General features: G+C 65.5%; 210 protein-coding genes, 1 tRNA gene and 2 rRNA genes (2 of these 213 running past the window's edge). 106 read left to right on the top strand and 107 right to left on the bottom strand.

Features of this window, described 5'->3' with window-relative positions:
* A protein-coding gene (locus tag ACSQ23_RS23250) for a cupin domain-containing protein (protein WP_248310569.1) crosses the window boundary here: on the bottom strand, positions 1-695 show its 5' portion. Its footprint begins 325 nt before the window's first position; only the first 695 of its 1,020 coding nucleotides appear in the window; the start codon lies at positions 693-695; its stop codon lies off the left edge, out of view.
* Positions 696-1,374: 679 nt separating this feature from the next.
* Between ACSQ23_RS23250 and gltB the strand changes: the two genes are divergently transcribed.
* Together gltB and ACSQ23_RS23240 are read left to right on the top strand one after the other, a co-directional pair.
* Complete coding sequence (gene gltB, locus ACSQ23_RS23245) at positions 1,375-6,015, top strand: glutamate synthase large subunit (RefSeq protein ID WP_248310573.1); 4,641 nt, start codon at positions 1,375-1,377, stop codon at positions 6,013-6,015.
* A gap of 5 nt (positions 6,016-6,020) precedes the next feature.
* The gene (locus tag ACSQ23_RS23240) at positions 6,021-7,439 is read left to right on the top strand and encodes a glutamate synthase subunit beta (protein WP_055882961.1); all 1,419 of its coding nucleotides are present in this window, start codon (positions 6,021-6,023) and stop codon (positions 7,437-7,439) included.
* Between the two features lie 95 nt (positions 7,440-7,534).
* On the opposite strand, the gene ACSQ23_RS23235 is transcribed toward ACSQ23_RS23240, so the two are convergent.
* Positions 7,535-7,948: an organic hydroperoxide resistance protein gene (locus ACSQ23_RS23235; protein ID WP_055882959.1), complete on the bottom strand. Its 414-nt coding sequence runs from the start codon at positions 7,946-7,948 to the stop codon at positions 7,535-7,537.
* Between the two features lie 157 nt (positions 7,949-8,105).
* On the opposite strand from ACSQ23_RS23235, the gene ACSQ23_RS23230 reads away from it, so the two are divergent.
* A complete protein-coding gene (locus ACSQ23_RS23230; protein ID WP_055882957.1) occupies positions 8,106-8,564 on the top strand; it encodes a MarR family winged helix-turn-helix transcriptional regulator in 459 nt (152 codons plus the stop codon).
* Positions 8,565-8,743: 179 nt separating this feature from the next.
* Here ACSQ23_RS23230 and ACSQ23_RS23225 read toward each other — a convergent pair whose 3' ends face one another.
* The 4 genes from ACSQ23_RS23225 to galE all read right to left on the bottom strand — a co-directional run bounded on the left by ACSQ23_RS23225 (position 8,744) and on the right by galE (position 13,030).
* Complete coding sequence (locus ACSQ23_RS23225) at positions 8,744-9,340, bottom strand: ankyrin repeat domain-containing protein (protein ID WP_436092159.1); 597 nt, start codon at positions 9,338-9,340, stop codon at positions 8,744-8,746.
* Between the two features lie 53 nt (positions 9,341-9,393).
* Positions 9,394-10,629: an SGNH/GDSL hydrolase family protein gene (locus ACSQ23_RS23220; RefSeq protein WP_197421309.1), complete on the bottom strand. Its 1,236-nt coding sequence runs from the start codon at positions 10,627-10,629 to the stop codon at positions 9,394-9,396.
* Positions 10,630-10,810: 181 nt separating this feature from the next.
* Positions 10,811-12,034, bottom strand: a complete 1,224-nt coding sequence (locus ACSQ23_RS23215; RefSeq protein WP_055882952.1) for a lytic murein transglycosylase — start codon at positions 12,032-12,034, stop codon at positions 10,811-10,813.
* 9 nt (positions 12,035-12,043) lie between these two features.
* Complete coding sequence (galE, locus tag ACSQ23_RS23210; RefSeq protein WP_055882950.1) at positions 12,044-13,030, bottom strand: UDP-glucose 4-epimerase GalE; 987 nt, start codon at positions 13,028-13,030, stop codon at positions 12,044-12,046.
* A 113-nt stretch (positions 13,031-13,143) separates the two neighbouring features.
* Between galE and galU the strand changes: the two genes are divergently transcribed.
* Positions 13,144-14,013, top strand: coding sequence for a UTP--glucose-1-phosphate uridylyltransferase GalU (galU, locus tag ACSQ23_RS23205; RefSeq protein WP_436092073.1), 870 nt, complete (start codon positions 13,144-13,146; stop codon positions 14,011-14,013).
* Positions 14,014-14,245: 232 nt separating this feature from the next.
* On the opposite strand, the gene ACSQ23_RS23200 is transcribed toward galU, so the two are convergent.
* From ACSQ23_RS23200 to ACSQ23_RS23190, 3 genes are all read right to left on the bottom strand, one after another.
* Positions 14,246-15,502, bottom strand: coding sequence for an outer membrane beta-barrel protein (locus ACSQ23_RS23200; RefSeq protein WP_436092072.1), 1,257 nt, complete (start codon positions 15,500-15,502; stop codon positions 14,246-14,248).
* A gap of 97 nt (positions 15,503-15,599) precedes the next feature.
* The gene (locus ACSQ23_RS23195) at positions 15,600-16,046 is read right to left on the bottom strand and encodes an NfeD family protein (RefSeq protein ID WP_055882944.1); all 447 of its coding nucleotides are present in this window, start codon (positions 16,044-16,046) and stop codon (positions 15,600-15,602) included.
* Positions 16,047-16,129: 83 nt separating this feature from the next.
* Positions 16,130-17,107 carry an SPFH domain-containing protein gene (locus tag ACSQ23_RS23190; protein ID WP_055883302.1) on the bottom strand — a complete coding sequence of 326 codons (978 nt, stop codon included), beginning with the start codon at positions 17,105-17,107 and terminating at the stop codon, positions 16,130-16,132.
* Positions 17,108-17,253: 146 nt separating this feature from the next.
* On the opposite strand from ACSQ23_RS23190, the gene ACSQ23_RS23185 reads away from it, so the two are divergent.
* Both ACSQ23_RS23185 and ligD (ACSQ23_RS23180) read left to right on the top strand, forming a co-directional pair.
* Positions 17,254-18,120: a Ku protein gene (locus ACSQ23_RS23185; RefSeq protein ID WP_436092071.1), complete on the top strand. Its 867-nt coding sequence runs from the start codon at positions 17,254-17,256 to the stop codon at positions 18,118-18,120.
* 1 nt (position 18,121) lies between these two features.
* The gene (gene ligD / locus ACSQ23_RS23180) at positions 18,122-20,716 is read left to right on the top strand and encodes a DNA ligase D (protein ID WP_436092070.1); all 2,595 of its coding nucleotides are present in this window, start codon (positions 18,122-18,124) and stop codon (positions 20,714-20,716) included.
* 231 nt (positions 20,717-20,947) lie between these two features.
* Here ligD (ACSQ23_RS23180) and hemH read toward each other — a convergent pair whose 3' ends face one another.
* From hemH to ACSQ23_RS23165, 3 genes are all read right to left on the bottom strand, one after another.
* Complete coding sequence (gene hemH / locus ACSQ23_RS23175) at positions 20,948-21,967, bottom strand: ferrochelatase (RefSeq protein WP_436092069.1); 1,020 nt, start codon at positions 21,965-21,967, stop codon at positions 20,948-20,950.
* A 109-nt stretch (positions 21,968-22,076) separates the two neighbouring features.
* Positions 22,077-23,861 carry a DUF1007 family protein gene (locus ACSQ23_RS23170; protein ID WP_436092068.1) on the bottom strand — a complete coding sequence of 595 codons (1,785 nt, stop codon included), beginning with the start codon at positions 23,859-23,861 and terminating at the stop codon, positions 22,077-22,079.
* A gap of 23 nt (positions 23,862-23,884) precedes the next feature.
* Positions 23,885-24,784, bottom strand: a complete 900-nt coding sequence (locus ACSQ23_RS23165) for a LysR family transcriptional regulator (protein ID WP_055882936.1) — start codon at positions 24,782-24,784, stop codon at positions 23,885-23,887.
* 132 nt (positions 24,785-24,916) lie between these two features.
* Between ACSQ23_RS23165 and ACSQ23_RS23160 the strand changes: the two genes are divergently transcribed.
* Positions 24,917-25,384, top strand: a complete 468-nt coding sequence (locus tag ACSQ23_RS23160; protein WP_055882934.1) for a MarR family winged helix-turn-helix transcriptional regulator — start codon at positions 24,917-24,919, stop codon at positions 25,382-25,384.
* A 154-nt stretch (positions 25,385-25,538) separates the two neighbouring features.
* Here the strand turns inward: ACSQ23_RS23160 and modB are convergent, their stop codons facing one another.
* The 3 genes from modB to ACSQ23_RS23145 all read right to left on the bottom strand — a co-directional run bounded on the left by modB (position 25,539) and on the right by ACSQ23_RS23145 (position 27,421).
* Positions 25,539-26,222, bottom strand: coding sequence for a molybdate ABC transporter permease subunit (gene modB, locus ACSQ23_RS23155; protein WP_436092158.1), 684 nt, complete (start codon positions 26,220-26,222; stop codon positions 25,539-25,541).
* A gap of 10 nt (positions 26,223-26,232) precedes the next feature.
* Positions 26,233-26,985 carry a molybdate ABC transporter substrate-binding protein gene (gene modA / locus ACSQ23_RS23150; RefSeq protein WP_436092067.1) on the bottom strand — a complete coding sequence of 251 codons (753 nt, stop codon included), beginning with the start codon at positions 26,983-26,985 and terminating at the stop codon, positions 26,233-26,235.
* A gap of 67 nt (positions 26,986-27,052) precedes the next feature.
* The gene (locus tag ACSQ23_RS23145) at positions 27,053-27,421 is read right to left on the bottom strand and encodes a winged helix-turn-helix domain-containing protein (RefSeq protein ID WP_436092066.1); all 369 of its coding nucleotides are present in this window, start codon (positions 27,419-27,421) and stop codon (positions 27,053-27,055) included.
* 99 nt (positions 27,422-27,520) lie between these two features.
* Between ACSQ23_RS23145 and ACSQ23_RS23140 the strand changes: the two genes are divergently transcribed.
* Positions 27,521-27,919, top strand: a complete 399-nt coding sequence (locus ACSQ23_RS23140) for an META domain-containing protein (RefSeq protein ID WP_436092065.1) — start codon at positions 27,521-27,523, stop codon at positions 27,917-27,919.
* Between the two features lie 6 nt (positions 27,920-27,925).
* Here ACSQ23_RS23140 and eda read toward each other — a convergent pair whose 3' ends face one another.
* Positions 27,926-28,564, bottom strand: a complete 639-nt coding sequence (gene eda, locus ACSQ23_RS23135) for a bifunctional 4-hydroxy-2-oxoglutarate aldolase/2-dehydro-3-deoxy-phosphogluconate aldolase (protein ID WP_436092064.1) — start codon at positions 28,562-28,564, stop codon at positions 27,926-27,928.
* 136 nt (positions 28,565-28,700) lie between these two features.
* On the opposite strand from eda, the gene nadA reads away from it, so the two are divergent.
* The 3 genes from nadA (at position 28,701) to ACSQ23_RS23120 (ending at position 32,139) form a co-directional block, all read left to right on the top strand.
* Positions 28,701-29,756 (top strand): quinolinate synthase NadA, encoded by a 1,056-nt coding sequence (nadA, locus tag ACSQ23_RS23130; protein ID WP_244488488.1) that lies wholly within the window; start codon positions 28,701-28,703, stop codon positions 29,754-29,756.
* Positions 29,757-30,153: 397 nt separating this feature from the next.
* Positions 30,154-30,522, top strand: coding sequence for a YegP family protein (locus ACSQ23_RS23125; RefSeq protein WP_436092063.1), 369 nt, complete (start codon positions 30,154-30,156; stop codon positions 30,520-30,522).
* 27 nt (positions 30,523-30,549) lie between these two features.
* On the top strand, positions 30,550-32,139 hold the full coding sequence (locus tag ACSQ23_RS23120) for an L-aspartate oxidase (protein WP_436092062.1): 1,590 nt from the start codon (positions 30,550-30,552) through the stop codon (positions 32,137-32,139).
* Between the two features lie 190 nt (positions 32,140-32,329).
* Here ACSQ23_RS23120 and ACSQ23_RS23115 read toward each other — a convergent pair whose 3' ends face one another.
* Positions 32,330-33,211, bottom strand: a complete 882-nt coding sequence (locus ACSQ23_RS23115) for a c-type cytochrome (RefSeq protein ID WP_436092061.1) — start codon at positions 33,209-33,211, stop codon at positions 32,330-32,332.
* A 165-nt stretch (positions 33,212-33,376) separates the two neighbouring features.
* On the opposite strand from ACSQ23_RS23115, the gene ACSQ23_RS23110 reads away from it, so the two are divergent.
* The 3 genes from ACSQ23_RS23110 to ACSQ23_RS23100 are packed head-to-tail and all read left to right on the top strand — an operon-like array spanning position 33,377 to position 35,971.
* Positions 33,377-34,378: an ABC transporter ATP-binding protein gene (locus ACSQ23_RS23110; protein ID WP_436092060.1), complete on the top strand. Its 1,002-nt coding sequence runs from the start codon at positions 33,377-33,379 to the stop codon at positions 34,376-34,378.
* Positions 34,375-35,169: an ABC transporter permease gene (locus ACSQ23_RS23105; RefSeq protein ID WP_436092059.1), complete on the top strand. Its 795-nt coding sequence runs from the start codon at positions 34,375-34,377 to the stop codon at positions 35,167-35,169. Before ACSQ23_RS23110 ends, ACSQ23_RS23105 begins: the two co-directional genes overlap by 4 nt.
* A 1-nt stretch (position 35,170) precedes the next feature.
* Positions 35,171-35,971 carry an ABC transporter permease gene (locus ACSQ23_RS23100; protein WP_436092058.1) on the top strand — a complete coding sequence of 267 codons (801 nt, stop codon included), beginning with the start codon at positions 35,171-35,173 and terminating at the stop codon, positions 35,969-35,971.
* Here the strand turns inward: ACSQ23_RS23100 and ACSQ23_RS23095 are convergent.
* Both ACSQ23_RS23095 and ACSQ23_RS23090 read right to left on the bottom strand, forming a co-directional pair.
* Positions 35,968-36,963: a carbohydrate kinase family protein gene (locus tag ACSQ23_RS23095; RefSeq protein WP_436092057.1), complete on the bottom strand. Its 996-nt coding sequence runs from the start codon at positions 36,961-36,963 to the stop codon at positions 35,968-35,970. The genes ACSQ23_RS23100 and ACSQ23_RS23095 overlap by 4 nt on opposite strands.
* Before the next feature lie 60 nt (positions 36,964-37,023).
* Positions 37,024-37,908, bottom strand: coding sequence for a helix-turn-helix domain-containing protein (locus ACSQ23_RS23090; RefSeq protein WP_055883301.1), 885 nt, complete (start codon positions 37,906-37,908; stop codon positions 37,024-37,026).
* A gap of 107 nt (positions 37,909-38,015) precedes the next feature.
* On the opposite strand from ACSQ23_RS23090, the gene ACSQ23_RS23085 reads away from it, so the two are divergent.
* The 5 genes from ACSQ23_RS23085 to ACSQ23_RS23065 all read left to right on the top strand — a co-directional run bounded on the left by ACSQ23_RS23085 (position 38,016) and on the right by ACSQ23_RS23065 (position 44,329).
* Complete coding sequence (locus ACSQ23_RS23085; RefSeq protein WP_436092056.1) at positions 38,016-39,287, top strand: ABC transporter substrate-binding protein; 1,272 nt, start codon at positions 38,016-38,018, stop codon at positions 39,285-39,287.
* A gap of 158 nt (positions 39,288-39,445) precedes the next feature.
* Entirely contained in the window at positions 39,446-40,273 is an 828-nt protein-coding gene (locus tag ACSQ23_RS23080) for a carbohydrate ABC transporter permease (protein ID WP_082528324.1), read from the top strand.
* Positions 40,270-41,151, top strand: coding sequence for a carbohydrate ABC transporter permease (locus ACSQ23_RS23075; protein WP_436092055.1), 882 nt, complete (start codon positions 40,270-40,272; stop codon positions 41,149-41,151). The genes ACSQ23_RS23080 and ACSQ23_RS23075 overlap by 4 nt, the downstream gene beginning before the upstream one ends.
* An 11-nt stretch (positions 41,152-41,162) precedes the next feature.
* Positions 41,163-42,251, top strand: coding sequence for an ABC transporter ATP-binding protein (locus ACSQ23_RS23070; RefSeq protein WP_055882904.1), 1,089 nt, complete (start codon positions 41,163-41,165; stop codon positions 42,249-42,251).
* A 65-nt stretch (positions 42,252-42,316) separates the two neighbouring features.
* A complete protein-coding gene (locus tag ACSQ23_RS23065; RefSeq protein ID WP_436092054.1) occupies positions 42,317-44,329 on the top strand; it encodes an aldo/keto reductase in 2,013 nt (670 codons plus the stop codon).
* A 231-nt stretch (positions 44,330-44,560) separates the two neighbouring features.
* On the opposite strand, the gene ACSQ23_RS23060 is transcribed toward ACSQ23_RS23065, so the two are convergent.
* Positions 44,561-45,298: an SRPBCC family protein gene (locus ACSQ23_RS23060; protein ID WP_436092053.1), complete on the bottom strand. Its 738-nt coding sequence runs from the start codon at positions 45,296-45,298 to the stop codon at positions 44,561-44,563.
* Between the two features lie 10 nt (positions 45,299-45,308).
* Positions 45,309-45,905 (bottom strand): ArsR/SmtB family transcription factor, encoded by a 597-nt coding sequence (locus tag ACSQ23_RS23055; RefSeq protein ID WP_436092052.1) that lies wholly within the window; start codon positions 45,903-45,905, stop codon positions 45,309-45,311.
* 164 nt (positions 45,906-46,069) lie between these two features.
* Here ACSQ23_RS23055 and ACSQ23_RS23050 point away from each other — a divergent pair, with 164 nt between their 5' ends.
* Positions 46,070-46,675 carry a TRAP transporter small permease subunit gene (locus ACSQ23_RS23050; RefSeq protein WP_055999415.1) on the top strand — a complete coding sequence of 202 codons (606 nt, stop codon included), beginning with the start codon at positions 46,070-46,072 and terminating at the stop codon, positions 46,673-46,675.
* Complete coding sequence (locus ACSQ23_RS23045) at positions 46,672-48,159, top strand: TRAP transporter large permease (RefSeq protein ID WP_436092051.1); 1,488 nt, start codon at positions 46,672-46,674, stop codon at positions 48,157-48,159. The genes ACSQ23_RS23050 and ACSQ23_RS23045 overlap by 4 nt, the downstream gene beginning before the upstream one ends.
* Before the next feature lie 105 nt (positions 48,160-48,264).
* On the opposite strand, the gene ACSQ23_RS23040 is transcribed toward ACSQ23_RS23045, so the two are convergent.
* Complete coding sequence (locus ACSQ23_RS23040; protein WP_055882894.1) at positions 48,265-49,368, bottom strand: TRAP transporter substrate-binding protein; 1,104 nt, start codon at positions 49,366-49,368, stop codon at positions 48,265-48,267.
* A gap of 226 nt (positions 49,369-49,594) precedes the next feature.
* Between ACSQ23_RS23040 and ACSQ23_RS23035 the strand changes: the two genes are divergently transcribed.
* The 4 genes from ACSQ23_RS23035 to ACSQ23_RS23020 all read left to right on the top strand — a co-directional run bounded on the left by ACSQ23_RS23035 (position 49,595) and on the right by ACSQ23_RS23020 (position 52,311).
* Positions 49,595-49,987 carry a COG4315 family predicted lipoprotein gene (locus ACSQ23_RS23035; RefSeq protein WP_055882892.1) on the top strand — a complete coding sequence of 131 codons (393 nt, stop codon included), beginning with the start codon at positions 49,595-49,597 and terminating at the stop codon, positions 49,985-49,987.
* Positions 49,988-50,002: 15 nt separating this feature from the next.
* A complete protein-coding gene (locus ACSQ23_RS23030) occupies positions 50,003-50,509 on the top strand; it encodes a sigma-70 family RNA polymerase sigma factor (RefSeq protein WP_436092050.1) in 507 nt (168 codons plus the stop codon).
* The gene (locus ACSQ23_RS23025) at positions 50,506-51,327 is read left to right on the top strand and encodes an anti-sigma factor family protein (protein WP_055999407.1); all 822 of its coding nucleotides are present in this window, start codon (positions 50,506-50,508) and stop codon (positions 51,325-51,327) included. The genes ACSQ23_RS23030 and ACSQ23_RS23025 overlap by 4 nt, the downstream gene beginning before the upstream one ends.
* Positions 51,328-51,546: 219 nt before the next feature.
* Positions 51,547-52,311: an aminoacyl--tRNA ligase-related protein gene (locus ACSQ23_RS23020; RefSeq protein WP_436092049.1), complete on the top strand. Its 765-nt coding sequence runs from the start codon at positions 51,547-51,549 to the stop codon at positions 52,309-52,311.
* Positions 52,312-52,519: 208 nt separating this feature from the next.
* Here ACSQ23_RS23020 and ACSQ23_RS23015 read toward each other — a convergent pair whose 3' ends face one another.
* A complete protein-coding gene (locus ACSQ23_RS23015) occupies positions 52,520-53,692 on the bottom strand; it encodes an alpha-hydroxy acid oxidase (protein WP_055999401.1) in 1,173 nt (390 codons plus the stop codon).
* Positions 53,693-54,018: 326 nt separating this feature from the next.
* On the opposite strand from ACSQ23_RS23015, the gene ACSQ23_RS23010 reads away from it, so the two are divergent.
* Positions 54,019-54,585, top strand: a complete 567-nt coding sequence (locus ACSQ23_RS23010; protein ID WP_436092048.1) for a hypothetical protein — start codon at positions 54,019-54,021, stop codon at positions 54,583-54,585.
* Positions 54,586-54,619: 34 nt separating this feature from the next.
* Here the strand turns inward: ACSQ23_RS23010 and ACSQ23_RS23005 are convergent, their stop codons facing one another.
* Entirely contained in the window at positions 54,620-55,294 is a 675-nt protein-coding gene (locus tag ACSQ23_RS23005) for an alpha/beta fold hydrolase (RefSeq protein WP_436092047.1), read from the bottom strand.
* A gap of 125 nt (positions 55,295-55,419) precedes the next feature.
* Here ACSQ23_RS23005 and ACSQ23_RS23000 point away from each other — a divergent pair, with 125 nt between their 5' ends.
* Complete coding sequence (locus tag ACSQ23_RS23000) at positions 55,420-56,256, top strand: AraC family transcriptional regulator (protein ID WP_436092046.1); 837 nt, start codon at positions 55,420-55,422, stop codon at positions 56,254-56,256.
* A 48-nt stretch (positions 56,257-56,304) separates the two neighbouring features.
* Here ACSQ23_RS23000 and ACSQ23_RS22995 read toward each other — a convergent pair whose 3' ends face one another.
* Positions 56,305-58,884, bottom strand: a complete 2,580-nt coding sequence (locus ACSQ23_RS22995) for a heavy metal translocating P-type ATPase (RefSeq protein ID WP_436092045.1) — start codon at positions 58,882-58,884, stop codon at positions 56,305-56,307.
* Between the two features lie 130 nt (positions 58,885-59,014).
* Here ACSQ23_RS22995 and cueR point away from each other — a divergent pair, with 130 nt between their 5' ends.
* Entirely contained in the window at positions 59,015-59,422 is a 408-nt protein-coding gene (gene cueR / locus ACSQ23_RS22990; protein WP_069910382.1) for a Cu(I)-responsive transcriptional regulator, read from the top strand.
* On the top strand, positions 59,409-59,822 hold the full coding sequence (locus ACSQ23_RS22985) for a GNAT family N-acetyltransferase (RefSeq protein WP_436092044.1): 414 nt from the start codon (positions 59,409-59,411) through the stop codon (positions 59,820-59,822). The genes cueR and ACSQ23_RS22985 overlap by 14 nt, the downstream gene beginning before the upstream one ends.
* A gap of 199 nt (positions 59,823-60,021) precedes the next feature.
* On the opposite strand, the gene ACSQ23_RS22980 is transcribed toward ACSQ23_RS22985, so the two are convergent.
* Positions 60,022-61,494 carry an NAD-dependent succinate-semialdehyde dehydrogenase gene (locus tag ACSQ23_RS22980; RefSeq protein WP_436092043.1) on the bottom strand — a complete coding sequence of 491 codons (1,473 nt, stop codon included), beginning with the start codon at positions 61,492-61,494 and terminating at the stop codon, positions 60,022-60,024.
* 114 nt (positions 61,495-61,608) lie between these two features.
* Between ACSQ23_RS22980 and ACSQ23_RS22975 the strand changes: the two genes are divergently transcribed.
* Genes ACSQ23_RS22975 through ACSQ23_RS22965 form a run of 3 tightly spaced genes read left to right on the top strand, consistent with a single transcriptional unit; the run spans position 61,609 to position 63,108 of the window.
* Positions 61,609-62,517 carry an SMP-30/gluconolactonase/LRE family protein gene (locus ACSQ23_RS22975; RefSeq protein ID WP_436092042.1) on the top strand — a complete coding sequence of 303 codons (909 nt, stop codon included), beginning with the start codon at positions 61,609-61,611 and terminating at the stop codon, positions 62,515-62,517.
* A 52-nt stretch (positions 62,518-62,569) separates the two neighbouring features.
* The gene (locus ACSQ23_RS22970) at positions 62,570-62,806 is read left to right on the top strand and encodes a type II toxin-antitoxin system ParD family antitoxin (RefSeq protein ID WP_436092041.1); all 237 of its coding nucleotides are present in this window, start codon (positions 62,570-62,572) and stop codon (positions 62,804-62,806) included.
* Entirely contained in the window at positions 62,803-63,108 is a 306-nt protein-coding gene (locus ACSQ23_RS22965; protein WP_436092040.1) for a type II toxin-antitoxin system RelE/ParE family toxin, read from the top strand. The genes ACSQ23_RS22970 and ACSQ23_RS22965 overlap by 4 nt, the downstream gene beginning before the upstream one ends.
* On the opposite strand, the gene ACSQ23_RS22960 is transcribed toward ACSQ23_RS22965, so the two are convergent.
* From ACSQ23_RS22960 to ACSQ23_RS22945, 4 genes are all read right to left on the bottom strand, one after another.
* Positions 63,105-63,323, bottom strand: a complete 219-nt coding sequence (locus ACSQ23_RS22960; RefSeq protein WP_436092039.1) for a hypothetical protein — start codon at positions 63,321-63,323, stop codon at positions 63,105-63,107. The genes ACSQ23_RS22965 and ACSQ23_RS22960 overlap by 4 nt on opposite strands.
* A gap of 168 nt (positions 63,324-63,491) precedes the next feature.
* Complete coding sequence (gene rnk / locus ACSQ23_RS22955) at positions 63,492-63,896, bottom strand: nucleoside diphosphate kinase regulator (protein ID WP_436092038.1); 405 nt, start codon at positions 63,894-63,896, stop codon at positions 63,492-63,494.
* A 425-nt stretch (positions 63,897-64,321) separates the two neighbouring features.
* Entirely contained in the window at positions 64,322-64,600 is a 279-nt protein-coding gene (locus ACSQ23_RS22950) for an acylphosphatase (RefSeq protein ID WP_055882862.1), read from the bottom strand.
* Positions 64,600-66,153, bottom strand: a complete 1,554-nt coding sequence (locus tag ACSQ23_RS22945) for a UxaA family hydrolase (protein WP_436092037.1) — start codon at positions 66,151-66,153, stop codon at positions 64,600-64,602. The genes ACSQ23_RS22950 and ACSQ23_RS22945 overlap by 1 nt, the downstream gene beginning before the upstream one ends.
* Before the next feature lie 164 nt (positions 66,154-66,317).
* Between ACSQ23_RS22945 and ACSQ23_RS22940 the strand changes: the two genes are divergently transcribed.
* The 11 genes from ACSQ23_RS22940 (at position 66,318) to chrA (ending at position 77,724) form a co-directional block, all read left to right on the top strand.
* Positions 66,318-67,073 (top strand): GntR family transcriptional regulator, encoded by a 756-nt coding sequence (locus tag ACSQ23_RS22940; protein WP_436092036.1) that lies wholly within the window; start codon positions 66,318-66,320, stop codon positions 67,071-67,073.
* 28 nt (positions 67,074-67,101) lie between these two features.
* On the top strand, positions 67,102-67,533 hold the full coding sequence (locus ACSQ23_RS22935) for an RbsD/FucU family protein (protein WP_436092035.1): 432 nt from the start codon (positions 67,102-67,104) through the stop codon (positions 67,531-67,533).
* Positions 67,534-67,536: 3 nt separating this feature from the next.
* Entirely contained in the window at positions 67,537-68,547 is a 1,011-nt protein-coding gene (locus tag ACSQ23_RS22930) for a DUF3616 domain-containing protein (protein WP_436092034.1), read from the top strand.
* Between the two features lie 86 nt (positions 68,548-68,633).
* Positions 68,634-69,485 (top strand): fumarylacetoacetate hydrolase family protein, encoded by an 852-nt coding sequence (locus ACSQ23_RS22925; RefSeq protein WP_055882852.1) that lies wholly within the window; start codon positions 68,634-68,636, stop codon positions 69,483-69,485.
* Positions 69,486-69,675: 190 nt separating this feature from the next.
* Positions 69,676-70,239: a dihydrofolate reductase family protein gene (locus tag ACSQ23_RS22920; RefSeq protein WP_436092033.1), complete on the top strand. Its 564-nt coding sequence runs from the start codon at positions 69,676-69,678 to the stop codon at positions 70,237-70,239.
* Between the two features lie 332 nt (positions 70,240-70,571).
* Positions 70,572-71,309 (top strand): FadR/GntR family transcriptional regulator, encoded by a 738-nt coding sequence (locus tag ACSQ23_RS22915; RefSeq protein WP_055882848.1) that lies wholly within the window; start codon positions 70,572-70,574, stop codon positions 71,307-71,309.
* 135 nt (positions 71,310-71,444) lie between these two features.
* Entirely contained in the window at positions 71,445-72,581 is a 1,137-nt protein-coding gene (locus ACSQ23_RS22910; protein ID WP_055999356.1) for a sugar ABC transporter substrate-binding protein, read from the top strand.
* A 173-nt stretch (positions 72,582-72,754) separates the two neighbouring features.
* Complete coding sequence (locus ACSQ23_RS22905; RefSeq protein ID WP_436092032.1) at positions 72,755-74,308, top strand: sugar ABC transporter ATP-binding protein; 1,554 nt, start codon at positions 72,755-72,757, stop codon at positions 74,306-74,308.
* Positions 74,305-75,378, top strand: a complete 1,074-nt coding sequence (locus ACSQ23_RS22900) for an ABC transporter permease (protein WP_436092031.1) — start codon at positions 74,305-74,307, stop codon at positions 75,376-75,378. The genes ACSQ23_RS22905 and ACSQ23_RS22900 overlap by 4 nt, the downstream gene beginning before the upstream one ends.
* 10 nt (positions 75,379-75,388) lie before the next feature.
* Complete coding sequence (locus ACSQ23_RS22895) at positions 75,389-76,354, top strand: ABC transporter permease (RefSeq protein ID WP_055882841.1); 966 nt, start codon at positions 75,389-75,391, stop codon at positions 76,352-76,354.
* 200 nt (positions 76,355-76,554) lie between these two features.
* Positions 76,555-77,724, top strand: a complete 1,170-nt coding sequence (chrA, locus tag ACSQ23_RS22890; RefSeq protein ID WP_436092030.1) for a chromate efflux transporter — start codon at positions 76,555-76,557, stop codon at positions 77,722-77,724.
* On the opposite strand, the gene ACSQ23_RS22885 is transcribed toward chrA, so the two are convergent.
* A complete protein-coding gene (locus ACSQ23_RS22885) occupies positions 77,721-78,095 on the bottom strand; it encodes a RidA family protein (RefSeq protein WP_055883295.1) in 375 nt (124 codons plus the stop codon). The genes chrA and ACSQ23_RS22885 overlap by 4 nt on opposite strands.
* 297 nt (positions 78,096-78,392) lie before the next feature.
* Between ACSQ23_RS22885 and ACSQ23_RS22880 the strand changes: the two genes are divergently transcribed.
* The 6 genes from ACSQ23_RS22880 (at position 78,393) to ACSQ23_RS22855 (ending at position 82,721) form a co-directional block, all read left to right on the top strand.
* Entirely contained in the window at positions 78,393-79,094 is a 702-nt protein-coding gene (locus tag ACSQ23_RS22880; RefSeq protein WP_055882837.1) for a DedA family protein, read from the top strand.
* 57 nt (positions 79,095-79,151) lie between these two features.
* Entirely contained in the window at positions 79,152-79,895 is a 744-nt protein-coding gene (locus tag ACSQ23_RS22875; RefSeq protein ID WP_436092029.1) for a DedA family protein, read from the top strand.
* 142 nt (positions 79,896-80,037) lie between these two features.
* On the top strand, positions 80,038-80,613 hold the full coding sequence (locus ACSQ23_RS22870; protein WP_055999342.1) for a tetratricopeptide repeat protein: 576 nt from the start codon (positions 80,038-80,040) through the stop codon (positions 80,611-80,613).
* 90 nt (positions 80,614-80,703) lie between these two features.
* Complete coding sequence (locus ACSQ23_RS22865; protein WP_055882832.1) at positions 80,704-80,997, top strand: GNAT family N-acetyltransferase; 294 nt, start codon at positions 80,704-80,706, stop codon at positions 80,995-80,997.
* Positions 80,998-81,147: 150 nt separating this feature from the next.
* Complete coding sequence (locus ACSQ23_RS22860; protein WP_436092028.1) at positions 81,148-82,170, top strand: L,D-transpeptidase family protein; 1,023 nt, start codon at positions 81,148-81,150, stop codon at positions 82,168-82,170.
* Between the two features lie 101 nt (positions 82,171-82,271).
* On the top strand, positions 82,272-82,721 hold the full coding sequence (locus ACSQ23_RS22855; RefSeq protein ID WP_436092027.1) for a hypothetical protein: 450 nt from the start codon (positions 82,272-82,274) through the stop codon (positions 82,719-82,721).
* A gap of 208 nt (positions 82,722-82,929) precedes the next feature.
* Here the strand turns inward: ACSQ23_RS22855 and ACSQ23_RS22850 are convergent, their stop codons facing one another.
* Both ACSQ23_RS22850 and ACSQ23_RS22845 read right to left on the bottom strand, forming a co-directional pair.
* Positions 82,930-83,535, bottom strand: a complete 606-nt coding sequence (locus ACSQ23_RS22850; protein ID WP_055999332.1) for an alpha/beta hydrolase — start codon at positions 83,533-83,535, stop codon at positions 82,930-82,932.
* Positions 83,535-84,479 carry a VOC family protein gene (locus tag ACSQ23_RS22845; RefSeq protein ID WP_436092026.1) on the bottom strand — a complete coding sequence of 315 codons (945 nt, stop codon included), beginning with the start codon at positions 84,477-84,479 and terminating at the stop codon, positions 83,535-83,537. Before ACSQ23_RS22845 ends, ACSQ23_RS22850 begins: the two co-directional genes overlap by 1 nt.
* Before the next feature lie 228 nt (positions 84,480-84,707).
* On the opposite strand from ACSQ23_RS22845, the gene ACSQ23_RS22840 reads away from it, so the two are divergent.
* Together ACSQ23_RS22840 and ACSQ23_RS22835 are read left to right on the top strand one after the other, a co-directional pair.
* The gene (locus tag ACSQ23_RS22840) at positions 84,708-85,328 is read left to right on the top strand and encodes a siderophore-interacting protein (RefSeq protein WP_436092025.1); all 621 of its coding nucleotides are present in this window, start codon (positions 84,708-84,710) and stop codon (positions 85,326-85,328) included.
* On the top strand, positions 85,274-85,498 hold the full coding sequence (locus tag ACSQ23_RS22835; protein WP_436092024.1) for a siderophore-interacting protein: 225 nt from the start codon (positions 85,274-85,276) through the stop codon (positions 85,496-85,498). Before ACSQ23_RS22840 ends, ACSQ23_RS22835 begins: the two co-directional genes overlap by 55 nt.
* Positions 85,499-85,506: 8 nt before the next feature.
* Here ACSQ23_RS22835 and ACSQ23_RS22830 read toward each other — a convergent pair whose 3' ends face one another.
* The 5 genes from ACSQ23_RS22830 to ACSQ23_RS22810 all read right to left on the bottom strand — a co-directional run bounded on the left by ACSQ23_RS22830 (position 85,507) and on the right by ACSQ23_RS22810 (position 89,766).
* Positions 85,507-85,821 (bottom strand): hypothetical protein, encoded by a 315-nt coding sequence (locus ACSQ23_RS22830; protein ID WP_436092023.1) that lies wholly within the window; start codon positions 85,819-85,821, stop codon positions 85,507-85,509.
* An 89-nt stretch (positions 85,822-85,910) separates the two neighbouring features.
* Positions 85,911-86,666, bottom strand: a complete 756-nt coding sequence (locus tag ACSQ23_RS22825) for a hydroxypyruvate isomerase family protein (RefSeq protein WP_436092022.1) — start codon at positions 86,664-86,666, stop codon at positions 85,911-85,913.
* 81 nt (positions 86,667-86,747) lie between these two features.
* Positions 86,748-88,055 carry a nicotinate phosphoribosyltransferase gene (pncB, locus tag ACSQ23_RS22820; protein WP_436092021.1) on the bottom strand — a complete coding sequence of 436 codons (1,308 nt, stop codon included), beginning with the start codon at positions 88,053-88,055 and terminating at the stop codon, positions 86,748-86,750.
* A gap of 249 nt (positions 88,056-88,304) precedes the next feature.
* Positions 88,305-89,048: a sugar transferase gene (locus ACSQ23_RS22815; RefSeq protein WP_436092020.1), complete on the bottom strand. Its 744-nt coding sequence runs from the start codon at positions 89,046-89,048 to the stop codon at positions 88,305-88,307.
* Between the two features lie 259 nt (positions 89,049-89,307).
* Positions 89,308-89,766, bottom strand: coding sequence for a hypothetical protein (locus ACSQ23_RS22810; protein WP_436092019.1), 459 nt, complete (start codon positions 89,764-89,766; stop codon positions 89,308-89,310).
* A gap of 292 nt (positions 89,767-90,058) precedes the next feature.
* Here ACSQ23_RS22810 and ACSQ23_RS22805 point away from each other — a divergent pair, with 292 nt between their 5' ends.
* From ACSQ23_RS22805 to ACSQ23_RS22795, 3 genes are all read left to right on the top strand, one after another.
* A complete protein-coding gene (locus tag ACSQ23_RS22805) occupies positions 90,059-90,829 on the top strand; it encodes an SDR family NAD(P)-dependent oxidoreductase (protein WP_055882814.1) in 771 nt (256 codons plus the stop codon).
* 177 nt (positions 90,830-91,006) lie between these two features.
* Positions 91,007-92,155: a mandelate racemase/muconate lactonizing enzyme family protein gene (locus ACSQ23_RS22800; RefSeq protein ID WP_436092018.1), complete on the top strand. Its 1,149-nt coding sequence runs from the start codon at positions 91,007-91,009 to the stop codon at positions 92,153-92,155.
* Positions 92,156-92,288: 133 nt separating this feature from the next.
* A complete protein-coding gene (locus tag ACSQ23_RS22795; protein ID WP_436092017.1) occupies positions 92,289-93,497 on the top strand; it encodes an ROK family transcriptional regulator in 1,209 nt (402 codons plus the stop codon).
* 167 nt (positions 93,498-93,664) lie between these two features.
* On the opposite strand, the gene ACSQ23_RS22790 is transcribed toward ACSQ23_RS22795, so the two are convergent.
* From ACSQ23_RS22790 to ACSQ23_RS22770, 5 genes are all read right to left on the bottom strand, one after another.
* Complete coding sequence (locus ACSQ23_RS22790; protein WP_436092016.1) at positions 93,665-95,062, bottom strand: xylulokinase; 1,398 nt, start codon at positions 95,060-95,062, stop codon at positions 93,665-93,667.
* On the bottom strand, positions 95,059-95,991 hold the full coding sequence (locus ACSQ23_RS22785) for an ABC transporter permease (protein WP_436092015.1): 933 nt from the start codon (positions 95,989-95,991) through the stop codon (positions 95,059-95,061). The genes ACSQ23_RS22790 and ACSQ23_RS22785 overlap by 4 nt, the downstream gene beginning before the upstream one ends.
* A complete protein-coding gene (locus tag ACSQ23_RS22780) occupies positions 95,988-97,475 on the bottom strand; it encodes a sugar ABC transporter ATP-binding protein (protein WP_436092014.1) in 1,488 nt (495 codons plus the stop codon). The genes ACSQ23_RS22785 and ACSQ23_RS22780 overlap by 4 nt, the downstream gene beginning before the upstream one ends.
* Positions 97,476-97,477: 2 nt before the next feature.
* Positions 97,478-98,407 (bottom strand): substrate-binding domain-containing protein, encoded by a 930-nt coding sequence (locus tag ACSQ23_RS22775; RefSeq protein WP_055882803.1) that lies wholly within the window; start codon positions 98,405-98,407, stop codon positions 97,478-97,480.
* 77 nt (positions 98,408-98,484) lie between these two features.
* Positions 98,485-99,636 carry a Gfo/Idh/MocA family protein gene (locus tag ACSQ23_RS22770; protein ID WP_436092013.1) on the bottom strand — a complete coding sequence of 384 codons (1,152 nt, stop codon included), beginning with the start codon at positions 99,634-99,636 and terminating at the stop codon, positions 98,485-98,487.
* Between the two features lie 594 nt (positions 99,637-100,230).
* Here ACSQ23_RS22770 and ACSQ23_RS22765 point away from each other — a divergent pair.
* The 8 genes from ACSQ23_RS22765 (at position 100,231) to ACSQ23_RS22730 (ending at position 107,295) form a co-directional block, all read left to right on the top strand.
* The gene (locus tag ACSQ23_RS22765; RefSeq protein ID WP_436092012.1) at positions 100,231-101,754 is read left to right on the top strand and encodes an ABC transporter substrate-binding protein; all 1,524 of its coding nucleotides are present in this window, start codon (positions 100,231-100,233) and stop codon (positions 101,752-101,754) included.
* Between the two features lie 196 nt (positions 101,755-101,950).
* Positions 101,951-102,898, top strand: a complete 948-nt coding sequence (locus ACSQ23_RS22760) for an ABC transporter permease (RefSeq protein WP_055882798.1) — start codon at positions 101,951-101,953, stop codon at positions 102,896-102,898.
* 16 nt (positions 102,899-102,914) lie between these two features.
* Complete coding sequence (locus ACSQ23_RS22755; RefSeq protein WP_055882796.1) at positions 102,915-103,781, top strand: ABC transporter permease; 867 nt, start codon at positions 102,915-102,917, stop codon at positions 103,779-103,781.
* Positions 103,781-104,773, top strand: a complete 993-nt coding sequence (locus ACSQ23_RS22750) for an ABC transporter ATP-binding protein (RefSeq protein ID WP_436092011.1) — start codon at positions 103,781-103,783, stop codon at positions 104,771-104,773. Before ACSQ23_RS22755 ends, ACSQ23_RS22750 begins: the two co-directional genes overlap by 1 nt.
* Positions 104,770-105,609: an ATP-binding cassette domain-containing protein gene (locus ACSQ23_RS22745; RefSeq protein WP_436092010.1), complete on the top strand. Its 840-nt coding sequence runs from the start codon at positions 104,770-104,772 to the stop codon at positions 105,607-105,609. Before ACSQ23_RS22750 ends, ACSQ23_RS22745 begins: the two co-directional genes overlap by 4 nt.
* Positions 105,606-106,367, top strand: a complete 762-nt coding sequence (locus ACSQ23_RS22740; protein WP_436092009.1) for an SDR family NAD(P)-dependent oxidoreductase — start codon at positions 105,606-105,608, stop codon at positions 106,365-106,367. The genes ACSQ23_RS22745 and ACSQ23_RS22740 overlap by 4 nt, the downstream gene beginning before the upstream one ends.
* Positions 106,364-106,813 (top strand): hypothetical protein, encoded by a 450-nt coding sequence (locus ACSQ23_RS22735; RefSeq protein WP_436092008.1) that lies wholly within the window; start codon positions 106,364-106,366, stop codon positions 106,811-106,813. The genes ACSQ23_RS22740 and ACSQ23_RS22735 overlap by 4 nt, the downstream gene beginning before the upstream one ends.
* Positions 106,810-107,295, top strand: coding sequence for a hypothetical protein (locus tag ACSQ23_RS22730; RefSeq protein ID WP_436092007.1), 486 nt, complete (start codon positions 106,810-106,812; stop codon positions 107,293-107,295). The genes ACSQ23_RS22735 and ACSQ23_RS22730 overlap by 4 nt, the downstream gene beginning before the upstream one ends.
* A gap of 188 nt (positions 107,296-107,483) precedes the next feature.
* Here ACSQ23_RS22730 and ACSQ23_RS22725 read toward each other — a convergent pair whose 3' ends face one another.
* The 11 genes from ACSQ23_RS22725 to ACSQ23_RS22675 form a co-directional block, all read right to left on the bottom strand.
* Positions 107,484-108,935 carry a M81 family metallopeptidase gene (locus ACSQ23_RS22725; protein ID WP_436092006.1) on the bottom strand — a complete coding sequence of 484 codons (1,452 nt, stop codon included), beginning with the start codon at positions 108,933-108,935 and terminating at the stop codon, positions 107,484-107,486.
* On the bottom strand, positions 108,935-109,993 hold the full coding sequence (locus tag ACSQ23_RS22720; RefSeq protein WP_436092005.1) for a malate/lactate/ureidoglycolate dehydrogenase: 1,059 nt from the start codon (positions 109,991-109,993) through the stop codon (positions 108,935-108,937). The genes ACSQ23_RS22725 and ACSQ23_RS22720 overlap by 1 nt, the downstream gene beginning before the upstream one ends.
* Before the next feature lie 21 nt (positions 109,994-110,014).
* Positions 110,015-110,806 (bottom strand): SDR family NAD(P)-dependent oxidoreductase, encoded by a 792-nt coding sequence (locus tag ACSQ23_RS22715; RefSeq protein WP_055882783.1) that lies wholly within the window; start codon positions 110,804-110,806, stop codon positions 110,015-110,017.
* Positions 110,806-111,753: an ABC transporter permease gene (locus ACSQ23_RS22710; protein WP_055999276.1), complete on the bottom strand. Its 948-nt coding sequence runs from the start codon at positions 111,751-111,753 to the stop codon at positions 110,806-110,808. The genes ACSQ23_RS22715 and ACSQ23_RS22710 overlap by 1 nt, the downstream gene beginning before the upstream one ends.
* A complete protein-coding gene (locus tag ACSQ23_RS22705; RefSeq protein ID WP_436092004.1) occupies positions 111,750-112,625 on the bottom strand; it encodes an ABC transporter permease in 876 nt (291 codons plus the stop codon). Before ACSQ23_RS22705 ends, ACSQ23_RS22710 begins: the two co-directional genes overlap by 4 nt.
* Positions 112,622-114,706, bottom strand: coding sequence for an ABC transporter ATP-binding protein (locus ACSQ23_RS22700; RefSeq protein ID WP_436092003.1), 2,085 nt, complete (start codon positions 114,704-114,706; stop codon positions 112,622-112,624). The genes ACSQ23_RS22705 and ACSQ23_RS22700 overlap by 4 nt, the downstream gene beginning before the upstream one ends.
* Entirely contained in the window at positions 114,706-116,262 is a 1,557-nt protein-coding gene (locus ACSQ23_RS22695) for an ABC transporter substrate-binding protein (protein WP_436092002.1), read from the bottom strand. Before ACSQ23_RS22695 ends, ACSQ23_RS22700 begins: the two co-directional genes overlap by 1 nt.
* A gap of 58 nt (positions 116,263-116,320) precedes the next feature.
* Positions 116,321-117,841, bottom strand: coding sequence for a M81 family metallopeptidase (locus ACSQ23_RS22690; RefSeq protein ID WP_436092001.1), 1,521 nt, complete (start codon positions 117,839-117,841; stop codon positions 116,321-116,323).
* Positions 117,842-118,275: 434 nt separating this feature from the next.
* Positions 118,276-119,046 (bottom strand): IclR family transcriptional regulator, encoded by a 771-nt coding sequence (locus ACSQ23_RS22685; protein ID WP_436092000.1) that lies wholly within the window; start codon positions 119,044-119,046, stop codon positions 118,276-118,278.
* A 22-nt stretch (positions 119,047-119,068) separates the two neighbouring features.
* Positions 119,069-120,367, bottom strand: coding sequence for an alanine racemase (locus ACSQ23_RS22680; RefSeq protein WP_436091999.1), 1,299 nt, complete (start codon positions 120,365-120,367; stop codon positions 119,069-119,071).
* Positions 120,358-121,824, bottom strand: a complete 1,467-nt coding sequence (locus tag ACSQ23_RS22675) for a M81 family metallopeptidase (protein WP_436091998.1) — start codon at positions 121,822-121,824, stop codon at positions 120,358-120,360. Before ACSQ23_RS22675 ends, ACSQ23_RS22680 begins: the two co-directional genes overlap by 10 nt.
* A 224-nt stretch (positions 121,825-122,048) precedes the next feature.
* Between ACSQ23_RS22675 and ACSQ23_RS22670 the strand changes: the two genes are divergently transcribed.
* The 11 genes from ACSQ23_RS22670 to pip all read left to right on the top strand — a co-directional run bounded on the left by ACSQ23_RS22670 (position 122,049) and on the right by pip (position 132,132).
* The gene (locus ACSQ23_RS22670) at positions 122,049-122,873 is read left to right on the top strand and encodes an IclR family transcriptional regulator (protein WP_436091997.1); all 825 of its coding nucleotides are present in this window, start codon (positions 122,049-122,051) and stop codon (positions 122,871-122,873) included.
* Complete coding sequence (locus tag ACSQ23_RS22665; protein ID WP_436091996.1) at positions 122,870-124,354, top strand: M81 family metallopeptidase; 1,485 nt, start codon at positions 122,870-122,872, stop codon at positions 124,352-124,354. The genes ACSQ23_RS22670 and ACSQ23_RS22665 overlap by 4 nt, the downstream gene beginning before the upstream one ends.
* 17 nt (positions 124,355-124,371) lie before the next feature.
* On the top strand, positions 124,372-124,758 hold the full coding sequence (locus tag ACSQ23_RS22660) for a RidA family protein (protein ID WP_436091995.1): 387 nt from the start codon (positions 124,372-124,374) through the stop codon (positions 124,756-124,758).
* 177 nt (positions 124,759-124,935) lie between these two features.
* Positions 124,936-126,285: an aspartate aminotransferase family protein gene (locus tag ACSQ23_RS22655; protein WP_436091994.1), complete on the top strand. Its 1,350-nt coding sequence runs from the start codon at positions 124,936-124,938 to the stop codon at positions 126,283-126,285.
* 251 nt (positions 126,286-126,536) lie between these two features.
* Complete coding sequence (locus ACSQ23_RS22650) at positions 126,537-127,604, top strand: LysR family transcriptional regulator (RefSeq protein WP_436091993.1); 1,068 nt, start codon at positions 126,537-126,539, stop codon at positions 127,602-127,604.
* Between the two features lie 102 nt (positions 127,605-127,706).
* Positions 127,707-127,790 carry a pyrroloquinoline quinone precursor peptide PqqA gene (gene pqqA / locus ACSQ23_RS22645; protein ID WP_055046352.1) on the top strand — a complete coding sequence of 28 codons (84 nt, stop codon included), beginning with the start codon at positions 127,707-127,709 and terminating at the stop codon, positions 127,788-127,790.
* 31 nt (positions 127,791-127,821) lie between these two features.
* Positions 127,822-128,724: a pyrroloquinoline quinone biosynthesis protein PqqB gene (pqqB, locus tag ACSQ23_RS22640; protein ID WP_436091992.1), complete on the top strand. Its 903-nt coding sequence runs from the start codon at positions 127,822-127,824 to the stop codon at positions 128,722-128,724.
* Complete coding sequence (pqqC, locus tag ACSQ23_RS22635) at positions 128,721-129,485, top strand: pyrroloquinoline-quinone synthase PqqC (protein ID WP_436091991.1); 765 nt, start codon at positions 128,721-128,723, stop codon at positions 129,483-129,485. The genes pqqB and pqqC overlap by 4 nt, the downstream gene beginning before the upstream one ends.
* Positions 129,482-129,811: a pyrroloquinoline quinone biosynthesis peptide chaperone PqqD gene (gene pqqD / locus ACSQ23_RS22630; RefSeq protein WP_055882757.1), complete on the top strand. Its 330-nt coding sequence runs from the start codon at positions 129,482-129,484 to the stop codon at positions 129,809-129,811. The genes pqqC and pqqD overlap by 4 nt, the downstream gene beginning before the upstream one ends.
* The gene (pqqE, locus tag ACSQ23_RS22625) at positions 129,808-131,007 is read left to right on the top strand and encodes a pyrroloquinoline quinone biosynthesis protein PqqE (protein ID WP_436091990.1); all 1,200 of its coding nucleotides are present in this window, start codon (positions 129,808-129,810) and stop codon (positions 131,005-131,007) included. Before pqqD ends, pqqE begins: the two co-directional genes overlap by 4 nt.
* Before the next feature lie 189 nt (positions 131,008-131,196).
* Positions 131,197-132,132 carry a prolyl aminopeptidase gene (gene pip / locus ACSQ23_RS22620; RefSeq protein ID WP_436091989.1) on the top strand — a complete coding sequence of 312 codons (936 nt, stop codon included), beginning with the start codon at positions 131,197-131,199 and terminating at the stop codon, positions 132,130-132,132.
* Positions 132,133-132,335: 203 nt separating this feature from the next.
* On the opposite strand, the gene ACSQ23_RS22615 is transcribed toward pip, so the two are convergent.
* From ACSQ23_RS22615 to ACSQ23_RS22560, 12 genes are all read right to left on the bottom strand, one after another.
* Positions 132,336-133,223 (bottom strand): siderophore-interacting protein, encoded by an 888-nt coding sequence (locus ACSQ23_RS22615; protein WP_436091988.1) that lies wholly within the window; start codon positions 133,221-133,223, stop codon positions 132,336-132,338.
* Between the two features lie 236 nt (positions 133,224-133,459).
* Entirely contained in the window at positions 133,460-134,233 is a 774-nt protein-coding gene (locus ACSQ23_RS22610; RefSeq protein ID WP_055999991.1) for an exodeoxyribonuclease III, read from the bottom strand.
* Positions 134,230-134,874, bottom strand: a complete 645-nt coding sequence (locus ACSQ23_RS22605; protein WP_436091987.1) for an alpha/beta hydrolase family protein — start codon at positions 134,872-134,874, stop codon at positions 134,230-134,232. The genes ACSQ23_RS22610 and ACSQ23_RS22605 overlap by 4 nt, the downstream gene beginning before the upstream one ends.
* A complete protein-coding gene (locus ACSQ23_RS22600) occupies positions 134,874-135,953 on the bottom strand; it encodes a tetratricopeptide repeat protein (RefSeq protein WP_436091986.1) in 1,080 nt (359 codons plus the stop codon). Before ACSQ23_RS22600 ends, ACSQ23_RS22605 begins: the two co-directional genes overlap by 1 nt.
* A 206-nt stretch (positions 135,954-136,159) precedes the next feature.
* Entirely contained in the window at positions 136,160-137,059 is a 900-nt protein-coding gene (locus ACSQ23_RS22595; protein ID WP_436091985.1) for a Ku protein, read from the bottom strand.
* Between the two features lie 9 nt (positions 137,060-137,068).
* Entirely contained in the window at positions 137,069-139,537 is a 2,469-nt protein-coding gene (gene ligD, locus ACSQ23_RS22590; protein WP_436091984.1) for a DNA ligase D, read from the bottom strand.
* A gap of 243 nt (positions 139,538-139,780) precedes the next feature.
* Complete coding sequence (locus ACSQ23_RS22585) at positions 139,781-140,785, bottom strand: LacI family DNA-binding transcriptional regulator (RefSeq protein ID WP_055999226.1); 1,005 nt, start codon at positions 140,783-140,785, stop codon at positions 139,781-139,783.
* A 21-nt stretch (positions 140,786-140,806) separates the two neighbouring features.
* Complete coding sequence (locus tag ACSQ23_RS22580) at positions 140,807-141,823, bottom strand: ABC transporter permease (RefSeq protein WP_436091983.1); 1,017 nt, start codon at positions 141,821-141,823, stop codon at positions 140,807-140,809.
* Positions 141,820-143,394, bottom strand: a complete 1,575-nt coding sequence (locus ACSQ23_RS22575; protein WP_436091982.1) for a sugar ABC transporter ATP-binding protein — start codon at positions 143,392-143,394, stop codon at positions 141,820-141,822. Before ACSQ23_RS22575 ends, ACSQ23_RS22580 begins: the two co-directional genes overlap by 4 nt.
* A gap of 93 nt (positions 143,395-143,487) precedes the next feature.
* Positions 143,488-144,435 (bottom strand): substrate-binding domain-containing protein, encoded by a 948-nt coding sequence (locus tag ACSQ23_RS22570; RefSeq protein ID WP_436091981.1) that lies wholly within the window; start codon positions 144,433-144,435, stop codon positions 143,488-143,490.
* 374 nt (positions 144,436-144,809) lie between these two features.
* Complete coding sequence (locus ACSQ23_RS22565) at positions 144,810-149,123, bottom strand: translocation/assembly module TamB domain-containing protein (RefSeq protein ID WP_436091980.1); 4,314 nt, start codon at positions 149,121-149,123, stop codon at positions 144,810-144,812.
* Positions 149,120-150,991: an autotransporter assembly complex protein TamA gene (locus tag ACSQ23_RS22560; RefSeq protein WP_436091979.1), complete on the bottom strand. Its 1,872-nt coding sequence runs from the start codon at positions 150,989-150,991 to the stop codon at positions 149,120-149,122. Before ACSQ23_RS22560 ends, ACSQ23_RS22565 begins: the two co-directional genes overlap by 4 nt.
* 324 nt (positions 150,992-151,315) lie before the next feature.
* Between ACSQ23_RS22560 and ACSQ23_RS22555 the strand changes: the two genes are divergently transcribed.
* From ACSQ23_RS22555 to ACSQ23_RS22530, 6 genes are all read left to right on the top strand, one after another.
* Positions 151,316-152,140: an amidohydrolase family protein gene (locus ACSQ23_RS22555; protein WP_436091978.1), complete on the top strand. Its 825-nt coding sequence runs from the start codon at positions 151,316-151,318 to the stop codon at positions 152,138-152,140.
* Positions 152,141-152,212: 72 nt separating this feature from the next.
* A complete protein-coding gene (locus ACSQ23_RS22550; protein ID WP_436091977.1) occupies positions 152,213-153,277 on the top strand; it encodes a Gfo/Idh/MocA family protein in 1,065 nt (354 codons plus the stop codon).
* Positions 153,274-153,849 (top strand): MaoC family dehydratase, encoded by a 576-nt coding sequence (locus ACSQ23_RS22545; RefSeq protein ID WP_436091976.1) that lies wholly within the window; start codon positions 153,274-153,276, stop codon positions 153,847-153,849. The genes ACSQ23_RS22550 and ACSQ23_RS22545 overlap by 4 nt, the downstream gene beginning before the upstream one ends.
* Positions 153,846-154,997, top strand: coding sequence for a CaiB/BaiF CoA transferase family protein (locus ACSQ23_RS22540; RefSeq protein WP_436091975.1), 1,152 nt, complete (start codon positions 153,846-153,848; stop codon positions 154,995-154,997). Before ACSQ23_RS22545 ends, ACSQ23_RS22540 begins: the two co-directional genes overlap by 4 nt.
* Positions 154,998-155,011: 14 nt before the next feature.
* Complete coding sequence (locus tag ACSQ23_RS22535) at positions 155,012-156,106, top strand: extracellular solute-binding protein (protein WP_436092157.1); 1,095 nt, start codon at positions 155,012-155,014, stop codon at positions 156,104-156,106.
* Positions 156,106-156,549 (top strand): MaoC/PaaZ C-terminal domain-containing protein, encoded by a 444-nt coding sequence (locus ACSQ23_RS22530; RefSeq protein WP_436091974.1) that lies wholly within the window; start codon positions 156,106-156,108, stop codon positions 156,547-156,549. The genes ACSQ23_RS22535 and ACSQ23_RS22530 overlap by 1 nt, the downstream gene beginning before the upstream one ends.
* 204 nt (positions 156,550-156,753) lie before the next feature.
* On the opposite strand, the gene ACSQ23_RS22525 is transcribed toward ACSQ23_RS22530, so the two are convergent.
* From ACSQ23_RS22525 to ACSQ23_RS22480, 10 genes are all read right to left on the bottom strand, one after another.
* Positions 156,754-158,649, bottom strand: a complete 1,896-nt coding sequence (locus ACSQ23_RS22525; protein ID WP_436091973.1) for a hypothetical protein — start codon at positions 158,647-158,649, stop codon at positions 156,754-156,756.
* Between the two features lie 5 nt (positions 158,650-158,654).
* The gene (locus ACSQ23_RS22520) at positions 158,655-159,731 is read right to left on the bottom strand and encodes an ABC transporter ATP-binding protein (RefSeq protein ID WP_055883286.1); all 1,077 of its coding nucleotides are present in this window, start codon (positions 159,729-159,731) and stop codon (positions 158,655-158,657) included.
* A gap of 5 nt (positions 159,732-159,736) precedes the next feature.
* Positions 159,737-160,582: a carbohydrate ABC transporter permease gene (locus ACSQ23_RS22515; protein ID WP_055999178.1), complete on the bottom strand. Its 846-nt coding sequence runs from the start codon at positions 160,580-160,582 to the stop codon at positions 159,737-159,739.
* 4 nt (positions 160,583-160,586) lie between these two features.
* Positions 160,587-161,546, bottom strand: coding sequence for a carbohydrate ABC transporter permease (locus ACSQ23_RS22510; protein WP_055882709.1), 960 nt, complete (start codon positions 161,544-161,546; stop codon positions 160,587-160,589).
* 124 nt (positions 161,547-161,670) lie between these two features.
* Positions 161,671-162,924 carry an extracellular solute-binding protein gene (locus ACSQ23_RS22505; RefSeq protein WP_055999173.1) on the bottom strand — a complete coding sequence of 418 codons (1,254 nt, stop codon included), beginning with the start codon at positions 162,922-162,924 and terminating at the stop codon, positions 161,671-161,673.
* A gap of 44 nt (positions 162,925-162,968) precedes the next feature.
* On the bottom strand, positions 162,969-164,123 hold the full coding sequence (locus ACSQ23_RS22500) for an enolase C-terminal domain-like protein (protein ID WP_436091972.1): 1,155 nt from the start codon (positions 164,121-164,123) through the stop codon (positions 162,969-162,971).
* Between the two features lie 51 nt (positions 164,124-164,174).
* Complete coding sequence (locus ACSQ23_RS22495; RefSeq protein WP_436091971.1) at positions 164,175-165,062, bottom strand: carbohydrate ABC transporter permease; 888 nt, start codon at positions 165,060-165,062, stop codon at positions 164,175-164,177.
* Positions 165,063-165,069: 7 nt separating this feature from the next.
* Positions 165,070-165,990, bottom strand: coding sequence for a carbohydrate ABC transporter permease (locus ACSQ23_RS22490; RefSeq protein WP_436091970.1), 921 nt, complete (start codon positions 165,988-165,990; stop codon positions 165,070-165,072).
* A gap of 70 nt (positions 165,991-166,060) precedes the next feature.
* Entirely contained in the window at positions 166,061-167,326 is a 1,266-nt protein-coding gene (locus tag ACSQ23_RS22485; RefSeq protein ID WP_436091969.1) for an ABC transporter substrate-binding protein, read from the bottom strand.
* Positions 167,327-167,364: 38 nt separating this feature from the next.
* The gene (locus tag ACSQ23_RS22480; protein ID WP_436091968.1) at positions 167,365-168,480 is read right to left on the bottom strand and encodes an ABC transporter ATP-binding protein; all 1,116 of its coding nucleotides are present in this window, start codon (positions 168,478-168,480) and stop codon (positions 167,365-167,367) included.
* Between the two features lie 260 nt (positions 168,481-168,740).
* Here ACSQ23_RS22480 and ACSQ23_RS22475 point away from each other — a divergent pair, with 260 nt between their 5' ends.
* Positions 168,741-169,394, top strand: coding sequence for a GntR family transcriptional regulator (locus ACSQ23_RS22475; RefSeq protein WP_055999157.1), 654 nt, complete (start codon positions 168,741-168,743; stop codon positions 169,392-169,394).
* A 157-nt stretch (positions 169,395-169,551) separates the two neighbouring features.
* Here the strand turns inward: ACSQ23_RS22475 and ACSQ23_RS22470 are convergent, their stop codons facing one another.
* Positions 169,552-170,247 carry a GntR family transcriptional regulator gene (locus tag ACSQ23_RS22470; RefSeq protein ID WP_244488470.1) on the bottom strand — a complete coding sequence of 232 codons (696 nt, stop codon included), beginning with the start codon at positions 170,245-170,247 and terminating at the stop codon, positions 169,552-169,554.
* 84 nt (positions 170,248-170,331) lie between these two features.
* Between ACSQ23_RS22470 and ACSQ23_RS22465 the strand changes: the two genes are divergently transcribed.
* From ACSQ23_RS22465 to ACSQ23_RS22425, 9 genes are all read left to right on the top strand, one after another.
* Complete coding sequence (locus tag ACSQ23_RS22465) at positions 170,332-171,483, top strand: mandelate racemase/muconate lactonizing enzyme family protein (RefSeq protein WP_055999149.1); 1,152 nt, start codon at positions 170,332-170,334, stop codon at positions 171,481-171,483.
* Between the two features lie 47 nt (positions 171,484-171,530).
* The gene (locus ACSQ23_RS22460) at positions 171,531-172,802 is read left to right on the top strand and encodes an ABC transporter substrate-binding protein (protein WP_055999146.1); all 1,272 of its coding nucleotides are present in this window, start codon (positions 171,531-171,533) and stop codon (positions 172,800-172,802) included.
* Positions 172,803-172,875: 73 nt separating this feature from the next.
* Positions 172,876-173,808, top strand: a complete 933-nt coding sequence (locus tag ACSQ23_RS22455; protein ID WP_436091967.1) for a carbohydrate ABC transporter permease — start codon at positions 172,876-172,878, stop codon at positions 173,806-173,808.
* Positions 173,795-174,709, top strand: coding sequence for a carbohydrate ABC transporter permease (locus ACSQ23_RS22450; RefSeq protein ID WP_197421304.1), 915 nt, complete (start codon positions 173,795-173,797; stop codon positions 174,707-174,709). Before ACSQ23_RS22455 ends, ACSQ23_RS22450 begins: the two co-directional genes overlap by 14 nt.
* Before the next feature lie 3 nt (positions 174,710-174,712).
* Positions 174,713-175,045 (top strand): L-rhamnose mutarotase, encoded by a 333-nt coding sequence (locus tag ACSQ23_RS22445; protein ID WP_055999140.1) that lies wholly within the window; start codon positions 174,713-174,715, stop codon positions 175,043-175,045.
* Between the two features lie 11 nt (positions 175,046-175,056).
* Positions 175,057-176,235: an aldose 1-epimerase family protein gene (locus ACSQ23_RS22440; RefSeq protein ID WP_436091966.1), complete on the top strand. Its 1,179-nt coding sequence runs from the start codon at positions 175,057-175,059 to the stop codon at positions 176,233-176,235.
* Positions 176,235-176,999 (top strand): SDR family NAD(P)-dependent oxidoreductase, encoded by a 765-nt coding sequence (locus ACSQ23_RS22435; protein ID WP_436091965.1) that lies wholly within the window; start codon positions 176,235-176,237, stop codon positions 176,997-176,999. The genes ACSQ23_RS22440 and ACSQ23_RS22435 overlap by 1 nt, the downstream gene beginning before the upstream one ends.
* A 223-nt stretch (positions 177,000-177,222) precedes the next feature.
* A complete protein-coding gene (locus ACSQ23_RS22430) occupies positions 177,223-178,416 on the top strand; it encodes a CaiB/BaiF CoA transferase family protein (protein WP_436091964.1) in 1,194 nt (397 codons plus the stop codon).
* Positions 178,413-179,183: an enoyl-CoA hydratase/isomerase family protein gene (locus ACSQ23_RS22425; protein ID WP_055999128.1), complete on the top strand. Its 771-nt coding sequence runs from the start codon at positions 178,413-178,415 to the stop codon at positions 179,181-179,183. Before ACSQ23_RS22430 ends, ACSQ23_RS22425 begins: the two co-directional genes overlap by 4 nt.
* Positions 179,184-179,332: 149 nt before the next feature.
* On the opposite strand, the gene ACSQ23_RS22420 is transcribed toward ACSQ23_RS22425, so the two are convergent.
* From ACSQ23_RS22420 to ACSQ23_RS22405, 4 genes are read right to left on the bottom strand one after another with little or no spacing between them, the layout of a single operon-like run.
* The gene (locus tag ACSQ23_RS22420) at positions 179,333-180,253 is read right to left on the bottom strand and encodes an ROK family protein (protein WP_436091963.1); all 921 of its coding nucleotides are present in this window, start codon (positions 180,251-180,253) and stop codon (positions 179,333-179,335) included.
* Positions 180,250-181,128 (bottom strand): carbohydrate ABC transporter permease, encoded by an 879-nt coding sequence (locus ACSQ23_RS22415; protein ID WP_436091962.1) that lies wholly within the window; start codon positions 181,126-181,128, stop codon positions 180,250-180,252. The genes ACSQ23_RS22420 and ACSQ23_RS22415 overlap by 4 nt, the downstream gene beginning before the upstream one ends.
* Positions 181,115-182,044: a carbohydrate ABC transporter permease gene (locus ACSQ23_RS22410; protein ID WP_436091961.1), complete on the bottom strand. Its 930-nt coding sequence runs from the start codon at positions 182,042-182,044 to the stop codon at positions 181,115-181,117. The genes ACSQ23_RS22415 and ACSQ23_RS22410 overlap by 14 nt, the downstream gene beginning before the upstream one ends.
* Positions 182,045-182,048: 4 nt before the next feature.
* The gene (locus ACSQ23_RS22405; RefSeq protein ID WP_055999122.1) at positions 182,049-183,308 is read right to left on the bottom strand and encodes an ABC transporter substrate-binding protein; all 1,260 of its coding nucleotides are present in this window, start codon (positions 183,306-183,308) and stop codon (positions 182,049-182,051) included.
* A 280-nt stretch (positions 183,309-183,588) separates the two neighbouring features.
* Between ACSQ23_RS22405 and ACSQ23_RS22400 the strand changes: the two genes are divergently transcribed.
* Genes ACSQ23_RS22400 through ACSQ23_RS22390 form a run of 3 tightly spaced genes read left to right on the top strand, consistent with a single transcriptional unit; the run spans position 183,589 to position 186,577 of the window.
* Positions 183,589-184,335, top strand: coding sequence for a GntR family transcriptional regulator (locus tag ACSQ23_RS22400; protein ID WP_055882661.1), 747 nt, complete (start codon positions 183,589-183,591; stop codon positions 184,333-184,335).
* Positions 184,332-185,891 carry a DUF4127 family protein gene (locus tag ACSQ23_RS22395; RefSeq protein ID WP_055999119.1) on the top strand — a complete coding sequence of 520 codons (1,560 nt, stop codon included), beginning with the start codon at positions 184,332-184,334 and terminating at the stop codon, positions 185,889-185,891. Before ACSQ23_RS22400 ends, ACSQ23_RS22395 begins: the two co-directional genes overlap by 4 nt.
* Positions 185,888-186,577: an N-acetylmannosamine-6-phosphate 2-epimerase gene (locus ACSQ23_RS22390; RefSeq protein ID WP_055882655.1), complete on the top strand. Its 690-nt coding sequence runs from the start codon at positions 185,888-185,890 to the stop codon at positions 186,575-186,577. The genes ACSQ23_RS22395 and ACSQ23_RS22390 overlap by 4 nt, the downstream gene beginning before the upstream one ends.
* A 164-nt stretch (positions 186,578-186,741) precedes the next feature.
* Here the strand turns inward: ACSQ23_RS22390 and ACSQ23_RS22385 are convergent, their stop codons facing one another.
* From ACSQ23_RS22385 to ACSQ23_RS22340, 10 genes are all read right to left on the bottom strand, one after another.
* A complete protein-coding gene (locus tag ACSQ23_RS22385) occupies positions 186,742-187,410 on the bottom strand; it encodes an exopolysaccharide biosynthesis protein (RefSeq protein WP_055882653.1) in 669 nt (222 codons plus the stop codon).
* Between the two features lie 2 nt (positions 187,411-187,412).
* Positions 187,413-187,796: an SHOCT domain-containing protein gene (locus tag ACSQ23_RS22380; RefSeq protein WP_055882650.1), complete on the bottom strand. Its 384-nt coding sequence runs from the start codon at positions 187,794-187,796 to the stop codon at positions 187,413-187,415.
* A 13-nt stretch (positions 187,797-187,809) separates the two neighbouring features.
* Positions 187,810-188,415 (bottom strand): HdeD family acid-resistance protein, encoded by a 606-nt coding sequence (locus ACSQ23_RS22375; RefSeq protein ID WP_055882646.1) that lies wholly within the window; start codon positions 188,413-188,415, stop codon positions 187,810-187,812.
* A gap of 10 nt (positions 188,416-188,425) precedes the next feature.
* The gene (arcA, locus tag ACSQ23_RS22370) at positions 188,426-189,667 is read right to left on the bottom strand and encodes an arginine deiminase (RefSeq protein WP_436091960.1); all 1,242 of its coding nucleotides are present in this window, start codon (positions 189,665-189,667) and stop codon (positions 188,426-188,428) included.
* A gap of 19 nt (positions 189,668-189,686) precedes the next feature.
* The gene (locus ACSQ23_RS22365; RefSeq protein ID WP_436092156.1) at positions 189,687-191,072 is read right to left on the bottom strand and encodes a basic amino acid/polyamine antiporter; all 1,386 of its coding nucleotides are present in this window, start codon (positions 191,070-191,072) and stop codon (positions 189,687-189,689) included.
* A 427-nt stretch (positions 191,073-191,499) separates the two neighbouring features.
* Positions 191,500-192,588, bottom strand: coding sequence for a sialidase family protein (locus ACSQ23_RS22360; protein WP_436091959.1), 1,089 nt, complete (start codon positions 192,586-192,588; stop codon positions 191,500-191,502).
* 57 nt (positions 192,589-192,645) lie between these two features.
* Positions 192,646-193,569, bottom strand: a complete 924-nt coding sequence (locus tag ACSQ23_RS22355; protein WP_055999109.1) for a carbohydrate ABC transporter permease — start codon at positions 193,567-193,569, stop codon at positions 192,646-192,648.
* Positions 193,566-194,468, bottom strand: coding sequence for a carbohydrate ABC transporter permease (locus ACSQ23_RS22350; protein ID WP_436091958.1), 903 nt, complete (start codon positions 194,466-194,468; stop codon positions 193,566-193,568). Before ACSQ23_RS22350 ends, ACSQ23_RS22355 begins: the two co-directional genes overlap by 4 nt.
* A 13-nt stretch (positions 194,469-194,481) precedes the next feature.
* Complete coding sequence (locus tag ACSQ23_RS22345) at positions 194,482-195,759, bottom strand: extracellular solute-binding protein (protein ID WP_436091957.1); 1,278 nt, start codon at positions 195,757-195,759, stop codon at positions 194,482-194,484.
* Positions 195,760-195,832: 73 nt separating this feature from the next.
* The gene (locus ACSQ23_RS22340) at positions 195,833-196,927 is read right to left on the bottom strand and encodes an ABC transporter ATP-binding protein (RefSeq protein WP_436091956.1); all 1,095 of its coding nucleotides are present in this window, start codon (positions 196,925-196,927) and stop codon (positions 195,833-195,835) included.
* 146 nt (positions 196,928-197,073) lie between these two features.
* On the opposite strand from ACSQ23_RS22340, the gene ACSQ23_RS22335 reads away from it, so the two are divergent.
* From ACSQ23_RS22335 to ACSQ23_RS22310, 6 genes are all read left to right on the top strand, one after another.
* Complete coding sequence (locus tag ACSQ23_RS22335; protein ID WP_436091955.1) at positions 197,074-198,027, top strand: dihydrodipicolinate synthase family protein; 954 nt, start codon at positions 197,074-197,076, stop codon at positions 198,025-198,027.
* A 37-nt stretch (positions 198,028-198,064) separates the two neighbouring features.
* Positions 198,065-198,781: a GntR family transcriptional regulator gene (locus tag ACSQ23_RS22330; protein WP_082528280.1), complete on the top strand. Its 717-nt coding sequence runs from the start codon at positions 198,065-198,067 to the stop codon at positions 198,779-198,781.
* A 200-nt stretch (positions 198,782-198,981) separates the two neighbouring features.
* Positions 198,982-199,188 carry a cold-shock protein gene (locus ACSQ23_RS22325; protein WP_055882622.1) on the top strand — a complete coding sequence of 69 codons (207 nt, stop codon included), beginning with the start codon at positions 198,982-198,984 and terminating at the stop codon, positions 199,186-199,188.
* Positions 199,189-199,638: 450 nt separating this feature from the next.
* Entirely contained in the window at positions 199,639-199,893 is a 255-nt protein-coding gene (locus tag ACSQ23_RS22320) for a hypothetical protein (protein WP_055882616.1), read from the top strand.
* 93 nt (positions 199,894-199,986) lie between these two features.
* Entirely contained in the window at positions 199,987-201,675 is a 1,689-nt protein-coding gene (dhaL, locus tag ACSQ23_RS22315; protein WP_436091954.1) for a dihydroxyacetone kinase subunit DhaL, read from the top strand.
* Positions 201,676-201,796: 121 nt separating this feature from the next.
* A complete protein-coding gene (locus tag ACSQ23_RS22310) occupies positions 201,797-202,123 on the top strand; it encodes a hypothetical protein (protein ID WP_436091953.1) in 327 nt (108 codons plus the stop codon).
* 289 nt (positions 202,124-202,412) lie between these two features.
* On the opposite strand, the gene ACSQ23_RS22305 is transcribed toward ACSQ23_RS22310, so the two are convergent.
* From ACSQ23_RS22305 to ACSQ23_RS22295, 3 genes are all read right to left on the bottom strand, one after another.
* Entirely contained in the window at positions 202,413-204,674 is a 2,262-nt protein-coding gene (locus ACSQ23_RS22305; protein WP_436091952.1) for an AI-2E family transporter, read from the bottom strand.
* A gap of 393 nt (positions 204,675-205,067) precedes the next feature.
* Positions 205,068-205,144: transfer RNA gene (locus ACSQ23_RS22300), tRNA-Met, on the bottom strand.
* 143 nt (positions 205,145-205,287) lie between these two features.
* Positions 205,288-206,085: a hypothetical protein gene (locus tag ACSQ23_RS22295; RefSeq protein ID WP_436091951.1), complete on the bottom strand. Its 798-nt coding sequence runs from the start codon at positions 206,083-206,085 to the stop codon at positions 205,288-205,290.
* 133 nt (positions 206,086-206,218) lie between these two features.
* Here ACSQ23_RS22295 and ACSQ23_RS22290 point away from each other — a divergent pair, with 133 nt between their 5' ends.
* The 3 genes from ACSQ23_RS22290 (at position 206,219) to ACSQ23_RS22280 (ending at position 208,522) form a co-directional block, all read left to right on the top strand.
* The gene (locus ACSQ23_RS22290) at positions 206,219-207,256 is read left to right on the top strand and encodes an aldo/keto reductase (RefSeq protein ID WP_436091950.1); all 1,038 of its coding nucleotides are present in this window, start codon (positions 206,219-206,221) and stop codon (positions 207,254-207,256) included.
* Positions 207,257-207,558: 302 nt separating this feature from the next.
* Entirely contained in the window at positions 207,559-207,771 is a 213-nt protein-coding gene (locus ACSQ23_RS22285; RefSeq protein ID WP_436091949.1) for a hypothetical protein, read from the top strand.
* 64 nt (positions 207,772-207,835) lie between these two features.
* Positions 207,836-208,522 carry a DUF599 domain-containing protein gene (locus tag ACSQ23_RS22280; protein WP_055877707.1) on the top strand — a complete coding sequence of 229 codons (687 nt, stop codon included), beginning with the start codon at positions 207,836-207,838 and terminating at the stop codon, positions 208,520-208,522.
* A 49-nt stretch (positions 208,523-208,571) separates the two neighbouring features.
* Here ACSQ23_RS22280 and ACSQ23_RS22275 read toward each other — a convergent pair whose 3' ends face one another.
* Positions 208,572-208,919 (bottom strand): putative quinol monooxygenase, encoded by a 348-nt coding sequence (locus tag ACSQ23_RS22275; RefSeq protein WP_055877710.1) that lies wholly within the window; start codon positions 208,917-208,919, stop codon positions 208,572-208,574.
* Between the two features lie 114 nt (positions 208,920-209,033).
* The gene (locus ACSQ23_RS22270; RefSeq protein WP_436091948.1) at positions 209,034-210,026 is read right to left on the bottom strand and encodes an NADPH:quinone oxidoreductase family protein; all 993 of its coding nucleotides are present in this window, start codon (positions 210,024-210,026) and stop codon (positions 209,034-209,036) included.
* On the opposite strand from ACSQ23_RS22270, the gene ACSQ23_RS22265 reads away from it, so the two are divergent.
* Entirely contained in the window at positions 210,019-210,807 is a 789-nt protein-coding gene (locus tag ACSQ23_RS22265) for a TetR/AcrR family transcriptional regulator (RefSeq protein WP_436091947.1), read from the top strand. The two genes, ACSQ23_RS22270 and ACSQ23_RS22265, sit on opposite strands and share 8 nt — an antisense overlap.
* Before the next feature lie 13 nt (positions 210,808-210,820).
* Here the strand turns inward: ACSQ23_RS22265 and ACSQ23_RS22260 are convergent, their stop codons facing one another.
* The 4 genes from ACSQ23_RS22260 to ACSQ23_RS22245 form a co-directional block, all read right to left on the bottom strand.
* Complete coding sequence (locus ACSQ23_RS22260; protein ID WP_436091946.1) at positions 210,821-212,077, bottom strand: RNA polymerase sigma factor; 1,257 nt, start codon at positions 212,075-212,077, stop codon at positions 210,821-210,823.
* Between the two features lie 42 nt (positions 212,078-212,119).
* Positions 212,120-212,539: a YciI family protein gene (locus ACSQ23_RS22255; RefSeq protein WP_436091945.1), complete on the bottom strand. Its 420-nt coding sequence runs from the start codon at positions 212,537-212,539 to the stop codon at positions 212,120-212,122.
* Between the two features lie 282 nt (positions 212,540-212,821).
* On the bottom strand, positions 212,822-214,099 hold the full coding sequence (locus tag ACSQ23_RS22250) for an SEL1-like repeat protein (protein WP_436091944.1): 1,278 nt from the start codon (positions 214,097-214,099) through the stop codon (positions 212,822-212,824).
* Positions 214,096-214,950, bottom strand: a complete 855-nt coding sequence (locus ACSQ23_RS22245) for an alpha/beta hydrolase (protein WP_436091943.1) — start codon at positions 214,948-214,950, stop codon at positions 214,096-214,098. The genes ACSQ23_RS22250 and ACSQ23_RS22245 overlap by 4 nt, the downstream gene beginning before the upstream one ends.
* Positions 214,951-215,100: 150 nt before the next feature.
* Here ACSQ23_RS22245 and ACSQ23_RS22240 point away from each other — a divergent pair, with 150 nt between their 5' ends.
* Positions 215,101-215,412 (top strand): (2Fe-2S)-binding protein, encoded by a 312-nt coding sequence (locus tag ACSQ23_RS22240; RefSeq protein WP_082533395.1) that lies wholly within the window; start codon positions 215,101-215,103, stop codon positions 215,410-215,412.
* Positions 215,378-215,863, top strand: a complete 486-nt coding sequence (bfr, locus tag ACSQ23_RS22235) for a bacterioferritin (protein ID WP_055877729.1) — start codon at positions 215,378-215,380, stop codon at positions 215,861-215,863. The genes ACSQ23_RS22240 and bfr overlap by 35 nt, the downstream gene beginning before the upstream one ends.
* 260 nt (positions 215,864-216,123) lie before the next feature.
* On the opposite strand, the gene ACSQ23_RS22230 is transcribed toward bfr, so the two are convergent.
* Together ACSQ23_RS22230 and ACSQ23_RS22225 are read right to left on the bottom strand one after the other, a co-directional pair.
* Positions 216,124-217,902, bottom strand: a complete 1,779-nt coding sequence (locus ACSQ23_RS22230) for a tetratricopeptide repeat protein (RefSeq protein WP_436091942.1) — start codon at positions 217,900-217,902, stop codon at positions 216,124-216,126.
* A 32-nt stretch (positions 217,903-217,934) separates the two neighbouring features.
* Positions 217,935-218,915: an aldo/keto reductase gene (locus ACSQ23_RS22225; RefSeq protein WP_436091941.1), complete on the bottom strand. Its 981-nt coding sequence runs from the start codon at positions 218,913-218,915 to the stop codon at positions 217,935-217,937.
* Positions 218,916-219,053: 138 nt separating this feature from the next.
* Here ACSQ23_RS22225 and ACSQ23_RS22220 point away from each other — a divergent pair, with 138 nt between their 5' ends.
* Positions 219,054-219,899, top strand: a complete 846-nt coding sequence (locus ACSQ23_RS22220; protein WP_055999050.1) for a hypothetical protein — start codon at positions 219,054-219,056, stop codon at positions 219,897-219,899.
* An 89-nt stretch (positions 219,900-219,988) separates the two neighbouring features.
* Here the strand turns inward: ACSQ23_RS22220 and ACSQ23_RS22215 are convergent, their stop codons facing one another.
* The 3 genes from ACSQ23_RS22215 to ACSQ23_RS22205 all read right to left on the bottom strand — a co-directional run bounded on the left by ACSQ23_RS22215 (position 219,989) and on the right by ACSQ23_RS22205 (position 222,967).
* Positions 219,989-220,993, bottom strand: a complete 1,005-nt coding sequence (locus ACSQ23_RS22215; protein WP_436091940.1) for an alpha/beta hydrolase — start codon at positions 220,991-220,993, stop codon at positions 219,989-219,991.
* A gap of 286 nt (positions 220,994-221,279) precedes the next feature.
* On the bottom strand, positions 221,280-222,041 hold the full coding sequence (locus tag ACSQ23_RS22210) for an ABC transporter permease (RefSeq protein WP_055877740.1): 762 nt from the start codon (positions 222,039-222,041) through the stop codon (positions 221,280-221,282).
* A complete protein-coding gene (locus tag ACSQ23_RS22205; RefSeq protein ID WP_055999042.1) occupies positions 222,038-222,967 on the bottom strand; it encodes an ABC transporter ATP-binding protein in 930 nt (309 codons plus the stop codon). The genes ACSQ23_RS22210 and ACSQ23_RS22205 overlap by 4 nt, the downstream gene beginning before the upstream one ends.
* A gap of 178 nt (positions 222,968-223,145) precedes the next feature.
* On the opposite strand from ACSQ23_RS22205, the gene ACSQ23_RS22200 reads away from it, so the two are divergent.
* On the top strand, positions 223,146-224,147 hold the full coding sequence (locus ACSQ23_RS22200) for an ATP-dependent DNA ligase (protein WP_436091939.1): 1,002 nt from the start codon (positions 223,146-223,148) through the stop codon (positions 224,145-224,147).
* A gap of 323 nt (positions 224,148-224,470) precedes the next feature.
* Here the strand turns inward: ACSQ23_RS22200 and rrf are convergent.
* A 5S ribosomal RNA gene (gene rrf, locus ACSQ23_RS22195) occupies positions 224,471-224,586 on the bottom strand.
* A 98-nt stretch (positions 224,587-224,684) separates the two neighbouring features.
* Positions 224,685-225,154 (bottom strand): 23S ribosomal RNA (locus ACSQ23_RS22190) (it continues 2,259 nt past the right edge of the window).

Raw genomic sequence — 225,154 nt, 5'->3', positions numbered from 1 at the left:
TCGGCATGCGGACGCGAGGTGCGGTTGCCGGGCGCGACGATGTCGTAATTGATGCCGATGCGCTTCATTCCCAGCGCCGCCCCCATCCGGCTGCTCTGGCCGCCATGGTTGGTGTGCTTGGGGTTGGGGAACGGCGCGAGGCCCTTGCTGTAATGCGCGATAAACCCCGGACGACGCGGACGAGCTGCGCCATCGTCGCGGCTGCCGGCCCGCGCCTTGCCGTCATGCGGCCCGAGCAGCCGTTTCGGCGCATCGAGCCAGGCGCCGTTCCAGCTGCTGAATTCGGCCATGCGCTCGGGGTTGAGCGGATAGTAGAGCTGGTTGCCCGGCAGTTCGTGCTCGCCGAGGATGATCAGCTGCATGTCCTCGTCGCTGTTATTAAGGAAGCTGTGGGCGATTCCAGTACCGCCGGGAAACGCCACGGCGTCGCCGGCCTCGAGCGGATGGAGCTTGCCGTCGATCCACACGTCGGGTTTGCCGCCGAGGACGAAGACGAACTCCTCCTCTTGGCTTTCGGCATGCGGAAACGACGAACGGCTGCCGGGCGGCGCCACTTCGTAGTTGATGCCGATATGGGTGAGGCCATGCAGCCCCCCGAGCGGATAGCCGAATCCCCCCATGTCGGCAAAGCCGCCATGGTCGAGCGGCCTGAGGCCATCCCGGATGTTGACGATGAACGATGGTCTCGGTGGCATTTGTGGCTCGGAGCGATTTCGCGAGGTGAAACATGTACATCCCGACAGCTGGATGTCGATGGGGCCGCTCCGGCCCAGGTGTACCGCCGAGTTCTCATCCGTTCGATTTCCTATAGCTGCAGCAGGGCCAAAACGCTGGGAATGCGGCTTCCTCAGGCGGCACATGGCCGCCAACTCCTACTGTTTTCCTATTCCCTCCCTGCGATCTCCTACGCCGGCTCAGTCACAACACGGCAAAAAAGTGTCCTCAGGCGCTTGCTCGTAGTTTGGAATTATGCAAATGTAGCCTCGATAGGACAGCACGTCTGTCCAATTTAGTGAGCGGCCGGTCTCCCCGGATGCGTTTCACACGCCGATCCGGCTGGACCGCTTGTCGATAGCGGAAACGGAGGGGTGGGGCCTTATCGAGCCCGTACGAGCGGCCATTTGGATGCAGAGCCGCTCCCCACTAAAGGATTGCGCACTCGGATTCGAGCCGTACACTGAGGTACGACTGGGGGCCGAAGGCGCGTCGAAAGGAACTTGAACACCAGGGCACTCGCCTTGGTCTCGAAGACGACTGCAAAAACAGAGGACTTTGCAAATGGCTGAACCACGGAACGGATCGATGTCACATCCCGTCACGGAAACCGCCATTCGCAAAAATGGCGGCTATCGAACAGATCTGCCTGCAGGCGTGATGCGGCCGCAGGCCGAGGGTCTTTATGATCCCTCGCGCGAGGTCGATGCCTGCGGCGTGGGCTTCATCGTCAACATGAAGAACCAGCCCAGCCAGAAGATCGTCCAGAACGGTCTCGCCATCCTCGAGAACCTCGAGCACCGCGGTGCCGTGGGCGCCGACCCGCTGATGGGCGACGGCGCCGGCATCATGGTGCAGATCCCACACAAGTTCTTTTTGAAGGAGAGCGCCCGGCTTGGCTTCCACCTGCCTGAGCAGGGCAAGTACGCCGTCGGCTTCATCTTCATGCCGCAGGACGCTGATCTGCGCCTGAAGATGGAACGCGTCGTCAGCAAGGTGATCGAGGACGAGGGCCAGACGGTCATCGGCTGGCGCGACGTGCCGTCCGACAACTCGTCGCTTTCGAAGGACCCCGAGATCGTCGCCACCGAGCCCTGCCACCGGCAGGTGATCATCGGTCGTGGCGACGCCATTGCCGATGAAGAGGCGTTCGAGCGCAAGCTCTACGTCATCCGCAAGGTGATGTCGGCCAAGATCTTCTCGGCCTTTGAAGGCAAGCCGAACGATTTCTACATCGTGTCGATGAGCTGCCGCACCCTGGTCTATAAGGGCATGTTCCTCGCCGCCCAGCTCGGCGCCTACTATCAGGATCTGCACGATCCCGACTTCGAGTCGGCGCTGGCGCTGGTGCATCAGCGTTTCTCCACCAACACCTTCCCGTCCTGGCGGCTGGCGCACCCCTACCGGTTCGTCTGCCACAACGGCGAAATCAACACCGTGCGCGGCAACGTCAACTGGATGGCGGCCCGCCAGGCTTCGGTGTCGTCGCCGCTGTTCGGCGCCGATATCCAGAAGCTCTGGCCGATTTCCTATCCCGGCCAGTCGGACACCGCCTGCTTCGACAACGCGCTCGAGTTCCTGATCCGCGGCGGCTACTCGCTGCCGCACGCAGCCATGATGCTGATCCCCGAAGCCTGGGCCGGCAACCCGCTGATGGATGAGGACCGCCGCGCCTTCTACGAGTATCACGCTGCGCTGATGGAGCCGTGGGACGGCCCCGCCGCCATGTGCTTCTCGGATGGCATCCATATCGGCGCGACGCTCGACCGCAACGGCCTGCGCCCGGCCCGCTATCTCGTCACCGAAGACGACGAAGTGGTGATGAGCTCGGAAGCCGGCGTGCTGCCGATCCCGGCTGCGAAGATCAAGAAGAAGTGGCGCCTGCAGCCGGGCAAGATGCTGCTGATCGACCTGAAGCAGGGCCGTATCGTCTCCGACGAGGAGATCAAGGCCGAGCTCGCCAACGCACACCCCTATAAGCAGTGGCTCGGGCGCACCCAGATCGTGCTCGAGGAACTGCCGGCGGTGCATTTCGAGCCCAAGACCTCGGATGTGCCGCTGCTCGATCGCCAGCAGGCCTTCGGCTACACCCAGGAAGATCTGAAGATGATCCTGCCGCCAATGGCCGCCACCGGCCAGGAAGCTGTGGGATCGATGGGCACCGACACCCCGATCTCGGCGCTCTCGAACAAGTCCAAGCTCCTCTACTCCTACTTCAAGCAGAACTTCGCGCAGGTGACCAACCCGCCGATCGACTCGATCCGCGAAGAGCTGGTGATGAGCCTCGTCTCGTTCATCGGGCCGCGGCCGAACGTGCTCGACCTCACCGGCGGCAACAGCCGGCAGCGGCTCGAAGTGCGCCAGCCGATCCTCACCAACGAGGATCTGGAAAAGATCCGCGCCATCGGCGGCATGGAAGACAACCCGTTCCGTTCCAAGACGCTCGACATCACCTATCCGGTGTCGGAAGGCGCAGAGGGGATGAAGCGGGCGCTCGATCAGCTGTTCTCGGATGCTGAGATGGCCGTCCACTCGGGCGACAACATCATCATCCTCTCCGATCGCTCGATGAACCGCGAGCGGGTGGCGATCCCGGCGCTGCTGGCCACCGCCGGCATCCATCACCACCTGATCCGCAAGGGTTTGCGCACCTCGGTGGGCCTCGTGGTCGAAACCGGCGAAGCGCGCGAAATCCACCATTTCTGCGCTCTCGCGGGCTATGGCGCCGAGGCGATCAACCCCTACCTGGCGTTCGAGACGCTGGCCGCCATGCAGGGCGATCTGCCGGGCGAGCTGGACGCGGACGAGATCATCTACCGCTACATCAAGGCGATCGGTAAGGGCATCCTCAAGGTCACTGCCAAGATGGGCATCTCGACCTACCAGTCCTATTGCGGCGCGCAGATCTTCGATGCGGTGGGCCTCACGACCGATTTCGTCTCGACCTACTTCACCGGCACCGCCACCACCATCGAGGGTGCAGGCCTCAAGGAGATCGCCGAGGAAACCGTGCTGCGGCACCAGGATGCCTTCGGCAATTCGCCGGTACTTGAGGACGTGCTCGACGTCGGCGGCGACTATGCCTTCCGCCAGCGCGGCGAGGCGCATGTCTGGCGCTCGGAGACGGTCGCCAGCCTGCAGCATGCCGCCCGTGGCAATGCCCGCGACAAGTACCGTGAGTTCTCGAAGCTCGTGAACGAGGTCGAGGACAAGTACGTCACCATCCGTTCGCTGTTCCGCATCAGGAAGGCGGACGAGGAGGGCCGGGCGCCCGTCGAACTCGACCAGGTCGAGCCGGCGGTCGAGATCGTCAAGCGCTTCTCGACCGGCGCCATGAGCTATGGCTCGATCTCGCTCGAAGCCCACACCACGCTCGCCATCGCCATGAACCGGATCGGCGGCAAGTCGAACACCGGTGAAGGCGGCGAGGAAGTCGATCGCTTCAAGCCGATGCCGAACGGCGACAGCAAGCGCTCGGCCATCAAGCAGGTGGCCTCGGGCCGCTTCGGCGTGACCACGGAATACCTGGTCAACTCCGACATGATGCAGATCAAGATGGCCCAGGGCGCCAAGCCCGGCGAAGGCGGCCAGCTGCCCGGCGACAAGGTGAACGAGACCATCGCCAAGGTCCGGCACTCGACTCCGGGCGTCGGCCTGATCTCGCCGCCGCCGCACCACGACATCTATTCGATCGAGGATCTGGCGCAGCTGATCTTCGATTTGAAGAACGTCAACCCGACCGGCCAGGTCTCGGTGAAGCTCGTCTCGGAAGTCGGCGTCGGCACGGTTGCCGCCGGCGTCGCCAAGGCGCGCGCCGACCATGTCACCATCTCCGGCTACGAGGGTGGCACCGGCGCTTCGCCGTTGACCTCGCTGAAGCATGCCGGCTCGCCGTGGGAAATCGGCCTCGCCGAGACCCAGCAGACGCTGGTCCGCAATCGGCTGCGCAGCCGCATCGCGGTACAGGTCGATGGCGGCGTGCGCACCGGCCGTGACGTGGTGATCGGCGCCCTGCTCGGCGCCGACGAGTTCGGTCTCGCCACCGCGCCGCTGATCGCGGCCGGCTGCGTGATGATGCGCAAGTGCCACCTCAACACCTGCCCGGTTGGCGTCGCCACCCAGGATCCGGTGCTGCGCGCCCGCTTCACCGGCAAGCCCGAGCACGTCATCAACTACCTGTTCTTCGTTGCCGAGGAAGTGCGCGAGCTGATGGCCGAGATGGGCTACACCCGGTTCGAGGAAATGGTCGGGCAGATGCAGATGCTCGACAAGACCGAGGCCATCGACCACTGGAAGGCCAAGGGGCTCGATTTTTCGAAACTCTTCCACAAGCCGTTCGCCCCGGAAGGCGTGGGGATCACCCACACCGAAAGCCAGAACCATCCGATCGACAAGGTTCTCGACCGTCGCCTGATCGCCGCGGCGCAGCCCGCGCTCGACCACGGCACCCCGGTCAAGATCGTCGAGACGATCACCAGCGTCGATCGCTCGGCGGGCGCCATGCTCGGCGGTGCGGTGGCCAAGCGCTATGGCCATGCCGGCCTCGCCGAAGATACCATCGCGGTGTCGCTGACCGGCACGGCCGGCCAGGCCTTCGGCGCCTGGGCGGCGCGCGGCATCTCCATCGATCTGGTGGGCGAGGCCAACGACTATGTGGGCAAGGGCCTTTCCGGCGCGCGCCTCGTGGTCCGGCCACCGGAAGAACGCGGCTACGTGCCCGAGGACTCGATCATCATCGGCAACACCGCGCTTTACGGCGCCATTACCGGTGAGTGCTACTTCCGCGGTGTGGCCGGCGAGCGCTTCGCCGTCCGCAACTCCGGCGCCATCGCCGTTGTCGAAGGCACCGGCGACCACGGCTGTGAGTACATGACCGGCGGCGTGGTGGTGGTGCTGGGCCGGACCGGCCGCAACTTCGCGGCGGGCATGTCCGGCGGCGTGGCCTATGTCCTCGACGAGGACGAGAGCTTCGAGAGCCGCTGCAACATGTCGATGGTCGAGCTCGAGCCGGTCGTCGAAGAGGAACGCCTCAATGGCCGCGACTTCGGCCACCACGGCGACCTCGAGACCATGGGCGTGGTCGAGATCCTGCACGACCTGCAGCGTCGCGATGCCGAACGGCTCTATCAGCTGATCGCGCGGCACAAGAGCTTCACCGGCTCGTCGCGCGCCAACCACATCCTTTCCAACTGGGACGAGTACCTGCCCAAGTTCAGGAAGGTCATGCCGATCGAGTACCGCAAGGCGCTCCAGCGGATGGAAAAGGCCCGTGAGGCCGCTCAACAGGTCGCGGCGGAGTAAGAACAATGGGCAAGATCACTGGCTTCCTCGAAATCGATCGCGTCGACCGGGATTACCTCCCGGTCGCCGAGCGGCTGAAGAACTACAACGAGTTCACCCTCCCGCTGGGCGACAAGGGCACCCGTGACCAGGCGGCGCGCTGCATGGATTGCGGCATTCCGTACTGCCACAACGGCTGCCCGGTGAATAACCAGATCCCGGATTGGAACGACCTCGTCTACAAGGGCGAGTGGCTGAAGGCGCTGAAGAACCTTCACTCCACCAACAACTTCCCCGAGTTCACCGGCCGCATCTGCCCTGCCCCGTGCGAGGCGAGCTGCACGCTGAACATCCCGGACACCCCGGTTAACATCAAGTCGATCGAGTGCGCCATTGTCGACAAGGGCTGGGAAGAGGGCTGGATCAAGCCGCAGATCAATCCGAACAAGACCGGCAAGAAGGTTGCGGTGATCGGTTCGGGCCCGGCCGGCATGTCCGCGGCCCAGCAGCTGGCTCGGGCCGGCCATGATGTGCATCTCTATGAGAAGGCCCAGCAGATCGGCGGCCTGATGCGCTATGGCATCCCGAACTTCAAGCTCGACAAGACGCAGATCGATCGCCGCGTCGAGCAGATGGTGGCCGAAGGCGTAACGCTCCATACCGGCGTCAATGTCGGCAAGGATATCACCGCCGATGAGCTCGCCGGCCGGTACGACGCCATCGCCATGTCGGGCGGCGCCGAGAAGCCGCGCGACCTGCCGATCCCCGGTCGTGAGTTCGACGGCATCCATTTCGCCATGGATTTCCTCGGCCAGCAGAACCGCAGGGTCACCGGCGAGCCGCTGAACAACGTCACCCCGATCCTCGCCGGCGGCAAGCATGTCGTCGTCATCGGCGGTGGCGATACCGGGTCCGACTGCATCGGCACCTCGAACCGTCAGGGCGCCGCTTCGGTGACCCAGATCGAGATCATGCCCATGCCTCCCGAAAAGGAGAACAAGGCGCTGGTCTGGCCGAACTATCCGGTGAAGTTCCGCATCTCCTCGTCGCAGGAAGAAGGCGTCACCCGTGACTTCGCCGTGGCGACCATCCGCTTCGACGGCGAGAACGGCAAGGTGACCGGCCTGCAATGCGCCCGCGCCGACGAGAAGTTCCAGCCGATCCCCGGCACCGAGTTCGTGCTGAAGGCCGACCTCGTGCTGCTCGCCATGGGCTTCCTCGGCCCGGTGCAGGAAGGCCTGGTGCAGGGCGCCGGTGTTGCCACCGACAAGCGCTCGAACGTCATGGCCGACACTCTGAAGTACCAGACAAGCCGCGAAAAATTCTTCGCCTGCGGCGACATGCGCCGCGGCCAGTCGCTGGTCGTCTGGGCCATCCGCGAAGGCCGTCAGTGCGCCCGCTCGATCGACGAGTGGCTGATGGGCAAGACCGATCTGCCGCGATAAGGCGATCCGCAGGAACGAATGAGGGGGCGCCTAGTGCGCCCCTTCTGCTTTTTGGTGCGTGGGGCTCCCCCCACGCACCAGCCGCTCGAAAGACCTCAGACCACGTTGATCTCGACCGGAATATTCCCGCGCGTCGCCTTGGAGTAGGGGCAGGTCTGGTGCGCCGCGGCGACCAGCTGTTCGGCGAGCTCGCGCTCGAGGCCCGGCAGGCTGACATTGAGCCGGGCCCTCAGGCCGTACTGCTCGCCTTCCATCACCAGGTCGACTTCCGCATCCACCGTGCGCTCGGCCGGCAGCGCCACCTTGAGCTTGCTGGCCACCGCGCCGATCGCGCCGAGAAAGCACGCCGACCAGCCGGCAGCGAACAACTGCTCGGGATTGGTGCCGCTGCCGAAGCCCGGCGGCGACAGCGCCACGTCGAGCGCGCCGTCCGAGCTGCGCGCCGTGCCGGCACGGCCCCCGCTGGTATGGGTGCGGCCGGTATAGAGGGTCTTTTCAATCTGGTTCATTGCTCTTCCGTTCGTTTCACATCGGGGCTTGGCAGGCCGCGCCAACACCACCATTTAGTTATCGCGATAATCATTACGGCGCGACTTGTGTCACAGCTCATGCAGCCGTACAAGCAAAAAGTTATCGCGATAATGATTTTGCGAACGGAGCTCTCCGATGGCCGAACCGCAGCGTGACCAGGAAGCGGGCCTCGCCGACTTCATGTGCTTTGCCGTCTACTCGGCCAACCTCGCCTACTCGCGGGTCTATAAGCCCGTGCTGGAGGAACTCGGGCTCACCTACCCGCAATACATCGCCATCGTCGCCCTATGGGAACAGGACGAGCAGACCGTCAAAGGGCTGAGCGACAAGCTGTTCCTCGAGCCGAGCACGGTGACCCCGATGCTCAAGCGGCTCGAGGTGATGGGTTACGTCACGCGGACGCGTGGCACTGAGGATGAGCGGATGGTCTTCGTGCGGCTCACAGAAACCGGCCGGCAATTGCGCGAGAAGGCCCGCGAGCTGTCGAAGATCACCTACAAGGCGGCCGGGCTGAACAGGGACGAGTTCCGCATCCTGCAGCGCGGCATCACCAACCTTCGCACCAACCTGATAGCCGCGGCTGGCGAGGCGTGAGCGCTGCTCCCCTCCCCCTTGAGGGGAGGGGTTGGGGGTGGGGGTGGTGAGGGACGCTCGGTGCTGACTGCACCACCCCCTCCCTCAATCCCTCCCCTCAAGGGGGAGGGAAGCCGGCCGGTGGTCAACCCAAGGTCAAGCCCAACCGCCCGATGAATACACACCAGTCGTGAGACTGGCTACGTCGCGCCCGCCGCCTCGAGCAGCTCGGCGATCTCGGCATAGCCACGCGCCCTCGCATGGGCCAGCGGCGTCACCCCATCTCCGTCGGCGAGGTTCACATCGGCGCCGCCCTTGATCAGGTCGGCGACGATCTCCTGGTAGGTCGACCCACCATCGGTGAGGATCACCGCCTCGAGCAGCGCCGTCCAGCCGAGCCCGTTGACATGGTTGGGGTCGACTCCTGCCGCGAGCAGCAACCGCACATTCTCGGGATGTCCCTTCTCGGCCGCCGGAATCAGCGCCGTGCCGCCGAAGCGGTTGGTATCCTTGAGGTTGGCGCCGGCCGCCAGCAGCAGCTTCAGGATCTCGGTCCGCCCCTCGGCGCCGGCATAGAGGTACGGCGTGTCCTTGCTGTCGTCCTTGGCGTTGACGTCGGCGCCCGTTTCGATCAGGACCCGCGCCGCCTCGAGCGCATTGGCGTGGGTCGCGACCAGCAGCGCCGTGCGGCCGCCGCTGTCGCGCACGTCCACTGTTTGCCCGGCCGCCAGCAATTGGATGAGAACTGCGGCATCATTGTCGCGCGCGGCGGCGAGGAAAGCCTGGTCATCGGCCATGGCGGGAACGGCTCCTGCGATAAGGGCAAGGCCGGCAAGAACGGCGCGGCGCTTCATTTCGGGTTCGGGTTCTCGACCTTGCCGACACCGAACGCATCGGCGCGTCCGACCGGCGCCTCGATCATCTGCGTCAGATCGAACCCGACGGTCGCCGCATCGGCCATGTCGGCCGTCACCAGGTCGGCAGCGCGCCGCGGCGTATTGGTGAGCGAGATCACCGCGCCTGCCACTTCGAGCAGCTTCATCTGCCCCAGCCCCTGATAGGGCGGGCGCATCATCAGCTGCGCGTCGGTGCCGAGCAGCGGATCGGCGACTTCGATCCCCACCGTGCCGCCGCCGCGATAGTAGTTCTTGAGGCTCTGGCTCAGGTAGAAGGCCAGCTTGTCGGCGCCGGCGGCGGAGAAGTGGATGCCGTCTTCCTTGCGCATGCGCACCTGGTTACCGTTGAGGTCGGGCCCACGCGCCGTGTAGCCACCCTCTTCGGTGGCGAACTTCTCATAGATATCGAGAAACTCGGCGCCCCCGCTGAACGCCGCGAGGCGCTGGATCTCATTGACCTGGATCATCGCCTTGCCGAACTTCGGCGCTTCCATCGGCGGCAGCCCGATCCAGATCGTCGGCTTGTTGGCGGCGCGCAGCGCCTTCACCACATTGGTGACGCGGGCCGAATACTCGGTGGTCCATTCCGGCGTCAGCGAGCCATAGACCTCGCCATTGAGGCGCATCTTCTGCCGGTCGTTGATGCCGATGATGACGACCGCGATGTCGAAGCCGTTGCCGGTAATCTGCTCACCGATGGTCTTGGGCCAGTCGAAGAAATCCGGCCTGACGAAGCTCGACGAGCCGACGCCCTGCGTCAGGATCGAGATGTTCGGGTCCTCGGCATAGAAGCGCTCCAATGCCTTGCCGACATCGGTCGCCATCGAGTCGCCGAACACGGCAAGCCGGGTCGCGCCGAGCGCCTTCTCGATCTTGGGCTTTTCCGGCGGCGGCAGCGCCGCCTTCTTCTGCTTTTTCACCACCGGCTTTTCGACCACCGGGGCTTCTTCCTGCTGCTGCTCGTCATCGCCGAACAGCAGGTCCATCAGCGTCCGCCGCTTCTTGCGCGGCGCCGGCTGTTCTCGCTGCGCCACGAGAATGCGCCCGTCATCGAGCTGCTGGGTGATCGCCGGCACGACGAACTCGGCCTCGCGCGCCTGCGCGAACATCGGCAGCATGTCGGTAAGCACCAGCGCCGCCACCACGGCGCCAACGACCCAGAGCACGAACCGGTTGGGTTTCTTCTGCATGGCAGCCATTTAGCTGACGAACGGCGGTGAATTGAAGACCGCTCGCGATAAATCTACCGGGGAGTGCTCTGCTTCCCTAACAGCGGGCATCGCTTGCCATGTCCCGAGAGAGCGACCAACCCTCCGCCCCCACCGGCGTCATCGAGTTTGATGAAGCTGCGGTGGTTGGCCGAGAACGCAGTTATTGCCCAGCAGCAGCGGCAGCAGCCACCAGCTCTTCATAGCTGTGCAGCGTGATGAACCCGTCCGCCACCTCGCCCTTCGAGGCCTGGAACTTGGCATAGGCAGCCTGGCTGACCGGCCCGATGCGCCCGTCGACCTTCCCCTCATAGAGCCCGAGCTTGATCAGCGCTTCCTGGATCCCCCGGCGCTGCTCGAGGTTGGGGAATTGCGTGTCCCGCGGCCAGGCGGTGACGTACTCGCCACGGCCCTGCAGCCTGTCCTCGAGATGCGAAATCGCCATCGCGTAGCTGTCGGAGAAATTGTAGCCCTTGAGGATCAGGTAGTTGTTCGTCATCAGGAATTTCGGCCCCTTCGCCCCGGTCGGAGCGTAGAGGAATACCGGGATCGAGCTATCGTTGAAGCTGGCGCCACCGACCCGCTTTACCCCGAGCTCGGCAAAGAACGAGATGGGCCGCAACTGGTCGCGCGTCGCCAGCAGGTAGTCGAACCCGGCCGGCACGTCGACCTCGTAGCCCCAGTCGAGGCCCGGCTTGTACCCCAGGCCTATGATGTACACAGCGGACGTCGCCAGCGCATCGGCCAGCGAGTTGTGCAGGTCGACCGCGCCGTCGCCATCGCCATCCGTGCCGTACTTGATGACGTTGCTCGGGTTGACTTGCAGATGCCCGATGGCGCCGGCCCAGCTGCCGACCAGCTTGGTGGCGTCGAGCGGCCCGCGTTGCACCAAGAGCAGCGCCGCAATCAGGTCCGCCGTGTCGCCTTCGAGCCGAACGCGTCGCTGATGCACCAGCGTTGCGAGGGAAGGGATGATCGGCCGGATGTACTGGGGATCGCCAAGCACCCGGCCGTAATTGGTCTCGATGCCCCAGATCGAGGCCAGCAGATAAGGATCAACGCCATATTTCTCGCCAGTCGCCGTCAGCAGCGCCTGGTTTTGCGCGATCGCTTCCTTGCCCTTGTCGAGGCGCCACTCGGTGACGCGCTTTTCGATGTAGTCCCACAGCGGCGTGGTGAACTCGGGCTGCGCCGTCACCAGCGCCGGCACATTCGCATCGGGCTTCAGCCCGTACATCGCCTTAGCGTAGGTCTCATGGGTGACACCCGCCGCCACCGCCGTCGCTTCAAAATTCTTGATGAAGGACTCAAAGCTCTCGACCGGTTGAGCGAAGGCCGGCGAGATGAGACCAAGGAACGCGACGACGAAGGCGAGGTGACGTTGCATGGCGAATCGCTACCTGTTTCGTGTGGCTAAATAGCGCTCCCAGTTCAGCGCCGCGTCAACGATCTCGGTGAGGTCGTCATGCGCCGGCTTCCAGCCCAGCACCTGCCGCACCTTGTCGGCCTTGGCGACGATCGAGGCCGGATCGCCGGCGCGGCGGGGCTCTTCGACCACCTTGAAGTCGACGCCCGACACCGCTTTGACCGTGCGCACCACGTCGCGCACCGAAAAGCCGCGGCCATAGCCGCAGTTCATGGTGACCGAGGCGCCGCCCTTGCGCAGGTATTCGAGCAGCAGCGCGTGCGCCTCGCAGAGGTCGCTGACATGGATGTAGTCACGCACCCCGGTGCCGTCGGGGGTCGGGAAGTCGGTGCCGAAGATCCCCATGCTCGGCCGCTGGCCCAGCGCCGCCTGCGCGGCGACCTTGATCAGGTGCGTGGCGGTCGGTGAGGATTGCCCGCTGCGCTTTTTGGGGTCGGCGCCCGCGACGTTGAAGTAGCGCAGCACCCCGTAGGTCAAGGGGTGCGCTGCCGCCACATCGGCCAGCATCAACTCGGTCATCAGCTTGGAGCGGCCATAGGGCGATTCCGGCATCAGCTGGCTGGTCTCGGCCACCGGCTCGAGCCCGGCACTGCCGTAAACCGCCGCGGTCGAGGAGAAGATGAAGTGCTTCACCCCGCCCTTCACCGCCGCCTCGATCAGGTTGCGCGAGGTCGCGGTGTTGTTGGCGTAGTATTTCAGGGGATCGCTGACCGATTCCGGCACCACGATCGAGCCGGCGAAATGCACGATCTCGGTGATGCCATGCTCGGCGATGAGTTTGCCGACCAGTTCCATGTCACCGGCATTGCCCTGAACGAACGTCGCCCGGTGGTCGATGGCCCAGTCGAAGCCGGTGGTGAGGTTGTCGAGCACCACCACCGCCTGCCCGGCATCGGCAAGCCGCAGCACCATGTGACTGCCGATATAGCCGGCGCCGCCTGTGATCAGAACCGTCATGGTCCCCAACCCTCAAACCAGAAATTAATGGCGTGGACGCTAATTTGCGAGGTGCTAAGAAACGCCTTATAGCCCGCCTATTGCCTTCTCTCCCGCCTTTTCAGGAGTCCTCCTTGCCCAATCGCGTGCGCACCGCCGTGTTCCCGGTTGCGGGTCTCGGCACCCGTTTCCTGCCCGCCACCAAGGCGATGCCCAAGGAAATGCTGACCGTGGTCGATCGCCCGCTGATCCAGTACGCGGTGGATGAAGCGCGCGAGGCGGGGATCGAGCACTTCGTGTTCGTCACCGGCCGCAACAAGGGCGTCATCGAGGATCACTTCGACCGGCAGTACGAGCTCGAGCACACGCTCGAGATCCGCGGCAAGACCGAGGCGCTGAGCGAGCTGCAGCAGGACCTGCCCTCGGCCGGCCAGACCAGCTTCACCCGCCAGCAGGAGCCGCTGGGGCTCGGCCACGCCGTCTGGTGCGCCCGCGAGCTGGTGGGCGACCAGCCCTTCGCGCTGCTGCTGCCCGACATGGTGTTCAAGGGCGTCCCCGGCGTGCTCCGGCAGATGATGGACGCCTACGAGACGAGCGGCGGCAACGTCATCGCCGTCGAGGAAGTGCCGATGGAAGATGTCTCGTCCTATGGTGTCGTGGCGCGTGGCGCCGGCCCGGACGAAGGCTTCCGCATCACCGGCATGGTGGAAAAGCCGAAGCGGGAGGACGCGCCCTCCAACCTGATCATTTCCGGTCGCTATATCCTCCAGCCGCAGATCTTCTCCCTGATCGCCGACCAGGAGCGCGGCGCCGGCGGCGAGATCCAGCTCACCGACGCCATGCAGACGCTGATGACCCAGCAGCGCTTCAGCGGCGTCAAGTACAAGGGCCAGTCCTTCGACTGCGGCTCAAAGCTCGGTTTCCTCACCGCCAACGTGGTGTTCGCACTCGACCGGCCCGACCTCTCCGAGGCGTTCCGCAAGCAGATCCGGCATCTGATTTAGAGTATCTCACCAACGGCGAGATGGCCCTCCTCATCACCTCCCCCACCGGGGTGTGCCCCACTCACCGGGTCATTCCCGCGAAATCGGGAACCTCTGTTTTGGTGCCTGCCGCACGATCGCAAACGGAGGTCCCCGCTTTCGCGGGGATGACACCGAGTTCTGGGGGACTTGCACAGCCTCGGTTCGCATACCGAGTGTCGGGGCAAATAGTGCAACGATATCGCGCAGCACTCTACCGGTGGAACTTTACCCCCACCGTCACCTGATGCTCGTCGGTGGCCGGCGCCGGGGTCTTCTCAGTCCTGAGGAAACTGTAATCGGCCGTAAGGTCGGTGTGCTCGTTGAGCAGGTAATCTGCCCCGACGCCAAAGCCCCAGTTGTACTCGTCGTTGTCGATGCCCTGGTAATGCGCCTCGCTCCACTGCGCATCGGCGCGCAGCTTCAGCCACGGGTTGACCAGGTAGTCGAGCTGACCGGTGGCGGCGTAGGTGAGCTTCGCCGTGGCGCCCGACGTGGTGCCCGGCTGCGAGATCGTCGTGCTGAAGGCGCCGGTCAGCGTCAGCGTCTCGTCCGGCCGAAACACCGCCTTGGCGTCGTACAGCACGGCCGAGAAATCGCTGAGCGAGCCATCGGTGAGATCGGTGTAGCCGAAGCCCAGTGAGCCCTCGAGTTCCAGCGTCTCGTTGAATTTGGCGCTGAGCCCACCACGACCGGCATAGGTGACGTTGTCGAGCTTCACCAGGAGGCTCGGCGAGGGCGCGTCATAGGCGAGGTATTCCGCTTCCACGTCGACAAAGGCGACAAGGCCGGGCGTCAGCTCGTAACCAAGCTGGGCGCCGGCGCCATAGGCCGTGGTGTTCTGGAAGCTGTTGTCGGCGGTCGAGTTGTCGTCATAGACGGTCTCGCCATAGACCTCGCGGCCGGCGCTGCCACGCACCGCCAGGTTGAACGCCCCGAGGTCACGCGCCGCGCTGACCTCGCCATCGCCGGACACGACGACCGGCGCGGAAGCGACGTTATCGGCATAGTCCGGGCCGTTTGCATCGTCCTGCGACACCTTGAGGTTGCCCCGCCCGGCGAGCGTTGTCAGCGCGTCGAGTTCATACTCACCCCCGGCCGTGCCGGTGATCGAGCCGATCCGGGCGCTGCCGTCGACCTCGTAGCCGAGCTCGCCGCTCAGCCCGACATCGTAGCCGCCGCGGATGGTCTCATGGGTCAGCGTCACGCTCGGTAGCGCGATCAGCTCATAGGTGGGACCGTCGCCGGTTCCCTCATCCTTGATGCCGCCGCGAAGGCCGAGGCTCCAGTCGAGCTCGAACGGTTCGTTCCCCCATTCATAGGGCGGCGTCGCGACGCAGTTGGCGCAGTCGATCGCCGGGTTACCGGTGAGATCGGCATTATTGGTCGCCGAGCCGTCGCCGAGCGGCGTGAACTCGCCCGCAGCAGCGGGAATCGCGAGCAGCGCCAGCGCCGCAGCGCTGACGGCCAAGCCGGCTTTCCTCGTTCGCATCTGCTGCACTGCCTCGGGCGATAATGGTCAACGAACCCTTGCAGCTTATGGTTAAGGAAACCTTGTCCGGGCGATCCTAAACAGCCTCGACCCTGAGCAGGGCCCCATCCGCCTCGATGATCCGGACGCGCGAGCCGGCCGCAAGATCGGGGCCTTGCACGCGCCACACGGTGTCATCGAGCGCGATCCGGCCGATCCCGTCACGGATCGGCTCGTCGAGCACCGCTTCCTGGCCGATGAAGCGGTTGGCGCGCTGGTTGAGGAACGGTCGGTCGGACGCCACTCCCGGGCCGCGGAACTTCAGCCACAGCCCGATACTGGCCAGCGCCAGGGCGCCGAAGATCACGAACTGCAGCGGCCAGAAAATGCTGACGAACAGCGCCAGCACCCCGGTGACCAGCGCCGCACCGCCGAGCCAGACCAGCACCCCACCCGGTACCACCAGTTCGAGCGCCAGGAGGATCAGCCCGGCCACCACCCAGGACCACGCCCCGTGGGTAGCAATGAAGTCGATGACCTGCATGTCTGCCTCCTCCGCTGGAGCGCTTTCAGGAAAAGTTGCAGACTTTTCCGGTTCGAAGCGCGACAAAACAAACCCAGTGCCGGTTAAGTGGTGGACGGTGGACGGCCGCCGACCGGCCGGGTGGCCGGCTTTTCGGCGCCGAAGGTTTCCTTGGCGATCTCGGCGATGCCGCCAAGGGCACCGATGACGCTGGCCGCCTCGACCGGCAGCATCAGGATCTTCTGGTTGGGCGACTTGGCGAGGCTTTCGAGCGCCTTGATGTAGTTGTTGGCGACGAAATAATTGATCGCCTGCACACTGCCCGAGGCAATGGCGTTGGACACCACTTCGGTGGCCTTGGCCTCGGCTTCGGCGGAACGCTCGCGCGCTTCCGCATCACGGAATGCCGCTTCGCGCCGGCCCTCGGCTTCCAGCACCTGGCTCTGCTTCTGGCCTTCGGCCTGCAGGATCGAGGCCTGCCGCTTGCCCTCGGCTTCGAGGATCAGCGCGCGCTTCTCGCGCTCGGCCTTCATCTGCCGGCCCATCGACTCAACCAGGTCCTTGGGCGGATCGATATCCTTGATCTCGATGCGGGTGATCTTGAGCCCCCACGGCTGCACCGCGGCATCCACCACTTTGAGCAGGCGCTGGTTGATCTCGTCGCGGTTCGAAAGCAGCTGGTCGAGATCCATCGAACCCATCACCGTACGGATGTTGGTCATGGTCAGGTTCTGCACCGCCAGCTCGAGCTGCGCCACCTCGTAGGCCGCGGCCGCGGCATCGAAGATCTGATAGAAATTGACGCCGTTGACGGTGACCGTGGCGTTGTCGCGGGTGATCACTTCCTGGTGCGGCACGTCGACCACCTGCTCCATCATGTTCATCTTACGGCCGACGCCATCGACGAACGGAATGATCAGGCTCAACCCGGGCTTCAGCGTGCGGATGTAGCGACCGAACCGCTCCACGGTGAAGTTGTAGCCCTGCGGCACCACCTTGGCGCCCGCGAACAGCACCAGCACCGCCAGTACGCCAAGCGCAATCAGTGTCAGGCTCAACCCGTCGAGTTCCAGAAAGTCCATCGTCTCGTCCCCTTCCATGCCCGACCCGTTGGCAAACATGTATGTGCCCGCCGGAGTCCGCGCAATGTCGAGCCCCCGAATCCGGTGGGAACACTCGGGTAGCAAATCCCGTTGAACCACAAAGCAATCGTTCGCGAGTTGACCCCATGCCTGCCACCCGTCCGATCTGGAAAGGCCAGTTGCGCCTCTCCCTCGTCTCGATCCCGGTCGAGATGTTCACCGCGACGAAGTCCGGCGCCAAACCGAGCTTCCGTCAGATCCACGAGCCGACCGGCAAGCCGATCCACTACGAGAAGGTCGTCGACGGCGTCGGTCCGGTGGAAAAGGACGAGATCCGCAAGGGCTTCGAGTACAACAAGGGCGACTATGTGCTGCTCACCGACGACGAGATCGACGCGGTGAAGCTCGAGACGCGCAAGACCCTCGAGCTGGTGCAGTTCGTCGACGAGGACGAGATCCCGCCGATGTATTTCGATACGCCCTACTATCTGACCCCGGCCGACGAACTCGCCGAAGACGCCTTTCGCGTGGTGCGGAATGCGCTGCGCAAGGCGAAGAAGGTGGGGATTGGACAGCTGGCGCTACGCGGCAAGGAGTACCTCGTTTCGATCAAGCCCTGCGGCAAGGGCATCCTGCTCGAGACGCTGCACTACGAGGATGAGCTGAAGAAGTCCGACAGCTTCTTTTCCGATATCCCCGCCAAATCCACCGACGACGACCTGCTCGATGTGGCGACGGCGCTGATCGAAAAGAAGACCGAGAAGTTCGACCCCAAGGCCTTCAAGGATCACTATCAGGCCGCCTTGCGCGAACTGATCCAACGTAAGCTGAAATCGAAGGGCCGCAGGATCACCACCGAGGTCGAGGAACCCTCACGCAGCCCGCGCGGCGACAACGTCGTCGACCTGATGGCAGCGCTGAAAAAGAGCCTCGAGGGCGGCAAGGCCAAGCCGGCTGCGACAGCGGCGCGCAAGGCTCCGGCCAAGTCGGCGCCGCGCAAGAAGGCGAGCTGAGATGGCCACCACCCCTAACGAGCAGCTCAAAGACTATCGGGCGAAGCGCGACTTCGCCAAAACCGCTGAACCTTCGGGGACGAAGGCCAAGCGCGCCAGGAAAGGCAATCCGCTGCGCTTCGTGGTGCAGAAGCACGACGCGACGCGGCTCCACTATGATTTCCGCCTCGAGCTCGACGGCGTGCTGAAGAGCTGGGCTATCACCAAGGGCCCCTCCACCAACCCGGCCGACAAGCGGCTGGCGGTGCGGGTCGAGGATCACCCGCTCGACTATGGCGACTTCGAGGGCACCATCCCCGAGGGCGAGTATGGCGGCGGCACAGTGATGCTGTGGGACGAAGGTACCTGGGAACCATCAGGCGATCCGCACGAGGGGCTCGACGGCGGTGACCTGAAGTTCACCCTCAAGGGCAAGCGGATGAAGGGCGAGTGGGTGCTGGTCCACATGAAGGGTCGCGACAACCAGACCAGGAACGGCACGCGCGAGAACTGGCTGCTGATCAAGCACCGTGACGATTATTCGACCGACACCGATGGGCTGACCGAGAAGTTCACCACCAGCGTCGAGACCGGCCGCGACCTCCCAGGCATCGCCAAGGGGAACAGGCCGCGCAAGAAACCAACGAACAAGGCGGCGAAGGCCGAGGCCGAACCCTCCGCCAAGGTGTGGACCGGTGGCAAAGCGGTGGCGCTGCCGGATTTTCGCGAGCCGCAGCTGGCGACGCTGGTCGAGGAGGTTCCCAGCGGCGACGACTGGCTGTTCGAGATGAAATATGACGGCTACCGCTGCATCGCCGCGGTTGCCGGCCCGGAAGTGCGGCTCTTCACCCGCAACGGCAATGACTGGACCCGGCAGTTCCAGCGCCTCGTTGCACCGCTGTCCAAGCTCACCAGGGGCTCGGCCCTGCTCGATGGCGAGATCTGTGCGTTCAAGGATGGCCGCTCCGATTTCTCGACCCTCAAGGACGCGTTGTCGAGCGGCGGGCCGCTGGTCTATTTCGTCTTCGACCTGCTCGAACAGGACGGCGAGAACCTCGAAAAACTGCCGCTGCTCGAGCGCAAGGAGCGGTTGCGGAAGCTCCTTGGGAAAACCAGGGGTGATGCGGAGGTCCAATATTCCGAGCATGTGCGCGGCCACGGCGACCAGGTGCTGAAGGCGATGTGCGACGCGCACCAGGAGGGGGTGATCGCCAAGCTCGCCGATGCACCCTACCGGCATGAACGCAGCCGCAGCTGGCTGAAGATCAAGTGCACCAACCGGCAGGAATTCGTCATCGGTGGCTGGCGCCCATCCGACAAGCACAAGGGTTTCGCCTCGCTGCTGCTCGGCACCTGGGAAGGCGGCAAGCTGGTCTATCGCGGCCGCGTCGGCACCGGCTTCACCCAAAAGAGCTCGGCCGAACTGCAGGCCGAACTGGACCAGCGGGCGCGCAAAACCCCGCCATTCGAAACCGTGCCGCGCGACATCGTACGGCGCGCCCGCTGGGTCGAACCGGAACTGGTCGGCGAGGTCGACTTCACCGAGTTCACCCCCGATGGCGTGCTGCGCCACCCCTCCTTTGTCGGCCTCAGGCAGGACAAGCCGGCGCGACAGGTGAAACTGGAAACCAAGCCGCCCAAGCCCGTGGCGACAAAGCGGAAATCAGCGGCTAAGCTCAAAGCCATGAAGCTCACCGACGACATGGGAATAGCCGTGGCCGAGCGGCTCGGCGTCCGGCTCACCAGCCCCGACCGCGAGGCGCTGCCCGATGGCGGCGTCACCAAGGGCCAGCTCGTCGCCTATTACGACGCGGTCGCCGAGCGCATGCTGCCCCATATCGAAAAGCGCGCGCTCAGCCTGGTGCGGGTGCCGCGCGGCAGCAAACCGTTCTTTCAGAAGCACGATACCGGCGGCTTCCCCGATACGATGAAGCGCGTCGCCATCGAGCTCAAGGAGAGCGACAAGGAGGATCATTTCTACGTCGTCGATCTCGCCGGCATCCTTGCCGGTGTGCAGATGTCGACGCTCGAGTTCCACATCTGGGGCAGCCATATCGATACGCTGGAAAGGCCCGACCGCATCATCTTCGATATCGACCCCGACGAAGGGCTCGACTTCAAGGTCACCCGCGAGGCGGCGCTCCATATCCGCGACGTGCTCGCTGAATGGGGACTCGAGAGCTTCCCGATGGTCACCGGCGGCAAAGGCATCCACGTCATCGCACCACTCAAGCCGGTGACCGAGTGGCCGCTGGTCAAACTGTTCTGCCGCACCTTCGCGCAGAAGCTCGAGGACAACGAACCCGATAGCTTCACCGCCAATATCCGCAAGGTCGAACGCAAGGGCCGGATGTTCGTCGATTACCTGCGCAACGAGCGCGGCGCCACGGCCATCGCCCCCTTCTCCACCCGGGCCCGCCCCGGCGCGCCCTGCGCCGTGCCGGTCGGTTGGGACGAACTGGAAACGATCAAGGCCGCCAACCTGTTCACGATCGAATCCGCCGCGGACAAAGCGCAGGAGGCCGATCCGTGGGTTGGTTATTTCGACCTGACCCAGTCGATCACCAAGGGCATGGTGGAGGCGGTGGCGGGGCCGCTGAAGGACCTGAAGCTCTGACTTCGGGGGCACTGAGTGCTCCCTCGCCGCCTTAGAGGCTCTGCAAGTCCCCCAAACTCGGTGTCATCCCCGCGAAAGCGGGGACCTCCGTTTGCGATCGTGCGGCAGGCACCAAAACAGAGGTTCCCGCTTTCGCGGGAATGACCCGGTGGGTGGGGCGCGGCCCTGCCTTACCGCATATGAACCTTCGCTGGGATGACATCGAGTTCCCGGACGAACCTGAGGCCAACCCTACACCCAGCCAGCCAGTTCCTTGCGGATCACGCTTTCCAGCATCATCATCCCCAGCTCGCTGTCATTGAGGCAGGGGATATAGGCATAGCGCTCGCCGCCGGCATGTTCGAACTGCTCGCGGCCGGTGATCGCGATCTCTTCCAGCGTCTCGATGCAATCGACCGAGAAGGCCGGGGCGACGACCGCGACCCGCTTCACGCCCTCTGCCGGAAGCGCCATCAGCGTGGCGTCGGTATAGGGCTCGAGCCACTTGGTCGGGCCGAACCGGCTCTGGAAGGTGACCTTGAGCTTGTCCTCGGACCAGCCCAGGTGCTCGCGCACCAGCCGTGTCGTCTTGAGGCACTGGCAGTGGTAGGGGTCGCCCGCCTCGAAATACTGCACCGGCATGCCGTGATACGAGGTGAGGATCACGTCAGGGGTAAAATCCAGCGCCGCGACCCCGTCGGCGATGCTTTGCGCCAGCGCCTCGATATAGGCCGGCTCATCGAAATAGGCCGGGAGCGTGCGCACCGCCGGCTGCCAGCGCAGCGTCTTCAGCGCATCGAACGCCTTGTCGTTGGCCGTCGCCGTCGTCGTTGCCGAATATTGCGGATAGAGCGGCGCCAGCAGGATCTTCTGGCACCCCGCCGCCTGCAGCGCTTCGATGCCCGATTTGGTGGATGGGTTGCCGTAGCGCATGGCGAAATCGACGATGATGTTCTTGCCCAGCCGCTCCTGCAGCTTGGTCGCCTGCTTGCGGGTGATGACGCGGAGCGGGCTCTCGTTGGCGTCCTTGTCCCAGATCCGGGCATAGTTCGCGCCGCTCTTCTGCGGCCGGGTACTGAGCACCACACCCTGCAGGATCGGCTGCCACAGCCATTGCGGGGACTCGATCACCCGCGGGTCGGAGAGGAATTCGCTGAGGTAGCGGCGCACCGACCAGTAGTCGGTGCCATCGGGCGTGCCCAGGTTGAGCAGCAGTACCCCCACTTTCGGTGTCGCGATCGCGGGGTGTCCGGCAGGAAGTCCGGTTGCCATGGGCTGGCCTGTAGTTTGGAAACGGTCTGTTGGCGCGCAACATAATCAGCAGCGCCCCGAACACAAGTGCAAGGGTGTCGCGGCGAGGCGGGTTTGTCGCGCGATCGTGCTAGAAACTGGCGAGCAGCAGCACCGCGCCAAAAGCAAACACCACCAGCGCCCCGCCGAGCTCCGCCCACCAGACAAGGCGGCTGCCGAGCTTGCCTTCGCTGCCCAGATAGCGGGTGGCAAAGCCCTTCGCCCCGACCGCCAGCACCGCCAGCGCCGAAACGGTGATCGCCGTGCCGAGCCCCATCAGGAACACTGCGGCAATGCCGGCAAGCAGGATGCCCTGGCTCAGCGCGAACACCAGCACCACCAGCGCTCCCGAACAGGGCCTGAGCCCAACCCCCAGCACCACGCCGAGCTGTTCGCGCCAGTCGCCGCCGGTCTGCTCGGCGGTCACCACGTGATGATGGCCGTGTTCATGATCATGATCATGATCATGATCGTGCTCGCCGTGGTCGTGCCCATAATGCGCGTCACCCGGCAGCCGGCCATAGGCGTCGAGCGCCGGGCCACCCGCCGGCTGCAGGCCGGTGCGAAAATTGAAGCTCTGCCCCCGCTCCAAGTCTTGTTTGCGAACATTGAGCAGCGCGTGTCTGGGCGCTTCGTCGGCATGCAGGTGCTGGTGCGCCTTGGCCGTCAGGTCCGGTCCGTGGTCGTGCGAATGCCCACCCCAGCCGAACAGTTTTCGCGCGATCAGCCACAGGCCAAGCAGCGCCACGAGGCCGTAAGACGCCTTCTCGATCCAGCCGACTGCCGTGCCCATGGCGACACTCGACAGCCCGAGGATCGCCGCGGCGACGCCGACGAACACCACCGCCACCAGAGACTGCATCATCGCCGCGGCAAAGCTCAGTCCGATGCCGCGGCGCACCTGCCGCTCGTTGGCCAGCATATAGGAGCCGATCACCACCTTGCCGTGCCCCGGCCCGGCCGCATGGAACACGCCATAGAGAAAGCTCAGCCCGCCCAGCACCCAGAAGGCCGTGTAGTCGGTCTTGAGTTTGCCGAGCGCCGCGGTCAGCGCCTGGTAGAAATCCGACTGCATCTGCGCGACCCAGCCGAGGAAACCGGTCTTGGGCAGCACGAACCCCGGCTCCGGCGGCGGGCCGCCGAACGGCAGCGCGGGCTTCGCCTCCGCCACCTGCGTCACGGCCTCGAGCGCCGTCGTCGCAGCGGCCGGCGCCGCGGCGTTCGAACAGTCGACGACGATAGCGCCCTGCGAGCCGCGCACTGCCGCCTCGAGTTCAGGCGGCAGCTTGGTCACATCGGATGGCAGATCGAACAGCCGCGCCTGCAGATCCGGCGATAACTCCCGCGGCGGCTCCAGGTGCACCGCGCAGCCGGCCGGAGCGTTTTCGAGCGTGATGTCGGCGGGACTGTGGAAGGTGATGGCCACATAGTATTCGGGGTCGGCGACAGCAATCTCGAGCTTGTGCTTGATTCGGTACGGCCCCTGCGGCTCGATGCCGAAACTCAGCGTCGAGCGGTTATCCGCGAACACGAACTTGGCGTCGTCCATCGAGGCGAAGGGCAATGATGACGCGGTCTCGCCGGCCGAGGTGTAAAAATTGTATTCCGCGAGACCCTTGATGTTCTCGTCGGCCAGCTCCTGCATCTCCTCGGACGAGGTGATGCCGTCATTATTGGTATCGAGCCCCTGGATCTGCCAGACCGAGAAGGCTTCGTCGAAGGTCCAGGCGTTCCTGATCTCGGTGAGTTCGCCCGCATCGTTGAAGACGATCGTCGCCTTGGCATCGATGAAGATATGCGGGTGGGCCTGAGCGGCGCCGATAAGACCGAGTGTGGCGGCCGCAGCCAGCGCCAGCTTGCGCAACAAACCCGTCATCGACGCCCCGTGCCCTATTTTGCCTACTTCACCGGATTGTCGGCGAACCAGGCGACCAGATGGTCGATCAGGGCGCGAACCTTGCCGGCAAGATGCCGCCGATGCGGATAGACCGCTTGCAGGCTCGGACCCTCGGGCATCCTGTCCTCGAGCACGCGAACCAGCCGCCCTTCGGCGATCAGCGGGTCAGCGAGGTAGGTCGGCAATACGGCGAACCCAAGGCCGGCGAGCGCCGCCTGCATGGCGGCCACCGGAGAATTCACCCGGGCCGGACCGGAGACATGCACCGAGACCGGCGTGCCGTTCTCGATGAAGCGCCACGAACTGTGCGACGGCATATTGGTATCGAGCACGCAGGGCATGTTGCGCAGCGCCTCGCCCGAGGTCGGCGTGCCGACCCGCTTGACGAGGCTCGGCGCGGCACAGATCACGTGCCGCATGTCGGAGATCTTGCGGGCGATCAGCGAGGAATCGGCCAGCGTCGAGATGCGGAGCGCCACATCGACGCTTTCCTCCACCAGGTCGACATAGCGATCCTCGAGGCGCAGATCGACCGACATCAGCGGGTTCCTGGCGATGAAGGCGAAGATCGCCGGCGCCAGCGTCGTCTCTCCGAGATTGCGCGGCGCCGATACCCGCACCAGCCCGCGCGGCTCGGCGGTCTGGTCCGAGATCGTCGCATCGAGGTCGTCGAGCTGCTGCAAGAGCTGGCTCGCCTCGCGGTAATAGGCTTCGCCGGCTTCGGTGAGGCTGAGCTTGCGGGTGGTCCGGTTCATCAACCGCACCCCCAGATAATCCTCGAGGTCGGTGACATATTTCGACAGCAGCGCCTTGGAGCGCCCGTGTTGCCGCGCCGCGGACGAGAAGCCGCCGGCATCGAACACCTGCACGAAGGCCCTGATGCGGGCGAGGTCCTGGCTCATGCGTTCCTGACCTGAACTGTGTAGACTGGCGGTGCTTCTGCCGAGCACCACCTCAGCCACGCATAAGTCATCCGCAAAGCCTGAACAATGCCGCCACTTGGTCTCTCTGAGATTAACGATAGGATGGGTCCCATGTCGCTCGATCCCGTCCTGAAGTCTATCTATCCACCCATGACCAAACCCGAAGCCCGTTCAACGCTTTACCGGCTGATCGAAGCCGGCCAGCTGGCCCACAAGGCGCTGCTGGTGCCGCTGCTCGATCGCGGACTGGAGGCAGGCGACGACGCCGTGATCTTCGTGCTGCATGCCGAGCTCGGGGCGAGCGAGGCGGCCCTCGCCGAGCACCTGGGGCTCGAGCCCGAAGCGCTGCAGCCCCGGCTGCAGCGGCTGATCGAGCGGGACATCGTGGCGCGCCAGGCCATCGGCCCGGACCTCACAGAAGGACTGGCCCTCACCGAACGCGGCGCCCGCATCCGCGAAGTACTGGCCGCCAACTGGGAGCAGCTCGAAGAAGCTCTGTTCGCCGATCTCGACACCAAGAAGCGCAAGGGCCTGACCAAGGCCCTGAAACGCTTCGTGGAACTGTTGCGGCTGGCTTGAGGCGCTGACAGCTGAGCGTGTGGCCACCCCCACCCTCATTCCCTCCCCACAAGGGGGAGGGAGGCGATAGCTGCGAGGCCTCAGTTCTTGCGTCTCCCTCCCCCTTGTGGGGAGGGATCAAGGGTGGGGGTGGCCACAGCCGCGGTGTCAGCCCTCACCCCACCACCCGCCCAACCCGCCGATCGATCAGCATCACCGCCGTGATCACCACGAAGGCGAACAGCACCATGCCGCCTGCGAGGATATGGGCTTTGTCCCATTCCAGCCGCTCGACGAAATCGTAGATCGCCATCGACACCAGCTTGGTCTTGCCGGGGATATTGCCGCCGATCATCAGCACCACGCCGAACTCGCCGACCGTGTGTGCGAAGGTCAGGATGGCGCCGGTGAGATAGCCGGTGCGCGACAGCGGGATCACCACCCTGGAGAACGTCGTCCACCGCCCTGCCCCGAGCGTTGCCGCCGCTTCCAGTGGCTCGTCGCCGAGTGCTTCGAAGGCGGTGCGCAGCGGCTGCACCATGAAGGGCAGGGAATAGAGCACCGAGGCGATGACCAGTCCCTCGAACGAGAAAGCCAGCGTCCGCGCCCCCCAGAGCGGCGCCAAGAGGCCGCCCGGGCCGTTCGGCCCGAACGCCAGCAACAGGTAGAACCCGAGCACCGTCGGCGGCAGCACCAGCGGTAGCGACACCAGTGCGGCGATCGGCGCCTGCAGCGGCGAGCGCGTGCGGCACAGCCACCAGGCGATCGGCGTACCGACCAGCAGCAGGATCACCGTGACGATGAACGCCAGCGTCAGCGTCAGCCCGACCGGCTGCACGATCTCACTGGCATCAAGCATCATGAAAACCTCATTGACCCGAGCCGACCTCGTAGCCGTATTTCTCGATGATGGCGCGCGCCTCGTCGCCCTTCAAGAACTCGAGAAAGGCGGCTGCGGCTGGATCCGCCTCGCCCGGCTTCAGCAGCACGGCATCCTGGAGGATCGGCGAATAATCCTCGGCCGGCACGCGCCAGACCTGTGCGGCCGGCTTGTCGATCACCTGGCTCAGCGCCACGAAGCCCAGCTCCGCATTGGCTGAATCGATGAACTGCAGCGCCTGGCTGATATTCTCGCCGGTGACGATCTTGGGCGTCACGGCTTCGGTCAGCCCGAGTTTGCCCAGCGTTTCCATCGCCGCGGCGCCATAGGGCGCGGTCTTGGGGTCGGCGACCGACAGATGCTGGAACCCGTTGGCCGTAAGCACCGCCGCGCCGTCGGTGAGATCGAGCGACGGCGAGTAGAGCGCGACCTTGCCCACCGCATAGGTGAACACCGTGCCATCGACCGCAAAACCTTCCTTCACCGCCTGCGCTGGCCGCTTGTTATCGGCTGAGAAGAACACCTCGAACGGCGCACCTTGGCTGATCTGCGTGTAGAGCACCCCGGTGGCGCCGAAGCTGAAGCTCACCGTGTCGCCGGTCTTTGCCGTGAACGCCGCGCCCAACTCCTCGGCCGGCTTGGTGAAGTTGGCGGCAACGGCCGCGCTGACATCGGCGGCAGAGGCCGGCCCGATGATGAGCGCCAGCAGGCTGACGCCAAGCAGAAGGGTGGTCCGACGCATTAGGTCCTCGATATGTCCGAATGGGAATATCGAAGGTTGTGCCAACGCCAGATGCAGGCAGCAAGCGTTATTTTCTCTCGGACATATCGCCGTGCAGCGCGCTGAGCGCCTCGACATCCCGCGCGATCGCCTTGCGCGTCGCCTCCTGCATGCCGCGATAGCGCTCCAGCACCTCGCGCCCCGCAGCGGTGAGCGACGCCCCCTGCGCGTTGCCACCGCGCGACGCCTCGACCAGCGGCGCTCCGAACCCCTCGTTCAGCACCTGCACCAGCCCCCAGGCCCGCTTGTACGACATCCCCATCCGCCTGGCGGCCTCGGAGATCGAGCCGGTCTCGGCGATCAGTTCCATCAGGTCGGCACGGCCGGGACCGATGTAGAAGCTTTCGCTGAGGGTGATGCGGAGGTGGGACAGGCCGATCGTCTTATTGCCGTGCATCGCTCCTCCGGGGCGCCATCGGCCCACCCATAGCAGTTCGGATCACGGCTTTGCCACAATGGCAGAGAGGTATGACCCATCGCGCCGATGGAGGTTGAAATGCCGCTCCGTGCCCTGCTCGTCTGTGTCTTCGCCCTCGCAGCCGCCACCCCGGCTTCCGCCGGCGGCTCGCCGCTTTATGGCAACTGGGCGCTCGAGGAACTGCGCGACGGCGTCGTCACGCCCGGTGTGCGCACCACGCTGCAAGTCGAGCCGGGCGGGCGCGCCTCCGGCAGCGGCGGCTGCAACAGCTTCGGCGGCGGCGTCGCCATCAATGACAACGCGCTGCAGTTTACCGACATCGCCTGGACCGAGATGGCGTGCGAACCGGCAACCATGGCGCAGGAGGCGAGCTTTTTCGCCGTCCTCGCGGCCACCGTCAAGTTTCACGCCGAGCCCGGCGTGCTGGTTCTCATCGATAGTGCCGGCAGCAAGCTGGCGACGCTGCGGGCGCTCTGAGCAGAGTTAGCTCCGCTTCAACGCCGCCGCTTCGCGCGCCAGCGTCTCGATCCGCTTCCAGTCCTTGTTGGCAATGGCATCGGCCGGCATGATCCACGAGCCGCCGACGCAGATCACGTTGGGCAGCGCCAGGTATTCTTTGGCTTTGGCCATGTCGATGCCGCCGGTCGGACAGAAGGTGATGTCGGCGAGCGGGCTGGCATAGGCCTTCAGCACCTTCACCCCACCCAGCGCCTCGGCCGGGAAGAACTTAAGGAATGAGTAACCATGTTCCGACGCGGTCATCGCCTCGGTCGGCGTGCCGATGCCGGGCAGCAGCGGGATCTTGTGCTCCTCGGCCGCTTCGAGCAGCCGCGGCGAGGCGCCGGGCGACACCATGAACTGGCAGCCGGCATCGACCGAGTGGCCCATCTGCAGCGGCGAGCGCACCGTGCCCGAACCGACGACAGCGCCCGCCACCTTGGCCATCTCCTCGATGATCTGCAGCGCGTGCGGGGTCCTGAGCGTCACTTCCAGCACCGGCAGGCCACCGGCCACCAGCGCTTCGGCCAGCGGCCGCGCCGCCGACACATCGTCGAGGACGATGACCGGAATCACCGGCGCAAGCGAGAGAGTCTGGCGAAGGGCGGCGGCGTCTTGCGGCATGGCGATCCTCGAGGGCTGTCGTTCGGCGAGAGCGTTAGGCACTTGCCGCATGCCGATCAAGCCAAATCGCGACATTGAAATGGCGGCCAATCGACCTTAAGTCTGCCGCGTCTGGAGGGACGGTCCGGTGCAGCTTATCAACGCTCTCACCCCGCTGGAGGAGGCTCGCGCCATCCTCGCGGAGAGTTTCGACCTCAAGTTCACCAAGGCGGTCGAACGCGTCACGTCGCGCGTCTACGAGCGGGTGAAAGACCGTATTCCCGAGATCGAATGGCCCTTCTATGCGCCGCTGATCCTGCAGATCAACCGGCTGAAGAAGGAGAAGGATGCGGTCATCCTCGCCCATAACTACCAGTCGCCGCAGATCTATCACGGCGTCGCCGATATCGTCGGCGACAGCCTGCAGCTCGCCATTGAGGCCACCAAGGTCAAGCAGTCGATCATCGTGCAGTGCGGCGTGCACTTCATGGCCGAGACGTCGAAGCTGCTGAACCCCAAAAAGACCGTGCTGATCCCCGACAGCCGGGCCGGCTGCTCGCTCGCTTCCTCGATCACCCCCGAGGATGTCATCGCCATGCGCGCCCAGTATCCGGGCGTGCCGGTCATCACCTACGTCAACACCTCCGCCGCGGTGAAGGCGGTGACCGATGTCTGCTGCACCTCGTCGAACGCCGCCGATATCGTCAATGGCGTCGCCGGCGACACGGTGATCATGATCCCCGACCAGTACCTGGCCCGCAACACCGCCAAGAAGACGCAGAAGAAGGTCATCACCTGGGCCGGCTCGTGCGAGGTGCACGAAACCTTCACCGCCGCCGACATCGCCGAGCTGCGCCACGCTTACCCGACGGCCAAGATCATCGCCCACCCCGAGTGCCCGCCCGAGGTGATCGACGCTGTGGATTTCGCCGGCTCGACCGCCGCGATGATCGACTATGTGAAGACGCAGAAGCCGCCGCGCGTGGTGATGGTCACCGAGTGCTCGATGTCCGACAACGTCGCCTCGGAAGCGACCGGCGTCGATTTCCTGCGCGGCTGCAACATCTGCCCGCACATGAAGCGCATCAACCTCGAGAACGTGTTGTGGTCGCTCCACACCATGACCGAGGAAGTCACCGTCGCCGACGAACTGCTCGAACCCGCCCGCGCCGCCGTGCAGCGGATGATCGATTTTTCCAAGAAACGGGATTGATCCCGGCGCAAACCAGCCGACCGCGCACTAGCCAAGCGCCGGTGTGGGCTGACCCCCACCCCTGTCCCCTCCCCCTGAACAGGGGGAGGGAGACGCTAGCCTCGATATCAGCGTGAGGTTCTCCCTCCCCTTTCTTAGGGGGAGGGGACAGGGGTGGGGGTCAGCCCGCGCCGGCCTCGCGCGTCGGGCAACCCCAGCTGCCGCAATGATGCGTGCTGTATCGGCGGATATGGACTTTCGTCTACGTAGGTATCCCCTCAGTAGGCAGCCCCTCAGGTCCAAGCTCAATCAAATCAAGCGCGTGCCTGACTTTGAGGGTTGCGCGACTCCCGCACCGCGCTAGATTTGCGTTATCGGGCCACGACTTCCCGGCCCGCAACCGAGGGGTAAAAGCGTCGTGCCACATTCCTTCAAGATCACCTCCGCCAAGGGCGGGCAGTTCGTCGCCAAATACGTCTACAACGCCGAGACCATCTTCTGGTCCGAGAACTATGCGGGCAAGGACAGCGCCAAGAACGCCATTGCCTCGCTGAAGAAGAACGCCCCTTCGGCAGCTGTGGTGGATACGGCCAAGGGCGAGACCGGCAAGGGCTACCGCTTTGAGCTCGCAGCCTCCAAGGATGGCCAGACCTTCGTCCGCTTCGTTGCGGCGAACGGCGAGACCATGGTCCGGACCGAAACCTACAAGTCGAAGTCGAGCGCCAAAAACGCCATAGAATCGCTTAAGAAGCGCGCTGCAGAAACCCCTGTGGTCGACGAGGCCTGATCCGGGCGTTTCGCCCGGGGGAGACCGATGACCTTTACTGACAACGTCCTCAACGCCGACGGTGCCCTCATCGTCGGCGCTGGTTTGGCTGGCCTGTTCTGCGCGCTGAAGCTCGCTCCCCGCCCCGTCACCGTCATTTCCCCCGTGCCGCTCGGCAACGGCGCCTCGTCTGCCTGGGCGCAGGGCGGCGTCGCCGCCGCGGTCGGTCCGGGCGACACCTCGCATGCCCATGCCGTCGACACCGAGATCGCCGGCGCCGGCATCGTCGACGAGGACGAAGCGGAATCGGTGACCGCCGAAGCCGCGGCGCGCATCGAGGACCTCGCCCGCTGGGGCACCCCCTTCGATCGCGACGAGCTCGGCCACTATGTGCTGAGCAAGGAAGCTGCCCACTCGCGCAACCGCGTGGTGCGTGTCGAAGGCGACCGCGCCGGCTACGCCATCATGCAGGCGATCATCGCCGAGGTGCGCAAGACCCCCTCGATCCGCATCGTCGAGGGTTTGACCGTCGTCGATCTCGCCCGCGCCGACGGCCGCATCATCGGCGTCTATGCGCGCAAGCTCGGTGATCGCTATGCCGAGCCGGTGCTGATCCGGGCGCGCGCCACCGTGCTAGCCGCAGGCGGGCTCGGCGGGCTCTATGCCGTCACCACCAACCCCTCCGGGGTGCGCGGCCATGCCATGGGCATGGCGGCCCGGGCCGGGGCGCTGATCGCCGACCCCGAGTTTGTGCAGTTCCACCCCACCGCCATCGCTACCGGCGCCGACCCTGCCCCGCTCGCCACCGAGGCGCTGCGCGGCGAAGGCGCCATCCTCGTCAACGACCTCGGCGAGCGCTTCATGCCGGCGATCCATCCCGATGCCGAGCTGGCGCCGCGCGATATCGTCGCCCGCGCCAATTACCGTCAGATCAAGGCCGGCCGGAAGGTGTTCCTCGATACCCGCGAGGCGATCGGCGCGCGCATCCTCACCGCCTTCCCCACCGTCGCCAAATACTGCACCGATTTCGGCATCGACCCGGTGACCCAGCTGATCCCGGTCACCCCGGCGGCGCACTACCACATGGGCGGGGTCAAGGTCGAAGCCAATGGCCGCTCCTCGCTGCCCGGCCTCTGGGCCGCCGGCGAGTGCTCGTCGACGGGCCTGCATGGCGCCAACCGCCTTGCCTCGAACTCGCTGCTCGAGGCCGTGGTCTATGGCGCCCGCATCGCTGCCGATATCTCCGGTCTCGAGCCGCTCCGCAGCCCGCTTGCCCCCTTCCCCGGTATCGGCTGGGACCCGGTCGAGGGCGAGGCGGTGGAGGAGCGGCTGCGCAACCACATCTCGGTGAAGGAATTGCGCCGCACCATGACCGACCTGGTCGGGGTCGAGCGCAACGCCACGGACCTGCGCACCGCGTTGCGCCGGATCGCCGAGATCGAGGCCACGGCGCAGGGCGTCACCCGCTCGTTCCTCAACATGACCACCTCGGCGACGCTGGTCGCCGCCGGTGCGTTGCAGCGCGAGGAAAGCCGCGGCGGCCACTTCCGCACCGATTTCCCCGAACCGCGCCCCGAATGGGAGCACCATACCGAGATGACCCTGGAAGACGCCCTCGCCATCCGTGCCGGAGCGTAACGAGGTCGACCGGGCTACTTCGGCCGATTTGCTGGGCCCGGTCTTTGCCCCATCCACCGGGTGTCATCCCAGCGAAAGCTGGGACCCAACTATCCTCAGGCGCAGGCGGTGAGATGGGTCCCAGCTTTCGCTGAGGGGCGCCGGAGGCTGGCCGAGCAGCGCAGGACCGTTCCGGGAGGGTCGAAGTAACCTACTCCTCCCCGAGCAGATACGCCCCCACCGCCTCGCGGTCCGCTTCGGTCCAGAACGAGGTGCCGTCGGCGATCACCTCGCCCATGGCGCTGCCCAGCACGTTGAACTCGGGGGTGAAGCCGTCGCTCAGCGCGCTGGCGATCGAGGCGACGTCATAGCCTTCGGTCTTCAGCCGCTCGGCCGTCAGGGCCGGCGCCCTGCCGCCGGTGCCGCCGGCCGGGTTGCCGGTCAGTTCCTTGCCCTTCTCCACCGCACCGAGGAGGTTCCGCGGCGAATGGCACATCACGCAGTGCCCCGGCCCCTCGACCAGGTAGCGCCCGCGGTTCCAGCGCTCAGAATGGCTGGCATCGGCCTCGTAGCGGCGTGGCGTAAAGAACAGGTTCTTCCAGCCGGCCACCAGCGGTCGCATATCGAACGGGAAGGCCACCTCGTGCGGCCTGGCCGAGGTGGCAACCGGCGGCACCTGCTGCAGCGCCGCGTAGAGATCGGCGACATCCTGGTCGCTCATCAGCGTGTAGTTCTCATAGGGAAACGCCGGATAGAGATGCCCGGCTGGCCCTTCGCCATCGCTGATTGCTTTCGAGAACTGCGCCAGCGTCCAGCCGCCGATGCCCGCCTTGGGGTCCGAGGTGATGTTGGGCGCATAGAACGTGCCGAACGGCGTTACCAACCCGGGGCCGCCACCGAGTTCGGCGACGCCGTTCTTCTTGTCGGTGTGACAGGTGATGCAGTCGCCGAGCCGCAGCAAATACTGCCCGCGTGTCACGTCGCCGGTGAGCGCCAGGTCGCGCGCCGCGCCCTGCACCGGCTTCAGCATGTAGACGGCGATCCCGGCCCCCAGCAGCACTGCTACCAGGAGCATCCAAACCCAGTGACGCATTTGGGCCTTCCTCACTGCTCGTGAACTCGACGACACGATGGAGATCAGCCCCACGCAGCTCCGGCGGCAATTGATCAGCGCCGCCAATCAACCGCAACTGACGAGCCTGTGAGGCCCAGGGAATCAGCTACCCTCGCTCCGGGCCGCGAGGGGGCGGCCTCGACCATGGCTCAAATCATCGAGGCACGAGCCGTTTCCAAACGGTTCCGGCAGCATCGCCGGTTCCCCGGCTTCTTCGGCGCGCTGAAGACGCTGGTCACCGCCGAATACACCGAGGTCGAAGCGGTCACCGACGTGAGCTTCGCCATCGCCGCCGGCGAGGCGGTCGGCTATCTCGGCCCGAACGGCGCCGGCAAATCGACCATGATCAAGATGATGACCGGCATCCTCGTGCCGTCGGTCGGTGACATTACCGTGCTCGGGCGCGTGCCGCACCGCGAACGCCAGGCCAACGCACGCGAGATCGGCGTGGTTTTCGGCCAGCGCAGCCAGCTCTGGTGGGATCTGCCGGTGCGCGACTCGTTCGAACTGCATCGCGAGATCTACGGCATCGCCCGACCGCGCTTCGACGAAAACCTCAAATCCCTGAGCCAGCTGCTCGACCTAGAGCCCTTCCTCGAGCGCGCCGTGCGGCAGTTGAGTCTGGGGCAGCGCATGCGCGCCGAGATCGTCATGGCGCTGCTGCATGATCCAAAAATCCTGTTCCTCGACGAGCCGACCATCGGCCTCGACGTCGTCGCCAAGGATGCGGTGCGCAAGTTCCTGTCGCGCGTCAACCGCGAGCGCGGCACCACCATCATCCTCACCACGCACGACCTGCAGGATATCGAGGAGATCTGCCCGCGCCTGATCATGGTCGATCACAGCCGCCTGATCTTCGATGGCGAAACGGCGAAGCTGCGCACCGCCCTCGGCTCGGCCCGCCGGCTGATGCTGGAATTCGCCGCCGATCCCGGCCCGCTCGAGCTGAAAAGCGCACGCCTCACCTCCGACGATGGCCTGCGCAAGCATTACCTCCTCGATCGCGACGACGTCTCGCTGGTGCACGTGCTCGACGAGCTCGGCGATACCACGACGCTGAAGGATATTTCGCTCGAGGAGCCCAATATCGAGGAGGTAATCCGCACCTTCTACCAGCGCCGCAACGCCGAGTTACCGGTGCGATGAGCGTCTATTTCGCCTTCGCCCGCAGCGCCTTTCTGACCCAGCTCGCTTACCGCAACGAAGTCTGGGCCAACATGATCGGCAAGCTGGTGCAGGTTTTCGCCCGCGTCGCCATCTGGGTTGCCATCTATGGCGGCAGCGCCAGCATTGCCGGCGTCAGCCTCGAGCAGATGGTGACCTATGCCCTGCTCGGCGGCGCGGTCACCGGCGCCATCCGCTACGAATCGATCGTCAGCGGCATCGGCCAGGCGCTGCGCACCGGGGACGTCGCCGTATGGCTGCTGAAGCCCGCCAGCTTCCCGCTCTATGTGCTCGCCACCGAACTCGGCCGCGCCGCCTTCCGCTTCGTCATCCTCGTCGTGCCCACCGTCGCGGTTGTCGCCGCCGTCTACGGCATGCTGCCGCCGGCGACCCCGTTCCATGGCGTGATGTTCGTCGCCTTTGGCCTCCTCGCCTACACCATCATCGCGCTGCTCTCGGCGCTGTTCGGCCTTGTCGCCTTCTGGCTCCTCACCTCGTTCTCGCTCGAATGGATGATGCAGGCGATCCTCAACCTGCTGTCCGGCCAGCTGATCCCATTCTGGTTCTTCCCCGCCCCCCTCGCCGTCATCGCGGCGCACCTGCCCTTCGCCTGGATCGTCTACTACCCCTCGGCGGTGTGGCTTGGGCGGCTCGACGTCACGGCGACCCTTGCCTATTTCGGCCTTGGCCTCGGCTGGGCGGCGCTGCTGGCGGGCGGCGTAGCGCTGCTGTGGCGCAAGGCCTCCACCCGCATCGTCGTACAGGGAGGCTGAGATGCTGCGCACCCTCCGCATCCTGCCGCGCCTCGCACTGATGTATCTGCGCTCGCAGATGGAATATCGCGGCGCCTTCTGGATCGACCGCATCGCCCAGATCATCACCTATGCCAGCTCATTCGCGGTGATCTGGATCCTCGCCGACCGCTTCGACACCATTGCCGGCTGGAACTGGTCGGAGCTGGCGCTGCTGTTCTCGTTCCACCTGCTCGGCTACTCGCTCGGCGCCTGCATGAGCTTCACCCAGATGCGCCAGCTCGAGGAGGCGGTGCGGCTCGGCACCCTCGATACACTGCTCACCAAGCCGGTCAGCCCCTGGGCCTATATGGTGTTTTCCGGGCTCAACCCCGGCTATACCGGCCACGCCCTGCTCGGCATCGCTATGATGGGCTGGGCCCTCAGCATCGTCGCCGTGCCCTGGTCGATCGGCTGGGTCGCCTACTTCGTCGGTGCGCTGATCAGCGCCGCCATGGTCACCGGCGCGACGCTCACCATGATCGGCGCCACGGCGCTGATCTGGACCCGCTCCAACCACCTCTATTCGCTGTTCTTCGGCTTCTGGGAGCTGTCGCGCTACCCGATCAACATCTTCCCCACCGCCATCCAGGCGACGATGCTGAGCTTGGTGCCGCTCGGCTTCATGGCCGCCGTGCCGGTCGCGGTACTGCTCGGTAAGCCCGTGCCGATCCTCGGCGATTGGGCCGGCCCGGCAGCCTTGTTCGCCGGACCGTTCTTTGTGGCGCTCGCCATGTGGCAGTGGCGCTACGCGCTCGATCGCTACCAGGGCGCCGGCGGCTAACCCTTGGCCAGCACCGCGTCGACCTCGCCGCGGGTCGGCGGATGGCAGCCGACAAACTGGCAGTTGAGCCCAGCCGCCACCGCGCCGAAACGCAGCATCGTCGCGAGCGCCGCATCATCCATCGCGCCAAGCTTGCCCGGCTTGAGGTTGCCCTGCTCGTTGAGCAGCGTCAGCACCGCCGCCATCAGCGTGTCGCCGGCCCCCACCGTGTCGCCGAACGGCACGGCGGGGTAAACGCCCTGCTTCGCCGAGCCCGATTTAGTGAAGGCGCGGCTGCCCTCGTCGCCGAAGGTGACGATCACCAGCTCGCAATTGGCTCGGCCAAGGAAATCGGCCACGTACTTGCTCACCAGCGCCTCGACCTCGGCGCCTGTCAGCTCGGTGGCCCGCACCGCCCGGCTCTGCTCCAGCGAGGCGAGATCCTCGATCGACACCTTCACCAGGTTGACGATGTCGAGAAAGCTCGAGAGCCGCGCCTTGTAGCCGGCAAAATCCGGCACCAGCGATGGCCGCACATTGGGGTCCATGGTCAGCGTCGCGCCCCGCCGCGCCGCTTCCCTCGCCACATCGAGCCAGATCGCTGCATCCTCGGGTTCGATCGGGCAGAAGCCGCCGACCTGGAACGCCTCGAGTTTGGCGGGCAGCGCCGCGATCAGCCCCTCGCGGGTGAAGGCGCGATCGGCGTTGCGATAGAAACCGTATTGCGCGCTTTTCTTGGCATCGAACGTCACCACCGCCAGCGTCGTGTAGGCCTCCACCCGCTCGGCGAGCAGCGGCTTCACCCCGGCTTCCGCCAGTGGCGCCAGGAGGTAGGTACCGAGGCCATCGGTGCTGATCGGACAGAGGAAGCCGGTATCGTTGCCGAGCTTCGAAAGCGCGATGGCGCAGTTATAGGGCGACCCACCCTGGTGCGCCACGAGCCGGATCACCCCATCGGCCCTGACCGGCTCCGAGATCAGGTCGATCAGGCTTTCGCCACCCACTACGAACATTGAGCATCCCCGCGCTAGAAGTTTCGCATCGTTACAATGCCGATGCGCAAAAGTTCAAGCTCAGGAGGCGAGCGCTCCGGGGATGAAGGCGTCGCGCCGGAAATCCGACGGGGACATGCCGGCGATCTTGCGGAACGACTTGTTGAAGGCGCTGAGTGAGCCGAACCCCGATTCCATCGCGACGCGCAGCACATTGGCGTCGTCGCGCAGCAGCAGCGCCTGCGCGTAGCTGAGCCGCAACAGGCTGACATACTCGTTGAGCGTCATGCCGGTCGAGCGCTTGAAGATGCTCATGGCGTATTTCGGATGGAGGTTCGCCGCCCGCGCGATATCGACCGAGTCGATCTCGTGCAGGAAATTCTCGGCGATGTAGTCACACATTTTGCCGACATTGCGCGACGACTGCACTTCGGCGGTTTCGACCGCATGGCCGGCCGCCTTGCTGTCACCCACCAGCTCGTACGGTTCGAACCGCACCCGCTCGAGCCGCAGCAACAGTTCATCCACCGCGTGCTGTGCTTTCACCACATCGCCCGAGCGGGCATAGCGGTTCCAGCGCGCGAAATTGTGCGCATCGGAATCATCGGGCGTGCAGCTCAGCAGGGTCGTCCCCTGCATCAACCGGTGCGGCACATCCTCGGGCAGCCGCAGCCGGAAGAAATGCATCAGCGGCAGATGCGCCCCGGCATAGATTGCGTCGTCGGAGAGATCATCCATCTGGTGCGGCAGCCCGCCCCAGAACAGCACCATCTGCCCGGCGCTCAGGGTCAGGTCGTGGGTGTGCATGCGGTAGTGCACGGTGCCGGCGACGATGAAATTGACTTCGACCTGCGCGTGCCAGTGCGGCTTCAGCATCACCAGCGGGTGGTTATGGAAGGTCGACAGGATCGTCGGATGGGCTTCGACGCTGCCTGCATGCGGCTGGTAGACCGCACGCTCATGCACCTTACTTTCCGCCAAGTCGAGTTTCCCTTTGTCGCGGACATGCGCCTTTGGTCGCATATTCTAACCACGCTTGCCCAAGGTGAGCCAAATGAAAACGGGAGGATTACATGGATCGCATCCATTCGCGGTGGCGCAGCACGCTCGGCCTGGCGTTCGGCGTCAGCCTACTGTCCATCGCCGCTGTTTCGGCAGCCGAAGTCACTGTCTGGTGCTGGGACCCCAACTTCAACGGCGCGACCATGAAGGAAGCCGCGGCCCGCTACACCGCGGCGCACCCGGACGTGGCCTTCAACATCGTCGACTTCGCCAAGGCCGACCTCGAGCAGAAGCTGCAGGCGCAGCTCGCTTCGGGCGCCACCGACGGCCTGCCCGACATTGTGCTGATCGAAGATTACGGCGCACAGAAGTACCTGCAGTCGTTCCCCGGCGCCTTCGAGCCGCTCAACGGCAAGGTCGATTATGCCGGCTTCGCGCCCTACAAGGTCGAGCTCGCCACGGTGAACGGCCAGACCTACTCGCTGCCCTTCGACTCCGGCGTCACGGGCCTGTTCTACCGCTCCGACTACCTCTCGGAAGCCGGCTTCGATGCCGCCGCGCTGCAGGATATCACCTGGGAGCAGCTGATCGACATCGGCAAGACCGTCAAGGAGAAGACCGGCCACCCGCTGCTCGGCGTCGACATCAATGACGCGGGCACCATCCGCATCATGCTGCAATCGGCGGGCAAGTGGTACTTCACCCCCGATGGGCAGGCCGACATCGCCGGCAGCCCGACCTTCAAGGCGGCGCTCGAGACCTATTCGAAGCTGCTGCAGACCCCCGAGATCTACAAGCCCGTCGCCGGCTGGAACGAATATACCGGCGCGTTCGTCTCGGGTGAGACCGCCGCCGTCTATACCGGCGTGTGGATGACCGCCACCATCAAGGCCGCCAACCAGTCCGGCAAGTGGGGCGTTGCGCCGCTGCCCAAGCTCTCGAACGTCGAAGGCGCCACCCACGCCTCGAACCTCGGCGGCTCGAGCTGGTACGTGCTCTCGTCCTCGGCCGAAAAGAACGAAGCCTCTGACTTCCTCGCCACGATCTGGGGCAAGGACGTCGACTTCTACCAGAAGATTCTCGTCGACCAGGGTGCGCTCGGCTCGCTCCTCGCCGCTCGTGAAGGCGCCGCCTACAAGGCCAGCGACGAGTATTTCGGCGGCCAGGCCGTGTGGCAGAACTTCTCCGATTGGCTCGCTGCCGTGCCGGCCGTGAACTACGGCATCTTCACCCAGGAAGTCGATGCGGCGATCGTCGCGCAGCTTCCGGCTCTCGCCAAGGGCGGTTCGGTCGATGAGGCCATCGCGGCCATCGACGCCCAGGTGAAGCAGCAGATCCAGTAAGATCCTCCCCGGGGGCGGGTTCGCCCGCCCCCATCTCCGGCATGTTGCCGCCCCCCCGGGCGGCAAATGTCATTGGCATCTTTTTGGGCGGGAGCGTTTGCGTGGCAGCACAAACGAAACTCGAGCGTTCCGAGCAGATCAACGGCTGGCTCTTCGTTATGCCCGCCTTGGTGCTGCTTGGGCTCTTCATGGTCTACCCCATCGTCTGGTCGCTCTGGATGAGCTTCCAGACCGGTCGCGGGATGAATTTCAGCTTTGGCGGCTTCGCCAACATCGTGCGCCTGACGCAGGATCCGATCTTCCTGCGTGCCCTCGGCAACACCTTCACCTTCCTGATCATCCAGGTCCCGATCATGCTGGTGCTGGCGCTGCTGTTCGCGACAGCGCTGAACGACACGAGGCTGTGGGGCCGCGGCTTCTTCCGCACCGCCATCTTCCTCCCCTGCATCACCTCGCTGGTGGCCTACTCGATCCTGTTCAAGTCGATGTTCGCCAATGACGGCGTGATCAACGATTTCCTGCTCGCCAGCGGCCTCATCGCCGACCCGATCCCGTGGCTGGGCGATCCGTTCTGGGCCAAGGTCGTGGTGATCTCCGCCATCACCTGGCGCTGGACCGGCTACAACATGATTTTCTACCTGGCCGCGATGCAGAACATCGACCGCTCGATCTATGAAGCAGCGCGTATCGATGGCGTGCCGGCCTGGGCTCGCTTCTGGTACATCACCGTGCCGATGCTGAAGCCGGTGATCCTGTTCACCTCGGTGATCTCCACCATCGGCACGCTGCAGCTGTTCGACGAGGTCAACGTGCTGACCCTGGGCGGTCCGTCGGATTCGACGCTCACCCTGTCGCTCTACATCTACAACCTGACCTTCAAGTTCATGCCGAACTTCGGCTACGCCTCGACCGTGTCCTACGTCATCGTGGTGCTGGTCGGCATCCTGAGCTTCCTGCAGTTTCTGGTCGCGAGGGACCGTCGATGAGCACGCTCGATCAAGCCACCGAACTGAGCCCGGCGCTCGCAGCACGACGTTCGAACCCCTCGTTCAACCTGCTCGCGCTGGTGAGCCGCGGTCTCGTCTACCTGCTGCTCAGCATCGCCGCCTTCGTTTCGATCTTCCCGTTCATCTGGATGTTCGTCTCGAGCACCAACACGGCCGCCGACGTGCTCACCGGCAAGGCGACCCTCGGCAATGCGCTATGGGCCAATATCGTCACCTTCTTCACCACGGTCGACGCGCCACGCATCTTCTGGAACTCGGCGTTTCTCGCCATTGTCGGGACGGTGCTGACGCTGATCATTTCCTCGCTGGCCGGTTACGGCTTCGAGATGTTCAAATCCCGCTTCCGCGAGAAGATCTTCGGCGCCTTGCTGCTGATGCTGTCGATCCCGTTCGCCGCCCTGATGATCCCGCTGTTCATCATGATGGCCAACCTCAAGCTCATCAACACCTACGCCGCGATCCTGCTCCCGGCCATCGCCTCGATCTTCATCATCTTCTACTTCCGCCAGGCGACGAAGGCCTTCCCCTCGGAGCTGCGCGACGCGGCCCGCATCGACGGGCTCAAGGAGTGGCAGATCTTCCTCTACGTCTACCTGCCGGTGATGCGCTCGACCTATGCGGCGGCGATCATCATCGTGTTCATGGCCAACTGGAACAACTACCTGTGGCCGCTGATCGTCCTGCAGACCAACGAGCAGAAGACCATCACCCTGGTGATCCAGTCGCTGAGCTCGGCCTACTATCCCGAATGGGGCGTCATCATGGTGGGGACCATCCTCGCCACGCTCCCCACCCTCCTCATCTTCTTCGTGCTCCAGCGCCGCTTCGTCGAAGGCATGCTGGGCGCGGTCAAATAAGGTCTCTCAACATGAGCAACTTGAAGCTGAGGGGCATCCGCAAGGCCTTCGGCAACCTCGAAGTGATCAAGGGCGTCGACCTCGACATCAACAGTAGCGAGTTCGTGGTCTTCGTCGGCCCATCGGGCTGCGGCAAGTCTACCCTCCTACGCATGATCGCCGGGCTCGAGCCGATCACCTCGGGTGAGCTCGATATCGGCGGCGAGCGCATGAACGATGTCGATCCCAGCAAGCGCGGCATCGCCATGGTGTTCCAGACCTATGCGCTCTACCCGCATATGACGGTGCGCGAGAACATGGGCTTCGCACTGCGCTTTGCCGGCAAGCCCAAGGACGAGATCGAAAAGCAGGTAAAGGAAGCCTCGCGCATCCTCGAACTCGACCCGCTGCTCGATCGGCTGCCCAAGCAGCTCTCCGGCGGCCAGCGCCAGCGCGTCGCCATCGGCCGCGCCATCGTCCGGCACCCGCAGGTCTTCCTGTTCGACGAACCGCTGTCGAACCTCGATGCCGAGCTGCGCGTCCACATGCGCATCGAGATCGCGCGGCTGCACAAGGAACTCAAGGCGACGATGATCTACGTCACCCACGACCAGGTCGAGGCGATGACGCTGGCCGATAAGATCGTGGTGCTGCGCGAGGGCGAGATCGCCCAGGTCGGCGCGCCGCTGCAACTCTACGACAACCCCGACAACCTGTTCGTCGCCGGCTTCATCGGTTCGCCCAAGATGAACTTCATGGCCGCCGAAGTGGTGGATCGCGACAACGGCAAGCTGGTCGTCGCGCTCGCCAACCACGGGGGTACGAAGGTCGCGTTGCCGATCGCCGATTCCAGTGCCAACAAGGGCGATAAAGTCACCCTGGGGGTTCGGCCGGAGCACTTCGCCGATGCCGGCAAGGGGGACAGCGACATCACCGTCGGCATCGACGTGGCCGAGCATCTCGGCCAGACCAGCTACCTCTATGCCCGGGCGCCGGGCGGCGAGCAGCTCATCATCGAGCGCGAGGAATCGCGCGACCATGGCGCTCTCGACAGCCTCACCGTCGCGATCAGCGCCAGGCACGCCTTCCTGTTCGACGCCGCCGGCAAGCGGTTGCGCTGACAGCATTTCCACCCAGGCTCCGCGCGGCGCGGCGCCGTTCTTCCGATTTCGAAGAGGACTTCCAATTGACCAAAATCACCGCACCGATCCGCTGGGGGATCATCGGCCCGGGCGCCATCGCCAAGGACTTCACCCGCGGCCTCAAGGACTCGCGCCTCGGTAAGCTCGAAGCCATCGCCACCCGCAACCCGAACAAGCCCGGCCTCGCCGACGATTTCCCGGGCGCCCGCGTCATCCACGGCTATGACGCCTTGCTCGCCGACCCCAATGTCGATGCGGTCTATCTCGCTTTGCCCCATACCGGCCACGCCGAGTGGGCGATCAAGGCGGCCGAAGCCGGTAAGCACGTGCTGGTCGAAAAGCCGATGGCGCTGACCGCCTTCGAGGTCGACGCGGTGATCCACGCCCACAAGAAGGCCGGCACCTTCGTCGGCGAAGCCTTCATGTATCGCCTCCACCCGCAGACCCAGAAGCTGTGGGAGCTGGTGAATTCCGGCACCATCGGCGAAGTGCGCGCCATCAAGTCGAGCTTCGGCTTCCAGATGGGCAAGTTCATCCCCGACCACCGCATCTTCGCCTCCGAACTGGCCGGCGGCGGCATCCTCGATGTCGGCGGCTACCCGGTCTCGATGTCGCGCTTCATCGCCGGCGCCTCGCTCGGGCGGCCGTTCGCCGATCCGGTGAAGGTTTCCGGCATGGCCCGCCTCAACGCCGAGGGCACCGATGACTGGGCTGCGGCGCTGCTGCAGTTCGAGAACGGCATCATTGCTGAGGTCAGCTGCTCGGTGTTCGTCAACCAGGACAACGTGCTGCGCATCCTCGGCTCCGATGGCCGCATCGAAGTGCCGAACTTCTGGTTCGCCGATGGCGGGCGCGAAGGCGGTGACGGCAAGATCGACATCATCCGCAATGACGGCAGCCGCGAGACGATCAGCGTCGGCAAGCAGAAGCACCTGTTCTCGTTCGAGGCGGATGCGGCTGCCGAAGCCATCCTCGCCGGCCGGCAGGAGCTGACCGCACCGGGCATGACCTGGGCCGACAGCCTCGGCCAGGCCCGCGCCCTCGATAAATGGCGCGCCGATGCCGGCATCGAGTTCAGCATCGAGAAGTCGACCCGCCGCATCAACACGCTGTCGGGCCGGCCGCTCAAATCCGGCGGCACGGTGATCCCCAAGCGCACCATCCCGGGTGTGCAGAAGCCGGCCTCCGCCGCTGCCCTCGGCTTCGAGGATTTCCGCACCTTCGCTTCAGGCGCCATCCTGCTCGATGCGTTCTGGGAAAAGGGCGGCAACATCTTCGACACCGCCTTCATCTATGCCGGCGGCTATACCGAAAAACTGTTCGGCGAGTGGCAGAAGTCGCGCGGCGTACGCGAAGAGGCCGTGGTGATCGGCAAGGGCGCCCATAGCCCGCTGGTCTATCCCGACGTGATTTCGAAGCAACTGACCCAGTCGCTCGACCGGCTGCAGACCGACTATGTCGACGTCTACTTCATGCACCGCGACAACCTCGACGTGCCGGTCGGCGAGTTCGTCGACGCCATGGATGCCGAGGTGAAGAAGGGCCGCATCCGCGGGCCGTTCGGCGGTTCGAACTGGACCCGCGAACGTTTCGACGAGGCCATTGCTTATGCCGACAAGCACGGCAAGCAGCGGCCCGGGGCACTCTCCAACAACTTCGCCCTTGCCGAGATGCTCGACCCGATCTGGGCCGGCTGCGTCACCTCGTCGACATCAGAGTGGAAGCAGTGGCTGAAGGATCGCCAGATCCCGAACTTCTCCTGGTCGAGCCAGGCCCGCGGCTTCTTCACCGACCTCGCCGGCCGCGATAAGCGCGACAACGAGGAAATGGTCCGCGTCTGGTACAACGAGCAGAACTTCGTCCGCCGCGACCGGGCGATCGAACTGGCCACCAAGCTCGGCAAGAGCCCGATCCACGTGGCCCTCGCCTATGTGCTGGCGCAGGACTTCCCGTCCATCCCGCTGATCGGCCCGCGCAAGCTGGGCGAACTCGACGACAGCATGAACGCCTTCGACATCAAGCTGACAGCTGAGCAGGTGCAGTGGCTGGAGGGCTAATCGCCCCTCTATTACTGAAGCAGACGGCCCCCTCCCATCCTCCCCCATAAAGGGGGAGGTGCCCGCCGGTGTGGTTGGCACGATCGAAGACAGAGCCTCGACTCTTCACCTCCCCCTTCATGGGGGACTTCGAGCCGTCCCGCAGGGCAAATCGCTCCAGTGGAGCGATTTGAGACGAGAAGGCCATGAGAGCTACGCTCGAATGGCGAGGGAGGGGGCCGTCTCTATCCGTCAGCCCACCTTCACGAACCGCTCTCCCCACCACGCCGTCCAGCGCTGCTGCAGCGCCGCGAACGCCGCGTCCGACAGCCCGAACGTCGTCAGCACCGCGGTGCCGCCGCCATTCGGTCCGCCATTCGGCGCCGGCTGGTCGGTGATCACCATGAGCCCATCGCCCCAGCCATCGACGCTCATCCCCACCTGGTGCTCCGAGTGGTGCCACACAGTACCGGCCACCCGCTCACCCACCGGCAGCTCGAATGCCGCCTTGCTGCCCGCAGCGGCGCTCCATAGCAGCTCGAGCCCCAGCGCTTCGACCGGCAGCGCCCCCGGCGCCTGCAGCTTCCCCGAAAGGAACAGCGTCCGCCGCTTCGCTCCCGCATGCCGCTCGAGATAGTGCCGCAGTTGCTGGAAGAACGTCGTCCAGCCCTCCCAGGTATCCTCGTAGAACGCATTCCAATCACCGCTGATGGCGGTGGTCCGCACGACGCGCAGGATGGTGCCGCCCGGCGCGGCCTTCAGTTCGATCCGGTCGGCGCTGCCCTCGTACTCGCCGAACGCCACCACCTTGTTGGCCTCATCTGCCGTAGCGTGGTCGAAGAAGATGAACTGGATCTCGTCCTTCAGCGTATCGGCATCCCACCCGAACCAGTTGAGCAACTGCTCAGGGTCGCGCATCGCCGCCCACACCGTCTCGACCGGCGCCGCAATGGTCATCTCGACGATGACGCGATCCTGTTTCTCGGCCATTTCGTACTCCTCAATTGACCTTGTCAGTCGGCTTGCCCTTGATCGCCGGGTGCCCGCCGATCAGCACGCGGTAGCGACGCCCTTCGCCCTTCGGCGCAAACTCTTCGGCCAGCCCGGCGACCATCGCCGTCAGCCGCTCGGCAAAGGCCTCGATATCCTGCGGCGCGGCAAAGCCGATATCCGCCTCGATGGTGAAGGTGAGCAGCCGCGTACCCTCATCTGCCGCGGCGGCCTGCATCCGCGTCACCTCACGCACCGTCTCGGCTGACCGCGCCACCAGGTGCTCGGCGGCGAAGCGATCCTGCTTTTCCACCGCCGGCGGGACGCCAAAAATGGAGGGATCGACGACGAACGAACCGGCCCTGGCGACGAACAACCGCTCGGTGAAGCCGCGCCGCTGCCGCTCGCCGGCAGGCATCACCAGCCCCGCCTTCTCCAGTGCATGCAGGTGATAGCCGACCTTCTGCCGCGGCAGCTCAAGCGCCACTGCCAGCGTTGCCGCCGAACCCGGCTCGCGCAGCAGCGCCAGCAGCTTCAGCCGCAGTGGCGTCATCGCCTGCCGCGCCTTGCCTGCATCCTCGAGCAATACCGGGGTCATGTTATCCATGCCCCTTGCTACAATAGACAATTTTTGTTGTCAAATGTACGGTTTCACAACAATCCGTCGGCGCGCGGTTGACGCGCTACCCCGAGCATGTTGCCTTGCAGTGCGGTCCCCGCCGTGAGAGCAGGGCCAGCAGGAAACCGAAGTGTTGGGGGGAACAGCCGCTGATGGCGCTGGCTTTGCGCTTTACGCGCATCATCGATGAATTGAGCCGCCGGGTCGGCCTTATCGCCATCTGGCTGGTGCTGTTCTCGGCGCTGGTGTCGGCCTTCAATGCGATTTTCCGCTATTCGATCAGCGGCATGATCTGGCTCGAGCGCAGCTATGGCGGCGGCGTGTTCGGTGGCCTGGTGTGGTTCTACACCCAGTATTCCAACGTCCTCAGCGAGTCGGTCTGGTACATGTTCGGCGGCATGGTGATGCTGGGCGGCGCCTGGACGCTGAAGCTCAACGAACACGTGCGCGTCGACCTGTTCTATGGCGCCATCAGTGAGCGGGCGCGCACCTGGATCGACCTGCTCGGCGGGCTGTTCTTCCTGCTGCCGCTCTGCATCCTCCTGATCTGGTTCACCTGGCCGTGGTTCCTGCAGGCCTGGACGCAGAACATCATGTCCAACGCCGCCGGTGGCCTGCCACGCTGGCCGGTGCGGCTGATGCTGCCGCTCGGCTTCGGTGTGCTGCTGCTGCAGGGCATCGCCGAGATCATCAAGTGCATCGCCGCGCTCACCACGGATTATGTCCGCGAGTTCGCCTACGAGAAGCCGCTGCAATGATCGACATGATCCGCGAAAACATGGCGCCGATCATGTTCGGCGGGCTGGTGGTGTTTCTCATCATCGGTTACCCGGCCGCCTTCTCGCTCGCCGCGATCGGCCTCTTTTCCGGCCTCGTCGCCATCGAGCTCGGGCTGATCGCGCCGAACTTCCTCGGCAACCTCACCTACCAGCTCTACGGCGTGCTCAGTAACGAGCTGCTGCTGGCCATCCCATTCTTCACCTTCATGGGGGTGATCCTCGAGAAATCCGGCCTCGCCGAAGATCTGCTCGATGGTTTTGGCCAGCTGTTCGGCGGCATTCGCGGCGGGCTGAGCTATGCGGTGATCATCGTCGGCGCCATTCTCGGCGCCATCACCGGCACCGTCGCCGCCTCTGTGATCGCCATGGGGCTGATCTCGCTGCCGGTGATGATGCGCTACGGCTACAATGTGCGCCACGCCACCGGCGTCATCGCCGCATCCGGCACCATCACCCAGCTGATTCCGCCTTCACTGGTGCTGATCGTCCTCGCCGATCAGCTGCAGCGCTCGCCGGGCGAAATGTATATCGGCGCCACCGGCGCCTCGATCGTCCAGGTCCTCTTATTCATGGGCTGGGTGTTCATCCTGTCGATCTTCCGCCCCGAGGATGTGCCGGCCCTGCCCCCCGAGGCCCGCACTCTGCGCGGCTGGCCATTGTGGAAGAAGATCATCCGCGGCACGGTGCCGAGCCTGGCGCTGATCTTCATCGTGCTCGGCACCATCTTGCTCGGTCTTGTCACCCCCACCGAAGCGGGCGCCATGGGCGTCGTCGGCGCCATCCTCCTCGCCTGGTTCAACCGCCGGCTGAGCTGGGGGCTGATGTGGGAGGGCATGAACTCGACCATGCGGCTCACCGCTATGGTGGTGTTCATCCTGTTGGGCGCCCGCGTCTTCAGCCTCGTCTTCCAGGGCGTCGGCGGCGGTCACTGGATCGAACACCTGCTCTCTCACCTGCCCGGCGGCGTGGTCGGCTTCCTGATCTTCGTCAACATCTTCATTTTCGTGCTGGCGTTCTTCCTCGATTTCTTCGAGATCGCCTTCATCGTCATCCCGCTGCTGGCGCCGGTCGCCGAAGCCATGGGGATCAACCTGGTGTGGTTCGGCGTGATGATCTGCGCCAACATGCAGACCAGCTTTATGCACCCGCCCTTCGGCTTCGCGCTGTTCTACCTGCGCGGCATCGTCCCCCGCGACAAGGTCAAGACCCGCGACATCTATATGGGCGCCATCCCCTGGCTGGTCTTGCAGCTGATCCTCGTCGGCATCCTCATCGCCTTCCCGGAGCTGGTGACCTTCTTCCTCGACAAGGCCCCGGAGGTCGACCTCAATACGGTCGAGATCGTGCTGCCGTCGTCGAGTGGCGGCGCAACCCCCGCCCCGAGCTTCGAGGCGCAGCCTCCACCCTCGTTCGGGGCGCCAGCGCCGGCGTACGAAGCCCCGCCGCCGCCGAGCTTCAACTGACCCCGGTCTTGCCTCAGAAACAGAAATCCCCGCTTTCGCGGGGATGACACTGAACCGAAGGGATGGACGGAGGCGGCGGACCGAACCACCGCCTCCGCCCCGACCCTAGAGGGCGTTGTTGCGCTGCTGCGCTTGCAGGAATGCATCGAAGTTGAGCTCCGCCACCTGGTTCCACAGGTAGTGGTCCTTGCGGAACGCCTTGATCGAGTCCCAGATCTTCTTGAAGTTCGGGCTCGATGCCTCGAACTCGGCATAGGCCTCGGTCGACGCCTTGAAGGCCGCTTCCATGATTGCCGGGCTGAACGGCTTGAGCTGCGCCCCGGCCGCCACCAGCTGCTTCAGCGCAGTGGGGTTCACATAGTCGTACTTGGCCAGCATGTCGTTGCTCGTCGCCTGGCAGGCGGTCTTCAGCAGTGACTGGTAGGCCGGCGGCAGTTCTTCGAACTTTGCCTTGCCGATCAACGCATGCACGGTCGGGCCACCTTCCCACCAGCCCGGATAGTAGTAGTACGGCGCGACCTTCTGGAAACCGAGCTTCTCGTCGTCATAGGGCCCCACCCACTCGGCCGCATCGAGGGTGCCCTTCTCCAGCGCGTTGTAGATTTCGCCACCCGGCATCGGCGTCGGAATCACGCCGAGCTTGCTCATGATCGCCCCGGCAAAGCCGATACGCATCTTGAGGCCCTGCAGGTCCGCGATCGAGTTGATCTCCTTGCGGAACCAGCCACCCATCTGCGCGGCGGTATTGCCGCACGGAAAGCCGACGATATTGTAGTTGGCGAAGAACTCGTTCGACAGATCCAATCCGCCGCCGTGATAGTACCAGGCGCTCATGCCACGCGCATTGAGCGAGAACGGGATGGCGGCCAGTGCCGCCCAGGCGACGTCCTTGCCGGAGAAATAATACCCGACGGTGTGGGCCATCTCGACCGTACCGGCCGAAACCGCATCCACCACTTCGAACGGCGGCACGATTTCGCCGGCGGCGAACACGTCGATGGTGAAATTCCCGTCGGTCGCCTCGCTCACATATTTCGCCAGCGTTTCGCCGCCGCCATAGATGGTGTCGAGTCCCTTGGGGAACGACGACGCCAACCGCCAGCTTACCTTGGGCTGGCTCTGCGCCAGCGCTGGCGCGGCGAGGGTTGTCGCTGCTGCGGCACTGGCGGTGATCGCGGTGGCCGACTTGAAGAATTCACGCCTCTTCATTCAGGTAGTCCTCCTTGGCTGTTGCCTGGCCGTTCCATCCGGCCTTGTGCGTAGATGAACAGGCGTTACTGCGGCTGTCCACCCGCCGCGAACCTCGACGCTGTGGCAGCGTGATCAAATTCCTCACAAAATCGTTCGGCCGCGGGAATAAACCCCGAGCTGCGGTGTTGGAGACAATGAGGCGCGGCCCAATGCCCGTGCCCGAAAAGCCCAACGGAGGGACATCATGAAACTTGCAGTCACGCTCGGCGCTGCCGCGCTCGCCCTGTTCGCCACTGCCGCCATCGCCGAGGATTATGTCGGTGGCGCCATCAAGACGATGGAGATCGGCGGCAAGGAAGTGCTTGTCGGCGCCAACGACATGACGCTCTACACCTTCGACAAGGACGCTGTCGGCGTCACCAACTGCTATGACAAGTGCGCCGAGAACTGGCCGCCGCTGATCGCCGATGCCGGCGCCAAGCCCGAGGGCGATTTCACCCTGGTTGACCGCACCGACGGCTCCAAGATGTGGGCCTACAAGGGCTGGCCGCTCTACTTCTGGGTGAAGGACGAGAAGCCCGGCGACACCACCGGCGACATGGTCGGCGAGGTCTGGCACACTGCCGTCGAAAAGTAAGCCGGCCAGAGCCACATGGACTTCCTGGATGAGATCGAGGCGACGGTTCCGGCGTTGCGCCGCTATGCGCGCGCGCTGACGCGCAACGCCGACCGCGCCGACGACCTCGTCCAGGATTGCCTCGAACGGGCGATCCGAAAGCGGAGCCTGTTCGCCCCAACCGGCCCACTGCAGGCCTGGCTGTTCCGCATCCTGATCAACCTCTGGCGCAACGACCTTCGCTTCGAGCGCCGCCGTGGAGAGCACGTTCCCATCGACAGCCTTGTTTCAGAACCCGCGGTGGCTCCGGCCCAGCCGGGCCGTATCGCCCTCGCCGAAATGTCCCGCGCCATCGACCGCCTGCCCGACGACCAGCGCGAGGCGCTGCTGCTGGTCGTGCTTGAAGGCATGAGCTACCAGGACGCCGCCGATGTCCTCGGCATTCCCGCCGGCACGTTGATGTCACGCCTCGGCCGCGCCCGGGCGGCGCTCCGCGCATTGACCGGCAGCGGCGAGGAACCCAGATTGAGGTCGGTCAAATGACGAACCTCGCCCCAATTTCCGAAACTGACCTGCACGCCTTTGTCGATGGCCAGCTGCCGCCGGAGCGTGCCGCCGAGGTCGAGGCCTGGCTCGCTGCCCATCCCGACAAGGCCGCCGAACTGGTCAACTGGCAGCGCCAGAACGAGGCGCTGACCGCGCTGTTCGGCAGCACGGCCGACGAGACCGTGCCATCGCGGCTCGACCCGCATCTGATCGCCCGCTCACCCGCCGCTACCCGCAGCTTCGGCTGGGCGCAGGCCGCCGCCGCGGCGGTGGTGACGCTGGCGCTGGGCGGCGCGCTCGGCTGGGCCGGCCGCGACTATTTCAGCCCGCCGCCGCGCCAGGAGCTGATCGCCTCGGCGGTCTCGGCGCACGCCCTCTACGTCAAGGAAAACCGCCACGCCGTCGAAGTCGCCGCCGCCGACAAGGATCACCTCGTCTCGTGGCTGTCCAACCGCGTCGAGCGCCCGATCAACCCACCCGACCTTGCCGCCGACGGTTTCACCCTGGTCGGCGGCCGGCTGCTGCCCGGCTATGGCGCAGAGCCCACCGGCCCCGCCGCGCAACTGATGTACGAGAACGCCGCGCAGGAGCGGGTCACCGTCTACATCACCGCCGCCTTGCCCGACCGCCGCACCGATAAGGAGTTCACGGCGCGCGACAATCTCGACGCCTTCTACTGGGCCAACGACAAGATCACCTGCACGGTGGTCGGTGATCTGCCCGAAGCGCAGATGCAGGCGGTGGCAAAGAAGGTGTACCAGCAGCTCACCTGGCGTCCGGACGGCGCGCCGGGCGGTGCCTGGAGCGGCGTCTGACGCGGGCGCTTGCGCCGCGGCACGCGCTCGCATAGGTTCGCGCCCATGTTCCAGTCTGCGAACATTGCTGCATCCATCGTTCCGGCCGCGCTCCGTGGCGCCGGTCGTCGAGGTATGGGCGTCTTCGGCTAGACGCGGGGGTTCGGCATGCGCCGTCTCCGCCCGCCGGAGACGTAAAGCCCGAACCACATCCCCATACCGCTAGAACGAGAGAGCAGCATGCTTTCCCTTTATGACGCCAACGGGCTCGTCCACTGGAACGAGCGCGAAATCCGCCTGCGCGACAGCGCCATCTCCTACATTTCGGCCGAGGTCACCGTGCTCCTCCGCTCGATCAACCCCGCCTGGGATATCCGGCGCGTCGAGGCGCCGATCCTGACGCCGCGCGAACTGATCTCATCGGCCTACGGCCCGGACGATCTCTACGTGCCGCAGCGCAGTTCCGACACCGAGCGCGAACTGGTGCTGCGGCCGGAGACCACGCCCTCGACCTATGTCTACATGACGCACCAGCTCAACACTCACGCCAAAACCCGGCTGCCGTTCTGCGTCTGGCAGGCCGGCAAGTCGTTCCGCCGCGAGCAGGACCAGTCGACCCGGCACGTCCGGCTCAAGGAGTTCTGGCAGATGGAGTTCCAGTGCGCCTATGCCGCCGATACCGCCAACGACTACCACACCGCGGTGCTCGAACCGGTGCGCCGGATGATCGCCGCGGTGACCCGCCTGCCGACCCGTATCGTGCCGTCTGACCGGCTGCCGGCCTATTCCGAGATCACCATGGATATCGAGGTGGACAATGGCGACAAATGGATGGAGGTCACCTCCATCTCCCGCCGCACCGATTTCCCGCAGAAGGCTGTGGTCACCGGCAAGAACGGGACGCGCGAGATCGACGTGCTGGTAGTGGAAATCGCCATCGGCCTCGATCGTTGCATCTACAACTGGTCAATCGCCGACGAGCGCGAAGCGGCGCTCACCGCTTGACAAGTTGTAGGCGGGGAACTCCCCAGTCCGAGAGCGCTCCCTCCCCCGGCGCGGGAAGAGTACCCCCACCCCTGTCCCCTCCCGCAAGGGGGAGGGAGACGCCATCACCAGCGCTCGTGTTTTGGTCTCCTCCCCCCTTGCGGGGGAGGGACAGGGTGGGGGGTGCTCTTCTTGAACCGAGCTGTGGCCTCCCACTTGAGGGAAGGGCTCAGTAGCCCTGCCGCTTCTGCAGGTCGTTCGAGTAGATGTTGTGGAGCCCGATATTCTTGACGTCGCGCTCGCCCATCAGGGCCATGGTGACGTCCATCTCCTTGTTGATGATCTGCAGCGCCCGGGTCACGCCCGCCTCGCCGCCGGCGCCCAGCCCGAAGGCCATGGCGCGGCCGACAAAGGTGCCCTTGGCGCCGAGCGCCAGCGCCTTCAGCACGTCCTGGCCTGAGCGGATGCCCGAATCCATCAGCACTTCGGTGCGGTTGCCCACCGCATCGACGATCTCGGGCAGCACCCGGATGGTCGAGGGGGCGCTGTCGAGCTGCCGGCCGCCATGGTTGGAGACGATGATGCCGTCAGCGCCATTCTCCACTGCCAGCCGCGCGTCCTCGGCATCGAGGATGCCCTTGACGATCACCGGACCACCGAAGCGCTTCTTGATCCAGGCGATGTCCTTCCAGTTCAGCGTCAGGTCGAACTGTGTCGCCGTCCACTGGCTGAGCGAGGCGAGGTCCACCGCCTCGGTGACGTGCCCGGCAATATTGCGGAAGGTGCGGCGCTTGGTGCCCAGCATGCCCAAAGCCCAGGCCGGCTTGGTGGCAATCTCGAACAGGAATTTCGGGGTGATCGGCGGCGGCGCCTTCAGCCCGTTGCGGATATCCTTGTGGCGCTGCCCGAGGATCTGCAGGTCCATCGTCAACACCAGCACCGGGCACTTGGCTGCCTTGGCGCGGTCGATCAGCCGCTCGATGAACGGCTTGTCGCGCATCACGTAGAGCTGGAACCAGAACGGCTTCGTGGTGTTTTCGGCCACGTCCTCGATCGAGCAGATCGCCATGGTCGAGAGGGTGAACGGGATGCCGAACTTCTCCGCCGCCCGCGCCGCCTTGATCTCGCCGTCGGCCGACTGCATGCCGGTCGACCCCACCGGGGCGATCGCCACCGGCATCGACACCGGCTGGCCCATCATCGTCGTCGCGAGGTTACGGTTCTCGAGATTGACCGCCACGCGCTGCCTGAGCTTGATCTTTTCGAAGTCGGTGGTGTTGTCGCGATAGGTGCTCTCGGTCCACGACCCCGAGTCCGCATAGTCGAAAAACATCTTGGGCACGCGGCGCTTCGCGGCCTTCATCAGGTCTTCGATGGTGAGATACTTGTCGAGATTGGCCATGTGCGCCCCGGAGAAACCTTGGCGCTTTCTAGTTCTCTGACATGTCAGTGGTCAATGCGACGTTGGACGTTCATTCGGAACCAGGCGTTGAACCAACGCAAATCCGGCACGGGCTGACCCCCACCGCTGTCCCCGCCCCCTAAACAAGGGGAGGGAGACGCTCTCATCAGCGCCAGTGTTTTGGTCTCCCTCCCCATTCCGGGGCGCTACCGCGTCCCCAGGGGGGAGGGAACAGGGGTAGGGGTCAGCTCGCACCAGCTCCGCGGCGTTCATCACCGCTTCATCCTCGGCCGCGCACGTTCGCCGCCTTCAACGGAGAGACTCCCATGCGCATCGCCACCCTTGCCGCATTATCCGCCATCGCCTTCGCCGCTCCCGCCCAGGCCGACTGCCTCGCCGACCTGAAATCGGTGCTCACCGGCTCGCTCACCGGCGGCCCCTACCTGATGGAACTCGTTTCCGACGATATGACCATGACTGCCGAAGTCGTACCCCCGGCGTCGATCCACGCCACCACCCATATCGGTGGCGCGACGCAGGAAATGACCGTGCATGACGGCAAGGCCTGGATGCAGATGGGCGGCGCCTGGACAGCAATGCCCGACAGCATGGCCGCCCAGATGACGGCCGGCATCAGCGGCGCCGCCGGGATGATCGACCAGGTGGCAGGCGCCGAATGCCTCGGCACCCAGAATTTCGAGGGCAAGGACTACCTCGCCTTCAAGTACGACTTCGCCATGGCCGGCGTCGAAAGTTCATCGACGCTTTATGCTGACCCGGCAACCAAACTGCCGCTGCTGATTCTCGGCACCTCGACCGCCGCCGGCAAGACCACCGCCACCCGGGCCACCTACCGGTACGATCCGAGCGTGACGGTTTCCGCTCCGATGTGAGTTGGGAGACGCAAGCGGTCGGCGGGCGCCGTAATCACTGCATCGCGTTGAGCGTTGTCAGGATGGCCAGGAACTGCTCTGGGGCCGCGGCGATGACGTTGTGCCGAACTGGCAACTCCTCGATGCGCCAGTCCGCCAGTTTCCTCAGGCGAGCGACGGTCGGCGGGAATGGGCTGTCGCTCCAGCCGGTCGCATAGACGAAGAGCTTTTCACGAACCTCCTTCCACCGCCCGGTCAGATGGATGGTCTGGAGAAACGACGCCAAAGGGTGTGGCCGGCAGCGGACGTCCATGCCCGCTGGCGGACTAACGCCGAAGCCGTCGCCGTCGGCTCCTTCGATGGCGATGGTTCGGAAATAGTCGTTCATCAGCCGCCACCAGGAGTCACCGTCCTCCGGCACCAGCGCATCGATATAGACGAGCGCCGATATGCGCTCGGCCAGTCGATCCGCCACACCGGTGATCACCATCCCGCCGTAACTGTGGGCGCAGAGAACGACATTCGAGAGGCCCTCGAATTCAACGGCGTTCGTCACGTCCTCGATGTGCGTGTCCAGGTTTGGCCGCATGACCGCCAGGTGCGATCTGTCGCCCAGTCCCGTGAGGGTTGGCGTGAAGACGTCATGTCCGAGGGCGCGCAACCTGCGTGCGAAGGGCGAAAGTTCGCACCCGCCATGCCAGCCACCCGGCACAATGACCACGTTTGCCATGAGTTACCTCTTGATCGACCAAGCCCGCTGGGGCGCCGCCAAACGTGTAGCGCTTTTCGCGGCACATGAATTTCGATATAATCGCAACTCATTATTGAAACCGGTCAAATGCGTGACGGTCAAACATGCGGCAGGCGCTTCAATATCCGTGGACGGACCTGGACGTAGACCGGATCTCCGCCCCGGCAGTGTCGGTGCGGATCGACGTCGGCGAGGCGAGAACGGAAGTACCCGAGCATCAGCACCGCAAAGGGCAGCTGGTTTTCGCGCTGGCGGGTGGGGTCACGTGCCGCGTTCCGAGTGGCCTCTGGATGGTGCCACCACATTGCGCGGTGTGGATTCCCGGCAGTCTTCCACACAGCAACATGGCAACCGCCAATGCGAAGCTCTTCTTCGTGTACCTGGAGCCCGGTGCGGTCGATCTCCCAGACCAATGCTGCACCCTCTCAATTTCGCCACTGCTGCGCGAACTGATCATTGAACTTGCCGACCGCGAGAGCGCGAACGAAGCCGATGATCTGCTGATCAAGGTTCTCCTGGCCCAATTGCCGCTGATGCCCGTGCAACAGCTGCATCTGCCGGTGTCCGCAGAGCCACGTCTCGCCACCATAGTGAACGCACTTGCAGCCAATCCCGCCGACCGTGCGACGTTGGGCGTTTGGGCTGGGCGCGTGGCGATGAGCGAGAGCAGTCTCAGCCGCCTGGTGGTTCAGGAGACAGGATTGACCTTCGGTCGCTGGCGGCAGCAGCTGCATCTGATTGTCGCGATACGCGAATTGTCCGATGGCGCGACGGTTCAGCAGGTCTCGGCTGATCTCGGCTACGCGTCGGTCGCATCCTTCATCGCCATGTTCAAGAAGGCGCTCGGCAAACCCCCGGCCAAGTACCTCAGCAGCATTGCTCATGAGAGCGGCTCGCGCGGGTCGCCGTCGAGGCGTGGGCAGGCTGTGGGGGTGATCTGAGAGGCCCCGCGGAGACGGCTTTTGGCCGTCTCCCGTCCGTGGCCGACGCTACAGCTTCACCGAGTTCAGCCGCAGCGCGTTGGCGATGACGCTCACCGAGCTCAGCGCCATGGCCGCCGCAGCCAGCATCGGCGAGAGCAGCCAGCCGGTCAGCGGGTAGAGCACGCCCGCCGCCACTGGAATGCCCAGCGCGTTGTAGCCGAAGGCGAACAGCAGGTTCAGCTTGATATTGCTGAGCGTCGCCTTGGAAAGCTTGCGCGCCTTGACGATGCCGTTGAGCTCGCCCTTCAAGAGCGTGATACCGGCGCTTTCGATCGCCACATCCGCCCCGGTGCCCATCGCCACGCCGACATCGGCTGCCGCCAGCGCCGGCGCATCGTTGACGCCGTCGCCGGCGAACGCCACCGACTTGCCCTTGGCCTTCAGGCTCTCGATCAGCGTGTGCTTGTCCTCGGGCGCCATGCCCGCCTGTACCTCGCTGAGGCCGAGCTCGCGCCCGACCGCTTCGGCTGTGCCCCTGGCATCGCCCGTCGCCATCACCACCGCCACGCCATCGGCCCGCAGCGCCGCGATCGCTTCCTTTGCCCCTGATTTGATCGGGTCCGACACCGTCACCACACCGATCGCTGCCCCATCATGGGCGACGAGGATCGCGGTCTTGCCCGAGCCAGCCTGCTGCTCGAGCAGCCCCGCCAGCTTGTCGTCGACGGTGATGTTCTGCTCCTTGAACAGCTTGAGGTTGCCGAGCAGCGCCGGCTTGCCGCCGACCATTCCCTTGATGCCGCGCCCGGTGAGCGAGGTGAAGCCGTCGCTCTCGTAGACCCGCGCTCCCCGCGTCTCGGCGCCCTTGACCACGGCGGTGCCGATCGGGTGCTCGGAGTGCTTCTCGAGCGCTGCGGCGACAGCCAGCACGAAGCCTTCGTCGACGCCCTTCACCGGGATCACCTGGTCGAGCGTCGGCTTCCCCTCAGTGAGCGTGCCGGTCTTGTCGACGATCAGCGTATCGACCCGGGCAAAGCCCTCGAGCGCCTTGGCATCCTTCACCAAGACGCCGGCATGCGCGCCGCGCCCGGTCGCCACCATGATCGAGATCGGCGTCGCGAGACCCAGCGCACAGGGACAGGCGATGATCAGCACCGAGATCGCCGCGACGATCGCCTCGGCGAGGCCAGGGCCCCAGATCATCCACGCCGCGAACGCCGCAATAGCGATCACCACCACCAGGGGCACGAACCAGTTCGCCACCTTGTCGGCCAGCGCCTGGATCGGGGCGCGGCTGCGCTGAGCCTTGCCGACCAGCTCGACGATCTGGCTGAGCCGCGTCTCCGAGCCCACCCGCAGCGCCTGCATGACGAAGCTGCCTTCGCCATTCAGCGTGCCACCGGTCACCGGCTCGCCCTTCAGCTTTTCCACCGGCACCGGCTCGCCGGTCAGCATCGATTCATCGACGAACGACTGCCCTTCGAGCACCTCGCCATCGACCGGCACCGCCTCGCCGGGCCGCACCCGCAGCCAGTCGCCGGCCCGCACCTCTTCGATCGGCACCTCGATATCCTTGCCCTGCCACACCTTGCGCGCCGTCTTCGGCGCGAGGTTGAGCAACGCCCGGATCGCCTTGCCGGTGGCGTCGCGGGCCCTGAGCTCCAGCACCTGGCCGACGAACACCAGCGCCACGATTACCGCCGCCGCTTCGAAATACACCGGCGGCACGCCGTTCATATGCGTCATGCTCATCGGGAACAGCTGCGGGAACAGTACCGCCACCACCGAGAACAGGTAGGCCGCGCCCACTCCGAGCCCGATCAACGTCCACATATTGGGCGAGCGGTTGCGGAGCGAATTCCCGAAGCGCCGGAAGAACGGCCAGGCCGCCCACAGCACCACCGGCGTGGCCAATGCCATTTCGATCCAGGTGGCCAGCGGCTCGCCGATCCACTCACGCACCGGCAGGCCGACCATGCCGCCCATCGAGATGATGAGGATCGGGATCGACAGCCCGGCGCTCACCCATAGCCGGCGGGTGAAATCGACGAGTTCGGGGTTCGGGCCGTCGTCGAGCGAGGCCACCATCGGCTCGAGCGCCATGCCGCAGATCGGGCAATCGCCCGGGCCGTCCTTGACGATCTCCGGATGCATCGGGCAGGTCCACTTGGTCCCTGCCGCGACGGTCGACGGGTCGACCGGCGGCGCACCATGCGAGTGGCCGTGGTGGCTGTGGTCGTGGCCCGCATGATCGTGTCCACCCTTCGCGGCGGCGCCGTGATCATGCCCATCCCCGCAGCCGCAGGCGTCGTCCTTCGGTGCACTGAGATATTTCTGCGGCTCGGCTTCGAACTTGCTGAGGCACCCGACGCTGCAGAAATAGTAGCGCGTCCCCTCGTGCTTCAGCATGTGTTTGGCGGTCGTCCGATCCACCTGCATGCCGCAGACCGGGTCGGTCGCCGTCAGGTACTTTGCCGGCTCCGCCTCGAACTTGGCCTTGCAGCCGCCGCTGCAGAAGCCGATCTCGCGGCCCTCATGCATGGTGCGGTGCGGTGTCTTGGCCATATCGACGGTCATGCCGCAGACCGGGTCGCGACTGACCGCGCCCCCTGCCCCGTGCGAATGCTTGTGTTCAGCGTGATCCATGCTCGGCTCCTGTAGAACGTCTCCCGGCGGCTGAGCCCGGCGGAGACGCGACAAACGAAATCGTACTGGGCCCTGTTCTGCACCTTCCCATCATGGTAAGGTCAAGCACATTGTTCAGATAGGTGTTCCCATGCAGATCGGCGAGGCCTCCCGGCTCACCGGCGTATCCGCCAAGATGATCCGTCACTACGAATCTATCGGCCTCATTCCCAATGCCGACCGGCGCGACAGCAATTATCGCGATTACGGCCATCATGACATCCACCGTCTCGGTTTCATCCGCCGCGCCCGCGACCTCGGCTTCTCGATGGACGAAATCCGCGATCTGCTGCGCCTCTGGGGCGATACGCAGCGCTCGAGCGCCGACGTCAAGGCGCTGACCCAGAGCCACATCGCCGAACTCGACCAGAAGATCCGGCTGCTCGGCGAGATGCGCCACACCCTCGCCACCCTCGCCGATGCCTGCGATGGCGATCACCGTCCCGATTGCCCGATCATCGAAGGCCTCGCCGGAACGGAACTGCATGCAAGAAACTAAAGACAACACGGGCATCGAGATCGCCTACCGGCTCGATCCGTTCCCGAGCGAGGAAGAACTGGCCCCGCTATGGCGCGCCGCCTGGGGTGGTGACTGGGGCGGCGACCTCGCCTTCATCCTTACCCGCAGCCTCACCCACGCCTGCGCTTATGCCGGCGACCGCATGGTCGGCTACGTCAACGTCGCCTGGGACGGCGGCGTCCACGCCTTCCTGCTCGACACCACGGTCGACCCAGAGTTCCAGCGCCGCGGCATAGCCACCGAACTGGTACGGCGGGTCACGGACGCTGCCCGTGAACGCGGGGCGCATTGGCTGCATGTCGATTATGAGGAGAAGCTGGATGGGTTCTACAAGGCGTGCGGGTTCAGGCCGAGCGCGGCGGGGTTGATCAGGCTTTAGCCTCTGGCCCCGTGCGGGTGGCCACCCCCACCCAGCTCCGCTAAGGCTCCGCCTAGCTGCGCTACCCTCCCCACAAGGGGGAGGGAGACGACAGAGCCGAAGCCTGCAGTCGGGTCTCCCTCCCCTTGATGGGGAGGGTAGTGGAGCTTGGGAGCTTGCTGCCTAGCGAAACTGGGTGGGGTGGGGCCAATGCACCGCACTAAACACTCAGGCACAGATACTTGATATCGAGATAGTCCTCGATGCCGTACTTCGATCCCTCGCGCCCATGCCCCGATTGCTTCACGCCGCCGAACGGCGCGACCTCGGTGGAGATCAGGCCGGTATTGATCCCGACCATGCCGTAATCGAGCGCTTCGGCCACCTCGAATACCCGGCTCAGGTCGCGTGCATAGAAATAGGACGCGAGCCCGAACTCGGTGGCGTTGGCGAGCCGGATCACCTCGTCCACCGTCTCGAAGCGGAACAGCGGCGCCAGCGGTCCGAACGTTTCCTCGCGCGCCAGCATCATGTCGCCGGTCGCGTCCGCCACGATGGTCGGCTCGAAGAACAACCCCTCCTTGCGCTTGCCGCCAACCAGCACACGGCCGCCCTTGCGCAGCGCATCGGTGAGGTGCCGCTCCACCTTCTCCACTGCCTTCTCGTCGATCAGCGGCCCGGTGGTGATCCCCTCGCCAAATCCGTCGCCCACTCTCAGCTTTTCCACTGCCGCGGTGAGCTTTTCGGCGAACGCATCGTAGACGCCGGCCTGCACATAGATGCGGTTGGCGCAGACGCAGGTCTGCCCGTTATTGCGGTATTTCGAGATCATCGCCCCCTCGACCGCCGCATCGAGATCGGCGTCGTCGAAGACGATGAACGGCGCATTGCCGCCGAGCTCGAGGCTCAGCCGCTTGATCTGGTCGGCCCCCTGGCGCATCAGGATGCGGCCGACGTCGGTCGAGCCGGTAAAGCTCAGCTTCCTGACCACCTCGTTCGAGCAGAACTCCTTGCCCAGATCCGACGAATGGGTCGACGGCAACAGGTTGAACAGCCCCGCCGGCAGCCCGGCCCGCTCGGCCAGGACACCAATGGCGATGGCGGAAAGCGGTGTTTCCGCCGCCGGCTTCGACACGACCGCGCACCCCGCCGCCAAAGCGGGCGCCACCTTGCGGGCCAGCATGGCGTTGGGGAAGTTCCACGGCGTGATCGTCGCGACCACCCCGACCGGCTGCTTGATCACGATGATCCGCTTGTCTTCCTGGTGCCCGGGAATGGTGTCGCCATAGACCCGCTTGGCCTCCTCGCCGAACCACTCGACATAAGCAGCGCCATAGAGCACCTCGCCCTTCGCCTCGGGCACGGGCTTGCCCTGCTCGGCGGTCATGATCGCCGCGAGATCGTCGGCGTTCTCGACCATCAGGTCATGGAGTTTGCGCAGCACCGCGGCGCGCGCCTTGCCGGTCTGCTTCGCCCAGGCCTGCTGCGCCGTTTCGGCTGCGGTGATTGCGAGCTTGGCTTCCGCCACGCCGCAATTCGGCAGCACCGCCAGCACCGCGCCGGTCGATGGGTTGGTCACTTCGAAAGTTGTGCCGTTTTCTGCCGTCTCGAGCCAGCGCCCGCCGATAAAGGCGGCGGCCTGCAGCAGCGAGGGATCCTTGAGGCGGGTGTTGAGCGCATCGGTGATCGGCATCGGTCTTCTCCTTGAGGCGGAAGCTCTGCGCCTCGCCTGCAATGAACGCAAGTAGCCTTGCCGGGCTCCAAAACTTCCGATTGGATGCCGCCAAACAAACAAGCGGGGGACCAAATGGCCGGCGTCTATCAGCATCACGAGAAAGAGTTCGGGCACCTGATCCAGGGCAGCGCCAAGCTCGAAACGCTCTATTCCGATTGCCGCTGGGCCGAGGGCCCGTGCTGGTTCGGCGACGCCAACCAGCTGGTCTGGTCCGACATCCCCAACAACCGCATGCTGCGCTGGACCCCCGACGGCGGCGCCTCGGTCTACCGGCACAACTCAAACTACATCAACGGCAACACCCGCGACCGTGAGGGCCGGCTGGTCTCCTGCTCGCATGGCGGCCGCAACGTCGTCCGCACCGAGCTCGATGGCTCGATCACCGTCCTCGCCGACAGCTATCGCGGCAAGAAGCTCAACGCCCCCAACGATGTGGTGGTGAAATCCGACGGCACCATCTGGTTCACCGACCCCGGCTACGGCATTCTCTCGGACTACGAGGGCTACAAGGGCGAGTTCGAGCAGGATGGCTGCTACGTCTTCTGCCTCGATCCCGCCACCGGCGTGCTGAAGGTCGCGATCGACGATTTCGTCCGCCCCAACGGCATCGCCTTCTCGCCTGACGAGAAGCGCCTCTACGTCGCCGACAGCGCCTATAGCCACGGCGCCGACCTGCCGCGTCACATCCGGGTGTTCGACGTCAACGCCGACAATACCGTCAGCAATGGCCGCGTCTTCTGCGTCACCGATACGGGCCTGCCGGATGGCTTCCGCCTCGACGACCGCGGCAATGTCTGGACCTCGGCCGGCGACGGCGTCCACTGCTTCAATTCCTCGGGCGTGCTGCTCGGCAAGCTCCTGACCCCCGACACCGTCGCCAACGTCGAGTTCGGCGGCCCCCGGCGCAACCGCCTGTTCATCTGCGCCACGCAGAGCCTGCACAGCATCTACCTGGCGGTGAATGGGGCGTCGCGGCCTTAGGTGGACGCAACGGGTGCCAGCAGATACTATCTATTGGTATCGGAGAACCGAGATGTCCAAATCAAGATCGATCGTCCTGGGCGATGAGTTGTCGAATTTCATCGATACCCAGGTTGCTAAGGGCCGCTACGGCTCAAGCAGTGAGGTCGTTCGAGCCGGGCTGCGTCTGCTCGAAGAACACGATGCAAAGCTGGAGGCCCTGAGGGCGGCGCTGATCGAAGGCGAGCGTAGCGGTACGCCGAAGCCGTTCGACTTTGACGCATTCATCGCGCGCAAGAGAGCATCGTGATCGCTTACCGCCTCAGCCCTGCGGCCGAGGCGGATCTCGTCGGTATTTGGGACTACACCGCCCAGCAGTGGGGCAAAGATCAAGCCGCAAGCTACGTCGTGGCCATCAGGAATCGCCTCGACGGCATCGTCGCGGGGCGCATTCCCTTGCGGTCGGCTGCCGATGTGAGGCCGGGATACTTCAAGTGCGCGGCTGGCTCTCACATGATCTATTTCACCCGCGCGAGCGATCAAACAATCGACGTGATCCGCATCCTGCATCAAAGCATGGATGTCGCGGGCTTGTTCCGAGATGGCCGTTAACGCCGCCGTGGCCTCAGCCTGGTGTCGTTGTTGCCCAGCCGCTGCCGCACCTCGGTGCGGGGCGGCACGCTGCTGCTGCGTACCGCGTCGGCGAACCAGTCGTCCTCGACGAAGGCGATGGTGTTGGAGCTCAAGTCGTAGCGGATCGCCAGTGCTTGCCCGGTGGTCGAGCGCATGCCGGTGACAACAGGATGGTGGACACGTTGCTGGGCCATTCGAGCCTCCGAAGTGCGGCGCGGCCAGTTTGGCCGCAACACTTCATTAACCACGAGCGATGCCCGCGCGATGACGGTTGGGCCGCACAATTGTGACAGTCCAACCATCTGGTTTTGCTGATCGATCCAGCTGCGCGGCGGCCACCAGGGTGGCCCGCCGACCGCGAATCACGCCTGCGGCGCGACCGCCAGCACGGTCAGCACGTGCTTGTGGCCGTCACGCGCCTCCCAGGTAATCGACTGCCCGACATCGAGGCCGATCAGCGCCGTGCCGACCGGGGTCAGCACCGAGATCTTGCCCTGGGAGATATCGGCATCGACTGGATAGACCAGCTGCACAGTGCGCTCCGCGCCATTGTCGGGCCGGTAGGTCACGGTCGAGCCCATCCGCACGACGCTCGAACCCAACTTGGGGGTCGGCACGACGCGGGCGCGTTCGATTTCATACAGCAGGTCGTCGGCCGCATCGGAGCTGTGTCCGCTGCCGGCCAGTGCCAGGGCGATAAGTTTGCGATGATCATCCTCGCTGAGGACGATACGCGGTTGCAGGTCATAGCGACGCATGGATTGCATCTGAGAAAATTCCTTTCGATGCGCGAACGTCTGCGGGTCTTCGCCCGCGACGGTTCACGCTGGTGTTTTGGGATGTGGCGCCTTGCTCGTGAACCCGAGCGGAAGCTTCCGCGTGGTTCGGGATGCCCCAGACCCGGCGGCGCCTAGGCGCGGATCATGGGGCTATATGCCTGCGACCGGGGTTTCCCGGCGCGGTGCCATACCGATGATGGTCGCGAAGCAAGACATGGCATGAATGTAGGAGGTCCCGCCGCAAAGTCAAATGCGCGGGGTGCGATTGGAAAGAGGTCTGTCCTTGCGAAGACCCATTTGCGCCAAGTTAGGGGATCCCCGCTGCTGCGCGAACCGACGCGCTGCAAGTCCCCCACGACCCTGGGGTGACTTTGGTGCCCACCCCTGATTTGGCATCACGGGCGACTCGGCACTCACGCCGTCGGCAGCGAACTAAATCCCGGCGGGATCGGGCCTTCATAGGGTCCGGTCCGCACGTCGGTCACTGCGGCGGCGGGCGGGCCGGCGTTGAGTTCCATCAGGATGTGCTGGATTTCGCCCTCATCGCCGGCGAACACCGCCTCGACCGTGCCGTCGCGCCGGTTGCGCACCCAGCCTTCGAGCCGCAATGCCTCGGCCTCGCGCTCGACGAAAGCGCGAAAGCCCACTCCTTGCACCCGTCCAGTGATCACCACGTGGACGGCGCGCCGCATCAGAAGGTTGCGCCGATCTGCCAGGGCACGAACTCATTGTCGCCGTAGCCCAGGAGTTCCGACTTGCTCTTTTCGCCCGAAGCGACGGCGAGGATCTTGTCGAAGATCTCCTGCCCCTTTTCTTCGAGCGAGCCGCCCTCGACCACTTCGCCGCCGTTGATGTCCATGTCGTCGATCATCTTGTGATAGATGTCCGAATTGGTGGCGATCTTGATCGACGGCGTCGGCTTGCAGCCATAGGCCGAGCCACGCCCTGTGGTGAAGCATAGTATATTCGCACCACCCGCGACCTGCCCGGTCGCAGAAACCGGATCGTATCCCGGCGTATCCATGAACACGAACCCCTTTTCGGTCACCGGATCGGCATAGTGATACACTGCATTGAGTGGAGTCGTCCCACCTTTTGCAGTCGCACCCAAAGATTTCTCGAGGATAGTGGTAAGTCCGCCGAGTTTGTTGCCCGGTGACGGATTGTTGTTCATCTCCATATTGTTGCGCTCGGCGTAATCTTCCCACCAGTGGATGATATCGATGAGCTTTTCGCCGACCTCGCGGTTTTTGGCACGCCGGGTGAGCAGGTGCTCCGCGCCATAAACCTCCGGCGTCTCCGACAGAATCGCCGTGCCGCCATGCCGCACCAGGATGTCGGCTGCGACGCCCAGCGCCGGATTGGCGGTGATGCCCGAATAGCCGTCCGAGCCGCCGCACTGCAGCGCCAGCATCAACTCCGATGCCGGCACCGTTTCGCGCTTCGCCTTGTTGACGATCGGCAGCATGGCTTTGACCGCCTCGACGCCGGCTTCGACGGTCTTTTTCGTGCCGCCGACTTCCTGGATCGTCATGGTGCGGAACGTCTCGTTCTCGGTGACCCCGTAGGCCTCCTTCAGCCGCGGGATCTGGAAACCCTCACAGCCCAGCCCCACCATAATCACCCCGCCCATGTTCGGGTTGGTGGCATAGCCCCAGGTGGTCTTCTTCAGGATGTCGAAGATCACGCCGCGATAGTCGATGACGCAGCCATTGGCCTGCTTCAGCGCCACGATGCCATCGACGTTGGGATATTGCTCGAGAATGCCCGAGCGCTCGACCTCGCGCGCGATGAACCCGGCCACCGTGGTCGAGCAGTTCACCGAGGTGAGAATGCCGATATAGTTGCGGGTGCCGACCTGCCCGTTGGAGCGGCGGAAGCCCTGGAACGTCGCCCGCTCTGCGTCGGCCACGAACTCCACCGGCACGATGCCCTCGCCGAACGCGTAGTCGCGCTTGAACGCGCCATGCTCTTCGCCGATCGTCACATTGTGCTCGTGCACCCATTCGCCCGGCGGGATGTTATCCTTGGCGAAGCCGATGATCTGCCCGAACTTGACGATCGGCTCGCCTGCCGCAACCTGCCGCACGGTGAACTTGTGTCCCTTGGGCACCCGCTTGGTGGTCTTGACGCCCTGCGGCGTATCGGTGCCGACATCGAGATTGCTCAGCGCCACCGCGACATTGTCTTGGGCGTTGAGCAGCAGCGTCTTAGCGGCGGCGGGGCGGGACATGACATCGGACATCGCGAGCGGCTCTTTTGATCCTGGATTCGGGGCAGGAACTGCCAACACCACTCAAAACCACCAAAACTATTGTACGCCCGAGCTAGCCCGCTTGCGGCGGAAAACCAGTCGGGTGACAAGCAGGTGCGATTGAAAAGCTCCGGCACTCCAACTAACATGTTAGCATGAAGACCGAGGCAAGTCCCTACTCATTTCTGTCTACGCCGGCGACGCCGACGCGCGGCAACGTCACCGTGTTCGTCACCGACACGTTGCGCCAGGCCATCGTCCAGCTTGACCTCAAGCCCGGCGAAGTGATCGACAAGGGCGCCATCTGCGAGCGGTTGGGCGTCTCGCGCTTCCCGGTCTCGGAGGCGCTGGCCCGCCTGCAGGCCGAGGGCCTGGTCGATATCCTACCGCAGCGCGGCTCCACCGTTTCGCTGGTGCGCATCGCCGACGTGCTCGAATACATGTTGATCCGCAAAGCGCTCGAGGCCGAAGCAGTGCGCGTCGTCACCGGCAATCACAGCCCGGAGCTGATCGACACGCTGCAGCGCAACATGAGCTACCAGCGCGCCGCCGTGGAGATCGACGACCAGAACGGCTTCCACGAGCGCGACCTCGAGTTCCACGACATCGTCTTCGGCGACATGCGTTTCACCAAGGTGAAGGGCGTCATCGAAAACACCCGCGCCAATCTCGATCGGGCTCGCCGGCTGATCCTCACGCCCCGCCGGTTGAGTGTCACCCTCGCCGAGCACCAGAAGATTCTCGACGGCATCACCGCCGGCGACGCTGCGGTCGCCTCGGCCGCCATGCGTGCCCATATCGACTCGGTGATGGCCGAGCTCATCGCCTTCGCCGTCGAACACGCCCCGCTCTTCGCCGATGGCCAACTGCTGCGCGAAGACCCCGCCTATTCCGCCTTCCCGTTCGGCTGAACGGCACAAGACCTCAAGGGAGAACCTCATGCTCAAGGGCATTCCGCCGATCCTCGGCCCTGACCTGCTCTACATCCTGCGCGCCATGGGCCATGGCGACGAGATCGCCATCGTCGATGCCAACTACCCCGGCGATAGTGCCGGCCCGCAATTGGTGCGGCTCGACGGCATCAGCGCCACCGAGGCGCTCGACGCCATCCTCACGGTGATGCCGCTCGATACCTTCGTCGACGAGCAGGCCTTCGGCATGGAAGTGGTCGGCGACGCCAAAAAGCGCGAAGCGACCCACAAGGATTTCGACAAGCTGATCAAAAAGCACGAGCCGGGGATGAAACTGAGCCTGCTCGAGCGCTTCGCCTTCTACGAGCGCGTGCACGGCGCCTATGCGGTGATCCAGACCGGCGAGCGCCGCCTCTACGGCAACGTGCTGTTGAAGAAGGGCATCGTCCGCCCGGAGTAACCCATGCCGCGGCGCGTTGATCCGCCGTTCATCGCCCCCCGGGAGCTCGCCGTGATCGGCGAGTTCCGGAGCGGCGAGGCTGCGGTCGCCACCGACCTCAGCGGCATCGCCAGCGCCGCCCCGCTGAACCGCCGGCGGCGCAAATGCCTCGTCATCGACAACGAAGGGCTGTTCGCCCAGTTCGCGACGCTCGACACCGATGCGGCAACCCTGACGGCCGGTGCCGTGGTGCCGCTGCTGCCTACCGACCGCGACGCGCTCGAGGCCGTCGGCAACGCCCCCGATGACGGCGATCCCGGGCCCGATCGCTACATCCTCGATGGCGAAGGCGTCGCCTGGCTCGGCCCGCACTATTACGTCACCGGCTCGCACAGCATCCACGACTGGATCACCCCGGAGGGCAGGAAGCGCGCCGACTATCGCCGCTCCGCCCACCTCGTCGCCCGCATCAGCCGCGATGGCCGCCGCCCCGAGCTGAGCTTCCGCCTCAACGAACTGCTGGCGCAGCGCAAAAGCTTTGCCCCGTATTTCCTCAAATCGCCCAACAAGCGCGATGGCCTCAACATCGAAGGTCTCGCCGCCTGGCGACGCCGGCTCTACTTCGGCTTCCGCAGCCCGGTCATCGACGGCAAGGCGCTGTTGCTCAGCGTCCGCGCCGCCGCGTTGTTCACCCCAGGCGCCGATCTCGCCCCCAGAACCCTGCGTGTCCCGCTCGGCCGCGGCGCCGGCATTCGCGATCTCGCCATGCTGCCCAATGGCCGCCTGCTCATCCTCTCCGGCCCCGCATCCGACGCGACGGCGGGCTTCGCCATCCATCTGTTCGACCGCAAGCGCGAGACGGTACGCCGCCTCGGCCGGCTCGCCCCGATCGAGGGCGACAAGGTCGAGGGCCTGCTGCTCGCCGGCTATGCGTCCGCCGCGAACGGCAGTGCCAGCGCCGAATTGCTGGTGCTCGCCGATCACCCGGCCAACGGCCGCCCCCGGCTGTTCACCCTCGACATTCCGCCTGCCTGAATGCACCGAACGGATTCGACCATGGTTGGCCTCGACTCCGCGTGGGTCTGGCCCTATCCCTTCCCGCCAAGTCTGAGGAGCATTCCATGAAACTTCTGCGCGTCGGCGCCAAGGGCGCCGAAAAGCCCGCCATCCTGCACACCGACGGGACCTATCGCGATCTCTCGTCCGTGGTGCCCGACATCAACGGCGCCTCGATCGGCGCTGCCGGTCTCGCCAAGATCAAGGCGGCCGACCATGGTAGCCTGCCGGTGCTCGACCAGGGCTCGCGTATCGGCCCCTGCGTCGGCAATGTCGGCAAGTTCATGTGCATCGGCCTCAACTATGCCGACCACGCCGCCGAGACCGGCGCTGCCATTCCGGCCGAGCCGATCCTGTTCATGAAGGCCACCAGCGCCATCATCGGCCCGAACGACGACGTGATCCTGCCCAAGAACACCCTGAAGCCCGACTGGGAAGTCGAGCTCGGCGTCATCATCGGTAAGGAAGCCAAGTATATCGAGGAAAAGGACGCGCTGGATTACGTCGCCGGCTACTGCGTGGTGAACGACCTTTCCGAGCGACACTTCCAGACCGAGCGCGGCGGCCAGTGGACCAAGGGTAAGTCGGCCGACACCTTCGGCCCGATCGGCCCGTGGCTGGTCACCAAGGACGAAATCAAGGACGTGCAGAACCTCGGCATGTGGCTCGACGTCGATGGCCACCGCTACCAGGACGGCTCGACCAAGACCATGATCTTCGGCGTCGCCCATCTCGTCGCCTATCTCAGCCAGTTCATGAGCCTGCAGCCGGGTGACGTGATCACCACCGGCACCCCGCCGGGTGTCGGCATGGGCCAGAAGCCCACCCCGATCTGGCTGAAACCGGGCCAGACCATGAAGCTGGGCATCGAGGGCCTGGGCGAGCAGCAGCAGAAGACCAAGGCCTACGCCGCCTGAGGTTTCGCCACTGAGTTTTGAAGGGCGTCGGTCGCAAGGCCGGCGCCCTTCGCTTTGGGTGCCGAAGCTCGCTGACCACGGTGGCTGGCGGCATGCACGGCAAGCACATCACTTAAGCAATCTACTAACTATTGACTTCCAGCCCGACTCCGCTTTAGTTAAGCAATGACTTAACCAATGAGGACCAACCATGCGCAAACTCAAGATGCACCTGCATATCTCGCTGGATGGCTATGCCTCCGATGCCGCTGGCGGCTTCCATTGGGTGACCTACAACGACCAGATCGCTGCTCGCGCCAAGCAGCTGACCGCCAATGCCGATGCCGTGGTCTTTGGTCCCAAGACCTACAAGGGCATGCAGGGCTACTGGCCGAGCGTCCCGAACGATCCCGACGCCACCCCTGGCGAGCGCGCCCATGCCGACTGGATCGCGCACGCCACCAAGATCGTCGTCTCCACCAGCCTGCCCGAAGCCGAGGCCAGTTGGGAAACCTCCCTTCTGCTGCGGGATCCCGATGAGCTCACTGCCATCAAGCAGCAGCCGGGCGGCGACATCGTCAGTTTCGGCAGTCCCCTCCTCGTCCGCAGTTGCCTCGAGCGCGGCCTGATCGACGAGTTGCACCTGTTCCTCAACCCGATCCTGCTCGGTGGCGGCCAGGCCGTCTTCGGTTCTGGCGTTGAGAGTAAGCTTCGCCTGTTGGAAGCCACGCCCCTGCCCGATGGCGTCGTGGCGCTGACCTACACACCGAACTGAGGCAGATCACCCCTGCTCCTGCGCCGGTCGCCGGCAGGTTTTTCACAGCCTCGCAGCACCTGCTGCGGGGTTTTTCGGTGTTCCACATTCACTCGCGGCGCACCCTTGCTAACATGTTAGCATTCAATGATTTTTCCGCGCCATTTGATATCTGTGCAATCGTTGTCAGATCAGTTTGAACTACTATTTGTCATACCAGATGACGTCACAATCTCGCATAAGCTTCCATTGCGGGGCTATTGACAGCCAAAAACACTGAAACTACCGTGCCGCTGGTCCTACAAATGTAGGATTGAGGGATCTACTACAACTTGTGTCGAGGCAATCCGGTCATGACGGCCAGGAGCGATGTCGTTCGGCTGAAGCAAGGGGGCGCGCGCCAGAAGCATGGCGCCGTGCACCTCTATGATTCCGCCGTCGAAACCCTGGTCGGACAGATCAAGGCGCTGATCGACAAGCGCAATCTGGGCGTCGGCGATCCGCTGCCGTCGGAGCGCGAGCTGGGCGAGATGTTCACATCGAGCCGCACCACGGTGCGCGAGGCGATGCGCATCCTCAAGGCCTATGGTGTGGTCGACGTGCGCCCCAAGGTGGGCGCGGTGATCATCGATCGGCGGATGGACGCCGTCTTCGAACTCTACTCGTTCAATACGCTGGAGCTGAGCCGGCAGACCTTCCTCGACACCCAGGGCTTCCGCCAGCTGATCGAGGTCGGCGCGGTCGACCAGTTGTTCGATCGCGCGACGTCCGAGGATATCGTCGAGCTGAGAACCATCAACGACACCATGCGCGAGGAGGAGCAGCTCCACGTCGCCGCCCAGCACGACTTCCGCTTTCATTCCAAGCTTGTCGGCATCCTCGGCAACAAGCAGGTCAACGAGATCTATCGGATCATGAAGCCGGTGATGCTCAAGATCATGGAGAGCGGCGTTAACCGCATGAAGACCCACGGCGTCAGCTTCGACGAGCACGGCGGCATCGCCGATGCACTCGAGAGCCGCAACCGCTTTGCCTTTCAGTATCGCATGAGCCAGCACCTCGAAGCGGGGCTGGCTTTGTTCAAGGAGTAGAATTTGGCGACGCCCGAGCGGCGCGCCGGATGGGCCGAAACGGCCCCGACGACAGGTGGGCGGGGGAGGACTACCGGCCACCACAGACCAGCGACTGCCTAGTTGTTTCAGATCGTTCTCTGGGAGGAGAAACCTATGAACGCACTACGCATTGCCTCGGCCGCGCTTGTCGGCCTGCTCGTCTCGACCAGCCTCAGCACCGCCGGCCCCAAGGTGGTTTCCGGCCCGGGCGCCGACCCCACCTGTTTTGCCCCGTGGAACGCCGAGACCAAGTATTTCCAATGGGACAAGCAGGAAGGGCCGTACCGCATCGCCGTGGTCAACGGCTATGTCGGCAACACCTGGCGCATCCAGATGATCAAGACCGCCAAGGCCTTCGCTGAGGACCCGGCGATCAAGGACAAGATCAAGGAGTTCAAGGTCGTCTCGACCGGCACCGACGCGCCGGCCCAGCTCGGCGCCATCGAGGACTTCATCAACCAGGGCTTTGACGCCATCGTCACCATCGCAGTATCGCCGGAAGGTTTTGACCGCGTCATCCGCCTCGCCGACCGCGAGAACGTGGTGATCGTGCCGTTCGACAACATCCTCGATACCGACGCGGTCATGATGGTCAACGAGGACCAGCTGCAGATGGGCCGCGACTGGGGCAGCTTCGTGCTCAAGGAACTGGCCGCCAAGGGCAAGACCTCGGGCAAGATCCTCGAAGTCCGCGGCCTTGCCGGCAACTCGGTCGACCGTGATCGTTCGATCGGCATCCACGAGGTGTTCGATGCCACCCCCGGTCCCTGGGAAATCGTCCAGGTGGTCGGCAACTGGGATGACGGCACCGCCCAGAAGGTCACCGCCGACGCGCTCGCCGTGCACGGCACCTTCGATGGTGTCATCACTCAGGGTGGTTCGACCGGCACCGTGCAGGCCCTGCTCGATGCCAAGCACCCGTTCGTCCCGGTGGGCGGCGAAGCCGAGAACGGCTTCAGGAAGCTTGTCGCCAAGCACTCCGGCGAGGGTCTTGTCGGCCTCTCGATCGGCCAGTCGCCCGGCCTCGTCGCCATCTCGATGAAGGCAGCCATCTCGGCCCTCGAGGGCAACGTGATGCCGCAGCTCATCTCGGTGCCGCTGCCGTCGGTCGATTACACGGGGCTCAAGGACGGCGAAAACTTCTGGACCGACCTGCCGGACAACTTCTTCACCGTCAACGAATTCCCGCCCTGCGGCGTGAACATCTCGGGCCCGGCGATCATGGCCCAGACCGAGGAGAACGTGCAGTAGACCTCCGCACGTCCTGGAGCGCGGTCGGCAGGTCCACGAGGCCTTCGACCGCGCGACCAGCGGTGAACGGAAACCCGGTCGCTTCGCAAGAGCGACGCCGGGTTTCCAGGCGGTGCCGGGTCCCATCGCCCGGCATCGCTTCTCCCCTTTCATTCGACGGCTGAGGATTGACGATGCTGGACGGGCGGGCCGCACGGCCATTTGCCGAACTGAGCGGCGTTTCCAAGTATTTCTCGGGGGCACGGGCGCTCGAGGGGGTGGACTTTTCGTGCCACGAGGGCTCCATCCACGCCATCCTGGGCGAAAACGGCGCCGGCAAATCCACCCTGATCAAGATCATGGCCGGGGTGGTGCAGCCCGATAGCGGTACGCTCAGCGTCGAAGGTATACAGCACCGCTTCTCGCGCCCCTCCGAGGCAGCCAAGGCCGGCATTGTCTGCGTGTTCCAGGAGCTGTCGCTGCTGCCCGACCTGTCGGTGGCCGACAACATCTCGATATCCGATCCACCGCGCCGCTTCGGCCTGATCGACCGCCGCGCCCAGCGCGAGCGCGCCGAGGCGCTGCTGGCCCGCATCCATTGCGAGGACGTCGATCCGCGCGCCCTGATCCGCGATCTCTCGCTGTCGCGCCGGCAAATGGTCGAGATCGCCAAGGCGCTCGGCAAGAATCCGAAACTGCTGATCCTCGACGAAGCGACCTCGGCGCTGACCAGCCGCGACGTCGAAACCGTCTACAACGTGCTCGCCGAGCTGAAGGCCGAGGGCACCGGCATGCTGTTCATCTCGCACCGCATGCACGAGGTCGAGGCGCTTTGCGACACCCTCTCGGTGTTCCGCAACGGCCGCCACATCGAAACCTTCTTGAAGGGCGCCCGCACTCAGGACGAGATCGTCAAGCTGATGATCGGCCGCGACATCGTCCACCAGTTTCCAGTGAAGCCGCCGGCGCTGAGCCGCAAGCCGCATCTCGCCGTCACCGACCTCAAATGGGAAAACCGCCTCAACGGCGTCTCGCTCTCGGTCGGCAAGGGCGAGATCGTCGGGCTAGGCGGCCTCGATGGCCAGGGCCAGAAGGAACTGCTGCTCGCCCTGTTCGGTGTGCTGCGCGGCGTCGAGGGCAAGGTCACGGTCGGTGGCGAGGGCGGCATCCCGGCCTCGCCCGCCGACGCCAAGGGCGGCCGCAGCCGCATCGCGCTGGTCCCGGAGGATCGGAAAACCGAGGGCCTGATGCTGCCCATGTCGATCGCCGACAATCTCCTCGTCGCCAGCTTCGACAAGGTCCGCCAGGGACCGTTCATCGACCCCACGAAGTCCCGTCAGGCCGTCGCCGACGCCATCGCCCAGCTGCAGATCAAGCTCAACAAGCCGGAAGATCCGGTCGCCAGCCTGTCGGGCGGCAACCAGCAGAAAGTGGTGATCGCCAAGTGGCTGCTGACCCAGCCCGAAGTGATGCTGCTCAACGATCCCACCCGCGGCATCGACGTCGGCACCAAGCAGGAGCTCTACCGGCTGATGCGCGAGCTCGCCGACAAGGACACCGCGATCCTGTTCTATTCCACCGATTACGCCGAGCTGATCGGCTGCTGCGACCGCGTCGCCGTGATGTATGACGGCCGCATCGTCACCGAGTTCAGTGGCGACGCCATCACCGAGGAAGCCCTCGTTTCCGCCGCGCTCAACATCACCAGGCCGACCGATGTGCCGGCCCGAGAGGCGGTGCCCGCATGAGCGCCATCACCGCCAGCACCCCACCGCGCGCCTCGGCGCTCGCCATGTCGATCCGCCAGAACCGCGGCTTCTATGGCGCCATCCTGCTGCTCGCCGCGCTCTACCTGGTCTACAATTTCATCCACCCGCGCGGTTTTTCCACCAACGTCTTCATCGCCAACACCAATGAATCGGTGGCGCTCGCCTTCGTCGCCATGGCGCAGGCGATGACGGTGATCGTCGGCGGCCTCGACCTGTCGGTCGGCGCCGTGATGACCCTCACCAGCTGTATCGCCAGCGAACTGGTGCGGGGCGAACCCTGGCAGATCATCCTCGGCTGCGTCGTCTCGGTGGCCGCCGGCGCCGGCTTCGGTCTCGTCAACGGCCTCGTCATCGTCTATGGCCGCCTGCAGCCGATCATCGCGACGCTCGCCACCGGCGCCGTCGCCATCGGCCTTGCCCTGTTGATCCGCCCACAGCCGGGCGGCGAGGTCGATCTCGACCTCAACTGGGCCGTCACCAATTCGATCAAGGACCTGGCCGAGACCTATCATCTGTTCGAGGACGGCGAGGCGGCCTGGCTGCAGCCCATCGCCTGGGTGCCGGTGCCGCTGCTCATCCTCGTCATCATCACCGCCGCGGTGTGGATGCCGTTCCGCCGCACCGTCACCGGCCGTACCCTCTATGCCATCGGCTCGTCCGAAGGCGCCGCCTACATGTCGGGCCTGCCGATCAATCGCGCCAAGCTCTGGGCCTTCACGCTGGCCGGCTTTTTTGCCGGCTGCGCCGGGCTCTATCTCGCCATCCAGACCGGCTCCGGCAACGCCGATATCCCGCAGGCCGGCGCCTATACGCTCAACTCCATCGCCGCCGTGGTGCTGGGCGGCATCTCGCTGCTCGGCGGTGCCGGCACGGTGATCGGCGCCCTGATCGGCGCACTGATCCTGCGCGCCATCTCGTTCTACTTCCGCATCCTGTCGATCGATCCGCTGCTGCAGCCGCTGGTCGAAGGCGTGGTGCTGCTTGCCGCCGTCAGCCTCGGCGCCATCCGCACGTTGCGGGTGAAGAACCGTCTCGAACTCTTCAGGTAGGACCGGACCCATGGCCAACGATCTCACCCTGCCCCGCCTGAAATCCGACGATCTGCCGATTGTCATCTCCGCCGGCTTCGTGCTGGTGATCCTGGCGCTCGGCTCGATCTATACCGTCGCGACGCTTGGCACGATGCCGCTGCTCAGCCCCAATTACCTGCTCACCCAGCTGCAGACCGGCGCCTTTCTCGGCATCGTCGCGGCCGGGATGATGATGGTGATCCTGCTCGGTCACATCGACCTCAGCGTCCCCTGGACGATGACCGCCGCCGCCATGATGGCGACCACCGTCGGCGGCCCCGCCGCCATCCCCACCGGCCTCGCCATCGGCCTGCTGGTCGGGCTGTTCAACGGCTTCGGCGTCGCTTACCTCCGCATCCCCTCGATGATCTTCACTCTCGGCGTCGACTCGGTGATGCGCGGCCTGATGATCGCCCACACCGGCGGCTTTGCTCCGCAGGATTCGGCCACGCCGCTGATGCGCTACCTCGCGGCCGACAAGATTCTCGGCATTCCCGTCGCCATCTTCGTCTGGGCCGCCGTCTCCATCGTCATCGCCGCAATCCTCAGCCGCACCGCCTTCGGCAAGGCCATCTACGCCACCGGCAACCGCGAGGCGGCGTCCTATCTCAGCGGCATCCGCACCCGTTGGGTCATCGTCGGCGCCTTCGTCATCTCCGGTCTCTGCGCCGCGCTCGCCGGCGTGCTGCTCGCCGGCTATTCGGCCAAGGCCTACCAGGGCATGGGCAACGCCTACCTGCTGCCGGCCATCGCCGCGGTGGTGATCGGCGGCACCCACATCCTCGGCGGCCGCGGCCGCTTCATCGGCACGGTGGTCGGGGTGATCCTCATCGTGCTGCTCAACTCGGTGCTGTCGATCATGCAGATGCCCGAGGCCGGCCGGCAGATCATCTATGGCCTGGTGATCATCATCATGCTGCTGGTCTACGGTCGGACGGCGAAGGTAACGAGTTGATTGTGACGAGGGGCTCTGGCACAGCCGTCCGCTAGCCACCGGCCGTCATCCCGACGAAAGTCGGGACCCACTGCTCGGGCGGCGCAACGCGCCGGATATCTCCGGTCTTTCACGGCAAGTTCGGAGAAGCCGCAGCGCGCGGAGCCACCGAGCGCTGGGTCCCGGCTTTCGCCGGGATGACGACGGAGTGTGTGTCGGCGATGCAGCAAAGCAGGAACAGCGTCGCCGAGGTCTTCCGCGTCTTCCTGCTGCTCGGGCTCACCAGCTTTGGTGGCCCCGTGGCTCACCTCGGCTACTTCCGCACCGAGCTGGTACAGCGCCGGGCTTGGCTCGATGATGCCGCCTATGCCGATCTGGTGGCGCTCTGCCAGTTCCTCCCGGGCCCCGCCTCGAGCCAGGTCGGCATCGCCATCGGCAAGCTGCGCGCCGGTTACTGGGGCGCTGTCGCGGCGTGGGTGGCCTTTACCCTGCCCTCGGTCGTCCTGCTGCTGGCTTTCGCCTACGGCGCCACCGGCCTCGCCGGCCCGCTGGCCGACGGCGTCCTGCATGGGCTGAAGCTCGCGGCACTCGCGGTGGTCGCACAAGCCGTGTGGGCCATGTCGAAGTCGCTGACCCCGGACCTCAAGCGCCGCCTCATTGCTCTTGCTGCCGCGGCGATCGCGCTGCTGCTCCCATCCGGCCTGACCCAGCTGGCGCTGATTGCCGCGGCAGCTCTCGCCGGCTACCTCTTGGCGCCATCAGCCGCTGCCCCGCGCCTCGCCTTTGATCGCACCAGCAGCATCTTCCTCGCCCTGTTCTTCGGCCTGCTGCTCGCCCTGCCGATCCTCGCCGCCACCGGCAACGCCACTTTGGTGGTCGCCGAGAAATTCTACCGCACCGGCTCGCTGGTGTTCGGCGGCGGGCATGTCGTGCTGCCGCTGCTCGAGGCCGAGCTGGTGACCCCCGGCCTGATCGACCGCAACCTGTTCCTCGCCGGCTACGGCGCGGCGCAGGCGGTTCCCGGCCCGCTCTTCGCCTTCGCTGCCTATGTCGGCGCGCTGCTCGACGCGCCGCCCAACGGCATCGCCGGCGCGCTGCTCGGGCTCGGCGCCATCTACCTGCCCTCGTTCCTCCTGGTGTTCGGCGCCCTGCCCTATTGGCAGTCGCTGCGCGTTAATCCACGCCTGCGCGCCGGCCTCGATCTCGCCAATGCCGCCGTGGTCGGCCTGCTGCTGGCAACGCTCTATGATCCGGTGTTCACCAGCGCCGTGTTCGGCCCGCTCGATCTCGGCTGGGGCATCGGCGCGCTGGTCCTGCTGCTGATCAGAACTCCGCCATGGCTGGTGGTGCTGCTGAGCGCCGCGGCCGGCGCGGTGCTGGCCGGCTTCTAGGGTCGCCGCGCGATCAGGTCGATCTCGACCAGCGCCCCCACCGCCAGTGCGGTGACGCCGACCGTGGTGCGGGCCGGCAGTTTTCCGGCCTCGAAGAAGCTCGGCCACATCGCGTTGAGCGCCGCATAGTCGCGCTGGAACTCAGTGAGGTAGATGCGCGCCATCGTCACGTGCTCGAGCCCCAGCCCGATGCCGCCGAGGATCAGCTTCAGGTTGTCGATCACCCGGCGCGTCTGCGCCTCGATTCCCTCCGGCAGCGGCGCGTCGGGCGCCGCCGGGTCAGTCGGCATCTGCCCGGTAATGAACACAAAGCCGTCAGCCTCGACCGCATGGCTGAACGGCGCCACCGGCTGCGGTCCGCTGGAAATCATGTGATGGATGGGCAGCGACATCGTTCATTCCTGCTGTCTTTGCTGCCCGCTCGCCCCCACGGCCCCGAGCTCAGCAGAGACGGCATAAAGCGCTTTCAGGAAAAGTTGCAGACTTTTCCGCTTCGAAAGCGCGACAATTTACATGCTCTACCACGTTCACGCGGAGTTCATGCACCCCTCTTCAAATAGTCGCAAAGCGGGTGCCCATGGCGGCTGGTGGCGCCCTTCCATTCATGACACGCTGCTGCGTGGGGCTTGGGGCTCCGCGCCTTATTCCAGGGGAGCTTCCAGGAGCCTATGTTCGAATTTCTTCACTCCATCTCGACCTGGCTCGAGCTGTTCCTGCAGGGCATCTCCGACAATTTCTGGCTTTCGCTGCTGTTCATCTTCCTCGTCTGCATCGGTGAGGCCGTGTTCATCCTCGGCCTGCTGGTGCCGTCGCTCCCCATCCTGCTGCTGACCGGCGGCCTGATCGCGCAGGGCAGCCTGCCCTTCTGGCCGATCTTCTTTGCCGCGGTGCTCGGCGCCATTATCGGCGACGCCATTTCCTACACCGTCGGTTATCTGCTCAAGGACAAGATCCGAACGGTCTGGCCGTTCAAGAACCACCTGAAGCTGATCGAGCAGGGCGAAGTGTTCTTCGCTCGCCATGGCGGCAAGGCGATTTTCATCGGCCGCTTCATCACCGGCGTCAAAGCCGTCATCCCCGGCGTCGCCGGCATGATGAGCATGCCCTACCGGCACTTCTCGGTGATCAACGTCATCTCCGCCTTCGTCTGGGCGGCCGTGCATATCCTGCCCGGCGTGCTGCTCACCGGCTGGCTCAAGTCCATCGGGCTGAGCCTTGAGATGGTGATCATCGTCGGCGCGATCGTCTTGACCGTCGCCTTCCTCGTGGTCCATTTCTGGAAGCGGATCCTCCTCGTCTTCGCCCCGTTCATGGGCGAGTTCGGTCGCTCGCTGCAGGCCCGCTGGCAGAAGCCCGAGGCCGGGCACTAGGAAAGCCTCTCAAACCCCTGTCATACGCATCTCACGTCGGCCCGCTATTGAGGGCCGATGCTTGAGATTTTCACTGCGCTCACAGGCTGGCTGGAGATGGTGCTCGAAACCATCTCGGGCAATTTCTGGCTCAGCCTGTGGTTCATCTTTCTGATCGCCGCCACCGAGGCGGTGTTCATCCTCGGCCTGTTCATCCCCTCGACCCCGGTGCTGCTGCTGGCCGGCGGGCTGATCGCTGAGGGTAAGCTGCCGTTCTGGGAGATCTACCTTGCCGCGGTGCTCGGCGCCGTGGTCGGCGATGCGATCTCCTATACGCTCGGCTTCTGGCTGAAGGATCGCATCAAGACGCTCTGGCCGTTCCGCAACCACCTGCCGCTGATCGCTCGCGGCGAAGCGTTCTTTGCCAGGCACGGCGGCAAGTCGGTGTTCATCGGGCGGTTCATCCCGGGGGTGAAAGCGGTCGTCCCCGGCATTGCCGGCATGTTCGGCATGAACTACCGGCACTTCTCGATCATCAACGTCACCTCGGCCTTCGTCTGGGCCGCGGCGCATATCCTCCCCGGCATGCTGCTCTCGGCCTGGCTGAAATCGATGGGGCTGAGCCTCGAGCTGGTGATCATCGTCGGCGCGCTGGTGCTGGTCGTGCTGTTCCTCCTGCTGCATTACTGGCGCTCGATCCTGCTCGCCGCCGCGCCCTATCTCGGCGCCTTCGGCCGCAGCATCGAGGCCCGCTGGCGGAAGGAGACGGCGACCACCGGCCACGAAACCGTCGCCTCCCTCCCCCTTGAGGGGAGGGATTGAGGGAGGGGGTGGTGCAGTCAGCACCGAGCCCGCCTCACCACCCCCACCCCCAGCCCCTCCCCTCAAGGGGGAGGGGAGCAAGGGCGAGGCGGAGCACTAACTCCTACTTGCGCCGCGCCGGCATGAGGTCGAATATCGCCCGATGCTGCACATCCCACGTCGGCTCGCTTCGATCCTGACGCGCCTCTTCATGGGGCTCCTGCTGCTGCTCGCGGCAGGGCCGGCTTTCGCCGACGACGCCGCCGACCGCGCCGCCATCGACAAGCTGTTCGCCCAGTTGCGTGTGGCGCCGAATGCCGAAACCGCACAGGCGATCGATGCGCAGATCTGGACCTATTGGACCACCCCGTCCGACCCGATCCTCGCTGGCCGCATGCGCGAGGTGCTGACGGCGCGCGGCATGGGCGACGCGGCCGGTGCACTGCGCCTGCTCGACAAGCTGATCGCCGACTATCCCGATTATGCCGAAGGCTGGAACCAACGGGCCACCATCTATTACACGCTGGGCGATTTCGACGCCTCGATCGCCGATTGCGAGAAAGTGCTGGCCCTCGAGCCGCGCCACTTCGGCGCCCTCTCCGGGCGCGCCCTGATGTACCTGCAGCTGGGCAAGCGGGCGCTGGCGCTCAAAGACATGGCCGCAGCCCTGGCGGTGCACCCGTTCCTCAATGAGCGGCGTCTGTTCCCCGAACTGGGTGAGCCGATGACGCAGATCTGACCTGCCCCCACCGCCCTTCCGCCTGTCCGCTGCCACCCCATATGACATGCATTACCGGCGCTCACCCGCCGCCGAACTGAAAGGCCAGCTATGTCTGACGAACTCCCCGTCGAGCACGAAGAAGCCAACGGCCGTGGCCGCTACGTGGTCTATCTCCCCGACGGCTCCGAAGCCGAAATGACCTACCAGCGCCGCGACGCCAACACCATCATTGCCGACCATACCGGCGTGCCGCCGCAGCATCGCAACCTCGGCCTGGCGCTGAAGCTGGTGGAAACCGCCATCGCCGACGCCCGCGCCACCGGCAGCAAGATCGTACCGGTCTGCTCCTACGTCGTGGCGCAATTCCGCCGCCACCCCGAATGGGCCGACCTGCAGGCCTGACCTCGGCGACAGCCTCCCGGCGTGGGCTTCGCCCTCGTCCGGCCGGTCGCTTTTTAGCCAAATGCTAACCATCCGGCGCCTCCAAGGGGGCGCCGAGGCAACTTGTAGCCCGCTGGCGCGCTTTCCTGTTCCCTAAAGGAATTGGAAACCATGCGCCGCGCGCTCGCCATCCTCGCTTTTGCCCTTGCCGCTGCCGCTGCCCACGCGCAGGAGGCGGTAACCCTGCCGATCCCTCCACTCACTGCCGAGGCGGTGAACGCCGCCGACATCTCGACCCTCGCCGCGATCTACGCACCACCTGTCGAAACGGCCGATCCCGCAGTCACGGCCGAGCGTCACCCCGACCCGGCCGTGGTCCGCCTGCAGGTGCTGCTCGATCGGGCCGGCGCCTCGCCTGGCGTCATCGATGGCTTCGATGGCGACAATGTCCGCAAGGCCGTGCTGGCCTTCGAGCTGATGCGCGGGCTGCCGCCCGATGGGGCGCTCGACCCCGAGATGCTGGCGGCGCTCGAAACCGGCGGGCCGGTGATCGGCGATTACGCCATCATCGCTGATGACCTCAACGCCATCGGCGAGCCGATCCCCAAGGACTATGCCGAGCAGGCAAAGCGCAAATTCCTCGGCTACACCTCGATCGAGGAGTCGCTGGCCGAGCGCTTCCATATGGATATCGACCTCTTGAAGGCGCTCAATCCCGGCGCCGGTTACACGGTCGGCGAACCGATCTACGTCGCCGCCTATGGCCCCGATCTCAAAGGCGAGGTCGTGCGCATCGAGGCCGACAAGTCACTGCGCCAGGTCCGCGCCTATGGCGCCGACAATCGCCTGCTTGCCGCTTATCCCGCCACCATCGGCTCGGAAGAGAACCCCTCTCCGTCGGGCACCCACATCGTCGAAGGCGTCGCCCCGATGCCCGAGTACACCTACAACCCCAAGGTCAACTTCCAGCAGGGCGAGAACACCGAGGTGCTCACTATCCCGCCCGGTCCGAACGGGCCGGTCGGCTCGATGTGGATCGACCTGAGCGAGCCGACCTTCGGCATCCACGGCACCCCGGAACCATCTCTCATCGACAAGACTGGCTCGCATGGCTGCGTGCGGCTGACCAACTGGGATGCCAATGAGTTGGCGAAGATGGTGAAACCCGGCGTGCCCGTCGACTTCGTCGGCTGATGTGGTTCTACGCGCCACCGGGTGAGTGGCGCCGGCCGGCGAGCCGGCGCGAGGCAACCGATCTGCCCCGGGAGCATTGGTCAGGTACAAGGAGAAGGCCAATGCTGAAACAAGGCACCGATATCAAGAGCTTCTTCGAGGCTTATGCCAAACGCAGCAACGCTGCGCTGCAGGATCCGCCCGTCGAGGATGTCGACGGCACCGTGGCAAGCTTCGCGCCCTACCTGGTCGAGTCGAGCCCGCAGGGCGTGATGGGCGGCGCCAACAATACCGAGTTCAGGAACATGATCGGCCAGGGCTTTGCCAAATACCGCAACGTCGGTGGCACTGCCATGCGGATCACCGGCGTCAAGGTCACTGAACTCGATGACGCCAACGTCATGGCGACGGTCGACTGGGAGTTCGACTACAAGCGCAGGCGGGACGGCAAGACCGGCACAGTCGGCTTCGCCAACCGCTACTTCCTCAACGTCGCCGGCGATACACCCAAGATCTTCGCTTACATCACCCCCGACGAGCAGCAGGCGATGCAGGAGCACGGGTTGATCTGACGCCAGCGCCCATCGCTGACCTTGCCACTCGATGGTGCCCCCAACTCGGTGTCATCCCAGCGAAAGCTGGGACCCCACGGCGAGGGCTTCGCCCTCGTCCGTCTCGCCACCGCGCAAGTGGATGGATGGGTCCCAGCTTTCGCTGGGATGACGTCCGGTGGGTGGGGCACGAGCGTAGCTTGGCGCACACAACGAACCACGGCGTTCCTCAGCCGAGAAAATCCCGCACCGCGAGCAGCTCCTCGCGGCGGATTTCGTGGCCGCCTTCGTGCCAGAACAGCGATACCTCGGCACCCTGCTCCTTGAAGTAGGCCGAGAGCAGCTCGGCCGAATGCACCGGCGCGATCGGGTCACGACGGCCGGCCGTGATGATGATCCGCTTACCTCTGAGCCCCGGCTGCGGCTTGGGTGTGAACGGGATCAGCGGGTGCATCAGCACCGCCACGTCGAACTGCTCCGGCGCCTCGAACAAGACCGAGGCGAGGATGTTCGCCCCGTTCGAGTAGCCGAGCCCGAGCACCTCTTTGGCGTTCCCCTTGCTGGCGCCGACAAAGCCCGCGAGCTTCCTGGTCGCCCGCGCTAGGTCCGCCATGTCGTAGCGGCCCTCGCCGACGCGCTTGAAGTAGCGCAGGGCGCCGCCTTCGGAGATGTCACCGCGTACCCCGATGCGTCGCGCCCCGGGCTTCAGTTCGGCCGCGAGGTCGGTGAACTGGTGTTCGTCGCCGCCGGTACCGTGCAACAGGTAGAAGGCCGGCGCATCCGAGGATGCGCCGGGGATATCCACGTTGACGTAGCTGTCGATCGTCTCGGCCATCATGCCGGCTCCTTCTCTTCGAGCGGCTGCAGCGTCTGCTCCAGCGTGCTTCTCAGGTGCTCGTGCTGCTTGGGCAGCTTCAGCGCTTCACCCAGATGCGCGGTGTCCTCGTCCCGGTCGAAGCCGGGTTCGTTCGTCGCGATCTCGAACAGCACACCGCCCGGGGTCCGGAAATAGATCGCCCAGAAATAGTCGCGGTCGATCACCGGCGTCACCTGGTAGCCGGTGTCCAGCAAGGCCTTGCGCACTTCGAGCTGCGCCGCCCGGTTCTCCACCGCGAAGGCGATGTGGTGCACCGAACCGGCGCCGAGATCGGCCCGGTTGGCATCAGGCAGCACCTCGATGTCGATGCTGTTGGCCGGGTTGCCATCCGGCCGGATCAGCCGGTGGATGTTCCCCGAGCTTTCGGCGTTCTGGTAGCCCATGAACTTCAGCAGCTCTTCGGTGGCGCCGCCATCGCGCAGCCGCAGCGAGGCCGAATGGAAGCCACGGATCGCATGCTCGGCATCGACGCCGTTGCCAGTCCATGGCAGCCGCGCATCGGCAGCATTCTCGACCAGGGCCAGCGCATCGCCCTCCGGCGCCCGGAAGCTCAGGCGCTTCTCGCCGAAGCTCTCGGAGAGTTCGAGATCCCCGACGCGATCCGCCGCCAGCCGCTCCTGCCAGTAGCCGAGCGAACCCTTAGGCACCGAGAACACCGTGGTGCCGACCTCGCCGACACCAGGCCGGCCACGGGCGATGTGCGGGAACGGAAAGTGCGTCATCACCGTGCCCGGCGTGCCGACCTCATCACCGTAATAGAGGTGATAGACATCGGGCGCGTCAAAATTGACCGTCTGCTTGACCCGGCGCAGGCCGAGCGTCTTCGAAAAGAAATGGTTGTTCTCGGCCGCATCGCGCGCCATCGAGGTAACGTGGTGCAGGCCCTTGATCTGAGTGATCATCGCTAACTCCTTGCGTCGGCTCTTGCCGATCGCGCTCCTGTGTCGGCCCCTGCCGATCGCTGTCTAGTGTGCCGGCCTTTGCCGGTCGCTTCGGCACTAGAGATAGGGCACCGGCATTCACTCGAATAGCGCACCATCGGCGCAAGGGATTGTTTGTTTCGATCGAACAATCACAGCTTACGGGGTGTTCACTTGACCGATCGTTTCGGCCTCGGCTAAATCTTGACTATGGAAGTCGTAAATAGATCGCTCGAGCGCATCCGGCTCGAAATACGCATCCGCATAGTCGACGTCGCCTCGGTCGTCGCCCTCACCCCGCATATGCGCCGTATCCGGCTCACCGGCCCGGAACTCGAGGGCTTTCAGTCCCCGGGGCACGCCGACCACGTCAAGGTCTTCCTGCCCTCCGACGGCAAGCCGCTCCCCCGCCCTGAGCGCCATCCCGATGGCCTCGTCTGGCCCGACGAGGTGGCAAAGCCGTTCGTGCGCGAATACACGCCGCGCTACTTCGACGCCGCAGCGCTAACCCTCGACCTCGACTTCGTGCTGCATGGCGATGGCCCGGCCTCAAGCTGGGCAGCGGCCGCCAGGCCCGGCGACCAGTTGATGATCGGTGGTCCGCGCGGCACCATCCGTGTCCCCGAGGCGTTCGACTGGTACTTCATTGCCGGCGACGAGACCGCGCTGCCCGCCATCGGCCGCCGCATCGAGGAACTGCCCGCCAATAAGCCTGCTTCGCCATCATCGAAGTGCCCGAGGCCGCCGACGAGCAGCGCTTCGAAACCAGCTCTCCGGTGGCGATCCATTGGATACATCGCGACGGCCGCGAGGCCGGCGCCGACAACCTGATCCTGCCCACAGTCGCCGAGATCGGCTTCCCACCCGGCGAAGGTTTCGCCTTCGTTGCCGGCGAAGCCCAGATGGCCAAGATGCTGCGCCACCATCTCGTCGCCCGCGGCTTCAACAACGACTACATCCGCGCCGCCGGCTATTGGCTGAGGGGTGAAGCCGGGGACTGACTGACTGACTATTGCTTGATGGTCAGCCTGCCCGGATTGCGCAGTTGCGGCCGGCTGCTTGATGACGGTGTGTCGAGCACACAGTTGGCCATGGCAATCTGGTAGGCCCGCGCGACGCGAACCTTGCACTCGCCATAAAGCACTGAGGTGAGCGGGTAGATCGCACAACCCGCATCATCGATGTTGAACTGCACCAGCGCCTTCTGCAGGCAATCGGACTTCGCCACGTTGTCCTTGGGAGCAGCTAGCGCCGTGCTGGCGACAAGTGTGGCGACGCAAAAAGCGAAGCTGCGGATAAGGCGGAGTCGAGTGGGAGAGCGCATCTGGACCTCCTCCTGAAGCACCCCGACGCTGGCACACCCGAGCTTAACTCACGCTGAGCGCACCGTCTCCGTTCCATTCACCTGTGGCCCTACACCAGGTCGCGGAACTTCAGCGTCTCCAGCGTCGGCCCGCTCGGCTTGTACTCGAGCCCGATCAGCCCGTCATAACCCTGCGCCTTTAGCCATTCGAGCCGCTCGGCATAGTCCATGCGACCGCTGCCCGGCTCGCCGCGGCCCGGTGTATCGGCGAGATGCACATGCACAACGCGATCGAGCCGGCCGGCCAGCACCTCGATTTCCTCGCCCATCACGGCCGCGTGGTAGATGTCATAGAGCAGCTTGATTTCGGGCCGGCCCACCTCATCGACGATGTCGAGCCCTTCCTCGGTCGAGGTGAGGTAATAGCCCGGGTGATCCACGCGGTCGTTGAGCGGCTCCAGCGCCAGCACCACGTCCGAGCCCTCGAGGATTCTGGCGGCTTCCTTCAGCACCTTGACGATCGCCGCATGCTGCGCCGGGCGCGCCATGCCGGGCTGGTTGTCGCCGGCCTGGGCGATGATCACCCTGGCGCCCAGCTGCAGCGCCGCCGCCAGCGAGGTGCGCACCCCCTCGAGGAACCACTGGTGCGATTCCGGATTGGTCAGCGGCGCGATCGGCTCACACAGAATCCCGGCCAGCGTCAGCCCGGTTTCGTCGAGCGCCAGCTTGATCGCGTCGCAATCCTTGTTGGAGAAACGCCAGAACTCGACAGCGTCGAGCCCCGCGGCCTTGGCCGCGCGGACCCGGTTGGCAACATCAGGTTCTTCGGTGGCGAACAGCCACTCGATACAGGCGGAGTAATGCATAAGACCTCAGATAACCAAGCGGGATCAGGGAAAGCTGTGAGACTCTTCCGATTCGATTCCCGCGACGAAAAACAGCGTCTGTCAGACGGTAACTTTGTGGGAAACCCGGCCCTTGTCGCCGAAGATCCTGATGTAGCGGCGGATTTCTGCCGCATCGCCGGTGGCCTTCTCCGGATTGTCCGAGAGCTTCACCGCCGGACGGCCATCCGCCTCGCTCACCTTGCACACCAGCGAGATCGGCTCAAGCTGCGGGTTGGGCCACGGCGAACAGCCCGAGAAATCGTTGGTGAGGTTGGTGCCCCAGCCGAAGGCCATGCGCACCCGGCCATGGAAGTGGTGATAGGCTTCCTCGATCATGTCGACGTCCAGCCCATCGGAGAAGATCAGCAGCTTGTCGCGCGGGTCGCGCCCGCGTTCCTGCCACCACTTGATGATCTTCTCGCCGCCCTCGATAGCGGGCGCGCTGTCCGGCCGGAAGCCGGTCCAGTCCGCCACCCAATCGGGCGCATGCCTGAGGAACGCATCGGTACCAAAGGCGTCGGGCAGGACGATCTTGAGATTGCCGCCATAGTAGCTCTCCCAATCCTGCAGCACCTGGTACGGCGCCTGTTTCAGTGCTTCCTCGTTCGGCGCGATTGCCGCCAGCACCATGGGCAACTCATGTGCGTTGGTGCCCAGTGCCTCAAGGTCGTTGTCCATGGCCAGCAGCACGTTCGACGTGCCGGTAAACACTTCGAGCCCCAGCCCTTCCTTCAGCGCCTCGACGCACCAGCGCTGCCACAGGAACGAGTGCCGGCGACGGGTGCCGAAATCCGAGATGCGGAGCTCAGGGAGCAATTTCAGCCGCTCCACCTTCTCCCACATCTTGGCCTTGGCCCGCGCATAGACGACGTCGAGCGCGAACGGCCCATAGGCCTTCAACGCGGCACGACTGCGCAGTTCATTGATGATGGCCAGCGCCGGGATCTCCCACATCGTGGTCTCGATCCACTTGCCGTGGAAGGTCAGCTCAAACTGCCCGTCGCGCTTTTCGAGGTGGTAATCCGGCAGCCGGAACCCCTCGAGCCAGCGCAGGAACTCGGGCGAGAAAATCTGCTTCGAGCCATAAAAGCTGTTACCCGCCAGCCAGATCATCTCCTTCTTACCGAAGCGGAGGGTCCGCGCATGGTCGAGTTGCGCGCGCAGTTCGCCCTCGTCGATATCGTCGGCGAGACGGACTGAGGTCTTGCGGTTGATCAGCGAGAAGGTGGCGTCGACCCTGGGGTAGAGCCCCCAGATCATCTGCAGCATCAATAGCTTGTAGAAATCCGTATCGAGCAGGCTTCTGACGATCGGATCGAGCTTCCAGGTATGGTTGTAAACCCGCCGGGCAATGTCGGTCTTCGGCATCACGCTTCCCTTCACTCGCCCGACACGTCCTGGAGCGCCTGCAGGAAAAGTCGTGAGACTTTTCCACCTCGAAAGCGCGACCAAGCCGATAACCTGGAGCATTCCGTCGTCTCAGCGAGACGATGGAAATGCTCTAGGCGGATCGGAGCGAAAAGAAAAGAGCACTCCATCGCCAAACGACGATGGAGGTCGCGTAATGCGACAGGGGGCTGGCCTCCACGCGCGGGGCGCCGGGCGCCCCGACGTCTGTCAGTTGCCGGAGCCGGAGAGAAACTCGCTCTTGATCGTCATCCAGATGATCTTGAGGTCGAGGCCAAGCGACTGATTCTGGATATAGGCCAGGTCGTGATCGATCCGGCTGCACGAAGACTGCGCATCGGTCGTCGGTCCGCGCAGGCCATTGGCCTGAGCCCAACCCGACAGGCCTGGCCGCACTGCGTGCCGCAGCTCATAGTAAGGCACCAGGTCCTCATAGACCACGCCCGCTGCCTTCATGCCGATGGCATGCGGGCGCGGTCCGACCAGCGACATGTCGCCCCTGAGCACATTGAACAGCTGCGGCAACTCGTCGAGGCTGCGCGAGCGCATGAAGCGCCCAAGCGGCGTGACCCCGGGGTCGCCGGTCGTCACCTGTCGCACCCCGGTCGGATCGCAGGCGTCTGTCCGCATGGTGCGGAATTTGTAGATGCGGAACGGCACGCCATTGCGGCCGTGGCGCCATTGCCGGAACAGCACCGGCCCGGGACTGGAAAGCTTGATGGCGATCGCCAGCATCAGCAGCGTCGGCGACAGCGCGATCAGCGCCCCCGCCGAAAGCACGATGTCGATGGTTCGCTTGAGGATATCCTGAACGGTCGCCCGTGGCGGCCTCGCCGCGATCACCGGGGTACCGTTGTTCAATGCCAGCGGCAGGCCATGTTGCGGTACCCGCCTGGTGAACGCGCGATCGATCGGGACCACATCCCCGATCTCGGACGAAAGAAAGACACGCAAGTTTTGCTCCGTCGCCTAGCCCAAAGCACTCGGCTGCATCCGCCAAGCGACTACATCCTCTCCCGCCCTCGGGAACGCGGCGCTCAGCCAGTAGCTCGGCCGAACTTCAAAATCGACGGCACGCCACCGCAATGGCACTACCGCTCATAAGCACCGTCAGCGTGTGGCCCGCTGCCCGGCACTACCCAAACACCAATCCTCGCCTCACCCTGCGATGAGACCTGGACCCTGCCATCGGGTTAGGCAGATAGCCGGCGCCTTAATTGGCGCTGGCCAGCTCCGGCACGGGGATCGCCGCCGTAGTAATAATCTGGCAATCCCTGATCGTGGCACTGATCTCGATGATCTGGGCCTGCTGAACCCCATCAGTCGAAAGCTGTGCCGCCGTTTCAATTGCGATCGGAAGCTCGGTCTGGTCTACCAGACAAGTTTCTTCGTCCTGGTAGAGCTCAACCAGAGCCGCCACCAGTTCAGCGATCGTCTCATTAGCGGCCTCCGAGGGCGCACCGATGCCCTTGAGGAAACCGTCCACTGCGGCAATACACTGGCCCCAGCGGTCCTTGTCGCCGTCATACTGTTCGCCCACCACCGGTGCGCAAACAGACATGACGCCAGGAATGTCCGTCGGAGCGCTCTGCGCCAGCGCAGCCGGGCTCCACAGGGCAGCCATGAAAGAAACCGCTGCCAGAGTTCCACACGCAAGTTTAAGACGAGGCATCTTACCCTCCTCCTCTTTGTAACACATTTTTAACACTAAGCGTCTGTCACGTCGAAAGTCAACGCGCCGCAACGACTTCGTCGATCACGTTATAGGCAGAACCGCGAAAATGGTTACCGGTGGAACTTCTTTATTACGCCTCGCCAAACAACAACCGGCAGTGTGTTGCAGGCCGCTGCTTGCGGGCGGTGGCCGCCCGGCTGGCGGGTGACGGCGCCTATTAGTCCCTGTTTCCATCTTTCGCCAGCACCGTTCCGATGCTGATATGCCCGGCAACAACAGGGAGGACTTCATGCAACGTGTATTGGTCACCGGCGCGGCCAAGGGCATCGGACGCGCCGTCGCTGAGGCCTTCGCGGCCGAGGGCGCCAAGCTGGTGCTGATGGATGTCGATGCCGCCGGGCTCGATGAGGTCGCGGCCGCGCTCAAGGGCAAGGCCGCAGCCACCGAGATCTGCGTCGGCTCCGTCGCCAGCCTCGCCGACTGCAGCCGTGCCGCGGCCATGGCGCAACAGAGCTTCGGCGGCCTCGACGTATTGAGCCACAATGCCGGTATCCAGACCTACGGCACCGTCGAGACCACCGACGAGGCGCTCTGGGACCGCACCCTCGACGTCAACCTCAAGGGCGCCTTCCTCATCTCGAAGGCCTCGATGGCCATGTTGCGCGCCTCAAAAGGCAGCGTCGTCCACATCTCCTCGGTGCAGGGTGTGGCCTCGCAGGCCGGCGTCACCGCCTACTCGGTGTCCAAGCACGGCCTCATCGGCCTCGTCCGCTCGATGGCCGTCGACTACGCTCCCTACGGCGTGCGCGTGAACGGCATCGCCCCTGGCTCGGTCGATACCCCACTGCTCCGCAACGCCGTCGACGCCGCGCCCGACCCGGCCGCCGTCTATGCGGAAATCGACGCCATGCATCCGCTCGGCCGCATGGCCCACCCGTCCGAGGTCGCCAGCGCCGTGCTGTTCCTCGCTTCCGAAAACGCCTCCTTTATCACCGGCGAGGTCTTGCGGGTCGATGGCGGGATGCGCGCCAGATTGGGTGGCTCGCCCAAGACCAACTAAGCGCGAGGCGGGGGCCGCGACGGTCGATCAGCTGGAGCGGCCATGCCCTGGGGCCGGCCGTCGACGCCGGCCTCGCCGCGCCGGTTCATTCGCTCGTCCAATTGACTCCCTTCCGCCAATCAGGGCCCCTTCTCTCACAATCGAGCGGGACAACCCCGCCGCTGAGGAGCCATTGAAGTGAAGATTACCGCCATCAAGCCCTACGCCGTCTGGGTGGGCATCCGCAACCAGCTCGTCGTCAAGATCGAGACCGACGAGGGCATTTTCGGCTGGGGCGAAAGCGGCCTGTCGGGTCGCGAAAAGGCAGTGGTCGGCGCCATCGAGCACTACGCGGAGATCCTCATCGGCATGGACCCGTTCAAGATCGGCCACATCTGGCAGCTGCTCTACCGCAGCCAGTATTTCGAGGGCGGCCGCGTGCTGCAGGCGGCGATCTCGGCCATCGACATCGCGCTCTACGACATCAAGGGCAAGGCATTGGGGGTACCTGTTTACGAGCTCCTGGGCGGCAAGCAGCGCGACAAGATCCCGACCTTCGCCACCACCTCGGGCGAACCCGGCCCCGAGATGATCGAACAGGCCAGGATGCTGATCGCCCATGGCTGGAACGCCATGCGGCTGTCGCCGTCGGGTCATGGCGAAACGATCTACGAGCCGCGTGAGCATATCGGCAAGACCGCCAAGTGGATGGTCAAGGCGCGCGAGGAGCTGGGCGAGGACGTCATCCTCGGCATCGACTTCCACCACCGCCTGTCCGTGGCCGAGGCTGCGAGCTTCTGCCAGAAGATGCCATCCGGCACGCTCGACTTTCTCGAGGAGCCGATCCGCGACGAGACCCCCGAGGCCTATGAATCGCTGCGCACCCTCACCGACATACCCTTCGCTATCGGCGAGGAGTTTGCGTCCAAGTGGCAGTTCCTGCCCTACATCGAACGCGGCATCCATCAGTTCAACCGCATCGACGTGTGCAATGTCGGCGGCCTGACCGAATCGATGAAGGTCGCCGGCTGGTCCGAGGCGCACTACGTGGACATGATGCCGCACAACCCGCTCGGCCCGATCTGCACGGCGGCCACCGTTCACTTCTCGGCAGCGGTGCCGAACTTTTCCTGGCTCGAGACCCGCTCCAGCCCGGCGGAACATCTCGGCTTCGACAATACCGAGTTTTTCCCCGTGCAGCCGCGGCTTGAGGGCTCGCACTACCCGGTCAGCAATGCCCCGGGCCTCGGCATCGAGGTCAATGAAGAACTGATCAAGCAGCAAAGCTTCAAGTTCTGGCAGGCCCCCATGCTGCACCGCCGCGATGGCTCTGTGACCAATTGGTAGTGATCTCGTGGGTTGACGCCCCGCCGCGCCACCCCACTTAGTACTTGTGGACGCAGGAATCGAAGCTCAGCCCGTACTTCGGGCTGAGCGGCGTTGCTTCGGCGTCAATTTGGGTTGCGGCGAGGGCTTAGAATTGGCTGACTTTTTTGAACCCGCGGGACGCGGCGTGCAACATGCCAGCCTGCGCGCCGCCAATCGCCGCGCCGTGCTCACCACCATCACCTTCAGCCCCGGCATTTCCAACGCCGAAGTGTCGCGTCGCACCGGCCTCGCCCCGCAGACGGCGTCGGCGATCGTCACCGAGCTCGAGGATGACGGCCTCATCACCCGTGGCGATGTGCTGCGCGGCCGCCGCGGCCAGCCGGCGACGCCGCTCTACCTCGACTACGCCGGCGCCTATGGCATCGGCTGCGAGATCTCCTGGCACCACATCGACATCACCCTGATCAACCTCGGCAGCGAGGATCTCGGCCGCTATCGCCGCGATTTCGCCTACCCCGACGCAACCACCGTCATCGCCGAGGCGGCCGAAGCGATCGCCGGGCTTATTGCCCGGCTCAGCCCCGCGCAGCAGCAACGCGTCGCCGGCGTCGGCCTCGCGACACCCAGCAACCTCGGTAGCCTGATCGGCAATGTCGACCCGCCGGCTGATCAGCTCGAGGCGTGGCGTGACCTCGATCTGCGCGCCGCGCTCGAAGCGGCGACGGGCCTCGCCACCACCTGGTTCAATGACGGCAACTGCGCCTGCTTCGCCGAAATGGTGATGTCGCCGCCACCGCGCCCGGCCAACCTGGTACACCTGTTCGTTTCGACCTATCTCGGGGCGGGTATCACCGCCGAACACACGCTGTGGGAAGGCCCGACCGGCAACTCCGCCAACCTCGGATCGATGCTGGTCAACGGCCATGACGGCCATCGCAGCTTCGGCCACGACATCGCCTCGACCACGGCTCTCGGCCGGCGCCTCGCCAAGGCGGGCATCGAACTGCCGGTCGGCAACCCCTCCGACTGGCCATGGGCGGATTGGGAAGCGCACATCGCCCCATGGGTCGAGGCGTCGGGCAGCGCCCTCGCCGAGATCATCGTCAATACCGGCGCCGTGCTGGAGATCGATCACGCCATCATCGACAGCACCGCCCCGCAGCCGATCATCGAGCGGCTGGTGGCTGCAACCGAGCAATCGCTGGCCGAACTGGTGGTCATCGGCGCCAGGCGCCCTCGCCTCGTCGCCGGCACGCTGGGCGCCCGCGCCACCCCGCTCGGCGCCGCCCAGCTGACCATGTTCCGCAAGCATTTTTCGCGGGACCTGAGCGATATGCTGGCGGCCGGGGGTGGGGATTAGCTGACCCTATGGCCGGTGGTTGCCGACCCCCACCCCTGTCCCCTCCCCGCAAGGGGGAGGGAGACCCTCGCACTGACATCGCAGTCTGCGTCTCCCTCCCCCTTGCGGGGAGGGATTAAGGGTGGGGGTCAGCCCGCACCGGACTTCAGACTAGCCCGCACCGGCGTCTAAGCCCGCGCCAGCTCCCGCAGCATCACCGTCGCCCGCTCGAACCGCTGTTGCTGTCGCGTAATCCGCTCCGCGCGATCGGCCCTCGGCAAATACACCCTGCCCCGCGCCGCCGCGCCGACGGTCAGCCCAAGTGCCTTCGCTGCGGCGCGATAGGCGCCGAGGCTCGCGGCCAATACCGGATATTGCGGCACCGTGACCTCGCGCCCCAGCACGTCGGCCATGATCTGCGGCCAGACCGCGCTCTGCGCGCCACCGCCCACCAGGTAAACCGGCCCAACGGCGCCCATGGCCCGCACATTGGCGGCGATGGCGAACGCCACGCCTTCGAGCGCCGCATAGTAGAGCGCCGCCGCGCTGTCGCTGGCCGCGACATTGGCGAACCCGGCCCTGAGCTCAAGGTCGACGAACGGGGTGCGCTCGCCGTTGAGATAGGGCAGGAACAGCGCCCCGCCGGGTGCAGCATCCGCCTCACCCGCCAATCGCTCGGCCTCCGGCAACGTCAGCCCCAGCGTGTCGCGCGCCCATTGCGCCGCCGCGCCGGCTGAGAAGATCGGCGCCACCTCGATCAGCCCGCCATGCAGTGGATGCGACAGCCGATAGTATGGCCGCGGCGTTCGTTCGGTCAGCGCGGTGACACCCGCCACCCAACCGCTGGTGCCCAGGTAGATGCTGACCTCATCGGGCTGCTCCGCCCCGCTGCCGATGGTCGTCGCTGCGGCATCGCCACAGCCGTTGATCACCGGCAGGCCGACAGGCAGACCCAGCGCGTTCGCGGCGTCGGCCGTCAGCCCGCCCAGCACGGTCTCGGCGGCGAGGATCGGCGGCAGCAGCCCGCGATCGATGTCGAGCAGTTCGACCAGCTCAGCCGACCAGTCGCGCGTGCCGATATCCATCAGCCCGGTGGTGCTGGCGCAGCTCGGATCGGTGGCTGCGACACCGGTGAGCCGCAGCGCCAGAAAATCCTTTGAGCCAGGCAGCACCCACTCGGCGCCTTTCGGCCCAAGCGCCAGCAGCTTGAACGCCGTCATCAGCGGCCGCGGCACGTTGCCGAGGATCGCCGTTGCATCGGCCGCCTCGAGTCGTCCCGCCACGGCCTCGAAGGCTTCCGTCCCGATCGGATCGGAATAGAGCGCAGCCTCCCGCACCGGCTGGCCGACCGCATCGACGGCGATCAGGTTCTCCATCATCCCGGTGAGGGAGATCGCCGTGACGCCATCGAGTGGCAGCCTGTTCGCCGCCTCGACTGCCGCGCGCCACCAGTCCTCCGGCGCCCGCCGATGCGGCGCACGCTGCTCGGGGTAGCCGGCATCGGTGGTGGCGATCACCGTGCCGTCGTCGGCGAACATCGTCGCCTTCAGCGCCGAGCTGCCGCAATCGAGAACCATGATGCTCATTTCGCCCGCCCCACCCGGCGCAGCAGCACGGCCACGAGAATGATCACCCCGGTCATGATCTTCTGCACGAACGGCTCGACCCCGACGATGGTCATGCCGTTGACCATCACCCCGGTGATCGCCACGCCCAGCAGCGTTCCCGCCACCGTCGGCGCTCCGGTCGGCGATGCCGTGGTGCCGATGAACACTGCCGCATAGGCCGGCAGCAGCAGCGGCTCGCCCATGGTGTGCTGCACGCTACCGAGCCGCGAGGCCAGCAGCAGCCCGGCGAGAGCCGAGAGCCCCCCGGCAATAGCGAAGGTGACGATGACGTCGCGGACGATCGGCAAGCCGGCGAGCCGTGCTGCCTGCGCGTTGCCGCCGATGGCCCGCAACCGCCGCCCGAACTCGGTCTGCGTCAGGACGAACGCCGCCACCCCCAGCACCGCGACGATCCAGAAGCCCAGCACCGGGATGCCGAACACGTCGCCGCGCGCCAGGCTCTTGAAGCCATCCGGCACCGACTGGAACAGACTCTGCCCACCGCTGAGCCCGAAAGCGAAGCCCGAAAGGATGGTGCCGAGCGCCAGCGTCGCGACGAACGACGGAATGCCGAACCGCGCCACCAGCACCCCGTTGGCCGCGCCGCCGACGATCCCCACCAGCAGCGCCGCCGGCACCGCCAGCCACAGGTCATATCCCTGCCCGAACAGCACGAAACAGATCACCGCCGCCAGCGACGCCGAAAAGCCGACCGACAGGTCGAACTCCGAAATGGTCATCACCAGCGTCGCCGCGGTCGCGACGATCGCCAGCGTCGCCATCTGCTGGACCAGGTTGAACACATTGGCCGGCGAGGCGAACGCCGCCGGCGCCGCAATCGAAAAACCGATGCAGAGCAGCACGAAGGCGATCAGCGTGCCGAAGCGATTGAGATTGGTGCGGGTCACGCCGCCTCCCGAGACTGCGCGGCCGCCGACAGCGCTTCGGCGCTCGCCTCCGCACGGGTGAAAACTCTGACGATGCCGCCCTGCCGGAACACCGCGATGCGGTCGCCCAGTTCCAGCGCCTCGTCGCGATCCGAGGTCGAAACCAGCACCGCGTTGCCGTCGGCGGCGATGGCCCGGATGATGTCCTTGATGGTCGCCTTGGCCATCACATCGACGCCCTCGGTTGGCTCATCGAGCAGCATCACCCGCGAGTGCCGGTTGGCCCAACGCGAAAAGATCAGCTTCTGCTGGTTGCCGCCGGACAACGTCCGCGCCAGCTGTTTCGGGTCGCGATAACTGAGCGACACCCGCTCGGCAGCGACAACAAACTCCGCCTCTTCGGCCTTCACATCCGGCACCGGCAACCCGCGCAGGCGGCGATAGCCCGACAGCAGCGGCAGCGTCTTGTTGAACACCAGGTCTTCGTTGACGAACAGCCCGCTGCGATGCCGGTCGGCCGGCACGCACGACACGCCCCGGGCAATCGCCTGCCGCGGCGAGCGCGGCGCATAATCCGCGCCGGCGAGCCGCATCTTGCCGACCCAGGGGATCGCCCCCCAGATCGCGTTGAGCAGGCTCGAGCGTCCGGACCCGGCCAGCCCGTAAAGCGCGATCACCTCACCGGCATGCACGTCAAGTCGCGCCGGCCCGGTCAGGTCGCCTGCCGTCACCCCATCGATCTCGATAATCTTGGGCGCGCTGGTGTCGGTCGCGCGGTTCGAGCGCTCCGAGGCGCTGCCGCCCATTGCCGCGATCATCGCCTCGGGCTTCACCTCGCCCTCGGCAAAGCGCGCCACGATCCGCCCGTCGCGGATCACTACGGCGCGTCCGCAGAAATCGGCGATCTCGTCGAGCCGGTGGCTGACGAGGATGATCGAGGTGCCGCGCTGCCGCGTGCGCCGCAGCACGTCATAGAACCGCTCGGCATCCTCTGCCGGCAGCGCCGCGGTCGGCTCGTCGAGGATCAGCAGGCGGCCCTTGTCGGCCACCGCCCGCAGCAGCCGCACGAACTGCCGCTCGGCCGGCGGCAGGAACATCACCGGCAGGTCGAGATCGAGCTCCGGGGCGATATCGGCTGCGACCTCGGCAATCGCCGCCCGCATCGCCTCTCGGTCGATCCGCCCGAACCGCCGTGGATAGGCGCGGCCGAGATAGCAGTTTTCGACCGTATCGAAGCCCGGCACCAGCGGCGCATCCTGGTGGATGACCCGGATCCCGGCCGCATAGGCGTCATGCGCCGAATGAAACTGCGTGAGGCTGCCGTCGATGCGGATCTCGCCCGCATCGGGTCGATCCGCGCCGGCGATGATCTTGATCAGTGTCGATTTGCCGGCGCCGTTCGGCCCGACGAGCCCGAGCACCTCGCCCTCGGAAAGGGCGAGGCTCACGTCCTCGAGCGCGTGGGTTGCGCCGAAGCGCCGGCTGATCCCGGAAAGGTCCAGCAACGTCAGGGACAGGTGACGCCGAGGCTCTCGCGGGTGATCAGTTCCACCGGCGCGTAGAGTTCGTCGGCCTTGGCGCTGCCGCCGGCGAGGATGGTATTGAGCTCACCGGCCGCGATGCTGGCCATCTCGCCAAAGCCCTGGCGCACGGTGCCGATATAGGCGCCGCAGGCCTTGATCAGGTCGATCGCCTGCGGGTTGCCGTCGATGCCGGCAATGACGATGCCCTTGCGGCCCGCCGCCTCGATGGCGAGGTTGGCGCCGATCCCCGGCTCGTCCCAGGCCGCCCACACCGCGTTGATGGCGCCGTCGCCCGGGTTGGCGAGCAGCATCGCATCCATGGCGGCGCGGCTGTCATCGACCTGGCCCGGTACTGCCACGTAGTGGTCGGCCACCTGCTTGATCTCAGGGTTGGCCTTCAGCGCCGCATCGAGCGCCAGCTCGCGCTGATGCACGCCCGGATGCGCCGAATAGAAGAAGCGCACGATGTTGCCCTTGTTGCCGATCTGGTCGAACAGGAACTTGGTCATCGTCTCACCGAGCACGTAGTTGTCGGAGGTGACGTTGAGCACGCTCGAGGCGTTCTTGGCGCCATCGATGGTGATGACAGGCACGCCCGCCGCCTTGGCCTTGTCGACCTGGTCCTGGATCTGCGCCGGGTCGACCGACACCAGGACAATGGCGTTGGCGCCGCTGGTGGTCGCATCCTCGACGCGGCTGGCGAAGGCCGCCATGTCGCCGGCGGTGTCCACCACGTCGACGGTCCACTGATACTCGGTCGCCTTGGCCTTGAACGCCTCGATCATCTCGCCCGTGGCGATCGCCGCGAGGAACGGGGTGATCACCGAGACCTTCTCGCCGGCGGCGAGTGCCCCCGAGGAGACGCCGAGCGCCAGGATGGACGCGAGCCCGAGGGCTGCGATGGATTTATGCATGGGATTGTCCTCCGAGAATTCCGCGCGAACATATCGGCGCCGTTTGAGGCCGCAAAGCCCTTCCAACGGAGAATCCGTCAGCTGAGCCCGTAGCTGTCGAACTGCCGCCAGGTCTCGGTGAGCTCGATCACCTGCCGGCTGGCCCGCGCCTCGTCGATCTTGATCGCCGTCATGCCGGCCACCAGCCCATCGACAATGGAGACCGGCAATGCCACGCCCTCGGTCAGGTGGGCGAAGATATCGGCCACCATCTGCTCGTCGGCGCCGTAATGCACCGAGGTGCCCTTGGTTTCGTAGCGCTTGTCGACCATCCGTTCGCCGGTCCGCGCATCGTGCATGCGGTAGAAGTTGCGCACGAAATCGCCCTCGGCCATGCCATGCGTGCCGATGACGGTGAAATGCCGGTACTCGTCGGGCACGTTCAGGTTGGTGTGAAAGCAGAGGTTCTCGCCGCCGGAATATTCCACCAGCGCCGTCTGGTAGTCGATGATATCGCCATCGCCGTCCCACACCCGGCTGTCGCTCTCCCAGCCACCGGGTTTGCGGAAATACACGTCGAGATCGTTGATCCCGGCCTTGGTCGGCATGTTCTCGGGCACGAAGGTCTTCCGCCCGCCGAAGCTCGCCACCCGCACCGGCCGATTGCCGACCAGCCCCTGGTAGAGGTCGATATCGTGGCAGCACTTTTCGAGGATGAAGCCGCCCGAATAGCCGCTACGCCGCCGCCAGTCGCGCATGAAGAACGCCCCATGGTAGGGCGCGATATGCTCGCTGGCTTCGATCGAGGTGATCTTGCCGAGCGCACCGGAGCGATAGCTCGCGACGAGGTCGCGATAGAGCGGTGCATAGCGCAGCACCAGGCCGATCATCACGCTGTCGGCGCCGCCGCTCTGCTTCAATAGCTCGAGCAGCGCATAGGTATCCGCCTCGGTGGTCACCACCGGCTTTTCGGTGAACACCTTCAGGCCCGCCTCGAGCCCGATCCGGATGTGATCGAGATGCATGTGGTTGGGCGAGCCGACCATCAAGAGGTCGAGCTTTTCGGCCTTGAGCAGCGCCTCGGGCGTTTCGTAGGCGGGCCCCGCATCGATCCCTGCCCCGGTCAGTTCCGGCATGCCGTAGGGCGTCGGATCGACATAGCCGACCAACCTCGCGCCCGGCACCTGCTGCACGGCGATCCGCGCCAGGTACGCTACCCGGGCGCCAAGCCCGACAATTCCGATCTTCACGTCAAATCTCTCCTCGAGGCGGCGCAGAAGCTAGGCAATCGCGGCACGGTTGAGAAGGCCCATCGGGCGGCCGAACGCGCAGTCGGGATCCCGCTTGCGGGGGAGGGGGACCACGCGAAAGCGTGGTGGGAGGGGGGTGCCCACGCTCTGATTGTGGGCTGGCGCGCACGGACGGTCAGGTCATGCCCCACTGCACCCGCAGTGGGCGGCTGGGGCTTGGCTCAGTGTTTGCGGCTCCCCCCTCCCACCAGCCTTTCGGCTGGTCCCCCCTCCCCCGCAAGCGGGAGAGGGACGCCGACTGCGCCATCCGGTGGCAAAAAATCATGCTACTTCGCAAACAACGTTCCATATAGCGGAACGCAACTCAGCGACCGAAGATTAAATTGCTGCGCGTTTTGCCGCTGAAACGGGAAGCTACTTGCCATACGCACATATCCTATGCAGACTATCGGCATGCAAAAAGAGTTTGCATTCCACATTATGGAATACGACGGCAGCACGAAGCGCGGTGCACTGCCGAGTGACAGGGGGTCAGATGTGGAGGCGCCGCGCGACGCAAGAGATTTCAGGGACAATCGGAAGGGACGATTCAACATGCAGTCTAAGGGAAAGTTCGGCCAGCGCCTCGGCGCCATTGCCGCGGCTGCGATCATGCTGGCAGCCTTTGGCGGCGCCGAAGCCATGGCCGCCTCGCCGCGTGCCGCCGAGAACAAGGTGGTGCTGATCGCCCGCCAGGATCCGGGGACGCTCGATTACGTCACCAGCGGCCTCACCGCGCTGCGCCTGTGGATTCCGGCCAACGTCGTCGAGCCGCTGGTCTACTTCAACAAGGACGGCTCGGTTGAGCCCGGCGTTGCCGAGTCCTGGACCATTTCCGACGACAAGCTGACCTACGAGTTCAAGATCCGGAAGACCAACTTCTCCGATGGCACCCCGGTGACCGTCGAGGACGTGATCTACTCGCTCAACACCATGAAGGCCTCGCCGGTCGTCAACAACTCGTCGGCCTACAACGCCGTCACCGCCATCGATAAGGTCGACGACTCGACGGTCAAAGTGACGCTGTCGCAGCCGAGCCAGAACTTCTGGCGCGGCATGGGTTCGGTCGCCGGCCTGATCCAGCCCGAGCACGCCGCCGGCAGCATCGCCACCAACCCGATCGGCACCGGCCCGTACGTGCTGAAGTCGTACACCACCAACTCGACCTTCGAGTTCGAGGCCAACCCGAACTACTGGGGCACCAAGCCCACCATCACCGCCGCTACTGTGCGCATCGTGACCGATGGCACTGCCGGCCTCAACGCGCTGGAAGCCGGTGAAGTCGACGCGGTTCCGGTGATCACCATTGACCTGTGGGAGCAGCTGACCAAGCGTGAACTCGACAAGAAGTTCACCCTCGTCACCTACCCGCAGATCGGCGAGCCGACCTACGCCGTGTTCAACCAGAAGCTCGACCCGGCTTTGCGCCAGGCGCTTGCCGCGACGCTCGACCGCCAATCCTACAACGACGCCTTCGGCGCCGCCTGGGGCGCCGAGAACACCTGTACCTTCGCGCTGCCCAACCAGCCCTGGTACTCGCCGGAAAGCCCCGAGACCTGCCCGTACCCGTTCGACTATGAGGGTGCGATGGCCAAGGCTCCGGAGTTCGCCTCGACCCCGCTCGAATATGCCTCGCTGAGCGATGTGCCTGACCTGTCGCTGCCGGCCGACATCATGATCCCGGCGATGCAGGGCGCCGGCTTCAATGTCACCCGCAACGCCATTGACCTCGCGCGCTACAGCCAGCTGATCTTCCAGGGCCGTCCGCCGCAGTTCGATATCACCGTGATGTCGGGCGACGCCGAGCCGACCCAGTGGGCTTGCCCCACCCCGGACAAGGCTGGCTGGTCGACCTATTGCAGCGCCGAATACACCCAGGCGCTGAGCGATGCCGACAAGGCGACCTCGGACGAGGACTACCTCGCCAAGATGAAAGAGGCCGCGGACATCCTCCGCAAGGACGCCGTCATCGTGCCGCTGATCGCCAAGAAGGGCGTCGGCCTGTTCGACGGCGAGCTCAAGGGCTTCCTCGAGCCGCGCGTCCTCGTCGCGATCGAGATCGGCAAGCTGCACTGGTAAGGGCTGACTATTGAACTTGCGGGCCGTCGGCGTAACGCTGGCGGCCCCGACCGTGACTAAGCAAGGAGTCATTCCCGCGAAAGCGGGAATCTCTGTTTCGGTACGCGCAGCAAACGGAGATCGCCGCTTTCGCGGGGATGACCCGGTGGGTGGACCAGTCCGACAGAGACGACTCCAGACAAGGAAGTTGAGCTGAATGGCAATCTACGCGCTACGCAAACTTGCGTTTTTTCTGGGCGCCGTCTTCGTTGCCTCGCTGGCCATCTTCATTCTCATTCGCGCCGCCGGCGGCAACGTCGCCGCCATCGTCCTCGGCAAGGATGCCACCGCCGAGGCGATCAACGCCCTGGCGCATGCCTATGGCCTCGATCGGCCGCTGCCGGTCCAGTATTTCAACTGGATCACCAACATGCTGCAGGGCGATCTCGGCCAATCCTTCCGCACCAAGGAAAGCGTTGCCGAGCTGGTCACCGCGCGGCTTTCCGTCTCCGTGCCGTTGGCGCTCTCCGGCCTGCTGCTCGGCCTCATCATCGCCATTCCGGTCGGCACCTACGCGGCGCGCAATGTCGGCAAGCCCTCGGGCGCCGTGCTGGCGCTGATCAGCCAGATCGGCATCGCCGTGCCGGTGTTCTGGGCCGGCATCCTGCTTTCGGTGCTGTTCGGCGTAAAGCTCGGCTGGCTGCCCACCGGTGGCTGGATCGACTGGCGCGAAAGCCCGATCGGCGCCATCCGCTCGCTGGTGCTGCCGGTGCTGTCACTCGGCCTGATCATGGCCGCCGTGCTGATCCGCTATGTCCGCTCTGCCGTGCTCGACGTCATGAACCAGGATTATGTGCGCACTGCCCGTGCCGTCGGCATGACCCGCACCCAGGCGCTGCTCAGCGTCGGCCTCCGCAACGCGGCGCTCCCCATCGTCACCATTGTCGGGCTGCAGATCGCCGAGCTGATCGGCGGCACCGTCATCATCGAGATGGTGTTCTCACTGCCGGGCCTGAGCCGCATGATCCTCGCCAACGTCGCGGCGCGCGAGGTGATCGTGGTGCAGTCGACCGTCATGCTGATCATCATCTTCGTCATCTTCGTCAACTTCGTCGTCGACCTGCTCTACGGCGTGCTCGATCCGCGCGTCCGGAACGCGGCGTGAGAACGGAGGCATCCCCATGAACACCACCACCGCCCCCGCAGTCGCCCCGCGCCGCCGGCGCCGCCTCGAGCTCAACGCCTCGCTGGTCGTCGGCGTGGTGCTGACCATCGGCTTTCTGGTCATCGCCATCGTTTCGTTCTTCTGGCTGCCCTCGAACCCGAACATCCCCAACATCAAGAATCGCATGCTGCCGCCGGGCACCGTCGATCACTGGCTCGGCACTGACGGGCTCGGCCGCGATATCATCGCCCAGCTGATGGTCGGAGCGCGCACCTCGATCCTCGTCGGCGCCGGCGGCGCCACCATCAGCTTGATCCTCGGCACCATCGCCGGGCTGGTCGCCGCCGCCTATGGCAAGATCGCCGACGAGACCATCTCGCGCGGCGCCGATATCATGCTGTCGATCCCCGGCATGGTCACCGCCCTGGTGCTCGCTGCCACCATGGGCTCGGGCGCGCTCACCACCATCTTCGCGCTCACCGCTTTCTTCACCCCCTCCTTCACCCGCGTCATCCGCTCCGCCGCGATGAGCGTGCTGCAGGAGGATTTCATCACCTCCGCCAAGCTCTATGGCCGCGGCAAGCTGTTCATCCTGGCGCGCCACGTCATCCCCAATATCGCCGGTGTAATGATCGTCCAGTTCACCCTCTATTTTGCCGCCGGCATTCTCACCGAGGCGGGCCTTTCCTATCTCGGCGTCGGCGTCACCCGGCCCTCGATCTCGTGGGGCATGATGCTCAACGAAGCGCAGCAGACCGTCGGCATTTCCTCGCCGCTCGCCATGTGGCCGGGCCTCGCCATCGTCATCGTCGTACTGGGCCTGAACCTCCTCGGTGACGGGTTACGTGACGTGCTCGATCCCAAACTGAAGCGGAGGAGCTGATGACCTCCGCCAAACCGCACGCCATCGAAGTCAAAAACCTCGAGGTCACCAATGGCGACGTCACCGCCGTGCGCGGCGTCTCCTTCACCATCCCGCAGGGCGGTCGCATGGGGCTGGTCGGGGAATCCGGCTCCGGCAAGTCGATGACGGCGCTGGCGCTGATGGGCCTGCTCCCCATGGGCTGGAGCACCCACGGCAGCATCCTCCATGACGGCGTCGACCTCGTCACCCAGTCCGACAAGGCGCTGTCGAGCCGTCGCGGCCGCACCCTCTCCATGGTGTTCCAGGATCCGCTCTCCTCGCTCAATCCGGTGCGCCGCGTCGGCGACCAGATCAGCTCGGTGATCCGCCGCCATACCGGCGTCGACAGGAAGATCGCCGAAGCGCAGACCATCGAGCTGATCAAGCAGATGAACCTGCCGCGTCCCGAACAGCTGGTGCGCGCCTATCCGCACGAGATCTCCGGCGGCCAGCGCCAGCGCATCATGATCGCCATGGCGCTCGCCTGTTACCCGCAGCTGATCATCGCCGACGAGCCGACCACCGCGCTCGATGTCACGGTGCAGAAGCAGGTGCTGCGCCTGCTCAACGGCGCGGTCCGCGATCGCGGCTCCGCGCTGCTGATGATCACCCACGACCTGCCGATCATCGCCGCCATGTGCGACACCGTCGCCGTGATGTATGCCGGCCGCATCGTCGAGATCGGCCCGGTGCAGGAGGTGTTCCGCAACCCCAGGCACCACTACACGCGCGGCCTGCTCGACAGCCAGCCGACCATGGACAATATCGCGCTCGACGGCTCGTCGCGCCTCGTCTCGATCCCCGGCATGGTGCCGCCGCTGCACAGCCTGCCCACCGGCTGCGCCTTCAACCCGCGATGCCCTGCCGCCACCGACAAGTGCCGCGAAGCCATGCCGGAACTGGGCAGCGACGGGGTCAGCGCCGCCTGCTGGCACCCGATCCGCCTCGCCGGCGAGGTGGCCGCGCAATGAATGCCGTGACCCCGTTCCCCGCCGACGCGCGCCCACTGCTCGAGGTGAGGCAGCTGAGCCAGGTCTACAACCTCAACCGGCAGAAACTGTTCGCGCCGCGGCCGAAGCTGAAGGTGCTCGACAGCATCGATTTCTCCGTCCGCCCCGGCGAGGCGGTTGGCCTCGTCGGCGAATCCGGTTCGGGCAAGACCACCCTGACCCGCATGCTCACCGGCGTCGAACGCCCTGGCGAAGGCCAGGTGCTCTATGACGGCGTCGACGTCTGGACCGGTGGTGAAGCGCACCGAAAACTGTTCCGCCGCTCGGTGCAGGTGGTGCTGCAGAACCCGCGCTCCTCGCTCGATCCGCGCATGCGTGTCGGCACCTCGCTGCTCGAGCCGCTGCGCAGTTTGAAGATCGAAGGCGACCACGCGGCCCGCGTGCTTGAGGTGCTCGACCAGGTCGGGCTCGACAAGAACGCGCTCGAGCGCTTCCCGCATGAGTTCTCTGGCGGCCAGTTGCAGCGCATCGCCATTGCCCGCGCCCTGATGCCCGGCCCGAAAGTGCTGATCGCCGACGAACCGGTCTCCGCCCTCGATGTGTCGATCCAGGCCCAGGTGCTGAACCTGCTGAAGGACCTGGTGCGCGACCTCGGCCTCAGCCTCGTCTTCATCGCGCACGACCTGTCCGTCGTCGCCTACACAACCAGCAAGGTCTATGTGATGTCGTCTGGCAAGATCGTCGAAGTGGGCAAGCCGCTCGACCTGTTCCGCACCCCACAGGCCGAGGCGACACAGGCGCTCGTCGGCGCTGTGCTCAGCGTCGAAGCGGGACTCGCCGGGAACGCACTCGCATGAGCCAGTGCGTCGCCATAACCGGTTCTACCACCGGCATCGGCTATGCCATCGCCGAGGCCTTTGCCCATACCGGCGCGCGGCTGGTGATCAACTCGCACCTCGCTGACGATAGCGGGGCAGCCGCGCGGCTCGGCAAGCTGACCGAATGCCACTTCGTCCAGGCCGATCTCTCGACGGTGGCTGGTGCGCAGGGCTTCGTCGCGGCGGCGCGCGCGAAACTCGGTCGGCTCGATACGCTGGTCAACAACGCCGGCACCTACCTCGACACCAATTTCGACGACCTCACCGAGGCGGCGTTCGACCGCACCTTCAACCTCAACGTGAAAGGCTACCTGTTCGCCGCGCAGGCCTTCGTCAAAGGTCTGGCGCCGGGTCAGGAGAACCCGAGCATCATCTGCACCGGCTCGACCAACTCACTGGCGGCCGAAAAGAACAGCGTCATCTACGACACCTCGAAGGGCGCGGTGCTGATGCTGGTCCGCAACCTTGCGGTCACGCTCGCCGAACGCGGCATCCGCGTCAACGGCATCGGGCCGGGGATCATCGAGACGCCCCTGTCCGCGAAGGGGCTGGCGGCGCCGGGCGTCCGCCCGGCACTCGAGCGGCAGATCCCGCTCGGCCGCGTCGGCCTTCCCGCCGATATCGGCGGCGCCGCCGTGTTCCTCGCCTCTCCCGCCGCCCGCTACATCACCGGACAGATGCTCTATGTCGATGGCGGCATCCTCGCCAACCAGATGTCCTGGGAGCCCCAAGCATGAGTGAAAAACTCCGCTACGCCGAAACCGGCGAAGTGCACCTCGATTTCCATGGCGCGACCGACACCACCATCGAGTTCATCATCGGCAAGTTCGGCCTTGCCGCGATGGACGATATCTTCCGCAAGGTCGGCAAGGACGTCTATCGCTCGATCCATGAGGATCTGGTGGCCGGCGATACCGGGCAACTGGTGCGCCACTGGCGGCACTTCTTCGATCGCGAGAACTGCGACTACGATATCGCGGTCGGCGACGACGAGATCGTCCTCACCGTCCGCCACTGCACCGCCTGGCACCACGTCGCCAAGCTCGTCGGCACCCCCTCGGCGCATTTCTGCGACCAGACCAGCCGCACCAATGAGGGCATGGCCGAGGGCTCGCCCTTCGCCATCGACACCGAAATCACCGGCCCCGGCGCCTGCCGCCAGGTCATCAGGAGGCGCGCATGATCCCGTCCGATCACTACACCCGCTTCTACAACGAGGTGTTCAAGTTCCTCGAGGCGCAGGGCGAAGAGGTGCTCGAAGCCTATTTCCTCGCCATCTCGAAGAACCAGGAAAAGCATATCCTCGAGCTGATCCAGACCAAGGGTCTCGCGGGCATGGAGGAGTACTGGACCCACATCAAGATCGAAGAAAACTGCGACATGGACATCGACCGCAACGAGGATCGCCTCGAATTGCGGATGAATGTCTGCCCCAGCCTTTCCAAGGTCATGGACAACGACGCCGAGCCGATGGGCCGCTACTGCGACCACTGCGCCGGCTGGATCGGCCCGATCTTCGACAAGACCGGCTACCACCTGGTCTACGACGTGATCGATAGGAAGAAACCGCAATGCGTCATGCGGGTCTTCAAGGATGCCGAGAAGGCCAAGGAAGCCGAAAAGGACGTAAAGCTGCTGATGGGGTGGCCTGGGCACAAGGTCTGAGCCGCTCGACAGCCTGGTGGCAGTGGCCCCCCACCCCTGTCCCCTCCCCGCAAGGGGGAGGGCGACCAAAACACCAGCATCTCAGTTGACGTCTCCCTCCCCTCGGGGCGCTACTGCGTCCCCCTTGCGGGGAGGGGACAGGGGTGGGGGTCAGCCCGCTCCGGCGGCGGCTACTGCCCACCAGCCCGTCACACCCACGGATCCGCCACCTGCGGCCATAACGGCCGCCCGGCATGCGGCAGTGGCAGCGTCCGGAAATCCGGCGATGAAGTGCCCTCGGCCACCGCGTAGATGATCCGGTCTGCCACCGGCGCGAAGCCGGCATGGAAGTGCTGCGCAGACTTCAGCACCACCGTCCGATAATCGCGCAAATCGATGCCGAACTGCGTAAACGCGTCCGGATTGAAGGTCTGCGTGCGGATGGTGTTGATGACGATGTGGACGCCGCCGGCATCGAGCAGCACCGCATCGCCCATCGGCATCTTGCCGTCGCCATAGCTCACCTTGGCATCATGGATGAGCTTCAGCACCCTGGCCTCGACATCCACCGGCCGGCCCGACATGGCGCTGACCTTGCCGCCGATCCGTAGCCCCAGCGTCGCGCCTTCGCCGGCCTCTTCGCAGATCCGCACCGCCGCGGGGTCCCATAGCAGCCCGAACAGTGCCCGCTCGGCTTTCGCGGCGAGCAGCGGCTCGAGCAGGAAGGTCGAGTCGCTTGCCGCACCGCACCCGGCATTGTCGGAGATATCGGCGACCACTGTGCAGCCATTGCCGCCAGCAATCGCCGCCATCGTCTCGGCCACGTCGAGCAGGTTTGCCGCATAGGTCTCGCGCAGCGCCCAGATGCGGTCGCCGAGTTCCTTTGCCACCGCCTCGGCCAGCGCCGCATCGCCATCGGTCACCACCAGCGTCTTCGCCCCGACATCGGGCACATCGGCCCAGGGGAAGCCGTGCCCGAAGCTGACCGACAGGATATTGTCGCGCTGCTCGGCCGCCTGCATCCAGTCGACCAGCGCGCGCACTGGCGCATCCGAAGTGCGCCACACATCGAGCATGCGAAGATCACGCAGCGCCATCACCGGCTTGATCTCGCCCAGCACGGTACGGCGCCCCAGCTCGAACAGCTCCGCCCCGCGCTCGGCGACATCGGTATGCGGATACTCCTTGTAGAGCACCAGCAGGTCGGCATGGCGCATCAGCCGCTCGGAGATGTGGCAGTGGAGGTCGAACTCGACGCCCACGGTGACCTCAGGCCCGACCACCTGGCGCACCATCTCGACCAGCTCGCCCTCGCAGTCGTCGCACTGCTCCGACGCCATCGCGCCATGGAGGTTCAGCAGCACCAGGTCGAGCTGACCGGCGGCCCGGAGGTCGCCGAGCAGCGTATCTCGCAGTTCCTCCCATACCGCCTGCACCGTACGACCCGCCGGCTGCGCAAAGGCCGAGAGGCTTTCGATCACCTCGTCACCCGCCGCCTCGGCGAGGCGGCGCCACTCCCTCAGCGGCAGGACGAAATAATTGTCCGAGCTGAGGCTGGCATCGCGGCGGACCCACAGGGTTTCCTCGAACGTCTTCCGTCCGGTCGGCAGTGGCGAGAACGTGTTGGTCTCAGTGCCTAGCGCCGCGATGAAGATGCGCATCAGACAGCCCCGAAGCCCTTAAGCCCGACATCGCGCGCCGACGCCTCGAGCTGCTCGAGTGTCGCCGCATCTACGGGCACGCCCTCCGCGAGGCGCTTCGCCCTCGTCTCGAGTTCGGGCATCCCCGGCAGCTTTACGCTGCCGCCGCCCTCGTTCTCCGACAGCACCCAGCCCAGTACCGCTTCCATCTCGGCCGCGAACGGTCCGGCTGTCCCCAGCCGCTCCGGCGAGACGATCACCGAGAACATCGAGTTGATCACTGCGCCATTGCCGGCCTTTTCGTGCTGCGTCGGCGCCCCGACCAGCGCCGCACCCAGGAGCTCGCAGGCCAGCATCATGCCCCAGCCCTTGTGTTCGCCGAACGTCGTCAGCGAACCCGGCGGGGTTTCGAACAGGGCACCAGGGTTGATGGTAGGCTTGCCCTGGTTGTCGAGCAGCGCCCCGGGCGGCAGCTCGACCCCCTTGTTGTGCGCCACGCGCACCTTGCCGGCAGCGAGCTTGGAGGTGGCGAAATCCACCACCACCGGCGGCGCGCCATCGCGCGGGAAGGCTGCGGCAAATGGGTTCGTGCCGAGCCGCGATTGCGTGCCGCCGAACGGCGCGACGATGGCGCCGGCGACCACGTTGACGAAATGGATCGACACCATGCCGGCCGCCGCGCACTGCTCGGCCCAATGGCCGATGCGCCCGATGTGATGGCTGTTGCGGAGGCTGACGATGGCACTGCCTTCGTCCTTGGCGCGGGCGATGCCGAGCGCCATCGCATCATGCGCCATCACCTGCCCGGCGCCCTGCCCCGCATCGCAGATCAGCATGGCGCCGGTATCGATCGCCACCTTGAGGCTCTGGTTCATCACCATGCCACCGGACTTCACGCCGTTGATATACATCGGCACCACGCCGACGCCGTGAGAATCGTGGCCACGCAGGTTCGCTTCCACCAGATGCTCGGCGATCAGTTGGGCTTCCCGCGGCTCCGACCCGGCGGCGCGGAAAACACTTAGGGTATTCGCCTGCAGCCGGTCCCACGGGACAAGGTGCATCTTGGTCTCGGACATTCGATGGTTTCCTTGAAAACTTCAGATCGCGGCGGTGAGTCCGCCATCGACGGTAATGACGCTGCCGGTGGTGTAGCCCGAGGCGCGTGAGGCGAGATAGAGGGCAGCCGCACCGAGTTCGGGTGGATCGCCCCAGCGCGCCATCGGCGTGCGGTCGGCAATCTTCTGCTGGAACTCCGGCACCGCGCCGCGCAAAGGCGCGTTGCCATCGGTGAGGAAGTAGCCCGGCGCCAGGGCATTGACGGTGATGCCATTGGGCGCCAGTTCCACCGCCAGCCCACGCACCAGCCCATGCAGCGCGGTCTTGGCCGTCACATAGGCACTGATCCCCGGCCGGGCGACCGTGGCGTTGATCGACGAGACGAAAACGATCCGCCCGTACCCCGCCTTGATCATCAATGGCGCCGCATGCCGCGCCAGCCGCCATCCGGCGGTGAGGCTGCCATCGATTACCGATTGCCACTCGGCTTCGTCGAGTTCGACGAACGGCTTTCGCACCCCGGCGGCGGTGTTCGAATAGAGGATGTCGAGCCGCCCATGCCGGGCCGCGATATCGTTGAGCGCCTCGACCGCCGCATCGCCGTCGGCGGCATCGAAGGCCGCGATCTCGGCGCTGAACCCCCAGCCGAGCATCTCTGCGAGCCGCTCTTCGAGCAACTCGGCCCGCCGCCCGGTCAGCACCACGCGGGCGCCCGCGGCAGCCAGCGTCTGCGCCACCGCCCAGCCAAGTCCCCTGGAGGCGCCGGTGACCAGCGCCACCTGGCCCGAGAGGTCGAAAAGCTGCGCCGGATTGCGCGGTGCCGGTTCTGTCATCAGCTGTATTCGATCCGTGGGTCAATATAGGCGTAGAGCACGTCGACGGCCATGTTGATGCCGATATAGAGCACCAGGATCACCACGATGCAGCCCTGGATCAGCGGATAGTCGCGCGTGCTGATCGCCTGGATCAGCAACCGCCCGAGCCCCGGATAGGTGAACACCGCCTCGGTCACCACCGCCCCGCCGATGAAGTTGGCCATCATCAGCCCGACAATGGTGACGAACGGCAGCAGCGCATTGCGCATGATATGGGTGCCGACCACCTGCCGCTCCGGCAGCCCCTTGGAGCGCGCCGTGCGCACGTAATCGGCCCGCAATTCGCCGACCAGCGAAGCACGCAGGAACCGCGCCAGGATGCCCGACACGTAGACCCCGAGCGTCAGCGCCGGCAGCGCCAGGTTGCGCAGCGCCGCCAGCGGGTCTTCCCAGATCGGCACGTAACCGGAGGCCGAAGGCAACCAGTGCAGTTCCACCGCGAACAGGAGGATCAACAGGATCCCCAGCCAGAAGGTCGGTACCCCCAGCGCCAGCGCGCTCCAGGCGCTCAGCACCCGATCGATCCACGAGCCGGGCTTCAGCGCGCTGAGGATGGCGACGGGAATGCCGATCAGCAGCGACACGATGGTCGCCGCCACCGCGAGGTGCAGCGTCGCCGGCAGCCGCTGCCCGATCAGGTGCAGCACCGGCTCGCGGCCATGGATCGACATGCCGAAATTGCCCTGCAGGGCATTCCACAGCCAGTCGAGATACTGCACCACCGCCGGCCGATCGAGGCCGAACTGCTTCTCCGCCGCGGCGATCGCCTCGGGCGTGGCGTTCTCGCCCACCAGCATGCCGATCGGCCCACCGGGCACCGCGAAGATCATCGCCCAGATGCCGATCGAGGCCAGCAGCAGCACCGGCAGCAACTGCCCGAAACGCCGCAACACGAAACCGATCATGGCGCGCCCCCGACCTTGGCGGGGGTGACGACCTCGCTGCGGTTCTCGAGAATGCCGGCCAGCGCTCGGCCGATAGTGTCGAAGCTGAGGATGGTCAGCGTCAGCACGATGCCCGGCAGCACCGCATAGTACGGCGCCTCATGCAGGTAGGATTTGCCGGTGCGCAGCATCTCGCCCCAGCTCGGGGTCGGCGGCGCGACCCCGACGCCGAGGAAGGACAAGGCCGCCTCGAGCAGGATCGCTACCGAGCAGAGCACGACGATCTGGACGAAGATCGGGCTCCATGAGTTGGGCAGGATCGTGCGGAACATGTTGTAGGCCGAGCTGCCGCCGAACGCCTCGACGGCGGTGACGAAATCGCGCCGCCTGAGCGACAGCACCTGTGCCCGGGTGATGCGGGCAAAGCTCGGAATGCCGGTAATCCCTACCGCGATCAGCGCTGCCACCTGGCTGCGCCCCAGCACCGCGATCATCGCCATGGCGAAGAGGATCGCCGGCAGCGCCAGCAGCACGTCGACGAAGCGCATCAGCGTCGCGTCGCGCCAGCCACCGAAGAACCCGGCGACCAGCCCGATCGGCACCCCGATCACCGCCGCGATCGCCACCGCGCCGGCCGCGGTGAGCAGTGAGGTCCGCGCCCCGAACACCACGCGCGCCAGGATATCGCGGCCCACCTCGTCAGTGCCGAACCAATTGGCTGCCGATGGCCCGTTGAGCGCGTTGACCAGCTTCTGGGCATAGGGGTTGAGCGGCAGGAGATCGGCGAAGATCGCTGCCAGCGTGATGCCGAGGAGGAACAGCAGCGCCAGAGCCGAACCGGGGCTACGCAGCAGCCGCTGCAGCACCGATCGTGTCGAGTGGAGGAGCTTCATCGCGCCGCCTCCAGCTGCCGTTCGGCGCCCACCGACAATGGCCCGGCATGGTGGCACGACGTACGTGTATCGAGCCCCGGGTAGGCCGCGAATACCGGCGCCTCGCTGCGGCAGCGCTCGGTGGCGCGAAAGCAGCGCGGATGGAAGGTGCAGCCGCTGGGCGGCTTGGCCGGGTTGGGGATCTCGCCTTCCAGCACGATGCGCCGCCGGCTGTCGCGCACCGCCGGATCGGGCACCGGCGCAGCAGAGAGAAGGCTCTGCGTGTACGGGTGGATCGGCTGGTCGTAGAGCGTGTCGCGTCCGCTCTCTTCGACGATGCGGCCCAGATACATCACCGCCACGCGGTCCGAGATGTGCCGCACCACGCTGAGATTATGCGCGATGAACAGGTAGCCGAGCCCCAGCTCCCGCTGCAGGTCCTGCAGCAGGTTGATCACCTGCGCCTGGATCGACACGTCAAGCGCCGCCACCGGCTCGTCGAGGATCAGCAGCCGCGGCTTGAGCGCCAGCGCCCGGGCAATGCCGATGCGCTGCTTCTGCCCGCCCGAGAACTCGCTCGGGTAGCGCCCCAGCATCGAGCGCGCCAGCCCGACCATATCGAACAGCTCGGCAATGTGCGGCGCCCCGCCCATTTCGTCATAGATGCCGTGGATGCGCAGCGGCTCGGCGACGATGTCCTCGACCGTCAGCACCGGGTTGAGCGAGGCATAGGGGTCCTGGAAGATGTACTGCATCTGCCGGCGGGCCTTGCGCATCTGGGCGCGCTCCAGCCCGACGATCGACTGACCCTCGAAGCGGATATCGCCGCCCGTCGCCCCGATCAGCCCCATGATGGCGCGCCCGGTGGTGGTCTTGCCGCAACCGGATTCACCGACGAGGCTCACCGTCTCGCCCGGTCGCACCGAGAGGCTCACGCCATCCACGGCCCGCACCCAGCCGATGGTACGGCGGAGGATCGAGGATCGAACCGGGAAATGCACCTTGAGGTCATCAACGACGAGCAGCGGGTTGGCCGGCGGGGTGGCTCCGCCGACCGCCTCGCGCGGCGTGGCAACTACGCTCGCAACGGGGATCTCGTCCGCATAATGGCAAGCCGCCTGCTGCAGTTCGTTGACGACACGCAGGGATGGTTCTTCGCCGCTGCAACGGGCCCGGCCCACCGCCAGGGCGCAGCGCGGGTGGAAACTGCAGCCGGTCGGCAGCGCGCTGGGGGTCGGCGGTTGGCCGGGAATGGGATCGAGCCGCGCATCGGTGGTGTCGATCCGCGGGATCGAGCGCAGCAGCGCCCGCGTATAGGGGTGCCGGGGTGAGCGGAACAGCTCGGCCACCGGGCCGGTCTCGACGATCCGGCCGCCATACATCACCGCCACCCGGTCGGCGACTTCCGCCACCACCCCCAGGTCGTGGGTAATGAGGATCACCGCCGCGCCGGTCTCGGCCTGTCGCCGCGCCAGCACTGCCAGCACCTGCGCCTGCACCGTAACGTCGAGCGCCGTGGTTGGCTCGTCCGCGATGATCAGGTTGGGCTGTCCGGCCATCGCCATGGCGATCACCGCCCGCTGCCGCATGCCGCCGGAGAACTGATGCGGATACTGAGCGACCCGCCCTTCGGGGTCGGCGATATCGACTTCGCGCAACAGCTCGGCGGCGCGTTTCTGCGCCTCGCCCTTGGCGAGCAGCCCGTGCGCCACCTGCCCCTCAGTGATCTGCCGGCCGACCGGCAGCACTGGATTGAGCGTCGTCGTCGGGTCCTGGAAGATGAAGCCGACATCGCGCCCGCGCATCTGGCGCAGCGTTTCCGGCTCGGCCCCGATCACCTCGAGCTTGCCGAGCCGGATCGAGCCGGAGACCCGCGCGGTCTCGGGCAACAGCCCGGTGACCGCGAGGGCGGTGACGCTCTTGCCCGATCCGCTTTCACCGACGATGCAGAGCACTTCATTGGTGTAGACATCGAAATCGACGCCCCGCACCACAGGCACCGCACGACCGGAACCGGTGAACTCCACCTTGAGATCCCTGACCGACAGGACTGGAACGCTCTTCGGGTCCATGTCGGGCCGTGCGGCGCCTGCGTCAGCCATTACTTGAAGCCGATCGTGCGGGCGACGAGCAGGTTATCGATATCGAGCGTGAAGCCGCCGAGCTTGTCGGAAGCAACGATCAGCCCGGTATCGACGGTGTTGGTCGGAACAGCGAACGAGTCCGTCACCAGCACGCGGTTGAGCTCGGCATAGGCCGCCTTAACCGCATCCTCCGGGCCGGAAGTGGCGTTCACCTTGTCGATCGCCGCCACATAGTCCGGGAACGGATGCGGGTCTTTCAGCACCGGGTTCTTGGCCGTGCGGTAGATCGAGTTGGTGGCCATGCGCGACGGGAACTTCTGCGCATTGCCGACCGCCCCGAAGGTGGCCCAGAAGTCGCCGCCCAGCAGCGCATCGGTGTATTCGGCGCCCTGGCGGACATCGAGTTCGATATTGATGCCGGCTTCGGCCAGGGCGCTCTGCACGATCTGGCTGATCACCACGCCCGGCTCGTCATTGCCGAACACCAGCATCTTCCAGTCGCTCATTTCGGCGGCCGACAGGCCCGAGGCCGCGAACAGCTCCCTGGCCTTGTCCATGTTGTAGGCGAACTCGGCGGTATAGGCCGCGTCGAACGCCGGCGAGGCCGGTGCCCAGGGCAGCGCCACGACGGTGCCGAGACCGGCATAGGCCACCTTCACCATGCCTTCGCGGTCCATGACGTAGTTGAAGGCCTGGCGGAATTTCTCGTTGGTGAAAGGCGCGCGTGTCGCATTGATGCGGAACACCTGCACCAGCGAGCCCGGCCCGCGGATCACCTGGTAGCCCGCATCCTGCAGCCGCACGGCGTTGCGCGCGGTGCTGCCATAGACCATGTCGATCGAACCCGACTCGAGCGCCGCGCTGGCCGCCGCGTCGTCGGCGAAAATAGTGAAGACGATCTCGTCGAGGATCGGCTCGTTCTCGCGCCAGTAGTTGGGGTTCTTCTTCATCGTCAGACTCTGCCCGACGGCACGATCGGCGAGGAGATAGGCGCCAGTGCCGGCCGGCACCGTTTCGACCGTCGCGATCCCCGCCGCTTCGATCGGGATCATGAACTGCAACAGGTCGGTGATCTGCTTGGTCGGCGCCGGCGCCTTGAAGTTGATGGTGATGGTCGTCGCATCGGGCGCTGCCCAATCCTTGACGATCGCCATGGTGCCGAAAACGTTCTTGCCAAGGTCGGGGTTGGCCGCCTTCTCCAGCGTCGCCACCACGTCGGCCGAGCTGAACTTGCCGCCCGAGGCGAAGGTCACGTCGTCGCGCAGCTTCAGCGTCACCGAGCTGTTGTCGGCGTTGATCGTCCATTCCGTGGCAAGGCTCGGCACCGCCTCGCCTTCCGGCGTGTACTCGATCAGGCTGTCATAGAGGTTCTTGATCAGGTGGAAATTCACCGTCGAGAACTGCTGCGGATCATAGTTGGTCATGTCGGCGAGCAGGCCGACACGCAGCGTACCGCCCTTCAGCTCCTGGGCTTGGGCGGTGACCGGCGCGACCAGACTGGTGCCGATCGGGGCGACGGCGGCGAACAGCGCCAGCCCCAACAGTCTCAAAGGCTTAAGAAATCCGGACTTCATGCAAGCGACTCCCCTGTGAGTTCAAAAGACGTGACGGCAACAGGCAGAAACCAAATGATCAGGCCCGCCGGCGTGGTCCCGGCTGCGACGGCACGGCGCGCCAGTCCGGGACCCGATCGAGCGGGTACATCGGCCGCGGCACCCGCTTCCATGGCAGCGTGAACACATCCGACTGGCCGGGGCCGCGCGTATCGGCACGGATCACCCGCGAGGTCAGCGGCGCGAAATACTGGAAGTTCGACGCTGTCTTCAGCACTGCGATCTTGTAGTCGCGCGGGTCCACGCCCATCGCCTCGTAGAGCTGCGGCAGGTTGCCGGCGAGCCCACGCAACTCGGTGATCATCATGGTGATTGGCCCGACATCGAAGATCACCGCCTGGCCGAGATCGACCTCGTTCTGGTGGCCGTCGGTGATATGGATCATGCCGCCGCCGACAGTCCGCACCGTGCCCGTCACTTCGATCGGGGTGAAGAACTCGGGCGCCGCATCGCCGCCGAGCAGCAACGTCACCTGGGCACCCTCGCCGGCTTCGCTGAGGGTCTTCGCCGCACCCGGCGAGATCAGCGGCACCAGCGCCTTGCTCTTGAGCTTCAGCCGGAGCATCGCCTCGAGGATCAGGTTGCTGTCACCGGCCGAGCCGCCGAACACCGTGTCGCCGGTGTCGGACAGCACCACGATACCCTCGGACTCGGCATCCGCCATGCGCACCGCATCGTCGATCGACACCGCCTCGCGCACCTGGAAGTCGTCACGCAGCGACCAGCAGAGATCGGCCAGTTCGTCCGCCAGTTTCTCGGCCAGCGCCTGGTCGTTGTCGGTGACGACAATGGTCGCCCAGCCGCCTTCGGCCACATCCAGCCAGGGCTGCATCGGATAATTCGACGCCTGCAGCACCCGGGGGTCGGCCTCCATGGCGCGCGCCCGGTCGAACCAGGCCTTCATCGGCCCCCTCGAGGTGAGGAACTGCTCCTGGTGCGACACCAGCGGGATCTTCCGCCACGCCGTGGTCGGCCTGAGCTTCTCCGTGAGGATCTTGAGCAGCAGCTCAGTGCCGATTACCCCGGTATCGAACGTATCGTGCGGCTGTGTCCGGTGCCCGACGATGGCGTCGACGCTGTCGACCATCTTCTGCGTTACGTTGGCGTGGTGATCGAGCCCCAACACGATCGGCACATCCGGCCCGAGGATTTGCCGACAGAGCGCCGCCTGCTCGCCCTCGACATCGTCGATCCCTTCGGCGGCGCAGGCCCCATGCAGCTGCAGCGCCAACCCGTCGATCGGCCCCGCGGCCAGCGCCGCCTTGAGCCCTTCGCGGATCTTGTCATCGAAATAGTCGTAAGAGGCCCGGTCGATCCGCCCGCCGGCCACCGCCCAGGCACGGATGATCGGCACGATCTCGATGTCGAGACCGGACTTCTCGATCACCTCCAGGAAGCCGCCGACCTGCCCCAGCCCGCGCAGCTTCTCGACGATGTCGCGCCCCTCGTAGATGCCGAACGCCTCATAGTCCGCCATCGTGGTGAGGACCGGATTGAAGTCGTTGGTTTCCTGGGCGACGTGAATAACGGCAATACGCAAAGCCAATCTCCGGCAACGCCATCCCGTCCCGCCAAATGAGGTTTGGCGCGGTGGACAGTCGTATCGGTTCTCCAAAGGCGGAGAACTTCAGAATAGTCTCGGAAACGGAGCGCTAAGCCATTGCGATCACAGGGCGCACCCGTAGATCATCACGCTATTAACGGCCCAAAATGGTGTCAATAACGCCAGGTTTCGTCAGGGGGAACAACGGTGGCACGGGACTTCGACCTTAGGAGTGGCTGGGAGAAAGGGTGAAGGACCTCTCGGCTAACCCACCACGATCACTCCACCTGCGATGTCATCCCAGCGAAAGCTGGGATCCAACTCTCCTCTGGTAAGGGCTGTGAAATGGGTCCCTGCTTTCGCTGGGATGACAGCCGGTGGGCTGTTCAAGGGTCGAGCCCACCAGCTTCGCCGGGCGCGCCGCAAACGCCCTAGTGCTGCGCCGACAGATGTGTGGAAATCCGCTTGGCGGCGCCCTTCAGCGCATCGGCCGCCACTATGGTGAGTTCCGGCTTCATCCGCCGCTCCGGCGCGGAGAGGCTCATTGCCGCCACCGGGTAGCCGGTCCGGTCGAGGATCGGCACGCCGATGCACATCAGCCCGTCCTCGTTCTCGCCCACTTCGATGGCGTAGCCGCGCCGCCGCACGTCATCGACCTGCCGCCTGAGCTTGTCGGCATCGGTCAGCGTGTTGATGGTCCGCTGCGGCAGCTCGCTGCTGAGCGCCAGCGCGTCGGCATCGGGCAGGAAGGCCATCATGGCCTTGCCCAGCGAGGTCGAGTGCGCCGGATGCCGGTGGCCGATCCGCGCATTGGCGCGCAACGGCCGGCCGGGCTCCAGCATATCGATATAGACCACCTCGTTCTCCGACAGCACGGCGAGGTTCACCGTCTCGTGGAAGGTCTCCATCAGCGTCCGCATCTCCGGCTGGGCGATATCACGCAAGCCCTGCAACTCCTGGTCGACCCGCGCCAGCGAGCGGAACTTGCTGCCCACGCCATAGCGGTCGCGCTTCAGGTCGTGCTCGAGAAACTGCGCCGCCGACAGCGTCTGCAGGTAGCGGAACACCGTGGTCTTGGGCAGCTTCAGTTCCTGCACCGTCTCGGTCAGCGTCACGTCGTGCCCCTGCCGCGCCACGTAATCCAGCACCTGCAGGGCCTTCATCACAGGAAGAACGATATAGTCGCCACCAGACTTGCTCATCGCTTACCCCTTGGTTGATCGGTCAGAAGAACGTTTTGAGTGCGGCCGTGACGCCGTAGTCCTCGTCGACCAGCACCAGCATCTGCCACTTGTCGAAGGTCGTGCACGGGTGCCCGATGCCGAACGCCACCATGTCGCCGGCCTCGAGCGGGCTGTCGGCGGGCGTGGTCATGTGACAGTGCTGGTCGTTGAGCGCCACCACCGTATGCCCCGTTGGCATCGTCTCAGGCTTCGTCATGCTGCCCGGCCGGAACCAGCGCAGCGGCACCGGCATGCCGGCATCGAAGCTGATGTCGCGCTTGCCCATGGTCAGTACCGTGCGCCCACCCTCGGGGCGCGACTGCACATAGGCCCAGACTTCCAGCGCCGCCTCGAGGCGGCCCTCCGGCAGCTTCAGCGAGGTGTCGTTGATGATCCGTTCGAACGCGGCGGCATAGGAGATCGAGTCATGCGTCAGGTAGCAGCCCGAGCGCAGCACCTTGACCACCGGGCGCGCGAACGCCACCTGGTTGAAGCGCGTGCCGACGCGATCGAAAAAGGCCGAACCGCCGGCGCTCACCACCACCGGCTGGCCATCGCGGAACAACCCTTCGGCGAGCGCGCTGACCGCCAGCGCCGCCACATCGTCGATCAGCCCATCGGCCGCCTCCGGTGTCGGCAGCAGGCCTTCGAAGCACTCGAAGCCGCCCAGCACCAGGCCCGGCGTCGAGGCGACGACGCGCGCCACTTCCATCGCCTGCTCGCGGGTCCGCGCTCCGGTGCGCCCACCGAGAAAGCCGATCTCGACCAGCACGCGCAGTGGGTTGCCCTTGGGCGGCGGGTTGCGCTTGGCGCCGTCGGCCAGCAGTTGCAGCCCCGGCAGCCCGTCGGCGAGGCAGTAGAGTTCGAACCCGTCGCCCTGCAGTGCCTTGAAGCAGGCATCGATCGCCTGCGCGCCGACCGGCTGGTTGGCGATCAGCACGCGCTTCACCCCGAAGCGCACGCAGACACTGAGCTGCTGCACCGTGGCGACGGTGATCGCCCAGGCGCCATCGGCCACCTGCAGGTCGAACAGAGCCGGCGACATCGTGGTCTTGCCATGCGGCGCGATCACCAGGTCATTGTCCCCGGTGAAGGCGCTCATCCATTGGCTGTTGGCGCGCACCACCTCCTGCCGGATCACCGCCAGCGGCAGCGGCATATCGCCCTTCAGCACGTTCCAGCCCTGCTGGCCGACGGCGCCCACCGTCAGCTCAGGCGCGTCGAACGGCAGCCCCTTGGTCAACGGGTCGAGCGGCTGGCGATCAAGGGAACTAAGGTCGAGACGGGGAATCAGAGCCATGGGTGGGGGTCCAGCGGATAGATGGGACGGCGGAGCTTGGTGTACGGGATCGTCCTGGGATCGCTCGGAAACGGCCCGCCGGTATCGAGATAGTGGATCTTCGCCGCGATCTTGGAGAATGCGGCATAGAAGTGGTTCGACGACTTCACCACCACGACCTTCTTGGCCGCGAGGTCGATGCCGAACTTGGTGAAAGCCGGCGGACTGAAGGTTTGCGACCGCCCGGTGGCGAGGACGATATCGACATTGCCGATGCTGATCGCCGCGGCCGGCCCGAGCGACACCCAGCTCTGCTCGAACGGGATCAGCAGGTTGTCCGACACCGCCTTGACCACCACGTCGGCATCGACCGGATGGCCGGAGGTTTCCGACACCTTGCCGCAGAAGCGCAGCCGGATCGCCGCGCCGACGCCCGCCGCGCGGCAGAACTGCACCGCGATCGGATCCCACAGCGCGCCGATGGCCGACGGGATCCCCGGATGCGCCAAGAGCGCATCGATCATCACCGAGGAATCCCCGGCAACGCCGCCGCCCGGGTTATCCCAGCGATCGGCAAAGACGATCGGCTGACCCGGCTCGGCCAGCGCCAGCTGGATCGCTTCTTCGGGCTTGTAGTGATAGGGCGCTGCGGCGCCCGGCGGCCAGCCGAGGATCTCGCGCCCCAACTGCTCGGCCAGCGCCTTGGCCTTGGCGCGGTTGCGCTCACCATCGGCCACCACGAAGACCTTGCAGCCGACATCGGCGACATCGGCGGGCGTGAAGCCGTGCGTCACCGAGATCGACAGGATGCCGTCCTTGCCTTCGAGCTCTATCAGCTTGTCGACAAAGCTCCGCCCCGGCTCACGGCTGGTCATGAACGCAGCGGTAAGCGAGCGAAGATCGAACACTTCGGTCACCGGCTCGATCTCGCCGCGCGCCGTGCGGAGGCAGAGCTCCACCAGATCCTCGGCGCGCGCCAGGAAATCGGTGTGCGGGAACTCCTTGAACGCCACCAGTACGTCGGCATTGTCGACCCGCTGTCGCGTCAGGTGATGGTGCATGTCGAGTTCGGCGCCGACCACCACGTCGGGCCCGACGATCTGGCGCGTCCGCGCCAGCAGGTCCCCCTCGCAGTCGTCATAGCCGCGCGCCACCATGGCGCCGTGCAGGCCATAGAGCACGATATCGACCGGCATCGCCGCCCTGAGCTGGTCGAGGATTTCGTCGCGGAGGCTCTCATAGGCGCCTTGCGAGACCAGCCCTGCCGGCTCGCCCCAGGTGGCGGTGCCCTCGATCAGCGTGAAACCGTCGGTCTTCGCCCGGCGTCGCGCTGCGACCATCGGCGCCGAACAGAGCGTCGGCGTATCCGGATGCGTGCCCGGCGGGCAGTAGAAGGCTTCCTCGAACGCGCTGCGATCGACGAACAGCGGCGAGAACGTATTCGTTTCGGTGGCCAGCGACGCTACAAAGACCCGCAACACATCCGCTCCCTGCCATCCATCCTATATGATGGAACGGCCTTTCGTTGGCCGCGGAGAATGTAAAGATGTTGGCAGCCGAGCTGTCAACTCTACCGAGGTCGCATCTCGGCAAAAGCTGGTCTAACTGCTTGCGCCATGCCGGCGCTCGTGTCTTATTGCGCCGGTAACAGCCATCCGGCGATTGTTCTACAATGTGGAACCAGCCGCGAGAGACCGTGCCAATGCCCAGAACCAGCGCCCCTGACAACGCGCAGACCAGCCTCCCCACCGCCGAAGCCCGTATTCAGTCGGTCGCTCGCGCCAAGGCGCTGCTCGACGCCATGGCCGGCGGTGATTGGGTATCGCTGCGCGACCTGGCGATCCGCACCGGCCTCGCCAAGACCACCGCGTTCAACCTGGTCAGCGCGCTGGTCGATGTCGGGCTCACCGAGCGCGACGCCAAGGCCGGGGCCTATCGGCTGAGCCTGCAGCACCTGGTCTACGGCAAGGCGGTCGAGCGTCGGCTCGATATCGCCGCCATCGCCCGCCCGCACCTGATCCGGCTCTGCGCCACGACGCGCGAGACGGTGAACCTGGCGCTTCCCGGCCCGACCGACGCGGTGATCGTCGAAAGCCTCGAGGGCAGCCAGTCGCTGCGCGTTTCCTCTTACTCCGGCACCCGCGCCGCCTACCACTCCACCGCCTGCGGCCGGGCGCTCCTCGCGCATCAGCCGCTCAACTTCCGCAAGATCATCTATTCGGTCGGCAACCTGCCGGCCGCGACCTCGCGCACCATCACCGACCCCGAGGCGCTCGAGACGGTGCTCGAGCGCTGCCGCACCCTCGGCTGGGCCACCGAGTTCGAGGAAAACGAGATGGGCAGCGCCTGTGTCGCCGCGCCGATCTTCGGGCCCGGCGGCGACGCCATCGCCGCCGTCAGCATTGCCGGCCCCTCGGCCCGTTACGAGCCCGACAATATCGAGCGGCTGGGCAAGCTCCTCGTCGCCAGCCTCGCCGAGATCACCGCCGAAATGACCCATCACGCGCCGCATCCGAGCTCCAAATGACCAAGCCTCGCATCCTCCTCGCCGGCCTGTTCCACGAGACCCACACCTTCGTCGACGAAATCACCGGGCTTAGCGAGTTCACCATCAACCGCGGCAGCGCAGTAACGGCGCGGCGCGGCGACGGCTCGACCATCGATGGTTTCCTCGAGGTCGCCGAAACCGAGGGCTGGGAGGTTGTGCCGGTCGCCGACTTCTCTGCCCTCCCCTCCGGCACAGCCGACCACGCGGTGTTCGAGCTGTTCTGGAGCGAACTGCGCGCCGGACTCGCAGCGGCGCTCGCCGACGGCGGTCTCGACGGTATCTGGCTGGCGCTGCACGGCGCCATGGTCACCACCCAGAGCGTCGATCCGGAAGGCGAGCTGCTGGCGCGCATCCGCCAGGTGCCGGGCGCCGAGACGCTGCCGCTGTTCGGCGTCTTCGATCTTCACGCCACTTTCACCGCCGCCATGGCGAGGAACGCCAACGGCCTCGTCGCCTATCGCGAGAACCCGCATACCGACGCCAACGAGTCGGCGGTCCGCTCGGCCCACCTCCTCGCCCGCGCGCTGCGCGACGGTGTGCTGCCGCACATGCTCGCCCGCAACGCTCCGATCATCTGGGCCCCCACCGGCGTTGGTACCGCCGACCGCCCGATGCGCGATCTCGAAGCGCTGGCCCGCCGGATCGAAGCCGAAAACCCGGAAATCTGGACCGTCAACGTCGTCGCCGGCTATTCCTTCTCCGACATCCCCGATGCTGGCGTCGCCTTCTCCGTCACCACCACCGGCAGCGATGCCGACGCCAAGTCGGCTCTCGACCGGCTGGAAAACCTCGCCATCGAGCTGCGCGAGCTCGGCATTCCCACCGAATGGGATCTCGACGCCGCACTCAGTGAGGTGAAGACCCTCCCCGGCGGCCCCTATGTCATCGTCGAGCCCTCCGACAATATCGGCGGCGGCGCCCCTGGCGATTGCACCCCGGTGCTGCGCGGCTTCCTCCGCCACGGCATCACCAATGCCGCCGTCGCCATCGCCGATGCCGCCGCGGTTCGCGCGCTCGATGGCGCCAAACCGGGCGACAGGCGCACCCTGTCGATCGGCGGCAAGGGCAGCCGGCTCGACCCGGGCCCGGTGGAGCTCGAAGTCAGCTTCGTCAGCCGCTCCGACGGCGCCTTCACCCTCGAGGATCGCCACAGTCACCTCGCCGCCATGCAGGGCATCCACTACAATATGGGCCCCTCGGCCGTGGTCGAGGCCAACGGCATCAAGATCCTCTTGTCGAGCCGCAAAACCCCGCCCTTCGACCTCGGCCAGCTGCGTTCGCAGGGCATCATCCCCGAAGAGCTGTCGGTGATCGGCGTCAAGGCAGCCGTTGCCCATCGCCGCGCCTACGACAAGATCGCCAAGGGCAGCTACACCGTCACCACACCGGGCCCCTGCACCAGTGCCCTCAAGACCCTGCCCTACCAGCGGCTTCGGAAGCCGGTCTTCCCGATCAGCTGATCTCCAGGAGAATATCGATGATCGAATATCCCAGCGCGCCGGATACCCCGCGCTCGCATCTGCCATTCAGCCCGGCCACCAAGGTCGGCGACCTGATCTTTGTTTCCGGCCAGGCGTCGGTGGACGCCACCGGCAAGATCGTCTCGGACAGTTTCGAGGGCGAGATGCGCCGCTCGATCGAGAACCTGCGCAAGGTGCTGGAAGACGCCGGCAGCGACCTCGCTCATGTGGTCCAGACCCGCAACTATGTGCGCGATGACGCCGACCTGGCGCTCTACAACCGCATCTATCCTGAGTACTTCCAGGCGCCGTTCCCGGCCCGCACCACCATCACCAATTGCCTCGGCGCGGCGCTCCGCTACGAGATCGACTGCATTGCCGTCGCCAAGAACTCCAAAGCATAGGAGCGCTTTCAGGAAAAGTTGTGAGACTTTTCCGGTTCGAAAGCGCGACCAAATCAAAATGCACTAGTGCCGGCTTTATCGGCTTTCCGCCCATTTTTTCGCCTCGCGAAACCGGCGGCCATTTACAACTTTCAGGCCCTGGGGCCACTTGGACTAGAAGAATTGAGGAGTCCCGCGTTGACCGTTACATCCCCTGCCGCACCATCGGCTGCTCAGTCACGCCCGCTCAGCTTCGATAAATCCGTCGAGGCGATCCGCACCAACTCGCAGTGGATCTCCGGCGGCGTGAACAGCAATTTCCGCCTCAACATCTCGCCCACTCCGCTGGTATTCGAGCGTGGCGAAGGCGCCTATCTCTACGACGTCGATGGCAACCGGCTGATCGACTACTACCTCGGCATGGGCCCGATGATCCTCGGCCATAAGCCGCAGGCGCTGGTCGATGCGGTGAAGTCGCAGATCGACAACGGCATCCTGTTCGCCGGCCAGACCGCCATCGAAGCCGAGGCTGCCCGCCTTGTCTGCGAGCTGGTGCCGTCGGCCGAGCGCATGCGCTTCGGCTCGTCAGGCTCCGAGGTCGACCAGGCCGCCATGCGCCTCGCCCGTGCCGCCACAGGCCGCACCAAGATCCTGAAGTTCGAAGGCCACTATCACGGCTGGTTCGACAACGTGCTGTGGTCCACCGCCCCGGCCCTCGACGCCGCCGGTCCGGCCGATGCGCCGGTCCCGGTGATCGGCTCGAAGGGCCAGCTCAAGGACACTGCCGATACCCTCGTCGTCCTGCCCTGGAACAATCTCGAACTGCTCACGGCGCGCCTCGCCGAGGGCGATATCGCCGCCGTCATCATGGAAGCGGCGATGTGCAACCAGGGTGCCGTGCACCCGCTCCCCGGCTACCTCGAAGGCGTCCGCGAAGCCTGCACCAGGACCGGCACCATCCTGATCTTCGACGAAGTCATTACCGGTTTCCGCCTCGCTCCCGGCGGCGCGCAGGAACTGTTCGGCGTCACCCCGGACCTCTCGACCTTCGGCAAGGCCATCGCCAACGGTTTCCCGGTGGCAGCGATTGCCGGTCGCGCCGACCTGATGGACATGTTCACCTCGGGCGGCGTCGTTCATGGCGGCACCTACAACGCTCAGCCGATCGCCATGGCGGCGACCGCCGCGACCCTGAAGTCGCTGACCCCGGCGCTTTACAAGAAGATCGGCGTTGCCGGCACCGCGCTGCAGGACGGCTTCAAGGAAATCTTCGCCTCGGCCGGCGTCACCGCCTCGGTGGTCGGCTTCCCGCAGGTCTTCCACGTCGCCCTCGGCCTCGACAAGCCGGCCCGCGACTACCGCGATCTCGCCAGGATGAATCGCCCGGCCTACATCGCCCTGACCACCGCCCTGATGTACCGCGGCGTCCGCGCTCTCGAACGTGGCGCCTGGTTCCTCTCCAGCGAGCACGATGCCGGCGTGATCAACGACACGCTCGCCGCGATGCGGGATGCGGTACGAGAGCTGAAGGCCAAGGGGACGCTATAGCGCTCTCATGACTGGGGCCGGTGCGGGCTGACCCCCACCCCTGTCCCCTCCCCCTAAGAATGGGGAGGGAGACGATAGCCTCGATATCAGTGTGAGGGTCTCCCTCCCCCTTGCGGGGAGGGGACAGGGGTGGGGGTCAGCCTGCGGCAGCCTATCCGGCGGCGTCGTCCCACCCCCCACCTCCAATCCTCTTCATTGGCCATCTGACTGCCGTCTCGCGCTAAGCCCAATCCCGCATTAGGAATAGCGATATGACCGACGACGACGAAGATCGGACCCTCCCCGCGGATCTCGGCGCCCTGCTGCAGACCGGGCGCCAGCGCACCGCGTTGCGCGCCCGTCGTCCGGAAATCACCCTACATCAGCTCCGCATCTTCTGGGCCGTCGCCCATTCCGAAACCCTGACCCGTGCGGCCAAGCAGTTGGGCCTCGCCCAGCCTTCGCTGTCGCAGCAGCTGTCGAAACTCGAGACCACTGTCGGCACAAGGCTGTTCCGGCGTCACTCCAACGAGATGACGCTGACCGAGGCCGGCACCTACCTCTTGCCCCGCGCCGAACAGATCCTCCGCAACATGCAGGATCTCGAGGATGGACTCGGCCAGTTCAGCGGCGGCCACCGCGTTACCGTCCGCCTCGCCGGCATCAATTCGGTGCTGCGCGTCGTACTGCCGGCGGCGCTGACCAGCACCCAGTCCAAATTCCCGGATATCGACTTCGACATCCAGGAAAGCGCCCCCGCCGACATCCTCGAGATGCTCTATGGCCGCCGCGTCAGCATCGGCCTGCTTGCCGCCAACTCGGTGGCGGAGGCCAGTGTCGGCTTCCTGCAGATCCCCATCATCGAAGACCCCTATGTGCTCGTCGTCCCCGAGCAGTTGAACCTCGACGACATCGCCGACCCGCGCGAACTGGCGCCGCCAGACTGGGCCATGCTCAACCGCTCGATCCAGTTCATCTTCGGCACCCAGCACGCCAAGCGCGTCGCCGATTGGTACGACCAGATGCTGCCCGAGCATCGCGTCGTCGCCCAGTGCCGCAGCTTCGAGGTAGCCATCGGGCTGGTTCGCGCCGGCTCCGGCATCTGCCTCGCCCCGGCGCTCTCCACCGTCAGCGGCAGCGCTTCGCTCGACGGCGTGCGGCTCTATCGCATTAATGCCGATGCCCGGCGCATCGTGGCGCTGGTCGCCTCGCAATACCGCCGGCAGGAGCCTTATGCGAGCCTGATCGATGCACTGCAGGCCGCGGGGGAAACCCTGGCGCTGCCCGGCATCCGCCCCACGCCGCCCTTCCTCGATCGCGCTTCTCTCTCCGAATTCTAACCAATAGGCCTTATCTATCAGCATGATAGAGTGCGGGCCCCGGCGTTCTCCCTAAACTCCTCGCTCGCGGCACCAAGCCGTGAATCGTGAGGAGAACTTCAGATGAAGTCCTGGAAGAAACCCAAGCTGGTCGAAGTGCCGGTGAGCATGGAAATCAACATGTACGCTTGCGCGACCCGCAAGTAATCACGTCGATCCTGCCGCGGGGACGGGCCTCATGCTCAGCATAATTGTCCTGGGAACCGCGGCGGGTGGCGGGGTGCCGCAATGGAATTGCGGCTGCGACAACTGTCGTGCCGCCCGCACCAGCCATGCCGAGCTCCGGGCCACGCAAGCCTCGATCGCCGTCAGCGCCGACCGGGCGCACTGGTTCCTGATCAACGCCTCGCCCGACCTCCGCCAGCAGCTCACGCAGACCCCGACGCTCCACCCGCGCGCGCTGCGCCATAGCCCAATCGCCGGCGTGATCCTCTCGAATGGTGAAGTCGACGCCATCGCCGGGCTGTTGAACCTGCGCGAGGGCACGGCATTCAACCTCTACGGTCACCAGCGCGTATTGGACCTGCTCGCCGACAACTCGATCTTCAACGTGCTGAAGCCGGCGCTGGTCCCCCGCATCGCCATTACACACGACGCGGCGTTCGAGCCGCGACTGCCCGACGGCACGCCGTCCGGTCTCGAAATCCTCCCCTTCATCGCCCCCGGCAAGGCCGCTCTGTTCGTCGAGGAGACCAGCGCCAACGAAGCTGGCGATACGCTGGGCTTCGTCATCCGCGACCGGGCGAGCGGCGAGAGCCTGGTCTTCCTCGCGGCCTGCGCTGCCCTCACCCCCGAGGTCGAAACGTACCTGCGCGGCGCGAAGCTGGTGTTCTTCGATGGCACGCTGTTCACCGATGACGAGATGATCCGCCTCGGTCTGTCGGCAAAGACCGGCCAGCGCATGGGCCACATGGCCATGTCTGCCGCCATCCCTGCCCTCGATGGCCTCGGGATCGAGCGGAAAATCTTCCTGCACATCAACAATTCAAACCCTGCCCTGCTGCCCGGCTCGCCCGAGCGTCAGGCGGTGGAACAGGCCGGCTGGCAGATACCGGCCGACGGGATGGAGATCACGCTATGACTGCACTGACGGCTTTCTCAGTCGCCGCAGACGCCCCGCTCGATACGCCCGAGCAGCTCGAGGAACAGCTGCGATTCATCGGCGCCACCCGCTATCACAGCCTCCACCCGTTCCATGCCTTGCTCCATGGCGGCAAGCTCAACCAGGGCCAGGTGCAGGCCTGGGCGCTCAACCGCTACTACTATCAGTCGACCATCCCGATCAAAGACGCGGTGGTGATCTCGCGCTTCCGCGATCGCGACACCCGCATCGAATGGCGTCACCGCATCGCCGACCATGATGGCGACATCGGCACCGAGGGCGGCATCGAGCGCTGGATCAAGCTGACCGAGGGCCTCGGCCTCGACACCGATTATGTCGAGAGCGCCGAAGGCATCCTGCCGGCCACCCGCTTTGCCGTCGAAGCCTATGTGCATTTCGTACGGGAGAAATCGCCGCTCGAGGCCATCGCCTCCTCACTCACCGAGCTGTTCGCGCCGAACCTCCATGAGGAGCGCATCTCGGGCATGCTGAAGCACTATGACTTCGTGAACCCTGAGGTGATGAGCTATTTCAGTCGCCGCCTCACCCAGGCGCCACGCGATTCCGAGTTCGCCCTCAACTATGTCAAACAGCACGCCAAAACCCCCTACGAGCGCCAGCTGGTCTGCAATGCGCTGATCTTCAAGACCAACGTGCTCTGGGTGCAGCTCGACGCGCTCTACCACGCCTATGTCGAGGGCCATGTGCCGCCCGGCGCCTTCGTCCCGGCCATGCCATGAGCACCGCCACCGCCCCGGCGGCCCGGCGCCGGCTTATCGTTGCCGAGGACAGCATCCCCACCCTCGCCCGCGGCACCCGTCTCCGCTACGACGAGACTCGCCAGCGCTGGGTGCTGCTGGTGCCCGAGCGCGTCATGGCTCCGGACGAGATCGCCGTCGAAATCCTGCAGCTCTGCGACGGCCAGCGCAGCGTCGCCGCCATCATCGACCAGCTGGCGGCTGCCTACGCCGCGCCGCGCGAAGAGATCGGCGCCGATGTCATCGCCATGCTGCAGGACCTCGCCGGCTCCGGCTTCGTCGTCGAGGCCCGGAGGGCCACGCCATGAGCCCCACCCTGCTCGATACCAGCCCCGTCTTCGCCGACCCAACGGATGGCCTCGCCATCCTCGAAAACAAGTCCGTCGCCGAGAGCTACGGCATTCCGCTCGCCGTGCTGCTCGAGCTCACCCATCGCTGCCCGCTGCAATGCGGCTACTGCTCCAACCCGGTCGAGATGGAGCGCGCCGGCAACGAGCTCAGCACCGACGAGTGGAAGCAGGTGCTCACCGAACTCGCCGAAATCGGCGTGCTGCAGGTGCACTTTTCCGGTGGCGAGCCGACGGTTCGCAAAGATCTCGCCGAGCTGATCCGGCACGCCACCGAGCTCGGGCTCTATTCCAACCTCATCACCTCGGCGGTGCTGCTGAGCCGCGACAAGCTCCAGGCGCTGGCCGACGCCGGGCTCTGCCACATCCAGATCAGCTTTCAGGGGAACGAACCTGAACTCGCCAACCGCATCGCCGGCTTCAAGGGGCATTCGAAGAAACTGGAAGCCGCCGGCTGGGCCCGCGAACTCGGCCTGCCGCTGACCGTCAACGCCGTGATGCACCGGCAGAACCTCCATCAGCTGCCCGGCATGATCGACATGGCCGTAGCGCTCGATGCCGATCGCATCGAAGTGGCGAACGTCCAGTATTACGGCTGGGCACTGAAGAACCGCGCCGCCCTGATGCCGACCATCGCCCAGATCGACGACGCCACCCGCATCGTCGAGGAAGCCTCGGAACGCCTGAAGGGCATTCTCGACATCGACTATGTCGTTCCCGACTATTATGCCGACCGCCCGAAGAAATGCATGGGCGGCTGGGGCCGGCAGTTCTTCAACATCACCCCCTCCGGCAAGGTGCTGCCCTGCCATGCCGCCGAGACCATCACTGAGCTCGATTTCGAAAGCGTCCGCTCCAACCACTCGATCGCCTGGATCTGGCAGAACTCCGACGCCTTCAACCGCTATCGCGGCACCGGCTGGATGCCCGAGCCGTGCCAGAGTTGCGCTTTCAAGGAACAGGATTTCGGCGGCTGCCGCTGCCAGGCCTTTGCCCTCACCGGCAGCGCCGCCAACACCGACCCCGCCTGCAGCCTGTCGCCGCGCCACCACGAGATCTTCAGGACGGCCGAAGCGGAGTCTGCTACCGGAACGAACCGCTACATTTACCGCAACTTTGCGGGTGGCACACTGGAGCCTGACCAGCAGGAATTGTGAGGCACGTGCCGAGAGCCAAAGCTCTGGCTGCGTGCTAACCACACCCACCGGCTGTCATCCCAGCGAAAGCTGGGACCCCACGGCGAGGGCTCTGCCCTCGTCCGGAACCAGCCCGCGAGGCGGATGGTTGGGTCCCTGCTTTCGCAGGGATGACATCGAGTGTGTTTCGCAGATCGAGGACGCTTCTTCGTGCCGCTGGACGACTTCACTACCACCCCCGCCACCCTCCGCCTCCCCGTCGGCGACGGGCACGAGCTCTACATCGAGACCCTCGGCGCCGCCGACGGCATCCCTGCGGTCTACCTGCATGGCGGGCCCGGCAGCGGCTGCCAGCCGGCGCACCGCCAGCTCTTCGACCGCAACCGCTTCCGCGCCGTGCTGTTCGACCAGCGCGGCGCCGGCCGCTCCATCCCGGCACGGTCGCGTGAGGCCAACACCACCGCGCATCTGGTCGCCGACATGGAGCGCATCCGCATGCATTTCGGCTTCGAACGCTGGCTGGTGGTCGGCGGCTCCTGGGGCGCGACGCTCGCCCTCGCCTATGCCGAGGCGCATCCCGAGCGCGTGCTCGGCATCGTGCTCCGCGCCACCTTCCTCGGCACCCGCGCCGAGCTGGAATGGGCCTTCGGCACCGGCCTATCGACCTTCTATCCTGATCTCTACGAGGATTTCCTCAGCCTCCTCACGCCGGAGGAGCGGCTGTCCCCGGTCGACAGCTATTTCCGGCGCATCCTCGATCCCGATGTCGCAGTCCACGGCCCGGCGGCTCGCGCCTATGGCGACACCGAGCGCATCCTCTCCGAAGTGCGCCCGGCGACCACGCGGCTCGATTTCTCACCCTCGTCGCGCGTCCCGGCCACCGCGCTGATGGAAGCGCACTATTTCAGCCATGACAGCTTCATGGCGCCCAACCAGCTGCTGGCCAACGCCCACCGCCTCGCCGGCATCCGCGGCATCATCGTCCAGGGCCGCTACGACCTGCTCTGCCCACCCCGCACCGCCCACGCACTGGCGGCGATCTGGACCGATGCGGAGGTGCGGGTGGTCGACAATGCCGGCCATTCGCTCAGCGACCCGGGGATTACCGAGGCGGTGACGGCGGCGATCCGCAGTTTTGCAGCTTGAGCCAAATCAGCCGCCTGCGTCCCCTCTCCCCTGAGGGGAGAGGGGAGTGCAGCTCGGACCGAAGGTCCGTAGCGGAACTAGGGTGAGGGGTTCAGCTTCTCAGCGAGCGCGCTTTGCACCGCCTCACCCCTCATCCGGCGCTTCGCGCCACCTTCTCCCTCGGGAGGCGCTATTGCGCCCCCTTGGAGGGGAGAAGGGAAGAGCTAAAGCCCGAACTTCTCCATCACCGCTTCGACATCGTCGCGCACGTCCTGCGCGTCGCGGCCGGAGCGCCATAGATCGTCGATCTGCTTTTTCACCGCCGGATCGAGCGCACCCCAGTTGCGCTCCCATTCCGCCAGCTTGTCGGTCCAGTAGCCGGTGATCGAGTAGCGCGTCGCCGGCCATTTCAGCTCGTGCCGCAAGTATTTGCGGATCGGCCGCACGGTCTTGGCCTCCGACGCCACCCAGACATAGACCGAGCGATCGGACGGGAACGTCATCGACCTCACCGCGTCTTCGAGCTGGCTCGCCGCGATGCCGTTGCCGGCGCCGTGGAGCCAGACGATCTTGACCTTGGCCTTGCTCTCGAACCGCTGCTCGTGGCTCTTGTCCGGCACCTCGACGATGACCCGCGCCTCAACATGCTCGGCGAGCCCCTCGAGCAGCCGGCCCAGTGCTGGCAGCCCGGTGGCATCGCAGACGAATAGCTGCCAATCCGCATCGGCAGGGGCCTCGTAGATACCGTAGGGCTCGCGCAGCACGATCTCGTCACCGGGCTCGGTCGCCTGCGCCCATTCACTCGCCCTGCCATTCTCGTGCACCACGAAGTCGAGGTCGATCTCGCCATCGCGGAAATAGCGGATGGTGTAGCACTCGCAATGCGCCGGCTTCTTGCCCTCGGGATATTTCCAGAAGCCCTGCGCATCGACCTCGGGCAGCACCAGTTCGCCGGTGGCGAGGTCGGGGAAGAACAACCGGACATACTCGTCGCCAACGCCGGTCGTCTTCAGCGCCGCGATGTCGGGGCCGCCCAGCGTCACCCGAACCATGCCGGGCGTCACCATCTGCCGGCCGATAACCGTGCCCTTGATCAGCTTCAGCGGCGCCATCGTCGAACCCATCGCCCAAAACAATGGGTACTGCGCTACTAATTCTGATGTTTGCAGTCAACTTAAGACTTGGAGTTCTGTGCGGGCGGCTCCACCCCCTCCCATCCTCCCCCATCAAGGGGGAGGTGTCGGGCCGGTGGAGTTGGCTTTGATCGCGCCTCACACTCTGAACGGCACCTCCCCTTTGATGGGGGAGGATGGGAGGGGGTGGGGCCTCAGGCTCGATGCCAGGCCCCTCACACCTTCAGTTCGATCCACACCGGCGCATGATCGCTCGCGCCATCCTCACCCCGCACCTCGCGGTCGATCCCTGCAGCCCCGAGCTTGCGCACAAGCTGCTTGCTCAACAGCATGTGGTCGAGCCTGAGCCCGGCATCGCGCGGCCAGCGGTTCCGCATGTAGTCCCAGAAGGTGTAGAGCGTCGTATCGGGGAATTTCTTCCGCAGCGCGTCGGTCCAGCCCTGGTCGAGCAGCCGCTGGAACTGCTCGCGGCTCTGCGGCTGCACCAGGGCGTTGTCGCGGTACGAGGTGGTGACGTAGATATCGCGCGGCTCGGGGACGATGTTGTAGTCGCCCGCCAGCACCACCGGCACGCCGCTGTCGAACAGCTCCGCCGCATGTTCAATCAGCCGCTCGCCCCAGCTCAGCTTGTAATCGAATTTCGGCCCCGGCTGCGGGTTGCCGTTGGGCGCGTAGAGCGAGGCGATCACCACCCCGTTGACCGCCGCCTCGATGTAACGCGCCTGCGTATCCTCGGGGTCGCCCGGCAGCGACTCTTGCGTCAGCACCGGTTCCACGCCCTTGGCGAGGATGGCGACGCCGTTCCAGCTCGCCTCGCCCCGCCACACCGCCCCATAGCCGGCATTGGCCAAAGCCGTCGCCGGGAACTGGTGATCCCTCGCCTTCAGCTCCTGCAGGCAGACGACATCGGGCTCGGCCTCATCCAGCCAGGCCAGCAGGTTATCGAGCCGCCGGTTGACGTTGTTGATGTTGAAGGTCGCGACCTTCAAGGCGCGATGCGCCCGACCCACGCCGCGACGCTGTCGGCCACTGTCTTCAGGTGATCGGCAGTCGAGAACCCCGAAATCGCCTTGCGGGGTTTCAGGTCGTGGTCGCCATCCTCGAGCCACTTCACCTCGATCTGCGGCGACAACCCATAGGTCGCGACCTCGTCGGGCACGCCGAACTCGTCGCGCGTGCCCTGGCAGATCAGCGCCGGGGTCTTGAGCCCGATCAGGTGCTTGGTGCGCAACTGCGCCGGCCGCCCCGGCGGATGAAAGGGATAGCCGAGGCAGACGAGCCCGGCGATCCGACCGGCCTCAAACTCGGCATCGGCGATCATGCTGGCAACCCGCCCGCCCATCGATTTGCCGCCGATCAGCAGCGGTCCGGTGGTCGGCCCGAGGTCGTCGATCGCCGCCACATATTCGGGCATCACCGTTTCGGCCTTCGGTGGCGGCTTCTTGCCGGCGTCGGTCCGCCGGCCCGCCATATAGCCAAACTCGAAGCGCGCCACCCGGAAGCCGGCTGCGGCGAGCGCCTTGGTGGTGGCGTTCATCGAGGCCGAGTCCATCGGCGCTCCGGCGCCATGGGCCAGGAGGATCGTCACCCGAGCATCCTCGGGGCCGTCAAAGAGAAAACTGGTCGTCATCAGCCAGCCGATTTCCGTGTGTGAAGGTCCGCATAGGCGATGCCGCGCGAGGCGGTCTTCGCCCACTCCGAGTCCTGGTCGAGTTCGAGATAGCGCACCCACCAGCGCCGCGCTTCGCCGAGGTTGCCGGCGTCATATTCGAGCGTTGCGAGGTTGTAGATCGCATCGGCATAGTCGGGGTCGATGTCGATCGCCGTCTTCAAGTGCTGGCGCGCGATGGCAATCTTGCCCTCCTCGCGCAACAGCCCGGCATAGTTGAACCACGCCTCGACGAAATCCGGGTCGCGCTTGATCGCCTGCATATAGGCGTTCGCCGCTTCGGAATTGTCGTTCGCTGCTTTGAGGCAGTTGGCCCGGTTATAGGCCGCAACGGAGTCGTTGGGGTCGATCGACAGGCAGTGGCCGTAGAGCACCGCCGCCTCGGCAAATAGCCCCGCCGCTTCCGCCGCCTCGGCGAGCGAGAAGTACTCCTCGGACTCGTCCTCGATCGGCGCCAGCGCCAGCAGCCGCTGTCCATCGAGCTCGGCCGGCTGATCGCCGATCAGCGCCCGGATGCGCTTCGGCCCGCCCGGATGCAGCGACATCGCCGTCAGCGACTGCACCGGCCCGGAGCGATGCACCGAGCGCGCAATCGCCCCCCAGGTGGCGCCGCCGGCCAGGAGCCCGGCATATTTGCGCGACAGGATCAGGTCGCGGAAAGAGAAGGGTTCCGTGTGATGCTCGAAGGCGTCGAACAGCACCAGGAGATCAAAGGCACGGGCATCGAGCTTGCTCTGATCGAGCAGCGATTGCCGGCTGAGGTTGGATTGCTCGGGCGCGCTCAACAGCCCCAGCCAGCGCAGAAAGCCGTTCTCGCTGAGGAGCGTCGCGTCGGTTTCGCGCAAGCTCGCGACCTTCAATTCGATCTCGGTGTCCGACAGCTTGTCGAGCAGTGTCCGACCCAGCACCAGCGTGCCGGTATGGCGGGTCAGGCCACGCCGCAGCCGGCTGCCCTTGGTCCCCATCGCCCGCGCCGCCAGCCGTCGCGGAAACGCGCTGAGCGCCCCCACGATACCGACAGTGCTGTCCGATTTCCGCATCAGCTGATTCTACAGGTGATGAGGGGTGATCCGCCAGCCCGGTTCGCTTGGCGGCCCCTCACCCTGGCCCTCTCCCCCCGGGAGCGCATATTGCGCCCCTTGAAGGGGCGAGGGGACGCAGTTTGCACCGGCAGTGCCACACCGCCCCCTCGCCCCTCTGGGGAGAGGGTTGGGGTGAGGGGTCGCCCAGCGCGCTGCATCCGGTGCTACGCCTTCTTCTTCGCCGCCGCCGGCTTGGCTGCTGCCGCCTTCGACGCCGCCACCGCTTCCTTCAGCGATGGCTTCTTGGCCGGCGCTGCCGGCTCGGCCTTGGCCTTGCTCGGCGCGGCAGGCTTCGCCTGCCCCAGGCTCGCCTTCAGCGCATCCATCAGGTTGATGACATTGCCGCGCTCCGGCGCTGCCGCGATGATCGGCTTGTGACCCTTGAGCTTCTCGCGGATCATCTGCATCAGCGCGACTTCGTAGCGATCCTCGTAATCCTTGGGATCGAACGGCTTGACCTTCTGCTCGATCAGCTTTTCGGCCAGCTGCAGCATCTCCGCCTCCGGCTTCACCTCGGGGATGTTGCCAAAGTACTCGGCCGTGCCGCGCACTTCGCTCGGGTTGCGGAGCACGGTGACGAACATGCCGTTCTCCCGCGCTCCGATGGTGATCACCCGCTCGCGGTTGGTCAGCACCAGCCGCGCGATGGCGAGCTTGCCCGATTGCCGCATCGCTTCGCGCAGCACAGCGAACGTCTCTTCCGCCATCGCCCCATCCGGCGCCAGGTAATAGGGCGCGTCCTGGTAGATGACGTCGACCTCGTCTTCGTCGACGAAGGCCTCGATGTTCATGGTGTGGTTGGATTCGATCCGCACCGCTTCGAGATCGCTCTCGTCGATGATGATGTACTGCTTGTCCTCGTACTCATAGCCTTTGACGAGGTCGCTGCGCTCCACCAGACCCAGCTCAGGATCAACCGGCTTCATGTTGATCCGGTTATGGGTGTCCTTGTGCAGCTGGTTGAAGGTGATCCGTTCCGACGCGCTCGTCGCCGGATACATCTTCACCGGACAGCTGACCAAACTCAGCTTGATATAGCCTTTCCAGCTTGCCCTGGGTGCCACCTTCGTCTCCTACGCGCGCGTACTACGTCCAGCCTTGGATGATGCAGGCAGAGGGCGGGCTGACAGGTTAATCTCGGCCCACGGATCGCCGGACGTGGTTAATAATCCCGGAAGCGTAGAGTAGTTCAAATCCACCGGAGCGTCGATGCTTTCGAGGTCGCGCCAGTCGAGCGGCGTCGAGGCCGGCATATTGGTCCGCGCCCTGAGCGAATAGGGCGACACCGCCGTGGCACTGCGCGCATTGCGATGGATATCGATCAGGATGCGGCGCTTGCGGTTCTGCGCCCCGATGGTGGTGACGAACGTATCGGGCGCCGTCTTCGCCATCGTCGCGGCCATCTCGCCGGTCACCGCGTGCACCTGCTTCCAGTTCTGCTTGGGCTCGATCGGCACCACCAGATGCAGCCCCTTGCCGCCCGAGGTCTTGACGAACGGCACCAGCCCGAAGGCTTCGAGCTCACCGCGCAGGTGCACCGCCGCTTCCACCACCTCGCGGAACTCGATCCCCTCGCCCGGGTCGAGATCGAAGGTCACCCGGTCGGGCTTATCGAGATGCGTCAGGTGGCTGCCCCAGGCATGGAACTCCACCACCCCGAACTGCGCCAGCGCCAGGTAGCCCTTGGCGTCCTCGATGGTGAGGTAGGTCTTGTCCTCCTCGTCGGAATTCTGCGTCTCGAATACGTTGATGCTCTTCGGCATGCCCTTGAAGGCGTGGCGCTGGAAGAAGCAGTCCTTCGACAACCCGGTCGGGCAGCGGAACAGCGACACCGGCCGGTTGAACAGATGCGGCAGCATGAAATCGCCAACCGCCGCGTAGTAGACCGCGATATCGAGCTTGGTCGGCCCGCTCTTGCCGAACAGCCGCCGCTCCGGGTTGGTGATCGTAATCGAAGCGAGGTCGGCATCGGTAATCAGCCGCTGCCGTGGCGCCGCCGAGGCGGTGAGCTCGGTCTCGATCAGCCCCTTGAACACCGAGTGCCGCAACAGCTTGTCCGAGGTGATGTTGGCGTAGTGCACCTTGCAGCGCAGCACCGGCTGCACCCAGATGATGTCCTTGGGCGCGCCCTCGAGCTTCAGCGCCGGATCCTGCAACGGCTCAAGCCGGCGCAAGAGCTGCGCCAGCATCGGCGCATCGAACCCGGTGCCGCATTTGCCGCGATACTCGAGCTCGCCATCAACGAACTCGGCCAGCGCCAGCGAGGCCAGCCCTTCAGCAGCCGCCGACACGGTATAACCTGCTATGACGAAGTCGCCGACGGGCTTGGCCTTCACCTTCACCCAGGTCGAGGTGCGGCCCGACTGGTACGTGGCGTTGGTGCGCTTCGAGACGATGCCCTCGAGCCCCAGTTCCGAGGCTCGTTCGTAGAGCGCCTCGCCGTCGCCCGCGACATGGTCGCTGAGCTGGATGGCCGAACGCCCGGAGACGTGCCCGCCCAGCATCTGCGCCAGCAGTTGCTTGCGGTCGGTGAGCCATACTCCCCTGAGGTCGTAGCCATCGAGATAGAGCATGTCGAACGCATAGAAATGCAGCTTGCTGCCGGCGCCCTCCGACAGCGCATCCTGCAGCGCCGAAAAGCGGGAGATGCCCCGCTCGTCCAGCACCACGATCTCGCCGTCGATGATCGCCTGCTTGACCGGAAGCTTCGCAAACTCCTTGGGCAGGTCGCCATAGCGCTTGGTCCAGTCGATACCGCTGCGGGTGATCAGCTTCACCTTGCCGTCGATCACGTGGGCGATGGTGCGGTAGCCGTCGAACTTGATCTCGTGCACCCACTGCGCCGCCCGCGTCTCCTGCGGCGGCTCGGTGGCCGAGGCGGCGAGCTGCGGCTCCACCTGTTCGGGCGGCGGCGCCTTCACCGCGCCCGTGACGGCGGAGGCCTTCAGCAACTTGATCGGTTTCGGCTTCGCCGCCTCCAGCAACTGCTCGGTGGTGAGGCCGGATTTCACGCTCTCGGGTCGCTCAGCGAGGATATCGGTCTCGGTATCGACGGCCGGATCGTGCTCCTTGAACAGCAGCCAGTTTTCCTTGTCGTTATCGCCCGGGCGGCCCTTGAGCTTGGTCAGCATCCAGCCGCCCTTCAGCTTTTCGCCCCATAGCCGGAACTTGAAGCCGCCCTTCCTGAGGCCGGCGTCGACATCCTCCATCGGCGCCCAGTCGCCGGTGTCCCAGACGATCATCGGCCCGCCGCCATACTCGCCTTCGGGGATCACCCCCTCGAAGTCGATATATTCGATCGGATGGTCCTCGGTATGCACCGCCAGCCGCTTGTCGGCCGGGTTGAGCGACGGGCCGCGCGGCACCGCCCAGCTCAGCAGCACCCCATCATGCTCGAGGCGGAGGTCATAGTGGTCGGCGGTGGCCGAATGCTTGTGCACCACGAAGCGCGTACTGCCGGACGCCACAGCGCCACCGGCGGGCTCCATGGTTTTGGAGAAGTCGCGTTTCCCGCGGTACTTGTTGAGCTTGGTCTCGGCCATGGCGCGAAGCTAGAGCATTTCACGATTGAATTGCAGTGCCTTGGCTGCTGGATAGCTCGGTGGCTACCCCCCTCACCCGTCTCGGCCTTCGGCCGATCCACCCTCTCCCCGACGGGGAGAGGAACAAGGGGCGACCGCTGAGCTATCCGGATTCTTCTCCCCGTCGGGGAGAAGGTGGCGCGTAGCGCCGGATGAGGGGAGAGCCACGATGGGCAGCGGCATTGGTGGCAATGTCAGCCCGTCTCAGTCCAACCGCCGAGCCGACTGCCGGAAGATCAGTTCCGGTTTGAGCTGCGTGCTTCGCGGCAGCGGCACGCCGCGATCGAGGTGGTTGATCGCTGCTTCCGCCGCCTGCGCCCCGAGGTCGGCGATCGGTTGCCGCACCGTGGTCAGCGGCGGGAAGAAATGCGCTGCCGACTCGATGTCGTCATAGCCCACCACCGAGATTTCGCCGGGGATCTCGACCCCCGCATCGTGCAGCCCATGCAGCAGCCCGATCGCCATGATGTCGCTGAGCGCAAAGATCGCCTCGGGTCGCGGCCCCGGTCGCCCGAGGATCTGACGCGCTGCTGCGAGCCCGCCATCCATGGTGAGGTCGGTGCGGACCAGCCAGTCCCCGTCGAGCGCTATGCCATGCGCCGCGAGCCCCGCCGTCAGCCCGGCGATGCGATCGGCCATACGCGGGTGGCTCTCCGGCCCCGAGACGCAGACAATGCGCCGGAAGCCTGCTTTCGCCAGATAGGCGCCGACCAGCCGTCCGCCTTCAATCGAGTCGTCGGAAAATACCGACGCCACCGTGTCGGCCGGTGCATCGATCGCCACCACCGGCACGCGCTTGATTTGTCCGAGCCGGCGGAAGAACTCCGGGCTGGCATTGGTGGTCATCACCACCACCGCGTCGACCCGCTTGGTGAACAGCGTCCGCATATAGGCGACGAGGTTGGTCGCCACGTCGTCGGTGTTGCAGATCATCAACGTGTAGCCATGCTTGAAGCAGGCCCGCTCCACCCCACGGATCACCTCGCCGAAGAACGGGTTCGAGGTGGTGGTGACAATCATCCCGATGGTCCGCGTCCGGCTCGACTGCAGGGCGCGCGCCACGTCGGACGGGAAATAGCCGAGATCGGCAATCGCGGCGTTGACCCGGCGGGCCGCGTCCTCGCTCACCGGGCGGGAGTTGTTGATCACATGGGAGACGGTCGTGAACGAGACGTTCGCGCGTTTGGCAACGTCCTTGATGGTGACCATTGCTGCTCCCGGGACCCCTTCCTAGCCGCGCGACCTCGACTTGAGCCAGCGGTCGAAGGCCACGGCGACGATCAGGATCAGGCCGATGACGATGGACTGCGTGTAGGACGAGACATTGTTGAACTGCAACCCGTTCTGCAGCACGCCGATCAGCGCCGCGCCGACCACGGTGCCGCCAACGCTGCCGATGCCGCCGAACAACGAAGTGCCGCCGATCACCACCGCAGAGATCACCGTCAGCTCGTAGCCGATGCCGGCCACCGCCTCGGACGAGTTGAGCCGTGCGGAGAGGACGAACGCCGCGAGCCCGGCAAAGAACCCGACAATGACATAGACCGAGATCAGGATGCGATCGACGCGCAGGCCCGAAAGCCGCGCCGCCTCGGCATTGCCACCCACCGCATAGACCGCGCGGCCATAGCGGGTGTAGCGCAGCACCAGGTGGCAGAGCAGCGCCGCCACCGCAAAGATGATCACCGGCACCGGCACCGGCCCGACCAGCCCAGTGCCGAACCAGCGCATCGAGGCATCGAACCCGGAGATCGGCCCGCCATTGGAGAGCGTCAGCGTCAGCCCGCGGAAGATCGTCAAGCCGCCCAGCGTCACGACGAATGGCGGTACCTTCAGCCGGGTAATCGCCAGCCCCTGTACGCCGCCGGCCAGCGAGCCGACGACCACTGCCGCCAGCAGCGCCGCGAACCAGCCAAAGCCTTGCCCGCCACCGGCTGACAATGACATCGAGTTGGCCGTGCCGCCCTTCGCCACCACTGCCGCCACCATGCCGCAGAAGGCGAGGAGCGAGCCGACGCTGAGGTCGATGCCGGCGGTGAGAATGACGAAGGTCATCCCCAGCGCGATCAGCCCGGTGATCGAGATCTGCCGCATGATGTTGAACACGTTGATCGGGTCGATGAAGCTCGGCTTCAGCGCCGTGAACACCACCACCAGCGCCAACAGGAACAGCAGCGGCCCGAAGCGCTTCAGGATGCCGAAGGTGTTGGGGCCCTTCTTTTCGGCGGGTTCGGTTGTCGTCGTCATCTGGTCTCCCCCTGCCGCTGGTCGAGCGCCATCAGCGCCATCAGTTTTTCTTCCGTCGCGTCCACTGCCGGCATCTCGCCGGTGATCCGCCCCTGCCGCATGGTGACGATCCGGTCGCTCACCGCCAGCACCTCGGGCAGCTCGGACGAGATCACCATCACCGCGATGCCACGCGCCGCGAGCTGCACCAGGATCTGGTGCACCTCCGCCTTGGCCCCGACATCGACGCCGCGCGTCGGCTCGTCGACGATCAGCACTTTGGGGTCGCGCGCCAGCCAGCGGGCGAGGATCACCTTCTGCTGGTTGCCGCCCGACAGCCCGTCGATCGATTGCTCCGGCGATGCCATGCGGATGGAAAGCGCCTTCTTGTATTCGGCCAGCGCCGCGCGCTCCTTGCCCTCGGCCATCAATCCCAGCCCGTTGGAATAGGCCCTGAGCGCCGCCACCGAGAAATTCTGCAGGATGCCCAGCATGGAAAAGATCGCCTGGTGCTTCCGATCCTCCGGCACCAGCCCGATGCCCAGTTCGATCGCGTCGGCGGGCGAAGCCGGCGCAATAGCCTTGCCATCGAGTGTCACCGTACCGGCAGCAATCCGATCGGCCCCGAAGATGGCGCGCGCCAGTTCGGTGCGACCGGAACCGACCAGCCCGGCCACGCCGAGAATTTCGCCGGCCTTGAGATCGATATCGACGCCATCGAGCACGATGGCATGCGGTGCTTCCGGGTCGCGCACGGTGCGCAAGCCCCTGACGCTGAGCCGCACCGCGCCGGCGGCGTTGCGCTGCGTCGGCCGGGCGTAGAGTTCCGATGCCGCCCGCCCCACCATCTTTTCGATGATCTGCGGGATCGGGATCGGCGTATCGGTGCGATTGAGATGCCCGGCGAGCCGCCCGTCGCGCAGCACCGTCATCCGGTCGCAGATCGCCGAGGCCTCCTCGAGCCGATGTGTCACGAACATGATGGCGACGCCCTCGGTGCGCAGCTGCTTCATGATCCGCAGCAGCTGGCTGACCTCGGTCTCGGTCAGCGCCGAGGTCGGCTCGTCCATGATGATCAGCCGGCTTTCGAGCGACAGCGCCCGCGCAATCTCCACCAGTTGCTGCTCGGCCACCGACAGCGCCGATACCGGCGTGTCGGGGTCGATGCCGAGCCCCACCCGGGCAATGATGCCGGTGGTCTCGCGCCGCATCCGCCGCCAGTCGATAATACCGAACGCCCCCAGCGGCGCCCGCCCGATGAAGATGTTCTCGGCCACCGACAGCGTCGGGATCAAGCTCAGTTCCTGGTAGATGGTGACGATGCCGGCGCGCTTGGCTGCGTCCGGGCTGTGCGGCCGATAGTCGGCGCCATCGAACACGATGCGCCCGCTGGTCGGCGGCTGCGCCCCGGAGAGAATCTTTAAGAGCGTCGATTTGCCCGCGCCGTTCTCACCGAGCAGCCCGAGGATTTCTCCCCGCCGCACCTCGAGCGAAACGTCGTTGAGCGCCACAACGCCAGCAAAATGCTTGGAGACGCCGACCACTTCGAGAAGCGGCGGCGCGAGTTGTTCCGCGGCGGCAACTGCAGCCATCGGTCCCCTCCCCAATAGTTAGTGCCTCTGACGCACCAATGGCCGCGATGCTTGCACATCGCACCACTGGCGCGCCAGTTGGCGGGAGGAAGTTTACCCGGCTTCGCCGATGCGCTCGGCCTTGTCGAGATTGTCCTTGCCGATGACCACCGGGGTCAGCAGCACCAGCTTCTCGGCCGGCTCGGTCTTGTCCTTGGCATAGGCCACCGCGATCCGCACCGCGGTGCGCGATTGCTCGCCCGGGAACTGCTCGACGGTGCCGGCGAGCGTGCCGTCACGCACTGCGACCAGCGCTTCGGGCAGCGCGTCGAAGCCGTAGATCTTCACGTCGGTGAAGCCACGGGCCGCGCAGGCTTCGATGGCGCCAAGCGCCATGTCGTCATTGGCGCAGATGATCGCATCGGGCTTGCCGTTGGCAGCAAGGCCCGCCTCGGTGACCGACAGCGCTTCGGCGCGGGCGAAGTTGGCGGTCTGCTCGAAGATGATCTGGTACTTGTCCTTGATCGGGTCGATGACGTTGTGCACGCCCTTGTTGCGATCGATCGCCGGGCCGGCGCCGGGCTGGCCCTGCAGGTGGAAGATCTTCGCGCCATTGGGGAAGGCATCGACCAGCGCCTGCGCTTCAGCCTCGCCACCCTTGACGTTGTCGGCGCCGACATGGGCGAGGATGCCCTCGACCCCATCGACGCGACGATCGATGGTCACCACCGGCACGCCGGCCTGCACCGCCTGCTCGATCGCCGGCGCCAGCGCATTGACGTCGAGCGGCGAGATGACGATGGCGTTGACCTTCTGGACGATCGCCGCCTCGATATCGGCCGTCTGCTTGGGCGCCGAGTTCTGGCCGTCGCTCTCGATGATGTTGACGCCCTGTGCTTCGGCCTCAACTTTGATCTGGTTCAGCATGTGCACGAAGAACGGGAAGCCGAGACTGGGCACCGAGCCCAGGATGGTCAGCTTGTCCTGCGCGAAGGCACTGGGAGCAGCAACGGCGAGCGCGCCGAGCGCCACCGAAGACAACAGGAAACTGCGTCTATCCATGAATCTATCCTCCTCTGAGCGCCCGACGCGGGTTGTTTGACCTCATCCACGGGCCCAAGGAAGCTACTTGCTCGCAAACGTTTGCGCAAGCGCTGACATGTTAGTGTTTGCTTCGACTTTGGTGGAAATGCTTGGGCACGTACCTCAGGCGAGTTGGCCGCGAGGATTGTATCCAACCACCCCCTTGCGGGGAGGAACAAGGGTGGGGGGCACAGTGCGCCGGTGCGTGTGGCTCTCCCCCCTCCCATCCTCCCCCACAAGGGGGGAGGTGCCGTTCAGTGCTTGGAGCAGAATCTAGCCAACCCACCAGCCCGACACCTCCCCCTTGATGGGGGAGGACGGGAGGGGGTGGGGCCGCAGACACGATGCAAGCCCTAGTAATCGCTCTCATAAAACACGCCGAAGCTGGAGTCGCCGTCCGTGCCGGTCGAAACCTTGGCCCGGACGTCTTTGGTGATGTCGAGGTTCACCGTCACTCGCGAATTACCGTCCGCCCCGGCCTGGACACCGAGATAAATATTGTCCTGGAGGTATGCGCCCGCCTGCACCGCGAGGCTGCCGTCCTCGTTGGTGACCACGTCGAGATCGTCGAGCCCGGCCTTGGCGCGGAGCGAGTCGACCAAGGAGCCACCACCGCCGCCGGCCAGCTCCGCGGCAGCGCCGGCGAGCTTGGCCAACTGGATCGGGGTCAGTTCGCCCATCGAGCGCTTGAACAACAGCCGCGACAGCACCTCGTCTTCCGGCAACACCGGGTTGGAGCTGAAGCCGATATCGAGCTCCGAAACGCGGCCGGTGACATTGACGAATACCGTGATGCCATCGCCTTCGGTGCGCGCGGTGAAATCGAGGAACGGGTCGAGATCGCCGACCAGCGTCACTGAACCTTCCTCGAAGGTGACACGCTGACCGAGGATGGCGAGCCGCCCGCGATTGAGCTGGAAGCCGCCGACCGGGCGGATGTCGTTGACCGAACCGGTGAGCCGCACCGAGCCACCGACTTCGGCGTCCAATCCGCGGCCGCGGATAAAGATCTGGTTAGGGGCGCTGACATTGACGTCGAGCTGCACCACCGAGGGCCGCCGCTGCGGCAGCGGTGCGCCCGACGCCGTCACGGCAGCGCGCTTCAGCGTCACCAGCACCGGCTTCGGCGCATTAAGATGTTTGGCGTCGATGATCGTCCCGGCTGCGCCGAGCGAATCCGGGATGGTGATATCGGCCTTCTCGATCATCACATTGCCTGACAGCATCGGGCTGGCGTCAAGCCGGCCTTTCAGCGCCAGGTCGCCCGAGACGGTGGCGACGAACATGTTGCCATCGGCATAGCGCGCCGAGTTGAGCCGCACTGCGATATCGGCCGGGTTGCCGGCGCCGAGCCCGACCGAACCGCCGACCGACAGCGACCCGCCGGTAGCGAGCCCGGCGGTCAGGCTGTCGATATTGATGCGGTTGCCGGCGAGGCTGGCGCGGCCGGTGATATCGACCAGCCTCAGGTTCAGCGCCGGATCGATGTAACCCGAGCCGCTGGTCGAAACCGTGCCGGCGAATTGCGGCGAGCCGAGGCTGCCGGTCACCCGCGCATTGAGGTTGGCGGTGCCGCTGAGCTGGCCGCCGCGGTCGGCGACAAAACGGTTGCCGAGCGCCAGCGGCGCCGAGCCCTGCACCTCGACCGCGAGACCGCGCCCGTTCAGCGGCACCCGGCCGCTGGCCGTCAGTTGCAGGCCACCCGCGCCCTGTGCGGAAGCGCTCTCCAGCACCAGCGTCTGCTTGGCGAAACTGCCGCGCCCGGAAAACTGCATCGGCGTAATGCCGAACTCGCTGATCGCCGCAGCGGAGACGCCCGAGCCGGAAATGCTGAAACTGGCAGCCGGATCGGAGGCCGAGCCGGTGATCCGGCCGCTGCCGTTCAGCGTACCGGCAAGGCCGAGGTCGGGCGCGATGGCATTGGCGATCGACAGCGGCAGGGCCTGCACCTCGAGCGCGATATCGAGCTTGGCGCCGGCGCTGCCGGTGGCCGAGATGCGCCCACCGCCGACATCGAGTTGCACCGCGTCGAGGCGGACAGTGTCACCGGCAATGGCCAGCGCCGTCGGTTGCGCCAGGCGGGCTCGCAACTGTCCCTGGGTCAGCTCGGCCCGGTCGAGCGCCAGCCGATAGCCGGCCTCGAGCGGCGCGAGGCTGCCAGCCAGCGCCACATTGGTGCGGTTGGCCAGCGCCGCCGTGAGGTCGAACGCCGTGGCCTCACCGCTGCGCGAGGCCTGCGCCTCAAGCGTGTCGATGCTGATGCCACCGGCGGCGATGGCGCGGCCGTTCACCGTGCCATCAATGGCCGGCACCCCGAACAGATCCGACACCGAAGCGCGGATTTCGGCGGCGCCGATCTCGATATCGGAGGTCGCGAGCTTGGCGATCGAGCCGATAATCTCCGCACTCTGCTTGCCGCCAGCCGGCGTCAGCGTGATCGAGGCATCGGCACTGCCGGTGGCATCGACCAGCAGCAATGCCGCGGCCGTCGTGACATTGGGCGAGGCGAGCGTCAGCTCCCCGGTCAACAACCCATCGGCATCCTGCACCACATCGCCGCTGATCAGCGTCGGGCCAGCCTCGAAGCGCAGACCGGTCAGCCGCTTGGTCTTGGCGTCCACCGCGACATCGCCACCCAGCGCGACGCGGAACCGCTCGAGGAACGCATCGCCCTTCAGTTGTCCGGTCAGCGTACCGTCCTCGGCGAGCTGCCCGGTAAAGCCGAAGGCTGCGTCCGACAGCGATTTACCGGCCAGTGCGCCGCTCGGCACTTTCGCCGCGACATCGAGCGCGATGGCGCCCTTGCCCCGTGCCGTGCCGGTGAGCGTCAGCGCGCCCTTCGCCTGGTCGGAAACCAGCGCCAGGTCGGCAAGCGCGGCACTGAAGCTGAAATCCGCGGCGCCGGTGGCGAAGGTGCCGTCGGCGGCAATCTGCACATTGTCATTGGCGATGCGGAACGCTTCCGCCTCGAGCCCCTCGGCGGTGCGCGCCACGCGGCCGCTGAGCTTGACCGTGCCTTCAAGCACCTGGTCGAGCGCCGGCTCGGAGAGCGCGAGATTATCCGCGGTGCCGTCGAGCTTCAGGTTGAAGCCGCCGATCAGCGGGCTCACCGTGCCGGTGGCGGTAAGGTGCATTGCGCCATCGAGGTCGCGCCCGGCGACGCCCGAAAACGGCGCGATCGAGCTGGTCTCGATCGCCACCTGGCCGTCGAACACATTGTCGTCGATGGTGCCGGCGGCGCCGAGGCTCAGCGCCTTGCCGACCAGCCGGAACTGCGCCAGTTGCAGCGGCTCGCCGGCATTCCACAACCCGGCGAGCCCGAGCCCGGCACTGTCGCCCAGAGCCGCCTGCACATCGGCATCGGCGGAGACAATCCCCGAGACCATGCCGTCGGCATTGAAGGTCAGCCGGCGACCGGCCGGATCTTCGAGATTGCTGGCAATGCCGTTGCCGCGCAGCGTTATCTCGCTCGCTCTGAGTCCGCCGTTGGCGAAGCCGTTGGCGACGAGGTCGGCCGACCAGTCGTCGCTGCCCGCGCCGCTGAAATCCACGTTGAGCGTGGCGCTGTCGATGCTGGTCGCCGCGCCCGGCGCCGGCAGGATGACGCGGTTGCCGGCAGGATCGGCGATGGTCGCGGCGAGGTTCAGCCGGCTGAGGAAGCCATCCGCCGTAGTCGTGCCGGATGCCTCGAGCCCAAGTTGCCCGCCGCTGAGCTTCAACCCGGAGATCTCGACGCCACCGGCCGAGCGGAGCAGCGCCGAGGCCTTGAGCGAGGTTTGGGCCCCGAAGAACGGCTGATAAGCCGGCGCCACCAGCATGCCGATCGCCCCGCCGAGATCGGCATCCACCGCCATACCTTCGGGCTTCTGGACGATCGTCGCCAGGCCCTCGAGCGCCCGCTTGCCGCCGGCATCGAGCGTCATGGTCGTCCGGAGGTCGGCGACCGGCCCGGAACCGTTGACCGCCAGCGCCATCTCGGGCTTGCCCTCGATATTGAGCAGGTTGGCGAGAATACCGTTCGGCGGTTCGGTCAGCGTCACCCCGACATCGATGCTGTTATCGGCCCGCTTGTAGGCGACGGCAACATCGAGCTTGCCGCCCGGCCCGTCGAGCCGCACGATATTGAGCGCGGTATCGAGCGAGCCGCCTTCCAGCCGGAAGTTGCCGTCGACCGAAATCTCCGAGCCCAGCCCGAAGACGTTCTCGCCGAACGTCACCTTGGGGATGCTCAGCTTGTCGAGCTGGATCGCCACCGGGAAATCCGGGATCGCCAGCGGTGCCGCTTCCGGCGCCGGCAGGTTCGGGTCGCCGCTCGGGATGGCGTTGCGCAGGTACTCGATGCTGTCGGCGGTCAGCGACCTGACAAGCAGGCGGCCGGTGAACAGCGCCCCCTGGTCCCAGTCGATCGCCGCATTGTTGACCCGCAGCCACACCCCCTCCTTATCGGAGATAGTGACCTCGCGGATCGAGGCGGTCGACGACAGTGCGCCATCGATATTGGAGATGCGAATCTGCCGCTCCGGCGTCGACAACTGCCCTTCGACGAAGCCGACGAACCAGTCCCTCTGCTGCTCGGCGCTCATCTGGCCCTGGTCCTGCGCGACCAGCGGCATCGCGGCCAGAAGGCCGAAGCCGAGCATCATGCCGGTGGCGAGAACCCGTTTCAAAACGCCTGTCCTATGCCGACATAGAGCGCATAATCCGGATCGCCGGGCCGCTTGTTGAGCGGCACCGCCACATCGAGCCGCAGCGGCCCGAGCCCGGTATAGTAGCGAACGCCCGCGCCGACACCGAGGCGCAACTGGTCGAGGCCCGGGAACTCCTCGGCCGCGACATAGCCGCCATCGACGAAGGCGACGATGCCGATATCGTTGGTGACCTTGTAGCGCGCCTCGAGCGAGCCCTCGATCAGGTACTTGCCGCCGGTGACCGTATCGCCAGGTCCATCGACGCCGATGCTCTTGAAACCATAACCGCGCACCGACCCGCCACCGCCGGCAAAGAACAGCCGATCGGGCGGGATTTCATCAATCGCCGGCCCGACCAGCGCGCCGACCTTGGCGCGACCGGCCAGCACCAGTTGCTTGTCGCCCATGACGCTGAGGTAACCGCGCACTTCGGCGGTCGTCCGGAACGCCGGGTTGCCGTAGTAGAACTCGTAGAACGGCTCCGCCGTCACATTGACGTAGAACCCTTCTGTCGCATCCTGGGGGTTGTCGCGCGCATCCCAGATCAGCCCACCGGTGAGCCCGGCGAGCGAGAAGTTGCGGGTGCCGAAATCGTCCTCGAACAGCGAGCGCTCGTAGAAGGCCGAGCCGTCCAGCGTCAGCTGGTCGAACAGATACTGCGTCAGCCCCACCCGCGCCGAAGCCGAAGTCTCGGTATAGGCCGGCAAAACGCTGCGCTCGGCCGACACTGCAGCGACGAGATCGTTGTCGGGGTTGAGGAAGCCCGGCTTGGTGAAAGTGCCGCCAAAAGCGTAGTCGAACTCCTCGGTGGCAATCGGCCAGTTGATGCCCGCGACCTTGGCGTCGAGCCTGAGCCGCTCGGCCCGCCCGAACAGGTTGCGCCACAGGTGGAAGCCCTCGATGCCCAGCCCGTCGATGGTCGAGTAGGTGGCGCCGACGCCGAAGCGCCGCTCCGCCTGCTCTTCGACGATGACGTTGAACGGCAGCACTCCGTCATTGCCGATGGCGCCTGCCGCCTCGATCCGCATGGCGCGAAACACGTCGAGCCGCGCCAGCCGCTTTTCGGCCCGCGCGATATCGTCGGGGTCATAATCCGCGCCGGCGATCAACCCGGTCTGCTGCGCGACGAAATCAGGATCCATGCGAGTCGTCCCGGTGACCCCCACAGGCCCGACCGTCGCATGCCGTCCCGGCGCCACGGTGATGGTGACATCGACGGTGTCGCTGGCGTGGTCGGCGACCACCTGCCGGTCGACCACCGCCGCCTCGGCATAACCCTGCTGCCGCCAGGCATCGACCGCCAGTTGCTCGACCCGCCCGACCACCGTGGCCCTCGCCACGAGACCCGCGCCGAACCCCGCGATTTCCGGCTGCTCGACCTCGTCGCCGGCCTCGCTGGCGATGGGTGCCCGGTTGCTGATCTTGACGTTGCCGAAGCGGAACAGCGGGCCGGCATCGACCTTCAGCACCACCGCCACCGGATCGGGCAGGTCGGTATCAATCGGCAGGTTTGCCGCCTCCCTGCCACCGACCAGGATGCTGATCGCCCCGCCGTAATAGCCCTGGTTATAGAGCGCCGCGAGAATGCGCCGATAATCGCTACGTGCCCTTGCCAACAGCCCTGCTGCACCGGAAGCCGGCGTCGCCTGATCGGCAATCAGCGCCGAGGCGCCGCGGATGGCGTTGGCCACGTCGCCGGTCGCTGTGGTTTCGAGCGTCGCCGTATAGGTCTGCGGATCGCCGATCACCGCATCAGCATCGATCTCGCTCTGATCCTCGAACAGCTTGATGCCGAAGAACTCAAAGGCCGACGCTCCCGGCACCAGCAATGGCGCCAGGGCCAGCATGGCCAGACCGATTCTTACCCGCCGCTGTAACAGTCCCGACTACCCCTGCCCTCGGCTGCCCGGAAACTCACCCCCGCCCGTGGCCCGGGCGGCTGCTGTGGTGAGCTCCGGCCGACCCGCCGTTGCCCGATGGGACACTTCCCATCCGATGGTTGCTTCCATCAAAATGTCGCACGCCAAGCAACCGCCAAACGGCGGCGACTATGAGGCGATAATGCGGCATCCACGATCACGACACGCGCCTAACTGGCTGTCGACGAACGCGTAATAGCCGCTTCTGCAGCATCTCATTATCGTTCGAGAAGAGTAAATGGGAGGTCAAGCATGCGCATCGTCGATACCCACCTGCACCTGGTGCATATGGATCGCTTCACCTACCCCTGGCTTGACGGCGCCGGCGCATTGAACCGCGCCTGGCCGGCCGAAGCCTTTGCAGCTGAAGCACAAAAGCTCGGCATCGAGGCGGCGTTACACATGGAAGTGGATGTGGCCGAGGCCGATATGGAGCCCGAGACCCGCTACGCCCTCGAGGTAAATCCGCTGGTCGTCGGCGCCATCGCCGCGTGCCGCCCCGAGAGCCCGGATTTCCCTGGCTATCTCGACCGCCTCGCCGCGCTCAAAGGCGTCAAAGGTTTTCGCCGCATCCTCCACACCTCGCCCGATGAGCTGAGCCAAGGCCAGCTGTTCCGCGCCAACCTCCGGCGCCTTGCCGACAAGCACCTGCCCTTCGACCTCTGCGTCCTGTCCAAACAGCTGTCGGTCGGCCGCGAACTGGTCGAGAGCTGCCCCGGGGTGCAGTTCGTGCTCGACCACTGCGGCGTCCCCGACGTCGCCGCAAAAGCGCTCGACCCGTGGCGGCGCGAGATCAAGGCGCTGGCGGCGCTGCCCAACGCGGCGGCCAAGATTTCCGGTATCGTCGCGTATGCCGGTCCCAACTGGACCACCGCCATGCTCCGCCCCTTCGTCGAGCACATCATCGAAAGTTTCGGCTGGGATCGTGTCGTCTGGGGCTCCGACTATCCGGTGCTGACCCTCACCGCCGACCTCGGCCGCTGGGTGGCTGCGACCAAGGAGATCGTCGCCGGCGCCAGCCCGGACGAGCAGGCGAAACTCTTCCATCGCAATGCCGAGAGAATCTACCGCCTCTGATATATCAGCGTTGCCCCGACAGCCCACATGTGAAATACCCATTCACATAAGAATGGTCCGAGCGAGGAGCAGGTGAGCATCGACGTCGGAGCCCTCAGGCAAAACTGGCCCCTGCCGGGCAACCCCAGACCGATCGTCATCATCGGCGCCGGCGGCATCGTCACCGACGCGCACCTGCCGGCCTACCGGCTCGCCAACCTGCCGGTCGCTGGGGTGTTCGACCTCGATGCCGACCGCGCCAGATCTGTCGCCGAGGCATGGGGCACCCGCGCCTTCGCCTCGCTCGATGAGGCGATCGCCACGCCCGATGGGGTCTATGACCTCGCCCTGCCCCCCGCTGCCCATCTCGACGTGCTGCCAAAACTGCCCGATGGCGCCGCCGTGCTGTTGCAGAAGCCGATGGGCCGCGACCTCGCCGAAGCTACCGCCATCCTGAACCTCTGCCGGGCCAAGTCGCTGAAGGCCGCGGTCAACTTCCAGCTCCGCTTCTCGCCGATGCTGCTGGCCGTCGCCGACGCGCTGCAGCGTGGCTGGCTCGGCCGGCTGATCGATGTCGAGGTGCACCTCAACCTCGTCACCCCCTGGCAGCTGTTCCCGTTTCTCAACGGTATGCCCCGGGTCGAGATCGCGGTGCACTCGATCCACTACCTCGACACGCTCCGCGCCCTGCTCGGTAACCCCACCGGCGTCCATGCCCGGACGCTCGGCCACCCGTCGACGACACTGGCCCAGACTCGCACTTCGGCGCTGTTCGATTTCGCGCCCGACCAGCGCGTTACCTTCTCGATCAACCACAACCACGATTTCGGCCGTCGCTTCCAGGATGCGAGCTTTCGCATCGAGGGCACTGAAGGCGCCGCCATGGTGAAGCTCGGCCTGCTGCTCAACTATCCCGAGGGCGAACCGGACGAACTGTGGATCACCCAGCGGGATGATGACTGGACCCAGGTGCCACTCGCCGGAAAATGGTTCCCGCACGCCTTCATCGGCACGATGAGCAATCTGCAGCGCTACGCCGCCGGCGAGGACGACCGTCTCGTCACCGGTGTCGAAGACGCCTGGCACACCATGGCGCTGGCCGAAGCCGCCTTCGAGTCCGCCGCGAAGCCCGCCACCCCAGTGAGATCCGCGCCATGAGCACGCCGACCGTCGGTGTTCACTCGACCAACCCGACCACCATGCCCGCCGAGCACGCCCGGCTACCGGTGTGGAACGCCGAGAACTGGTTCTACGAGGACTTTGAGGTCGGCCACAAAATCCGCTCGCTCCGCCGCACCATCTCGGAGGGCGAGAGCATGCAGTTCAACGCGCTGGTCACCGACATGCACCCCTATGTGGCCGACGAGATCTTCGCCACGACCGAGGGCCAGTTCGGCCGCCGCCTCGTCGCCGGCGCCTTCGTCTTTTCGGCCGGGCTCGGGCTCGTCGCCACCAACTGCATCAACGCCTTCAGCTATGGCTATGACAAGCTCAGGTTCATCAAGCCGACCTTCATCGGCGACACCATCTACACGATCCGCACCAACATGGAAAAACGCCCGAAATACAAGGAGCTCGGCCTGATCCGCGCCAGCTATGAAGTGTTCAAGGGCGAAGGCGAACTGGTGCTCTACTGCGAGCATCTGCAGACCGTGAAATACCGCAACGCAGCCGACTTCGAAGGGCAGGCTCGCGACAGCGGCCAAACAGAAAAGACCGCTGAGAAATGACCAGCCTCCCTCTCGACGGCGTGCTCGTCGTCGATCTCTGCCAGTTCCTTTCCGGCCCCTATGCCTCGCTGCGCCTGCAGGATCTCGGGGCGCGCGTCATCAAGATCGAACGCCCGGATGGCGGCGACCTGAGCCGCCGGCTCTATCTCAGCGACACCGAAATCGGCGGCGATAGCACGATCTTCCACGCCATCAACCGCAGTAAGGAGAGCCTGGCGCTCGACCTGAAGAACCCCGGTGATATCGCCGCGCTCCGAAAGCTGCTCGGCCAGGCAGACGTGATGCTGCAGAACTTCCGGCCCGGCGTCATCGAGCGCCTCGGCCTTGATTATGACAGCGTCAAGGCGCTCAACCCCGGTATCGTCTATGCCTCCATAACAGGTTATGGCGACGAGGGACCGTGGGTGCAGCGTCCCGGCCAGGACTTGCTGGCGCAGGCCCGCTCCGGCGTCATGTGGCTCAATGGCGATCATGACCAGGGCCCTGTGCCCTTCGGCCTCGCCATCGCCGACATGCTGGCCGGCGCCGCGGTGGCGCAGGGCATCCTCGCCTCGCTGGTGAAGAAGGGGCGCACCGGCACGGGCGCGCATGTCGAAACCAGCCTCCTCGAAGCGCTGGTCGATTTCCAGTTCGAGGTGCTGACCACTCACCTCAACGATGGCCGCCGCACCCCGAAGCGCTCCGGCTTCCGCTCGGCCCATGCCTATCTCTCCGCCCCTTACGGCGTCTACCCGACCGCCGATGGCTGGCTGGCCCTCGCCATGACCCCGCTCGGCAAAATCCGCGACTTGCTCGAACTGCCGGCGCTCGACGCCTTCGCGGCCGATCCCAAAAGCTGGTTCAGCGCCCGCGACGAGATCAAACGCATCATCGCCGAACGGCTGGCGACCCACACCACCACCGAATGGCTCGCCGTGCTGGAGCCCGCCGATATCTGGTGCGCCAAGGTGCTCGAATGGCCCGAGCTCCTGGAGAGCGAAGGGTTCAAGGCGCTCGACATGCTGCAGACCGTCACGCGCGACGATGGCGTCTCCATTCTCACCACCCGCTCGCCGCTCCGCATCGACGGCCAGCGCACCCAGACGCATCGCGCCGCGCCGCTGATCGGCGAGCAGAGCGACAATATCCGCGAGGAGTTCGGCCTGTGACTATCCTGAAGGGCATGACCTGGAGCCATCCGCGTGGCTATGACCCGATGGTGGCGACCGCCAAAGCCTGGGCCGAGAAAACCGGCGTCACCATCGAATGGGACAAGCGGAGCCTCCAGGATTTCGAGTCGTTCCCGGTCGAGGAACTGGCGCGCCAGTACGATATGATCGTCATCGATCACCCGCATGTCGGCCAGGTCGTCGAGGAAGGTTGCCTCGCCCCGCTCGATGTGCCCGGCCGCGAGGCCGAGCGGCAGGCGCTGGCCGAAGGCTCGGTCGGCGCGTCCTACCCGAGCTACGAGTATGCCGGGCACCAATGGGCGTTCCCGATCGATGCCGCAACGCAGGTCATGGCCTATCGCGCCGACCTTATCGATGCGCCGCAGCACTGGGACGATGTCGTGGCGCTGGCCAAGGCCGGACGCGTCGTCTTCCCGCTGCTGCCGCCGCACTCGATGATGAGCTTCTTCACCCTGACCGCCAATCTTGGCCATCCCTGCGCAGTCGAGAACGGCCCGCTGGTCGACACGGCTACCGGCATCCGCGCCATCGAGATGCTGGCCGAAGTTGCGCAACACCTCGACCCCGCCGACTTCTCCATGGACCCCATCGCCGCCTCCGAGGCGATGGCGCGTCCGGATGCGCAGGTGGCGCTGATGCCGCTCGGCTACGGCTATGTCAGCTACGCCGTGCCGGGTTTCCGCCCGCAGCAGCTGACCTTTGCCGATATCCCGCTGCCCGGCGCCAAAGGGTCGGCCCTCGGCGGCACCGGCATCGCCGTCTCCGCCTTCTCCGAGAACAAGGCAGCCGCCATCGACTACGCCTACTGGGTCGCCTCTGCGGAGGTGCAGCGCACCCTCTATGCCGGCTCCGGCGGCCAGCCCGGCCATGCCACGGCCTGGGAAGACGATGCGATGAACGCCGCCGCCGGCAACTTCTATCGCGGCACCCGCAAAACCCTCGAGGGCGCCTATGTCCGCCCGCGCCACAATGGCTACATGGCGTTCCAGGACGCCGCATCGCAGCGGCTCAATGCCGGCCTGCTGGCGGGTGAGGCGCCCGCGACCATCCTCGCCGATCTCGATCGGCTGTTTCGGGAGAGTTTCTGATGGAGCGGCCCCGCCACTTCGAGGACTATGTCGTCGGCGAGGTGCGCAAGACCAGCGGCCGCACCGTCACCGAGACCGACTTCGTCGTCCACGCCGGCCATACCGGCGATTTCTTCCCGCACCACATGGACGCCGAGTTCATGAAAGGCTCGGAATTCGGCCAGCGCATCGCCCACGGCACCATGACCTTCGCCATCGGCATCGGGCTGACGGCGACGGAGATCAACCCGCTCGCCTTCACCTACGGCTACGAACGCCTGCGCTTCCCCAAGCCGGTATTCATCGGCGATACCATCCACACCGAGCTGACCATCGCCGGGCTCGATGACGATCCGAAGCGCCCGCAATACGGACGGGTGACCGAGCAGGTGCGGGTGCTCAACCAGCGTGGTGAGACCGTGCTGGCGTGCGATCATATCTACCTGGCGCAGCGGCGGGGGTAGCACCGTCCCGACAAACACCGTGCCTCCGCGCCCCCCTCCGAGCTACGCTAGGTCGCTCTCGCTCCCAAGCTTCGCTTGCCTCCCCCGTCAAGGGGGAGGTGGCATCCAGTTTGTGGCTGGATCCCGCCATGGCCACCAGCGGGCACCCTCCCCTTGACGGGGAGGGATGGGGTGGGGTGTGCAGCGCGCACGATGTTGCTGGCGCTACTCCTCCCGCCCCAGCAACACCGCCGGCCCATCCGCGGCCCGTACCCACGGCGTGTCATAGCTCGGCGCATTGGCAAACCGCCGCATACCCAGCGTCAGCCGCGCCGTCGCGCCGGCTGCGAGCTTCACGGTAAGCCACCGCCCGCTGACCACCGCCGGCGCGGCATCGCCGAGCTGCACAGACGTAATGTTGTGTTCCCCGAACACCCCGCCCTGGATCACCACCTCGGCCGCATGCACGGCGTCGGTGTTGACCAGCGTCAGCGTCGCGCCGTCGTGTGAGAGCCCATCGACCAAAGCCGCGACGCCTTGCGGCAAGCCCGGGCGTTTGCCGGCTGCGTCGAAATAGCGGAACCGCGCCACCTGCAGCCCGCCGTGATAGACGTGCATCGGCCCGCCCAGCGTCAGCTGCGTCAGCGCTTCCACCACCATCGGCGTCAGCTGCTGCCACATATGGATGGTCATCGACTCCCGGTAGTGATCCATCGTCTCGGGATCATTCTCGGCCTTGCGATAGTTGGCGATCTGCTCAGTGATGGTCTGGAGGTCGGCCTTCAGCACCGCCTCGGGATAGCCCGGGTCGTTGCCGCGCATGAACCTGAACCACTGCGCGGTATTGCCGTTGAAGCCCATATGGCCGCCATTGGTCTTGCCATAGCCGTGATAGGCCGGGTTCACCGCGTCGAACAGGTCACCGGCCCAGCCGCGCTCGGCCCGCTCGGCGTCCTCCTCGGCCATCGAGACGTTCCACAGGTACACCCCGTACATCGGGTGGAAACGGCGATAGTCGCGCCAGCCTTCGTCATAGTGCCGGTTCGGCACCAGCTGCTGGCCGCCCTCCTCGCGCCTGAGCCCCCACAGCATGTCGAGCTGCGAACGCGCCAGTTGCAGATGCGCCATGTCACCGGTCAGGACCGCCGCATTGACGCCAGAGACACAAAGCGGCTCGAGCAGTGAGAACGAACCGTGCGGCCAGCGCCAGCCGTAATAGCCGCCCCACCACTTGCCGTCATTGTATTCGCCGATCTCGCCTGAGAGCCCGATATTGTCGGGCGTGATCCCGCCATTGCGCGCCGTGCGCTCTTCCCAGGCCGCGAGATAATCGAGCACCCAGGCGCGGTACTTTTCCTCGCCGGTATAGGCGAAAGCATGCGTCATCAGCGAGGTGGCGCCGAGGTTGAGCGGCACGTCGCCACGCGACTGCCGCAGGTTGATGCGGGTGAGGATTTCGGCATAGGTCGCATCGTCCGACCACGGCGTCTTCATGCCGTATTTGTCGATCCCCGGCAGATCCTCGAAGGGCGGCAGGTAGTCATCGAGGATCTCGCGATGCGTCGACCAGTCTTCCGCCGTCTGCGTGAAGCGCGGGCCACGGCTGCCTGATATCGGCGAGCGGATCAGCTTGCGCTCCGCATCCCAGTTCTCAGCCTGGGCATCCTCGCCATTGTAGAAGCCGGCGAAGCGCCGGGTACGTTGGCGGTCCTTGGGCACGGCCGGATCCGCGAGACCGAAGAAATAGAAGAACAGGTTGCTCTCGCCGTGGTGCATCCAGTCGTAATAGGCGTCGTACTCGCGATGGATCTGCCCGTACTCGGTCCACTGCCAAGTGATGCCGTCCCAGATGGTGCGCGAGCGCTTGTACACCTCATCCGAGCCGCCCAGCGCGTAAAACAGCGGCATGTTCATGAACCCCTCATAGGGGTCGTCCGAGCCATCCATGCCCGGCCAGCGATCGCGCCAGATCAGCGTCCCGTCAGGCCGGGTGTAGCGGTCGGCGAACTCGATCGCCGCCTCGTTCAGCACTGCGAAGATCTGCCGTTGCAGCAGCGCCCATTCGGGCAAGGGGAGGATATCGGCCGCCTCGATCGACGGCGTGCTGGAGGCGCTGCTCATGCTGGCTAGATCCGGTTGCCCGTTACGGGGTCGAAGAGGTTGATGGCGGCGGTGTCGACGCTGAGGTTGAGCGTATCGCCCGGCTTCGGCCGCACCTTGGGCCCGAGCCGCGCCGTAAGCAGCTGCCCGCCGACGCTGACGATCACCATGGTGTCCGGGCCGGTCGGCTCGACCACATCGACGATGCCTTGAAGTCCCGCCGCGCCCTGCCCGGCGTTGAGTGTCTCCGGCCGGATGCCCGCGACCACTTCACGACCGACAAACGCCGCCACGTCCTGCTCCAGCCCGACGAGTGCGAGAGACCCGGCGGCGTGGCGCAGCACCAGCCCGCCATCGCCGTGCTCCAGCATGCCCGTGAGAAAATTCATTGTCGGCGAGCCGATGAAGCCGGCGACGAACATGTTGGCCGGCCGGTCATAGATGGTCTCGGGGTCGGCGAGCTGCTGGATCACCCCGCCCTTCATCACCGCCACCTTGGTGCCGAGCGTCAGCGCCTCGACCTGGTCGTGCGTCACATAGACCGTGGTGGTGCCGAGCCGGTCGTGCAGCCGCTTGATCTCGGTCCGCATCTCGACCCGGAGCTTCGCATCGAGGTTGCTCAGCGGCTCGTCGAACAGGAACAGGTCGGGGTTGCGGACGATCGCCCGCCCCATGGCGACGCGCTGCCGCTGCCCGCCCGAAAGCTGCCCCGGTTTGCGGTCGAGCAGGTGCTCGATCTGCAACAGCTCCGCCGCCCGCTGCACCGCCGCCTCACGCTCCTTCGCGTCGACCTTCCGCATCTCGAGCCCGAAGCCGATGTTCCGGCGCACCGGCATGGTCGGGTAGAGCGCGTAGGACTGGAACACCATGGCGATGTTGCGGTCCTTGGGGTGCACGTCGTTGACGTTCTTGTCGCCGATCAGGATGTCGCCGCCCGAGCTCGGCTCGAGCCCGGCAATGATCGCCAGGAGCGTCGATTTTCCGCACCCCGATGGGCCCAGCAACACCAGGAAGCCGCCGTCCTCGACCTCGATGTCGATATTGTTCAGCACCTCGACCGCGCCAAAACTCTTGCGCACGCCTTTGATCGACAGAGTGGCCATCGGCACTAACCCTTGACTGCGCCGGCGGTGATGCCGGCAACCATGACGCGCTGCACGAGGGCGAACAGCACAATCACTGGAATGATGGAAATGATGCCGCCGGCGGCCAGCATGCCCCAGGGCAGTTGGAACTCGCCGACCATCAGCTGCAACCCGACCGGCCAGGTGCGCGAGCCGGTGCTGGACGTGAGCATCAGGGCGAACAGATACTCGTTCCATGCGGCGATCGCCACGAACACACAGGTGGCGACGAGCCCATTCCGCGCGATCGGGATGACGATGCGGAACATCGCGCCGATGCGGGTCGAGCCGTCGATCCGTGCCGCACTTTCGAGTTCCGTCGGCGCCGCGTCGAAAAAGCCCTTCAGCATCCAGACGAACAGCGGCAGGAGGAAGCTGGTATAGGCGACGGCGAGGCCGAGGCTGGTGTCGAACAGGCCGAGGTTCCGCATCACGATGAACAGCGGGATGATCATCAGCACCGCCGGAAACATGCGCACCACGAGGTAGCCCAGCATCAGCGGCGTGCGGCCGGGGAAGTTGAAGCGCGAGAAAGCGTATGAGGCGATGGTGCCGGTGAACAGGCAGATCGCCACCGTCAGCGTGGTGGTGACGAGGCTGTTGATCACCAGGACCGGATAGCCCGACTGGTTCCACAGCTTGATGTAGTTCTCGAGCGTGAAGCGGGTGGGGAGATACACCATCGTGCGGGTCACGATGTCGTCCTCGACCTTGAACGAGGTCAGCAGCATCCAGAGCAGCGGACCGATACTGAGCACGGCGAGCAGGATCAGCACCGCGTAGCTGAGGATGTTCCAGATGAGGTTGGAGCCGGAGCGGGTCTGGGCCATGGCGCTAGTCCTGGTTGACCTTGCTGAGCCGGATATAGGCCCAGGCAAACAGCATCAGCAGTACGAACATCACCACCGACAGCGCGCCCGCATAGCCGAAGTTGAAATCCGAATAGGCGTTCTGGAACGCATAGAGCGACAGCACCTGCGTCGACCGTCCGGGCCCGCCCTGGGTCAGGATCAGCAGCAGATCCGGTGAGTTGACGAGGCCGATGACGCGCAGGATCACCGCCGCCGCAATGATGGTGCGCAGCATTGGCAGTGTGATCAGCCGCAGTTGCGCAAACGCTCCTGCCCCATCGATATCGGCCGCCTTGTAGAGATCGGTTGGGATGCCCTTGAGGCCCGCCATGATCAGCAGCGTGAAAAACGGAAAACTATGCCAGGCCTCGACGAAGATCGCCGTTGCCATCGCCGTGTTGGGGTCGGCAAACCACGCCTTGTATTCCTGGAGAAGGCCGATATTGACGAGAATGTCGTTGATGACGCCGACCCGGCTGTCGAGCATCAGGGCCCACATGTTGCCCGCCACCACGTTGGGCAGGAAGTAGGGCACGAGGATCAGCACCGCCAGCACCTTGCCGCCCCACAGGTTGCGGTTGAGCGCCAGCGCGGCGACGAGGCCGACAACGAACTCGATGAGGATCGAGAAGGTCACCCACACTGCGGTGTTGCGCAGCGACAGCCAGAAGATCGGGTCGGCCAGCATGCGCTGGTAGTGCTTGAGCCCGACGAACGCGCCGTTGCCAGCCGGCCGGTTGAGCCGCATCTCGGTAAAGCTCAGCTGGAAGCCGTAAACGGTGGGGAACAGCACGATTGCGGTGATCAGCAGCGCACTGGGCAGCAGCAGCAGATACATCCAGTAGCGCGTCTCGGAGAGCTCGCCGAGCAGCCGCAGCGGATTGATCGCGTCCCAGGTGGAGCGCGGTGGCGGCAGGGCAGCCATGGCACGGCCTCGGCTCATCGGGGCTCCTTGGAGGGCTTCCAGGAAAAGTTGCAGACTTTTCCGGTTCGGAAGCGCGACAACTTAGACTTGGCGTTGATCGGGTCGGGGGAGAAGGCGGCCGGCTTGCACCGGCCGCCAGGGATCAGGCGATGGCCGCAGCCAGCCCCTCGATGATCTGATCGGCAGCCTGGTCGGGCGTCGCCTGGCCGATCAGGATCTGCTGCAGCGCCGGCAGCACGGTGTTCTGCGCCCAGCCGGCCGCACCCGGGAAGCTCGGCTGCGGGATGCCGAAGCCGAGCGTATCCGCGGCGGCCTTGTACATCGGGTTGCCCACGATGCGCTGGTCCTGCGCCGCGACGGTCGAGGCCGGCATGTAGCCGGTCTTCTCGAGGAAAGCGACGGCGGCATCCGGCTCGCCCCAGAACTTGATCCATTCCCAGGCGGCGTCGGCGTTTTCGTCGTTGGTGATGCAGTTATAGGCGTAGGCGAGGCGCGCCACCCGGGTTGCCGGGCCAGCCGGCATCGCGAAGGTGCCGAATTCGACGCCCGGCTTCAGCTTGCTCGCAATGTCCTGATACGAGCCGGTGTGGTGCCAGATCATCGCGGTCTGCCCGGTCTGGAAGCCGCTGATGACCTGCTGGAAGCCATCATTGGCGGCGCTCGGCGGCACGGCCTTGTCCTTGACCAGCAGCCCCGCATACCAGTCGAGCGCCTTGACGACGATATCGCGGTCGAGCCCGATGGTGCCGTCTTCCTTCTTCACCGGCGAGCCGAACGCTTCGATGACGTTGACCACGAAATTCTGGCCGCCGGGGCCGCCTCGCAAGCCGAAACCGAAACGGCCCTTGGACGCGTCGGTCAGCTTGATCGCCGCATCGCGGAACTCGTCATAGGTGGTCGGCGCGGCAAGGCCGGCTTCATCGAACCAGTCCTTGCGATAGTAGCCCCAGTCGACGAACGTGAAGCCCGGCACGCCATAGGTCTTGCCGTCCTTGGTGATCGAGGCGAAACGCTTGTCGTCGAAGTCGCCACGCCGCTCCCAGCCGGCAATGCGGTCGGTCATGTCGCTGAGCGCGCCCATGGCGAGCAGGTCCTCGAAGCGCTCGGACGAAACCATCGTCACGTTCGGGCGGCTGCCGCCGACCACGGCCGCGGTGATCTTGGCCATGAACTCGGGATTGGGGATGTTCTCGGGCGTCACTGCAACGTCGGGATGCGCGGCCTTGAACAGGTCGAGCACCGCCTGCAACCCTGCAGCTTCCGACTGGCTGGTGAAGGTGTGCCAGTAGTTGATCGCCGTCTGCTGGGCGAACGCCTGGTGCGGCAGCAGCGCCGAAGCGGCCAGCATACCGCCGCCCAGCTTCAGGACTGATCGTCTATCGAACTTGGCCGTCATAAGTCTCTCCTCCCAATGATAGCTCAGTTACGTAATCTGATATATCAGTGCCATGGTACCTCAGCCCCACGCGGCGTCAACCGTTCGCTGACTGAGACCTTCGTCAGGGCCGTCTCGTCGAGTTTCTTGAAGTCGAACTCGTAACCGATGCCCGGCTCGTCGCTGACCGTCAGGTCGCCATCGACGATCGCGAGCGGCCCGAGCTTGTCGAGGCCCTTGATCTGCTCCTCGTTCATCACGAGCTGCTCATAATAGTCGTTGTTCGAGATGGCGGCGCAGATCTGCGCGTTCTCCAGCCCCATGCCATGCACCTGGGCCCGCATGCCGTGGCTTTCGCTCAGATGCGCCACCTTCATCGAGCCGGTGAAACCGCCCTTGTAGAAGGTCGAGACGCGCGTCATGTCGAGCGCCTTGTTCTCGATCCAGGTCGCCATGTTGCCATGTACGCCGTCCGAGGTTTCGGCGGCGAGGATCGGGATATCGAGCTTCTCGCAGAGCTTGGTGTAGGCCCCGAGATGGAACTCGCGCATCGGCTCCTCGTACCAGAGGAAGCCGAGATCCTGGATCGCCTTGCCGAACTCCAGCGCGTTGACATAGTCCCAGCCGGCCGAGCCGTCGAACATCAGGTCCGCATCGGGCCCGACCCACTTGCGAAGGTTCTTGCAGAGCTCAATGTCGCGCTTCACCGGGCCGCCCCAGGCATGCAGCTTGAACGCCTTGAAGCCGACATCGCGGCTCATTTTGATGTAGCGCTCGTACTCGTCCATCGTCGGCCAGGTGACTGTCGAGGCGTAGGCCGGCACCACCCGGTTGTCGCCGCCCAGCATCTGGTAGATCGGCATCTTGGCGTGCTGCGATTTGACGTCCCAGCACAGCATGTCGAGCATGCCGAGGTGCCGCATGTGGATCTCCTCGATCCGGTCGATCTCCCAGATCAGCCGCCACATCCGTTCGGTGAGCAGCGGGTTCTCGCCGATGAACTCGTGGTAGCGGCGGCGCACCAGGTCGATCACCGCCTCGCCGCGGCCCATCTCGATGACGCCGTCGATTCCGGCATCGGTCTCCATGCGGATCACCGCCTTATGCGGCTTGGAGCCACGCGGAATGTCACCGTGCGAACCGGGAATGCCGTCGCGCCAGATGAATTTCGGTCCCGGCTCGTGCTCGACCAGCCATGCCGTGAACCCCGTGATCTTCATTCAATCCTCCTAAATAGATGCTTGGCGGCCAGCCCAGGCAGGACCTGGCCGCTAACCCTTTTCCGCGCCCGACAGCATGCCGGAGCGTACGAACCGCTGCGCGGCCATGAAAATCAGCAGCACCGGCAGCACCACGAGGATGGCGGCGAGCACCACCTCCGGCTTCTTGATCGGCACATCGTTGGACGGCAGGTTGCTGAGCGCGCCTGAGCCGCTCACCAGCGCCGTCAGCCCCACCGGCAGGTTGTAGAGCTTGTCGTCGCTGAGCAGCACGAAGGCGAGGAAGTAGTTCGACCAGATGGCGAGGAAGCTGAAGAACGCCACCAGCGCGATGATCGGCCGGGCCAGCGGCAGCGCGATGCGGGTGAACAGCTGGAACCGGTTGGCGCCATCGACCCGGGCGGAATCCATCACGCCTTTGGGCAGCGAGGTCGAGAAGTAGACATAGGTGAGATAGACGCCGAACGGGAAAAAGCCGCTCGCGAGGATCAGCCCGGCATAGGTGTTGCTGAGGCCGAGGAGGTTCAATTCGAGAAAGATCGGCAGCACCACGGCGGTCGACGGCGTGATCATGGCGATCAGCGTCAGCGTCAGGATGAGCTTGCGGCCCGGGAACTCCGACTGCGCCAGCGCATAGCCGCCGGGGATCGAGGCGATCAGCGACAGCAGCACGCCGCCCACCGAATAGATCAGCGAATTGCCGACCCAGGTCAGGATCTGGAAGTTGTTGTAGGTGGTGAGATTGGTCCAGGTGCGGCTGAACGCTTCCCAGGTGCCCAGCGCAAACGGCGGATCGGTGAGCAGCGACGCTTCCGAGCGGGTGCCGGCGATGAACAGCCAGAGCAGCGGAATGCCGTAAAAGCACACCGCGAAGGCCAGCGTCGCGAAGACGACGAAACGGCCGAGGTTGAGGCGCATCGGTGCGGTTCTGCTGCTCATTCCGCCCTCAATCGATCTTGTAGAATTTGGTGGCAAAAACGATCACCAGCGCGATGACGATCGACGAGCCGACCAGCAGTGTACTGAGCGCCGCCGAGGCGCCAAAATCGCCCATCCGGAAGGCGTACTGGAACGCCATCTGGTTCAGCGACCAGTCGTTCTGCGCGAATTGCGGCCCGGCGAGCCCCATCAGTTGCGGCTCGACGAACAGCTGCAAGCCGCCGGCAAAACTCAGGATTCCCATCAGCACCAGCGAGCGCCAGATCATCGGCAGCTTGATCCGGGTGGCGAGCTGGAAGCGGTTGGCGCCATCGATGCGCGCCGCCTCCATCACTTCGGTGGGAAGGCTCGACAGCGCCCCGCCAAACACCACGATCCAGCCGCCCGAGGCCGAGAAATACGCCATCACGGCGAACACCCCTGCGAGCCCGATACCCGAGATCACGTCGGCGCGCGTGCCCCAGCCCAAGCTGTGCAGCACCGGCTGGAACGGGCTGACCGAGGGGTCGAGCACGAACAGCCACAGCACCACGATGGCCGACGAGGTGACGGCGCCGGGCAGGAAATAGATGGTCCTGAGCGTATTGGCGGTCTTGCGATTGATGCTGTCGAGCATCAGCGACAAAGCCGCGACGCCGATCATGGTGATGGTCACCCAGATGGCGACGAAGGCCAGCACATTGACGACGCTCGCCGGCACGCGGAAATCGTCGAACACGAACTGGTAGTTGGTGACACCCCAGAACACCATTTCGATGGTGTCGAAGAAGCTGAGCCCGAAGGCGTAGGCGATGGGAAACAGCCCGAACATCAGCAGCAGCAGCAGGTAAGGCGCCAGCAGCAGATACGACATGCGCGTATCGCGCCGTGCCTTCTGCTTTTCCTTGCGGGCGCGATCGCTCGCAGCCGCCCTCACATCCGATGCCATTGCCGTAGCGCTCATTGCTGCCCCGCGTCATGAACCGGACGCGCCCGTCAGGACGCGTCCGGTCTGTTCGTTATTCGACCTGGTAGCCGTTGAGCTTGGCGAGGTTAGTCAGCTCGGTCTGCAGCGCCGGCAGGGCGCCTTCCACCGTGCCGCCGCTCGAAAGCGGCTGCACCACCACCTTCGCGATCGCGTCGCTGACCGAGAAGCGGAGGCTCACATAGCCGGGATGGCTGAACGCCGCCGCATCGGCTTCCACCTTGAAGACGTTCGGATCGGCGTAATACGCGTCAGCGGCGAGACGCGCGCCCCAGGCTTCGGCCGACGGCCGGTGCCCCGGCAGCGTCACCGCGGCGGTCTGGTTGGCGATGTCGGTCGACATCCAGACGACGAGGTCGACCGCCTCGGCCGGATGCGCCGTGTCCTTCCAGGCGCCATAGGTGCCGCCGCCCCAGCTCCAGGTCAGCGGCTGGCTCTGGTCGTCCCACTTCAGCGGCAGCGCCGCGGCGAGCTTGCCGGCCGGCCATTCATAGGTCGGCTTGATCACATATTCGCCGAACCAGGTCGGCCCGATCATCAGCGGAATCTTGCCGCCCTTGGCGAGCGCCACGAAATCCGGCTCGAACGGCCCGACCTTGGTCAGGCTGCCATTGGCCAGCATCGCATCGACCATCCTGGCCGGCTTCAGGCACTTGTCGGTGGTGAGGTCGATCTTGACGGTGTCTTCCTTGCCTTCGACCGGCATCACCATGTCGCAGCCGTCGGAGACCAGCATGGAGTAGAGCGGGAACGCCTCGACGCCGGTGCCGAGGCTGAGGCCCTGCGGCGCCAGCTCTTCACCGAGCTTCTGGAATTCTTCCCAGGTGGTCGGCACGGCCTTGCCGAGCGCTTCCATCGCCGGCTTGTCGTACCAGACGATCATGTGCGCCAGGTCGTTGCGCATGCACAGCAGCTTGCCGTTCACATGGCAGGGCGAGTTGCCGTTCGGGTAGAACTCGTCCTGCAGCGCCTGCGGCACCTTGTCGGTGAGATCGAGCAGGTAGTTGGAGCGGCGGGTCGAGAGCTGCGCGGTGTACCCGATATCCGACATGAAGATCACGTCGGGGATTTCGCTCTTCGCCTGCAAAGCCAGCTGGATCTTGGCGATCAGGTCGGCCGGCGCCACGGTGGTGACGTTGAGCGTCACGTTGTCGTGCGTCTTGTCATAGAGATCGAACATGGTGAGGCGCGGCGTGTCCGACCAGACGTTCAGCGTCACCGCATCCTGGGCCATCGCCGCGCCGGCCATCAGGCTCAACGCGACGCCGCCGGCAAGCGCGGCGATCCTTGTACGAAGCATAGTCTCTCCTCCTGTATAGTCCGGCTTTCGCGCCGGATTTATCTGCCGACGGCCGACGCCATGACGGCGCCCGCTGCGTCGAACACGTGCACCTGGTCGGACCGCAGCCCGACCTGGACCTCCTGCCCCGGCTGGAGATCGGAATGGCCCATCACCTGCACGGTGATCACCTCCGGCGTTCCTCCATCGAGATAGGCGTATGTGATGTTGCCGAGCCGCTCGACCGACTCGACCCGCGCCGGCAGCGCGGTCAGCCCGGCGGGCATCGCGGCGCCGGCGGCGACCACTTCCAGCGTCTCCGGCCGCACCCCGAGCGTCACCGCGTCACCGACGCTGGCGCCGCGGGTCGTAAGGTCGACCTTGGTTCCGCTGCTGGTGTCGAGCCCCATCGTCGCCTTGCCGTCGGCGGCGCTCAGCACCTTGGCCGGCAACAGGTTCATCTTGGGCGAGCCGATAAAGCCGGCAACGAACAGGTTGTTGGGGCGTGCATAGAGATCGAGCGGCGGCCCGACCTGCTGGATACGGCCATTATCGAGCGCCACGATCCGGTCGGCGAGGGTCATCGCTTCGACCTGGTCATGCGTCACGTAGATCATCGTGGTGCCGAGCTCGCGGTGCAGCCGCTCGATCTCGAGCCGCATCTGCACGCGCAACGCCGCATCGAGGTTCGACAGTGGCTCGTCGAACAGGAACACCTTGGGGTTGCGCACGATGGCGCGGCCGATGGCGACACGCTGGCGTTGGCCGCCCGACAGCTGCGCCGGCGAACGGCTGAGCAGCTCATTGAGCCGCAAAATCCGCGCGGCTTCCTTGACCCGCTTGTCGATCTCGTCCTTGCCGAAACGCGCCAGCTTCAGATTGAAGGCGATGTTGTCGTAGACGTTCATGTGCGGGTAGAGCGCGTAGGACTGGAACACCATGGCGATGCCCCGCTCCGACGGCTCGGCAAAGGTGACGTCCTTGCCGTCGATCAGGATATCGCCATCGCTCACCGTCTCGAGCCCAGCGATCATCCTGAGGAGCGTCGATTTGCCCGAGCCCGAGGCGCCGACGAACACCACGAACTCGCCCTTGTCGATGGTCAGGTCCACGCCCTTGATGACGTCGACCGTTCCGAACGACTTGCGCACGTTTTTGAGCTCGACCGCGGCCACCTAGCAGCCCCTGCCCGTCGACCGCGACATCATCACCAGCTTCATGCGACCCCTCCGTTGAGATATTATTGAGCGGCAATGATATCTCAAGTCAAGGCACCGACTCCTCCAGAACGCCCTCCAACACGCCCCGTAGGCGCAATCTGGTAGCTCGAAAGCTCCGCAGAAACCTGTGTTCTCTGGTATTTTGCTGAGATTTCCAAAACGCCTGTTGATATACTAAAGTGCGAACACGCCTCTCGACCAATTCACCGGTGAACATGTCTGACGTCCGAAACGACAACGAAGGGTACCGCCGCTTCCGCAAGGCGATGAATGACGGCACGCTCGAAGCCGGCATGGTGGTGACCCAATCCGAACTCTGCGAGCTGCTCGGGCTGTCGCTGTCGCCGCTGCGCGAAACGCTGGTGCTGCTGGAGGAATTCGGGCTGGTCGAGATCAAGCCGCGCGCCGGCATCAAGATCGTCTACCCGGAGGTGGCGTTCATCCGCGAGAACTACCAGTTCCGCATCATGATCGAGATTTTCGCGCTCAAAAGCTTCGGCGACACCGTCTCCGACGCCTGGCTCGCCGGCATGCGCCTCAACCACGAGAAGTGCCGCATCAGCCTCACCGATGGCAGCCCGTTCGAGGCGGCACAGACCCCGTTCCTCGAACTCGACGGCCGCATGCACCGCGAGATCGTCGCCTCGCTCGGTAACCGCGCTATCCTCGATACGCACGAGCGCCTGCAGGAAAACATCCGCATGGCGCAACGCGTCCACCGCCGCCCCGGCTTCCGCGGCTACCTGGTCGATACCGTCGACGAGCACATGCGCGTCATCACCGCGCTCGAGCAGCGCGACGTCGCCGGCGCCATAGCGGCGATGGAAGCGCATTTCCAGGGCTCGACGCATAGGACGTTTGCGGCCTGAACCCGACTGATAGGGACGGCCCCCTCCCGGCCTCCCCCATGAAGGGGGAGGTGAAGAGTCGAGGCTCTGTCTTAGATCATGCAAAACACACCGGCGGGGCACCTCCCCCATCATGGGGGAGGATGGGAGGGGGCCGTCTGTCGCGGCTAAGCCACCCCTAAACAAACATCCCGAGATGCCGCTGCAGTGCCGCGTTGAAATGCGCCACCAGCGCCGCTTCGGCGCGGTCGGGGTCGCGCGCTTCGGACGCTTCGATGATCTCGAGATGCTCGCGGATCGAGCGCTGCGCCAGCGGCGCGGTGAGTTTGCGGTCGAGCCGCACCAGCTTGAGATAGGTGTGCATTCGTCGGTAGCTGGTCTCGATCAGCGCGTTCCTGAGGATCGCGATGATCGAGTTGTGGAGCAGCGTCTCCAGCGCCTCGAGCTCCTCCATCGTCTCCGCCGTGAGGCCTGACGTCTCGATGTGGCGGGACACGGTGCGGTGCCGGTCGCCCAGTTCGCGGATCAGGTCCTCGTCGCCCTGCTCGGCGAAGGCTCGCACCGCCGCCCGCTCGATGATGGTGCGGAACTGATAGGTCGATTTGGTGAGCTCGAGCCCGGGCTTGACGAACTGGATGCCGGAGCGCGGGTGGATGGTGAGGATGCCCTCGACCTCGAGGGTCCTCAGCGCATCGCGCAGCGGCGCCACCGGGATGCCGAGCAGCTTCACCAGATCGTTCTGCGACACGAAGGCCCCAGCCGGCAACCGCCGGTCGAACAGGTTTTCCAGGATCCGCGTATAGGCCAGATCGCTCAGCCGTCCGCCCGGCTGCGCCTCGGCCAGGCCGATATCGGCACCCTCATTCACAGCCACTTGTGCGCCCGCTTTCATTGGTCTATTAGCGTCACCGTCTGATATATCAGATGTTCATGTTAGTCGATCAGAGATCGCCAGCCTATGCGCATTTCCGAATTCCGCATCACCCGTTTCCAGTTTGCCCGCGACCGCGTTATCGGCGACAGCCAGGTCCGCGCCGACGATGTGAACATAGCGGCGCTCGAACTGATTGCCGATACCGGCGCGGTCGGGCTGGGGTTTATCCAGACATTGTTTTATCCGCTGCCGGATCAGGCCGAGATCGAGCGGGTGTTCCGCTCGGAAGCCTGGCCCGGTCTCGAAGGCCAGCCGCCGGCTGGGCTGGTGCATCGTGTCGGCCGGCCGCGTGGCGGCAACCAGCGTGCCTACACCCTGCCCTTCCATGAGGCGCTGCAGGTCGCGCTGTGGGATCTCACGGCCAAACAGGTGAACCTGCCATTGCACCAGCTGCTCGGCAGCCGGCGCGACAAGGTCGAGGCCTATGCCTCGGGCCTCGACTACCACCTTTCGGACGACGAGTTCGCCCGTTTCTTCGCCCATGCCGACGCGATTGGCTACCGCGCCTTCAAGATCAAGGTCGGCAACCCGGATTTCGACTGGGACCTCAACCGCCTGAAGATCCTCAAGCAGGTGGTCCGCAAGGACGCCCTGGTGATGATCGATAGCAACGAGGCCTGGGGCGCCAAGGAAGCCTTGGTCAAGCTCACCGCCATCCGCGATGCCGGCCACGAGCTGCTCTGGGTCGAGGATCCGATCCTGCGCAACGATTATGCCGGCCTCAGGATGCTGAAGGACGCGGCCAACTGGACGCTGATCAACTCGGGCGAATATCTCGATGCCCACGGCAAGCGCCTGCTGATGGAACAGGACGCCACCGACATCCTCAACGTGCACGGCCAGGTCACCGACGTGATGCGCATCGGCTGGCTCGCCGCCGACCGCGGCATTCCGGTCAGCCTCGGCAACACCTTCCTCGAGGTCGGCATCCATGCCGCCTGCGCCCTGCCCGAAGTGCAGTGGCTCGAATACTCGTTCCAGAATTTCGACCACCTGGTCGACCAGCCGGTCGAGATCAAGGACGGTTGGGCCTACGCCCCGGATCGCCCCGGCCATGGCCTGGTGCTGAACGAAACCGCCCGCCGCGAGTGGGCCCGCCCCAACCTGTTGCCGCGCTCCGAGCTCGGCGAAGCCCCGTTCAATCCGCGCGTCGCCAAGGCGCAGCGCGCGGCCTGAAGCCAACAGCTAACGACCCCAAAGTCATCCAGGGAGGAGACCTCGTTATGAATCTTCTGCGCACCACTGTGGCGCTCTCGGCGATCCTCGTCGCCGGCGCTGCCCTTGCCCAGGACGGTGCCATCACCGTCTGGGCCGACGCCACCCGCCAGCCGGCGGTCGAGGCGTTCATCGCCGCCCATCCGGAAGTGCCGGTCAATCTGGTGCTCGACGACGGCTCGTCGGGCGCCTCGGGCACCTTCCAGACCAAGATCAGCCTCGCCGACCAGGCCAATGAAGGCTGGCCGGACGTGGTCTTCTCGACCCAGAACAACGATGCCGCCTGGGCCGCCCGCGAGAACAACGGCGCGCAGGCCTTCGCCCAGGTGCTGAACGAGGGCTTCCTCGACCAGGCCTTCCTCGATGGCTTCACCCCCGGCGCGCTCGACCCGGTGACCGTCGACGGCAAGGTCTATGGCCTCCGTAACGACCTCGCGCCGGTGCTGTTCTGGTACAACAAGACCCTCCTGGACCAGTTCGGCTACGCCGCCCCCACCACCTGGGAAGAGTACCAGGCGCTGGGCGACAAGCTCGCCGCCGAGCATCCGGGCTATTTCCTCGGCGGCTTCGGCGACGCCTTCCAGGGTCCCTATATCTACTATTGGAGCGGCGAGGCGCCGATCTTCCAGCTCGAGGGCGAGACCTTCAAGTCCGACACCTCAGCGCCGAATGCGGTGAAGGTCTCCAACCTCATCGACCACATGGTGGCCAACAAGACCCTGACGCTCGACAGCGTGTTCGGCGCCAGCTTCGTCGCCAGCGCCGCCAACCTCGTCGCCATCCCTGGCCCGGCCTGGTACTCGGGCGCGCTGTTTCAGAACCCGGGTGGCGTCAACGCCAAGGCCGGCGACTGGGTCGCCGCGCCGCCGCTGAAATGGGCCGACGGCGCCGCGGTCACCGGTAACGTTGGTGGCGGCGTCTGGTACGCCTCGAGCCACACCCAGAACCCCGAGGCGGTGAAGACCTTCCTCAAGTTCGTCACTTCTGACACCAAGGTCGCGGGGACCGGCGGCCTGCCGGCCTACCAGGCGGCGGCCGATGCCTGGCTCGATGCGCAGGCGGCGAGCGGCTTTTATGCCGGCGACTTCAAGGCCGCCATCCAGGCTGCCGCCTCGAGCGTCTGGAACGGCTGGGGCTACCCCAACTTCTCGCCCGAAACCGCCTGGGCCAAGATCGTCACCCCCGGCCTCGCGGCCGGCAAGACCATGACCGACCTGTCGGCCGACTGGCAGCAGGAAATGAAGAACGAAGCGCAGGTCGTCGGCTACACCGTCGAGTGATCCTGAAACCTGAGTTCGCCGGGGGCGCGTAAAGTGCCCCCGGCCTTGTCCGTCTAGTGCCTGGAGCCGCCAAGTGAGCACGATCGACAATAGCGCTGCCACTGCTGCTGTCGCCCTCGAGCGCCCGAAAAAGGGCATGAGCGTCGAGCGCGCGCAGGGACGTATCGGCGTGCTGTTCGCCACCCCCTACACGCTGTTCCTCATCGCCTTCGGCATCCTGCCGGCGCTCTACGCCATCTATCTCGCCTTCACCAAGAAGGGCGCCTTTGTCGGCTTCGACAACTTCCTCAAAGTGTTCAAGGACTACCGGTTCTGGCCGGCGGTCGAGCATGTCGGCATCTTCATCATCGTCTGGCTGGTGCTGCTGGTCGTGCTGGTGGTGACCCTCGCCATCCTCGTCCACTCGATTGGCTTGCGCTGGTTATCCGGCACCATGCGCTTCGTCTATTACATCCCGGGCGCGCTGGCCGGCGCCTCGAGCGTCATGCTCTGGCTGTTCGTCCTCGACCCCACGGTCAGCCCGGTGTCGTGGCTGCTGCAGGCATTGGGCATCGAGAGCTTCGTCGGCGCCGTTGACGCCAGCCGCCTTCCGGTCGTCCTCGCGGTGATCGCCTTCTGGACCGGCGCCGGCGGCTGGATCGTCATCATGTATGGCGCGCTCAACAACATCTCGAAGGACGTCATCGAGGCCGCCCGCGTCGATGGCGCCGGGCCGGTGCGGATTGCCTGGTCGATCCAGATCCCGCTGATGCGCAAGTGGATCGCCTACATGGTGATCATGAGCTTTGCCGGCGGCACCCAGCTCTTCGTCGAGCCGCGCGTCCTAGCGCAGGCCAGTCGTGGCGTGGTCGGGCAGGACTATTCGCTGAACCAGCTCGCCTTCCTCTACGCCTTCAAACAGAACGATTTCAACGGTTCGGCGGCGATCTCGCTGGTGCTGCTGGCCGTCGCCGTCGCTCTCTCCATCTACTTCGTCTTCAAGGGTGGCCTGTTTGAGCGCGCCTAACTCCGAAATCGTCGGCACCCGCATGCGCGACCTCACGCCCGGCGCCTGGCTCGGCCGCGCCTTCGGCGTGCTGATCCTCATCGTCTTCGCGCTGTTCTTCGTCGTGCCGCTGCTCTGGCTGCTGATCGCACCGACCAAGACCGATCGCCAGCTGCTGCTCGAAGCCCCGTTCGCCCTTGGCGATATCGGCACGCTGCTGAGCAACTGGCAGAGTCTCATGACCTTCCAGGGCGGGCTGATCTGGACCTGGATCGGCAACTCGGTGTTCTACTGCGTCGCCGCGCTGGTGATCACGCTCTGCATCTCGATCCCCGCCGGCTACGCCCTGGCGATGACCGAGTTCCGCGGCCGGAAGCTCCTCCTGGTGGTGACGCTGATCGTCATGCTGATCCCCTCGACCGCCCTGGTGCTGCCAATCTTTCTCGAACTAAGCGCGGTGCGGCTGATCGGCAACCCGCTTTCAGCCATCCTGCCCTTCTCGTTCTATCCGTTCGGCGTCTACCTCACCTACATCTACTTCTCGACCGCGGTGTCGCGCGACCTCTTGTCGGCGGCGCGCCTTGACGGGGCGAGCGAGTGGCAGGTCTTCATGAAGATCGCCATGCCGCTCTCCACCCCGGTGATCGCACTGGTCGGCTTCTTCAGCTTCACCGGCAACTGGAACAACTACTTCCTGCCCTATGTGACGCTGCCCGGTCGAAAGGCGCCGATCCAGGTCGGGCTTGCCGAGCTGCTCTCGAACGTCCCCGCCTTCAACCCCACCAATGCGGCTTCGACCACCATCACGCTGTCGGCGCTGGCACTGGCGACGCTGCTCGCCATCGCCCCGGTGCTGCTCGTCTTCCTGTTCGCGCAGCGCTACCTCGTTTCCGGCATGACCGCCGGCGGCACCAAGGAGTAGTTTATGGTCCAGCGCATGGGCATGGTGATCGGCGTGAAGCCGGAAAAGCTCGAAGAATACAAGCGCCTGCACGCCGAGCCGTGGCCGGAGATGAACGCAGCGCTGAGCGCCGCCAATATCCGCAACTACTCGATCTACCTGCGCGAGCCCGAAATGCTGCTGTTCGGCTACTGGGAATATGCCGGGTCGGACTACGAGGCCGATATGAAGGCGCTCGGCGAGGTCGCCATCACCAAACAATGGCTGGCGCTCACCGACCCTTGCCAGGCGCCGCTGAAAACCGCCGCTCCCGGCGAGTGGTGGAGCATGATCCCCGAAATCTACCATCTCGACTGAGGAGACGCCCGATGGTTGCGCTCAACGGCCGGACCTATACCCGTCGCGAGATCGCCGAGCGGGCGGGCATGCTGAGCCAGTTCGCCGGCGTGCGGTTGATGGAACTGAGCGATGGGGTCGAGCGCGGCATCCGCATGCTCGAATTCCGCACCGGTTCGGGCCTCCGCTTCACCGCTTTGGTCGACCGCGCCCTCGATATCGCCGACTGCGAGTTCAAGGGCCAGGCGATCGGCTGGAACTCCCCGGCCGGCTTTCGCCACCCGGGCCTGCATGAATATGAGGGCGAAGGCGGCCTCGCCTGGGCCCGCTCGTTCTCCGGGCTGCTTGTCACCTGTGGGCTAGACCACATCCTGTTCATGAACGAGGTGCCGGCCGACAGCTATGTCTATGGCCCCAAGCCGACCGTCAGCCACTCGCTGCACGGCCGCGTCGGCACCATCCCCGCAAAACTCACCGGCTATGGCGAGGAGTGGCGCGGCGACGAGTGCGTGCTGTGGGCCGAGGGCATCGTGCAGCAATCGGCGGTGTTCGGCGAAGACCTGCATTTGATCCGTCGCATCGAAGCCGATGTCGGCGGCAAGGAAATCCGGATCAGCGATCGGGTGGTCAACCACGGCTTCTACAAGACGCCGCACATGTACTGCTACCACATCAATGTCGGCCACCCCGTGCTCGACGAAGGGTCGCGCTATCTCGCACCGATCCGCGACGTGGTCTGGGCTGCCCATGCCGGCGACGCCTATCGCAAACAGGGCGTCGGCTACCGCACCCTGAGCGCCCCCAAGCTGGATTTCCACGAGCAGGTCTGGCAGCACGAGCTCGGCGCCGATGCCGGCGGCAAGCAGTTCGTTGCCCTGGTCAACGATCGCGTCGGCCTGGGCTTCGAGGTCGCAACCGACAAGGCGCAGTTCCCCTGCCTCTACGAATGGCAGAACCTGCAGGCCGGGCAATATGCGCTCGGCATCGAGCCCTCGACCAACCACGTGCTCGGCAACAACGCGGCGCGGGAGCGCGGCGAGATGATCTGGCTGCAGCATGGCGAGGAGAAGCGCTACGACAGCACCTTCCGCATCCTCGACGGTGCGGCCGAGATCGCCGCCAGCGAGGCCCGCATTCGCGCTATCTCCACCCAGCCCGAAGACGAGTACCCCGCCCCGTCCGGCAACCACCTGAAGATTGCGGGACGCTGATGGGCACGGATCGCTTCGGCTCTCTCGAGGGCAGGACCATCCTCTATACCGGCGCGGCCGGCGGGCTGGGGCTCGAGACGACGCTCGAACTGCTGCGCTCGGGCGCAAAAGTCGTCGCCATCGACAACGACGCCAACAAGGTTGCGGCGCTGCTCCAGGCGGCGGCAGGCCTCCGGGGGCTTACTGTCGCCAAGCTCGATCTCGCCGATCTCACCGGGCTGCGCGCCGGGCTGCAGAAACTCTCGGCTGAGGTCGGCGGCTTCGACGTCGTCATCAACAATGCGGCGATCTATCCCTCAAAGCCCTTCGAGGACTACACCATCGAAGAGATGCAGCTGGTGCAGCGCATCAATGTCGATGCCGGCATCGTCTGCGTCCAGGTGGCGCTGCCGCATATGAAGGCGGCAAAGCGCGGCCGCATCATCAACATCTCGTCGGTGACCATCTCGGGCGGCTGGTCGGACCTGACGCCCTATGTGCAATCGAAGATGGCGCTGGTCGGCCTCACCCGCTCATGGGCCCGCGAGTTCGGCAAGCACGGCATTACCGTCAACGCGGTAGCGCCGGGCGCCTTCCCCACCGATGCCGAAAAGATCCATCCGGACCTGCCGGCCTACGAAAGGCGCATCTACGAAGCGCAGGCGCTGCAACGCCGCGGCGCCCCCGCCGATATCGCCAACATCCTGATGTTCCTCGCCTCCGACGCAGCTTCCTTCGTCACCGGCCAGACCATCCATGTGGATGGCGGCTGGTACATGCATTGAGATGCAAGGGGTTGCAGTGCTGACTGGAGGTTTCAAGCGGGCGGCGCACCCCCTCCCAACCTCCCCCGTCAAGGGGGAGGTGTTCGGCCGGTGGCTTTGGCACGATCGAGCTTCAAGCACGGAACAGCACCTCCCCCTCGACGGGGGAGGTTGGGAGGGGGTGCGCCGCGCGCTCATACCCAACGACATGCACCAGCAGATTCAACGTACAAGGCACTGACCCATGGGCATCCTCTCCGGCTACCGCGTTCTCGATTGCTCCATCGCCATGGCCGGGCCCTTCGCGGCGCAGCGGCTGGGGGATCTCGGCGCCGATGTGGTGAAGGTCGAGCCGGTGACCGGCGAGTGGCAGCGCCACACCGCGGCGGGCGGGGCGCGCGGCAACAAGGTCAACGTCTCGTTCCTGTCGCTCAACCGCAACAAGCGCTCGCTGGCCGTCGATTTGAAAGATCCCGACGGCAAAGCCGTGCTGCTCGAGCTGGTGAAGACCGCCGACGTATTCCTGCAGAACTACCGGCCGGGCGTCGCCAAGCGCCTCGGGGTCGACTACGAGACGCTGTCGAAGATCAATCCGCGCCTCGTCTATGTGTCGATCTCCGGCTACGGCGAGGACGGCCCCTATCTCAACCGCCCCGGCCAGGACCTGGTGCTGCAGGGCATGTCCGGCGCCATGCTGTCGGCCGGCCGCGAGGGCGAGCCGCCCAATGCGGCGGGCCAATACCTGGTCGACGGCATCACCGCCTACACTGCCTTCGAGGGCGCCCTAGCGGCGCTGCTGCATCGCGAGCGCACCGGCGAGGGCCAGCTGGTGCAGGTGAACATGCTCGACGCCATCACCACGATCCAGATGCAGGAACTCTCGGTGTTCACCGTCGGCAAGAAGCCGCAGGTGCGCTCCGCCGAGCCGCATGCCCATGTCTACATCCGCGCCCCCTATGGCGCCTTCGCCACCTCCGATGGCTTCATCATCGTTGCCTTCCCCAAGCTCGCCAATCTCGGCCAGACCATCGGCGAGCCGAGCTTCCTTACGATGGACGACGAGGTCGACACCTGGACGAAGCGCGACGAGATCTTTTCGAAGACCCGCGACCGGCTGAAGACCAAGACCACCGCCGAATGGCTGGAACTGCTGCGCGCTGCCGATATCTGGTGCGGCCCGGTCTATGGCTATGCCGACCTGGTCGAGGATGAGCAGATCAAGCACAACGGCACCTTCGTCGAGTACGACCACCCGACCGAGGGTCACGTAAAAACCCCGGGCTTCCCGATCCGGTTCTCGAAAACCCCATCGACAGTCGAGCGCGGCGCCCCGGTGGTCGGCCAGCACAGCCGCGACGTGCTGCGCGAAGCCGGGTTCGACGACGCAGCGATCGAACAATTGCTGGCCAAAGGCACAGTGGCGGAGAACGAGATATGAGCGACAACATCCTCGTCGAGCGCGACGGCTTCGTCGGCATCATCACCATCAACCGGCCGGAAAAGCTCAACGCCATGACGCCGGAAATGGCGGCGGCGCTGGTTGCCGCAGTCACCGAGTTCAATGGCGACGACGCCATCCGGGCAGTGGTCCTGACGGGAGCCGGCGAGAAGGCGTTTTCCGCCGGCTCCGACATCCGCACCCTCGACGACTACGACAGCGCCTGGAATTTCCGCAACCGGCCCGACTATTGCGACGCCATCCGAGCGCTGCTGAAACCTTCGATTGCCGCGGTGAACGGCTATGCCTTCGGCGGCGGGCTCGAAACCGCCATGGCCTGCGACATCCGCATCGCCTCGGACAATGCCAGCTTCGCGGCGCCGGAGATCAAGCTCGGCTGGATCGGCGGCGGCGGCATGGCGGTGAACCTCGCCCATGCGGTGGGTCCGTCCAATGCGGCGCTGATGATCATGACCGGCGATCCGATCGATGCCGCGACCGCCGAGCGCTGGGGGCTCGTCTCCCGCATCGTGCCGCGCACCGAGCTATTGGCCGAAGCCAAGCGCCTCGCCGCCACCATCGCCTCGCGCGCCCCGATTGCCGCCGAGACGGCGAAGCTGAACCTCCGCGCCGCCTGGGAACAGTCGATCGCCAACGCCATCAACTACGAGCGCGACCTGCAGGCGATCTGCTTTGCCACCGAAGATGCGAGCGAAGGCCGGGCGGCGTTCAGGGAGAAGCGCGCGCCGGTGTTCAAGCGGCGGTAGGTGATCTTCGAGCCCTTCGGGCACCCACTCGCCATCTCCACCGCGTGTCATCCCAGCGAAAGCTGGGACCCATCTATCCGCCGGCGCGAGCGGTGAGTTGGGTCCCAGCTTTCGCTGGGATGACATCGAGTGGGTGGTAAGGCCGGAGACTAAGGCGCGACCGAAGCCGTCCCAAACGCCGCCAGCGCCGCGCCGATCAAACACGCCGTCGGCCCGAACTTTGCCGGCACAATCTCCACAGCCTTCGACAGCCCCAGCGCTTCACGTCGCGCCGCGGCGCGGGCCGGCTGCAGCAGCCGGTCGCCTAGTGCCAAGACGCCGCCGGCCACCACGATGATCTCGGCATCGACCACATTATTGGCGCTGCCCAGCACCGCGCCCAGCACCTCCGCCGCCTCGGCGATCACCGCCTGGGCCTCGGCATCGTCGGTCTCGGCCAGCGCCGCGATCTCGCGGAGGTTCCGCTCGTGCCCGGTCCGCCGCGCGTATTCGATCTCCATCGCCGTGCCGCTGGCATAGGCTTCGAGGTGGTCGGTGCCACCGCAGGGACACGGCCGGCCCTGCCGCAGCGGCGACAGGTGGTGTCCGACGCTGCCGGCAATGCCATAGGCGCCGCGCTCGACCTGGCCATTGCGCACCAGCGAACCGCCGACGCCAGTTCCCAAGGCGACGATCAGCGCCGAGCGCTTGCCGCTGGCGGCGCCGAGCACGCCCTCGCAGAGCCCTGACGCCTGCACATCGTTGAGCACCATCACCGGCATACCGAGCTCTTCGATGAGCCGCTGCTGCAACTGCGTGCCGGCCCAGCCGCTCAAATGATCGGTCGCCGAGGTGATCTCGCCATGTTCGCCGACGACGCCGGCCGTGCCGACGCCACAGCGGCCGACCGGCGATGGTGCGCCCAAGAGGACGTCTTTCGCCAGCGCAGCGACAGCGGCGATGATCGCCTCCGCCCCGTCGCGGGCCGGCGTCGCGACCTGCCGGCTCATGACGATAGTGCCCGCCGCATCGACCAAGCCGACCAGGATCTTGGTGCCGCCGATATCGACGGCGAGGGCAACCTCGCTCACTTCAGCGCACCCGTGGCGATGCCGCCGATGAAGTAGCGCTGGAACACCAGGAAGATCAGGAAGGCCGGCAGGGTGAACAGCACGCAGGATGCCATCAGCGGCCCCCATTGCACCCCGTGCTCGCCGAGGAACGAGTAGAGCCCGATGGAGAGCGTGTAGCTCTCCTCGTCATTGAGGTAGATCAGCGGATAGAGGAAATCCGTCCACGCCCAGACGAACTGGAAAACCGCCGAGGTGATCAGCGCCGGGCGAGCGATCGGCAGCACGATCGACCAGTAGATGCGGAACTCCGAGGCGCCATCGACCTTGGCCGCTTCGATCAGCTCGTCCGGCACGCTCAGCAGGAACTGCCGGATCAGGAAGATGAAGAACGGCGTGCCGAGGAAGGCCGGAACAATGAGCGGCAGGATGGTGCCAGTGGCGCCGACCTTGTTCCACATCATGTAGATCGGGATCAGCGTCACCTGCGGCGGCAGCATCATGGTGGCGAGCACCATGATGAAGAGCAGGTTCCGCCCCTTCCAGCGCAGCTTACTCAGCGAGTAGGCGACCAGCGGCGACACCAGCACGGTGCCGAGGACGCTGAGGCCCGCGATCACCACCGTATTGAGCAGGAACCGGAAGAACGGGATCTGCGTCAGCGCCCCGACGAAATGGTCGAGGGTCCAGCTGCGTGGCAACAGCTCGGGCGGCGCCATGAAGATCTCGTCCGAGACCTTGAACGCCGTCGTCAGCATGACGATGAACGGGAAGACGAACACCAGGGCGAGGAGGATCACCAGAGCGTAGCGGTAGATGGTCATCAGCCAGCCGAAGCGGCCGCCGACCGGCACGCGCTCGCCGAGCGCTGTGCCCTGAAACTCAGCGGTTGTCATAGAACACCCACTTCTTGGCCGACCACAGGATCAGCAAGGTGATGGCCAGCGTCACGAACAGCAGCACCCAGGCCATCGCCGAAGCGTAGCCCATCTTGAGGAAAGTGAAGCCGTTCTGGAACAGGTAGATCGAGTAGCTCAGCATCGAGTCGCCCGGCCCGGTCGCGGTCTGCGTGCCGAGCCCCGGATCCTTCGACAAGACGAACGGCTGGGTGAACACCTGGAGGAACGCGATGATCAGCACGATCACCTGGAACAGCGTCACCGGCGAGATCATCGGCCAGGTGATGTGCCAGAAGCGGCGCAGCGGCCCGGCCCCGTCGAGCTCGGCGGCCTCGTAGAGCTCCTGCGGCACGTTCTTCAGCGCCGCGAGGTAGATCAGCATGGTGCCGCCCACCGTCCACAGCATCAGGACGATCACCGAGATACCGCCCCAGCTGGCGTCGAGCAGCCAGTTCGGCTGCGGGATGCGGAACCAGCGCAGGATCTCGTTGACGAAGCCGTACTGGGCGTTGAGCAGCCAGCGCCACAGAAAGCCCGCCGCCACTGCCGGCACGATCGAGGGCAGGTAGACCAGCGCCCGCCACAGCGCCTGGCCCTTCAGCTTCTGGTTGAGGATGTGGGCGCCGGCGATCGAGATCGCGATATCCACCGGCACGCCGACAAAGGTGAAGAACAGCGTGTTGTAGAGGCTCTTCCAGAACTTGGCGTCCGAGATCATACGCTCGTAGTTGGCCAGCCCGACCCATTTGGGCGCCTTGAACAGGCTGAAATCGGTGAGGCTGTAATAGCCCGAGGCGAGGATCGGCCACAGGTAGAGCACCAGGAAGCCGATGATAAACGGCGAGGCGAAGGCCAGGCCCTTGAGAAGGGCCCGGCCTGTCGGTTCGCTCGGTGTCGGACGCGCGCTCTGCAACAGCTTACTGCGAGTACGAGCCGGTACGATCGGCAACGCCCTGGAGCGCCGCTTCGGCAGTCTGGGCGCCCTGCAGCACCGAGTCGAATGCGGACGCGAGGTCGGCATTGTATTCGGCCATGTACAGCGCCGGCGGCAGGCCGTGCGTGTTTGGGTTCTTCAGCGCGTCGAGCCAGACCTTGAAGTTCGGCAGGTCGTCATAGGTGGCGCTGTCGACCAGCGACAGGCGGCCCGGCAGGTTCGCCAGCACGTGGCTGAACTTTTCCATCGCCGGCGGGCTGATCAGGTATTTCAGGAACTCGCCCGCGGCTTCCTTGTTCTGGGTGTTGGTCGGGATGAAGATCGTCGACACATCAGCCCAGGTCGAGCCGTTGAGCTCGGGGGTCTTGCCCGGCACCTGCACCACGCCCCAATCCATACCGGCTTCGGTATTGAACTTGGCGCGCCACTCGCCCTCAAACACCATGGCAATCTTGCCCTGCTTGAACGAGTCCTGGTCCGACATATAGGGGCCGAAGCCAGCGACGAACTTGTTGTAGGACGCAGGAGTCACCGGCGCCACCACGTTGTCGAAGTAGAACTGCACGCCCTCGACGAACCCCGGATCGGTCGGGGTCGGCTTGCCGTCGCGGTTCCAGTCGCCGCCATGCGCGTAGCCCAGCGTCTTGAGGCCGGCCGAGATGTCGGTGAGCCCGAGGCCGAGCTGGGTGACGTTGCCCTCGGCATCCACCTTGGTCAGCTTCTTGATGGCGTCGGCGAGCTCGGCCATCGAGGTCGGCGGGGTGACGCCGGCTTCATCGAGCAGCTTCTTGTTATAGACCAGCTGGAAATTGTGGGTGGCGATCGGCACCGAGTAGAGCACGCCGTCGACCACCAGCTGCTTCATGGCGCTCTCGGGGAAATCGGCGGTATCGAGACCGAACTCGTCGAGCGGCAGCAGAATGCCCTGGTTCGCCCACGAGGCGATGTTGGAGGCAAAATTGTCCGAGATGTCGAAGGCGCCCTTGGCGCTCGACATCGACGCCAGCTGTTTGGTCATGTCGGGGCTCGACACGCCCTTGACCACGATCTTGTCCTGGCTGGCGTTGAAATCGGTGATGATCTGCTCGAGCGCCGCGCCCTCCGCGCCGCCCCACAGATACGAGAAGGTGACCTCGGTCTTGTCCTGCGCGGAAGCGCCGAGCGCCCCACCCAGCAGCATGACCGCGCCCAGCGCCGTCGACATCGCGGCATGCGCCGCACCAGCTTGAGCTTTCCGCTCCATCCTGAATTCTCCCTTGGCTACATGCCGTCAAATGGTGTAGCCCAATTTTTCGAAGCGCGTCAACATGGCGTCACATTCTGCATAGAACAGGCGGATATTGGTGCAATTGGAGTATACCACTCACTTGCCCGGCAACGACGAATTGTGCTTTGATGTGCGCCAAAGCGAGATCAGGAAAGGTTGCAAGCCTTTCCGGTTCGATCTCGCGAAAAACAAGGACTTGGAGCAGGAGTGCGATTCAACGAAGCGCAATCGTGCTCCAGTGGGAGGGAATCCGATCATGGCTGAGACCGCCGGAAACGGTCGCACGGGCACCAAGGGCGCCCAGTTGCGGAGCTATCTGCTCGGCCTCATCGAGGGCGAGCTGAAGCCGCATGAAAAGCTCCCCACCGAGCGTGATCTCGCCGAAACCTTCGGCGTCACCCGCCTGACCGTAAGGCGCGCCCTCGATCAATTGGGCTATGAGGGCCGCGTCTACCGCACCCAGGGGGCCGGCACCTTCGTCTCCGAGCCGCGCATCGCCAAATCAGTGGAACTGACCTCATTCACCCAGGACATGCGGGCCCGCGGGCTCGTTCCCGGCTCGCTCGATACGGTGGTGGAAGAAATCCCCGCCGGCGCCGAGATCGGCGCCCGGCTGGCGCTCAGCCCGCGTGATCTGGTCGCCCATATCTCGCGCGTCCGCACCGCCGATGGCGAGCCGATGTGCATCGAGAACACTTATGTTCCGGCCAAGCTCGCGCCCGGCCTCGCGGCGCGCGGCATCACCGGTTCGCTCTACCAGATGCTCACCGAGACCTATCACCTGAAGATCGAGAAGGCCGAGCAGTCGATCCACGCCACGGTGCTCGATCCGCCCTTGGCCAAGCTGCTCGGCGTCCCCGAGTTCTCGCCGGCCTTCAAGGTGCTGCGCGTCGCTTACGATGCCAAGAATCAGCGCATCGAATATGCCGAAAGCGTCTATCGCGCCGACCGCTACTCCTACGATTTCGTCATTTTCCGCACGAGCAGAGACAATACGAATTGACGTCCACACGTGCCCTTTCCCTCGCCTTCCTTCCCCTCGATGAGCGCCCGGTCAATATCGGCCTGCCCGCCGGTATCGCCGCCATAGCCGGCGCCACCCTGGTGCTGCCGCCGGCCGAACTGTTGCCTCAACTCCGCCAGCCCGGCGATGCCGACGGCCTCGGCCGCTGGCTCGAGCGCACGGCGCCCTCGACCGACGCGGTGATCGCCTCGCTCGATATGCTCTGCTATGGCGGCCTGATCGCCGCCCGCACCACCGCCGATACGACGCTCAGCGCCCTCACCCGCCTCGACGTGCTGCGCCGCCTCCACGCCGTGCACCCGGCGCTGCCGCTCTGCGCCGTGTCGCTGGTGATGCGCGCCTCCAACTCCTACAACCCGCAGGAAGAGCCCGATTACTGGGCCCGGCACGGCATGGAATTGCACCAGCTCGGCGCGCTGCACCACCGCGACCTGCTCGAAACCCTCGGCGCCAGCCATGCCGGCAATGCCGAGGCGCTCGTCGCGCTTCGCGCTGCGCTCCCCGGTGAGATCGTCGCCGATTTCGAGCGCCGGCGGCTGCGCAACCATCACGTCAATCTCGAAGCCATCGCGCTGGCCTCCGAAGGCGTCATCGATCCGCTGCTGATCACCGCCGACGATACCGCCGAACACTCGGCCGGCTCAGCCGAGCAGGTGTGGCTGAAGCAGTGGAGCCACGTCCTCCCCATATCAGGCGAAGTGCTGATGTATCCCGGCGCCGACGAGGTGGCCGCGGTACTGGTGGCGCGCCAGCTCGGCGCCCGCTTCGGCGTCGCCCCGCGCTTCACCGTCGAATGCGCCGATCCGCCGGGCATGCAGCGTATCGCCAAATACGAGAACAGCCCGATGCACGAGGCGGTCGACCGCCAGCTCCGCGCCAGCGGCTCGGTGACCGTCACCGACCCCGAGGCCATGGCCCTCGTCGTGCATGCCCCCGACCCGAAGCGCCGCGACCATTGCGGCATGGTGGTCGAGAGGTCCGGCGCCGGACATGACGGCACCCAGTCGATCTTCGATGACGACGACGCGGTCGAGGCCAAGAAGACCGCCGACCTCATCGCCCGCTTGCTGGCCGCCGGCCGCGAGGTGGCGCTTGCTGACCTCCGCTATTCCAACGGCGCCGATCCGCTGCTGATCGAGGAGCTGCACCGCCGCGGCATCCTGCTTGAGCTCGTCGCCTATGGCGGCTGGAATACCGCCGGCAATGCGCTCGGCTCAGTGGTCGCCGCTGCCACGGCAATCCAGATCGGCCGCGCCGCCGGCACCTTCGATGCCGCCGCCGCCCGTCGCGTGCTGCTGCACCGACTGATCGAGGATTTCGCCTACATGACCGAGGCGCGCCGGCCGCTGAACGCCGGTGTCTACAGCTTTCCCGACCGAACTGAGGAGGTGGCAGCCGAGACCGCAATCGGCGCCGGCCTCGACGCCACCCTGAAGCGCCTCACCGGGCGGGACGACCTCGGCATCACCGCCGTCCGCTTCCCCTGGCACCGCAGCTTCGAAGTCGACTTCACCATCGCCGGGGATCTCTCGTGACTGGCCCTACTCTGCTCAAGCGCCTCGAGCGCCAGCTGATCGTTTCCTCGCAGGCGATGAACCCGAAAAGCCCGCTGCGCCAGCGCCCCGATATCCTGGCGCTGCTTGCCGAAGCGGCCGAACTCGGTGGCGCCGGCGGCTTCCGCCTCAACGGCGCCGATGTCGTCGGCTTGCTGCGGCCGCGCACCAGCCTGCCGATCATCGGCATCGTCAAGGACACCCGCGAAGGCTTCGACAACTACATCACCACCTCCAGCGCCGACGCCGAGGCCCTCTCAGCCGCCGGCGCCGATATCGTCGCTATCCAGGCCACATCGGGCACCCGGCCGGGCGAGAGCTTTGCCGAAATCGCCGCCACCACCCACCGCCTCGGCAGACTGGTGATGGCCGATATCGCGACCCTCGACGAAGCGCGGCAGGCCGCCGCCGAAGGCGCCGACCTCATCGCCACCACTATGGTCGGCCACACCGCGCTGACCGAGGGCGTGGCCCGCCCGCCATTCGATCTGGTGTCCGAGATCGTCGCGGCACTCGACGTGCCGCTGGTGGTCGAAGGCGGCATCTGGACCCCCGAGCACGTCGCCGCCTCGTTCGAACGCGGCGCCTTCGCCGTAGTCTGCGGCTCGGCCATCACCGCTCCGGATATCATCACCGAACGGCTGGTGGCGGCGATCCCGGGTCGGTAGCTAGCTCAGCGCGCTTGGCCCCCTCACCCCGGCCCTCTCCCCAGAGGGGCGAGGGGGCGCGAGTTGAACCGCCAGTGCCACAACGCCCCCTCGCCCCTCCTAGGGGCGCAATTGCGCTCCCGGGGGAGAGGGCCGGGGTGAGGGGCGCCAAGCACACCGGCCCCCTAAACCACCGTATCGATCGCCCACAGCACCGCGATGATCGCGAAGATCGCGATCAGCACCGCGATCACCCCCAGCACCCCGACCAGCACCCCGCTGAGGATCAGCAGCCCGTCGCGGTTGAGGATGCCGGCGCTGATCATCGCCACCGCCAGCGAGGGCAGCATGTTGCAGAACGGGATCGGCGGCAGCATCACCAGCGCCATGCCGATGTTGAACAGCCCGAGCAGCGGCAGGGCGGGCCGGCTCGACAGCGCGAACAGCCGCGGCGACGAGACCCGGGTCAGCCCCTCGGCAATCCGCGCCAAAATGTCCATGAGCTTCATCAGCGGCTTCAGCGGCAGCCGCCGCTCGCCGACCCACCGCCACAGGTGGATCGGCCGATGGAACAGCATCAGGATGGCGAATGCCAGGATCACCAGCGAGACGACGAAATTGTAGCCGGGCGGCCCGGGCAACAGGTTGAGCAGCGCGAACACCAGCAGCGCCAGCGCATGCGAGTGGATGCCGATCAGCTCGATCAGCCCATTGCAGGTCAACCGCGCATCCGGCTCTTCCGCCACCTTTCGCAGCTTGGCGATCATCTCGGCGAGTGTCGCCTGGATCGGATCGTTCTCGCTGTCGGGCGGCAGGGCGGAGGTGTCCTCCGCCCCTGGTGTCGTTTCGATCACCGTCAGTGCGCCAGCGCCGCCGCCTTGATCTCGGCATACTCGGCTTCGGTGATCGCGCCCTCGTGCAGCAGCGTTTTTGCCCGGGCGATCTGGTCGGCCGGCGTCGCCTGCGCCACTTCGCGGATATAAGCGTCGGTCTGCGACTTGAATTTCCGCTCATCGGCCAGCTGCCGCTGCGCCATGCCCTGGCCGCGCGCGATGATGTAGACCAGCGCCGTCAGCAGCGGCACCAGCAAGAGCGCAATGATCCACAGCGCCTTGGCAAAGCCGCCCATGGAATTGTCGCGGAACACATCGACCACGATGCGCACCAGCACCATCAGGTAGGACAGAAGGAAGAAGCTGATGGCGATCAGCCACAGGAATTCCCAGAAGTTCGAGGTCATCTCTATCTCCAGTTCAGGGTGAAGGGGGTGCGGGTTGAGCGCCCCGCGGCACGACGACTTTCCAGGCGAGCGCCAGCATGGCGCCTCCTTCCCCAATCAATTCCAGCCCCACGAACAATGCGATCACCCAGACCGGCGGCTCCGGCAGGCTGGCGATCAGCAGCAGCGACAGGGCAACTCCCAGGACACCGCTGAGCACCACCCACAACCAGTTCTCGAACGGCCGGATGGTGAAGCCGAAGGTCAGCCGCGCCACGCCCTGCACCATCAGATAGACGATCACCAGCATGGTGATCACCTCGCGCGCCTGGGCCGGGTTGCGCAGCAGCAGGATGCCGACCAGCAGCGCAATGACGATCGACAACAGCTGCAGGCTCGAATGCGGCATCTGCCTCGTGCCGAACAGCGCGACCCCCTGCAGCGCCGCGGTGGCGATCAGCAGCCAGCCGAGCGGCACCGCAATCGCCGCGCCGCTCAGCAGCGGATAGAGCATGGCGAGGAGCCCGGCGACGATCAGCAGTATCGCTTCGGCGATGTAGACCAGCGCGTATTTGCGCACCGCCTGGTGCATCGCTGTGCGATACGCTTCGGCTGCCTGCTCGAGCGTGATGCTCTCCATCTCGGCCTCGCTAATAATCCACCGCGTCGCGGCTGATCGGGCAGGTCATGCAGTGCCCGCCGCCGCGCCCGCGGCCGAGCTCGGACCCCGAGATGGTGATCACCTCGATGCCTTCGCGGCGCAGCAGCGTGTTGGTGTAGGTGTTGCGGTCATAGGCGAAGACCACGCCGGGTGACACGCAGACGAGGTTAGCGCCTGAATCCCACTGCGTGCGCTCGCGCATATAGGCGTTGCCGCCGGTCTCGACGACGCGCAGCTGCTTCAAGCCCAGCGCCTCGGTAACCGTCTCCACCAGCCCCTTGTCCTTGCTGAGCACGATGCCGCCCTTACCGTCCGGACGGTAGGAGAAGCATTCGATCTTGTTGACGATATCGGGGTAGAGCAGCACGCAGTCGCGATCGGCGAAGGTGAACACCGTGTCGAGATGCATCGCGGCGCGCAGTTTCGGCATCGCGGCGATGATGACGCGCTCCACGGCGCCCTGCTCGAACAGCGACTGCGCCAGTTGCGCGATGCCCTGGCGCGAGGTGCGCTCGCTCATCCCGATCAGCACATTACCCTTGCCGATCGGCATCACGTCGCCGCCCTCGAGCGTCGCCATGCCCCAGTCCCTGGTCGGATCGCCCCACCAGACATTCACCTTTCCGGCGAAGTCCGGGTGGAACTTGTAGATCGAGGTGGTGAGGATGGTCTCCTCGTGCCGCGCCGGCCAGTACAGCGGGTTGAGCGTTACACCGCCATAAATCCAGCAGGTCGTGTCGCGGGTATAGAGCGTATTGGGCAGCGGCGGCAGCAGGTACTCGTTGACCCCCGCCGCATCGCGGACCAGCTCCATCAGCCCGGCGCCATGGCTATCGGGAAACTCATAGGTGGAAAGCCCGCCGATCAGCGTTTCCGCCAATTGCCGGTTGTCGAGGCCCTCGAGATAGGAGCGGACGTCTTCGACGAGGTCGGGGCCGACCTGGTTGGCGACCACCTGGTTGTCAAGGATCCACTTCTTGGCCTCGGGTACGGCGACGGTCTCCGCCAGTGCGCTGTGCATCTCGACCACGTCGACGCCGCGATCCCTGAGTTTCTGCATGAAATCGAAATGGTCACGCTTGGCCACATCGACCCACATCACATCGTCGAACAGCAGGTCGTCGCAGTTCGAGGGGGTGAGCCGCTGGTGCGCCCGCCCCGGCGCGCACACCAGCACTTTGCGCAACTGGCCAACTTCCGAGTGCACTCCGAACGCAGTTGCCGTGCTCATGGCATGGATCTCCAGGGGATCATGGGACGATGGCGCCGCTGATCAGCCCCCAGGCGCCGGCAAGACCGGCGACGAGGGCGACGGCGAAGACGATGAGCTCGGCGGGGCTGAACAGGCGGAGCTTTTGCTCGCGGCGAGCCCAGAAGTAGAGGATGGTGCCCGGCACCAGCAGCACGGCGAGCAACAGCACATATTGCAGCCCCGCCGCGACGAACATCACCAGGGTATAGAGCGCCGCGATGGCGGCAACGATCAGGTCGCCGGTGCGCTCGCCAGGCGTCGCCTCATACCCCTCGCCGCGCTGTGCGATCAGCACCCCATACCCCGCCACCAGCAGGTAGGGCAGCAGCGCCGTGACGCTGGTCATATCGAGCATGAAGTTGAAGGCGTCCTGCGAGAAATAGGTCGAGATGACGAACAGCGAGACGACGATATTGGTCAGCCACAGGGCGTTGGCAGGAACGCCGTTGGCGTTCTCGGCGGCGAACAGCTTGGGCATGTCTTTCGACTTGGCCGCGGCGAACAGCACCTCGGCGCAGATCAGCGACCAGGCGAGGTAGGCGCCGAGCACCGAGATCAGCACGCCGATCGAAATGAACACCGCGCCCCAATGCCCGACGATCTCTTCCAGCACCCCGGCCAGCGACGGCTGCTGCAGCCCGGCCATCGTCGCTTGCGGCATGGCGGCATAGGGGAGGAGCGTAATCGCCACCATCAGCCCGGTGACGCCGAGAAAGCCGAGGATCGTCGCGGTGCCGACATCGGCGCGCTTCTTGGCGAAGCGCGAGTAGACGCTGGCGCCCTCGATGCCGAGAAACACGAACACCGTGATCAGCATGGTGTCGCGCACCTGGTTGACCAGCGATTTCTCCGGCATGCCGACCCCGCCGAAGAAGTTCTCGGCGAACTGCTGGTAGTTGAACACGAAGATCATGATCAGCAGCGCCACGAACAGCGGCACCAGCTTGGCGATGGTGACGATGGTGTTGATGAAGGCGGCCTGCTGCACGCCGCGCAGGATCAGGAAGTGGAAGGCCCAGATGCCGCAGAGCGACACGATGATGGCGATGACCGAGCTGCCGTCGCCGAAGATCTCGGGAAAGAACCGTCCGAGTGTCGAGCCGATCAGCACCCAGTAGAAGACGTTGCCGAGGCAGCTGCCGAGCCAGTAACCGAAGGCCGAGAGGAACCCCATATAGTCCCCGAACCCGGCCTTGGCGTAGGCGAATACGCCGGAATCGATGTCCGGCCGCTTCGCCGCCAGCGTCTGGAACACCCGCGCCAGCATGTACATGCCGGTGCCGGCTATGGCCCAGGCGATGATGGCGCCGAACGGCCCCGTGGCCGCGCCGAAGCGGCCGGGAAGATTGAATATCCCGGCGCCCACCATTGATCCCACGACCATGGCAATCAGCGCATTAAGTGAGAGCTTCCCGTCTTTCGTCGCCACGAAAGCCTCCAGATCTCAAGTATCACTGTACGATTTCGTACATATACTGCTCATACAAAAGCTTAGATGCCGCTTCGTGCGGCGTGAATGAACATTTATTATTGCAGTTTATTACAATGGCAGGCGGATGTCATTATTGTGCTTGGGTGATGCATCCGACCGCCCGCGCACCCCCTCCGAGCTACGCTAGGTCGCTACGCTCCCAAGCTTCGCTTGCCTCCCCCGTCTAGGGGGAGGTGGGCATCGAGTGTTTGGCTGGGTCTCACCACAACCACCGGCGAACACCCTCCCCTTCACGAGGAGGGATGGGGAGGGGTGTGCAGCACGCGCGAGATTCTCGGTGGGACCACTTGTCCTGCCGCAAAGGCGGAGAAGCCAGGTGCTACACCGAAAACAGCGTCGCCCCGATGAACCGATCGGTGTCGGCGCCATAGTTGTAATAGTACGCGGTCAAGAGCTTGCCATCGGCCCGCACCACAGTGCGCGGGTAGCCGAGGTCGGCCACGCCGCCGTCGTCGCGCAAAACGATATCGCCACTCCAGGTCGCGCACTCATCGCTGCTGACCCTGGCGCGCATGCCATAGGGCGCGTCGCGATAGCCATAGACCAGCACCAGCCGTCCATCGGCCAGCCGGTTGATGGTGGGCGGATTGCTGTTATGGCCAACCCGCGGCACGGGCGTGCCGACATGCCGCCAGCTCTTGCCCGCGTCGCTCGAGCGATAGAGGTCGATCCACGCCTGCCGCTCCGGTCCGCGCGGCGCCGCGCAGCGCACGAAAGTGAGAATGTCGCCACCCGGCAGAAGCAGCGACGCCGGCATGATGGCAAAGCCCTCCGGCTCGTCGCCGACAAAGCTCTCGAACGTAAAGCTCCGGCCGCCATCGCGGGTCCGCGCCGCAAAGACCCGGCCTTCATCGCCATTGGCTTTCACCGCGGTGAGGAGGAACAGCGCGTCGTGCTGGCCGAGCGGCACGATGTCGGTGCGCGCCGAAACCCCGGGCAGGCCGAAATCGCCGAGCCGGTACGGGCCTTGCCAGCTCCTCGCCCGGTCGCGGCTGACGTAGAACCAACTGATCGAACCGGCATCGAGCCCGGTGCGGGCGCACATCACGATGGTCTCGGGGTCGGTGAAATCGATCGGCTGGTCGAGCACCGGGATATCGCGTTCGACCACGATATTGGGCTGGCTCTGCAGCGCCTCGACGACGTGCTCGTCACCCGACAGCGAGGTACCGCCGGGGATTTTCCCGGTGAACAGCTCGTCGCTCCAGCTCAACCCGCCATCGAAGCTGCGCGCCTGCCGGCCGATGAACGGCCGCGTCTTGTCGCGGGCGTGCAGGCTCTCCTGTTCCCCTCGAAACCCCCGCGAAAACACCACCACCACTTCGTCACCCCAGATCCACATGCCGTAATTGGCCGGCCAGGCAACGAACTCGCCCTCCTTGCGGTAGATTTCGAGGTGCTGCGTCATGGTCAAATCTCCGTCGGGCCCGCGAGGGCCGGGTCGCGATAATCGAACTGGGAGGCGTCAGCCCTTGACGCCGCTGGTGACCGCGCCGTCGATGACGTAGCGCTGCGCGAACAGGAACACGACGATCACCGGCAGGGTGATCAGCGTCGCCATCGCCATCACCACGTTCCAGCGCGCATCGGGTCCGCTCTGTAAGAGCTGCAGCCCGATCTGCAGCGTCGCCATCTCGCGCTGCGAGGTGAGGATCAGCGGCCAGATGAAATCGTTCCAGGCGCTCTGAAAGCTCAGCACGCCGAGCACCGCCATAGCCGGGCGGGCCAGAGGCAGCAGGATGCGCCAGAAGATGGTGAAGGTCTTGGCGCCGTCGAGCCGCGCCGATTCCTCATACTCGATCGGGATGCGCGAGAAGAACTGCCGCATCATGAAGATGCCGAACGGCGTCGCCGCGGTGGGGAGGATCATCCCCCAATAGGTGTTGAGCAGTCCGGTGCCGCCATTGCCCAGCCAGTCATTGCCGCCGGCGAACGGGATGCGCTGCACGATCAGGAACACCGGCACGATCTGGCTCTGCGCCGGCACCATCAACAGGCCAACCACCAGCGCGAAGATCAGGTTCTTGCCCTTGAACTGCATCCGCGCCAGCGCGTAGCCGGCCAGCGCGCAGAACACCATGTTCGAGGCAGTCGAGCCGAGCGCGAACACCAGGCTGTTGATCAGCTGCCGCCCGGTATCGGGCCCGGCAATGGCGTCGATATAGTTCTGCCAGACGAGGCTGTTGGGGATGAAGTTGGGCGGAAACTGGAAGGTCTCGGCGTCGGTCTTGAACGAGGTCGACACCATCCACAGAAACGGGGTGATCGTCGCCAGCGCGGCGAAGATCAGCAGCCCGTAGCCGATCGCCCGCTCGGCCACCGGCCACCAGCGCTGCTGGAACGACACGGTCGGGACTGCCGGAGCAGCGGTTTGCGCGATGTCGCTCATGATTCACCCCGGCGCATGAGCTTGGTGCCGATGATCGAGAACAGGAGGATGGCGAGGAACAGCACGGTCGACATCGCCGCCGCATAGCCGAACTCGGTATAGCCGAAGGCGGTCTGGTACATCTGGAACACGATGGTTTCGGTGGAGCCGAGCGGCCCGCCATTGGTCATCACGTAGATCGCGCCGAACACCTGGAAGGTCTGCACGATCAGGATGATCATCAGGTAGAAGGTGACGTTGCTGAGCATCGGCACGGTGATGCGGAAGAAGACGTCCTTGGTCTTGGCCCCATCGAGCCGCGCTGCCTCGTAGATATCCTTGGGGATATCCTGCAGCCCGGCGAGGTATATGATCATCGCGGTGCCGAAATCGCGCCAGATCGCCATGACGATCAGCGAGGTCATCGCGAGGTTGGGGCTCTGTAGCCACGGCTGCGGCGGCAGGCCGAGCTGCGTCAGGGTGCCGTTGATCGGGCCCGAATAGGGCTCGTAGACATACATCCACACCACCGCCGCGGCGATCAGCGAGGTCAGCACCGGCAGGTAGAAGATGGTGCGAAAGACGATGCGGCCGCGCAGCTTGCCGTTGAGCGCCACCGCTGCCAGCAGCCCCAGCGCCATGGTAGGCAGGGTCACCCCGACGGTGTAGTAGGCGGTATTGCCCACCGCTTGCCGGAACCGGCTGTCCGACACCAGTTTGATATAGTTGTCGAACCAGACGAAATTGGTTGGCCTGAGGAACGAGATGTCGGTGAGGCTCATCACCACTGTCGCTGCTGCCGGGAGCAGCAGCGACAGGAACAGGATGATCAGGGCCGGCGTCAGGAAGGCGTAGGCGCTCCAGTTCTGCGTGAAGCTTTGTGGCCGTCGGGCCAGAGCTGTGCTCGATTGCAGCGCCATGTCGTCGCCTTCCTTAGCGGCCGAGAACCGCGATGACCTCGGCCTCGGCGGCCTTCAGCGCTTCCTCGGCGGTGACGCGCTTGAACAGCGTCTCCTGCACGGCGCGGGCGATGATCGTCACCATGCGCGAGAAGGCCGGGATGGCCGCGGCCTTGGGCGGCGCGAAGCTGGCGGTCTTGATGAACTTCGAAAGGAACGGATCGGCCTGCACCGTCGGATCCTGCTGTGCCGCCTTCAGCACCGGCACGTTCTTCGAGGCCAGAGCGAACGCCACCTGCTGCTCCTGCGACAGCGCGAACTCGACGAAGCTCACCGCTGCCGCCTGGTTCGGCGACGCCTTGGTCACGGCGAAGCTGAACGGGTCGACCAGCGAGGTGAAGCCGCCCTTCTCCATCGGGATCGGCAGCACGTCGAACTCGATGCCCGCCTTCAGCGCGTTGTTGGTCGAGTAGTTGCCGGCGATGATCATCGCGGCGCGACCCTGGTTGATCGGGCTCGCCGAACCGCCTGGCCCGAGGCCGAAGCCGAGATCGGTGACCTTGTCGGTATGTAAGAGCTCGAACATGAAGTTGATCGCCGCAAGGCCTTCGGGACCGCCAAAGGCCGGCGCCGTCAGGTCGTCGTTGAACAGCGTGCCGCCGGCGCCCTGCAACAGCAGGGTGAAGATCTCCCAGGTCTCGAGATCGTTGTGGAACATGCTAAGGCCGGCCACTTCGAGCAGGCCATTGTCCTGCCGCTTGGTGAGCGCCTTGGCCCACTCGCGCAGCTCGGCCCAATCCTGCGGGCCCTTGTCCGCGTCGAGCCCGGCTTCGGTGACGTATTTGCGGTTGATGCCGAGGCCGCGCGACGTGCCGTAGAGCGGCACCGAGACCTGCTGTCCACCGATATTGCCATAGGCGAGGAGCGAGGCATCGAGCCCGGCGAAATCGACATTGGCGAGCCCGGTTTTGAGGTCGGCCAGCTTGTCGCCGGTCGAATAGGTCAGGGTGTAATCCCAGTGCTGGATGAACAGGTCCGGCGCGGTGTTGCCGTTGATCGCGGTGAGGATCTTTTCGTTGAGCTGGCTCGGCTCGGCGAACAGGCTCGAGTTGAGCGCGATCCCCGGATGCGCCGTCTTGAACGCCGCTTCGAGCGCTTCGCCCGCCGCCTTCTTGCTGCCGGCGAGCTGCGACCAGAACACCAGTTGCTGGTCCTGGGCGAAGGCCCGGCCGATACCGCCGGCGGCGGTGATGGCAAGGCTGCTGGCGGCGGCGCCGAAGAGGAACTGCCGGCGGTTGGATTTGAAGGTCATCTCGTTACTCCCTTTTGAGCGCGCGACCGGAGGCATGGTCCTCCTCCCCCAGGTCGCGGGCGATGAAAACGCGTCAGTCGCGGTGTCCGCGAGCCTGGCCCGCGGCATCGAAGAGGTGGATCTGCTTCAGCGGCACGTGGACGCCGAGCGGCGCATCGGCAGCAATCGCCGGATCGCCGTTGAACAAGGCGGTCAGCGTCCGGCCGCCCTGCTCGCCATAAACGATGGTGTGGAGCCCCAGCCGCTCGACGGTGCGCGGGGCGATGCTGAGGGTCAGCGCCGGCTCACCTGGCGCGGTTGTGGTGATCGCCTCGGGCCGGATGCCGATGGTCGCGTCGCCGCCGACGGTGAAGCCGGAAGCATCGCCCGGCAACGCCAGCTGCCCGACCTCGGGCACCTCGAGCAGCACGTTGCCGCCCTCGAGCCCCGCGACCTTGGCAGTCAGAAAGTTCATTGGCGGGCTACCAATGAAGCCGGCGACGAACAGGTTCGCCGGCCGGTGATAGAGATCCATCGGCTTGCCGACCTGCTCGACCTTGCCGGCATTCAGCACCACGATGCGGTCGGCCATGGTCATGGCTTCAAGCTGGTCGTGCGTCACATAGACCATGGTCGAGCCGAGCCGCTTATGCAGCTGGGTCAGCTCGGAGCGCATTTCCATGCGCAACGCCGCGTCGAGGTTCGACAGCGGCTCATCCATCAGGAAGATCTCGGGCTTCCGCACAATGGCCCGGGCGATCGCCACGCGCTGCCGCTGCCCGCCCGAGAGCTTGTTCGGCTTGTCCTGCAACCGCGTCGTCAGCTGTACCGTCGCCGCGGCCTTGGCCACCTGTTCGCGGATATCGGCCTTCGAGCGCTTCTCCATCTGCAGCGGAAAGGCGATGTTCTCGAACACGCTCATATGCGGGTAGAGCGCATAGGACTGGAACACCATGGCCACCGGCCGTTCGCCAGCCTGCCGCGCCGTCATGTCTTTGTCACCGATCGCCACCGTGCCGGCGCTGACCGGATCGAGCCCGGCAATCAGCCGCAGCAACGTCGACTTGCCGCAACCCGAGGGGCCGACAAACACCGCGAACTCGCCATCCTCGATGGCCAGCGACACGTCCTTTACCGCCTCGAACGTCCCGTAGGTCTTCGAGACATTCTGAAGTTGCAGTTCGGCCAACGGCGCCCTCCCAGCATGCACGTCCTACCGGCTCGCATGGTGGCGTTACGCCGCCGTCATCCCTCGCCGATGGATTGACCTTGCAACAGAATCCGGCTCGTGTAAACACACAGATTGAACAACTACTCCATCTGGTGATTGTATCAGTGACACAAGAACTCGCAGCCGCCTCTCAAGCCAGCAATTCCAAGGCTCTCGGCGGCATCGTCGCCGCCTCTTTGACCCCTGTCACTGACACCGGAAGCATCGACATTGTGCGACTGAAGTCGCATATCGACTGGCTGTTCGCCGCCGGCTGCAGCTACGTTTCGCCCTTCGGTTCGACCGGTGAGGGGGCTTCGTTCTCGGTGCGGGAAAAGCGGGCGGCGCTGGCCGCACTACAGCAGGCGGGCGTAGCGATGGACCGGCTGATCCCGGCCTCGATGAGCGCCGCGCTCGATGATGCCGTGGCGACCATCGCCGCTGCCGCCGATCTCGGCTGCCGCGCCGTGCTGATCGCCCCACCCTTCTATTATGGCGCGACCAGCCAGGACGGCATCGCCGCCTTCTTCGAGGCTGCTGCCAACCGCTTCGGCGGCAGCTTCCCCCTCGATGTGGTGCTCTACCATATCCCCGCCATGACCAAGGTCGGCTACGGCGTCGAGCTGGTCGAGCGCCTCATTGCCCGGCATGGCAAGCGCATCGTCGGCATCAAGGATTCGACCGGCGACCGCACCTATACGCTGATGCTGGCCAGGACCTTCCCGAACCTCAGGATCTTCACCGGTGACGACCGCGTGCTGCCCGACCTGCTGGCTGCCGGAGGCGCCGGGATGATCGGCGGCCTACCCAACGTCAATGCCATCGAGCTCTGCCAGTTCTTCGCCAACCCCAACGGCCCGGCAGCCCAGGGTCTGCGCGACCGCGCCGCGAAACGCATCGTCGCCGTCGACGACCATGGCGGCATCATCGCGCTGAAAGCGGTGAAGGCGCGGATCAGCGGCGACGCTGCCTGGATGCGGCCCCTTGAGCCGTTATTGCCGCTCTCGCCGGCCGGCGTCACCGCGCTGCTCCAGAGTTTCCGGCAGAGCCAATTCCAATTCCCAGGCGAACAGGATTGAGTTAACGCTCAGGCGAGCGCGAAGGAGGGAAACGCGTATGTCGACCAAGGTCCTGACGGCCCCGACCCGACGCGCGGTGCGTCGCCAGCGGAGCACGGCCGGCGCCGACAACACGCTGAACCGGCAGACGGCTTACCAGCGCTTCCAGCGCCTGCTGCTGGCCGGCCAGATTCAGCCCGGCCAGAACCTGTCGCAGCGCGATTTGGTGTCGAAGCTCGGCATTTCGCTCGGCGCCCTGCGCGAGCTGCTGCCGCGGCTCGAGGCGGAAAGCCTGCTTGCCGTGCTGCCGCAGCGCGGCATCCAGATCACCACCGTCGATCTGAGGATGATCCGCGAATCCTACCAGATGCGCCTCGCCTATGAGCGCGAGGCGACCATCTACGCCATCGAGCATGTGAGCGACGCGGCGCTGCAGCAGCAGCGGGCGCTGCACGCCTCGATCCTCGAACGCGCCAGCAGCGGTGGCATCAGCGGCGCGCTGCTCGATGAGGCGCAGAAGATCGATTCCGATTTCCACGATTTCCTCATCGGCGCCACCGGCAACGAGGTGCTGATCCAGGCCTATTCGATCAACGCCATCCGCGTCCGCATGATCCAGCTCGACCGCATCCGGCTGAACCCGGTGGTGCTCGCCCCGGCGCTGGCCGATCACCTCGACATCATCGACGCACTGCTGAAACGCGACCGCGCCAAGGCAGAACTGGCGATGGAAACCCATATCCACAACGCCCGGCTGCGCGCGGTTACCTTCTAGTTCTGAAGCCCACCTTGTTATCGGCGCATTTCATGCCTATATAGCTTCCATACGTTACGGCCATCTTTGGCTTCTGATCTGCCGGCTTGCCGGTTGTTTGGTTCCCCTGAATTGCGAACGTCTAGACCTCCGCCGCGTGTTGCGCCGGAGGAACGAGTGCGTTCGCCACTGGGCGTCCCCTCACAATCGAAAGTACCGTCATGATCAATGGCACCGTGAAATTCTACAACTCCACCAAGGGCTTTGGCTTCATCTCCCCGGCCGACGGCAGCAAGGACGCTTTCGTCCATGCCACCGCGCTGGAAGCATCTGGCATCTCCGGCCTCGCCGAAGGCCAGCAGGTCACCTATGACCTGCAGAGCGGCCGCGACGGCAAGCTGTCGGCGACCAACCTGCAGCTCGCCTGATCGATCTGCCGGGCCCGTCAACTAGAGCGTTCCCAGGAAAAGTTGCAGACTTTTCCGGTTCGGAAGCGCGACTAAACAGGACAGGCCCGGCATACGCCTCCCGCTTCGCGGTCGAGGCGTTTCAACGAGAGGCCCCGCATCTTCCGATGACGGGCCCACAAGAGAACACATGACACATCTGAACTACCAGGCTCGCGCCGAGCTCTATCTCGGTCGCGACTGGCAAACTGCCACAGCCCAGGGCCCTCGGGCTTTCCGGGTCGCGGCACACGCCTTGCGCTTCGCCTTCGAGGAAGTTGCACCCGTCAGTCTGCGCGGCGCCCGCCTCCGGGTCGGTGACCGCGTCTATGCCGGCGACGCCCTCAAGCGCCTCTACCAGAGCGGCAACTACCCGCTCCAACGCAAACCCACCGGCCGCGCCCGCGGCTCAACCGCCCGAAAGGACCCGACATGGACAACTTCAGCTACACCGCCTCCGCCGAACTCTATCCCAGCCGCCGCTACGCCAAGTCGCCGCGCGAGCAGTATCGCCGCTTCAAGACGGCAGCCGAGGCCATCCAGTACATCGTCGAGGACCGCCCAGCTGCCTGGCTGATCGGAACCTTCCTCGAAGTCGATGGACGGCGCTTCGATGGCAACGCCATCCGCGCCCTCTACGAGGCCGACGGCTACCCGCTGCAGCGTCAGCAGCAGGCCGCCGCCTGATCCTCAAGCCTTTCTTCCCTGCTCCAGTTCGTGCAGACATCCTGTGCTGCATGAATCGACCCCGCCACGGTGCGGGGTCAGGGGAGAGAGGCCATGAAGAAACTCATCAACGACATTCCTTCGCTCGTCCGTCAGTCGCTCGAAGGCCTCGCCATGCTGCATCCCGGGCTGGCGCTGCTCGGCAGCGAGAACACCCTGATCCGCTCCGACCTCGAGGCCTTCCGCAAGAGCGGCAAGGTAGCGATCGTCACCGGCGGCGGCGCCGGCCATGAGCCGGCTCATGCCGGCTATGTCGGCAAGGGCATGCTGACCGCCGCCGTCAGCGGCGACGTCTTCGCCTCCCCCTCGACCGACGCGGTCTATGCAGCGCTCCGCGCTGTCGGCAATCCGGCCGGCATCCTGGTGATCGTCAAGAACTACACCGGCGACCGGCTGAATTTCGGCCTCGCCGCCGAAATGGCCCGCGCCGACGGTATCCCGGTCGAGCTGGTGATCGTCGACGACGATGCGGCGCTCGGCAAAGCTGAGCGTACCGCCGGCCGCCGCGGCATCGCCGGCACGGTGTTTGTCCACAAGGTCGCCGGCGCCGCTGCCGAAGCCGGCCTCCCGCTGAGCGAGGTGAAAGCCCGGGCGCTTGCCGCCATCGGCGCCGTCGCCTCGATGGGCGTGGCGCTCTCGCCCTGCACGGTTCCTGCCGCCGGCAAACCCAACTTCTCGCTCGGCGACGACGAGATGGAACTGGGCCTCGGCATCCATGGCGAAGCCGGGGTGCAGCGCATCGTCATGCAGCCGGCCCGCCAGATCGTCGAAACCCTCATCGACACCATCCTCGCCGATCGCGGTCTCAAGGGCGGCGACCACGTCGCGCTGCTGGTCAACAACCTCGGCAGTACCGCGCAGATGGAAATGAGCATCGTGGCGCGCGACGCGCTTCAGGTGCTGCAGGCGCGCGGCATCACTGTGGATCGCGGCTTTGCCGGCACCTTCCTCACCGCCATCGAAATGACCGGCATCTCGCTGAGCCTGCTCCACACCGACGACGCACTCCTCGCAGCGCTCGATGCCCCTACCACCGCCCCGGCCTGGCCCGGCACGCATGGCCGGCTGCCGCTCGCGGCGCTCACCACCCTGCCGGCTCCGGCCATCGGCAGCGACCCCACCGCCGGTTCCGGCCCGGCCACCCCGGCCGAGCTCGTTGCTGTGCTCACCTCGGCCTGCTACGCCATCATCGCCGCCGAAGCCGAACTGACCGAGATGGACCGTATCGTCGGCGACGGCGATATCGGCCACTCGCTGGCCAGCGGCGCCAACGCCTTGCTGCAGCTGGCGCCCGCCTGGACCGGCCGGCCGCTCGATGCGGTGCTGCGCGAGATCGGCCTTGCCCTGCGCAAGAGCATCGGCGGCACCTCCGGCCCACTCTACGCCGCCTTCGCCATCGCTGCCGCCCAGTCGGTCGCTGACGGCGGAGCTGACAGCGCCACCCTCGCCCGCGCCTTCAGCGCCGGTGCCGACGCCATCAAGCGGCTGGGCGGCGCCGACGCCGGCGACCGCACCATGCTCGACGCTCTGCTCCCGGCCGCCGCAGCAATGACTGCAGAAACCACCGCCGAGCAGCTGAGCTCGGCTGCCGCGGCCGCCCGCTCCGGCGCCGAACGCACCGCCGCGATGCACCCCCGCCGCGGCCGCTCCAGCTATATCGGCGACCGCGCCGTCGGTCACCCCGACCCCGGCGCCGTCGCCATCGCCCTCTGGCTGGAGGCCGCGGCGAAAGCCGCGGGCTAAGGGGGAACCGCATTTCCCTGCGACCACCGGTTCGGGTCGCGGGGCGGAAACCATTTCCGCTGCTCCACGTTTCGTCGCCAGGCCCGGCACGCCTCAACGAAAACAATTGTGGAGAGAAATCATGATGATCCGCAGCCTCGTTTCCGCCGCCGCCCTCTCGCTGGCCATGCTGGCATCGGGCGCCCTGGCGCAGACCTCGATCAACGGCGTCGAGATTTCCGCCGAGGATCTGCCCAAGGTCCAGGCGCAGTGTGACGATCTGGCGGCAGAAGCCGCCAAGGCGGATGGCGGCACCGCCACCGACGAGACCAAGGCTAATGATGCCAGCGAGAACGCCGAGTCGAGCGACGAGCCCGATACCCCGGCCGAGACCGCCGAGGGCACCGCCAAGATCGACCTGGCGACGCTGACGCTCGACGCCTGCAAGACGGCCGGCCTCGTGAAGTAGGCCCTGCCTGGCGGCGGGGCCGGAAGGGCCCTCCTCCGCCCATGCGAAAAGCCCCGCCACCCTCGAGGCCGTGCGGGGCTTCATGCTGTCTGGAGGGAACCCTGCGCGGGGGCAGGAGTTGACTCCGAAGAGAGTGGTGGCTGGCGAAGGATCCCCTTCAACCTTGGACTCGCCGGCTGCCGCTCTCGTATGATTGCCACTTCGGCTGGTAGCCCGAGCTATGCGAGCGCTGAACCGCGCCTCGCTGCCCGGCCCGTCGAGGCCAACGCGTGACTGGTCTCGTAGAGGCTCAGCGATCCGCCGGAGCCGAGGTTTGTACCCGGCTCATCAGCTCGACGGCCAGGGCCTGCAAGCTCTCGGTCTGGGCGACGCTGAACTGGCGCGGCGCAACGTCGAAGATGCTCAGCGTGCCGACCGGCTGTCCAGACTCGGGCAAGAGCGGCACCCCGGCATAAAAGCGAATGCCATTTTCGAGCAGGAACGGGTTCTCGCGAAAATGCTCGTGGGCGGCAACATCCTCGATCACCAGCGGGCTGCCCTGTTTGCCAACCTGCTCGTACAGCGAAGTGGCATCGAGATTTGCCGGCGGGGGCGGCTCCTCTGCGGAACTGTCGGCTCGCTCGATGATGCTGGCGGTGGCGAGCGGAACCTCGAAGGTCGCAGCGACCTTGGCAAGGAAGTCGTCGAGCCAGCCGCCATAGCGGGTGTCGCGCTGCAGCCGGCGCAGCGCCTCGAGCTGTCCGACACCGCTCGGCGGCTCGGCCTCACTGCCGGCGTCATCAGCTCCACCCAGGAGGGTGAGCGCCTGTGTCAGGGCCCCCTTCATGCTCCGGGCGATAGCATCGACCCCGAGGTCGGCGGGCATGAAATCTGCGTCGGAACTGGCAACGTTGAACAGGCAGGCAAGAATTCCGGTCTCCGCGCTCCTCGCCTTCAGCCGTCGCGCCGCGTAACGCACGAAGCTCTTTGGGCTGCTGCCCAGATAGCACAAGCACACGGCGTTGACGCCGCTGAGGTCGATCTGCCCCAGCCCTTCGCGCCGGGCCGACATTGGCGGCAACTGGCTGACCTCCACCCCGGCCTGCTTGAGCAGCGCACTGAGCATCTCGGCGGCCGCGGCATCGAGCTCGGTCCTGCCACCAATGACGAGGATTTTGCCGGCGCCCGGCAGTTCGCTCTGCATGGTCTCAGAGGGCGCCAGTTCGTCCATGACGTCGCTCAGCGTCTCGACGATGGCGCGGCGCGGCCCCATGTCGGACCCATCGAGTTGCAGGTCGGCTTCTGCGAGCCGCAGCGCTGGCAGCGCTATGCTGTCGATGAATTGAGGCAGATCAGTCTCGGCCACCTCGGAACTCGCCATGTCGATGGCTTCCTCGGTGTTACGCGCCAACAGCCGCTGGTAGAAGCGCTGCTCGCCGGTCAGCACCGGCTCGCTGCCGAGCAGAATCTCGAGGAAAGCCAGGTTGGGAACATAGCGCCCGATCACCACGAGGCAGACCGTCAGTGGCGTCGCCAGCAGCAGCCCGATCGGACCCCATAACGTCGCCCAGAAGATTGCGGCGACGAGGACCGCGAGGGCCGAAAGCCCGGTGCTCGACCCGTAAAGGCGGGGCTCGATGGCATTGGTCGTGGTCAGTTCGACCACCAGGTAGAGCAGGATCACCCCGGCCAGCATGGTCCAGCCCGGATCCACCGCGAATGCCAGGGTGAGCGGAATGGTCACAGCAATGAGCGTGCCGACGAAAGGTATGTAGCGAAACAGCGTGGCGAACAGCCCCCAAAGCACCGCGTTGGGCACCCCCAGCAGCACCAGCCCGGCGCCGAACACCACGCCATAGCCGGCGTTCACCAGGAACTGCACCAGCAGGTAGCGGCTTACCCGCTGCGCCGACTCATTGAGCACCTTGGTGCTGGTCCTGAGGTCGCCGCGGCTTACCAGCCTGAGGAAGCGATCGCGCAGGTCCTCGCGTTCGAGCAGCAGGAAGATGACGAGGACCGTAACGATCGCGCCGGTCGCCAACGGGCCGAGCAGTGAGCCGAGCAGCCCTTGGACCGACGCCAGCGGCGAGGGCGGAACATTGGCGATGGTCACCGGCAAGGGGTTACCCTCGGTACCGGGCTTGTTGCCGGAGAGACCAGTTTGTTCGCCCAGCCGCTCGGCCGCCTGCGCCAGGCGCTCGAACACATCCTCGGAGCCTGCGGTCATCTGGAAAGACCGGATTTTGGCGGCGATGGTCGATTGATACTGCGGCAGGTCTCCCGCCAGCTTCAGCAACTGGGTCACCACCAGATACCCAACCAGCGCGATCATTACACCGGCACCGAGGACCGCCACAAGCGTTGCGACGACGTTGGGTAATCCGACGCGACGAAGCCCCGCCACCACCGGCGACAGGGCGAAGGCAAGCAGCACCGCCAGCACCAGCGGCACAAAGATCCCCTGCCCCAGATAGAGCCCCACAATCAGCGTCAGAAAGAAGCCGGCAGCTGCCGCCGTTTCGAGCGGCAGGCCGCCCTTGTGGGGAAGCGGAGCATTGTCCGGTGTTGCCATAGATACTCCCGACGGTGGCCCGCCTTGTTCTCATCGACCGGTCAACAGCATACCGACGCCGGCGCGCCACCTGCCGCCGGGCCAATCGGCCGCGGAGACCCATTTCAGGCGGACAAGGAGGGATCGTCCGTAACAGATCGAAGCTGTGAACTCCCTGACGTCATTTCGGTTGCTTGGGCGCAACCTCGAAACTCGGAGGCCCCAACCTGATCAATGCCTGTGGGGTCGCGGCGATTGAGCTATGAGCCGCATCGCTGACGAACAATGCGGGCCAACCGATCTGCGCGCAGTGGAGCACGGGTGGCGCACAAGCCGTTTTCCGTCGAGCCTCTCACTCCGCTAGGCCGAAATGCGAAAAGCCCCGCTTTCGCGGGGCTTTTGCAATCCAAGCTTTGGTTGCGGGGACAGGATTTGAACCTGTGACCTTCAGGTTATGAGCCTGACGAGCTACCGGGCTGCTCCACCCCGCGTCAGATATCAAAGCCTTGGCTTTTTTGCGCCTTCGTGTGCGGCCATCGCCGCCGACGCAGGGGGTATATAGGGGGTGATCTCCGCCACCTCAAGGCAAAAAGCGCGTTGCGTGACAGTTTTTTGACCTGAGGCCCCGAACCCCTTACTGCGCCGGGGCCGGAGCCCCCTCTGCCGGGGCTTCCGCCTCGACCGGCGGCTTGGCCCGGCAGCCGATGCCGAGCTCGCGATAAAGCTTGTTGCCGGCATTGATCAACTGGCCCCGCGCCACTTCGAGCCCACGGCGGCTGGCGCGCGGGCCGAGCGCCTCCGGGCGCTTGGCCACATCCTTGGAGAGCTTTTCGAGATAGGGCACGAACAGCTGGATCGACTGCATGGCCGAGATCACCTCGGGACACCTCTTGCCGATCCCCGCCGCCACGGCCAGCGTCAGGTTCGCCTCGGCCGCCTGGCGTGCCTCGATCACCGCCTGGGTGAATTCTGCAGTCTGCAGCTTCACCGGTTTGGCGTAGCGCGGCTCGTTCGCCTTGTCGGCCGGCATCGCAAAGCTGGCGCAGAGCCGACTGAACCATTCCTCGGCTCTGACCCGCGCCGCAAAGGTGATGACGCGCGACTGGACGATATGGGTCTGCAGCGCCGCGATGTCCTTGGCGGGCTTCCCCTGCAGCGAGCCCCGCGCCTCGGCGAGCAGCCGATAGCCGAGTGCAAACGAGTTGGAGGCGCGGGTCAGTTCGGCGCAATCGCTGCGCTGCGCCGCGGGTTGCAGCTTCAGCGTGTCCCGCCCCACCGACTGGGTCACGGCGCCGACCAGTGCCGCCAGCTCCTTGAGGTTCATCTGACCGATCCGGCTCAGGTCTGATTCGTTCTGTGCCACGGCCGGCCACGCCACGACTGTCGCGACGGTGAAGGCGAAGACGGCGAGCGGCAACAGAAATTTGCGCAACGGCGATATCCTTGAAATGGCGCGGACAATCTCTCCGATCCGGCCCGCCTGCGCAACCTTGGCCCGACCTTCGGGGGATTGTCTGGGCCAGCCTCGCCTCATACGGTGCGCGCCGAACTGAAGGGGCATTTCCATGAAGATGAAGACGCTTGGCCGCACCGATATCTCGGTGTCCGAGATCTGCCTGGGCACCATGACCTGGGGCAAGCAGAACACCGAGGCCGAAGGCCATCAGCAGATGGATTATGCCGTCGAGCAGGGTATCAACTTCTTCGATACCGCCGAGATGTACGCCGTGCCGCCCGACGCCTCGACCTACGGCAAGACCGAGGAAATCATCGGCAGCTGGTTCAAGCAGACCGGCAGGCGTAACGACATTGTGTTGGCATCGAAGGTCGCGGGCGGCGGGCGGCCATGGGTGCGCGGCGGCCGCGGCATCGATGGGCCGAGCGTGCGCGAAGCGGTGGAAGGCAGCCTCAGGCGCCTGCAGACCGACCGCATCGATCTCTACCAGATCCACTGGCCCCGCCGCGGGCACTACCATTTCGAGGGCTCGTGGGACTACAACCCCTACCTGCAGGATAAGGAAAGCGTGCTGCCCAACATGCTCGAAGTGCTGCAGGTGATGGGCGAGCTGGTGCGGGAGGGCAAGATCCGCCATTTCGGCCTCTCCAATGAGAGCGCCTGGGGCACCATGCAGTATCTGAAGCTCTCCATGGAGCTCGGCCTGCCGCGCGTGCAGACCATTCAGAACGAATATAATTTCCTGCGCCGCTACTACGACATGGATCTGGCCGAACTGGCCTTCCACGAGGATGTCGGGCTCCTGGCCTATTCGCCGCTGGCGGCGGGCGCCATCTCCGGCAAATACCTTGGCGGTGTGCTGCCTGAAGGGACGCGCGGCGCCGTGGCCGGTTCCGCCTATCGCAACAACCAGTACACCGAGCCGGCGATCCGGGCCTATATCGCGCTGGCCGAAAAGCACGGTCTCGACGTCTGCCAGATGGCCATCGCCTTCTGCCTCACCAAGCCGTTCATGACCTCGGTGATCATCGGCGCAACGACCATGGAACAGCTCAAGACCAATATCGGCGCAGCCGATGTCGAGCTGTCGGAGGCGGTGCTGAACGAGATCCAGCAGATTTTTATGCGCTACGCGCGGACGCTGTAGGCCGGCGGAGCCCCAAGGCCGGTGCGGGCCGCCCCACACCCTTGATCCCTCCCCGCAAGGGGGAGGGAACAGGGGTGGGGGTCCACGACCACCGGCCGCGCCGCCTATTCCCCCTGCGTGCGCACCCGCGCAAATCGCTTCCCCCTCCCGCTCGCGATTTGGCATCTCAATTCTCGACCAATCCGATAGGGTTTGTCATTCTCTTTGCATACGCCGGGTTCCCTCCTCCCTTCCCGGCGGCAACGCGGCCCCGCTGCTTCCCCCTGTAGGTGGCGGGGCCGACCCAACCGAGGAGTTATGCCGTGCTGCACTTTGTTGGAATCCTGAGCCCGCGCGATGACTTTCCGCCGGGCGACGACCGGCAGAAGCCGTTCTTCGGCCCAGAATGGCGCCTGACCCGCAGCGAGCGCGATGCCGCGGTACTCGACGGCAAGTGGCCGGCGCCGGCCGAAGAGCAGCGCGACCCCGCCGAAGGCATGCGCTTCGTTTCCCTGCTGTCGCCGCCCTTTATCTGAGCGTTTCCAGGCAGCGTCACGGCGCTATAAAGGAGCCATCGATTCCCCGAGGGCTCCGGGCGCCATGACGCTGTTCGCGACACTTTTCCCGCTGATCTGCTGGTTCGCCTACAACTATGGCGTACCGTTGCTGGAGCGGAAGCGGCCGTCGCTGTCGGTGATCATGTCGATGCAGCGCCGCCGCTGGGTGGCCAATGCGGTCAAGCGCGATACCCCGCTCGATGCCATCCTCGCTGGCAACCTGATGGGTTCGGTGAGCTTTCTCGCCTCGACTTCGGTGCTGCTGGTGCTGGCGGTGTTCACCGCCTTCGGCAATCTCACCGCGCTGACCGACACGCTGACCACCGTCGGGCTGAAGGCGAGCTACACCACGCAGGACGTACAGATCCATCTGTTCGCGACGCTCGCCATCTTCGTTCTGAGCTTTTTCTCGTTCACCCTGGCACTGCGCCAGTTCAACCACTTCTGCATCCTGCTCGGCGCCATCGAGCATTCCGAGCACGTCGCTCGCGACGAGATCGATGGCATCGCGCAGCTCAACACGCTGGCCGCCAAGAACTTCAACAACGGCATCCGCGCCTATTATTTCGCGGTGCCGATGGTCGCCTGGTTCGCCAATGAGTGGCTGGCGGTAGGGGCGAGCCTCGTCACGGTGGCTTTCCTGATCCACCGCGAGTTCTTCTCCACCGCCCACCGCGTCGCCGCGTCCATCGCGGTCCTCGCCAGCCGGCGTGAGAAGGAACACGGCTGACTTTTCCGGTTCGAAAGCGCGACGAGTCAAAGAACCTGGAGGTGCGAGGCTAGAGGTCCTGGAACACACGCCACGGCTGATAGAGCTTGGGACCGCCGCCCCCCAGTTGCATTTTCTCGCTCCATTTGCCCAGCAACTCGCCGCTGACATCAGCCGTCGCCATCAGTGGCGCCATCAGATGCCCGATATGGGCGAAGTGCTCCAGTGCCGCATCGATATCGCGATAGCGCTCGTAGACGATCGCCTCGCTCTCATCCTCGTTGAAGAAGATCTCGTATTGCAGCGTGCCGGTGTCCTGCGTGCGGACGATCTCCATCGCCTGTTCGCACAGCGCCTTGTACTCCGCCAGCTTGCCCGGCCGAATGACTGCACGGGCGACGCCCTTGATCTCTTCCATGATGTTTTCCTTTCGAAATGACTGCCCCCTAGCGGACAGTCAGGAAACTAAGGCGAACTGGTCAGGGGCGTAATGACCAGTTGGAGCCGATTGAGTTGTCCAGTTTGGGCTGCGTCAGACCCGCAGCGCCAACTTGCCGATGCTGGCGCGACCTTCAAGGGCGGCGAGGGCTCGCGGCCCATCGTCAAGCTTGTAGACCGTCGGTTGCACTGGGGCGAGGACACCGGCGCCGATGAGGCCGAACAACTCGCCCATGACGTCACCGAAGATCCGCGGCGCCGCCTCGATTAGCTTACCCATGTTGAAGCCGATGATCTGCACCTGGTGTTCGTAGACGAGGTCCCAGTTGCTGAGCGACGCCTCGCCGGCCGGCAACCCGGTCACCACGACCCGGCCGGTAACCCGTCGTGTCGCCGCGAGGCTGGCGGCAAAAGTCTCGCCGCCAACCGACTCGATGACGAGGTCCGCGCCGATGCCACCGGTCAGCGCCAGCACCTGGGCGGCAAGGTTGTCGCTGCGCGAGTCGAGCACATGGTCGGCCCCCAGCGATCGCACCACCTCGTGCTTTTCCGGTGAAGCCGTGCCGATCACTATCGCGCCGTAGTGCTTGGCGATCTTCACTGCAGCCTGGCCGGTCGCCCCGGCGGCGGCATGGATCAGCACCGTCTGGCCCTCGGCCAGTTGCCCCATCGGCTTGAGCGCCGCGATCGCCGTCGGCAGGTTGACCACCAGCCCGAGGGCCTGCTCGCCGCTCCACCCCGGGGGGATCGGCACCGCGGCAACTGCCGGCAGCACCATGTACTCGGCGAATGCGCCGTAACCGACGCCGATGACCTCCGCCCCGAGCACCGGGTTCGTTACGCCTTCGCCCAAGGCGACCACCTCGCCTGTCGCCTCAAAGCCGGCGAGATAGGGTGGCCGGGGCCCACCGCGAAACGTGCCATGCGCCTGCGAAAGATCGGCGATGTTGACGCCAGCAGCGTTGACCCGGACGAGAACCTGCCCGGGGCCTGGCGCCGGCACCGGCGCGTCGGTGATCATCCTCAGGTCCTGCGGACCGTTCAGGGATGTTTGCTGCAGGGCACGCATGCTGGCGGGGATGCTCATCGAACTGGTCCTTGCTGGAAGCGCCGATGTCTATTGTTTGTTGATCGACAAACAAATAACTGCATGGCGTCCGCAGCTCCGTCAAGCTATAGTTTGTCGATCGACCAAAAAAGGAAACCTCATGGCAGCGCGCGGCAGGCCACGCACCTTCGACCGAGACGTCGCGCTTCGCAGCGCCATGGATCTGTTCTGGGAGCGCGGTTACGAGGGAACGTCGATGAAGGACCTGACCGAGGTCATGGGGATCGCGTCGGCCAGCATCTACGCCTCGTTCGGCAGCAAGGAAGAGCTGTTTCGCGAGGCGGTCGCGCTTAACGCCGCAACCCAGGGACAGCCGCCCAGAATCGCACTGCGCGAGCAGCCCACCGCCCGCGAGGCGATCCACGCCATGCTGCGCGCCGTCGCCGACACCATCACCATCCCGGATTCGCCGCGCGGCTGCATGCTGGTGCTCGCCGCGCCGACCGGCGCAGTGGAGAACCACCCGGTCCGCGAATTCCTCGCCAGCGTGCGCCACGCGCAATACCGCGAGATCCGCGAGCGGTTGGCGCGTGGCGTTGCCGACGGCGATCTTGCGGTCGGCGACACTCAACTGACCGGCATTGCCCGCTACTACACCACCGTGATGCACGGCCTGTCGATCGAAGCCCGGGACGGCGCCAGCCGGGCCGAACTGGAGGTGGTGATCAGTTGCGCCATGGGCGCCTGGGACACGCTGGCCGCGGCAGCCCCCCAAGCTCGCGAAGCGAAACCGGCCGCAGGCGAGCCCGCCGTGACCTGACGGTTATGTGCCGCTATTCGCATGCCGCGGCGCGGGCGCGCAGGAACGCCGCTTCCCCGGCATTGCGGGTCAGCTTCGCGGCTGCCTCGAATTGCCCACGCGCTTCGCTGAACCGCCCGGCTCGGAACAGAAAATCGCCCCGCGCCGCCGGCAGCGGCGCGTAGCTGCGAAGCGCCGGATCATCGGCGATCGCATCGAGCAGCCTGAGCCCCGCCTCGGGCCCAAAGGCCATGCTGTGGGCAATGGCGCGGTTGAGATCGACCACCGGCGACGGCGCCGCCACGCGTAAGCGGTCATAGAGCGCCGCGATGCGCCCCCAGTCGGTGTCGGCGGCGCTGCGGGCGCGGGCGTGGCAGGCGGCGAGCGCCGCCTGCAGCACATAGGGTCCACCCCCATCGAGCGCCTCAGCCCGCGCCAGCGCCTCGAGGCCGCGGCGGATCAGCAACTGGTCCCACCGCGTCCGATCCTGCGCCGTCAGCGGCACCAGCGCCCCCTCCGGGCCGAGGCGCGCCGCAAGGCGCGAGGCCTGGATCTCCATCAATGCCAAGAGCCCGAACACTTCGGCGTCGTCGGGCATCAACCCGGCCAGCATACGCCCCAGCCGCTGCCCTTCGAAGCAGAGTCCCGGACGGACCGGATCATCGCCCGAGGTCGCGGCATAGCCCTCATTGAAAATCAGGTAGATCACTTCCAGCACCGAGGGCAGCCGTGCTGCCCGCTCGCCGCCGCGCGGTACCTCAAAGCTCAGCCCGGCCGCTGCTATCGCCTGCTTGGCCCGGACGATGCGCTTGGCGATCGCCGCCTCGTTGGAGAGAAAGGCCCGGGCGATCTCGTCTGTCGTCAGCCCGCCGATCACCCGCAGCGTCAGCGCGGCGCGCGCTTCGGCCGTGAGCATCGGGTGGCAGGCAACGAAGATCAGCCCCAGCAGCTCATCGCCGACCTCGTCGTCGAGCGCTGCCTCGATCGCCATGGCCGCGTCATCGGACGCCTCCTCCAGCGTCTGGGCGATCTCGCCGTGCTTGCGCTCCCGCATCCGCTCGTGCCGGATGGCGTCGATGGCGCGGCGCTTGGCGGCGGTCATCAGCCAGGCGCCGGGATTGGCCGGAACCCCCGTCTTCGGCCATTCGCTGAGCGCAACCAGCAGCGCCTCCTGCGCCAGCTCCTCGGCCCGATCGATGCTCTGCACCATGCGGGCGAGACCCGCGATGAGCCTCGCCCGTTCGATGCGGAAACTGGCCTCGATCGCCTGCTGCGTCTCGTCCCTGCTCATACCGTCTTTTCTGCCAGACCGGTGAGACGGGCAAGGCGGGTCTTACGCGACCCCGAGCTTGCCGCGTTCGCCCTCGCGCGGGGTGGAGAGCTCTTCGGGCGTCACGTAGTCGGCAAGGTCCGCCGCTTCCATGAACGGCCTGAGCTCGATCTCGTTCTTGCCGGGCATGGCAGGGTAGCGCTTGAGCCAGGCCAGCGCCTCGTCCATGTCCTTGACCTCCCAGATCTGGAAGCCGGCCACCAGTTCGCGCGTTTCGGCAAATGGCCCATCGATGATGGTGCGCTTGTCCCCATCGATGGTGATCCGCTTCGCCTCGGCTCCGGCCTTGAGTCCGGCGCCCGCCACCAGCACGCCTGCCTTCACCAGTTCCTCGATGAAGCGGTCCATCGCCGCGAACGCCTCTTTGGTCGGCGACTCGCCGTTATTGCCCTCGGTGGCTTTTCCCAACACCATCACACGCATCGTCTATCTCCTTGAGTGACCGCTCGCATCGAGCTGGTGCCACAACGACGAACGGGGCTTTCGCAAAAGGACATTGTCCGGAGGTTTTTCGACGATGTGCTACCGCCAGCGACGGCGCACAGTCGCCTATTCATGCTCGATGTCATCCCCGCGTAAGCTGGGACCCCACGGCGAGGGCCTTGCCCTCGTCCGTCTGTCCCTCGACGCGGGCTGCGAAATGGACCCCCAGCTTTCGCTGGGATGACAACCGAGTTTAGGGCCGGTTTGGGTGCTTATCGAAAGTCAGTTGTCGATCTTGCTCTTCGGATAGCTCTTCACTGTCGGCGTCTCGGTGGGCGCCTGCAGCGACGCCTCCAGCCGCTTGTGGTTGTCCGCCGCGGGCTGATAGCCGAGGCCGGCCGACTGCTGGTAAAGCGCCAGCGCCGTTGCGGGGTTCTGCGCCACCGCGAGGCCGTTCTCATAGAGATGGCCGAGGTTGTTGAGCCCGATCGGGTTGCCCTGGTCGGCTGCCTGCTGGGTGAAGCTCAGCGCCTTGTCGAGGTCGCGCACCCCGCCGGCGCCGTTGAGATACATCAGCCCCAGATTGACCGCCGCGTCGGTGTTGCCGCTTTGCGAAGCCTGCCGATAGAGCTGGCGCGCCAGTGCGAAATCCTGCGTCACGCCAGTCCCGTCTTCATACAGCAGCGCCAGGTTGCCCTGCGCCTGCGCGATCCCCTGGTCGGCCGCCTGCTGATAGAGCGCCGCGGCGCCTTCGAGGTCGGGGGCGAGGCCGTAGCCATGCTGCTTGAAATAGCCGAGCGCATTGAGCGCCAGCCCATGGTTCTGGTCGGCCGCCGCCTGGTAGAGGGCAGCGGCGCGAGCATAATCGGGCTCGCCCAGCGCCCCGGTTTCAAACAGGCTGCCGAGGTTGTACTGGGCGCGGCTATCGCCCTTGTCGGCGGCGCGCTGATACCAGGCCGCCGCAGCAACCAGGTCCCGGTCGAGCCCCAGCCCCTCGGCATAGAGCGAGCCGAGATTAGCCATCGCCCGCGGCAAGCCCTGCTCCGCCGCCTTGCGGTACCAGCGCGATGCCTCGAGGTAATCCTGCCCGACGCCTTCGCCGTAATCATAGGAGAGCCCGAGGCTATCCTGCGCCGGGGCGAAGCCGGCATCGGCGGCAAGCTTCAACAATTCCGCGCCGCGCGTCATGTCCTGCGCGATGCCTTGCCCGACGATCAGCATGTCGCCGAAACTGGTCTGCGCCAGCGCGTTGCCGGCTGTCGCTGCCGGCTCGAGATAGGTGGCCGCCTGCGCCGAGTCGCCAGCGACGTCATAGGCACGGCCGAGCCAGGCCTTGAGCACTGCCGATTCCGGGTCCTCGGCCAGCGCCGCGGTGCAGGCGTCGATGGCGGCCGCTGTATCCATGGCGCTGCCATCGAGGCCAATTTCGGCGTAGCCCGCTTCCCAGGAGCTCGCGGCCTTCGCGGCGCAGGCATCGAACAGCTCGCTGGCCAATGCCGGGGCGATCCCGAATCCGAGGGTCAGCACGGCGCCTGCCGCCAGCGTCTGTCGCAACCTCATCGCCCTGCTCCCTCTTTGCGCCCCCCGATCATAGCGTCGCTGTCGGGTGGCGCCAGCCGCAATGTGTGCGCGAGGAACTCGGCCACCTCGCCGGCGAGGCTGGAGCGGCGGCTGAGCAGGCTCCCCAGTTCGAGCAGTGTCGAGGGATGAGTGAAGCCGGGGAAATGCCGTTCGATGACGGCGACGCCGTGCTCGCGCAGCCGGTGGGCCAGCGCCACGGTATTCTGCGGCCCGACCACAGTATCGCCATCGGCGCTGGCGAGGAACATCGGTGGCGCGGCGCTGCTGACGAGGTTCACCGGCTGCGTCGCCAGCGGGTCGGCGGCGCCGCTGAAGGTGCGGATGCTGATCGGCACGTCGAACGGATAGAAATTGTAGGGGCCGGAGAGCCCGACCACCGCGTCGATGGCATCGGCCACGCCATAGCTCGGCTGCAGCGCCAGCATCACCGCGTTGTAAGCGCCGGCCGAATGGCCCGCCAGCGCCAGCCGCGACGCATCGCCGCCGAACCCGGCAGCATGCTGCAGTGTCCAGCGTACGGCCTCGGCGCAATCCTCGAGGAACACCGGATATTCCACCTCGGGCAGCACCCGGTAATCCGGCACGACGACCAGATAACCGAGCCCGGCGAGCCAGCGCGCCACGAAGGCGAAATCGCGCCGGTCTCCCTCGTTCCAGGCGCCACCATAGATGTAGATGACGACAGGCACCGGTCCGCTCGCCTGGCGCGAGCCATAGACATCGAGCCTCTGCTTCGGCCGCGCGCCATAGTTCAGCCCCGAGGCCAGCCGTCGTGACCGGCGATCCCCGGGGCTGGCGAAGTTGAGCAGACCAACGAGGGAGAAGGACATCAAAGGAACCTGAGAAAGCGCCCGGATAGATACGGATGGGGCCGGCGATGGTTTCGTGATTCGGCGTGCGGCATTATCTGACATTGACAATCAGGTTTCGTCGGCGCTCTATGCCGCCCGAACCTCACAGCCGACGCCGTTTTTCTGCCCATGCTTGTCTGCCAGTGCAATGTGATCACCGACAGGGAGATCAAGCAGGTTATCGTCGGGCTTTTGCGTGAGGATCCCTGGCAAATCATCGTGCCTGCGATGGTTTACCGGGAGCTGGCGAAGCGCTGCAAATGCGCCGGCTGCGTTCCGAATGTGGTGGACATTATCATCACGGTGACGGAAGAGTACCACCTCCAATTGGCCGAAAAACCCGCCGACGCACCCGTGGTGCACGCGCGGCTTTCGGCCATGCGTCGTAAGCGCCAAGGAGGTCGTAATGAAAGGCGAAGCACAGGTCATCGAGCGGCTTAACGAGGCTTTGTTCCTCGAACTCGGGGCCGTGAACCAGTACTGGGTGCATTTTCGCATCCTGAGCGACTGGGGCTACACCAAGCTGGCGGCCAAGGAACGTGCCGAATCCATCGAAGAGATGCATCACGCCGACAAACTGATCGAGCGCATCATCTTCCTCGAGGGTCACCCGAACCTGCAGCGCGTGGCGCCGCTGCGCATCGGCCAGACCATCAAGGAAGTGCTCGAGTGCGATCTCGCCGGCGAGTATGACGCCCGCAAGGCCTACAAGGCCTCGCGCGAGCTCTGCGAGTCGCTGGGCGACTATGTGAGTAAGAACCTGTTCGAGGAGCTGCTGGCCGACGAAGAAGGCCACATCGATTTCCTCGAGAGCCAGCTGCAGCTGCTCAATGCGATCGGCGTCGAGAAGTACGGCCAGCTCAATTCCGACAGCGCCGACAAGGCCGAATAAGGCCTTCTGTCGATCAAGATTCTGGAGCCGGCTGCCTGTGGCGGCCGGCTCTTTGTTTGGGGGTTCGGAGTGCTTGGCGCCCCTCACCCCGCGATAAGGCCTCCGGCCTTATCGCCGCCCTCTCCCCCGGGAGCGCTTATTGCGCCCCTTGGAGGGGCGAGGGGGCGTTGTGGCATCGACGGTGCAAAGTGCGTCCCCTCTCCCCTCTGGGGAGAGGGCCAGGGTGAGGGGTAGCCAAGCACGCGGACTGAGCAGTCGAGCTAACTCCGCGGCCCCGCCCGCATCGGCCCGATCTGCGGCTCCACGGTCCCGCGGTCGAGATCGGCCAGCCGGTCCGCCGCCATCGCGATCCCATGCTTTGCCGCCAGCCCATACCATTTCGCCGCCAGCACCGGATCGGCGGGAACGCCCCGGCCGTTCTGGTAGGCGACACCCAGCCCGAACTCGGCCGGCGGAAAATCGTGTTCCACGGCCGACCGATAGAGCGTCACGGCGCGCGCGGGGTTCTCGTCCACCCCATGCCCCCAGAGCAGCAGGTCAGCAAGCAGCGCCTTGGCCGGGATGAACTCACCATCGGCCGCTTCTTCGAGCAGCGGCACCGCTTCCGACTGTCGTCCACCGGCGATCAAGGTGCGGGCATACCAGGCCTTGTTCTCGAGCGACGCCGCATCCAGCGCCACCGCCTTCTCGCAGACCGGGATGGCGGTGTCGGCGTCGATCCTCTCGAGCTCGACGCCCGACACCTCAAAACCCGTCTCGTAGCGGGTCGCGGCGATCAGCCCGCAGGTCTGCTCGGCCCGTACTTCGGCCGCCCGGCCGGCGGCATAATCGTTGCCCTGCGCCGCGGCGAGGTCGAACAGCTCGATGGCGCGGTTGAAGTCGCGCGCCACGCCGGTGCCATCGGCATAGATCGCGCCGAGCGTCGACTGCCCATAGCTCGCGCCGGCATCGGCCGCCTGCTCGGCAAAGCTGCGCGCCGTCTCGAGATCGACCGGCACGCCCTCGCCATAGAGATAGGCCTGCGCCAGCCCGACTGTGCCGCCAACTTCGCCCTGGTCATGCGCATAGGAATAGAGCTCGAAGGCGCGGTCGAAATCCCGCTCCACCCCGCGCCCGGTGCTGTAGAGCTGCGCGAGGTTGGCGCTCGCCAGCGCATAGCCCTGGTCGGCGGCCATCTGGTAGTAGCGCGCCGCCTCGACCGCGTCCTCGCTGACCCCCTGCCCGGTCTCGTAGAGATAGCCGAGATCGTTCTGCGAATAGGAATCGCCCATCTCGGCGCCGCGCTGGAACTGCTCGGCCGCCTTGACGTAGTCGAGCTCGACGCCCTGGCCGAATTCGTAGAGCTGGCCGACGCCGTAGATGCCGACCACGTCGCCCTTGTCGGCGCCCTTCTGGTACCAGAACATCGCTTGCGCGTAGTCGAGCTCGACCCCGGCGCCGCCATGGTAGAGATAGCCGAGGTTGCTGGCAGACCGGGCTTCGCCCTGCTGGGCGGCTCGCATGTACCAGGAGGCGGCGATCGCGTCGTCCTCCGCCACGCCGCGCCCCATGTCGTAGGCAAAGCCGAGGCTGAGCTGAGCCGGCGCGAAGCCGGCCTCGGCTGCCGGACGCAGCACTTCGAGCGCCCGCACATCGTCGGTCGTTGCGACATAGCCGAGATCGCCGAACAGCACATCGGCCAGCAATTGCCGCCCCAGCGGGCTGTCGCCGGCCACCGCCGTCTCCAGTACCGGCAAAGCCGCGTCGGTCTGTCCGTCGGCCAGCAGGGCTCGCGCCAGCCACGCCTGGCTGGCCACCGCGTCAGGCGCCGCCTTCACCGCCTCCTCGCAGGCCGGGATGGCAATGGCCGGATCGATCCGGCTGAGCTCGCGGCCGAACCCCGCATAGCCGGATTCGTACTGCGACGCCGCGGCCATGCCGCAGATCGACGCGGTCGCCGCATCCTCCGCGCTGGCACTCGCCGGCAGCAGGGGGCCCGCCAATGCCAGTGCGGACAGAACGACATGACCTACGACGCTGTTCTTGCTGCACAATGCCACGACCAACCCCCTGCCCTTGCCGTCCATTGAGCCTAGCGGAAGCTCGCCGTCGTCGTCGAGTGATACGGCGACTCGAGCCGCGCCACTTCATCGGCGCTGAGTTTCACATCGAGCGCCCCCACGGCATCCTCGAGCTGCGCGAGTTTGGTGACGCCGACGATCGGCGCGCTCACCGGTTGCTTCTGCAGCACCCAGGCCAGCGCCACCTGCGCCATCTTCACCCCGCGCGCCCCGGCGATCTCGCCGACCACTGCATTGATCGCCTGGTTGGCCGCTTCATCCCTGAGATACAGGGTCTTGCCGTAGATGTCGGTTTCCATCCGCTCGGTGCTCTCGCCCCATGGGCGGGCCAGCCGGCCGCGCGCCAGCGGCGACCACGGGATGACGCCGATGCCCTGGTCGATACAGAGCGGCAGCATCTCACGCTCCTCCTCGCGCTCGATCAGGTTGAGCTGGTTCTGCATCGAAACGAAACGCGCCCAGCCGTGCTTGTCCGAGGTCATCAGCATCTTCAAAAACTGCCACGCCGCCATCGACGAGGCTCCGATGTAACGGGCCTTGCCGGCTCGGACGACGTCGTTGAGCGCCTCCAGCGTCTCCTCGATCGGCGTCGCCGGATCGAACCGGTGGATCTGATAGAGGTCGACATAGTCGGTGCCGAGCCGGCGCAGCGAGTTGTCGATCTCGGCGAGGATCGCCTTGCGGCTCAGCCCCTTGCCGTTCGGCCCCTGGCGCATCTCGCCATTGACCTTGGTGGCGATCACCAGTTCATCGCGCGGCGCCATTTCGAGCAGCACCTTGCCGACGATCTCCTCGCTCGAGCCGAGCGAGTAGACATTGGCGGTATCGTAGAAGTTGATCCCTGCCTCCCACGCGGCGCGCAGGATCGGCCGGCTCGCCGCCTCATCGAGCGTCCACTCGTGCGAACCCTGTTTCGGCTCGCCGAACGACATGCAGCCGAGGCAGATCCGGCTGACTTCGAGACCGGTATGGCCGAGGCGGGTGTATTGCATGGTGGGCACTCCGTTGTTTGTGCACGAGTTTAGCAGCCCTCAAGGGGCTACGGGCAAGTCCTGTGCGGAAATCCGTGGCGCGCATTGGCGCAAAGCGGACTGCTGCGCTAGTCTCAGTGGACTGGGGGACGCGCAAGAATGCTGATCCGATCGCTCGCCGTGCTCGCGCTGCTGCTGACGCCAGTCGCTTCACCGCTCGCCGCCATCCGCCCCGCCCTGGCGCAGAGCCAGCAGATCGCTGTCGCCGAACTGATGCGGGCGACGGCGCTCGACGAGGTCTTCACCCAATTCGGCGCCACCATCGCAGCCTCGGCCCGGGCCGAGGAAATCTCCAGTGACGAGATCTTTCTGAAGCATTGGGAGGCCACCGCGAAAGCGGTGTTCGATGCTGGCGACCTGCATCGCCGTTTGCGCAAGGCGCTCGAAGGCAAGTTCTCGGCCGACGAGCAGGCCGTGCTGGGGACATTCTTTCACTCCAGCTTCGGCCAGCGGATGACTGTCCTCGAGCGTGACGCGGCGCGGCTCGGGCCTGAGGCGCAGATCGCCGCGATCGCCGAAGGCCAGAAGCTGGTCACGACCGCGTCGGTGATCCGCCAGACCCAGATCGAAGCGCTGATGGAGCTGGTCTCGGCCGAGATATCTGCCGCCATGGTCGGCCAGTCGGTGCGGGCGCTGCTGCTCGGGCTGTCGGTCTCGCACCAGCAGGGCGAGGTCACGGTGCCCTGGCAGGAGATCGACACGCAGGTCGAGGCGATGATGCCGGGGCTGCTGGCCGATGTCGGCCGCACCCAGCGCGCCATGATGGCCTATGTCTATCGCGACCTGACCGATGCCGACCTCGACCGCTACATCGAGTTCCTCCGCACCCCGGCGGCGCAGAAATTCTATGCCGTCGCCGCCTACGCAGTGGGCCGCATCGTCGCTGACGGCATGTCGGCCTTCGGCGAAGCGTTCGCCGCCCGCATGCAGAGCGTCAACGTCTAGACCTGGCCGAGATGCCAGTGTGAGGGTCTCCCTCCCCCTTGCGGGGAGGGGACAGGGGTGGGGGTCAGCACGCGCCGGCCACTTGGCTGCTACTCGTTGCGCCGCCCGCCATCGATCGGCGCCAGCACGTCGTCCATCTTCTTGATCACCGCCGTCATGTTGCTCTCGGGCGGATCGGGGGTGAACACCGGACGCGGCGTGCCCGAGGGAAAGGCGCCGAAGGTCTGGAAGAACTCGACCATGTCGTTGAGGATCGGCATGCGGAACCGCATCATCGCGCCGAGCGCAATCACCGGCTCGAGGTGGCCGAAGCCTGGGTAGTATTTCTCGGTGACCCAGATGCCCTGCTCGCGCAGCTTCTTGGCCAGCGCCTCGGAGTTCTGCACCCGGACGATCGGGTCCGAGGTGCCGCTGGCGAGGAAGATCGGCGGCGCGTCGCTGGTGACGAGGTTGATCGGCTGCGTACCCTCAGGGCTCGGCGCCGGCCCGAAGGTGTCGCGCACCTGGTCGTACTCGAACGGGTAGAAATTGTAGGGCCCGGAAATGCCGGCGATCGCCCGGATCGGCATGGTGACGTCGTAGTCACGGCGGAACGAGGAATCGAGCCCCAGCATCACCGCGTTATAGGCGCCCGCCGAATGGCCGGCGACGAAGAAGCGGTTCGGATCGCCGTCATAGAGCGCGATATTGTCCTGGATCCAGCGCATTGCCTGCGCGCAATCCTCGAGGAAATCCGGATACTTGACCTCCGGCCACAGCCGGTAGTCGGCGATCACCGTCACGAACCCAGCCGCCGCCAGGGCCCGGCCGGCGAACTCGTACTCGAACTTGTCGCCGGCGCGCCAGCTGCCGCCATAGATGAACATTACCACCGGCGCCGTGCCCTCGATCTTTTCGGGACGATAGATGTCAAGCTTCTTGCGCTGCCCATCCGCATAGGGAATGTCGGCAACCTTCTTGACGCCCTGGTCCATCGCCTCGGCGATGTTGAACGGCGAAAAGATCGTTACCTGCGCCAGCGTCGGCAGCACCGAGGCAACGAGCAGCGACAAAGCAAGGGCGAACCGCAGGGCGGTGCTGAAAATCCTGGTCATTCGGGGGCCTGGTCAGTTCCGGAGTCGTGCCGACTGATGGCCGAGGAACCTGAAGATTTTGTGACCAGTTTTGGCGATGGCGTCACGGCCGAAACATATCTGCCGGAGCGTGTGGCACCCCCACCCTTGATCCCTCCCCACAAGGGGGAGGGAGACGATAGCTGCGCCGCCTCGGTTCTTGCGTCTCCCTCCCCCTTGTGGGGAGGGTAGCGAAGCAGGACTTGGGGTTTGCCCAAGTCCGTAGCGCAGCTGGGTGGGGGTGGCCGCAAGCTCGATGCCGGAATCGCTACGACTTCAGCCGATAGCCGGTCCGGAACATCCAGCTGACGATGCCGAGGCAGATGGCGAGAAAGCCGAGCGTCGCGGCGACGCTGATGGAAATATCCACGTCGGCGATACCGTAGAAGGCCCAGCGGAAACCGCTGATCAGGTAGACCACCGGATTGAACAGCGACACCGCCTGCCAGAAGGGCGGCAGCACGCTGAGCGAATAGAACGTGCCGCCGAGGAAGGTCAGCGGCGTGATGATCAACAGCGGCACCGTCTGCAGCTGCTCCATCCCCTTGGCCCAGATGCCGATAATGAAGCCGACAAGACTGAAGGTGATGGCGGTGAGCACCAGGAATGCCAGCATCCAGAACGGATGATCGATGCGGATGGGAACGAAGAACCATGCCGTCGCCAGCACCAGCACCCCAAGGATGATCGACTTCGTCGCCGCGGCGCCGACATAGCCGACCACCGTCTCGAACGACGACACCGGCGCCGAAAGCAGCTCGTAGATGGTGCCGAGGAATTTCGGGAAGTAGATGCCGAACGAGCCGTTGGCCACCGACTGGGTCAGGATCATCAGCATGATCAGTCCAGGCAGGATGAACGCGCCATAGCTGACGCCCTCGATCTCGGTGATGCGCGAGCCGATGGCAGCGCCGAACACCACGAAATAGAGCGAAGTCGAGATCACCGGCGAGATCAGCGACTGCAGCGGCGTGCGGAAGGTCCGCGCCATCTCAAACTTGTAGATGGCCTTTATCGCTTCGACATTCATGGCGCGTCCCTCACCAGGCTGACGAAAATATCCTCGAGAGAGCTTTCGCTGGTCCTCAAATCGCGGAAACGGACGCCGGCGCTGCCGAGATCGGCGAGCAGTCCGCTGATGCCGCTCCGCTCGCCCTGCGCGTCATAGGTGTAAACGAGGCTTTCGCCGTCGGCGGCGAGCTCCAGCGCATAGGGCTGCAGCGCCTCGGGCAAGGCATCGAGCCGCTCCTGCAGCGTCAGGGTCAGCTGCTTCTTGCCGAGCTTGCGCATCAGCTCGGCTTTCTCCTCGACCAGCACCAGCTCGCCATGCTGGATGATGCCGATGCGGTCGGCCATCTCTTCGGCTTCGGCGATGTAATGCGTGGTGAGGATGATCGTCGTGCCGGCGGCGCGCAGGCGCCGGATCATCGCCCACATATCCTTGCGCAGTTCGACATCGACGCCGGCGGTCGGCTCGTCGAGGAACAGCACCTCCGGCTCGTGGCTCAGCGCCTTGGCGATCATCACCCGGCGCTTCATGCCGCCGGACAACTGCATGATCTTGCTGTCCTTCTTGTCCCACAGGCTGAGCTCGCGCAGCACCTTTTCGAGATGCTCGGGGTTCGGCTTCTTGCCGAACAGCCCGCGGCTGTGGCTGACCGTGGCCCACACCGTTTCGAAGGCGTCGGTGGTGAGCTCCTGCGGCACCAGCCCGATCATTTTGCGGGAGTCGCGATAGTCACGCACGATGTCGTGGCCATCGACCGTCACCGTACCATCAGATGGCGTCACGATCCCGCAGATGATCGAGATCAAAGTGGTCTTGCCCGCCCCGTTCGGTCCGAGCAGCGCCAGGATCTCGCCGCGCTCGATCTCGAGGCTGACATGCTTCAGCGCCGCGAACCCCGATGCATAGGTCTTGGACAGGTCGGCAATGGTAATGACTGCATCCGGCATGTTCGCCCTCCCGAACTCCGTTAGGCCCACCATATGCGACGCGCTGCGGCCCAGTTCAACGAACTGTGAGGTAACTTCGACCTGCCCATATGGGCAGGCGAGGCGTTCTGACCGGACGAGACAGCGCCAGGCTGGTCGGCTAGCCTCGTTCCCACTTCTTCTTGGCAAGGAGACGCAGATGTCCGCCGACGCCGCTCCGCAGCAGATGCCGTTCGCCGCCATGGAGGCCCGCTCGGTCGAGGAGCTGCCGAAAGACGCCGGCTGGCAGTTCGAGCCGAAATGGGACGGCTTCCGCTGCATCGCCGTCAAGCAAGGCGGCGCTGTCGCGTTGTTTGCGAAATCGGGAAAGCCGCTAGGGCGTTACTTTCCGGATATGGTCAAGTTGCTTGCAGCGCTGCCCATCGGCGACTTCGTGCTCGATGGTGAGCTCACCATTCCGGTCGACGGGCATCTCAGTTTCGACGCCCTGCAGCAGCGTCTGCATCCTGCAGCGAGCCGGGTGAACAAGCTGGCAGCGGAGCATCCCGCCGTCTACGTGCTGTTCGACCTGCTGCTGGGGCCGGGCGCTCAGCCGTTGGCAACGCAGCCGCTTTCCGAGCGGCGTAAGGAGCTCGAGCGTTTCTTTGCCGCCATCCAACGCCCAGGTCTGCGTCTGTCTCCGGTGACCACTGATCGCGCCGAGGCGACCTTGTGGCTTTCTGGCTCTGGTGGTGACGTCGACGGGGTGATGGCGAAGCGACTTGATGCGGCCTATGCCGCGGGCGAGCGCGAGCTGCTGAAGATCAAGCGGATCCGTACGGCGGACTGCGTGGTCGGTGGCTTTCGCTATGGCGCCGGCAGCAAGCTGGTGGGCTCGCTGCTGCTCGGGCTCTATGACGAGGCGGGCAAGCTGCACCATGTGGGTTTCACCTCGGCGCTGGCTGACGAGAACAAGCCCGAGCTGACGCGGCGGCTCGAGGCGCTGGCGGATGGCCCCGGCTTTACCGGCCGAGCGCCGGGCGGTCCGAGCCGCTGGTCGACGGAGCGGACCGAGCGCTACGAGGCGCTGCGCCCCGAGCTGGTGGTGGAAGTATCGTACGACCATGTGAGCGGCGAGCGCTTCCGGCACGGGACGCGGTTACTGCGCTGGCGTCCTGACAAGCGTGCGGACCAATGCGGGATGGAGCAGCTGGGACGATAGCACCGAAGCCCGCAGTCGGGACTCCCTCTCCCGTTTACGGGGGAGGGGGGACCAGCCGACAGGCTGGTGGGAGGGGGGTGCGGCAGACACTGAGCCAAGCCCAGTCCGCCCACCATCAGTGCGTGGGGCTCCCCCCTCCCACCACGCTTTCGCGTGGTTCCCCCTCCTCCGCAGGCGGGAGAGGGAGTCGCGACTGCAAGTACGAGCTCAGAGGGGCGGTCTACCTTGCGGCGCGTTTGAGCGGACAAAGCAAAACCCCGCCGGCTTACGCGGGCGGGGTTTTGTTGTTTTCTAGTCGTATTGAGAACGCATGTTTTTGGCAGACCTGGCAGCGACCTACTCTCCCAAGCCTTGAGACTTAGTACCATCGGCGCAAAGGAGTTTAACGGTCGAGTTCGGGATGGGATCGGGTTCTGGGCTCCTCGCAATTACCACCAGATCGGCGAAAAACATGCGTGTGAATTCTGGTTTTGATTTGAACTGTTGGGTGCCGATCACTCGTTCCGTGCCGCTGTTTGCGGGCATGGATTAATGAGAACGATCAAGCCAATCGAGCTATTAGTACTGGTCAGCTTCACACCTCGCGGCGCTTCCACATCCAGCCTATCAACGTGGTGGTCTTCCACGGCTCTCAAGGGAATGCTCGTTTTGAAGGAGGCTTCCTGCTTAGATGCTTTCAGCAGTTATCCCGTCCGAATATAGCTACCCTGCAATGCCGCTGGCGCGACAACAGGTCCACCAGAGATTCGTCCAACCCGGTCCTCTCGTACTAGGGTCAGCTCTTCTCAACATTCCTACACCCACGGCAGATAGGGACCGAACTGTCTCACGACGTTCTGAACCCAGCTCACGTACCACTTTAAATGGCGAACAGCCATACCCTTGGGACCTGCTCCAGCCCCAGGATGTGATGAGCCGACATCGAGGTGCCAAACACTGCCGTCGATATGGACTCTTGGGCAGTATCAGCCTGTTATCCCCAGAGTACCTTTTATTCGTTGAGCGAT

The organism is Devosia sp. LjRoot16 (genome assembly GCF_964252795.1).
Taxonomy (GTDB): Bacteria; Pseudomonadota; Alphaproteobacteria; order Rhizobiales; family Devosiaceae; genus Devosia_A.
The sequence above is the reverse complement of the archived record's forward strand: the minus strand, read 5'-3'. Positions and strand labels throughout refer to the sequence as shown.

What these genes read in the sequence shown, in the direction of transcription:
- gltB (WP_248310573.1), top strand. Translation starts at nt 1,375, where the DNA reads ATGCGGCCGCAGGCCGAGGGTCTTTATGATCCCTCGCGCGAGGTCGAT.
- ACSQ23_RS23240 (WP_055882961.1), top strand. Translation starts at nt 6,021, where the DNA reads ATGGGCAAGATCACTGGCTTCCTCGAAATCGATCGCGTCGACCGGGAT.
- ACSQ23_RS23235 (WP_055882959.1), bottom strand. Translation starts at nt 7,948, where the DNA reads ATGAACCAGATTGAAAAGACCCTCTATACCGGCCGCACCCATACCAGC.
- ACSQ23_RS23230 (WP_055882957.1), top strand. Translation starts at nt 8,106, where the DNA reads ATGGCCGAACCGCAGCGTGACCAGGAAGCGGGCCTCGCCGACTTCATG.
- ACSQ23_RS23225 (WP_436092159.1), bottom strand. Translation starts at nt 9,340, where the DNA reads ATGGCCGATGACCAGGCTTTCCTCGCCGCCGCGCGCGACAATGATGCC.
- ACSQ23_RS23220 (WP_197421309.1), bottom strand. Translation starts at nt 10,629, where the DNA reads ATGCAGAAGAAACCCAACCGGTTCGTGCTCTGGGTCGTTGGCGCCGTG.
- ACSQ23_RS23215 (WP_055882952.1), bottom strand. Translation starts at nt 12,034, where the DNA reads ATGCAACGTCACCTCGCCTTCGTCGTCGCGTTCCTTGGTCTCATCTCG.
- galE (WP_055882950.1), bottom strand. Translation starts at nt 13,030, where the DNA reads ATGACGGTTCTGATCACAGGCGGCGCCGGCTATATCGGCAGTCACATG.
- ACSQ23_RS23195 (WP_055882944.1), bottom strand. Translation starts at nt 16,046, where the DNA reads ATGCAGGTCATCGACTTCATTGCTACCCACGGGGCGTGGTCCTGGGTG.
- ACSQ23_RS23190 (WP_055883302.1), bottom strand. Translation starts at nt 17,107, where the DNA reads ATGGACTTTCTGGAACTCGACGGGTTGAGCCTGACACTGATTGCGCTT.
- ACSQ23_RS23185 (WP_436092071.1), top strand. Translation starts at nt 17,254, where the DNA reads ATGCCTGCCACCCGTCCGATCTGGAAAGGCCAGTTGCGCCTCTCCCTC.
- ligD (WP_436092070.1), top strand. Translation starts at nt 18,122, where the DNA reads ATGGCCACCACCCCTAACGAGCAGCTCAAAGACTATCGGGCGAAGCGC.
- hemH (WP_436092069.1), bottom strand. Translation starts at nt 21,967, where the DNA reads ATGGCAACCGGACTTCCTGCCGGACACCCCGCGATCGCGACACCGAAA.
- ACSQ23_RS23170 (WP_436092068.1), bottom strand. Translation starts at nt 23,861, where the DNA reads ATGACGGGTTTGTTGCGCAAGCTGGCGCTGGCTGCGGCCGCCACACTC.
- ACSQ23_RS23165 (WP_055882936.1), bottom strand. Translation starts at nt 24,784, where the DNA reads ATGAGCCAGGACCTCGCCCGCATCAGGGCCTTCGTGCAGGTGTTCGAT.
- ACSQ23_RS23160 (WP_055882934.1), top strand. Translation starts at nt 24,917, where the DNA reads ATGTCGCTCGATCCCGTCCTGAAGTCTATCTATCCACCCATGACCAAA.
- modB (WP_436092158.1), bottom strand. Translation starts at nt 26,222, where the DNA reads ATGCTTGATGCCAGTGAGATCGTGCAGCCGGTCGGGCTGACGCTGACG.
- modA (WP_436092067.1), bottom strand. Translation starts at nt 26,985, where the DNA reads ATGCGTCGGACCACCCTTCTGCTTGGCGTCAGCCTGCTGGCGCTCATC.
- ACSQ23_RS23145 (WP_436092066.1), bottom strand. Translation starts at nt 27,421, where the DNA reads ATGCACGGCAATAAGACGATCGGCCTGTCCCACCTCCGCATCACCCTC.
- ACSQ23_RS23140 (WP_436092065.1), top strand. Translation starts at nt 27,521, where the DNA reads ATGCCGCTCCGTGCCCTGCTCGTCTGTGTCTTCGCCCTCGCAGCCGCC.
- eda (WP_436092064.1), bottom strand. Translation starts at nt 28,564, where the DNA reads ATGCCGCAAGACGCCGCCGCCCTTCGCCAGACTCTCTCGCTTGCGCCG.
- ACSQ23_RS23120 (WP_436092062.1), top strand. Translation starts at nt 30,550, where the DNA reads ATGACCTTTACTGACAACGTCCTCAACGCCGACGGTGCCCTCATCGTC.
- ACSQ23_RS23115 (WP_436092061.1), bottom strand. Translation starts at nt 33,211, where the DNA reads ATGCGTCACTGGGTTTGGATGCTCCTGGTAGCAGTGCTGCTGGGGGCC.
- ACSQ23_RS23110 (WP_436092060.1), top strand. Translation starts at nt 33,377, where the DNA reads ATGGCTCAAATCATCGAGGCACGAGCCGTTTCCAAACGGTTCCGGCAG.
- ACSQ23_RS23105 (WP_436092059.1), top strand. Translation starts at nt 34,375, where the DNA reads ATGAGCGTCTATTTCGCCTTCGCCCGCAGCGCCTTTCTGACCCAGCTC.
- ACSQ23_RS23100 (WP_436092058.1), top strand. Translation starts at nt 35,171, where the DNA reads ATGCTGCGCACCCTCCGCATCCTGCCGCGCCTCGCACTGATGTATCTG.
- ACSQ23_RS23095 (WP_436092057.1), bottom strand. Translation starts at nt 36,963, where the DNA reads ATGTTCGTAGTGGGTGGCGAAAGCCTGATCGACCTGATCTCGGAGCCG.
- ACSQ23_RS23085 (WP_436092056.1), top strand. Translation starts at nt 38,016, where the DNA reads ATGGATCGCATCCATTCGCGGTGGCGCAGCACGCTCGGCCTGGCGTTC.
- ACSQ23_RS23080 (WP_082528324.1), top strand. Translation starts at nt 39,446, where the DNA reads ATGCCCGCCTTGGTGCTGCTTGGGCTCTTCATGGTCTACCCCATCGTC.
- ACSQ23_RS23075 (WP_436092055.1), top strand. Translation starts at nt 40,270, where the DNA reads ATGAGCACGCTCGATCAAGCCACCGAACTGAGCCCGGCGCTCGCAGCA.
- ACSQ23_RS23070 (WP_055882904.1), top strand. Translation starts at nt 41,163, where the DNA reads ATGAGCAACTTGAAGCTGAGGGGCATCCGCAAGGCCTTCGGCAACCTC.
- ACSQ23_RS23060 (WP_436092053.1), bottom strand. Translation starts at nt 45,298, where the DNA reads ATGGCCGAGAAACAGGATCGCGTCATCGTCGAGATGACCATTGCGGCG.
- ACSQ23_RS23055 (WP_436092052.1), bottom strand. Translation starts at nt 45,905, where the DNA reads ATGGATAACATGACCCCGGTATTGCTCGAGGATGCAGGCAAGGCGCGG.
- ACSQ23_RS23050 (WP_055999415.1), top strand. Translation starts at nt 46,070, where the DNA reads ATGGCGCTGGCTTTGCGCTTTACGCGCATCATCGATGAATTGAGCCGC.
- ACSQ23_RS23045 (WP_436092051.1), top strand. Translation starts at nt 46,672, where the DNA reads ATGATCGACATGATCCGCGAAAACATGGCGCCGATCATGTTCGGCGGG.
- ACSQ23_RS23040 (WP_055882894.1), bottom strand. Translation starts at nt 49,368, where the DNA reads ATGAAGAGGCGTGAATTCTTCAAGTCGGCCACCGCGATCACCGCCAGT.
- ACSQ23_RS23035 (WP_055882892.1), top strand. Translation starts at nt 49,595, where the DNA reads ATGAAACTTGCAGTCACGCTCGGCGCTGCCGCGCTCGCCCTGTTCGCC.
- ACSQ23_RS23030 (WP_436092050.1), top strand. Translation starts at nt 50,003, where the DNA reads ATGGACTTCCTGGATGAGATCGAGGCGACGGTTCCGGCGTTGCGCCGC.
- ACSQ23_RS23025 (WP_055999407.1), top strand. Translation starts at nt 50,506, where the DNA reads ATGACGAACCTCGCCCCAATTTCCGAAACTGACCTGCACGCCTTTGTC.
- ACSQ23_RS23020 (WP_436092049.1), top strand. Translation starts at nt 51,547, where the DNA reads ATGCTTTCCCTTTATGACGCCAACGGGCTCGTCCACTGGAACGAGCGC.
- ACSQ23_RS23015 (WP_055999401.1), bottom strand. Translation starts at nt 53,692, where the DNA reads ATGGCCAATCTCGACAAGTATCTCACCATCGAAGACCTGATGAAGGCC.
- ACSQ23_RS23010 (WP_436092048.1), top strand. Translation starts at nt 54,019, where the DNA reads ATGCGCATCGCCACCCTTGCCGCATTATCCGCCATCGCCTTCGCCGCT.
- ACSQ23_RS23005 (WP_436092047.1), bottom strand. Translation starts at nt 55,294, where the DNA reads ATGGCAAACGTGGTCATTGTGCCGGGTGGCTGGCATGGCGGGTGCGAA.
- ACSQ23_RS23000 (WP_436092046.1), top strand. Translation starts at nt 55,420, where the DNA reads ATGCGGCAGGCGCTTCAATATCCGTGGACGGACCTGGACGTAGACCGG.
- ACSQ23_RS22995 (WP_436092045.1), bottom strand. Translation starts at nt 58,884, where the DNA reads ATGGATCACGCTGAACACAAGCATTCGCACGGGGCAGGGGGCGCGGTC.
- cueR (WP_069910382.1), top strand. Translation starts at nt 59,015, where the DNA reads ATGCAGATCGGCGAGGCCTCCCGGCTCACCGGCGTATCCGCCAAGATG.
- ACSQ23_RS22985 (WP_436092044.1), top strand. Translation starts at nt 59,409, where the DNA reads ATGCAAGAAACTAAAGACAACACGGGCATCGAGATCGCCTACCGGCTC.
- ACSQ23_RS22980 (WP_436092043.1), bottom strand. Translation starts at nt 61,494, where the DNA reads ATGCCGATCACCGATGCGCTCAACACCCGCCTCAAGGATCCCTCGCTG.
- ACSQ23_RS22975 (WP_436092042.1), top strand. Translation starts at nt 61,609, where the DNA reads ATGGCCGGCGTCTATCAGCATCACGAGAAAGAGTTCGGGCACCTGATC.
- ACSQ23_RS22970 (WP_436092041.1), top strand. Translation starts at nt 62,570, where the DNA reads ATGTCCAAATCAAGATCGATCGTCCTGGGCGATGAGTTGTCGAATTTC.
- ACSQ23_RS22960 (WP_436092039.1), bottom strand. Translation starts at nt 63,323, where the DNA reads ATGGCCCAGCAACGTGTCCACCATCCTGTTGTCACCGGCATGCGCTCG.
- rnk (WP_436092038.1), bottom strand. Translation starts at nt 63,896, where the DNA reads ATGCAATCCATGCGTCGCTATGACCTGCAACCGCGTATCGTCCTCAGC.
- ACSQ23_RS22950 (WP_055882862.1), bottom strand. Translation starts at nt 64,600, where the DNA reads ATGCGGCGCGCCGTCCACGTGGTGATCACTGGACGGGTGCAAGGAGTG.
- ACSQ23_RS22945 (WP_436092037.1), bottom strand. Translation starts at nt 66,153, where the DNA reads ATGTCCGATGTCATGTCCCGCCCCGCCGCCGCTAAGACGCTGCTGCTC.
- ACSQ23_RS22940 (WP_436092036.1), top strand. Translation starts at nt 66,318, where the DNA reads ATGAAGACCGAGGCAAGTCCCTACTCATTTCTGTCTACGCCGGCGACG.
- ACSQ23_RS22935 (WP_436092035.1), top strand. Translation starts at nt 67,102, where the DNA reads ATGCTCAAGGGCATTCCGCCGATCCTCGGCCCTGACCTGCTCTACATC.
- ACSQ23_RS22930 (WP_436092034.1), top strand. Translation starts at nt 67,537, where the DNA reads ATGCCGCGGCGCGTTGATCCGCCGTTCATCGCCCCCCGGGAGCTCGCC.
- ACSQ23_RS22925 (WP_055882852.1), top strand. Translation starts at nt 68,634, where the DNA reads ATGAAACTTCTGCGCGTCGGCGCCAAGGGCGCCGAAAAGCCCGCCATC.
- ACSQ23_RS22920 (WP_436092033.1), top strand. Translation starts at nt 69,676, where the DNA reads ATGCGCAAACTCAAGATGCACCTGCATATCTCGCTGGATGGCTATGCC.
- ACSQ23_RS22915 (WP_055882848.1), top strand. Translation starts at nt 70,572, where the DNA reads ATGACGGCCAGGAGCGATGTCGTTCGGCTGAAGCAAGGGGGCGCGCGC.
- ACSQ23_RS22910 (WP_055999356.1), top strand. Translation starts at nt 71,445, where the DNA reads ATGAACGCACTACGCATTGCCTCGGCCGCGCTTGTCGGCCTGCTCGTC.
- ACSQ23_RS22905 (WP_436092032.1), top strand. Translation starts at nt 72,755, where the DNA reads ATGCTGGACGGGCGGGCCGCACGGCCATTTGCCGAACTGAGCGGCGTT.
- ACSQ23_RS22900 (WP_436092031.1), top strand. Translation starts at nt 74,305, where the DNA reads ATGAGCGCCATCACCGCCAGCACCCCACCGCGCGCCTCGGCGCTCGCC.
- ACSQ23_RS22895 (WP_055882841.1), top strand. Translation starts at nt 75,389, where the DNA reads ATGGCCAACGATCTCACCCTGCCCCGCCTGAAATCCGACGATCTGCCG.
- chrA (WP_436092030.1), top strand. Translation starts at nt 76,555, where the DNA reads ATGCAGCAAAGCAGGAACAGCGTCGCCGAGGTCTTCCGCGTCTTCCTG.
- ACSQ23_RS22885 (WP_055883295.1), bottom strand. Translation starts at nt 78,095, where the DNA reads ATGATTTCCAGCGGACCGCAGCCGGTGGCGCCGTTCAGCCATGCGGTC.
- ACSQ23_RS22880 (WP_055882837.1), top strand. Translation starts at nt 78,393, where the DNA reads ATGTTCGAATTTCTTCACTCCATCTCGACCTGGCTCGAGCTGTTCCTG.
- ACSQ23_RS22875 (WP_436092029.1), top strand. Translation starts at nt 79,152, where the DNA reads ATGCTTGAGATTTTCACTGCGCTCACAGGCTGGCTGGAGATGGTGCTC.
- ACSQ23_RS22870 (WP_055999342.1), top strand. Translation starts at nt 80,038, where the DNA reads ATGCTGCACATCCCACGTCGGCTCGCTTCGATCCTGACGCGCCTCTTC.
- ACSQ23_RS22865 (WP_055882832.1), top strand. Translation starts at nt 80,704, where the DNA reads ATGTCTGACGAACTCCCCGTCGAGCACGAAGAAGCCAACGGCCGTGGC.
- ACSQ23_RS22860 (WP_436092028.1), top strand. Translation starts at nt 81,148, where the DNA reads ATGCGCCGCGCGCTCGCCATCCTCGCTTTTGCCCTTGCCGCTGCCGCT.
- ACSQ23_RS22855 (WP_436092027.1), top strand. Translation starts at nt 82,272, where the DNA reads ATGCTGAAACAAGGCACCGATATCAAGAGCTTCTTCGAGGCTTATGCC.
- ACSQ23_RS22850 (WP_055999332.1), bottom strand. Translation starts at nt 83,535, where the DNA reads ATGGCCGAGACGATCGACAGCTACGTCAACGTGGATATCCCCGGCGCA.
- ACSQ23_RS22845 (WP_436092026.1), bottom strand. Translation starts at nt 84,479, where the DNA reads ATGATCACTCAGATCAAGGGCCTGCACCACGTTACCTCGATGGCGCGC.
- ACSQ23_RS22840 (WP_436092025.1), top strand. Translation starts at nt 84,708, where the DNA reads ATGGAAGTCGTAAATAGATCGCTCGAGCGCATCCGGCTCGAAATACGC.
- ACSQ23_RS22830 (WP_436092023.1), bottom strand. Translation starts at nt 85,821, where the DNA reads ATGCGCTCTCCCACTCGACTCCGCCTTATCCGCAGCTTCGCTTTTTGC.
- ACSQ23_RS22825 (WP_436092022.1), bottom strand. Translation starts at nt 86,666, where the DNA reads ATGCATTACTCCGCCTGTATCGAGTGGCTGTTCGCCACCGAAGAACCT.
- pncB (WP_436092021.1), bottom strand. Translation starts at nt 88,055, where the DNA reads ATGCCGAAGACCGACATTGCCCGGCGGGTTTACAACCATACCTGGAAG.
- ACSQ23_RS22810 (WP_436092019.1), bottom strand. Translation starts at nt 89,766, where the DNA reads ATGCCTCGTCTTAAACTTGCGTGTGGAACTCTGGCAGCGGTTTCTTTC.
- ACSQ23_RS22805 (WP_055882814.1), top strand. Translation starts at nt 90,059, where the DNA reads ATGCAACGTGTATTGGTCACCGGCGCGGCCAAGGGCATCGGACGCGCC.
- ACSQ23_RS22790 (WP_436092016.1), bottom strand. Translation starts at nt 95,062, where the DNA reads ATGAGCATCATGGTTCTCGATTGCGGCAGCTCGGCGCTGAAGGCGACG.
- ACSQ23_RS22775 (WP_055882803.1), bottom strand. Translation starts at nt 98,407, where the DNA reads ATGCATAAATCCATCGCAGCCCTCGGGCTCGCGTCCATCCTGGCGCTC.
- ACSQ23_RS22765 (WP_436092012.1), top strand. Translation starts at nt 100,231, where the DNA reads ATGCAGTCTAAGGGAAAGTTCGGCCAGCGCCTCGGCGCCATTGCCGCG.
- ACSQ23_RS22760 (WP_055882798.1), top strand. Translation starts at nt 101,951, where the DNA reads ATGGCAATCTACGCGCTACGCAAACTTGCGTTTTTTCTGGGCGCCGTC.
- ACSQ23_RS22755 (WP_055882796.1), top strand. Translation starts at nt 102,915, where the DNA reads ATGAACACCACCACCGCCCCCGCAGTCGCCCCGCGCCGCCGGCGCCGC.
- ACSQ23_RS22750 (WP_436092011.1), top strand. Translation starts at nt 103,781, where the DNA reads ATGACCTCCGCCAAACCGCACGCCATCGAAGTCAAAAACCTCGAGGTC.
- ACSQ23_RS22745 (WP_436092010.1), top strand. Translation starts at nt 104,770, where the DNA reads ATGAATGCCGTGACCCCGTTCCCCGCCGACGCGCGCCCACTGCTCGAG.
- ACSQ23_RS22740 (WP_436092009.1), top strand. Translation starts at nt 105,606, where the DNA reads ATGAGCCAGTGCGTCGCCATAACCGGTTCTACCACCGGCATCGGCTAT.
- ACSQ23_RS22735 (WP_436092008.1), top strand. Translation starts at nt 106,364, where the DNA reads ATGAGTGAAAAACTCCGCTACGCCGAAACCGGCGAAGTGCACCTCGAT.
- ACSQ23_RS22730 (WP_436092007.1), top strand. Translation starts at nt 106,810, where the DNA reads ATGATCCCGTCCGATCACTACACCCGCTTCTACAACGAGGTGTTCAAG.
- ACSQ23_RS22725 (WP_436092006.1), bottom strand. Translation starts at nt 108,935, where the DNA reads ATGCGCATCTTCATCGCGGCGCTAGGCACTGAGACCAACACGTTCTCG.
- ACSQ23_RS22720 (WP_436092005.1), bottom strand. Translation starts at nt 109,993, where the DNA reads ATGTCCGAGACCAAGATGCACCTTGTCCCGTGGGACCGGCTGCAGGCG.
- ACSQ23_RS22715 (WP_055882783.1), bottom strand. Translation starts at nt 110,806, where the DNA reads ATGACAGAACCGGCACCGCGCAATCCGGCGCAGCTTTTCGACCTCTCG.
- ACSQ23_RS22710 (WP_055999276.1), bottom strand. Translation starts at nt 111,753, where the DNA reads ATGATCGGTTTCGTGTTGCGGCGTTTCGGGCAGTTGCTGCCGGTGCTG.
- ACSQ23_RS22705 (WP_436092004.1), bottom strand. Translation starts at nt 112,625, where the DNA reads ATGAAGCTCCTCCACTCGACACGATCGGTGCTGCAGCGGCTGCTGCGT.
- ACSQ23_RS22700 (WP_436092003.1), bottom strand. Translation starts at nt 114,706, where the DNA reads ATGGCTGACGCAGGCGCCGCACGGCCCGACATGGACCCGAAGAGCGTT.
- ACSQ23_RS22695 (WP_436092002.1), bottom strand. Translation starts at nt 116,262, where the DNA reads ATGAAGTCCGGATTTCTTAAGCCTTTGAGACTGTTGGGGCTGGCGCTG.
- ACSQ23_RS22685 (WP_436092000.1), bottom strand. Translation starts at nt 119,046, where the DNA reads ATGAGCAAGTCTGGTGGCGACTATATCGTTCTTCCTGTGATGAAGGCC.
- ACSQ23_RS22680 (WP_436091999.1), bottom strand. Translation starts at nt 120,367, where the DNA reads ATGGCTCTGATTCCCCGTCTCGACCTTAGTTCCCTTGATCGCCAGCCG.
- ACSQ23_RS22670 (WP_436091997.1), top strand. Translation starts at nt 122,049, where the DNA reads ATGCCCAGAACCAGCGCCCCTGACAACGCGCAGACCAGCCTCCCCACC.
- ACSQ23_RS22665 (WP_436091996.1), top strand. Translation starts at nt 122,870, where the DNA reads ATGACCAAGCCTCGCATCCTCCTCGCCGGCCTGTTCCACGAGACCCAC.
- ACSQ23_RS22660 (WP_436091995.1), top strand. Translation starts at nt 124,372, where the DNA reads ATGATCGAATATCCCAGCGCGCCGGATACCCCGCGCTCGCATCTGCCA.
- ACSQ23_RS22650 (WP_436091993.1), top strand. Translation starts at nt 126,537, where the DNA reads ATGACCGACGACGACGAAGATCGGACCCTCCCCGCGGATCTCGGCGCC.
- pqqA (WP_055046352.1), top strand. Translation starts at nt 127,707, where the DNA reads ATGAAGTCCTGGAAGAAACCCAAGCTGGTCGAAGTGCCGGTGAGCATG.
- pqqB (WP_436091992.1), top strand. Translation starts at nt 127,822, where the DNA reads ATGCTCAGCATAATTGTCCTGGGAACCGCGGCGGGTGGCGGGGTGCCG.
- pqqC (WP_436091991.1), top strand. Translation starts at nt 128,721, where the DNA reads ATGACTGCACTGACGGCTTTCTCAGTCGCCGCAGACGCCCCGCTCGAT.
- pqqD (WP_055882757.1), top strand. Translation starts at nt 129,482, where the DNA reads ATGAGCACCGCCACCGCCCCGGCGGCCCGGCGCCGGCTTATCGTTGCC.
- pqqE (WP_436091990.1), top strand. Translation starts at nt 129,808, where the DNA reads ATGAGCCCCACCCTGCTCGATACCAGCCCCGTCTTCGCCGACCCAACG.
- ACSQ23_RS22615 (WP_436091988.1), bottom strand. Translation starts at nt 133,223, where the DNA reads ATGGCGCCGCTGAAGCTGATCAAGGGCACGGTTATCGGCCGGCAGATG.
- ACSQ23_RS22605 (WP_436091987.1), bottom strand. Translation starts at nt 134,874, where the DNA reads ATGACGACCAGTTTTCTCTTTGACGGCCCCGAGGATGCTCGGGTGACG.
- ACSQ23_RS22600 (WP_436091986.1), bottom strand. Translation starts at nt 135,953, where the DNA reads ATGCGGAAATCGGACAGCACTGTCGGTATCGTGGGGGCGCTCAGCGCG.
- ligD (WP_436091984.1), bottom strand. Translation starts at nt 139,537, where the DNA reads ATGGCCGAGACCAAGCTCAACAAGTACCGCGGGAAACGCGACTTCTCC.
- ACSQ23_RS22585 (WP_055999226.1), bottom strand. Translation starts at nt 140,785, where the DNA reads ATGGTCACCATCAAGGACGTTGCCAAACGCGCGAACGTCTCGTTCACG.
- ACSQ23_RS22580 (WP_436091983.1), bottom strand. Translation starts at nt 141,823, where the DNA reads ATGACGACGACAACCGAACCCGCCGAAAAGAAGGGCCCCAACACCTTC.
- ACSQ23_RS22575 (WP_436091982.1), bottom strand. Translation starts at nt 143,394, where the DNA reads ATGGCTGCAGTTGCCGCCGCGGAACAACTCGCGCCGCCGCTTCTCGAA.
- ACSQ23_RS22570 (WP_436091981.1), bottom strand. Translation starts at nt 144,435, where the DNA reads ATGGATAGACGCAGTTTCCTGTTGTCTTCGGTGGCGCTCGGCGCGCTC.
- ACSQ23_RS22560 (WP_436091979.1), bottom strand. Translation starts at nt 150,991, where the DNA reads ATGCTGGCCCTGGCGCCATTGCTGGTGCCGGGAGCGTCGGCCTTTGAG.
- ACSQ23_RS22555 (WP_436091978.1), top strand. Translation starts at nt 151,316, where the DNA reads ATGCGCATCGTCGATACCCACCTGCACCTGGTGCATATGGATCGCTTC.
- ACSQ23_RS22545 (WP_436091976.1), top strand. Translation starts at nt 153,274, where the DNA reads ATGAGCACGCCGACCGTCGGTGTTCACTCGACCAACCCGACCACCATG.
- ACSQ23_RS22540 (WP_436091975.1), top strand. Translation starts at nt 153,846, where the DNA reads ATGACCAGCCTCCCTCTCGACGGCGTGCTCGTCGTCGATCTCTGCCAG.
- ACSQ23_RS22535 (WP_436092157.1), top strand. Translation starts at nt 155,012, where the DNA reads ATGACCTGGAGCCATCCGCGTGGCTATGACCCGATGGTGGCGACCGCC.
- ACSQ23_RS22530 (WP_436091974.1), top strand. Translation starts at nt 156,106, where the DNA reads ATGGAGCGGCCCCGCCACTTCGAGGACTATGTCGTCGGCGAGGTGCGC.
- ACSQ23_RS22525 (WP_436091973.1), bottom strand. Translation starts at nt 158,649, where the DNA reads ATGAGCAGCGCCTCCAGCACGCCGTCGATCGAGGCGGCCGATATCCTC.
- ACSQ23_RS22520 (WP_055883286.1), bottom strand. Translation starts at nt 159,731, where the DNA reads ATGGCCACTCTGTCGATCAAAGGCGTGCGCAAGAGTTTTGGCGCGGTC.
- ACSQ23_RS22515 (WP_055999178.1), bottom strand. Translation starts at nt 160,582, where the DNA reads ATGGCCCAGACCCGCTCCGGCTCCAACCTCATCTGGAACATCCTCAGC.
- ACSQ23_RS22510 (WP_055882709.1), bottom strand. Translation starts at nt 161,546, where the DNA reads ATGAGCCGAGGCCGTGCCATGGCTGCCCTGCCGCCACCGCGCTCCACC.
- ACSQ23_RS22505 (WP_055999173.1), bottom strand. Translation starts at nt 162,924, where the DNA reads ATGACGGCCAAGTTCGATAGACGATCAGTCCTGAAGCTGGGCGGCGGT.
- ACSQ23_RS22500 (WP_436091972.1), bottom strand. Translation starts at nt 164,123, where the DNA reads ATGAAGATCACGGGGTTCACGGCATGGCTGGTCGAGCACGAGCCGGGA.
- ACSQ23_RS22495 (WP_436091971.1), bottom strand. Translation starts at nt 165,062, where the DNA reads ATGAGCAGCAGAACCGCACCGATGCGCCTCAACCTCGGCCGTTTCGTC.
- ACSQ23_RS22490 (WP_436091970.1), bottom strand. Translation starts at nt 165,990, where the DNA reads ATGGCATCGGATGTGAGGGCGGCTGCGAGCGATCGCGCCCGCAAGGAA.
- ACSQ23_RS22485 (WP_436091969.1), bottom strand. Translation starts at nt 167,326, where the DNA reads ATGCTTCGTACAAGGATCGCCGCGCTTGCCGGCGGCGTCGCGTTGAGC.
- ACSQ23_RS22475 (WP_055999157.1), top strand. Translation starts at nt 168,741, where the DNA reads ATGTCTGACGTCCGAAACGACAACGAAGGGTACCGCCGCTTCCGCAAG.
- ACSQ23_RS22465 (WP_055999149.1), top strand. Translation starts at nt 170,332, where the DNA reads ATGCGCATTTCCGAATTCCGCATCACCCGTTTCCAGTTTGCCCGCGAC.
- ACSQ23_RS22460 (WP_055999146.1), top strand. Translation starts at nt 171,531, where the DNA reads ATGAATCTTCTGCGCACCACTGTGGCGCTCTCGGCGATCCTCGTCGCC.
- ACSQ23_RS22445 (WP_055999140.1), top strand. Translation starts at nt 174,713, where the DNA reads ATGGTCCAGCGCATGGGCATGGTGATCGGCGTGAAGCCGGAAAAGCTC.
- ACSQ23_RS22440 (WP_436091966.1), top strand. Translation starts at nt 175,057, where the DNA reads ATGGTTGCGCTCAACGGCCGGACCTATACCCGTCGCGAGATCGCCGAG.
- ACSQ23_RS22435 (WP_436091965.1), top strand. Translation starts at nt 176,235, where the DNA reads ATGGGCACGGATCGCTTCGGCTCTCTCGAGGGCAGGACCATCCTCTAT.
- ACSQ23_RS22430 (WP_436091964.1), top strand. Translation starts at nt 177,223, where the DNA reads ATGGGCATCCTCTCCGGCTACCGCGTTCTCGATTGCTCCATCGCCATG.
- ACSQ23_RS22425 (WP_055999128.1), top strand. Translation starts at nt 178,413, where the DNA reads ATGAGCGACAACATCCTCGTCGAGCGCGACGGCTTCGTCGGCATCATC.
- ACSQ23_RS22415 (WP_436091962.1), bottom strand. Translation starts at nt 181,128, where the DNA reads ATGACAACCGCTGAGTTTCAGGGCACAGCGCTCGGCGAGCGCGTGCCG.
- ACSQ23_RS22405 (WP_055999122.1), bottom strand. Translation starts at nt 183,308, where the DNA reads ATGGAGCGGAAAGCTCAAGCTGGTGCGGCGCATGCCGCGATGTCGACG.
- ACSQ23_RS22400 (WP_055882661.1), top strand. Translation starts at nt 183,589, where the DNA reads ATGGCTGAGACCGCCGGAAACGGTCGCACGGGCACCAAGGGCGCCCAG.
- ACSQ23_RS22380 (WP_055882650.1), bottom strand. Translation starts at nt 187,796, where the DNA reads ATGACCTCGAACTTCTGGGAATTCCTGTGGCTGATCGCCATCAGCTTC.
- ACSQ23_RS22375 (WP_055882646.1), bottom strand. Translation starts at nt 188,415, where the DNA reads ATGGAGAGCATCACGCTCGAGCAGGCAGCCGAAGCGTATCGCACAGCG.
- arcA (WP_436091960.1), bottom strand. Translation starts at nt 189,667, where the DNA reads ATGAGCACGGCAACTGCGTTCGGAGTGCACTCGGAAGTTGGCCAGTTG.
- ACSQ23_RS22365 (WP_436092156.1), bottom strand. Translation starts at nt 191,072, where the DNA reads ATGGTCGTGGGATCAATGGTGGGCGCCGGGATATTCAATCTTCCCGGC.
- ACSQ23_RS22360 (WP_436091959.1), bottom strand. Translation starts at nt 192,588, where the DNA reads ATGACGCAGCACCTCGAAATCTACCGCAAGGAGGGCGAGTTCGTTGCC.
- ACSQ23_RS22355 (WP_055999109.1), bottom strand. Translation starts at nt 193,569, where the DNA reads ATGAGCGACATCGCGCAAACCGCTGCTCCGGCAGTCCCGACCGTGTCG.
- ACSQ23_RS22350 (WP_436091958.1), bottom strand. Translation starts at nt 194,468, where the DNA reads ATGGCGCTGCAATCGAGCACAGCTCTGGCCCGACGGCCACAAAGCTTC.
- ACSQ23_RS22345 (WP_436091957.1), bottom strand. Translation starts at nt 195,759, where the DNA reads ATGACCTTCAAATCCAACCGCCGGCAGTTCCTCTTCGGCGCCGCCGCC.
- ACSQ23_RS22330 (WP_082528280.1), top strand. Translation starts at nt 198,065, where the DNA reads ATGTCGACCAAGGTCCTGACGGCCCCGACCCGACGCGCGGTGCGTCGC.
- ACSQ23_RS22325 (WP_055882622.1), top strand. Translation starts at nt 198,982, where the DNA reads ATGATCAATGGCACCGTGAAATTCTACAACTCCACCAAGGGCTTTGGC.
- ACSQ23_RS22320 (WP_055882616.1), top strand. Translation starts at nt 199,639, where the DNA reads ATGGACAACTTCAGCTACACCGCCTCCGCCGAACTCTATCCCAGCCGC.
- dhaL (WP_436091954.1), top strand. Translation starts at nt 199,987, where the DNA reads ATGAAGAAACTCATCAACGACATTCCTTCGCTCGTCCGTCAGTCGCTC.
- ACSQ23_RS22310 (WP_436091953.1), top strand. Translation starts at nt 201,797, where the DNA reads ATGATGATCCGCAGCCTCGTTTCCGCCGCCGCCCTCTCGCTGGCCATG.
- ACSQ23_RS22305 (WP_436091952.1), bottom strand. Translation starts at nt 204,674, where the DNA reads ATGGCAACACCGGACAATGCTCCGCTTCCCCACAAGGGCGGCCTGCCG.
- ACSQ23_RS22290 (WP_436091950.1), top strand. Translation starts at nt 206,219, where the DNA reads ATGAAGATGAAGACGCTTGGCCGCACCGATATCTCGGTGTCCGAGATC.
- ACSQ23_RS22280 (WP_055877707.1), top strand. Translation starts at nt 207,836, where the DNA reads ATGACGCTGTTCGCGACACTTTTCCCGCTGATCTGCTGGTTCGCCTAC.
- ACSQ23_RS22275 (WP_055877710.1), bottom strand. Translation starts at nt 208,919, where the DNA reads ATGGAAGAGATCAAGGGCGTCGCCCGTGCAGTCATTCGGCCGGGCAAG.
- ACSQ23_RS22265 (WP_436091947.1), top strand. Translation starts at nt 210,019, where the DNA reads ATGCTCATCGAACTGGTCCTTGCTGGAAGCGCCGATGTCTATTGTTTG.
- ACSQ23_RS22270 (WP_436091948.1), bottom strand. Translation starts at nt 210,026, where the DNA reads ATGAGCATCCCCGCCAGCATGCGTGCCCTGCAGCAAACATCCCTGAAC.
- ACSQ23_RS22260 (WP_436091946.1), bottom strand. Translation starts at nt 212,077, where the DNA reads ATGAGCAGGGACGAGACGCAGCAGGCGATCGAGGCCAGTTTCCGCATC.
- ACSQ23_RS22255 (WP_436091945.1), bottom strand. Translation starts at nt 212,539, where the DNA reads ATGCGTGTGATGGTGTTGGGAAAAGCCACCGAGGGCAATAACGGCGAG.
- ACSQ23_RS22250 (WP_436091944.1), bottom strand. Translation starts at nt 214,099, where the DNA reads ATGAGGTTGCGACAGACGCTGGCGGCAGGCGCCGTGCTGACCCTCGGA.
- ACSQ23_RS22245 (WP_436091943.1), bottom strand. Translation starts at nt 214,950, where the DNA reads ATGTCCTTCTCCCTCGTTGGTCTGCTCAACTTCGCCAGCCCCGGGGAT.
- ACSQ23_RS22240 (WP_082533395.1), top strand. Translation starts at nt 215,101, where the DNA reads ATGCTTGTCTGCCAGTGCAATGTGATCACCGACAGGGAGATCAAGCAG.
- bfr (WP_055877729.1), top strand. Translation starts at nt 215,378, where the DNA reads ATGAAAGGCGAAGCACAGGTCATCGAGCGGCTTAACGAGGCTTTGTTC.
- ACSQ23_RS22225 (WP_436091941.1), bottom strand. Translation starts at nt 218,915, where the DNA reads ATGCAATACACCCGCCTCGGCCATACCGGTCTCGAAGTCAGCCGGATC.
- ACSQ23_RS22220 (WP_055999050.1), top strand. Translation starts at nt 219,054, where the DNA reads ATGCTGATCCGATCGCTCGCCGTGCTCGCGCTGCTGCTGACGCCAGTC.
- ACSQ23_RS22215 (WP_436091940.1), bottom strand. Translation starts at nt 220,993, where the DNA reads ATGACCAGGATTTTCAGCACCGCCCTGCGGTTCGCCCTTGCTTTGTCG.
- ACSQ23_RS22210 (WP_055877740.1), bottom strand. Translation starts at nt 222,041, where the DNA reads ATGAATGTCGAAGCGATAAAGGCCATCTACAAGTTTGAGATGGCGCGG.
- ACSQ23_RS22205 (WP_055999042.1), bottom strand. Translation starts at nt 222,967, where the DNA reads ATGCCGGATGCAGTCATTACCATTGCCGACCTGTCCAAGACCTATGCA.
- ACSQ23_RS22200 (WP_436091939.1), top strand. Translation starts at nt 223,146, where the DNA reads ATGTCCGCCGACGCCGCTCCGCAGCAGATGCCGTTCGCCGCCATGGAG.